The organism is Nonomuraea sp. NPDC050227 (genome assembly GCF_044459705.1).
In the GTDB taxonomy this organism is placed as follows: Bacteria; Actinomycetota; Actinomycetes; order Streptosporangiales; family Streptosporangiaceae; genus Nonomuraea.
Genome location: NZ_JBITJF010000010.1, coordinates 110,315 through 334,839 on the forward strand (window position 1 = coordinate 110,315; position 224,525 = coordinate 334,839).

At 73.5% G+C, this 224,525-nt stretch carries 211 protein-coding genes and 2 pseudogenes (2 of these 213 running past the window's edge); 121 read left to right on the plus strand and 92 right to left on the minus strand.

The window, feature by feature from the left end; translation table 11 throughout:
* On the plus strand, positions 1-347 hold the 3' portion of the coding sequence (locus ACIBK9_RS34020; RefSeq protein WP_397162691.1) for an RNA polymerase sigma-70 factor. It extends 562 nt beyond the left edge of the window; only the last 347 of its 909 coding nucleotides appear in the window; its start codon lies beyond the left edge, outside the window; its stop codon occupies positions 345-347.
* A gap of 12 nt (positions 348-359) precedes the next feature.
* On the opposite strand, the gene ACIBK9_RS34025 is transcribed toward ACIBK9_RS34020, so the two are convergent.
* Both ACIBK9_RS34025 and ACIBK9_RS34030 read right to left on the minus strand, forming a co-directional pair.
* Positions 360-1,103 carry a VOC family protein gene (locus ACIBK9_RS34025; RefSeq protein ID WP_397162692.1) on the minus strand — a complete coding sequence of 248 codons (744 nt, stop codon included), beginning with the start codon at positions 1,101-1,103 and terminating at the stop codon, positions 360-362.
* Between the two features lie 46 nt (positions 1,104-1,149).
* Positions 1,150-1,923 carry an alpha/beta fold hydrolase gene (locus tag ACIBK9_RS34030; protein WP_397162693.1) on the minus strand — a complete coding sequence of 258 codons (774 nt, stop codon included), beginning with the start codon at positions 1,921-1,923 and terminating at the stop codon, positions 1,150-1,152.
* Between the two features lie 132 nt (positions 1,924-2,055).
* Between ACIBK9_RS34030 and ACIBK9_RS34035 the strand changes: the two genes are divergently transcribed.
* Positions 2,056-2,307, plus strand: coding sequence for a hypothetical protein (locus tag ACIBK9_RS34035; RefSeq protein WP_397162694.1), 252 nt, complete (start codon positions 2,056-2,058; stop codon positions 2,305-2,307).
* Between the two features lie 42 nt (positions 2,308-2,349).
* A complete protein-coding gene (locus ACIBK9_RS34040; RefSeq protein WP_397162695.1) occupies positions 2,350-2,778 on the plus strand; it encodes an NUDIX domain-containing protein in 429 nt (142 codons plus the stop codon).
* 147 nt (positions 2,779-2,925) lie between these two features.
* Here ACIBK9_RS34040 and ACIBK9_RS34045 read toward each other — a convergent pair whose 3' ends face one another.
* Positions 2,926-4,083 (minus strand): MFS transporter, encoded by a 1,158-nt coding sequence (locus ACIBK9_RS34045; protein ID WP_397162696.1) that lies wholly within the window; start codon positions 4,081-4,083, stop codon positions 2,926-2,928.
* A 128-nt stretch (positions 4,084-4,211) separates the two neighbouring features.
* On the opposite strand from ACIBK9_RS34045, the gene ACIBK9_RS34050 reads away from it, so the two are divergent.
* Positions 4,212-4,580, plus strand: a complete 369-nt coding sequence (locus tag ACIBK9_RS34050) for a helix-turn-helix domain-containing protein (protein WP_358302106.1) — start codon at positions 4,212-4,214, stop codon at positions 4,578-4,580.
* Here ACIBK9_RS34050 and ACIBK9_RS34055 read toward each other — a convergent pair.
* The 4 genes from ACIBK9_RS34055 to ACIBK9_RS34070 all read right to left on the minus strand — a co-directional run bounded on the left by ACIBK9_RS34055 (position 4,577) and on the right by ACIBK9_RS34070 (position 7,536).
* Positions 4,577-5,626 (minus strand): serine hydrolase domain-containing protein, encoded by a 1,050-nt coding sequence (locus ACIBK9_RS34055; protein ID WP_397163081.1) that lies wholly within the window; start codon positions 5,624-5,626, stop codon positions 4,577-4,579. The two genes, ACIBK9_RS34050 and ACIBK9_RS34055, sit on opposite strands and share 4 nt — an antisense overlap.
* A 214-nt stretch (positions 5,627-5,840) precedes the next feature.
* Positions 5,841-6,296, minus strand: a complete 456-nt coding sequence (locus tag ACIBK9_RS34060; RefSeq protein WP_397162697.1) for a hypothetical protein — start codon at positions 6,294-6,296, stop codon at positions 5,841-5,843.
* 97 nt (positions 6,297-6,393) lie between these two features.
* Positions 6,394-7,302, minus strand: coding sequence for an SDR family NAD(P)-dependent oxidoreductase (locus tag ACIBK9_RS34065; RefSeq protein WP_397162698.1), 909 nt, complete (start codon positions 7,300-7,302; stop codon positions 6,394-6,396).
* A gap of 45 nt (positions 7,303-7,347) precedes the next feature.
* On the minus strand, positions 7,348-7,536 hold the full coding sequence (locus ACIBK9_RS34070; protein WP_397162699.1) for a hypothetical protein: 189 nt from the start codon (positions 7,534-7,536) through the stop codon (positions 7,348-7,350).
* Positions 7,537-7,650: 114 nt separating this feature from the next.
* On the opposite strand from ACIBK9_RS34070, the gene ACIBK9_RS34075 reads away from it, so the two are divergent.
* The 7 genes from ACIBK9_RS34075 (at position 7,651) to ACIBK9_RS34105 (ending at position 17,360) form a co-directional block, all read left to right on the plus strand.
* A complete protein-coding gene (locus ACIBK9_RS34075) occupies positions 7,651-8,232 on the plus strand; it encodes a TetR/AcrR family transcriptional regulator (protein WP_397162700.1) in 582 nt (193 codons plus the stop codon).
* 110 nt (positions 8,233-8,342) lie between these two features.
* Positions 8,343-8,597 carry a hypothetical protein gene (locus ACIBK9_RS34080; protein WP_364342478.1) on the plus strand — a complete coding sequence of 85 codons (255 nt, stop codon included), beginning with the start codon at positions 8,343-8,345 and terminating at the stop codon, positions 8,595-8,597.
* A gap of 92 nt (positions 8,598-8,689) precedes the next feature.
* Entirely contained in the window at positions 8,690-11,575 is a 2,886-nt protein-coding gene (lanL, locus tag ACIBK9_RS34085) for a class IV lanthionine synthetase LanL (RefSeq protein WP_397162701.1), read from the plus strand.
* A complete protein-coding gene (locus ACIBK9_RS34090; RefSeq protein ID WP_397162702.1) occupies positions 11,572-13,317 on the plus strand; it encodes an alpha/beta hydrolase family protein in 1,746 nt (581 codons plus the stop codon). The genes lanL and ACIBK9_RS34090 overlap by 4 nt, the downstream gene beginning before the upstream one ends.
* Before the next feature lie 87 nt (positions 13,318-13,404).
* Positions 13,405-13,527 carry an ALQxL family class IV lanthipeptide gene (locus tag ACIBK9_RS34095; protein WP_189652211.1) on the plus strand — a complete coding sequence of 41 codons (123 nt, stop codon included), beginning with the start codon at positions 13,405-13,407 and terminating at the stop codon, positions 13,525-13,527.
* A gap of 294 nt (positions 13,528-13,821) precedes the next feature.
* Positions 13,822-15,564 (plus strand): ABC transporter ATP-binding protein, encoded by a 1,743-nt coding sequence (locus ACIBK9_RS34100; RefSeq protein ID WP_397162703.1) that lies wholly within the window; start codon positions 13,822-13,824, stop codon positions 15,562-15,564.
* Complete coding sequence (locus ACIBK9_RS34105; protein ID WP_397162704.1) at positions 15,546-17,360, plus strand: ATP-binding cassette domain-containing protein; 1,815 nt, start codon at positions 15,546-15,548, stop codon at positions 17,358-17,360. The genes ACIBK9_RS34100 and ACIBK9_RS34105 overlap by 19 nt, the downstream gene beginning before the upstream one ends.
* A gap of 12 nt (positions 17,361-17,372) precedes the next feature.
* On the opposite strand, the gene ACIBK9_RS34110 is transcribed toward ACIBK9_RS34105, so the two are convergent.
* The gene (locus ACIBK9_RS34110) at positions 17,373-20,819 is read right to left on the minus strand and encodes a BTAD domain-containing putative transcriptional regulator (RefSeq protein ID WP_397162705.1); all 3,447 of its coding nucleotides are present in this window, start codon (positions 20,817-20,819) and stop codon (positions 17,373-17,375) included.
* A gap of 157 nt (positions 20,820-20,976) precedes the next feature.
* On the opposite strand from ACIBK9_RS34110, the gene ACIBK9_RS34115 reads away from it, so the two are divergent.
* Both ACIBK9_RS34115 and ACIBK9_RS34120 read left to right on the plus strand, forming a co-directional pair.
* Positions 20,977-22,179, plus strand: coding sequence for a sensor histidine kinase (locus ACIBK9_RS34115; protein WP_397162706.1), 1,203 nt, complete (start codon positions 20,977-20,979; stop codon positions 22,177-22,179).
* A gap of 21 nt (positions 22,180-22,200) precedes the next feature.
* A complete protein-coding gene (locus ACIBK9_RS34120) occupies positions 22,201-22,890 on the plus strand; it encodes a response regulator (RefSeq protein ID WP_397163082.1) in 690 nt (229 codons plus the stop codon).
* 20 nt (positions 22,891-22,910) lie between these two features.
* Here the strand turns inward: ACIBK9_RS34120 and tsaA are convergent, their stop codons facing one another.
* Positions 22,911-23,315 carry a tRNA (N6-threonylcarbamoyladenosine(37)-N6)-methyltransferase TrmO gene (tsaA, locus tag ACIBK9_RS34125; protein ID WP_397162707.1) on the minus strand — a complete coding sequence of 135 codons (405 nt, stop codon included), beginning with the start codon at positions 23,313-23,315 and terminating at the stop codon, positions 22,911-22,913.
* 86 nt (positions 23,316-23,401) lie between these two features.
* The gene (locus ACIBK9_RS34130; RefSeq protein WP_397162708.1) at positions 23,402-26,020 is read right to left on the minus strand and encodes an ATP-binding protein; all 2,619 of its coding nucleotides are present in this window, start codon (positions 26,018-26,020) and stop codon (positions 23,402-23,404) included.
* Between the two features lie 64 nt (positions 26,021-26,084).
* On the opposite strand from ACIBK9_RS34130, the gene ACIBK9_RS34135 reads away from it, so the two are divergent.
* Positions 26,085-27,191 (plus strand): epoxide hydrolase family protein, encoded by a 1,107-nt coding sequence (locus tag ACIBK9_RS34135; RefSeq protein ID WP_397162709.1) that lies wholly within the window; start codon positions 26,085-26,087, stop codon positions 27,189-27,191.
* Between the two features lie 193 nt (positions 27,192-27,384).
* A complete protein-coding gene (locus ACIBK9_RS34140; protein ID WP_387682718.1) occupies positions 27,385-27,813 on the plus strand; it encodes a VOC family protein in 429 nt (142 codons plus the stop codon).
* Between the two features lie 25 nt (positions 27,814-27,838).
* Here ACIBK9_RS34140 and ACIBK9_RS34145 read toward each other — a convergent pair whose 3' ends face one another.
* Both ACIBK9_RS34145 and ACIBK9_RS34150 read right to left on the minus strand, forming a co-directional pair.
* Entirely contained in the window at positions 27,839-28,357 is a 519-nt protein-coding gene (locus ACIBK9_RS34145; RefSeq protein WP_397162710.1) for a YceI family protein, read from the minus strand.
* Entirely contained in the window at positions 28,354-28,812 is a 459-nt protein-coding gene (locus ACIBK9_RS34150; protein WP_397162711.1) for a nuclear transport factor 2 family protein, read from the minus strand. The genes ACIBK9_RS34145 and ACIBK9_RS34150 overlap by 4 nt, the downstream gene beginning before the upstream one ends.
* A gap of 101 nt (positions 28,813-28,913) precedes the next feature.
* Here ACIBK9_RS34150 and ACIBK9_RS34155 point away from each other — a divergent pair, with 101 nt between their 5' ends.
* A complete protein-coding gene (locus ACIBK9_RS34155) occupies positions 28,914-29,825 on the plus strand; it encodes a LysR family transcriptional regulator (protein ID WP_397162712.1) in 912 nt (303 codons plus the stop codon).
* A gap of 16 nt (positions 29,826-29,841) precedes the next feature.
* Here ACIBK9_RS34155 and ACIBK9_RS34160 read toward each other — a convergent pair whose 3' ends face one another.
* The 3 genes from ACIBK9_RS34160 to ACIBK9_RS34170 form a co-directional block, all read right to left on the minus strand.
* Positions 29,842-30,342, minus strand: a complete 501-nt coding sequence (locus tag ACIBK9_RS34160) for a nucleoside deaminase (protein ID WP_397162713.1) — start codon at positions 30,340-30,342, stop codon at positions 29,842-29,844.
* Between the two features lie 103 nt (positions 30,343-30,445).
* Positions 30,446-30,916 carry a cyanase gene (gene cynS / locus ACIBK9_RS34165; protein WP_358301757.1) on the minus strand — a complete coding sequence of 157 codons (471 nt, stop codon included), beginning with the start codon at positions 30,914-30,916 and terminating at the stop codon, positions 30,446-30,448.
* 72 nt (positions 30,917-30,988) lie between these two features.
* Complete coding sequence (locus ACIBK9_RS34170) at positions 30,989-31,576, minus strand: carbonic anhydrase (RefSeq protein WP_397162714.1); 588 nt, start codon at positions 31,574-31,576, stop codon at positions 30,989-30,991.
* 123 nt (positions 31,577-31,699) lie between these two features.
* Here ACIBK9_RS34170 and cynR point away from each other — a divergent pair, with 123 nt between their 5' ends.
* On the plus strand, positions 31,700-32,608 hold the full coding sequence (gene cynR / locus ACIBK9_RS34175) for a transcriptional regulator CynR (protein ID WP_387682602.1): 909 nt from the start codon (positions 31,700-31,702) through the stop codon (positions 32,606-32,608).
* A gap of 33 nt (positions 32,609-32,641) precedes the next feature.
* Here the strand turns inward: cynR and ACIBK9_RS34180 are convergent, their stop codons facing one another.
* The 5 genes from ACIBK9_RS34180 to ACIBK9_RS34200 are packed head-to-tail and all read right to left on the minus strand — an operon-like array spanning position 32,642 to position 36,292.
* Positions 32,642-34,024, minus strand: a complete 1,383-nt coding sequence (locus ACIBK9_RS34180) for a hypothetical protein (RefSeq protein WP_397162715.1) — start codon at positions 34,022-34,024, stop codon at positions 32,642-32,644.
* Positions 34,021-34,368 carry a hypothetical protein gene (locus ACIBK9_RS34185; RefSeq protein ID WP_397162716.1) on the minus strand — a complete coding sequence of 116 codons (348 nt, stop codon included), beginning with the start codon at positions 34,366-34,368 and terminating at the stop codon, positions 34,021-34,023. The genes ACIBK9_RS34180 and ACIBK9_RS34185 overlap by 4 nt, the downstream gene beginning before the upstream one ends.
* An 18-nt stretch (positions 34,369-34,386) precedes the next feature.
* Positions 34,387-34,920, minus strand: coding sequence for a hypothetical protein (locus tag ACIBK9_RS34190; RefSeq protein WP_397162717.1), 534 nt, complete (start codon positions 34,918-34,920; stop codon positions 34,387-34,389).
* Between the two features lie 9 nt (positions 34,921-34,929).
* A complete protein-coding gene (locus ACIBK9_RS34195; protein WP_397162718.1) occupies positions 34,930-36,027 on the minus strand; it encodes a tetratricopeptide repeat protein in 1,098 nt (365 codons plus the stop codon).
* A gap of 37 nt (positions 36,028-36,064) precedes the next feature.
* Positions 36,065-36,292, minus strand: coding sequence for a hypothetical protein (locus ACIBK9_RS34200; protein ID WP_358301777.1), 228 nt, complete (start codon positions 36,290-36,292; stop codon positions 36,065-36,067).
* Positions 36,293-36,516: 224 nt separating this feature from the next.
* Here ACIBK9_RS34200 and ACIBK9_RS34205 point away from each other — a divergent pair, with 224 nt between their 5' ends.
* Entirely contained in the window at positions 36,517-37,305 is a 789-nt protein-coding gene (locus ACIBK9_RS34205; RefSeq protein ID WP_397162719.1) for a LuxR C-terminal-related transcriptional regulator, read from the plus strand.
* Here ACIBK9_RS34205 and ACIBK9_RS34210 read toward each other — a convergent pair.
* A complete protein-coding gene (locus tag ACIBK9_RS34210) occupies positions 37,292-37,450 on the minus strand; it encodes a hypothetical protein (RefSeq protein WP_387682619.1) in 159 nt (52 codons plus the stop codon). The two genes, ACIBK9_RS34205 and ACIBK9_RS34210, sit on opposite strands and share 14 nt — an antisense overlap.
* Positions 37,451-37,636: 186 nt before the next feature.
* On the opposite strand from ACIBK9_RS34210, the gene ACIBK9_RS34215 reads away from it, so the two are divergent.
* From ACIBK9_RS34215 to ACIBK9_RS34235, 5 genes are all read left to right on the plus strand, one after another.
* A complete protein-coding gene (locus ACIBK9_RS34215) occupies positions 37,637-37,873 on the plus strand; it encodes a hypothetical protein (RefSeq protein ID WP_397162720.1) in 237 nt (78 codons plus the stop codon).
* Between the two features lie 551 nt (positions 37,874-38,424).
* Entirely contained in the window at positions 38,425-39,366 is a 942-nt protein-coding gene (locus ACIBK9_RS34220) for a TIGR04222 domain-containing membrane protein (RefSeq protein ID WP_397162721.1), read from the plus strand.
* 154 nt (positions 39,367-39,520) lie between these two features.
* Positions 39,521-40,162, plus strand: coding sequence for a histidine phosphatase family protein (locus ACIBK9_RS34225; protein ID WP_397162722.1), 642 nt, complete (start codon positions 39,521-39,523; stop codon positions 40,160-40,162).
* Between the two features lie 419 nt (positions 40,163-40,581).
* On the plus strand, positions 40,582-41,277 hold the full coding sequence (locus tag ACIBK9_RS34230) for a hypothetical protein (RefSeq protein WP_397162723.1): 696 nt from the start codon (positions 40,582-40,584) through the stop codon (positions 41,275-41,277).
* Positions 41,274-42,158 (plus strand): LysR family transcriptional regulator, encoded by an 885-nt coding sequence (locus ACIBK9_RS34235; protein ID WP_397162724.1) that lies wholly within the window; start codon positions 41,274-41,276, stop codon positions 42,156-42,158. Before ACIBK9_RS34230 ends, ACIBK9_RS34235 begins: the two co-directional genes overlap by 4 nt.
* A gap of 65 nt (positions 42,159-42,223) precedes the next feature.
* On the opposite strand, the gene ACIBK9_RS34240 is transcribed toward ACIBK9_RS34235, so the two are convergent.
* The 4 genes from ACIBK9_RS34240 to ACIBK9_RS34255 all read right to left on the minus strand — a co-directional run bounded on the left by ACIBK9_RS34240 (position 42,224) and on the right by ACIBK9_RS34255 (position 46,975).
* Positions 42,224-43,441 carry an MFS transporter gene (locus tag ACIBK9_RS34240; RefSeq protein ID WP_397162725.1) on the minus strand — a complete coding sequence of 406 codons (1,218 nt, stop codon included), beginning with the start codon at positions 43,439-43,441 and terminating at the stop codon, positions 42,224-42,226.
* Between the two features lie 185 nt (positions 43,442-43,626).
* Positions 43,627-44,472 carry an alpha/beta fold hydrolase gene (locus tag ACIBK9_RS34245; protein WP_397162726.1) on the minus strand — a complete coding sequence of 282 codons (846 nt, stop codon included), beginning with the start codon at positions 44,470-44,472 and terminating at the stop codon, positions 43,627-43,629.
* Positions 44,472-45,404: a VOC family protein gene (locus ACIBK9_RS34250; RefSeq protein WP_387682645.1), complete on the minus strand. Its 933-nt coding sequence runs from the start codon at positions 45,402-45,404 to the stop codon at positions 44,472-44,474. Before ACIBK9_RS34250 ends, ACIBK9_RS34245 begins: the two co-directional genes overlap by 1 nt.
* Positions 45,405-45,430: 26 nt before the next feature.
* Positions 45,431-46,975: a bifunctional 3-(3-hydroxy-phenyl)propionate/3-hydroxycinnamic acid hydroxylase gene (locus ACIBK9_RS34255; protein WP_397162727.1), complete on the minus strand. Its 1,545-nt coding sequence runs from the start codon at positions 46,973-46,975 to the stop codon at positions 45,431-45,433.
* 197 nt (positions 46,976-47,172) lie between these two features.
* Between ACIBK9_RS34255 and ACIBK9_RS34260 the strand changes: the two genes are divergently transcribed.
* Complete coding sequence (locus ACIBK9_RS34260) at positions 47,173-47,841, plus strand: TetR/AcrR family transcriptional regulator (RefSeq protein ID WP_397162728.1); 669 nt, start codon at positions 47,173-47,175, stop codon at positions 47,839-47,841.
* 3 nt (positions 47,842-47,844) lie between these two features.
* On the opposite strand, the gene dmpG is transcribed toward ACIBK9_RS34260, so the two are convergent.
* From dmpG to ACIBK9_RS34275, 3 genes are read right to left on the minus strand one after another with little or no spacing between them, the layout of a single operon-like run.
* Positions 47,845-48,870 (minus strand): 4-hydroxy-2-oxovalerate aldolase, encoded by a 1,026-nt coding sequence (dmpG, locus tag ACIBK9_RS34265; RefSeq protein ID WP_352364326.1) that lies wholly within the window; start codon positions 48,868-48,870, stop codon positions 47,845-47,847.
* Positions 48,867-49,814 carry an acetaldehyde dehydrogenase (acetylating) gene (locus ACIBK9_RS34270; RefSeq protein ID WP_358301808.1) on the minus strand — a complete coding sequence of 316 codons (948 nt, stop codon included), beginning with the start codon at positions 49,812-49,814 and terminating at the stop codon, positions 48,867-48,869. The genes dmpG and ACIBK9_RS34270 overlap by 4 nt, the downstream gene beginning before the upstream one ends.
* Complete coding sequence (locus tag ACIBK9_RS34275; protein ID WP_387682657.1) at positions 49,811-50,635, minus strand: 2-keto-4-pentenoate hydratase; 825 nt, start codon at positions 50,633-50,635, stop codon at positions 49,811-49,813. Before ACIBK9_RS34275 ends, ACIBK9_RS34270 begins: the two co-directional genes overlap by 4 nt.
* 68 nt (positions 50,636-50,703) lie before the next feature.
* Between ACIBK9_RS34275 and ACIBK9_RS34280 the strand changes: the two genes are divergently transcribed.
* Positions 50,704-51,465: an IclR family transcriptional regulator gene (locus tag ACIBK9_RS34280; RefSeq protein ID WP_358301814.1), complete on the plus strand. Its 762-nt coding sequence runs from the start codon at positions 50,704-50,706 to the stop codon at positions 51,463-51,465.
* A gap of 26 nt (positions 51,466-51,491) precedes the next feature.
* Here ACIBK9_RS34280 and ACIBK9_RS34285 read toward each other — a convergent pair whose 3' ends face one another.
* Complete coding sequence (locus ACIBK9_RS34285) at positions 51,492-52,256, minus strand: IclR family transcriptional regulator (protein ID WP_397162729.1); 765 nt, start codon at positions 52,254-52,256, stop codon at positions 51,492-51,494.
* Between the two features lie 79 nt (positions 52,257-52,335).
* On the opposite strand from ACIBK9_RS34285, the gene ACIBK9_RS34290 reads away from it, so the two are divergent.
* Genes ACIBK9_RS34290 through ACIBK9_RS34305 form a run of 4 tightly spaced genes read left to right on the plus strand, consistent with a single transcriptional unit; the run spans position 52,336 to position 56,240 of the window.
* Positions 52,336-53,490 carry a cupin domain-containing protein gene (locus ACIBK9_RS34290; RefSeq protein ID WP_387682667.1) on the plus strand — a complete coding sequence of 385 codons (1,155 nt, stop codon included), beginning with the start codon at positions 52,336-52,338 and terminating at the stop codon, positions 53,488-53,490.
* Positions 53,487-54,320 carry a fumarylacetoacetate hydrolase family protein gene (locus ACIBK9_RS34295; RefSeq protein ID WP_397162730.1) on the plus strand — a complete coding sequence of 278 codons (834 nt, stop codon included), beginning with the start codon at positions 53,487-53,489 and terminating at the stop codon, positions 54,318-54,320. Before ACIBK9_RS34290 ends, ACIBK9_RS34295 begins: the two co-directional genes overlap by 4 nt.
* Positions 54,320-54,967 carry a maleylpyruvate isomerase family mycothiol-dependent enzyme gene (locus ACIBK9_RS34300; RefSeq protein ID WP_397162731.1) on the plus strand — a complete coding sequence of 216 codons (648 nt, stop codon included), beginning with the start codon at positions 54,320-54,322 and terminating at the stop codon, positions 54,965-54,967. The genes ACIBK9_RS34295 and ACIBK9_RS34300 overlap by 1 nt, the downstream gene beginning before the upstream one ends.
* A gap of 16 nt (positions 54,968-54,983) precedes the next feature.
* Positions 54,984-56,240 (plus strand): FAD-dependent monooxygenase, encoded by a 1,257-nt coding sequence (locus tag ACIBK9_RS34305; RefSeq protein WP_397162732.1) that lies wholly within the window; start codon positions 54,984-54,986, stop codon positions 56,238-56,240.
* A 4-nt stretch (positions 56,241-56,244) separates the two neighbouring features.
* Here ACIBK9_RS34305 and ACIBK9_RS34310 read toward each other — a convergent pair whose 3' ends face one another.
* Both ACIBK9_RS34310 and ACIBK9_RS34315 read right to left on the minus strand, forming a co-directional pair.
* The gene (locus tag ACIBK9_RS34310; protein WP_397162733.1) at positions 56,245-56,904 is read right to left on the minus strand and encodes a response regulator; all 660 of its coding nucleotides are present in this window, start codon (positions 56,902-56,904) and stop codon (positions 56,245-56,247) included.
* A complete protein-coding gene (locus tag ACIBK9_RS34315) occupies positions 56,901-58,061 on the minus strand; it encodes a sensor histidine kinase (protein ID WP_397162734.1) in 1,161 nt (386 codons plus the stop codon). The genes ACIBK9_RS34310 and ACIBK9_RS34315 overlap by 4 nt, the downstream gene beginning before the upstream one ends.
* Before the next feature lie 171 nt (positions 58,062-58,232).
* Between ACIBK9_RS34315 and ACIBK9_RS34320 the strand changes: the two genes are divergently transcribed.
* Both ACIBK9_RS34320 and ACIBK9_RS34325 read left to right on the plus strand, forming a co-directional pair.
* On the plus strand, positions 58,233-59,186 hold the full coding sequence (locus tag ACIBK9_RS34320) for an alpha/beta fold hydrolase (RefSeq protein ID WP_397162735.1): 954 nt from the start codon (positions 58,233-58,235) through the stop codon (positions 59,184-59,186).
* Between the two features lie 37 nt (positions 59,187-59,223).
* Positions 59,224-59,763: a GNAT family N-acetyltransferase gene (locus tag ACIBK9_RS34325; RefSeq protein WP_397162736.1), complete on the plus strand. Its 540-nt coding sequence runs from the start codon at positions 59,224-59,226 to the stop codon at positions 59,761-59,763.
* Here ACIBK9_RS34325 and ACIBK9_RS34330 read toward each other — a convergent pair.
* On the minus strand, positions 59,726-60,748 hold the full coding sequence (locus tag ACIBK9_RS34330; protein WP_397162737.1) for a helix-turn-helix domain-containing protein: 1,023 nt from the start codon (positions 60,746-60,748) through the stop codon (positions 59,726-59,728). The two genes, ACIBK9_RS34325 and ACIBK9_RS34330, sit on opposite strands and share 38 nt — an antisense overlap.
* Positions 60,749-60,819: 71 nt before the next feature.
* On the opposite strand from ACIBK9_RS34330, the gene ACIBK9_RS34335 reads away from it, so the two are divergent.
* A complete protein-coding gene (locus ACIBK9_RS34335) occupies positions 60,820-61,143 on the plus strand; it encodes a cupin domain-containing protein (protein WP_397162738.1) in 324 nt (107 codons plus the stop codon).
* Between the two features lie 32 nt (positions 61,144-61,175).
* On the opposite strand, the gene ACIBK9_RS34340 is transcribed toward ACIBK9_RS34335, so the two are convergent.
* The 5 genes from ACIBK9_RS34340 to ACIBK9_RS34360 all read right to left on the minus strand — a co-directional run bounded on the left by ACIBK9_RS34340 (position 61,176) and on the right by ACIBK9_RS34360 (position 67,634).
* Positions 61,176-62,162, minus strand: coding sequence for a hypothetical protein (locus tag ACIBK9_RS34340; RefSeq protein ID WP_397162739.1), 987 nt, complete (start codon positions 62,160-62,162; stop codon positions 61,176-61,178).
* A complete protein-coding gene (locus ACIBK9_RS34345; protein ID WP_397162740.1) occupies positions 62,162-62,803 on the minus strand; it encodes a hemerythrin domain-containing protein in 642 nt (213 codons plus the stop codon). Before ACIBK9_RS34345 ends, ACIBK9_RS34340 begins: the two co-directional genes overlap by 1 nt.
* Before the next feature lie 45 nt (positions 62,804-62,848).
* Positions 62,849-66,211 carry a BTAD domain-containing putative transcriptional regulator gene (locus tag ACIBK9_RS34350; protein ID WP_397162741.1) on the minus strand — a complete coding sequence of 1,121 codons (3,363 nt, stop codon included), beginning with the start codon at positions 66,209-66,211 and terminating at the stop codon, positions 62,849-62,851.
* Between the two features lie 158 nt (positions 66,212-66,369).
* Positions 66,370-67,245 (minus strand): sigma-70 family RNA polymerase sigma factor, encoded by an 876-nt coding sequence (locus tag ACIBK9_RS34355; RefSeq protein ID WP_397162742.1) that lies wholly within the window; start codon positions 67,243-67,245, stop codon positions 66,370-66,372.
* Entirely contained in the window at positions 67,242-67,634 is a 393-nt protein-coding gene (locus ACIBK9_RS34360) for a VOC family protein (protein WP_397162743.1), read from the minus strand. The genes ACIBK9_RS34355 and ACIBK9_RS34360 overlap by 4 nt, the downstream gene beginning before the upstream one ends.
* Before the next feature lie 203 nt (positions 67,635-67,837).
* On the opposite strand from ACIBK9_RS34360, the gene ACIBK9_RS34365 reads away from it, so the two are divergent.
* The gene (locus ACIBK9_RS34365) at positions 67,838-69,007 is read left to right on the plus strand and encodes a cellulose binding domain-containing protein (RefSeq protein ID WP_397162744.1); all 1,170 of its coding nucleotides are present in this window, start codon (positions 67,838-67,840) and stop codon (positions 69,005-69,007) included.
* A gap of 90 nt (positions 69,008-69,097) precedes the next feature.
* On the opposite strand, the gene ACIBK9_RS34370 is transcribed toward ACIBK9_RS34365, so the two are convergent.
* Positions 69,098-69,673: a TetR/AcrR family transcriptional regulator gene (locus ACIBK9_RS34370; protein ID WP_352360008.1), complete on the minus strand. Its 576-nt coding sequence runs from the start codon at positions 69,671-69,673 to the stop codon at positions 69,098-69,100.
* A gap of 84 nt (positions 69,674-69,757) precedes the next feature.
* Between ACIBK9_RS34370 and ACIBK9_RS34375 the strand changes: the two genes are divergently transcribed.
* The 6 genes from ACIBK9_RS34375 to ACIBK9_RS34400 all read left to right on the plus strand — a co-directional run bounded on the left by ACIBK9_RS34375 (position 69,758) and on the right by ACIBK9_RS34400 (position 87,056).
* The gene (locus ACIBK9_RS34375; protein ID WP_364342347.1) at positions 69,758-70,165 is read left to right on the plus strand and encodes a VOC family protein; all 408 of its coding nucleotides are present in this window, start codon (positions 69,758-69,760) and stop codon (positions 70,163-70,165) included.
* Between the two features lie 51 nt (positions 70,166-70,216).
* Positions 70,217-70,576 (plus strand): hypothetical protein, encoded by a 360-nt coding sequence (locus ACIBK9_RS34380; protein WP_397162745.1) that lies wholly within the window; start codon positions 70,217-70,219, stop codon positions 70,574-70,576.
* A 100-nt stretch (positions 70,577-70,676) separates the two neighbouring features.
* Positions 70,677-71,168: a tetratricopeptide repeat protein gene (locus ACIBK9_RS34385; RefSeq protein WP_397162746.1), complete on the plus strand. Its 492-nt coding sequence runs from the start codon at positions 70,677-70,679 to the stop codon at positions 71,166-71,168.
* 1,976 nt (positions 71,169-73,144) lie between these two features.
* Positions 73,145-77,824, plus strand: a complete 4,680-nt coding sequence (locus ACIBK9_RS34390; protein WP_397162747.1) for an amino acid adenylation domain-containing protein — start codon at positions 73,145-73,147, stop codon at positions 77,822-77,824.
* Complete coding sequence (locus ACIBK9_RS34395; protein WP_397162748.1) at positions 77,821-86,118, plus strand: amino acid adenylation domain-containing protein; 8,298 nt, start codon at positions 77,821-77,823, stop codon at positions 86,116-86,118. Before ACIBK9_RS34390 ends, ACIBK9_RS34395 begins: the two co-directional genes overlap by 4 nt.
* Positions 86,115-87,056 carry a threonine/serine dehydratase gene (locus ACIBK9_RS34400; RefSeq protein ID WP_397162749.1) on the plus strand — a complete coding sequence of 314 codons (942 nt, stop codon included), beginning with the start codon at positions 86,115-86,117 and terminating at the stop codon, positions 87,054-87,056. The genes ACIBK9_RS34395 and ACIBK9_RS34400 overlap by 4 nt, the downstream gene beginning before the upstream one ends.
* A gap of 60 nt (positions 87,057-87,116) precedes the next feature.
* Here ACIBK9_RS34400 and ACIBK9_RS34405 read toward each other — a convergent pair whose 3' ends face one another.
* Entirely contained in the window at positions 87,117-88,241 is a 1,125-nt protein-coding gene (locus ACIBK9_RS34405) for a WD40/YVTN/BNR-like repeat-containing protein (RefSeq protein ID WP_397162750.1), read from the minus strand.
* A 119-nt stretch (positions 88,242-88,360) separates the two neighbouring features.
* Between ACIBK9_RS34405 and ACIBK9_RS34410 the strand changes: the two genes are divergently transcribed.
* Positions 88,361-89,350 (plus strand): LuxR C-terminal-related transcriptional regulator, encoded by a 990-nt coding sequence (locus tag ACIBK9_RS34410; RefSeq protein WP_358297283.1) that lies wholly within the window; start codon positions 88,361-88,363, stop codon positions 89,348-89,350.
* A 54-nt stretch (positions 89,351-89,404) separates the two neighbouring features.
* The gene (locus ACIBK9_RS34415) at positions 89,405-89,947 is read left to right on the plus strand and encodes a GNAT family N-acetyltransferase (protein ID WP_397162751.1); all 543 of its coding nucleotides are present in this window, start codon (positions 89,405-89,407) and stop codon (positions 89,945-89,947) included.
* 84 nt (positions 89,948-90,031) lie between these two features.
* Here the strand turns inward: ACIBK9_RS34415 and ACIBK9_RS34420 are convergent, their stop codons facing one another.
* On the minus strand, positions 90,032-90,190 hold the full coding sequence (locus ACIBK9_RS34420) for a hypothetical protein (protein ID WP_397162752.1): 159 nt from the start codon (positions 90,188-90,190) through the stop codon (positions 90,032-90,034).
* Positions 90,191-90,417: 227 nt separating this feature from the next.
* On the opposite strand from ACIBK9_RS34420, the gene ACIBK9_RS34425 reads away from it, so the two are divergent.
* From ACIBK9_RS34425 to ACIBK9_RS34455, 7 genes are all read left to right on the plus strand, one after another.
* Positions 90,418-91,248, plus strand: coding sequence for a patatin-like phospholipase family protein (locus tag ACIBK9_RS34425; RefSeq protein ID WP_397162753.1), 831 nt, complete (start codon positions 90,418-90,420; stop codon positions 91,246-91,248).
* 53 nt (positions 91,249-91,301) lie between these two features.
* Complete coding sequence (locus tag ACIBK9_RS34430) at positions 91,302-91,829, plus strand: RNA polymerase sigma factor (protein WP_397162754.1); 528 nt, start codon at positions 91,302-91,304, stop codon at positions 91,827-91,829.
* Positions 91,826-93,019: a hypothetical protein gene (locus tag ACIBK9_RS34435; protein WP_397162755.1), complete on the plus strand. Its 1,194-nt coding sequence runs from the start codon at positions 91,826-91,828 to the stop codon at positions 93,017-93,019. The genes ACIBK9_RS34430 and ACIBK9_RS34435 overlap by 4 nt, the downstream gene beginning before the upstream one ends.
* Before the next feature lie 94 nt (positions 93,020-93,113).
* Positions 93,114-93,623 (plus strand): SigE family RNA polymerase sigma factor, encoded by a 510-nt coding sequence (locus ACIBK9_RS34440; RefSeq protein ID WP_364341428.1) that lies wholly within the window; start codon positions 93,114-93,116, stop codon positions 93,621-93,623.
* Positions 93,620-94,792 carry a hypothetical protein gene (locus ACIBK9_RS34445; protein ID WP_397162756.1) on the plus strand — a complete coding sequence of 391 codons (1,173 nt, stop codon included), beginning with the start codon at positions 93,620-93,622 and terminating at the stop codon, positions 94,790-94,792. The genes ACIBK9_RS34440 and ACIBK9_RS34445 overlap by 4 nt, the downstream gene beginning before the upstream one ends.
* 93 nt (positions 94,793-94,885) lie before the next feature.
* A complete protein-coding gene (locus tag ACIBK9_RS34450; RefSeq protein ID WP_397162757.1) occupies positions 94,886-95,521 on the plus strand; it encodes a TetR family transcriptional regulator in 636 nt (211 codons plus the stop codon).
* Between the two features lie 4 nt (positions 95,522-95,525).
* On the plus strand, positions 95,526-96,347 hold the full coding sequence (locus ACIBK9_RS34455; RefSeq protein ID WP_397162758.1) for a class I SAM-dependent methyltransferase: 822 nt from the start codon (positions 95,526-95,528) through the stop codon (positions 96,345-96,347).
* Here ACIBK9_RS34455 and ACIBK9_RS34460 read toward each other — a convergent pair.
* The 4 genes from ACIBK9_RS34460 to ACIBK9_RS34475 all read right to left on the minus strand — a co-directional run bounded on the left by ACIBK9_RS34460 (position 96,335) and on the right by ACIBK9_RS34475 (position 100,334).
* Positions 96,335-97,561 carry an acyltransferase family protein gene (locus tag ACIBK9_RS34460; protein ID WP_397162759.1) on the minus strand — a complete coding sequence of 409 codons (1,227 nt, stop codon included), beginning with the start codon at positions 97,559-97,561 and terminating at the stop codon, positions 96,335-96,337. The two genes, ACIBK9_RS34455 and ACIBK9_RS34460, sit on opposite strands and share 13 nt — an antisense overlap.
* Positions 97,562-97,654: 93 nt before the next feature.
* Entirely contained in the window at positions 97,655-98,419 is a 765-nt protein-coding gene (locus ACIBK9_RS34465; RefSeq protein ID WP_397162760.1) for an IclR family transcriptional regulator, read from the minus strand.
* Complete coding sequence (locus ACIBK9_RS34470; RefSeq protein WP_397162761.1) at positions 98,416-99,273, minus strand: sugar phosphate isomerase/epimerase family protein; 858 nt, start codon at positions 99,271-99,273, stop codon at positions 98,416-98,418. The genes ACIBK9_RS34465 and ACIBK9_RS34470 overlap by 4 nt, the downstream gene beginning before the upstream one ends.
* Positions 99,270-100,334, minus strand: a complete 1,065-nt coding sequence (locus ACIBK9_RS34475) for an alcohol dehydrogenase catalytic domain-containing protein (protein WP_397162762.1) — start codon at positions 100,332-100,334, stop codon at positions 99,270-99,272. The genes ACIBK9_RS34470 and ACIBK9_RS34475 overlap by 4 nt, the downstream gene beginning before the upstream one ends.
* Positions 100,335-100,728: 394 nt before the next feature.
* Between ACIBK9_RS34475 and ACIBK9_RS34480 the strand changes: the two genes are divergently transcribed.
* The 7 genes from ACIBK9_RS34480 (at position 100,729) to ACIBK9_RS34510 (ending at position 108,788) form a co-directional block, all read left to right on the plus strand.
* Positions 100,729-102,102, plus strand: coding sequence for an ABC transporter substrate-binding protein (locus ACIBK9_RS34480; RefSeq protein WP_397162763.1), 1,374 nt, complete (start codon positions 100,729-100,731; stop codon positions 102,100-102,102).
* Between the two features lie 55 nt (positions 102,103-102,157).
* Complete coding sequence (locus tag ACIBK9_RS34485) at positions 102,158-103,081, plus strand: 3-keto-5-aminohexanoate cleavage protein (protein WP_357978084.1); 924 nt, start codon at positions 102,158-102,160, stop codon at positions 103,079-103,081.
* 86 nt (positions 103,082-103,167) lie between these two features.
* Positions 103,168-104,100: a carbohydrate ABC transporter permease gene (locus tag ACIBK9_RS34490; RefSeq protein ID WP_397162764.1), complete on the plus strand. Its 933-nt coding sequence runs from the start codon at positions 103,168-103,170 to the stop codon at positions 104,098-104,100.
* A 4-nt stretch (positions 104,101-104,104) separates the two neighbouring features.
* Positions 104,105-104,935: a carbohydrate ABC transporter permease gene (locus ACIBK9_RS34495; protein ID WP_387655910.1), complete on the plus strand. Its 831-nt coding sequence runs from the start codon at positions 104,105-104,107 to the stop codon at positions 104,933-104,935.
* A gap of 50 nt (positions 104,936-104,985) precedes the next feature.
* The gene (locus ACIBK9_RS34500) at positions 104,986-106,044 is read left to right on the plus strand and encodes a Gfo/Idh/MocA family protein (protein ID WP_397162765.1); all 1,059 of its coding nucleotides are present in this window, start codon (positions 104,986-104,988) and stop codon (positions 106,042-106,044) included.
* A gap of 31 nt (positions 106,045-106,075) precedes the next feature.
* Positions 106,076-106,933 (plus strand): fumarylacetoacetate hydrolase family protein, encoded by an 858-nt coding sequence (locus ACIBK9_RS34505; RefSeq protein WP_387680419.1) that lies wholly within the window; start codon positions 106,076-106,078, stop codon positions 106,931-106,933.
* 112 nt (positions 106,934-107,045) lie between these two features.
* Positions 107,046-108,788: a leucine-rich repeat domain-containing protein gene (locus ACIBK9_RS34510; RefSeq protein WP_397162766.1), complete on the plus strand. Its 1,743-nt coding sequence runs from the start codon at positions 107,046-107,048 to the stop codon at positions 108,786-108,788.
* A 147-nt stretch (positions 108,789-108,935) separates the two neighbouring features.
* On the opposite strand, the gene ACIBK9_RS34515 is transcribed toward ACIBK9_RS34510, so the two are convergent.
* Positions 108,936-109,184, minus strand: a complete 249-nt coding sequence (locus ACIBK9_RS34515) for a heavy-metal-associated domain-containing protein (RefSeq protein WP_397162767.1) — start codon at positions 109,182-109,184, stop codon at positions 108,936-108,938.
* A gap of 149 nt (positions 109,185-109,333) precedes the next feature.
* Between ACIBK9_RS34515 and ACIBK9_RS34520 the strand changes: the two genes are divergently transcribed.
* The 11 genes from ACIBK9_RS34520 (at position 109,334) to ACIBK9_RS34570 (ending at position 118,456) form a co-directional block, all read left to right on the plus strand.
* On the plus strand, positions 109,334-110,284 hold the full coding sequence (locus tag ACIBK9_RS34520; RefSeq protein WP_364341404.1) for a helix-turn-helix transcriptional regulator: 951 nt from the start codon (positions 109,334-109,336) through the stop codon (positions 110,282-110,284).
* Between the two features lie 82 nt (positions 110,285-110,366).
* Positions 110,367-110,720, plus strand: a complete 354-nt coding sequence (locus ACIBK9_RS34525; RefSeq protein WP_352360048.1) for a GntR family transcriptional regulator — start codon at positions 110,367-110,369, stop codon at positions 110,718-110,720.
* The gene (locus ACIBK9_RS34530) at positions 110,717-111,691 is read left to right on the plus strand and encodes a hypothetical protein (protein WP_397162768.1); all 975 of its coding nucleotides are present in this window, start codon (positions 110,717-110,719) and stop codon (positions 111,689-111,691) included. The genes ACIBK9_RS34525 and ACIBK9_RS34530 overlap by 4 nt, the downstream gene beginning before the upstream one ends.
* 220 nt (positions 111,692-111,911) lie before the next feature.
* Complete coding sequence (locus tag ACIBK9_RS34535; RefSeq protein ID WP_397162769.1) at positions 111,912-113,105, plus strand: cytochrome P450; 1,194 nt, start codon at positions 111,912-111,914, stop codon at positions 113,103-113,105.
* Between the two features lie 176 nt (positions 113,106-113,281).
* Positions 113,282-114,058: a class I SAM-dependent DNA methyltransferase gene (locus ACIBK9_RS34540; protein ID WP_397162770.1), complete on the plus strand. Its 777-nt coding sequence runs from the start codon at positions 113,282-113,284 to the stop codon at positions 114,056-114,058.
* Positions 114,059-114,077: 19 nt separating this feature from the next.
* Positions 114,078-114,896, plus strand: coding sequence for an alpha/beta fold hydrolase (locus tag ACIBK9_RS34545; protein ID WP_397162771.1), 819 nt, complete (start codon positions 114,078-114,080; stop codon positions 114,894-114,896).
* Positions 114,860-115,366: a GbsR/MarR family transcriptional regulator gene (locus ACIBK9_RS34550; protein WP_397162772.1), complete on the plus strand. Its 507-nt coding sequence runs from the start codon at positions 114,860-114,862 to the stop codon at positions 115,364-115,366. The genes ACIBK9_RS34545 and ACIBK9_RS34550 overlap by 37 nt, the downstream gene beginning before the upstream one ends.
* A 36-nt stretch (positions 115,367-115,402) precedes the next feature.
* Positions 115,403-116,500, plus strand: a complete 1,098-nt coding sequence (locus ACIBK9_RS34555; RefSeq protein ID WP_397162773.1) for a serine/threonine protein phosphatase — start codon at positions 115,403-115,405, stop codon at positions 116,498-116,500.
* A gap of 57 nt (positions 116,501-116,557) precedes the next feature.
* Complete coding sequence (locus ACIBK9_RS34560) at positions 116,558-116,758, plus strand: hypothetical protein (RefSeq protein ID WP_358297231.1); 201 nt, start codon at positions 116,558-116,560, stop codon at positions 116,756-116,758.
* Between the two features lie 247 nt (positions 116,759-117,005).
* A complete protein-coding gene (locus ACIBK9_RS34565) occupies positions 117,006-117,419 on the plus strand; it encodes an RICIN domain-containing protein (RefSeq protein WP_397162774.1) in 414 nt (137 codons plus the stop codon).
* Between the two features lie 350 nt (positions 117,420-117,769).
* Positions 117,770-118,456 carry a LuxR C-terminal-related transcriptional regulator gene (locus ACIBK9_RS34570; RefSeq protein WP_397162775.1) on the plus strand — a complete coding sequence of 229 codons (687 nt, stop codon included), beginning with the start codon at positions 117,770-117,772 and terminating at the stop codon, positions 118,454-118,456.
* A gap of 93 nt (positions 118,457-118,549) precedes the next feature.
* Here the strand turns inward: ACIBK9_RS34570 and ACIBK9_RS34575 are convergent, their stop codons facing one another.
* Positions 118,550-119,248: a MarR family transcriptional regulator gene (locus ACIBK9_RS34575; RefSeq protein WP_397162776.1), complete on the minus strand. Its 699-nt coding sequence runs from the start codon at positions 119,246-119,248 to the stop codon at positions 118,550-118,552.
* Positions 119,249-119,475: 227 nt separating this feature from the next.
* Between ACIBK9_RS34575 and ACIBK9_RS34580 the strand changes: the two genes are divergently transcribed.
* The 4 genes from ACIBK9_RS34580 to ACIBK9_RS34595 all read left to right on the plus strand — a co-directional run bounded on the left by ACIBK9_RS34580 (position 119,476) and on the right by ACIBK9_RS34595 (position 123,296).
* A complete protein-coding gene (locus ACIBK9_RS34580) occupies positions 119,476-120,648 on the plus strand; it encodes a serine hydrolase domain-containing protein (protein WP_397162778.1) in 1,173 nt (390 codons plus the stop codon).
* A 70-nt stretch (positions 120,649-120,718) separates the two neighbouring features.
* Entirely contained in the window at positions 120,719-121,141 is a 423-nt protein-coding gene (locus ACIBK9_RS34585; RefSeq protein ID WP_358297223.1) for a spore-associated protein A, read from the plus strand.
* A gap of 491 nt (positions 121,142-121,632) precedes the next feature.
* Positions 121,633-122,832 (plus strand): MFS transporter, encoded by a 1,200-nt coding sequence (locus ACIBK9_RS34590; protein ID WP_397162779.1) that lies wholly within the window; start codon positions 121,633-121,635, stop codon positions 122,830-122,832.
* Positions 122,833-122,873: 41 nt separating this feature from the next.
* Positions 122,874-123,296 carry a heme-binding protein gene (locus tag ACIBK9_RS34595; RefSeq protein WP_387680466.1) on the plus strand — a complete coding sequence of 141 codons (423 nt, stop codon included), beginning with the start codon at positions 122,874-122,876 and terminating at the stop codon, positions 123,294-123,296.
* 23 nt (positions 123,297-123,319) lie between these two features.
* Here the strand turns inward: ACIBK9_RS34595 and ACIBK9_RS34600 are convergent, their stop codons facing one another.
* The gene (locus ACIBK9_RS34600; RefSeq protein WP_397162781.1) at positions 123,320-124,255 is read right to left on the minus strand and encodes an NAD-dependent epimerase/dehydratase family protein; all 936 of its coding nucleotides are present in this window, start codon (positions 124,253-124,255) and stop codon (positions 123,320-123,322) included.
* A 104-nt stretch (positions 124,256-124,359) separates the two neighbouring features.
* Here ACIBK9_RS34600 and ACIBK9_RS34605 point away from each other — a divergent pair, with 104 nt between their 5' ends.
* From ACIBK9_RS34605 to ACIBK9_RS34615, 3 genes are read left to right on the plus strand one after another with little or no spacing between them, the layout of a single operon-like run.
* Positions 124,360-125,349, plus strand: coding sequence for a GlxA family transcriptional regulator (locus tag ACIBK9_RS34605; protein ID WP_397162783.1), 990 nt, complete (start codon positions 124,360-124,362; stop codon positions 125,347-125,349).
* 9 nt (positions 125,350-125,358) lie between these two features.
* Positions 125,359-125,952 carry a TetR/AcrR family transcriptional regulator gene (locus tag ACIBK9_RS34610; protein WP_397162785.1) on the plus strand — a complete coding sequence of 198 codons (594 nt, stop codon included), beginning with the start codon at positions 125,359-125,361 and terminating at the stop codon, positions 125,950-125,952.
* Between the two features lie 54 nt (positions 125,953-126,006).
* Positions 126,007-127,212, plus strand: a complete 1,206-nt coding sequence (locus ACIBK9_RS34615) for an MFS transporter (protein ID WP_397162787.1) — start codon at positions 126,007-126,009, stop codon at positions 127,210-127,212.
* Here ACIBK9_RS34615 and ACIBK9_RS34620 read toward each other — a convergent pair.
* Positions 127,209-128,168 (minus strand): hypothetical protein, encoded by a 960-nt coding sequence (locus ACIBK9_RS34620; protein WP_397162789.1) that lies wholly within the window; start codon positions 128,166-128,168, stop codon positions 127,209-127,211. The genes ACIBK9_RS34615 and ACIBK9_RS34620 overlap by 4 nt on opposite strands.
* 192 nt (positions 128,169-128,360) lie before the next feature.
* On the opposite strand from ACIBK9_RS34620, the gene ACIBK9_RS34625 reads away from it, so the two are divergent.
* The 4 genes from ACIBK9_RS34625 to ACIBK9_RS34640 all read left to right on the plus strand — a co-directional run bounded on the left by ACIBK9_RS34625 (position 128,361) and on the right by ACIBK9_RS34640 (position 131,205).
* Complete coding sequence (locus tag ACIBK9_RS34625) at positions 128,361-128,993, plus strand: TetR/AcrR family transcriptional regulator (protein WP_397162791.1); 633 nt, start codon at positions 128,361-128,363, stop codon at positions 128,991-128,993.
* Between the two features lie 62 nt (positions 128,994-129,055).
* Positions 129,056-129,637: a DUF1707 domain-containing protein gene (locus ACIBK9_RS34630; protein ID WP_397162793.1), complete on the plus strand. Its 582-nt coding sequence runs from the start codon at positions 129,056-129,058 to the stop codon at positions 129,635-129,637.
* Positions 129,638-129,685: 48 nt separating this feature from the next.
* On the plus strand, positions 129,686-130,681 hold the full coding sequence (locus ACIBK9_RS34635) for an alcohol dehydrogenase catalytic domain-containing protein (RefSeq protein WP_397162794.1): 996 nt from the start codon (positions 129,686-129,688) through the stop codon (positions 130,679-130,681).
* A gap of 293 nt (positions 130,682-130,974) precedes the next feature.
* Positions 130,975-131,205, plus strand: coding sequence for a hypothetical protein (locus tag ACIBK9_RS34640; protein ID WP_397162796.1), 231 nt, complete (start codon positions 130,975-130,977; stop codon positions 131,203-131,205).
* Between the two features lie 30 nt (positions 131,206-131,235).
* Here the strand turns inward: ACIBK9_RS34640 and rph are convergent, their stop codons facing one another.
* Positions 131,236-133,833: a rifamycin-inactivating phosphotransferase gene (gene rph, locus ACIBK9_RS34645; RefSeq protein WP_397163084.1), complete on the minus strand. Its 2,598-nt coding sequence runs from the start codon at positions 133,831-133,833 to the stop codon at positions 131,236-131,238.
* A gap of 615 nt (positions 133,834-134,448) precedes the next feature.
* On the opposite strand from rph, the gene ACIBK9_RS34650 reads away from it, so the two are divergent.
* Genes ACIBK9_RS34650 through ACIBK9_RS34665 form a run of 4 tightly spaced genes read left to right on the plus strand, consistent with a single transcriptional unit; the run spans position 134,449 to position 137,840 of the window.
* Positions 134,449-134,979 carry an EF-hand domain-containing protein gene (locus ACIBK9_RS34650; RefSeq protein ID WP_387680491.1) on the plus strand — a complete coding sequence of 177 codons (531 nt, stop codon included), beginning with the start codon at positions 134,449-134,451 and terminating at the stop codon, positions 134,977-134,979.
* 52 nt (positions 134,980-135,031) lie between these two features.
* Positions 135,032-136,102: an isocitrate/isopropylmalate family dehydrogenase gene (locus tag ACIBK9_RS34655; protein ID WP_397162798.1), complete on the plus strand. Its 1,071-nt coding sequence runs from the start codon at positions 135,032-135,034 to the stop codon at positions 136,100-136,102.
* A complete protein-coding gene (locus ACIBK9_RS34660; RefSeq protein ID WP_397162800.1) occupies positions 136,099-136,929 on the plus strand; it encodes a cysteine hydrolase family protein in 831 nt (276 codons plus the stop codon). The genes ACIBK9_RS34655 and ACIBK9_RS34660 overlap by 4 nt, the downstream gene beginning before the upstream one ends.
* Positions 136,884-137,840 carry a class I SAM-dependent methyltransferase gene (locus ACIBK9_RS34665; protein WP_397162802.1) on the plus strand — a complete coding sequence of 319 codons (957 nt, stop codon included), beginning with the start codon at positions 136,884-136,886 and terminating at the stop codon, positions 137,838-137,840. Before ACIBK9_RS34660 ends, ACIBK9_RS34665 begins: the two co-directional genes overlap by 46 nt.
* A 256-nt stretch (positions 137,841-138,096) precedes the next feature.
* Here the strand turns inward: ACIBK9_RS34665 and ACIBK9_RS34670 are convergent, their stop codons facing one another.
* On the minus strand, positions 138,097-138,990 hold the full coding sequence (locus ACIBK9_RS34670; protein ID WP_397162803.1) for a Gfo/Idh/MocA family protein: 894 nt from the start codon (positions 138,988-138,990) through the stop codon (positions 138,097-138,099).
* A 568-nt stretch (positions 138,991-139,558) separates the two neighbouring features.
* Here ACIBK9_RS34670 and ACIBK9_RS34675 point away from each other — a divergent pair.
* The 3 genes from ACIBK9_RS34675 (at position 139,559) to ACIBK9_RS34685 (ending at position 142,759) form a co-directional block, all read left to right on the plus strand.
* A complete protein-coding gene (locus tag ACIBK9_RS34675) occupies positions 139,559-140,983 on the plus strand; it encodes an amidase (protein WP_397162805.1) in 1,425 nt (474 codons plus the stop codon).
* Between the two features lie 241 nt (positions 140,984-141,224).
* Positions 141,225-141,803 (plus strand): RNA polymerase sigma factor, encoded by a 579-nt coding sequence (locus tag ACIBK9_RS34680; protein ID WP_358296987.1) that lies wholly within the window; start codon positions 141,225-141,227, stop codon positions 141,801-141,803.
* The gene (locus ACIBK9_RS34685; RefSeq protein ID WP_397162807.1) at positions 141,800-142,759 is read left to right on the plus strand and encodes a CU044_5270 family protein; all 960 of its coding nucleotides are present in this window, start codon (positions 141,800-141,802) and stop codon (positions 142,757-142,759) included. The genes ACIBK9_RS34680 and ACIBK9_RS34685 overlap by 4 nt, the downstream gene beginning before the upstream one ends.
* Positions 142,760-142,859: 100 nt before the next feature.
* On the opposite strand, the gene ACIBK9_RS34690 is transcribed toward ACIBK9_RS34685, so the two are convergent.
* Positions 142,860-143,447, minus strand: a complete 588-nt coding sequence (locus ACIBK9_RS34690; protein ID WP_397162808.1) for a TetR/AcrR family transcriptional regulator — start codon at positions 143,445-143,447, stop codon at positions 142,860-142,862.
* Positions 143,448-143,562: 115 nt separating this feature from the next.
* The gene (locus ACIBK9_RS34695) at positions 143,563-144,498 is read right to left on the minus strand and encodes a GNAT family N-acetyltransferase (protein WP_397162810.1); all 936 of its coding nucleotides are present in this window, start codon (positions 144,496-144,498) and stop codon (positions 143,563-143,565) included.
* 237 nt (positions 144,499-144,735) lie between these two features.
* On the opposite strand from ACIBK9_RS34695, the gene ACIBK9_RS34700 reads away from it, so the two are divergent.
* The 4 genes from ACIBK9_RS34700 to ACIBK9_RS34715 all read left to right on the plus strand — a co-directional run bounded on the left by ACIBK9_RS34700 (position 144,736) and on the right by ACIBK9_RS34715 (position 148,305).
* Positions 144,736-145,380 carry a CatB-related O-acetyltransferase gene (locus tag ACIBK9_RS34700; RefSeq protein WP_397162812.1) on the plus strand — a complete coding sequence of 215 codons (645 nt, stop codon included), beginning with the start codon at positions 144,736-144,738 and terminating at the stop codon, positions 145,378-145,380.
* Between the two features lie 98 nt (positions 145,381-145,478).
* Positions 145,479-146,186, plus strand: coding sequence for an erythromycin esterase family protein (locus tag ACIBK9_RS34705; RefSeq protein WP_397162814.1), 708 nt, complete (start codon positions 145,479-145,481; stop codon positions 146,184-146,186).
* On the plus strand, positions 146,146-146,739 hold the full coding sequence (locus tag ACIBK9_RS34710; protein WP_397162816.1) for an erythromycin esterase family protein: 594 nt from the start codon (positions 146,146-146,148) through the stop codon (positions 146,737-146,739). The genes ACIBK9_RS34705 and ACIBK9_RS34710 overlap by 41 nt, the downstream gene beginning before the upstream one ends.
* Before the next feature lie 36 nt (positions 146,740-146,775).
* Positions 146,776-148,305, plus strand: a complete 1,530-nt coding sequence (locus tag ACIBK9_RS34715) for an FAD-dependent monooxygenase (RefSeq protein WP_397162818.1) — start codon at positions 146,776-146,778, stop codon at positions 148,303-148,305.
* An 84-nt stretch (positions 148,306-148,389) separates the two neighbouring features.
* Here the strand turns inward: ACIBK9_RS34715 and ACIBK9_RS34720 are convergent, their stop codons facing one another.
* Positions 148,390-149,016: a TetR/AcrR family transcriptional regulator gene (locus ACIBK9_RS34720; RefSeq protein WP_397162819.1), complete on the minus strand. Its 627-nt coding sequence runs from the start codon at positions 149,014-149,016 to the stop codon at positions 148,390-148,392.
* A gap of 96 nt (positions 149,017-149,112) precedes the next feature.
* Here ACIBK9_RS34720 and ACIBK9_RS34725 point away from each other — a divergent pair, with 96 nt between their 5' ends.
* Entirely contained in the window at positions 149,113-150,282 is a 1,170-nt protein-coding gene (locus ACIBK9_RS34725; RefSeq protein ID WP_397162821.1) for a cytochrome P450, read from the plus strand.
* Between the two features lie 129 nt (positions 150,283-150,411).
* Positions 150,412-151,566 carry a serine hydrolase domain-containing protein gene (locus ACIBK9_RS34730; protein ID WP_397162823.1) on the plus strand — a complete coding sequence of 385 codons (1,155 nt, stop codon included), beginning with the start codon at positions 150,412-150,414 and terminating at the stop codon, positions 151,564-151,566.
* On the opposite strand, the gene ACIBK9_RS34735 is transcribed toward ACIBK9_RS34730, so the two are convergent.
* Entirely contained in the window at positions 151,529-151,768 is a 240-nt protein-coding gene (locus ACIBK9_RS34735) for a hypothetical protein (RefSeq protein ID WP_397162825.1), read from the minus strand. The genes ACIBK9_RS34730 and ACIBK9_RS34735 overlap by 38 nt on opposite strands.
* A gap of 330 nt (positions 151,769-152,098) precedes the next feature.
* Here ACIBK9_RS34735 and lgt point away from each other — a divergent pair, with 330 nt between their 5' ends.
* Positions 152,099-152,935: a prolipoprotein diacylglyceryl transferase gene (gene lgt, locus ACIBK9_RS34740; protein ID WP_397162826.1), complete on the plus strand. Its 837-nt coding sequence runs from the start codon at positions 152,099-152,101 to the stop codon at positions 152,933-152,935.
* Between the two features lie 14 nt (positions 152,936-152,949).
* On the opposite strand, the gene ACIBK9_RS34745 is transcribed toward lgt, so the two are convergent.
* From ACIBK9_RS34745 to ACIBK9_RS34755, 3 genes are all read right to left on the minus strand, one after another.
* Positions 152,950-153,570 carry a DsbA family protein gene (locus ACIBK9_RS34745; RefSeq protein ID WP_397162827.1) on the minus strand — a complete coding sequence of 207 codons (621 nt, stop codon included), beginning with the start codon at positions 153,568-153,570 and terminating at the stop codon, positions 152,950-152,952.
* A 131-nt stretch (positions 153,571-153,701) separates the two neighbouring features.
* Positions 153,702-155,687, minus strand: a complete 1,986-nt coding sequence (locus tag ACIBK9_RS34750; RefSeq protein ID WP_397162829.1) for a right-handed parallel beta-helix repeat-containing protein — start codon at positions 155,685-155,687, stop codon at positions 153,702-153,704.
* Positions 155,688-155,736: 49 nt separating this feature from the next.
* A complete protein-coding gene (locus ACIBK9_RS34755; RefSeq protein ID WP_397162831.1) occupies positions 155,737-156,852 on the minus strand; it encodes an ROK family protein in 1,116 nt (371 codons plus the stop codon).
* 147 nt (positions 156,853-156,999) lie between these two features.
* Between ACIBK9_RS34755 and ACIBK9_RS34760 the strand changes: the two genes are divergently transcribed.
* From ACIBK9_RS34760 to ACIBK9_RS34790, 7 genes are read left to right on the plus strand one after another with little or no spacing between them, the layout of a single operon-like run.
* Positions 157,000-158,277, plus strand: coding sequence for a Gfo/Idh/MocA family protein (locus ACIBK9_RS34760; RefSeq protein WP_397162833.1), 1,278 nt, complete (start codon positions 157,000-157,002; stop codon positions 158,275-158,277).
* A gap of 5 nt (positions 158,278-158,282) precedes the next feature.
* Entirely contained in the window at positions 158,283-159,578 is a 1,296-nt protein-coding gene (locus ACIBK9_RS34765; RefSeq protein WP_397162835.1) for an ABC transporter substrate-binding protein, read from the plus strand.
* Between the two features lies 1 nt (position 159,579).
* Positions 159,580-160,530 (plus strand): sugar ABC transporter permease, encoded by a 951-nt coding sequence (locus ACIBK9_RS34770; protein ID WP_352360126.1) that lies wholly within the window; start codon positions 159,580-159,582, stop codon positions 160,528-160,530.
* Entirely contained in the window at positions 160,527-161,420 is an 894-nt protein-coding gene (locus ACIBK9_RS34775) for a carbohydrate ABC transporter permease (RefSeq protein WP_397162837.1), read from the plus strand. Before ACIBK9_RS34770 ends, ACIBK9_RS34775 begins: the two co-directional genes overlap by 4 nt.
* 20 nt (positions 161,421-161,440) lie before the next feature.
* Positions 161,441-163,786: a discoidin domain-containing protein gene (locus ACIBK9_RS34780; protein ID WP_397162839.1), complete on the plus strand. Its 2,346-nt coding sequence runs from the start codon at positions 161,441-161,443 to the stop codon at positions 163,784-163,786.
* Between the two features lie 21 nt (positions 163,787-163,807).
* On the plus strand, positions 163,808-165,508 hold the full coding sequence (locus ACIBK9_RS34785) for a beta-galactosidase family protein (RefSeq protein ID WP_397162840.1): 1,701 nt from the start codon (positions 163,808-163,810) through the stop codon (positions 165,506-165,508).
* Positions 165,501-166,910, plus strand: a complete 1,410-nt coding sequence (locus tag ACIBK9_RS34790; RefSeq protein ID WP_397162841.1) for a glycoside hydrolase family 20 protein — start codon at positions 165,501-165,503, stop codon at positions 166,908-166,910. Before ACIBK9_RS34785 ends, ACIBK9_RS34790 begins: the two co-directional genes overlap by 8 nt.
* A 17-nt stretch (positions 166,911-166,927) precedes the next feature.
* Here the strand turns inward: ACIBK9_RS34790 and ACIBK9_RS34795 are convergent, their stop codons facing one another.
* The 4 genes and pseudogenes from ACIBK9_RS34795 to ACIBK9_RS34810 form a co-directional block, all read right to left on the minus strand.
* A complete protein-coding gene (locus tag ACIBK9_RS34795) occupies positions 166,928-167,416 on the minus strand; it encodes a hypothetical protein (protein ID WP_397163086.1) in 489 nt (162 codons plus the stop codon).
* On the minus strand, positions 167,413-167,838 hold the full coding sequence (locus ACIBK9_RS34800; protein WP_397162843.1) for an alpha/beta hydrolase fold domain-containing protein: 426 nt from the start codon (positions 167,836-167,838) through the stop codon (positions 167,413-167,415). The genes ACIBK9_RS34795 and ACIBK9_RS34800 overlap by 4 nt, the downstream gene beginning before the upstream one ends.
* 58 nt (positions 167,839-167,896) lie before the next feature.
* Positions 167,897-168,106, minus strand: a pseudogene (locus ACIBK9_RS34805) (hypothetical protein); the annotation flags it as partial.
* Positions 168,107-168,138: 32 nt separating this feature from the next.
* Entirely contained in the window at positions 168,139-169,578 is a 1,440-nt protein-coding gene (locus ACIBK9_RS34810; RefSeq protein ID WP_397162845.1) for an MFS transporter, read from the minus strand.
* Between the two features lie 142 nt (positions 169,579-169,720).
* On the opposite strand from ACIBK9_RS34810, the gene ACIBK9_RS34815 reads away from it, so the two are divergent.
* Positions 169,721-170,323, plus strand: a complete 603-nt coding sequence (locus tag ACIBK9_RS34815; protein WP_397162847.1) for a TetR/AcrR family transcriptional regulator C-terminal ligand-binding domain-containing protein — start codon at positions 169,721-169,723, stop codon at positions 170,321-170,323.
* Positions 170,324-170,338: 15 nt separating this feature from the next.
* On the opposite strand, the gene ACIBK9_RS34820 is transcribed toward ACIBK9_RS34815, so the two are convergent.
* Positions 170,339-171,349, minus strand: a complete 1,011-nt coding sequence (locus tag ACIBK9_RS34820; RefSeq protein WP_397162849.1) for a hypothetical protein — start codon at positions 171,347-171,349, stop codon at positions 170,339-170,341.
* 238 nt (positions 171,350-171,587) lie between these two features.
* Here ACIBK9_RS34820 and ACIBK9_RS34825 point away from each other — a divergent pair, with 238 nt between their 5' ends.
* The gene (locus tag ACIBK9_RS34825; RefSeq protein WP_397162851.1) at positions 171,588-175,073 is read left to right on the plus strand and encodes a S8 family peptidase; all 3,486 of its coding nucleotides are present in this window, start codon (positions 171,588-171,590) and stop codon (positions 175,071-175,073) included.
* Between the two features lie 4 nt (positions 175,074-175,077).
* Here ACIBK9_RS34825 and ACIBK9_RS34830 read toward each other — a convergent pair whose 3' ends face one another.
* Together ACIBK9_RS34830 and ACIBK9_RS34835 are read right to left on the minus strand one after the other, a co-directional pair.
* Positions 175,078-176,049 (minus strand): helix-turn-helix domain-containing protein, encoded by a 972-nt coding sequence (locus ACIBK9_RS34830; RefSeq protein ID WP_358296920.1) that lies wholly within the window; start codon positions 176,047-176,049, stop codon positions 175,078-175,080.
* Positions 176,050-176,113: 64 nt separating this feature from the next.
* A complete protein-coding gene (locus ACIBK9_RS34835) occupies positions 176,114-177,022 on the minus strand; it encodes a hypothetical protein (protein ID WP_397162853.1) in 909 nt (302 codons plus the stop codon).
* 235 nt (positions 177,023-177,257) lie between these two features.
* Here ACIBK9_RS34835 and ACIBK9_RS34840 point away from each other — a divergent pair, with 235 nt between their 5' ends.
* Positions 177,258-177,947, plus strand: coding sequence for an NUDIX domain-containing protein (locus tag ACIBK9_RS34840; RefSeq protein ID WP_397162855.1), 690 nt, complete (start codon positions 177,258-177,260; stop codon positions 177,945-177,947).
* Positions 177,948-177,956: 9 nt separating this feature from the next.
* Here ACIBK9_RS34840 and ACIBK9_RS34845 read toward each other — a convergent pair whose 3' ends face one another.
* Entirely contained in the window at positions 177,957-178,910 is a 954-nt protein-coding gene (locus ACIBK9_RS34845; protein ID WP_397163087.1) for a helix-turn-helix domain-containing protein, read from the minus strand.
* A gap of 170 nt (positions 178,911-179,080) precedes the next feature.
* On the opposite strand from ACIBK9_RS34845, the gene ACIBK9_RS34850 reads away from it, so the two are divergent.
* Entirely contained in the window at positions 179,081-179,302 is a 222-nt protein-coding gene (locus ACIBK9_RS34850) for a DUF3072 domain-containing protein (RefSeq protein WP_397162856.1), read from the plus strand.
* An 87-nt stretch (positions 179,303-179,389) separates the two neighbouring features.
* On the plus strand, positions 179,390-180,187 hold the full coding sequence (locus ACIBK9_RS34855) for a hypothetical protein (RefSeq protein WP_397162858.1): 798 nt from the start codon (positions 179,390-179,392) through the stop codon (positions 180,185-180,187).
* On the opposite strand, the gene ACIBK9_RS34860 is transcribed toward ACIBK9_RS34855, so the two are convergent.
* Complete coding sequence (locus tag ACIBK9_RS34860) at positions 180,174-181,619, minus strand: multicopper oxidase family protein (protein ID WP_397162860.1); 1,446 nt, start codon at positions 181,617-181,619, stop codon at positions 180,174-180,176. The two genes, ACIBK9_RS34855 and ACIBK9_RS34860, sit on opposite strands and share 14 nt — an antisense overlap.
* A 213-nt stretch (positions 181,620-181,832) precedes the next feature.
* On the opposite strand from ACIBK9_RS34860, the gene ACIBK9_RS34865 reads away from it, so the two are divergent.
* Positions 181,833-182,945 carry an ABC transporter substrate-binding protein gene (locus tag ACIBK9_RS34865; RefSeq protein ID WP_397162862.1) on the plus strand — a complete coding sequence of 371 codons (1,113 nt, stop codon included), beginning with the start codon at positions 181,833-181,835 and terminating at the stop codon, positions 182,943-182,945.
* Positions 182,946-182,962: 17 nt separating this feature from the next.
* Here the strand turns inward: ACIBK9_RS34865 and ACIBK9_RS34870 are convergent, their stop codons facing one another.
* From ACIBK9_RS34870 to ACIBK9_RS34890, 5 genes are all read right to left on the minus strand, one after another.
* Positions 182,963-183,832 carry a GNAT family N-acetyltransferase gene (locus ACIBK9_RS34870; protein ID WP_397162864.1) on the minus strand — a complete coding sequence of 290 codons (870 nt, stop codon included), beginning with the start codon at positions 183,830-183,832 and terminating at the stop codon, positions 182,963-182,965.
* Positions 183,833-183,891: 59 nt separating this feature from the next.
* A complete protein-coding gene (locus ACIBK9_RS34875) occupies positions 183,892-184,812 on the minus strand; it encodes a hypothetical protein (protein WP_397162866.1) in 921 nt (306 codons plus the stop codon).
* On the minus strand, positions 184,809-185,849 hold the full coding sequence (locus ACIBK9_RS34880) for a hypothetical protein (RefSeq protein WP_397162868.1): 1,041 nt from the start codon (positions 185,847-185,849) through the stop codon (positions 184,809-184,811). The genes ACIBK9_RS34875 and ACIBK9_RS34880 overlap by 4 nt, the downstream gene beginning before the upstream one ends.
* Positions 185,842-186,483, minus strand: a complete 642-nt coding sequence (locus ACIBK9_RS34885; protein WP_397162869.1) for an RNA polymerase sigma factor — start codon at positions 186,481-186,483, stop codon at positions 185,842-185,844. Before ACIBK9_RS34885 ends, ACIBK9_RS34880 begins: the two co-directional genes overlap by 8 nt.
* A 127-nt stretch (positions 186,484-186,610) precedes the next feature.
* Positions 186,611-188,878 (minus strand): catalase, encoded by a 2,268-nt coding sequence (locus tag ACIBK9_RS34890; protein ID WP_397162871.1) that lies wholly within the window; start codon positions 188,876-188,878, stop codon positions 186,611-186,613.
* A 254-nt stretch (positions 188,879-189,132) separates the two neighbouring features.
* Here ACIBK9_RS34890 and ACIBK9_RS34895 point away from each other — a divergent pair, with 254 nt between their 5' ends.
* The 3 genes from ACIBK9_RS34895 to ACIBK9_RS34905 are packed head-to-tail and all read left to right on the plus strand — an operon-like array spanning position 189,133 to position 190,843.
* Positions 189,133-189,798 (plus strand): hypothetical protein, encoded by a 666-nt coding sequence (locus ACIBK9_RS34895; protein WP_397162872.1) that lies wholly within the window; start codon positions 189,133-189,135, stop codon positions 189,796-189,798.
* On the plus strand, positions 189,795-190,187 hold the full coding sequence (locus ACIBK9_RS34900) for a phage holin family protein (RefSeq protein WP_397162874.1): 393 nt from the start codon (positions 189,795-189,797) through the stop codon (positions 190,185-190,187). Before ACIBK9_RS34895 ends, ACIBK9_RS34900 begins: the two co-directional genes overlap by 4 nt.
* Positions 190,184-190,843: a DUF3618 domain-containing protein gene (locus ACIBK9_RS34905; protein ID WP_397162875.1), complete on the plus strand. Its 660-nt coding sequence runs from the start codon at positions 190,184-190,186 to the stop codon at positions 190,841-190,843. Before ACIBK9_RS34900 ends, ACIBK9_RS34905 begins: the two co-directional genes overlap by 4 nt.
* 73 nt (positions 190,844-190,916) lie before the next feature.
* Here the strand turns inward: ACIBK9_RS34905 and ACIBK9_RS34910 are convergent, their stop codons facing one another.
* The 7 genes from ACIBK9_RS34910 to ACIBK9_RS34940 form a co-directional block, all read right to left on the minus strand.
* Entirely contained in the window at positions 190,917-191,402 is a 486-nt protein-coding gene (locus ACIBK9_RS34910) for an ester cyclase (protein WP_397162877.1), read from the minus strand.
* A gap of 57 nt (positions 191,403-191,459) precedes the next feature.
* Positions 191,460-192,350, minus strand: coding sequence for a LysR family transcriptional regulator (locus tag ACIBK9_RS34915; protein WP_397162878.1), 891 nt, complete (start codon positions 192,348-192,350; stop codon positions 191,460-191,462).
* A 66-nt stretch (positions 192,351-192,416) separates the two neighbouring features.
* On the minus strand, positions 192,417-193,148 hold the full coding sequence (locus ACIBK9_RS34920) for a class I SAM-dependent methyltransferase (protein WP_397162880.1): 732 nt from the start codon (positions 193,146-193,148) through the stop codon (positions 192,417-192,419).
* Positions 193,149-193,269: 121 nt separating this feature from the next.
* A complete protein-coding gene (locus ACIBK9_RS34925; protein ID WP_397162881.1) occupies positions 193,270-194,046 on the minus strand; it encodes a class I SAM-dependent methyltransferase in 777 nt (258 codons plus the stop codon).
* Between the two features lie 86 nt (positions 194,047-194,132).
* Entirely contained in the window at positions 194,133-195,392 is a 1,260-nt protein-coding gene (locus tag ACIBK9_RS34930) for an alpha/beta hydrolase (protein ID WP_397162883.1), read from the minus strand.
* Positions 195,393-195,470: 78 nt separating this feature from the next.
* Positions 195,471-196,124: a response regulator gene (locus ACIBK9_RS34935; RefSeq protein WP_397162885.1), complete on the minus strand. Its 654-nt coding sequence runs from the start codon at positions 196,122-196,124 to the stop codon at positions 195,471-195,473.
* Entirely contained in the window at positions 196,121-198,028 is a 1,908-nt protein-coding gene (locus ACIBK9_RS34940; RefSeq protein WP_397162887.1) for a sensor histidine kinase, read from the minus strand. Before ACIBK9_RS34940 ends, ACIBK9_RS34935 begins: the two co-directional genes overlap by 4 nt.
* Here ACIBK9_RS34940 and ACIBK9_RS34945 point away from each other — a divergent pair.
* Positions 198,022-198,147 carry a hypothetical protein gene (locus tag ACIBK9_RS34945; protein WP_397162889.1) on the plus strand — a complete coding sequence of 42 codons (126 nt, stop codon included), beginning with the start codon at positions 198,022-198,024 and terminating at the stop codon, positions 198,145-198,147. The two genes, ACIBK9_RS34940 and ACIBK9_RS34945, sit on opposite strands and share 7 nt — an antisense overlap.
* Here ACIBK9_RS34945 and ACIBK9_RS34950 read toward each other — a convergent pair.
* Entirely contained in the window at positions 198,144-198,755 is a 612-nt protein-coding gene (locus tag ACIBK9_RS34950) for a dihydrofolate reductase family protein (RefSeq protein ID WP_358296868.1), read from the minus strand. The two genes, ACIBK9_RS34945 and ACIBK9_RS34950, sit on opposite strands and share 4 nt — an antisense overlap.
* 74 nt (positions 198,756-198,829) lie before the next feature.
* Positions 198,830-199,672: a helix-turn-helix domain-containing protein gene (locus ACIBK9_RS34955; protein ID WP_397162891.1), complete on the minus strand. Its 843-nt coding sequence runs from the start codon at positions 199,670-199,672 to the stop codon at positions 198,830-198,832.
* 91 nt (positions 199,673-199,763) lie between these two features.
* Between ACIBK9_RS34955 and ACIBK9_RS34960 the strand changes: the two genes are divergently transcribed.
* The 8 genes from ACIBK9_RS34960 to ACIBK9_RS34995 all read left to right on the plus strand — a co-directional run bounded on the left by ACIBK9_RS34960 (position 199,764) and on the right by ACIBK9_RS34995 (position 208,262).
* The gene (locus tag ACIBK9_RS34960) at positions 199,764-200,114 is read left to right on the plus strand and encodes a hypothetical protein (protein ID WP_397162893.1); all 351 of its coding nucleotides are present in this window, start codon (positions 199,764-199,766) and stop codon (positions 200,112-200,114) included.
* 52 nt (positions 200,115-200,166) lie between these two features.
* Complete coding sequence (locus ACIBK9_RS34965) at positions 200,167-203,022, plus strand: LuxR C-terminal-related transcriptional regulator (RefSeq protein WP_397162895.1); 2,856 nt, start codon at positions 200,167-200,169, stop codon at positions 203,020-203,022.
* A gap of 3 nt (positions 203,023-203,025) precedes the next feature.
* On the plus strand, positions 203,026-203,913 hold the full coding sequence (locus ACIBK9_RS34970; RefSeq protein ID WP_397162896.1) for an alpha/beta hydrolase: 888 nt from the start codon (positions 203,026-203,028) through the stop codon (positions 203,911-203,913).
* Positions 203,914-203,948: 35 nt separating this feature from the next.
* Positions 203,949-204,437 (plus strand): hypothetical protein, encoded by a 489-nt coding sequence (locus ACIBK9_RS34975; RefSeq protein ID WP_397162897.1) that lies wholly within the window; start codon positions 203,949-203,951, stop codon positions 204,435-204,437.
* A 136-nt stretch (positions 204,438-204,573) separates the two neighbouring features.
* Positions 204,574-204,978, plus strand: a complete 405-nt coding sequence (locus ACIBK9_RS34980; protein ID WP_397162898.1) for a YbaB/EbfC family nucleoid-associated protein — start codon at positions 204,574-204,576, stop codon at positions 204,976-204,978.
* A complete protein-coding gene (locus ACIBK9_RS34985) occupies positions 204,971-205,345 on the plus strand; it encodes a hypothetical protein (protein WP_397162899.1) in 375 nt (124 codons plus the stop codon). Before ACIBK9_RS34980 ends, ACIBK9_RS34985 begins: the two co-directional genes overlap by 8 nt.
* A gap of 6 nt (positions 205,346-205,351) precedes the next feature.
* Positions 205,352-207,874 carry an ADP-ribosyltransferase gene (locus ACIBK9_RS34990; protein WP_397162901.1) on the plus strand — a complete coding sequence of 841 codons (2,523 nt, stop codon included), beginning with the start codon at positions 205,352-205,354 and terminating at the stop codon, positions 207,872-207,874.
* 16 nt (positions 207,875-207,890) lie between these two features.
* On the plus strand, positions 207,891-208,262 hold the full coding sequence (locus ACIBK9_RS34995) for a hypothetical protein (protein WP_397162902.1): 372 nt from the start codon (positions 207,891-207,893) through the stop codon (positions 208,260-208,262).
* A gap of 33 nt (positions 208,263-208,295) precedes the next feature.
* Here ACIBK9_RS34995 and ACIBK9_RS35000 read toward each other — a convergent pair whose 3' ends face one another.
* The 5 genes from ACIBK9_RS35000 to ACIBK9_RS35020 all read right to left on the minus strand — a co-directional run bounded on the left by ACIBK9_RS35000 (position 208,296) and on the right by ACIBK9_RS35020 (position 215,029).
* A complete protein-coding gene (locus ACIBK9_RS35000; RefSeq protein WP_397162904.1) occupies positions 208,296-209,474 on the minus strand; it encodes an amidohydrolase in 1,179 nt (392 codons plus the stop codon).
* Between the two features lie 55 nt (positions 209,475-209,529).
* Positions 209,530-211,341 (minus strand): S9 family peptidase, encoded by a 1,812-nt coding sequence (locus ACIBK9_RS35005; protein WP_397162905.1) that lies wholly within the window; start codon positions 211,339-211,341, stop codon positions 209,530-209,532.
* Positions 211,341-213,128, minus strand: coding sequence for an N-acetylglutaminylglutamine amidotransferase (locus ACIBK9_RS35010; protein WP_397162907.1), 1,788 nt, complete (start codon positions 213,126-213,128; stop codon positions 211,341-211,343). The genes ACIBK9_RS35005 and ACIBK9_RS35010 overlap by 1 nt, the downstream gene beginning before the upstream one ends.
* 31 nt (positions 213,129-213,159) lie before the next feature.
* Positions 213,160-214,317 (minus strand): glutamate--cysteine ligase, encoded by a 1,158-nt coding sequence (locus ACIBK9_RS35015; protein WP_397162908.1) that lies wholly within the window; start codon positions 214,315-214,317, stop codon positions 213,160-213,162.
* A 112-nt stretch (positions 214,318-214,429) separates the two neighbouring features.
* Positions 214,430-215,029 (minus strand): helix-turn-helix domain-containing protein, encoded by a 600-nt coding sequence (locus ACIBK9_RS35020; protein ID WP_397162910.1) that lies wholly within the window; start codon positions 215,027-215,029, stop codon positions 214,430-214,432.
* Positions 215,030-215,146: 117 nt separating this feature from the next.
* On the opposite strand from ACIBK9_RS35020, the gene ACIBK9_RS35025 reads away from it, so the two are divergent.
* Positions 215,147-216,181 carry an alpha/beta fold hydrolase gene (locus tag ACIBK9_RS35025; RefSeq protein ID WP_397162912.1) on the plus strand — a complete coding sequence of 345 codons (1,035 nt, stop codon included), beginning with the start codon at positions 215,147-215,149 and terminating at the stop codon, positions 216,179-216,181.
* On the opposite strand, the gene ACIBK9_RS35030 is transcribed toward ACIBK9_RS35025, so the two are convergent.
* Both ACIBK9_RS35030 and ACIBK9_RS35035 read right to left on the minus strand, forming a co-directional pair.
* A complete protein-coding gene (locus ACIBK9_RS35030) occupies positions 216,065-216,970 on the minus strand; it encodes a MerR family transcriptional regulator (protein WP_397162913.1) in 906 nt (301 codons plus the stop codon). The genes ACIBK9_RS35025 and ACIBK9_RS35030 overlap by 117 nt on opposite strands.
* 22 nt (positions 216,971-216,992) lie before the next feature.
* Entirely contained in the window at positions 216,993-217,799 is an 807-nt protein-coding gene (locus tag ACIBK9_RS35035) for an alpha/beta fold hydrolase (protein ID WP_397162915.1), read from the minus strand.
* A 173-nt stretch (positions 217,800-217,972) separates the two neighbouring features.
* Here ACIBK9_RS35035 and ACIBK9_RS35040 point away from each other — a divergent pair, with 173 nt between their 5' ends.
* Positions 217,973-218,290: a hypothetical protein gene (locus ACIBK9_RS35040; RefSeq protein WP_397162916.1), complete on the plus strand. Its 318-nt coding sequence runs from the start codon at positions 217,973-217,975 to the stop codon at positions 218,288-218,290.
* Between the two features lie 13 nt (positions 218,291-218,303).
* Here ACIBK9_RS35040 and ACIBK9_RS35045 read toward each other — a convergent pair whose 3' ends face one another.
* From ACIBK9_RS35045 to ACIBK9_RS35055, 3 genes are all read right to left on the minus strand, one after another.
* Positions 218,304-218,435, minus strand: coding sequence for a hypothetical protein (locus ACIBK9_RS35045; protein WP_397162917.1), 132 nt, complete (start codon positions 218,433-218,435; stop codon positions 218,304-218,306).
* Positions 218,436-218,581: 146 nt separating this feature from the next.
* The gene (locus ACIBK9_RS35050; protein WP_397162918.1) at positions 218,582-219,232 is read right to left on the minus strand and encodes a helix-turn-helix domain-containing protein; all 651 of its coding nucleotides are present in this window, start codon (positions 219,230-219,232) and stop codon (positions 218,582-218,584) included.
* Between the two features lie 134 nt (positions 219,233-219,366).
* A complete protein-coding gene (locus ACIBK9_RS35055; protein ID WP_397162920.1) occupies positions 219,367-219,864 on the minus strand; it encodes a GyrI-like domain-containing protein in 498 nt (165 codons plus the stop codon).
* 128 nt (positions 219,865-219,992) lie between these two features.
* Here ACIBK9_RS35055 and ACIBK9_RS35060 point away from each other — a divergent pair, with 128 nt between their 5' ends.
* Positions 219,993-220,418 carry a nuclear transport factor 2 family protein gene (locus ACIBK9_RS35060; RefSeq protein ID WP_397162921.1) on the plus strand — a complete coding sequence of 142 codons (426 nt, stop codon included), beginning with the start codon at positions 219,993-219,995 and terminating at the stop codon, positions 220,416-220,418.
* A 37-nt stretch (positions 220,419-220,455) separates the two neighbouring features.
* Here the strand turns inward: ACIBK9_RS35060 and ACIBK9_RS35065 are convergent, their stop codons facing one another.
* Positions 220,456-221,520, minus strand: a complete 1,065-nt coding sequence (locus tag ACIBK9_RS35065; protein ID WP_397162923.1) for a DUF2867 domain-containing protein — start codon at positions 221,518-221,520, stop codon at positions 220,456-220,458.
* 82 nt (positions 221,521-221,602) lie between these two features.
* On the opposite strand from ACIBK9_RS35065, the gene ACIBK9_RS35070 reads away from it, so the two are divergent.
* Complete coding sequence (locus ACIBK9_RS35070; protein ID WP_397162925.1) at positions 221,603-222,232, plus strand: TetR/AcrR family transcriptional regulator; 630 nt, start codon at positions 221,603-221,605, stop codon at positions 222,230-222,232.
* A pseudogene (locus tag ACIBK9_RS35075) lies at positions 222,229-222,988 on the plus strand (class I SAM-dependent methyltransferase). Before ACIBK9_RS35070 ends, ACIBK9_RS35075 begins: the two are co-directional and overlap by 4 nt.
* Positions 222,989-223,019: 31 nt before the next feature.
* On the opposite strand, the gene ACIBK9_RS35080 reads toward ACIBK9_RS35075, so the two are convergent.
* Positions 223,020-224,525 carry the 3' portion of a hypothetical protein gene (locus tag ACIBK9_RS35080; RefSeq protein ID WP_397162927.1) on the minus strand. The gene runs 174 nt beyond the window's last position, so 1,506 of the gene's 1,680 nt are visible here — the last part of the coding sequence; its start codon lies beyond the right edge, outside the window; its stop codon occupies positions 223,020-223,022.

Consider the following 224,525-nt stretch of genomic DNA (forward strand, 5'->3'; position numbering starts at 1 on the left):
AGCGGGCGGTCGAGACCGGCGAGCTGCAGAGCCTGCTCGACGTCCTCGCGCCGGACGTCGTCGCCCTGAGCGACGGCGGCGGCCGCCGGCACGCCCTGCTGCGGCCCGTCGTGGGCGTCGACAACGTGGCCCGCCTGCTGGCCGCCGGCTGGTGGAAGCAGGACGCGGACAGATCGGTCGAGCTGGTGCAGGTCAACGGCGGGCCCGGGCTGCTCGTGCGGATCGACGGCGAGATCGACGGAGTCGTGGCGGTGCGCGTGGAGAACGGCTACGTCACCGGCGCCTACCACGTGCGCAATCCCGACAAGCTGGCGCGGCTGGGACGGGAGACCACCGTGACCCGCTGAGCGCGTCCCGGGTCAGCGCGGGGCGCCCAGGACGCAGAACTCGTTGCCTTCCGGATCGGCCATCACGACCCACGGCACGTCGCCCTGACCCACGTCGGCGGACGTCGCGCCGAGCTCGGCCAGCCGGGCCACCTCCGCCGCCTGGTCGGCGCCGCGGTGCGGCAGCAGGTCGATGTGCACCCGGTTCCACACGGTCTTCGGGCCGGGCGTCGTGCGCAGGAACTCCAGGTAGGGCCCGACCCCCTCGGGCGCACGCAGCCGCGCGTGTTCGTCGCTCACCTCGTGCACGGTCCAGCCCGCCGCCTCGCCCCAGAACCGGGCCATGGCCCGCGGGTCGGAACAGTCGACCACCACCGCGGCGATCGGACCGGTGTCCCGGTAGATCTCCCGGGGCTCCAGCACGCAGAACACGTTGCCCTCCGGATCGGCCATCACGACCCACGGCACGTCGCCCTGGCCCACGTCGGCGGGCTTCGCGCCGAGCTCCTCCAGCCGGGCCACCAGCTCCGCCTGATGGGCCTCGGAGGCGGTGGCGAGATCGAGGTGCACGCGGTACCTCACCGTCTCGGGGTCGGGGACGGTGACGACGTCGACGCAGACGGCGCTGGGATCGGGCCAGGCGAAGCCCACGGGCTCGACGTTGGTCACGCCGGGGCCCTCGCTGGAGACGCCCCAGCCCAGCGCGTCCGCCCAGAACCGGCCGAGCGCCGCGTCGTCCCGAGCCTTGAAGTTCACCTGAACCAGCCGCAATGCCATGCCGATCACCCTATGCCCGACGACCGCGCCGCCGTCGGCACGCCTTTCAATCGGCGAGCAGGACGTCCAGGAGCCGTTCCGGCGCGCGCAACGGCAGGTAGTGGTCGGCGGCGGCCACGATCTCCAGGCGCGCGCCGGGAATGCCCGCGGCGAGCCGGCGGGCGATCACGCCGATCTCCGGGTGGTCGTGGTCGCCGACCACCACGGTCGTGGGCACCGCGACCCGGTCGAGGAGCTCGACGGCGCCCACCTCCGCGAACAGGGCGTGCCCCTTCTCCGCGGCCACCCGCAGCCCGGCGTTCTCGGTGACCATGTCGCGGATCGCCGCGTATCCCGGCGCCCGGTCGCCCAGCGAGGCCCAGAGCGTGAGCTCCATCTCGGCCAGGCGGCCGGGGTCGTCCCCGCGGTCGGCCGCCGCGTAGGCGTCCAGCTCGGGAGAGCTCGGCCAGTCATGGCCGCCTGCCGACGCCGCGACCAGGGTCAAGGACCGCACCCGTTCCGGGTGCTCCAAGGTGAAGTCGAGCGCGACCTCCCCGCCCATGCTCAGCCCCACCAGCGCGGCACGCTCGACGCCGAAGTGGTCGAGGACCGCGAGCAGGTCGTCCTCGTAGCGGAACGGCGCGGTCGGCGGCGTCGAACGGCCCAGGCCCCGCGCGTCGTACCGGATCACGGTGCGGTGACGCGCGAGTTCGGGGAAGACGCCGTCCCACAGGCGGCTGTCGTGCACGGAGCCGTGCAACAGGACCATGGGAGGACCGTCGCCGGCCTGCTCGGCCCACAGGCGGCCGTCACCGGAGACGGGGAGGTACTCGATCGTCATGGGAGCGATTCGACCACACTCCCCCCTTCCAGGAGGACGACGTCCCGGCCGCGGAAATCATCCCCGAGGGGGACGGGGAATCAAGGATCGCTTTGACGACCGCGAAAGGGGACGACTTCTACCGTTCCACCCATGGTTATCAACACGAACACACTCCGCCGCGCCGCGGCCGGCGTCGCACTTGTCCTGGCCACCCTCGCCTTCCCCGCCGCTGCCCAGGCGGCCACGGCGCAGACCTCCACCCCCGTCCTGGTCGGCGTCTACCCCACGCCGGACGCCTGCGCGCGGGCCGCCGCCCCGTACACCGCCGCGGGGAAGACCGCCTCCTGCCGCCTGAACAGCATCTACGCCAAGCCCCCCTACTGGCTGCTGTACGTCTCGTAGACCGCCCGGATCTCTCGGCTCGGCGTCTGCGATCATGAACGGATGCCCGAGCCGAGAATCCGCGTCGCCGCCTACGTCATCCGACAGCGGACCACCCCCGAACTCCTCGTCTTCGACCACGTCGACGCGCCCGAGGCCGGCACCCAGGTGCCGGCGGGCGGAGTCCTGCCGGACGAGAGCCTGGAACAGGCCGTCCTGCGGGAGGTCGCGGAGGAGACCGGCCTGACCGAGCTCACCGTCGTCGGGCCCATCGCGGTCGACCACAAACCTCGCGAGGACAACGGGCAGCCCCGGCACACGACGTTCTTCCACCTCACCGCCGCCCCCGACAGCCCCGACGCCTGGCACCACCGGGTCCACGGCGACGGCACGGACGCCGGCATGGAGTTCGCGTGCCGCTTCGTCCCGTTGCCGCTGGCAGACCAGCTGGCCGACGCCCAGGACGCCTGGCTCGGTCGCATCGAGGGGTGAGCATGGACACCGGCCGGCGCGTCTGACACGATCGCCGGTCGGCCGGGGCACTGGAGGGCGGCCCTGGCCTACGTGCCGGCCCGCGCCGCGCTGCGGGAGGCCGCCGCGTTCCTCCCCGCAGCCGCCGGGGCAGGCTGACCCCCGCACTCAGGAGGGCCGGGGCGCGGCGGGCGTACGGCGGCGGGCGGTCGCCAGGTGGTGGAGCAGCGCCACGGCCGTGACCCCCGCGGCCGGCAGCCCCAGCGCGGCGGGCACGACGGCGAACCACTCCTGGGCCAGCCCGCCCAGCCCCCCGCCGAGCGCCATCCCGATGTAGATGGCTGAGGAGTTGAGGCCGAGCAGGACCGGCGCCGCGGCCGGGCCGAGCGCGATGAGCCGATGCTGCTGGGGCACGACGACGACGCCCAGGGCCACACCCCAGACCGCGGCCCATGCCAGGGCCGACACGAACGTGCCGGTCGCCACCGGCGTGAGGGCCAGCGCGACGACGGCGACGGCGAGGGGCCCGGTCAGCACGTGCGCGGGGTCGTACCGGTCGACCAGCCGTCCGGCGACGAGGTTCCCGGCCAGGACCCCGACCCCCCAGACCAGTAGGACGGCGGCGAACAGCGGTTCAGAGCCGCCCGTCGCCTCCCGCAGGGCCGGCCCGATGTAGGTGTAGAGGGTGTAGGCGCCGAGGAAGACCAGCGTGGTGACGGCCAGCAGCGCCACGACCCGGCCCTCCTTCAGCGGACGCAGCCGCTCCCCCAGCGAGGCGGCGGGCAGCCGCACCTCGGGCAGCCCGGCGGCGATCCCCAGCGCCGCGACCAGGCCGACCCCGGCGACCGCCCACAGGGTGACGTGCCAGTCGGCACGGCCGATCAGCGTGCCGAGCGGAAGGCCCAACGCCGTCGCCGCCGTCAGCCCGCCCAGCACGAAGGCCAGAGCCCTGCCCCGGCGTTCCGCAGGCGCGATCGCCCCCGCGGTGCTGGACGCAGCGGAGTTGATCATCCCGGCGCCCACCGCGGTGACGACGCGGGCGATCATCACCACCTCGTAACCGGTGCCCAGAGCGGTGACGGCGTTGCCGGCCACGAAGACGCCCAACGCGACCAGCAGCGCGGTCCGCCTGTCCAGCCCACCGGTGAGCGCGCCCATGACCGGCGCCGACAGAGCCATCACCAGGGCGAACACCGTCACCAACTGCCCGGCGGCGGGAGTGGAGACCCGCAGGTCGGCGGCGATGGCCGGGAGCAGGCCCGCGATCACGTAGCTGTCGGTGCCCACGGCGAAGGTCGCCAGGGCCAGAGGGAGAAGTCGTCGCAACACCGGACGGTGCCACCTTTCATAGGGACCTCGGACGCATCGAGGGGAACCCTAGGGAATACATGGATACTTGTCCATATATCCATCAATTGGTAGCGTGACAGGCGTGCGGAACACAGGGGGCGACCATGCGTGAGGTGTCACAACCGGCCACCGAGGCCATCCGGCTGGTGGAGGTGCTGCGCGCCCTGGCCGACCCCGTGCGCCTCGACCTCGTCCAGCGGCTCGACCGGATGGGCGAGGACCACTGCAACGCCATCGGCGCCGACATCGACGTGCACCAGACCACGCTGTCGCACCACTACCGGGTGCTGCGCGAGGCCGGCGTGACCTGGACGACGGTGCAGGGCCGCGCCCGGCTGGTCCGGCTGCGCCGGGAGGACCTCGACACCCTCTTCCCCGGCCTGCTCGACTCCGTGCTCGCCGCACGACGCCGCACCCCCGACACCACGAAGTCGCCGACGCCGCACTCGGCCATCCCGACCGAGGCCCCTTAAGGGCACAGCGCAGAGGTCAGCAAGGTCATGGCCGCCTGATGAGGGTCGCCGGAGAACGGCGTGATCGACAACGTGACCTGCCGCGAACCGTCGGCTGAGCTGAACGCCACCGTGAGGTAGCCCGGAGCGCCGCCGCCATGGCCGAACGCCGTGCCGCAGGGAAGAGGCGCCAGCTCCAACCCCAGCCCATACCCCTCGGTCGTGCCGGGATCCGTCATCTCCTTCAGCAGATCAGGGCGCAGCAGCTTGCCCTGGAACAGGGCGCGGTAGAACCGGTTGACGTCCCCGGTGGTGGAGACGATCTCCCCCGCCGCCCCGGCCATCGTGGGATTGAACCGTGTGACGTCAACAGGGACGACCCCGCCACCCCTGGTGACCGGCACATATGCGTGGGCATGCGGCCCGTGCACCTCCGGCGAGGCTCCCGGCACGCGGGTGTGCCGCAGCCCGAGCGGCCGCAGGATCCGCTCCCTGATCTCCGTCGCGTACGGCCTGCCGGTCACCCCCTCGATCAGCAGGCCGAGCACGATGTAGTTGGTGTTGGAGTACCCGTACGCGGACCCGGGCGGGAAATCGCGCGGGAGCTTCTCCGCTCTTTCCACCAGTTCACGTGCCGACCAGGTGCGGTAACGCTCCTTGGGGATGCCCGCCTCGTCCATCATGCCCGTCGAGTACTCGGGAAGGCCGCTGGTGTGCTGGAGAAGGTGCCTGATCGTGATGTCGGCGCCCCCGTCCACGAGCCCGGGCAGCCACCGCTCCACACTGTCGGACAGGTGCAGCCTTCCCTCCCCCACCAGTTGAAGCACCACGCTCGCCGTGAACGACTTGGTCACGCTCCCGGCCCGGAAGCGCCCGTCCACCGGGGCCGGCCGGGCACTGTTCATCGTCGCCTTGCCACTGGCGGCTCGCCAGGTCCTGTCCCCGTCGCGAACCTCGGCGATCGCGGCCACCGCACCCCCTGCGACGACCTTGTCCAGCATCGCCCGCAAACTCGGGCCCTCCGCCGCCGCCGTGGCGGCCATGGCGGGCGTCGCCGTCAACGACACGGTCAAGCACGCCACGACGGCCGCACTGGTACGTCTTCCCCTCACGCCACTCCTCCGATTCGGCGGAGTCCGGCTCTCGGCCTCCGCCGTATCAAGATCCGGCACGAGAGGGCGGCACGGCGTCGGAGTAATCCCCTACGGAAACCCTGAATCCCCACCGACGATCTCCGCCCTGGGAAGGACGTCTGGTTGGCCTTCTGGCCAGCCGGCAGGGCTACGAGGCGAGCAGATCGAAATGGAAGCCGACGAAGAACAGCCCCAAGGACACCCACTTCAACGTCATCGGAAGCTCCGGATCCTGCAACGTCCGGCCGGCCCTGACCGCGAGCAGGCCCGCGGCCCCGCCCAGCATCGACCCGAGCAGCAGCCCCAGATACCAGGGCACGTCGGTCTGCTCCTCGACCAACGCGACGGCCGCCCCTGTGACGACACCGACGATGAACGGCCCCCCGGTGGGCCTTTTCGCCATGAACCGGGTCAGCCGCGCGCCATAGCGGCTCAGCCTCTCCGGCCCGACCAGGTCGACGACGACCGCCGCGCCGGACACGAACGAGAGGATCTTGCCGAAGCGGCCCCACCAGATCATCGGCAGGCCGAGCAGATCGTTGCCGAGCGTGGACCTGCCGTGCAGCCACAACCCCCACGCGTCGAAGTAGCTGATGTCCGCCACGAACGGAGCATAGAAGCGGGCTCCGGCGACGCCTAGGTTTGTCGACGCTTGGTTTTTGCCGGGTGGGATTCGTGTGAGCGAATCCCGGAGACCGCCTTTACATTGTAGATTCGGTAAGGATGCTCGCGCTCAGCCGGGCGCACAGGTCCCACACCGCGTTCTGGTTGCGTTCGTCGAGGGCGCTGGCCGGCAGGGGCTTGCGGCGGCACCGGTCGTCGAAGTAGGCGCCGGTCAGACCCTCCACCTCCGTGCTCGCGGCCAGGTGGATGCTGGAGCGGGCCGATCGGGTCAGGTCCGACAGGAAGAGCGGCGCGACGACCTTCAGCACCAGGGGCGCGATCGGCCGGTAGAGCCTCGGGAACGCGCCGATCGGGGTCGCCCTGTTCATCGGCGTGTAGCCGTGCCCGGGGTAGACCACGTTGGCCGTCACCCCCGTGCCGCGCAGTTCCCGGGCGAGCCGGGCGGTCAGCGCCATCGTCATGGTCTTGGTGTGGTTGTAGTGGCTGAACGTCCACCCGATGAAGCGCCGCTCCCCCAGCAGGTTGTCGTGCTCGATGGGCCCGCCGGGGATGCCGCCCGTCAGGTTGACGACCCGGGCGCGGCCGGCGCGCCTCAGCTGCGGCAGCAGCAGGTGGGTGAGGGCGAACGGGGCGAGGACGTGCGCGGCGAACATCTTCTCCACGCCGTCGTCGGTCAGCTCGCGGCGCGGCCGGTTCAGGCCGACGTTGTTGACCAGGACGTCCAGCGTGTCGTGGCGCTCGGCGACCTGGGAGGCGATCTGGCGCAGGCCCTGGAGGCCGGTGAGGTCGGCGGCGAGGGCGTCCACCCGATCGTGTCCGGCACTGGCGCGGATCTCCTGCGCGGCGCGCTGCGCCCGGCCGCGGTCGATCCCCACCAGGACGACGGAGGCTCCGAGCTTGGCCAGGCCGCGCGCGGTCTCCATGCCGATGCCCCCGGTGCTGCCGGTGATCAGGGCGGTCCTGCCGGTCATGTCGTTCAATGTCATCTGCGCTTGTCTCCTCTCGGTCGGGACGCTGGTGTCAGCGCGAGATCAGTTCTTGCGTGAGCTCATGGAGGCGCAGGGCGTCGTCCCGGTCGAAGGCGCGGCCGCCGCGAGCAGGGTCTCCCCCTTTCCGGCGGTGCTGCCGAGGGCCACCACGTGAGCGCCCTGCCGGAGGTGGTGAAGGGCCGGCCCCTTGCCGAGCCCGTCGGTGCCGCCAGTGATGATCACGGTCTGCATGTTCACCTGCTCTCGTCGGCACATCCACCGAAGTGGATATGACATATCCGCTTACGCGATGGAGCCTAACACGAAGCGGATATGCTGTATCCAGTTAGCCGACGGACGGATGCCATGAGCGAAGAGACACCGGCGCTGCGCCGCGACGCCGAGCACAACCGGCAGCGCACCCTGGCGGCGGCGCGGGAGGTGTTCGCCGCGCGCGGGCTGCAGGCCACACTCAACGACGTCGCCCACCACGCGGGGCTCGGCGTCGGCACCGTCTACCGCCGGTTCCCCAACAAGGAGGCCCTGGCCGAGGCCGTCTACGCCGGCAAGCTCGACGACATCCGCGCCGCGGCACAGGCCGCGCAGGCGGCACAGGACGCCTACCAAGCCCTCAGAGCCTTCATCGAACACGCCCTGGAACAGGCCGCGACCGACCGCGGGCTGCGCGAGCTGATGCGGCGGGGCGCGGGCCAGAGCGAGCTGATCGAGCGCGCCAGGGAAGGCATCGCCGAGTCCTGCGGCCGCCTCATCGCCCGCGCCAAGGAGCAGGGCACGCTGCGCGCCGACATCACGGTGGGCGACATCGCGCCCATCGTCTCGATGATCGACTCGGTGATGGACCTGCCGTCCTCCGGCGCCGCGCAACCGTGGCGCCGCTACCTCACGCTCATCCTCGACGGCCTGGGCACCGGACGAGGCACGCCCTGAAGGCAGCGTTAAGGAGGCCGCCGCAGCCTTAAGGACGGCCCACAAGTGTTTCCCAAGTCTCCTGGCACATCTTGACGGCAGAACGCCGTTCCCTGAGGAGAAGAGGAAACATGAGCATTCGACGTCTGACCGCGGCCGCCCTCGTCGCGGGTGGGCTCGCTTTCGGCGCCGTGACCGGCTCCGCCATGCCTGCGTCCGCCGTGTCCGCGTCGGCCGTGTCGGGGTCGTGGCACCTCGCGGGGTACTACCAGTACCGCGACCAGTGTGTGCGGGCCGGTTTCAGCGCCGTCACCAGCGGGGGCATCGTCCAGGATTTCCGGTGCGAGGTGTCCGGCTCGCGCTTCGCGCTCAGCCTCTTCTACTGATCAACGTGACGGCGGCGGCCTGCTCGGCCGCCGCCGTGCGGCCGTTGCCGGGAACGTCCGAATCCGATCAGGCATGAGGTTGTGGCGTGAGCATGAGCACGACAGGCACGGACGAGCGGGTGAGCGCGGATCGCCACCTGCTGGAGGACCTCGTGCGGGCCGCCCTGCGACGGTCCGCCGAGGACGGGTGGGACGTCCGCCACCGCCCTCCGTGGACGTACGTGGCTCTCCGGCAGGCCGGGACGCGGGACCAGGGCTGGAAGCTGCACGTGTCGGCGACGCCGCTGTCGGCCCCCGTCGTGCTGGCGCGGGCGGCCGAGGTGCTGGTGCGGCATCGGTGCCCGTTCAAGTTCGCGGCCACGTTCGCCGACCTGACGGGCCTGCTGTCCAGGAACGTCCACCGGGGATCGGCCGGCAAGTTCATCACCGTCTATCCCCCGGACGACGAGGCGGCGGCGGCCATCGCCGAGGATCTGCACCGGGCCACGTACGGCCTGCCGGGCCCGCCCGTCCTGTCCGACCGGGCCTACCGGCCGGACAGCCTGGTCCACTACCGCTACGGCGTGTTCTCCGCGCGCAGCGTGCTCGACAACGACGGCGTCTACAGCTCGCCGCTGACCGCCCCCGACGGCGCCTGCCTGGTGGACCGGCGCAACGCCTGGTACTCGCCGCCGGAATGGGCCGCCTGCCCGTTCGAGTCCGGCCGGGCCCCGGTGCGGACCGCCGCGCCGGAGGCCGTCGAGCTGGCCGGCCGGTTCGTGGTGCGGCAGGCGATCCGCCACGGCGCCAAGGGCGGGGTGTTCCTGGCGGAGGACCGGCTCTCCGGCGCCCAGGTCGTGATCAAGCAGGCCCGCCCGCACATCAGCGCCACCCTCCAGGGCCAGGACGAACGCGACCGCCTCCGCCACGAGGCCGACATGCTGGACCTGTTCGGACCGCTCGGCGTCACCAGCCGCAAGGTCGCCCTGTTCACGCAGGGGGACAACGTGTTCCTCGCGCAGGAACACCTCGACGGCGCCGTGCTGACCGCCTGGGCGGAGCAGGCGAGGGCCGCCGACCCGGACGGCTGGCCGCACGTGGCGCTGACCGCGGTGCGCGCGCTGACCGGCCTGGTCGCCGCCGTGCACGAGCGGGGCTTCGTGCTGCGGGACCTGACGCCGAACAACGTCATCGCCGGCCCGGACGGCTCCTGCCGGCTGGTCGACCTGGAGATGGCCGCCGTCCCCGGCACGCCCGTCACCAAGGCCTACACCGCCGGGTACGCGCCGCCCGAGCAGGTGCGCGGGCCGATGTACGGGCCGGCCGCGGGGGCCGCGGCGGACCTGTACGCCCTGGGCGCGACGGTGCTGCACCTGGCCACGGCGTGCCGGCCGCTGCTCGGCTCCGACGACCCGTCCGCGGGCCGCTCGTGGGACACCCGGGTGCGCGGGCTGGTCGAGGTGGCGACCGAGGGCGACGCCGTGGCCTCGGCGCTGCGGCCGATGATCCTCGGCCTGATGCGCGAGAACCCGGCCCGACGCTGGGACCTGCGGCGCGTCGGCGCCTTCCTCGACGACCTGGGGCCACTGCCGGCCGCCGCCCCGGACACCACGCCCCGGGACGCGACGGCCGCGGGCCGGGGCACCACGGCCGCAGGTCAGGGCGCGACGGCCGCGGGAGTCGGCCGCCGTCTGTCCGTCGCCGGTCAGGAGCGCCTGCTCCGCGACGGGATCGCGCACACGCTCCGGCGGATGGACCGCGATCCCGGCGCCCGGCGTCTGTGGCCCGTCTCCGGATTCGGCGAGACCGCCGACCCCTGCGCCGTGCAGTACGGCTCGGCCGGGGTGCTCGCACTGCTCGCGTCGGTCCTGAACACCTCAGACCTGGACACCCCGAACCTGGTCACCCCGAACCTGGGCACCGCGGATCTGGGCACCCAGGTTCTGGGCACCGGCGAGGTCGGGCGGGGCGAGGTCGCCGCCGCGTTGCGTCACGGTGCGGCCTGGACGCTCCGGCGGCTGGGCAGTGAGGCCAGGCCCTCGCCCGGGCTCCACTTCGGCCGGGCCGGCATCGCCTGGGGGCTGTACGAGGCCGGCCGCGCCCTCGGCGACGACGCGCTGCGCACGACGGGCACCGACCTCGCGCTGACCCTGCCGACGTCGTGGCCGAACCCGGACGTCTGCCACGGCCTGGCCGGCACCGGCCTGGCCCTGCTGCACCTCTGGCGGGCCACCGGCGACGAGCGCTTCCGGGAGCGGGCGGCACACTGCGCGGACGCCCTGCTGGCGAGCGCCGAGCGCACCCCCGGCGCCGTGCTGTGGCCCATCCCCGAACGTTTCCCGTCGGCGCTGGCCGGCGCCGTGCACTACGGCTTCGCGCACGGCGTCGCGGGGATCGGGACCTTCCTGCTCTCCGCCGCCGCCCCGGGTGGCGACGAGTACCTGGAGACGGCCCTGCTCGCCGGGCGGACGCTGCTGGCCGCCGCCCAGCGCACCGGCGCGGCGGCCTGGTGGCCGGAGTTCCCCGGCGGCGGCGTCCGGATGACGCACTGGTGCAGCGGCTCCTCCGGGGTCGGCAGCTTCCTCCTCCGGCTCCACTCCGTCACCGGCGAGCCGGACTTCCTGGACGCGGCGAAGGCCGCCGCCGTCGCGGTCCGCGGCTCCCGGCTGTCCTCGGGGACCGCCGCCTGCCACGGGCTGGCCGGTGACGGGCAGTTCCTGCTGGACATGGCCGGTCTGCTGGGCGACGAGGACTACCGCGCCCAGGCCGCGGAGCTGGCCGCCTGCCTGGAGGCGCGGGCGGTGCTGCGGGACGGGCTGCTGGTGGTGCCGGACGAGAACGGCGACACGGTGAGCTTCGGCTGGAACACCGGTCTGGCGGGCGTCCTGGACTTCCTGCTGCGGCTGCGTCACGGCGGCCCGCGTCCGTGGACGGCCGACGTCCCGGCACCGGAACCGGCACTGGAACCGGCACCCGCACCCGCACCGGCGGGATCGTGAGCGGGACGATGCTCCGGCTGGGGTTCCGGTTCTCCGGCCTGGGGCGGTACGCCGTGTGCCTGACCGCCGAGGGCCGCCGCCCCCTGGCCCCGGAGTTGTGGGACCTGACCGGCGCGCGTCCCCGGTCCCGCGTCCTGCGGTCGTGGGACGGCGAGAGCGCCGCGAGCACCGCGGTCCCGACGGACGACGGCGCCGTCCTGCTGAGCCGCGCCGGAAGCGGCGGGACGCACCGGCTGCTCCTCGTCGTCCCGGACCGGGACGGCACCGGCTGGTCGGCGCACGACCTGGCCGCCGTCACGGGGGGCGGGCTCAGGCTGGTGGCGGGCCGGGGCGCGGGAACCGCCGCGCTGGCCTTCCGCACGACCCCGGCGGGCGGCACGGCCGTGTGGCGGCTGTCCGGCCGGGCCGAGCCGCCCGAGCTCGTGGCCGGTGTGCCGGGGCCGCTGGCCGGGGGCGTCTGGCTCGACACGTCCGGCAGCCTGCTGGCCGTGGCCGTGCCGGCCGGCCCCCGGACGCGCACGGTGGTGCTGGACCTGTCCGACGGCGCCGTGGCCCCGCTGCCCGGCCTGGAACGGCGCGAGCGCCTGCTGCTCGCCGCCCCCGAAGCAGGCGTCCTGCTGACCGCCCGCGAGACCCGGGACGGCCACCGCCTGGGCCTCCGCCCGCGCGACTCGGACGCGCCCACCGTCTTCCCCGAGGAGCTGAACGCCGTCGAGGGCGCCGTCACCCCGCTCGCCCTCGACCCGGCCGGCCGGCGGCTGGCACTGGCGGTCACCGCGGGGGTGCGCTGCCGCGCCGTGCTGTACGACCTGGCCGAGGGCGGTTTCCGGGAGGCGGGGCCGGCGACCGGCACGATCCTGCCGATGGCCGCCTGGAGCGCGGGCGGGCTGCGGCTGGTGCGTTCCGCTCCCGGCCTGCCGCCGCACGTGGTGACGGTCCCCGGGCCGGACGGCGGCGGGACCGGCCGGGCGGACGCCGCCGCGCGCCGGTTCGACGGCCCGGCCGGACCCGTCGAAGCCGTCGTCTACGGCGACCCCGTCGCCGCCGGGCGGGTGGTGCTGGCGCTGCACGGGGGCCCCGAGTCGGCCTGGCGGCTCGGCCACGACCCGCTGTTCCAGCGGCTGGCCGACGAAGGCGTCGCCGTGGTCGCGCCCAACCAGCGCGGCAGCACCGGGTACGGGCCCGCCCACCGCGACGCGATCCGCGGCGCCTGGGGCGGACCGGACCTGGCCGACGTCCTGCACCTCGGCCGCGCCCTGACGGCCGCCCGCGGACCCGGCGCCGATCCGCCCCATTTGTACGGCGTGAGCTACGGCGCCCACCTCGCCCTGCTCGCCTCCGCCGCGGAACCGGGCCTGTGGTCCGGCGCCGCCGTCGTCGCGCCGTTCCTGTCCGGGCGGCAGCTCCACGCCGACGGGCCGCCGCTGGTCCGCAACATGCTCGACCGGCTCGGCGGCTGCGCGGAGATCGACGACGACCTCGGGCCGCGCGACCTGATCCGGCTGGCCGACCGGCTGCGCGGCCCGCTGCTGGTCGTCCACGGCGAGCGGGACGCGACCATCCCCGTCGGCCACTCCCGGCGGCTGCGGGACCGCCTGGCGCGGGCCGGTCCCGGCGGGCCCGAGCTCACCTACGTCGAGGTGCCCGGCGCCGGGCACGACCCGCTGACCGGACCGGACGGCCACCTCGTGCTCGACCGCCTGGTCGCCTTCCTCCGCCGCCGCTCCCCGCGGCGCCCATGATCCCGCCGGCCGGCGTCCTCACCCGGCGCCGGGCCGGTGGCAAGGCCCGCACCCGCGGGCTCCACACCGAAGAAGAAGGAGAAACCGATGGAACTCGACATCACCGCGCTCGACATGCTCCCCGCCCGCGAGGAGTCCGGCCTGGCCGCCTGCCAGGTCTCCAGCTTCACCTGCGAGAACGAGGGCAACAGCTGCTACGTCACCAGGTGACCCCCCGGTCCTGACCCTGCGTCAGGACCCGTCCCCCAGCGGTGGGGGGGCCCCCCGGGCCGGGCCCCCCCCCCCCCCCCCCCCCCCCCCCCCCGCCCCGGCGGGGGGGGGGGGCCCCCGAAAGGCGGGGGCCCCCCCTGGCGCGCGGCCCCGCCGGGGGGGGGGGGCGGGGGGCCCCCCGGGGGGGGGGGGGCGGGGGGGCCCGGGGCGGGGGGGGGGGGGGCGCGGGGGGGCCCCCCCCCCGCGCCGACCCACGACCCACGCCATCGAGCCGATGGAGTGAAGGGACCTCTCATGAACGTCGGGCACCGGCACGGCGACCGGCTCATCGCCTGGACGGCCCGCGCGACCTGGGCGCCGCTGGCGGGGACGGCCGTCGCCGCGGCGGCCTCGATCGCCGTCTCCCTCGCCCTGCCCTCGGCGGTGGGCGCGGCGGTGAACGCGGTCCTCGCCGGAACGGGCTCCACCGCCGCCTACACCGAGCTCGCGGCGCTGCTCCTGGCCGCCGCGCTCGCCGACGTCGTCTCGGGCGTCGCGGGGATCACGTCCGTCGCCGCCGCCACCAGGCTGCTGCGCCTGCGCGCGATCGACCGGGTGCTGCGGACCGACGCGGCGGGCGCGGGCGCCTTTCCCGCCGGGGAGCTCGTCAACCGCCTCGTGGGCAACACCGCGACCACCGGTTACGTGCCCGCGACGCTGCTGCAGATCGCGTCCGGGCTCGTCCTGTCGGCGGGCGGCGTCGTCGCGCTCTTCACGATCGACTGGCGGGTGGGCGTCGCCTTCCTGAGCGGCGTCCCGGTCGCGCTCGTCGTCATGCGGGTGTTCGTCGCCCGGGTCTCCGGCCTGTACGGCGACTACCAGCGGGCCCAGGGCCGGCTGGCCGCGCGCCTCACCGAGACCCTGGCCGGCATCCGGACGGTCCGGGCCGCGGGCACCGCCGACCGGGAGATCGCCCGCGTGCTGCGGCCGCTGCCCGAGCTGAGCGCCGCCGGGCACGCCCTGTGGCGGGCGCAGGCGCAGAGCGTGTGGCGGATCACCCTGATCCTGCCGCTGGTGGAGGTCGTCGTGCTGGCCGTGGCGGGGTTCTGCGTCGCGCAGGGACGGCTGCCGGCGGGCGCGCTGCCGGCCACGGCCGGCTACACCGCCCTGGGCCTGGTGTTCGTCGAACAGATCGACCCGCTGCTCGGGATGGCCTTCGGCCGGTCGGCGGCGGTCCGCGTGCACGACGTGCTCGCCCTGCCCGTCCCGGCCGCCGGCACGCGGCCGCTGCCTCCCGGCCCGGGGACGCTCTCCTTCCGCGGCGTGACGGTGCGGCGCGGGCAGGCCCCGCTGCTCGACGGCGTCGACCTGGAGATACCGGCCGGGGTGATGACCGCCGTCGTCGGCGGCTCGGGCGCGGGCAAGACCACCCTCGCGCTGCTGGCCGGCCGGTTGGCGGACCCGGACGACGGCCAGGTCCTCCTCGACGGCGTGCCCCTGCGCGACGTCGATCCCCAGTTGCTGCGCGATGCCGTGGCGTACGCGTTCGAACGCCCGATGCTGCTCGGCGGCGACATCGCAGGCGTGATCTCCTACGGCGCTCCGGCGTGCGCCCCCGAGGCGGTGCGCGCCGCCGCGAAGGCCGCGGCCGTGCACGACGTGATCCGCCGCCTCCCCTTCGGTTACGCCACCCCGGCGGCGGACGCGCCGCTGTCCGGCGGTGAGGTGCAGCGGCTGGGGCTGGCGCGGGCGTTCCTGCGGCAGGCCCGGGTCACCGTCCTCGACGACGCCACCTCCAGCCTGGACACCGCGACCGAGGCCCGGGTGAGCCGTGCCCTGGCCGAGGGCATGCGGGGGCGCACCCGTCTGGTCATCGCGCACCGCCCGGCCACGGCCGCCCTGGCCGACCTGGTCGTCTGGCTCGACGCCGGCCGGGTGCGCGGGCGCGGCACCCACCAGGAGTTGTGGCGGGACCCGGCCTACCGCGCCCTGTTCGCCGCCGAGCACGCCGACACCCCGCGACGGGACGAGGAGGACACATGGACGTCCGCACGGTGACCGGGGCCGCCGCGGACCGGCGGCAGGCCGTCCGGCCCTGGCGGTTCCTGGCGGGGCTGCTGCGCGCCCGGCGGCGCCCGCTGCTGCTGGCGCTGGCGTGGTCGCTCGTCGAGTCGGCGCCCGCGCTGCTGGCCGGGCTGCTCGTCGCCACCGCGGTGGACCGCGGCTTCCTGGCAGGACGTCCGGGCGTCGGCATGGCCTGGCTGGGCCTGCTGGGCGCGACGATGGTCGTCAGGTCGGTCGCGACCCGGCTGATGTTCCCGCATCTCGCCGCGGTGGTCGAGCCCATGCGCGACGAGCTGGTCCGCGCCGTGGCCGGGGCGACCGTCCGCCGCGCGGCCGACGGCGGCCAGGCGCCGGACGCCGCCGCGCTCAGCCGCCTCACCGGGCAGGTCGAGACCATGCGCAAGCTCGTGTCCACGATGCTGCGCACCAGCCGTGAGCTGGGGATGTCGGTGATCGCCGCGCTGGTGGGGCTGCTCGTCCTGTCGCCGGTGGCCGCCGCCGTCGCCGCCGGGCCGCTGGTGCTGACGCTGGCCGCGTTCGCCAGGCTGATGCCGGCGCTGACGGCCCGGCAGCGTGCGCTCGTGCTCGCCGAGGAGCGGCTGACCGCGCAGGCCACGCCCATCGTGGCGGGGCTGCGCGACGTCGCCGCCTGCGGGGCGCGGGCCCAGGCCGCGGACACGTTGCGGGCCCTGGTGTCCGCGCAGGCCGCGGCGGCCCGCGCGCTCGCCTGGGCGGGCACGGGGCGTCGGGTCGCCGTCCTGCTCGGCGCGCACGCGCCGCTGGTCGGCCTGCTCCTGCTGTCGCGTCCGCTGATCGAGGGGGGCCGGCTGAGCGCGGGAGAGGTGGTGGGGGCGGTGACGTACCTGTTCACCGGTCTGGAGCCGGCGCTGCGCACGATCCTCGACACCCTCGGCGGGTGGGGGGTCGGGCTCGCGGCGACCACCCGGAGGATCGCCGAGACGATCGCCGTCCCCGGCCCGGCGGAGGCGGGCACGCCGGCGACCGCCGTCGCCGGCCCAGTGGACGCCGGCACGCCGGCGACCGCCGTCCCGGCCGGTCACGTACTGCGGGCCGAGCGCCTGACGTTCGCCTATGCCGCGCGGGCCACGCCGGTCGTGCGGGACCTGGACCTGACGATCGGCGAAGGCGGGCATCTCGCGGTGGTCGGGCCCAGCGGCGTCGGCAAGTCCACGCTGGCCCTGCTGATGACCGGGCTGCTCCGGCCGACCGGCGGCCGGGTGCGGCTCGGCGGGCGGCCCCTGGACTCGATCCCCGGCGCGTCGGTGCGCAGCCGGATCGCGCTGGTGCCGCAGGAGGCGTACGTCTTCGCCGGGACGGTCCGGGAGAACCTGGCCTACCTGTGGCCGCTCGGCGAGAGCCCGGACGACGAGCGCCTGCGCGCCTCCGTGGCCGCCGTCGGCGCCGGGCCGCTCGTCGAGCGGCTGGGCGGCCTCGACGGGGAGATCGACGAGCCGTCCGCGCTGTCGGCCGGGGAGCGGCAGCTCGTCGCCCTGGCCCGCGTGCACGCCTCCCCCGCCGGCGTCCTCATCCTGGACGAGGCGGGCTGCCACCTCGATCCGGCCGCCGAGCTGCGCGCGGAGTCGGCGCTGGCGGCCCGGCCCGGCACCCTGGTCGTGATCGCGCACCGCATCAGCTCGGCCGTCAGGGCACGCCAGGTCCTCCTGATGGACGGGACCACCGTGCTAACCGGCACCCACCGGGAGCTGATCGACCGGTCCCCCCTGTACGCCGACCTGGTCGGCCGCTGGCACGACGACGGGACACGGTAGACCGGTGGCCCGTCAGGCCCCGGCGGCGTCGGTGCCGGCGTCCAGCGCGGTCTCCAGCACGGCCAGGAAGTGGTCGACCGGCCCTATGCAGGCCACCGCCGACCCCCCGGAGATCCGCCCGGCGTAGGGCAGCAGCTTCTCGTACGTCGTCCAGCAGGCCGCCACGTCGCCCGCGGCGGCCTGGGCCGCGCCCTGCAGGCAGGTCATGGTCAGCCACGACCAGTCCATCGGCGGAGCGGGCCACCCCTGCCCGGCCAGGGCCACGGCCTGGCTCCGGCTTCCCTGGGCGCACAGCTCCAGCACCCGGGCGTCGTGTTCCACGGTAGGGTGGATGCCGCTGATCAGGTCGATGAGCGGGCCCGCCTCGGCCATGGCGCCGCGCTGATAGTGCAGCATGAGGCGGCCGTTCACCGCGACGGCGCCCGCGTACCACATGCCGATCCGCTTGGCCTGCCGTTCGGCCTCGCCGTACAGCGCGTCGGCCTCGGCGAACCGGCCGGCCAGGGTGAGCCGGTTGGCCCGCCACATGGTGTGCTGGAACCGCGGCCACGGCAGTTGCAGGTCGTCGAGCAGCGCCTCGCAGCGGGCGGCCGCCAGGTCGGCCCCGGCCAGGTCGTGCATCTCCAGCCGGTAGTGGGTGTCCATCATGTGGGCGAGCAGCTCGAAGCCCGGCGTCCGGGTCCGCGCGGCCAGGCCGTGCAGCTCGTCGGCGATCTCCATGAGCTCGGCGATGTGGGTCGCCTGCGGCACGGACAGCGCGCGCGCGTTCAGCGCCCGCATGAGCAGGTGCGGGTCCGCGATCCGGCGGGCCATCGCGACGGCCTCGGACGACAGCGACAGGCATCGCAGGTCGTCGTCGCTGCCGTTGTACAGTTCCTGCGCCAGGCCGCCGAGCAGCAGCGTCCGCTCGACGCCGTCGGTCTCGGGCAGCGCGCTCAGCGTGGCCTCGAACTGCTCGACCAGCCGCAGTTCCACCGGTTCGTACGGGTTGCGCAGCGTCCAGATGGCCGGCGCGTCCAGTGCGGTGAGCGCGCGGGCGGTCAGGGCGGGGCCGGCTTCGGCGCGCTGGGCCACGCGCAGGGCCTGGGCCCGCAGGTCGCGCGCGCCCATCGCGTCTCCGGCGTCCAGCAGGGCGCGCACCTGGTGCAGAAGCAGTTCCACGTGCTGGGCGGGGTCGCCGTCGCAGGCGCCGTGCGCGGCGACGGCCCGTCCCCACCAGGCGGCGGCCTCCTCGTGCGCCATGCGCCGGCTCGCCTGCCCGGCCGCCGCGCGGGCCCAGTGCGCCGTCTCCCGGTACGCCAGCGGCCCGGCCTCCACGGCGTGGTGGGCGATGACGGTCACGTCGGTGCTCGGCCTGGCCGACAGGGCCCGCATCACCTCCCGGTGGAGCACGCCCCTGCGCAGCGGCGGGACGCCGGCGATCAGCGTCTCCCTGACCAGGTCGTGGACGAACGTCATGACCCCGTCGCCGCTGGTGACCAGCCCGGCCTGGGCGGCCCAGTCGAGCAGCTCGTAGGTCTGCTCCGGCCACGACGCGCAGGCCCGGAACACCTCGACGACCAGCCCGGGATCGAAGCTGCGGCCGATCAGGGCGGCCGGCTGGAGTATCTCCGTCGCCCGCGGCCCGAGCATGGCCAGCCGCCGGCGGATCAGGTCGGACACCGCGTCGGGCACGACCTCCAGGCCCTGGCCCTGCGCCATCAGCCGGACGCTCTCGCGGACGAAGAACGGGTTGCCGCCGGTGCGCCGGGTCAGCAGCTGGGCCGTCGAGCCGTCCACCGGGACGCCCATCTCCCGGGCGAGCGTCCCGACGTCGGCGGCGTCGAGGCCGCCCAGCCGGATGCGCACGAGGTCGTAGCGGGCGAGCTGGTAGAGGACCTCGTCCACCGAGAGGTTGAAGGAGGCGGCGGGGGTGACCGTCCGGTCGTCGTGCGCCGCGTCGCGGAAGGCGGTGACCAGCAGCAGCGGGCGCTCGCCCGGGTACGCCTCGGACAGCACGGCGACGTCCCTGAGCAGTTCGAGCGTGGCGGAGTCCGCCCAGTGCAGGTCGTCCAGGACGATCACCAGGGGGCGGGCGCGCGCGGCCTCGACGAGCCACCGGGCGACGGCCCGGTTGCGGTGCGGCGAGGCCGGCGCGCCGGTGGGCCAGTCGTCGTCCAGCAGCCCGCTCAGCGCCTGGCGCTCGGCGGGCGGCACGGTCCCGGCCAGCGCGCGCAGCACCTGGAGCCACGGCCACAGCGGCGGCACGCCCTCCCCTCCGCGGCAGCGGCCCCACAGCACCAGATGTCCGAGGTCCACGCATTCGTCGCGGAACGCCTGCAGCAGCCGGGTCTTGCCGATGCCGGGCTCGCCGCTGACCGCGGCGACCACGACGCCGTTGTGGTGCGCCGCGCCGGACAGCGCCGTCAGCTCAGCCAGCCCCCGCTCGCGGCCGATCATCCGTCCCCGCGCCGCGCGCCGGGCCTGATCGGCCTGCGCGGACGCGTCCTCACCGGCGTGCGCGGCGGCCTCCTCACCGCCGCCCGCCGCGGTGGCCTCCTCACCGCCACGCGCCACGGTGGCCGGAACGGCCTCGGTGCGGACGAGGGACAGCCGCACGGGCCCCGGCTCGGGCGGCGGGGTGATCGACCGCGCCTGCCGGAGGATGTCCTTCTCCAGTTCCCGCAGCTCGGGCCCGGGATCGAGGCCGAGCTGGTCGGCGATGACCTGCCGCGCCCTGCGTAACGTGGCCAGCGCGTCGGCCTGCCGCCCGGACCGGTAGAGAGCCAGGGCGCGCAACCACCACAGCCGTTCGCGCAGCGGGTGCTCCGCCGTCTCGGACTCCAGCTCGTGGATCACCGGTTGCGGGCGGCCGGCGTCCAGCAGCGCCTGGGCGCGGGACTCGATCGCGTTCATGCGCAGCTCGCCCAGGCGGTTCACCTCCGCGGCGGCCCACAGCTCGTCGGCGAACTCGCCGTAGGGGACGCCGCGCCAGAGCCCGAGGGCCTCCTCCAGCTGGGGCAGCGCCTGCGCGGGCGGGCGCAGCTCGGCGTCGGTGACCAGCTTGGCGAAGCGCAGCGCGTCGACGTCCGTGGTGGCCAGGAGATAGCCGGGCCGGCGGGCCACCAGCAGCCGGGGCGGCGTGCGCGGCGGGCGTGCCGGCTCCAGCACCCGGCGCAGGTTCGACACGTAGACGTGCACGGAGCCCACCGCGGTCGCCGGCGGCCTGCCCTGGTACAGGTCCTCGATCAGCGTGTCGGTGGAGACGACCGTCCCGGCGGCGGCCACCAGCCGGGCGAGCAGGGCGCGCTGCCGCGGCCCTCCGGGGCTGACCGGGCCGCGGGCGCCGAGGACCTCGAACGGCCCGAGCACCCGGAACCGCACGCCCGCCGCACCGGTCCCGCCGTCGGAGCCCTGCTGCCCGAGCCCTCCGCACCGTTCCCCATCGGCTGTCTCCTCGTGACGAGAGGTTCGCGACATCGCTCCATCGTGGCCGCTGCCCGGCCCGGTCTCGTCACTCGGGAGGGTGATGCGGAAATCAGTCCCGGGCGGGACGCGGGGGTCTGCAACTTTCGCGGCAGTGGATGTCCACCCTCGGTTTGATGCGCCGGGGGTGGCGCCGGGGTTAGCGTGACGGGTGCCCTTCACCGCCCCGTCCATCGTCCGGCGGGTGTTCGCGGTCCACCCGCTGCTGCTCGACGGCGCCGTGGCCCTGACGCTCGTCGTCGGCACCTGGCTGTGGGAGATGTTCGAGCCGGGCCGGGGGCGGCCGGGCGACGCCCTGTCGGTGACCTTGACCGTGCTGGTCAACGCGCCGCTGGCGCTGCGCAGGGTGACGCCGGTGGCGGTGCTGCTGGTGTCGGTGGGCGCCTCGCTGGTCTACCACGTGCTGGGCTACCACCTCGGGCTCAACAGCATCGGGCCGCTGGTGGCGCTCTACTCCGTCGCCGCCCACCGGTCGTGGGCGTGGTGCGCGGCCGGTGCGGTGCTGATCGTCTTCGAGTGGACCTACGCCTCGGCGCAGCAGCCCGGCGTCGCGCTGTGGTCGGCCGCCGCGCAGTCGTGCATCGTGGCGGCCTGCGGGGTGGGCGCGGGCACCAGCGTGCGGCTGCTGTCGGAGCGCACCGGGCAGCTCGCCGACCTGGCCGCGCAGCTGCGCGCGGAGCAGGGCGCCGCCGCCCGGCGGGCGGTCACCCGCGAACGGGTGCGCATCGCCCGCGAGTTGCACGACGTCGTCGCCCACCACATGTCGGTCATCTCCGTACAGGCCGGGCTGGGGCGCTACGTGGCGCTGAGCGACCCGGCCACCGCCCACGCCACGCTGGGCGTCATCGCCGACACCAGCCACGAGGCGCTGACCGAGATGCGCCGGCTGCTGTCGATCCTGCGCATCGAGGCCCACGACGACGACGAGGGCCTCTACGCCACCGCGCCGGGCCTGCTGGCCCTCGATCCGCTGGTCGAGCGCATGCGCGGGGCGGGCGTCGCCACCGAGCTCGTCGTCGAGGGCCGGGCCCGGCCGCTGCCGTCCGGCCTCGACCTGTGCGCCTACCGCATCGTCCAGGAGTCGCTGACGAACGTGCTCAAGCACGCCGACCCCGGCCGGGTCGAGATCCACATCGGCTACGGTCCGGCCACGCTGACGTTACGCGTCAGCAACGACGGCGCCGCCGTCCAGGCGGGAGACGGGCCGTCCGGCGGTCACGGGTTGATCGGCATGACTGAACGTGTCAGGCTCTACCAGGGGTCGATCACCGCCGGGCCGCTGCCCGGAGGCGGGTTCGAGGTCCTGGCGACCTTCCCGCTCCCCGTGCCCGGTGCCGACGATCGGCCGCCGTGACGACCGTGAAGCAGGTGCGAGATCAAAGTCCTCGTCGTCGACGACCAGGTGCTCATCCGTGCGGGTCTGGCCGCGCTCCTGCGCGCCGCGGGCCTGGAGGTCGTGGGCGAGGCCGCCGACGGTGAGGAGGCCGTGCGCCTGGCCGCCACGCTGCGGCCCGACGTGATCCTCATGGACATCAGGATGCCCGGCATCAACGGCCTGACGGCGACCGAGCGCATCCTGGCCGCCGCGCACGACCCGCCGCCCAAGGTGCTCATCCTGACCACTTTCGACCTCGACGAGTACGTCTACAACGCGCTGCGCCTGGGCGCCGGCGGGTTCCTGCTCAAGGACACCCCGCCCGAACGCCTGATCGCCGCCATCCACACGGTCGCGGCGGGCGACATCCTGCTGGCCCCGGCCGCGACCAGGCGGCTGATCGAGGCGTTCACCGAGCCACCGGCCCCGCTTCCCTCCCCCTCCCTCGACCGGCTCACCGGGCGCGAGACGGAGGTGCTGCGGCTGGTCGGGCACGCGCTGTCGAACAAGGAGATCGCCGAGCGGCTGTCGGTCAGCGAGGGCACGGTCAAGACGCATCTCAACCGGCTGATGGCCAAGCTGGGGCTGAGCAGCCGGGCGCAGGTGGTGGTGGTGTCGTACGACGCCGGCCTCGTCCGTCCTGGCCGCCCCCTGTCCCACCCGACGACGACCGCCGACGACCAGGGCTAGCGGCAGGACGGCGGCCGCGGTCAGCGGTCGGGCGTGAGCAGGGGCTTGACGTCGAGGATCGGGGTCGCGTCGAGCGCCTCCAGGTTGCGGACGTGCACCCGCCGGCCCTCGACGGCCAGGATGTGCACGGTGTGCAGGCCGATCGGGTTGGGCCGGTCGGGTGCGCGGGTGGCGAAGACGCCGGTGAGCGGCCGGGCGGCGTCGCCACGCGGGTGGACGGCGAGGGTGTCGCGGTCGGCCCGGTCGAGCCAGGTGAGCAGCAGCACGTCGGTGCCCGGGGACAGGCCGTCGAGGGCGGCGGCGTACCGGTCGTCGAAGACCAGCCAGGCGTCGGGGGCTCCCTCGTCGGGCTGCCGGGGCGCCGCCGTGCGATCGGTCAGCGTTGACTCGACGCGCCCGACCGGGCGCAGCGTGGGTTCGGTCACGAGTCCTGGATCTTTCCCCGTGCGGGGACGCCGGTCAAGACCGTCGATCGCCCGAAGCCCGCCGGAGGGCCGGCGGCGCCACGGGCTCATTCGTCGAGCGTGAGGCCGGCGAGCTGGCCGCGGGCGGTGACGCCCAGCTTGGGGAAGGCCTTGTACAGGTGCTGGCCCACCGTGCGCGGGCTCAGGAACAGGTGCGCGGCGATGTCCCTGTTGGACAGCCCGGTGGCGGCCAGCTGCACGATCTGCCGTTCCTGCGGGGTGAGCCGCGCGAAGCGGTCCACGCCGGTGCGGCGGGGCGCGCTCCAGCCCGTGGCGCCGAGTTCGGTACACGCCCGCTCGGCCCAGGGTTCGGCGCCGAGCCGTTCGAACACCTCCAGCGCGGCCCGCAACCGCTCCTGGGCCTCGCCGGTGTGGCGGGCCCTGCGCAGCCACTCCCCGTACAGCAGTTCGGTGCGCGCGCGGTCGAAGGGCCGCTCGTGCGCGGCCAGCGCGGCGCGGAAGTGCGCGCCGGGGTCGCCGGTGGTGTCCAGCAGGGCCCGGCAGCGCAGCACCAGGGCGTCGGCCCAGCGCTGGCCCAGCGTCGCCGCCCACGACTCCAGCCGGGCGAACGGCTCCGCGGCCCGGGCGATCCTGCCGCTGCGCAGCGCGGCCTCGACCAGGTCGGGCACGTGGTGCATGGCGTCGATGCGGTTGCGGGAGCGCCCGTAGACCAGCGACTCCAGGCTGAGCAGGGCCTGCTCGGACCGTCCTGCGCCGAGGTCCAGCAGGGCGAGCGCGCCCGGGTGGGCGGTGGCCGGGTCGAGCGCCTCGCCGCGGACGGCCGCGAACCCGTCCAGCAGCCCGGCGGCCTGGCGCGCCCACGCGGGCTGGCCGGTGTCGGCGGAGATGGCCACGGCCTCGGTGGCCAGGCTGCGCGCCTCGGCGTGCCGGCCGCGCGCGTACTCGACGCGGGAGAGGAACGTCAGCGCCTGCGGCAGCAGGCCGACCATGCCCTCGGCCCGGATCGTGGCGGTGGCCGCGGCGGCCAGCATGTGGGTGCGGGCGTCGTACTCGGCCAGGCCCAGCCCGCCGATCAGCAGCAGCCCGCGGCGGTCGGCCGTCGCCAGGGCACGGGCCGACTCCACCACCTCGGCCAGGGGCGGCAGCCCGTCGGCCGGCCGGCCGAGCGCCATGGCGATGAACCAGCGCGACAGCCGGTGCACCGGGACGACCTCGTCGTCCGGCGGCACCTGGAGCGCGTCGAGCTGCTCGGCGGTGCGCCAGGCCATGTCGCGGTCGCCGTCGAACCAGATCATGGACGCGGCGTCGAGCAGCAGCCAGGCGGCCGAGCGCGGATCGGTGCTCGCCAGGTGGTCGACGCCCGCCGACAACATCGCGTGCGCCCCGGCGAGACGCCCTTCTCCGTAGTCGGAGCAGGCGCGCACCCGGATCAGCCGGGAGGTCAGCTCGGCGCCGGGATCGCCGGCGTCCTCGGCCATGGTCCTGGCCCGGTCGAAGCGGCCGCTGAACTCGGTCGCCTCGGCGGCGAGCGTGAGCCTGCGCGCCCGGTCCCCGAGCTCCGGGCTCAGCGCGGCGGCGCGCTCGTAGGCCGCCGCGGCGGCGGCGTACCCGCTGCGGGAGCGCGCGCGGTCGGCGGCCGACTCCAGCCGGGCCGCGACCCGCTCGTCGGCGGCCAGCGTGGCGGCGGCCAGGTGCCAGGCGCTGCGGTCGGCGTCCGCGGTGCGGTCCAGGGCCTGGCTGAGCGCGTGGTGCACGGTCAGCTGCCGGGCCAGCGGCGTGCGCTGCCGGACGGCCGCGCGCACGAGAGGGTGGCGGAACTCCAGCCGCTTGCCCTCGCCCCAGACGACCAGCCCGGCGGCGAGCACGTGCTCCAGGTCCTCCGGCGTGCTGCCGAGCGTCCCGGCGGCGGCCAGGACGACGCCCGGCTCGCCCGTGCCGTCGACGGCGGCGACCTGGAGCAGGACCTTGGCGCTGACCGGCAGGCCGTCGGCCTGGGCGGCGAAGGCCTCCTCCAGGCGGACGGTGAGTGAGGGCTCGTCGGCGGGGCCGTGCGACTTGGGCAGCTCGATGAGCGCCAGCGGGTTGCCGGCCGCCTCGGTGAGGATCCGGCGGCGGGCCGCGTCGGGCAGGGCCGGGCCGGCGGAGTCGAGCAGCGCGGCGGACGCCGGCTCGTCCAGGCCGGACAGCTCCAGCACGGGCAGCCCCTTGGCCTCGAACCCCGGCCGCGCGGCGAACACCATGACCACGCCCTCGGCCGCCAGCCTGCGCGCCGCGATCAGCAGCGCCTCGGCCGAGGCGTGGTCCAGCCACTGGGCGTCGTCGATCAGGCAGACCACCGGCCCGTTCTCGGCCAGCTCCGACAGCAGCGACAGGACCGCCAGCCCGATGAGGAACCGGTCCCCCGCGCCGTTCTCGCCCAGCCCGAAGGCGCCGCGCAGGGCGGCCGCCTGCCGGTCCGGGATGTGCTCCAGCCGGCCGAGCACCGACCTGAGCAGCAGGTGCAGGGCGCTGAACGGCAGCTCCGCCTCGGCCTCGATGCCCGTCGTCCGCAGGACGTGCGCGTGGGTCACGTCGGCGTGGCCGAGCAGCGCGGTCTTGCCGATGCCGGGCTCCCCCAGGACGACCAGGGCGCCGCTGGCCCCTTCCCGGGCGCCGTCCAGCAGTCCGTCGATGATCGTCAACTCGTGGTCCCGCCCCCGCAACATGGGTCAGACATTACCTATGCGATGACTCATGCTGATCTTTCGGGCGGTCTCTACCGTTGTCGACATGAAGCCGTACAGCGTGAACATTCCTCAGGCCGACCTCGATGACCTGCACGAACGCCTGCGCCGCACCCGGTGGACACGGGAGATCGCCGGGCAGGGCTGGAGCCGCGGCGTGCCCCTGGACTACCTCAAGGGCCTGGCCGACTACTGGCTCAACGACTTCGACTGGCGCGCGGCGGAGGCCGAGTACAACAAGCATCCGCAGTTCGTCACCGAGATCGACGGGCAGGACATCCATTTCTTCCACATCAGGTCGAGCTCCGGCACCGCCCTGCCGCTGCTGCTCCTGCCCGACAACCCGGGCGGCACGATCGGCTTCCTCGACGTGCTCGACGAGTTGTCGCGCGACTTCCACCTCGTGGTGCCGTCCTGCCCAGGGGTCGGCCTGTCCGGCTACGTCACCGAGCCCGGCTGGACGGTCCCGCGCACGGCGGCGGCCTTCGCCGAGCTGATGTCCCGGCTCGGCTACGACCGGTACGGCGCGCAGGGCGGCGGCGGAGGCGCCAACCTCGCCCTGGAGCTGGCTCGCCAGGCGCCCGAGCGGGTGGCCGGCGTGCACGTCAACGCCTGGGTCGCCTTCCCCTCACCGGACGAGGGCGAGTTCACCGCCGACGAGCAGCGCCGCCTGGGCATCATGCAGACCTTCATGCAGGAGGGCCTGGGGTTCAACCAGATCATGTCGACCCGCCCGCAGACCCTCGCCTACGGGCTGACCGACTCGCCCGTGGGCCAGCTCGCCTGGATCGTGGAGAAGTTCAAGGAGTGGACCGACTCCCGCGCCGAGCTGCCCGAGGACGCCTTCTCCCGCGACCGGGTGCTGACCGACGTGAGCCTCATGTGGTTCACCGCGACCGCGGGGTCGGTCGCCAACCTCTACTACGAGCTCGGCCACGACCCGGGCGCCTACGCCCCCAAGCCGCGGGTGACCGTCCCCACGGCCGTGCTGCTGGCCAAGGACGACGTGACGATCCGCCGCTTCGCCGAGCGGGACGCCGACGTCCGGCGCTGGACCGAGCTCGACCGCGGCGGCGCGTACCTGGCGCTGGAGGTGCCGGACCTGCTGGTGGCGGACGTGCGGGCGTTCTTCGGCCCTCTGGCGACTGCCTGACCGGCGGGCCTGAAGGATTCATGGCCCGCCTGATGACATCCGCATCTGGTGGGCGGCCCGCCCGGGGGGCAAGGTGGGACCGGCATTGCGCCGGCGGCGTGTCGAGAACGCGGCGCCGGCTCCGTCCTGGGAACATCGGCGGCCGGCGAGCGGCCGCGTTTGACGAAGGAGGCCCGGCGTGGCGATCCAGCGGATGGACAACGTGCTCATCGTCGTGGAAGACCTTGACGCGGTGATCGCGTTCTTCCTCGAACTCGGCATGGAACTGGAGGGCAGGGGGCCGATCGAGGGGCGCTGGGCGGAGCGGGTCATCGGACTCGACGGCGTCCGGCAGGAGGTCGCGATGTTGCGCATCCCGGGCGGCGCCGGCGGGATCGAGCTGGCCATGTTCCACACGCCGAAGCCGATCCGTCCCGAGCCGGCGGACCCGCCGGCGAACACGCTGGGCATCCGCCGGGTCATGTTCGCCGTCGACGACGTCGAGGACGTCATCGCCCGCCTGCGCCGGCACGGCGCCGAGCTCGTCGGCACGCTGGAGCGGTTCGAGGACAGCTACCTGCTGTGCTACGTCCGCGGCCCGGAGGGCATCGTCGTCGGCCTGGCCCAGCAGCTCGGCGGGTGACCGGGCGGCCGGTGCGTCCGTGCCGCTAGGGCCGCCGGACCGCGGCGAGGTCGAGCTCCAGCGCCACCTTCCTGGCGACGAGTCCGGCGGCGGCGTTCCATTTCACGCCCCAGTCGGTGCGGTCGATCGTGACGCCGCCCTTGAGCCGGAGGCCGTCCCCGTCGCCGGTCAGCTCCAGCTCCAGGGTGATCGGGTTGCGCACGCCGCGGATGCTCAGGTCCCCGGTGACCCGGAAGGCCGTCTCACCGGTCCGCTCCACCCGGTTCGAGGTGAAGGCGATCACCGGGTGGTCGGCGTCCTTGAGGTACTTGCCGCGCAGGTACCGGTCGCGCTGCGGGTTGCGGGTCTGGACGCTGCCCGCCTGGACGGTGAGCTCGATGCGCGACCTGGACGGGTCGTCGCCGTCCAGGTGGCCGGTGCCCGCGAACCGGTCGAACCGCCCGCGTACGGCGGGGCCGACGGTGTGCCGGGCGACGAAGCCGATCCGGGTGCGGGCCTGGTCGAGGACGTAGTCGCCGGTCAGGGCGCGAAGGCTGGTCGTCATGCCGGGCGCTCCTGGTCGCCGGTGGGGGCCGAGCCCGGCAGCGGGCTGGCGTCGAGGTACCTGACCTCGTAGACGCGTTCGGCGAACTTCCAGCCGTCGCCGGTGCGCTCGTAGCGGTCGTGGTAGAGGGCGTGGTTGGCGTGGGAGCCGCCGTCGCGCATGCGCCCGAACTCGTGGATGTAGGCCCGGCCGGTCGCGGTGTCGCCGTCGATCCGGATGACGCCCGGATGGACGTTCTGCACGAAGAACTCCCAGAGGCCCTGCCCCCACTCGATCCCGGCGCGGATCGCCTCCCGGCCGGCGAACTCCTTGCCGATGTGCGGCCATCGCATGACGCCGCCGGGCGTGAACAGGGATTCGACGCGGTCGTAGTCGCGGGTCATCACCGCGTCGGTGAGCTCGCCGCGCAGCGCCTCGATCTCGACGCGGTCGGCCACGGCTTGCAGGTCGGTCATGTGGATCTCCCCCTCGCTCAGGTGGTGCGTCCAGCATCGAGGCAGGTCGCAGGGCGAACAAGGTAGGGTTCGTGGGGCGATCCATAACATGGGGGTTATCCGTGGAGCTGAGGGACATCGAGATCTTCCTGACGCTCGCCGAGGAACTGCACTTCGGCCGTACCGCCGAACGGCTGCGCGTCTCGCAGGCGCGCGTCAGCCAGGCCATCAGCAGGCAGGAACGGCGCCTCGGCGTGGCGCTGTTCGACCGCACCAGTCGGCGCGTGGCCCTGACGCCGGTCGGCCGCCGCCTGCGCGAGGATCTGCGGCAGGCCTACGACCTGCTCCAGGAGGGGCTGGCCCGGGCCGAGGCCGCGGGGGTGGGCGCGGGCCGCACGCTGCGCCTGGGCGTGTTCGGCCACGCCGGCTACGAGCTGCGCCCGCTCGTCGACGCCTTCCGCGCCCGTCATCCCGGCGCCGAGGTCCGGTTCAGCGAGGTCACCGGCGGCGACCCGTTCGCCGCCCTGCGCGCCGGGGACGCCGACGCGCACGTGTTGTGGTTGCCGGTGGCCGAACCCGATCTCACCGTCGGCCCCACCGTGCTCGTCACCGGCCGGGTGCTGGCGGTGTCGGCCGGGCATCCGCTCGCCGGGCGGGGCGGCGCGTCGCTGGAGGACCTGGCCGACGAGCATGTCGTCGACCTGGGCCCCGCCGCCCCTGAGTACTGGGTGGCGTCCATGGTCCCCACCCGCACGCCGCTGGGCCGCCGCATCCCGCGCGGGCCCGTCGCGCGGACGTTCCACGAGATCCTGGCCCTGGTCGCCGCCGGGCAGTGCGTCCACCCGCTGGGCGAGATCGCCGCCCGCTACAACCGGCCGCCCGGCGTCGTCTTCGTGCCGCTCCACGACGCCCCGGCTCTCCGGTTCGCCCTGGTCTGGTCGTCCACCGCCGACGGCCCCGCCGTCCGCGCGCTGGCCAGGACCGCCGCCGACCTCGGCCCGCTCTCGCTCGGCGGGAACGGCGAGCCGGGCTGAGGTCTGCTCCGGCGCCCTACGCGGTGGTGGGTGCGCCCGCGACGCGGCGCTCGCCGCCGTTGCGCTCCTGCCAGAACCGGTACACCTCGACGGCGTCCGCGCGCGGCTCGTGGCGCATCGGCAGCCGGCGCCGCTGCCAGGGCTTGGCGAACTCGTCGTAGAAGGTGCCCAGCTCGAAGTACTTGCGGTCGTCCACGTAGTGGGGCTCGTAGGCCTCGCGGGTGGTGAGGAAGACGACTTCGGCCGGGGAGCAGTAGTACAGCGCGCCCAGGCACATCGGGCAGGGGTGGGCCAGCACGTGGATGGTGGCGTCGGTCAGGTGCTCGGTGCCGAGCTTGGTGCAGGCCTCGCGGATGGCGAGGATCTCCGCGTGGGCGGTCGGGTCGCCGGTCTGGGCGACCTTGTTGGCGCTCTCGGCCAGGAGCTCGCCGTCCCTGACGATGACGGTCGCGAACGGGCGGCCGCCCTCGGCGACGTTCTGGCGGGCGAGGTCGATGGTGCGCTGGACGAAGTCCATGAAGGTCCTCCGGAAGTGGCCGGGCGGGCCGCCGTCGGGGCGGCTCCGCGAGGGACGGGAACCGGGCCCGCGATCGGGCCCGGGCTCGGTCAGCAGGGCTCGGTCAGAAGGGCTTGGTCGGCAGGTACTTGCCGTCCAGGGTGATGACGGCGCGCTCGCCGCCCTCGGGGTCGGCGACCTTCTTCACGTCGAGCCGGAAGTTGATCGCGGAGATGATGCCGTCGCCGAACTGCTCATGGATCAGGGCCTTGAGGGTCGTCCCGTAGACCTGGAGCATCTCGTAGAAGCGGTACATGGTCGGGTCGGTCGGGATCCGGTCCGGCATCGAGCCGCGGATCGGGATGGTCTGCAGCAGCGCCGCCGCGTCCTCGCCGAGGTCCAGCAGCTCGGCCACGGCCCGGGCGGAGCTCTCCGGCAGCGGGTGCTGGCCGAGGACGGCGGCGGTGGTGAAGGCCACCGACAGGCCGGCGGCGTCGGCGATCTGCTGCCAGGACAGGTCCTTCCGGATCTTGGCCTCGACGGCGGTGGCGGCCAGGGCCTGGCGGGCGGTCGGGTCGAACTGTGCGTGCACCATGTGTCGGTACGTCCTTCTCTTCAGGTGGTGTCGGGCTCGTCAGGTCGTGTCGGGAGAGCCGCGGGGGCCCGGTCAGGCCGTGAGCGCGGCGCCCGCGGCGGTCAGGTCCTCGACGCGGCCGGTCGGGATGTCGTAGACCCAGCCGTGCAGGGTGACCTTCCCCGCCGCCAGCGCGCGGGCGACCGACGGGTGGGTGGCCAGGTTCGCCAGCTGGGCGAGCACGTTCTGCCGCACCAGGGCCGGCACGTCACCGTGGGTGGCGGTGCGGGCCCGGGCGGCGTCCGCGTGCCGCAGCCAGGCGGCGACGGTCGGGGCGCCGCTGAGGTCGTGCCCCTCGGCGAGGGCGGTCATCGCGCCGCACGCCGAGTGGCCGCAGACGACGACGTCCCGCACGTCCAGCGCGGCGACCGCGTACTCGATGCTCGCGGCCACCCCGTCGGCTTCGGGGCGGTAGGCGGGCACCAGGTTGCCGGCGGTGCGGATGACGAACAGGTCACCCGGCTCGGTGCCGGTGATCAGCTCGGGGACGACGCGGGCGTCGGAGCAGCCGATGAACAGCGTGTGCGGTGTGTGATGGGTGGCCAGACGGGCGAAGAGCTCCGCCTTGGCCGGGAAGACGTCCCGCTGGAAACGGGCGACGCCCTCGGCGAGGTCCTGCATGGTCACTCCCTTCGGCGGTGGCGGGCCCTTGCGGGCTGCTGACATCCAGCATGCATGACCTGGTCCTATAGTGTCCAAGAGGCGTTCCGCCTGATACTCATTGCTCTCATCTATAGTTGGTCCATGGCCGCTCTCGAACTGCGTCACGTGCGCTACCTGCTCGCCGTGGCCGAACACGGCAACTTCACCCGCGCCGCCGAGGAGCTGCACATCTCGCAGCCCACGCTCTCCCAGCAGATCAGGCAGCTGGAGCGGACCCTGGGCGTGCAACTGCTGGACCGCACCGGCCGCGCGGTACGGCTCACCGACGCCGGGGCCGTCTACACCGACCACGCCCGGCGCGCGCTTCGCGACCTGGCCGCCGCCGAACGCGCCGTGCACGACGTCCAGGACCTCTCCCGCGGCCACCTGCGGCTGGGCGTCACCCCGACCTTCACCGCCTACCTGGTCGGCCCGCTCACCGCCGAGCTGCACGTGCGCCACCCGGCCGTCGACCTCACCCTGACCGAGATGACCCAGGACCGCATGGAAGCGGCCCTGCTCGGCGACGACCTCGACCTCGGCATCGCCTTCGCCGGCCCCCACCTGCCGGGCGTCACCCCCACCGCGCTGTTCACCGAGACCCTCAGCCTCGTCACCGGCACCCCGCACGCCCGGACGCTGGCCGCCCCCCTACCGGTGCGCGCGCTCAAGGGCGAACGGCTCGCCCTGCTCAGCGGCGACTTCGCCACTCGAAGCCACATCGACGCCTACTTCGCCCGCCACCGGGCCGCCCCCCGCATCGCGGTCGAGGCCAACTCCATCCAGGCACTCACCGAGATCGTGCGCCGCACCCCGCTGGCCACCGTCCTGCCCGACGCCATCGCCCACGGCCACCCGCACCTCACGCCCGTCCCCCTCGACCCGCCGCTGCCCAGCCGCACCGTCACCCTGCTGCACCGCGAGGGCGCCTACCGCAGCGCCGCCGCCCGCGCCTTCACCGAGCTCACCGGGGACTTCGTCCGCTCCCGCGGCTACACCCCGCCCGCCTGAACCACGGCGCGCGGCGTGCCGGGCATGTGTCGGTCAGAAGCCCGACACATGCCCGGCCGCCGACTCGGAGCCGCCGTCGCCGCCCGCCGCCGGGACGCCTCCGTCCGGCTGGACGGCGGCGGCCTGCGCCGGTTCGTCGTGCTGCCGGCTCGCTCCGGCCTGGGCCTGCTGCGCCGCGTCCGGGCCGCCATGGGCATGGCCGGTGTCACCGGACGCCGCGGCCGCGGTCTCGGGCTGGGAGCCGGGCAGCGGGTGCCAGCCGCCGTCGGGCGACTGGTAGGCGGCCGAGACCAGCTCCGTCGTCCCGGTCTGGCCGCCGTCGCCGGCCGTCCCGTCGTGCACGGGGAGCGGGTGCCAGGCGCCGTCGTGCCCCAGGAACCAGGCCGCGTTCAGCTCGCCCCCCGGCGTGCCGCCACCGGCGTCGGGCGAGATCGGCCCGGTGGGCGGCGCAGCGGGCGGGACGGGGTGCCAGGAACCGGCGGCGTCCTGCGTCCAGTCCAGGTTGACGACGCTCTGGGCGCCCGCGATCGTGTGGCCGTCCGGGCCGATGGGATGCCAGGTGCCCTCCGGGCCGCGCCAGCCCGACCCCGCGGTGCCGGGCGGGTCGCTCGCCGACACCTGGTGCCAGGCGCCGGCGGCGTCCCGGTAGCCGCCCTCGGTGTGCGTGATCGCGCCGGGGACCGGGGTGGAGGAGATCGCGTGCCAGGCGCTGCCCGGTTCGTACCACCATCCGCCCTGGAACTCGACGATCCCGTGGGGAGTCAGCGGGGCCGAGGGTTCATGACGGTGTTGTTCCGTGGCGGGACCGGCCAGGTCCGGTAGCGCGTGCAGCGGCGGCGCGACGTCGGAGGGCAGGGTGAACGCGGCCTCCTCGGCGCTCCCGTGGACCGCCCGGAAGAGGAGGTCGCCGAGGTCGTGGGCGACGTCGTGGCCGGTGGCCGCCTCGATGCCCTTGATCGCCGTGGTGCCCACGCCGTAGCCCGCCAGCGCGGCGCCGACCAGCGCGCCGGCCGGGGTGGTGACGTCCAGCAGCCCCAGCGTGGCGGAGTAGACGCCGGCGAGCCCGGTCGCGGCGGTGGCGGCGCCGTCGAGCACCTGCTCGCCGTTGCCGCCGCCCAGCCCCGTGCCGAGCTTCACGCCGCCGTTCCAGGTGTCGCGCGCGCCGGCGAACAGGCCGTAGCCGCTGATCGCCTGGTTCAGCGGCGGGAAGGCGAACGGGCCGGAGGAGCCCAGGCCGTGGGCGCTGCCGCCGAGCCTGTCGAAGTCGGTGTTCATCAGGAAGCTGGGCACCGTGAAGACGTTGACCACGTGTTGGAGGGCGTCGTCGGCTCTGCGGGCCGCGTCGTCGACGCCGCGCAGCACGTCCGCGGCCTGGTGCAGGGCGTCCCGCAGGGCCTGCGGCAGGAGGTCCGTCATGACCGGGTGAACAGGCCGGCCCGCGCGACGGTGCCGCCCGGCCCGGGCTGCGGCGTCCCGGCCGTCAGCGCGAGGTCCAGCTCGGCGGCCAGGATGGCCGCCGCGTGCGCGTACGGCCGGGACCCGACCGCCGCGGGATCGGCCTCCCGCCTGGCCGCCAGCTCGATCCAGGTCGCGAACGCCTCGGCCAGCGGCTGCTCGGCGGGCTCCGGCCGCAGTTCGCCGGCCTGCTCCACGAGCGCGGCGATCAGCTTCCTGCGCAGGCCCGACCCCGGCGGCCGGGGCGGGACCGCCTGGACGACCTGCATCACGGAGATCGCGGCACGCACCACGTCGACGATCATCTCGGCCTCCCGGCCCGCTCAGGACGCCGGGACCCGGACCTCGCCGAGGACCAGGTCACGCCCGTCCGGCCAATGGAAATCGTGCAGGGTGACGGTGAGGCGGGACGCCCTCGGCGAGGTGTCCCACACCGTGAACACGAGCTTGCTGCGCTGACCGAGCGGCGGGTCGCCGTCCCCGCCGCCCTGGAACGGCACCGCCGCGAGCTCGCTGCCGCTCGCCCGGTCGCTGATGCGGTAGATCATCCGGGAGGCGAACTGCCGCTCCTCCCGGGTCACGTACGCGGTGACGACGATCGACGGCCTGGTCCTCCCCATCCACCTGCTGACCGTCCGAGCGGTCCGCTCCACGGTGAACCGCCAGCCGTACCCGTGGATCGTCCACGGCGGCGGCCCGGACGCGTTCTTCCTGATCGGCTCGTCGGCCTCCAGGAACGGCAGCCTGGGCAGGCTGAGCCCGGGAACGGCCGGCCCGTCGAGCCCGACCCGGGGGACGACCAGCGCCGCCGCGATCAGCACGGCGATCACCAGGTTGGCGCGGGCGAAGAAGCGCATCCGCCGGCCCTAGAAGAGGATCTTCTTCATGGCGCGGCGCTCGCGCACGACCGGTCCCTGCAGTTCCTGGTAGAGCTTGTCGACCTGGCCCGGCCTGCCGAGCCCGGCCAGGACGATCGACTCCTTCTCCGTCCCGAGCGTGTAGGTCAGCTCCAGCGAGGCGGTGTTCGTCAGGTAGGAGGACAGGGTGCGGACGTAACGGACCTGGGTGATCGAGGCGTACAGGATCACCTGCTTGCTCCGGTCCCTGACGCCCTGGGCCACGTCGACGCGACGCTGGTGGAAGACGTACGACGTCACCCTGGCGGAGACGACGGCGGCGACCCAGGCCGCCACGGCGTACAGCCCGAGCGCCACGACCAGCAGCGGCACCCGCAGCACCGAGACGGACAGCGCCAGCGCCGTGGCCACGAGCGGGGTGAGCGCGAGGTGCCGGGTCTGCGTCCTGGTGGACCACACTTCCTGGCCGATGTCGTAGACGGCCCGTTCGTCCAGGTCGTCGGCCATGGTGCGGTACGGCGTGACCCCCGCCGCGACGGCGTGGGTGTACTCCAGGGCGGCGGCGTGCTCGGCATCGTCCGGGACCACCACCTGCGGCGGCGCGGCGGCCACCGAGAGCAGCGTCCCGGCGGCGGCGCCCGCAGGCGGCGGTTTCGAGGTGGTGGGCCGGCGCGACGGGTCCGCGTCGGCGACCGGCGGCGGCGCGACCGGAGTGGTGGGCTGGTGCGGGGGGTGGCCCGTGGCGGGGCCGTCGGCCGTCCGGCAGGCCGCCAGGCGGGTGTGCACGTCCTTCACCACGTCCCCCGCCAGCGACTGGCGGAAGGCGATTGCGGCCTCGGCGGGCCTGCCCTGCTCCTGGAGCGCCACGCCCAGCTCGTAGGCGGCCAGGTGGTGCGCGGGCTCGGCCGCCACCACCGCGCCCAGGTGCCGCTCCGCCTCGCGCCACTCGCCCAGCTCGTTCAGGCACACGCCGAGCGAGTACCGGCAGACCCGGTCGCCGGGGAACTCGGCGACCATCTCCAGGAGCACGTCCCGGGCCTCGGCGGTCCGTCCCGCCCGGTACAGGGCCAGCGCGCGGTCGAAGCCCTCGTCGTCCTGTGCCGACATGCGTCCACCCTCCGCTCTCGGGTCCGAGCCGGACGTCTCAGTGGTGGGGCAGTTCCGGGTACACCACGAGGAAGAAGACGGCCAGGGCGATGACGGCGATGATGATCTGCGTCCCCAGGCTCAGCTCGTCGCCGCCGCCGTCGCGGCGGGCCCGCCAGTCGTCGCGGTTGCGCCGGCGCGACGACTCGTCCATGGAGCGCCGGACCATCTCCCGCTGGTGGTCGATCCGCCGCGAGCTCTCCCGCTGGTAGTCGTCGAACGGCATCTGTCACTCCTTCTGGGTCGCACCGCCTGGAGCCAGAGTGATACGGAACGTCATCACCTGGTAACGATAAGACGAAAAACTGCCGTACTCCAGTCGCGCCCGCACATCCGCCGATGGAGACCGACACCCCACTGTCCCGCCGGCCGGCCGGGCCGATGAATACGAAGAAGTGCGTACTTCCGAATCGCTGTGCCGGATGGTAGCCGTTCATGCACAATGCGCCCATGACGTCATTGTTCAGGGACGATGGCCGACGCATTCACGACCTGGCGATGGACATCCTCACGACGAGAAAGCCCGTACGCGTCTGGCCGCTGCTGATGGAGCGGCTGACGAAGGACCTGCCGGGAGACCTGGCGGTGCTCATCGACCTGGACTGGACGGCGGGCACCGGGCACGCGCTGACCGGCTCGCCCGACTGGCTGCACCAGGCGCCGCTGGACGCCCTCATCCACTCCCACATGCGCGCGCACCCGCTGCTCCGCCACTACGCCAGGACCGGCGACCGCACCCCTCTGGCCATGGACGACGTCGCCGACGGCGACTGGTGGAAGAGCGAGGCCTACCACGCCGGCCGGGCGGCGATCGGCATCGACCGCCAGCTCGCCCTGCCCCTGGACGCCCGTCCGGGCCAGATCCGCGGCGTCATCATGAGCCGCGACGGCACCGGCTACAGCGACCGGGACCTGGAGTACGCCGCTCTCGCGCGTTCGCTCCTCGACACGGTCGAAGCGCACGAGAAGGCCGTCTTGCGGCTGCCCGCGCTCGCGGACCCGGCCGAGCACGGGATCACCCTGCGCGAGATGGCGGTCCTGATGTTGCTGAGCGAAGGGCTGACCGCGTACGCCGTCGGCCGCCGGCTCACCATCAAGGAGGCGACGGTGAACAAGCACAAGGAGAACCTGTACCGCAAGCTCGGCGTGCACGACCGGGTCACGGCGTTGCGCAGGGCCCGCGCGCTCGACCTCCTGCCTCCCGAACCGGGACGGGACGCCCGGCTCAACGGTGCGTGATCCACCAGAACAGCAGGCCGACGAGGCCGCCGCCGGCGGCTTCCGCGGCCCCGCGGGCCAGGGCGACGGCGAGGGTGCGGCGGAGGCGGGCGGAACGGCGGCGCGACGCGGAGGCGGCGCGGCGGGGTGCTCGGTTGTCGGTCATGCCGGCCATGACACCGGGGCCGGCGGCAAGGGTGAAGGTATGCCGGACAGGTCCGGATTCACGGGATTAAGCTGCCGGTGGCGGTGATCCGAACCGGTCCGTCCCGGATCCGGAAGGACGGTCCTGATCCAGACGGACGGTCCTGATCCGGAAGGACGGTCCTCGCTGGGCGGAGAGGCGGACGTGGTGGCGGATTCACCGTTCCGGCCGCAGGGGTCGGGCTCCCGGGTCCTGGCCGAGCTGGCGCGGCTGTGGGACCAGGCCCGCGTCCACACCCCCGGCCGGGTGACGCAGAAGGAGCTCGCCCGGGTCTCGGGGGTGCCGCACACGACGGTGAACGGGTGGGCGACCGGGGCCGCCGACCCGCGGACGGGACCCGGCACGTGGCCAGACCCTTTTCCGGCTCGATTCCTGTGGCCGTGAGGCAAGCATTCCCGACCTCGACACCCTTTGTGATGGATCGAATACTGAGCGTGACCAACTCCTCGGACGGAAGGATCCCCCCATGCCCACCGCCCGCATCGCCTCCGGTCAGACCGCCCCAGGACAGGGCTGGCAGGCTTACGGCTCCAACGGCATCTACATCGACGTCGACACCAGCTCCGCGCACTTCTCCGGGCGTCCCGTCTTACGTCACCTCCGTCAGCGGCACCGGCGGCAACCAGTGGAACCTGGTCGGCCCCAGCGCCGTCTACGACGCCACCGCCACCAAGTTCCGCGTCTACGTGCAGTGGCGTGACGCGTCGGCGCTGTCCCCGGGCACCGCCCAGCAGTTCGGCTGGTACATCCAGTGGATCGGTTACGACAACCCCTGACCCGCGCGGCTCGCACGGCCGGCCGGAGCCCGGACGGGCCCGGCCGGCCTCGCCATGAGGGGTCCCCGGGCGGCTCCTGGGCCCGGGGTGGCCGGCTGCGGCGTTCGTCGGAACCTTCGTGCCCGCCTCGCGCGTTGATCAACAACACGGGAGGTGGGCATGGATGTGGTCCTCGCCGGGTTGGCGGTGCTCCTCGGGGCGGTCACCGTCGGCACGGTCCTCGCCGCCGGGATGGCGCACGTCCGCGCTCGTCTGCGGCTCGGCGGGCTGCGCGAGGTCGACCTCGGCCACTACGAGCTCGCCTGTCTCGCGGGCGGTCCCGTACGGGTGGCGGACACCGCGATCGGGCTGCTGGCCAGGGAAGGGGAGATCCGCGTATCCCGAGGCGGGAAGATCCATCGCGTCTCCACGGCCGTGACGGCGGGATACCCCGTGGAGGAGCGGCTGGTCGCGATCCTCGCCGAGCGCAGGACCTCGCCGGTCGTCCAGGTCAAGCGCCGCCTGGCGGACAGCGCGGAGGTCGCCGGGATCAGCCGCCGGCTCGCCGACCTGGGCCTGCTCGTCGACTCCCGGAGCGTGCCCGGGTTCCGCGTCTGCCGCGACGTCCTGAAGCTGATCCCCACGGTCGCGGCCGTCGCCGCCGGGGCCGACGTGATCTACATGATCGTCGCGCAGTCGCCGCCGCTGAGCGTGGCCGCCCTGTTCGGGTTCGGCGCGAGCTGGCTGGCGGCCAGGAAGATCCGGACCCTGTACGTCAGGAGCCGGCCGGTCCGGCTCGGCCGCGCGGGCCGCCACCTGTTGGAGAAGGCCCGCCTGGCACACCCGTACGGGGCCGAGACCGACGCCGTGGCCGTGCCGCTCGCACTGTACGGACTGAGCCACCTCGGCGACCCGCACCTGTCCGCCGAGCTCAGCAAACGTTCGATCCCGGACGGCCACCTCTACCCGGCCGCCCCCAGCACCCCGAACGACCAGTGCGGCTCCGTCGGCTGGACCCCGGACGACAGCGGAACCGGCACCTGGGACGGCGGCGGCGGCTGGAGCGGCGGCTGGGACGGAGGAGGCGGCGGCGCGGGCGACGGTGGAGGCGGCGCGGGCTGACGGGCGGCACCACACTCCCCCGGCCACGGCCGCAGCCTCCCGCTGCCGGCCCGGGCACCAGGATGAGCCGTTCCACGTCCTGCGGCGGCAACCGTCAGGGTGCGGCCTCGGACTCTTAAGATCACTCAAGAGCCCCGACAGGAAGACGTCACGCATGCGCACCATCTACGCCGTCACCCATCCGGAGGCGACGCACCACGTCGAGAGGGTCGTCGGCGGCTGGCATGATTCGCGGCTGACGCCGGCCGGCCTCAGCGCGGCAGGCTCCATCGCCCAGGCGCTGCGAGCCCAGATCCCTCATGGCGCCGACGTGGAGCTGTTCTCCTCGGATCTCCAGCGCACCAGGCAAACCGCCGAGAAGGTCGCCGAGCTGTTCGGCGTGCAACCCATCCTGGACCGCAGACTTCGGGAGAAGTCCTACGGAGAGGCGGGGGGAAGGCCACAGGAGTGGCTGGACCAACGATTCATCCCGCCGCCGGCGGTCGGGGAACGGTTGGAGCACGACGAGGGCGTGGCGGGCGCCGAGACCAAGGCGGCGTTGGCGCGGCGCATCTACGCGGCCATGGACGAGATCTTGCAGCGTCCCTGCGAACACCAGATCATCGTGACTCATGGTGGTTCCTTGACCTGCGTCGTGACGTCCTGGATCAAAATGCCGATCAACGCGGTGGGTCATGCCAGTTTCCGGGTGCCCTCGGGCAGCATCACCACGCTGCGCGAAGACGACTTCTTCCACAACCGCACGGTCGTCAGCCTCGGCGACACCCGCCATCTCGGCCCCGCCGAAGCCGGCTGACCTCTACCTGGCCCGCTTCGAACGCGGCGTACCCATGGAACATGACGAGGTCGGCGCAGCATGTCCCCTTCGGCGAGAACCCGCAACGCGTACCGCGGGGTACCACGCCGGACTCGCGCTTGGCGCGGCTCGGGAGTCGGCCGGCAGCGTTGCCCTGCGAACTCGTCCGGGCGACGACTTGGGAAGAGGAGGCAAATGCCGAGATGGCACCCCGAATCGGCCTGCCGCCGCCGGCCGTCGTGAGGCGGAATCATTCAGGCTGACCAGAATTCCGGCTATTCCTACGCCTGCTGGAAGCCAGTGTGCCCCATCCACGCGTCAGTGCTCTGCCCCTCGCGTTGCGGGCATGAGCGATCGCTCATGGCGGGGGCGTGGTTCGGCATTGGCGCTCATGACGGGGCCGTCGCATAGTGAGGGCCATGGACCGATCCCTGCGCGTCGCGGTCATCGGCGACCGCGATCCGGCGTTTCCTCCGCACCTGGCCACCGACGACGCCCTCCGCCACGCCGCCGCGCACCTCGGCATCGGGGTGGACGTCCGCTGGCTCGCCACCGAACCGCTCCAGGCCGACCTGGCCGAGGTCGAGGCCGCCGACGTGTTGTGGTGTGCGCCCGGCAGCCCGTACCGCAGCCTGTCCGGCGCTCTGGCCGCGCTCCGGCACGGCCGCGAGCACGGCGTCCCCACGCTGGGAACGTGCGGCGGCTGCCAGCACATGGTCATCGAGTACGCACGCCACGCGCTCGGCTTTGAGGACGCCCAGCACGCCGAGTACGACCCGTACGCCTCGGCCTTGTTCGTGTCGGAGCTGACCTGCTCGCTGGCGGGCAAGACCATGCCCGTGACGCTGGCTTCCGGTTCCCGGGTGGCCGCGTTGTACGGGCGGACCGAGGTCGAGGAGGAGTACTACTGCAATTTCGGCCTCGCCCCCGACCGGCAGGCGATCCTGCACGACGGCGGCTTCCTGGTCACCGGCGTGGACGGCGACGGCGAGGCCCGGGTGCTGGAGATCCCCGGGCATCCGTACTACGTGGCCACGCTGTTCGTGCCGCAGGCCCGCTCGCGTCCCGAGGAGCCGCACCCCTTGGTGGCCGGTCTGCTGCGTGCGGCGCTATGACGTTCACCCAGCTCAGAATCCTGCAGGCGGTCGCGCGGACCGGCAACATGACCAGGGCCGCCGAGGAACTGGCCACCACCCAGTCCGCCGTCAGTCACGCGTTGCGCGCGCTGGAGAGCGAGCTCGGGGTGGCGCTGCTGGTGCGGGGCAGCCACGGAGTGCGCCTGACCGCGGCGGGGCGGGCCGTGTGCCGCCGCGCGACGCTCATCCTCACCCAGGCGGAGGCGCTGGAACAGGAGGTGGCCGCGATCCGCGGGCAGGAGCGGGGCAGCCTGCGCGTCGGCGTCATCCCCAGCGCCAACGCCCGGCTGCTGCCGCCTCTGCTGCGCCGGTTCGCCGAGGCGCATCCGCGGGTGCGGCTCGCGGTGATGGAGGGCTCGGACCACGAGGTCCTGGAGTGGCTGGAGACCGGGGCCGCCGACATCGCCACTGTGTCGGCCGCGGCCGGCGAGGTCTCGCTGCCCGCCGGGTCGGTGGCGCGGCCGCTCGCCGCCGACCGCATGCTGGCCGTCCTGCCCAGCGGCCACGAGCTGAGCGTCCGCCCTTCGTTGCCGGTGGCGGAGCTGGCGCGGCACCCGTTCATCATGTCCACGGGCGGGTGCGAGCCGCTGATCACGGCGATCGCGCGGGCGGCGGGTGCGAGCCTGAAGTGTCATTACCGGGTGCGTGACACCAACAGCATCCTGGCCATGGTCGCCGAAGGGCTCGGGCTGAGCATCGTCCCCGAGCTGTCGCTGCCCGCCCACCTCGGCGGCGTGCACGCGATCCCGCTGGAGCCCGCCGCCGAGCGGACCGTCCTCCTCGCCTTGCCCGCGGACCCGCTCCCGGCGGCCGTCGCCTTCGCCGAACTGGCCGCCGCCCACCACGCGGCGTCCCGGTGAACTCACGGCGATCGGCGCAGGGGCCGGATCGGCCGGGCCGTAGCGCCGACCTGCCCAGGGGCGACTCAGGCTTGGGGTGGGGCCACGGCGTCGGGGGGCAGGCGGCGGGCCAGGCGGAGCAGCGCGAGTGCGGCCGGACCCACCAGGGCTGCCAGCGTCAGCCACAGCAGCAGCGGGGCCATGTCGAGCAGGGCCGAGAAGCCGGCGGGTGCGAGGACCGCCGCGAGCGCCCAGGTCTGCTGGTAGATCGCCAGGTAGCGGCCCCGCAGGGCCGGTGGTGCGGTGGCCGCCGCGAGGGCCCAGCTGGGCACGGTGTGCATGAGCTCGCCGAAGGTGAGGACGAGCGTGGCGACGAGCAGCCCGCCGACGCGCGGGAGTCCGGCGGGCAGCAGCGCGGTCGCGGCGTAGGCGGCGCACGCCGCCATCAGGATCAGGCCGCTCAGGGCCATGGCGTGCGTACGGCGGGCGTGCCGCTGCCACCTCCGGACCGGGAGCTGACCCGCCGCCACCAGGACCGTGTTGATCGCGTAGAGGACGCCCAGCAGAGCCGGCGGGACGCCGAGCACCGTGACCGCGTACACCGGCAGGGCGACGGGGAGGATGAGGTGGATCAAGGTGTACGCCTGCTCGGCCGCCACCAGGGTGAGGAACGGCCGGTCGGCGAACACCTGCCGGTAACCGCCCGGATTCCGGGGCGGCGGTGCGGGCGCGCGCCGTCCCGAGAGCAGCAGGCATGCGGCCGCCAGGGCGAAGCTGGCCGCGTTCATCAGGGCGACGACCGCGAAGCCGGTGGCGCCGGCGAGGGAGACCACGCCCGCCGACAGCAGACCGCCCAGGCCGAAGGCGACGTTCCTCGCCGTGGCGATCAGGGTGTACAGCCGGTCCCTGAGCGCGCCCTCCGCCAGTGCGGAGACGTGGCCGCCGGAGGCGGGATAGTAGGCGCGGTCGCCGGCCGCGATCAGGGCGGCGACGACGAGCAGGGCCACGAACCCGTCCACCAGGGGATAGGCGGCGAAGGCCGCCGCACGCAGCACGTACGTGGCGATCAGCACGCGGCGCGCGTCGAACCTGTCGATGAGGGTCCCGGCCACCGGGTTGGCCGCCAGCCCCACGACCGCCGCCACGGTGACCCCGAGCCCGACGGTCGTCATGGGCAGGCCGGTCACCTCGTGGATGAACAGCAGGGTCAGGGGCACGTACAGGCCGTTGCCGAGCGCGTCGACGAACATGCCGACCAGGAACGGGCGTACGCCGACGACACTCGTGAGGGAGGGGGAAGCCATGTGATCAGTGTTGCCAGGCGCTCATGGGGACGGCATCGGCCGCTGGTCCCATGAAGGCGGCCTCCGGTCCGTCCATGGTCCTAGGTCTCGGGCTCTCGGGCAGGGCCGGACGCGTGGCGTGACGGATGCTCTGAGTGCGCGCCTGGGGCTGGACAGGTGACAGGCAGCCGCCCGCGCCCCGGGGGTCAGTTGTTCGCGATGAAGTCGGCGACCAGCCGGTTGAACTCGTCGGCGTGCTCGATCATCGCCCAGTGCCCGCAGCGGTTGAGCAGCACCAGCCGGCTGTCCGGGATGTTGGCCAGCAGGTACAGGGAGGTCTCGAACGACACCACCCGATCGTCGCGGCCGTGGATGAGCAGGGTCGGCACCTGGATCCTCGGCAGCAGCTCCGGCTTGACCCACTTGGGCAGCGGGGCGCCCTTCGGCAGGCCGTCCACGTAGTTGCTCAGGTGGTCGGGGCGGGCGAGGGCGGCGTCAGAACGGGCCTGGCACAGCTCGGGGGTGGCGAACCGCGCCTTGTCGTAGACCATGATCTCGACGAGCCGGCGCATGTTCTCCGGGCTCGCGTCCCGGTACGCCTCGATCAGCACCTTCAGCCCCTCGGACGGGCCGTCGCCGGCGCCGAACAGCGTGGGGATCCGGCCGACCGGCGGCCCCATGGTGATCAGGTGCGAGATCCGGCCGGGGTGCTCGGTGGCCAGCCGCAGCGAGGTCTGCCCGCCCATCGAGTTGCCGACGAACGCGGCCCGCTCGATGCCGAGGGCGTCCAGGAACTGGATCGCCGCCTCCACGTGGTCGAGCCGGTCGACGGTCGCCGGGTCGGACTCGCCCCAGCCGGGCATGTCGACGGCGTAGACGTGGAAGTGCTCGGCCAGCGCCTCGATGTTGCCGGCGAAGTTGCTCCATCCGGTGGCGCCCGGCCCGCTGCCGTGCAGCAGCACGACCGGATGGCCGGAGCCCGCCTCGTAGTAGCGCAGCTTCCAGTCCTTGGTCCGGACGGTGCGCGCGATGTCCTTGGCGTCGAGTGCCATCAGTGGTCCTCCCCGTTCGGCGCGGGCGCGGCGGCCAGCAGCCCGGCGACGACGCCCGGGGGGCGGTGGCCCCAGCTGTGCAGCTTGTCGAGCGTCTTCACCTCCCACGTCGCGTCGTCGATGATCAGTCCGCCCCAGCCGTACTCCACGCTGAAGCCGGAGGGGGTGTGGACGTAGAAGCTGAACATGTGGTCGTTCGGATGCATGCCGAGCGTCATCTCGAACGGCTGCCTGGCGTCCATGCACCGGTCGTAGGCCAGGCCGACGTCGCGGATGTCGGTCACCTCGACCATGAAGTGGTGGGTCCTCTTCGGCGAGGGCAGGTCGCCGAAGGCCACGGTGTGGTGGCGGCCGTTGCAGTGCAGGAAGATCAGGTCGGCGACCACGCCCGGGGCCAGCTCCTCGACGATGACGTCGCTGACCTTGAAGCCGAGCAGGTCGATGTAGAAGTGCAGGTACTCCTCCCGGGAGACGCCGTGGGCCAGGAGCACCTGGTGGCCCGCGCCGCCGGCGCCCGTCACGAACCCGCCGAGCAGCTTCGGCGACTCGAACGGCGTGGCGGCGTCGGCCAGGCCGGTGACCAGCTCGACCCGGTTGCCCATGGGGTCGGCGGTGACGAAGACGCGCTCGACCTTGCGGGCGGCGGCGAGGGCGTCGTCGCCCTGGGTGACCTCGACGCCGGCCGCGCGGACCTTGTCCACCAGGGCGTCCAGCGCGGCGGCGTCGGAGACCTCGTAGCCGGTGGCCACCAGGTCGTCGGCGGGGCCCCCGGTGACGATCCAGCGGTGGGCCTTCTCGTCGGTGCGCAGGGTGAAGCCGCCGTCGGTCTTCTCGCCGAAGCGCATCCCCAGCAGCTCGACGGCGAAGTGCTCCCAGTCGGCGAGGTCGCTGACCTCGTAGACGACGTAACCGAGCTCCTTGACTCCGGACATCTCTCTTCTCCTCTCGGGTGACAGGTTCACGCGGGCACGGCCAGGCCGCTGACGTCGGCCGCGGCGACGAACTTGTCGGGACGGACGGCCACGGCGCGGGCGCCGTACCTGCGCAGCCAGGGCAGCAGGACCTCGTCGAGGTCGACCAGCTCCTCCGGTCCCTGCGTGTAGGCGGTCTTCGGCCGCACGGCGAGGTAGCGGGCGCCGAGCGCGTCCCAGCCGGCTCGCTCCTCCGCCGTCAGCAGGGTCGCCGGGTCGACGTCGTCGCCGAGCAGCACGAAGCCGTCGCCGAGCAGGTCGTCCAGGCGGGCCATCCGGCCGGTGGCGTCGCCGGCGACCGGCTGCGGGACCATCCGGCCGACGATGCTGGCGTCGCCCAGCGGCCCCCTGATCCAGCCGCCTTCGAGGACGGGCGGCGCGGTGAGCGGCGGCTCGTACGGCGTGACCGTGCCCTGGGGGACGGCGTTCATCGCGGCCTGCTCCTCCTCGGACAGCTCCTGCTTGATGACCCGTCCGAGCTGGACCGCGAGGCCGGTGTAGAAGGCGGTGTTCGGACGCCGTTCGGCCTCGTAGGTGTCCAGCCAGCTCTCGGGCAGCTCGCCCCTGATCACGCGGGCGAGCTTCCAGCCCAGGTTGTGGGCGTCGCGCATGCCGGACTGCATCCCGGCGCCGGCCCACGGCGGCATCAGGTGGGCCGCGTCCCCGGCCAGGAACACCCGGCCCTGGCGCCAGGTGTCGCACATCCGGACGTGGTGCTTGTAGAAGGCGTGCCGGTGGATCTCGACGTCCTGCTCGGTGACGCCCAGCGCCCTCAGCAGCGGCCAGACCTCGGCGCTGGTCGGGTAGTCCGCGGGGGACTCCTCCGGCTTGAGCGGGATCTCCCACCGGTGGTTGCCGGCGGAGAGCGCGATGTCGACGACCGGCCGCTCCTTGTCCGACCAGAACGTCAGGAAGTCGCGGTCGGGCCACCAGCGCTGGACGCGGCAGTCGATGACCACCCAGGTGACGTCGTTGGTGTCGCCCAGCAGGCGGCAGCCCACCTCGCCGCGGATCGTGCTGGCGCCGCCGTCGGCGGCGATGGCGTACCGGGCGCGGGTCGTGCGCGCCTGACCGGTCGCGGTGTCCGTGGCGGTGACGGTGACGCCGTCGGCGTCCTGGTCGATCCCCGTGACGTCGGCGCCGTAGTGGACGGTGATGCGGTCGCCGTGGTCCTGCGCGGCCGCGCGCAGCTCGGCCTCCATGGTCGGCTGGTAGATGTTGTAGAAGCGCGCCTTGCGGCCCAGCGTCGAGGGCGGGTGCTCGATCCGCATGATCTCCTGGCCACCGTAGGTGACCCAGCGCAGGGCCCGCTGGGGGTCGATCTTCTTCTCGATCCGCTCGTCGATGCCCAGGTCCTGGAAGATCCGCATCGTCCAGTCGTTGACGGTCACGGCCCGTGCCCGGGGGTAGATGTCCGTGTCCCGTTCCAGGGCGACGGCGGACACGCCGTACCTGGCGAGGGTGAGCGCGGCGATCACGCCGGTCGGGCCGTACCCGACGATCGCGACGTCCGCGTCGTAGCTGTCGGTCATGCGCTGACTCCGTTCTCGGCCGCCGGGGATCCGATGCGGCACTTTTGGACCAAACGTTCGGTCCAATTGTGAGGAGACTAACAACGACCTGCGGCGACGTGTCAAGACCTGTTCACGAACCGGTTACCCAGACCGCGTCCGCCCCCCGGCCGGACCGCCGGACGAGCCGCTGTGCCGGGGTCCCTAGAATTCGGCTGGTGGAGAAGTCGGCGCGGGAGGCGCACACCGGAAACAGCCGCGGCCGCCGGTCCCGGCAGGAGATCCTCGACGCGGCCGCCCGGGTGATGTCCGTGCGCGGCTACGCCGGGACGTCGATCTCGACGCTCGTGAAGGAGACGGGCCTGCCCAAGAGCGCCTTCTACCACCACTTCGAGTCCAAGGCGGGGCTGCTGTCGGCCGTCATGGCCCAGGGGGCGCGGGGCTTCTTCGAGGCCATGCGCGAGGCCCACCGCGACCCGCCGGCCGGCGGCACCCCCCGCGAACGCCTGGGCTGGTACCTGCGCCGGACCGGCGAGGTCTTCGTGCACCGCGAGGAGTTCCTCCGCCTGCTGCTGGTGCTGGTGATGAGCAACGAGGCCGCCGAGGCCCCGGAGGCGATGCGGACCGTCATCGACGTCCGCGCCGAGGGCCGCGACCTCATGCGGCACATGATCCGCTCGTCGTTCGCCGGCGAGGGCGAGGAGGCCGCGGACGCGGTCGCGGACGCCCTCGCCCACTTCGGCATGGCCGGATTCGACGGCGCCTTCGTCTCGCTCCAGTCCGGGGACGGCAAGCCGATCGCGGAGTTCATGGAGCAGCTCGCCGACGCCCTGGTGGCGATCGGCGAGTCGCTGATCGCCGGCCGCCGGGGCGCGCCCGGCGGCTGACGGTCAGGCGGACCGCTGCTCGCGCCCGGCGGCGAGCGTGAGGGCGATGTCGACGATCATGTCCTCCTGGCCGCCGACCAGCCGGCGGCGGCCGCACTCCATCAGGATGCCGCGCACGTCGACGCCGTACCGCGCGGCGGCGGCCTCCGCGTGCCGCAGGAACGACGAGTAGACGCCGGCGTACCCCAGGGTGAGCGTCTCCCGGTCGACCCGCACCGGACGGTCCTGCAACGGGCGGACGATGTCGTCCGCGGCGTCCTGGAGCTGGAACAGGTCGCACCGGTGCTCGAAGCCGGACAGGTCGGCGACCGCGACGAACGCCTCCAGCGGGCAGTTGCCCGCGCCCGCGCCGTGACCGGCCAGCGACGCGTCGACCCGGTAGACGCCGTTCTCGACCGCGACGACGGAGTTGGCGACCGACAGCGAGAGGTTCTCGTGGGCGTGGATGCCGATCTCGGTCCCGGCGTCGAGCACGTCGCGGTACGCGCGGACCCGCGCGGCCACGTCGTTCATGGTGAGCCGGCCGCCGGAGTCGGTGACGTAGACGCAGTGCGCGCCGTAGGACTCCATGAGCTTGGCCTGCCGGGCCAGTTCCTCGGGCGGGGCCATGTGGGAGAGCATCAGGAACCCGGACACGTCCATGCCGATCTCGCGGGCCGCGGCGATGTGCTGGGCGGAGATGTCGGCCTCGGTGCAGTGCGTGGCGACCCGGACGGACCGCACGCCGAGGTCGTAGGCGCGCTTCAGCTCGTGGACGGTGCCGACGCCGGGCAGCAGCAGCGTGGTCAGGCGGGCGTTCTCCAGGACCGACGCGGCCGCCTCGATCCACGCCCAGTCCGTGTGCGAGCCGGGACCGTAGTTGAGCGACCCGCCGGCCAGGCCGTCGCCGTGCGCGACCTCGATCGCGTCGACGCCGGCCCGGTCCAGCGCCGTGACGATGCGCTTGACGTCCTCCAGGCCGATGCGGTGGCGCACGGCGTGCATGCCGTCGCGCAGGGTGACGTCCTGGACGAAGATCGGGGTGGTCATCGAAGGCCCGCCTTCCGTGCGGCGACGCGTTCCGCGACCCGCAGGCCGGCGGAGGTCATGATGTCGAGGTTGCCGGCGTAGGCCGGGAGGTAGTGCGCGGCGCCCTCGACCTCGAGGAACACCGACACCTGGTGGGTGGGCCGCGCCGCGCCGGCGGCCAGCAGCGTCTCCACCGGCTGGTCGGCGGGCACCTCGGTGATCTGCACCTGCTGCTTGAGCCGGTAGCCGGGGACGTAGGCGGCGACGTCGGCGACCATCTTCTCGACCGACCGGCGGATCTCGTCGTGGACGGCCGGGTCCGGCGCCGCGACGAGGCACAGGACGGTGTCCCGCATGATCAGCGGCGGGTCGGCGGGGTTGAGGATGATGATCGCCTTGCCGCGGCGCGCCCCGCCGATCTGCTCGATGGCGGCCGAGGTGGTCTCGGTGAACTCGTCGATGTTGGCCCGGGTGCCCGGCCCGGCCGACTTCGAGGCGATGGACGCGACGATCTCGGCGTACTCGACCGGCGCCACCCGGCTGACGGCGGCGACGATCGGGATCGTGGCCTGGCCGCCGCAGGTGACCATGTTCACGTCGGGCGCGTCGAGATGCTCGTCGAGGTTGACGGCGGGGACGACGTAGGGGCCGATCGCCGCCGGGGTCAGGTCGATCAGCCGCTTGCCGAGCGGGAGCAGCTTGGCGGCGTTCACCTCGTGCGCCTTGGCCGAGGTGGCGTCGAAGACGATCCCGATCTCGTCGAAGCCCGGCAGCGCGATCAGGCCGTCCACGCCCTCGGACGTCGTCGGGACGCCCATCCGGGCGGCGCGGGCCAGACCGTCGGACGCGGGGTCGATGCCGACCATGGCGCCCATCTCCAGGTGACGCGAACCGCGCAACACCTTGATCATCAGGTCGGTGCCGATGTTGCCCGAGCCGATGATCGCGACCTTCGTCCTGCTCATGCTGCTGCTCCTTCGGTGAAGCGGACCGTCACCGTGCCGAGGTCGGACAGGGTGGCGGTGACGGTGTCGCCGGCGGCGACCGGCCGCATGGGGCCGAGCGCGCCGGACAGGACGACCTGGCCCGCGCGCAGCGGCTCGCCGAGGTCGCGGGCCATGCGGGCCAGCCACACGACCGCCTCGATCGGGTCGCCCAGGCAGGCCGCGCCGGTGCCGGTGGAGACCTCCTGGCCGCCGATGCTCATCGACATCGCGACGTCCACCGGGTCGAACTCGCCGAGGGTGCGGCGTTCCGTCCCGAGGACGTAGGCGCCCGCGGAGGCGTTGTCGGCGACCGTGTCGCCGAAGGAGATGTCCCAGCCGGCGATCCGGCTGCCGCAGATCTCCAGCGCGGCGACGGCGTACTCGATCGCGGCGCGGACCTGGGGGGCGTCCAGCGGCCCGTCGTCCAGGTCGGCGCCGAGCACGAACGCGATCTCCGCCTCGGCCCGCGGCTGGAGGATCCGGCCGACCGGGATCGCGTCGCCGTCGGCGTAGGCCATGTCCTCGAACAGCACGCCCAGGTCGGGCTGGTCGACGCCGAGCTGGCGTTGCACCGCCTCCGACGTCAGGCCGATCTTGCGTCCGGTGATCCGCGCGCCGGCGGCCAGCCGGGAGGCGGTCAGCGCGGCCTGGACGGCGTACGCGGCGGCCAGGTCGTCGCGGCCGATCAGATCCCGCACGGGGGCGCACGGCACGCCGGACGCGGCGGCGCCGGCCAGCCGCCCGGCAGCGGCGGCGATGTCGGACGGGCTCGCGGCGGCGGGCCCGTTGGTTTCGTTCATCCCCCCACTGTGCAGGCAGGATGCCGCCCCAACCAGCACATCGTCTCGTTCAGCGATACGCTGTGCCGGTGACCGATCGGGCCGACCTCGACACCGTGCTGGGCAAGGCGGTGACGATCCTGCGCGCCTTCCGGCCCGACGACCGCGTCGTCAGCCTCGCCGAGCTGGTGCGGCGCACCGGCCTGCACAAGGCGACCGTCCACCGGCTGTCGGGCGATCTGGTCGCCAACCGCCTGCTCGACCGCGCCGACGGCGGCTACCGGCTCAGCCGCGGCCTGTTCGAGCTCGGCATGCTCGCCTCGCTCGAACGCAGCCTGCTCGAACTGGCGATGCCGTTCCTCCAGGACCTCTACGAACGCACCCACGAGACCGTGCACCTCGGCGTGCGCGAGGGGCACGACGTCGTCTACGTCGCCAAGATCGGCGGCCACCGCCAGGCCAGGGCGCCCTCGCGCACCGGCGGCCGGATGCCGCTCCACTGCACCGCGATCGGCAAGGCGCTGCTCGCGTACGCGGGGCCCGACCTGCGGCGCGAGGTGCTGACCGGGCCGCTGGAACGGCGTACGCCGCACACCGTCGTCGTGCCGAGCATCCTGCGCGGCCAGTTGCGGCGCGTCACGGAGACCGGGGTCGCGTTCGAGGCAGAGGAGTCGGCCGTCGGGCTGGTGTGCGTCGCCGCGCCGGTGCTGGGGCGCGGCGACGAGCCGCTCGCCGCGATCAGCGTGGCCGGCCCCACCGGCCGGTTCCGGCCCGAGGGGCACGTGGCCGCGGTGCGCGCGGCGGCGGCCGCGCTCGGCAGCACGCTCACCCGCCGCGACCTCCTCCGGTGAGCCCCAGCCGAGGGTGTACCGATGGCTCAGAGGGCGCGGCTGATCGCGTCGGCCGCGGCCGTGAGCGCGGCGACGAGGGGTTTGATCTCCTTCGGGGAGTAGCGGACGCTGGGCATCGAGATCGACAGCGCCGCGCCGGTCGCGCCGTCGCGGCCCTTCACCGGGCAGCCCACCGCGACCACGCCCCGCTCGGTGCGCTCCAGGTTGAGCGCGACCCCGCTGTGCCGCACGGACCGCAGGTCCCGCCGCAGCCGCGCCAGGTCGGGCAGTTCCTCGGCCGGGTCGCCCCGGTCGCCGGGGGCGTAGAGCTGCGCCAGTTCCTCGTCGGAGAGGGCCGCCAGCGCCACCAGGCCGCCGGTGGCCTGGTGGGCCGGGAAGACCATGCCTTCACGGCTGCCCACCCGCAGGGCCTGCCCGCACTCGACCGAGGCGATGAAGCGCACGTTGCGCCCGGTGCGGATGCTGAGGTTCACCGTCTCGTCGATCCGGTCCACCAGCGCCCGCATCTGGCCCAGCGCCGCCGCCCGCAGCGCGCCGACGTCGGACTGCGCGCGCTCGGCCAGCGCGAGGACCGGGCCCACCCGGTAGCTGCGGTCGTCGTTCTGCACCGCGAAATCGCGGTACACCAGCGCGGTCAGCAGCCGGTGGGCCGTGGAGCGGGCCACGCCGAGCCGCTCGGCGGCGGCCGAGACGGTGATCACCCCGTCGAGCTGGAGGATCTGCGCGAGCCGCAGGGCATGGTCGACGCTCGTGGGCGCGTAGGCCGGCGGGGTCTTCATGGGCTTGGCCATGGGACCGATCCTGGCACATGAATTCCGCTGTGCAGAATCCTCTTTTCCAGTCAGGTCGCCTGCGCGGATAGTCGGGGCCATGCCCCACGTGAACGCCGGCGGCTCGCCGGTCAAGATCGCCGCCGTGGACCGGCCGGACCAGCCCTCGCTCAGCCCCGAGCTGGAGGACCTCTACCGAGGCTTCGAGAAGGCGCTGCTCGTCCCGTTGTGGACGGAGATCGGCGACCTGATGCCGCCGCATCCGCGCTCCAGCGCGCAGCCGCACCGGTGGGAGTGGGGCACGCTGCTCGACCTCGCCGGCCGCGCCGGCGAACTGGTCCCGGTCGGGCGCGGCGGCGAGCGCCGGGCGATCGCGCTGGCCAACCCCAGCCTGGGCGGCAAGCCGTACGCGACGCCGACCCTGTGGGCCGCGATCCAGTACCTGATGCCGGGCGAGAACGCCCCCGAGCACCGGCACAGCCAGAACGCCTTCCGCTTCGTCGTCGAGGGCGAGGGCGTGTGGACCGTGGTCGAGCGCGACCCGGTGCCGATGCGCCGCGGCGACTTCCTCCCCCAGCCCGGCCTGCACTGGCACGCCCACCACAACGCCGCCGACACGCCCATGGCCTGGATCGACGGGCTCGACATCCCGTTCCAGTACGGCGTCGAGGCGCAGTTCTTCGACTTCGGCCGGGACACCCTGACCGAGGAGGAGCACGCCACCCCCGACCGTTCGCGCGCCGAACGGCTCTGGGGGCACCCCGGCCTGGCCCCGGTCTCCCAGCTCCGCCGGCACGAGGGCACGCCGTTGCTCTGCTACCGCTGGACCGACACCGACGCCGCGCTGACCGACCAGCTCGCGCTGGAGCGGGAGGGGCACGCGGGCCCGATCGAGCCCGGCCACGCCCTGGTCCGCTACATCGACCCGACGACCGCCGGCGACGTGCTGCCGACGATCCGGGCGCAGTTCCACCGGATCACGACGGGGGTGGAGACCGCGCCGTACCGGGAGACCGGCTCGTCGGTCTACCAGGTCTTCGACGGGTCCGGCCAGGTCACCGTCGGCGACCGGTCCTGGCGGGTGAGCCGCGGCGACCTGTTCGTCGTGCCGTCCTGGCAGCCGCTGTCGATCCGCTCGGAGGCGTCGGCCTCCGACTCCGACTCCGGCGCGCTCGACCTGTTCCAGTTCAGCGACGCCCCGATCTTCACCAGGCTCGGCCTGTACCGCAGCCACACCGAGGAGAACAGCCGATGAAGCTCGCCACCGTCCGTCTGGACGACCACCGCACCGCCGCCGTCCGCGTCGAGGGCGACGAGCTCGTCGAGGTGGGCGGGGCCGACGTCGGCGCGTTGCTGGCCGCGCCCGGCGGCCTGGAGGGCGCCGCGGCGGCCGACGGCCCGCGCCACCCGCTCGCCGGCGCCGACCTCGCCCCGGTCGTGCCGCGGCCGAGCAAGGTCGTCTGCGTGGGGCTGAACTACCAGAACCACATCAAGGAGATGGGCCGCGACCTGCCCGAGTACCCGACGCTCTTCGCCAAGTTCGCCGACACCCTGATCGGCGCCGCGGACGACATCCGGCGTCCGGCGGAGACCGACCAGTTCGACTGGGAGGCCGAGCTGGCCGTGGTCATCGGCCGGCCGGTGCGGCGGGCGGACGAGGAGCAGGCGGTCGCCGCCATCGCGGGGTTCACCGTGCTCAACGACGTCACCTGCCGGGACTGGCAGTTCCGGACCCGGGAGTGGCTGCAGGGCAAGAACTGGGACTCCACCACCCCGATCGGCCCGTTCCTGGTCACCGCGGACGAGACCGGCCCGCGGCCGGCGCTCGACGTCCGCTGCGAGGTCGACGGCCGGGTGATGCAGTCGGACAACACCGGCGACCTGCTCTTCGACCCGGTCCACCTGGTCCGCTACGTCTCGACGATGGTCCGGCTCAACCCGGGCGACGTGATCGCGACCGGCACGCCGGGCGGCGTCGGCCACGCGCGCAAGCCGCCGGTCTTCCTGCGCGGCGGCGAGCTCGTCGTGACCGAGATCGAGGGGCTGGGCAGGCTGGAGAACCGCGTCGTCGGCGAGGGCGCGTGATGGCGCGCGACCTCGCCACCACGCTCGCGTGGGTCGAGACGGGGACCGGGCTGTGCGCGTCGGCCATCGCCGGTCTGTCCGAGCGGGAGTACGACGCCGCGTCGGCCCTGCCCGGCTGGACGCGCAAGCACGTCGTGGCGCACCTGGCGGCGAACGCCGAGGCGATCGGCAACCTGGTCCGCTGGGCGCGCACCGGCGAGCCGACCCCGATGTACGCCTCCCCGCAGGCGCGCGCCGCCGGGATCGAGCGCGGCTCCCTGCTGGACGGCGGCGAGCTGGCCCGGTGGTTCACCGAGTCGGCCGCGACCCTGGCGACCGCCATGGCGGCACTGCCCGAGGAGGCGTGGCGGGCCGAGGTGGTGACCGCGCAGGGACGGACCGTGCCGGCGAGCGAGATCCCCTGGATGCGCAGCCGGGAGGTCATGGTGCACGCCGTGGACCTGGCCACCGGGCTCACCTTCGCCGACCTTCCCGACGGTTTCCTGCGGGAGCTGCGGGAGGACATCCGCGCCAAGCGCGGCCCCGGCGCGGTGCCCGACGTCGAGGGGTCGCTGCCCGACGTGACCGCCTACCTGGCCGGACGCCCGGCGGGCGGAGTGACCGCCGCCGGCGGCGGACGCCCACCGACCCTGCCTCCATGGCTGTGACGAGAAGGAAGATCCTATGGGCACCCTCCCCTCCACCCGTGCCGACGTGATCGTCGTCGGGGGCGGCATCGGCGGTCTGTCCGCCGCCCTCGCTCTGGTCCGCCAGGGCCTGCGGGTCCGGGTGTACGAGCAGGCCTCGGCGTTCGGCGAGGTCGGCGCGGGCCTGCAGCTCGCCCCGAACTGCACCCGCATCCTGGACCGTTACGGCCTGCTGGCCGAGGCGGCCGCGCTCGGCGTGCTGCCCGAGACCATGGTCATGAAGGACGCCCTGGACGCCACCGAGCTGACCCGGCTCGACCTGCGCGACGTCGAACGCCGCTACGGCTACCCCTACCTGGTGATCCACCGCAGCGACCTGCACGGCATCCTGCTGCGCGCCTGCGAGCGGGCCGGCGTCGAGCTGCTCACCGACGCCCGCTGCACGTGGTACGAGAACGTCGAGGGCGGCGCCCGGGTGCGGTTCGCCGACGGCGTCGTGGACGAGGCGGACGTGGTGATCGCCGCCGACGGCCTGCACTCGATCGCCCGCGAACTGCTGGTCCAGGACGAGCCGGTGAACTCCGGATATGTCGCCTACCGCTGCGCGGTGCCGTTCGAGCAGGTCGCCGGGAACGACGTCCAGGACAAGGACGTCGTCGTGTACGTCGGGCCGCGCTGCCACTTCGTGCAGTACCCGCTGCGGGGCGCGGAGACGTTCAACCAGGTCGCCGTGTTCGAGTCGCCGAAGGCGCTGGCCGGCCAGGACGACTGGGGCACCCCCGACGAGCTGGACGCGGCGTTCGCGGGGACCTGCGACCAGGTCCAGCGGGGCCTGCCGCTGATGTGGCGCGACCGGTGGTGGCGGATGTTCGACCGCGACCCGATCATGACCTGGGTCACCGGGCGGATCGCGCTGCTCGGCGACGCCGCGCACCCGCCGCTGCAGTACATGGCGCAGGGCGCGATCATGGCGATCGAGGACGGCTGGGTGCTCGGTGAGCACGTCGCCGCCCAGCGCGCCGCGGGCGGACCGGTCGTGGACTGGGACCGGGCGCTGGCCGCCTACGAGGCGGTACGGCCCGAGCACTGCCGCCGGGTGGTCGGCACGGCCCGGGCGTGGGGCGCGTTGTGGCACCTGGAGGGCGTCCCGAGACTGCAGCGCAACGCCCTGCTGCGGGAGCGCGACGTCCATGACTACTCGTTCGTCGACTGGATCTTCGGCCCGACGGCCCTGACCCCCGAGGACGAGCCGGAGATGTTCCGCCCGATCCCCCTCGACTCCGCCCCGCTGTGAGGCGTCAGGTCGCCAGGCCCCGGCGGTAGGCGTAGACCACCGCCTGCACCCGGTCCCGCAGGCCGAGTTTGGCCAGGATGCGTGACACGTACGTCTTGACGGTCTCGTGGCTGATCACCAGCGTGGCGGCGATCTCGCTGTTGGACCGGCCGTCGGCGATCAGGCGCAGCACCTCCAGCTCGCGCGGGGTCAGCGCGGTCTCCCCGGACGGCGGCTCGGCCGGACGGATGCGGGCCGCGTACCGGCCGACCAACTGGCGCGTCACCTCGGGGGCCAGCAGCGCGGCGCCCGAGGCGACGGTGCGGATGCCGTGCAGGAGCTGCGCCGGCGGGGCGTCCTTGAGCAGGAAGCCGCCGGCCCCCGCGCGCAGCGCCTCGTAGACGTACTCGTCGAGGTTGAACGTGGTCACCACGAGCACCTTGACCGGGTCGTCGACCCCCGCGCCGGCCAGCAGCCGGGTGGCCTCGATGCCGCCGAGCACCGGCATGCGCACGTCCATGACGACGAGGTCGGGCCTCAGCCGGCGGGCGAGGTCCACCGCGGCGCGGCCGTCGCCGCACTCCCCCACGACCTCCAGGTCCGGCTGGGCGTCGATGATCGTCGCGAAGCCGGTGCGGATCAGCGCCTGGTCGTCGCAGACCAGGACCCGGATCGGCGCGCTCACGACGGGCCGCCCGCAGGGACGCGGGCCCGCACCACGAAGGCGCCGCCCGCCTGCCGGCCGGCGCTGAACTCGCCGCCGAGGGCGTCCACCCGCTCGCGGAGCCCGGCCAGGCCCCGCCCGCTCCCGCCGGGAGCGGCGCGAGCGGCAGCCCGGGAGCCGGGCCCGTGGGTGCTGACCACCACGCTGATCTCCTTCTCGCCGTGACGCACCCGGACCGCGGTCGGGCTGCCGTGGGCGTGTTTCAGTGCGTTCGTCAGGGCCTCCTGGACGACCCTGTAGGCGACGAACTCGGCGCTGCCCGCCGGTTCCGCCCGGCTGCCCTCCTCGGCGAACTCCACCGGCTGCCCCGCCCGGCGGGTCCGCTCCACGAGGGTGTGCAGGTCGGCGGCGGACGGCAGGCCGTCGGGGTCGTGATCGGCCTTGAGCAGGTCGAGCATGTGCCGCAGGTCGGCGATGGCCCGGCGGCCGGTGTCGGTGACGGCGTTCAGCGTCGCGTCGAGCCGTTCCGGGACGGCGGTCAGGTAGCGGGCGGCCTCGGCCTGCACCACCATCGCCGTCACGTGGTGCGTCACGACGTCGTGCAGCTCGCGGGCGATCCGGGTGCGTTCGGCGGCGCGGGTGGCCTCGGCGACGTGGCGGCGGCGTTCCTCCTCGGCGGCCCGGGTCGAACGCAGCCAGGCCCCGATGCCCCAGGTGAGGGCCAGCGCCAGGTAGAACACCACGTACCCCTCGACCCGCTCGTCCGCGCCGAGCCGGTCGAGCGCGAGGGCCAGCGGCACGTACGCCAGCGACAGGAGGATCACGGTGACGCGCCGGAAACGCTCCAGATGGGCGCCCGCGCTGATGAGCGCGACGGGCAGCACGTTGCTCGCGAACAGGTGGTAGGCGCGCAGCTGGTCGAGGGCGAAGCCGAGCGACACCAGCACGAGGCACACCGCCGGCCACCGCCGCCGGACGGCGAGCGGCAGGCACTCCAGGGCGATCGCCACCAGGGCCACCCCGTCGAAGGGACGGGCGGGCAGGTCGCCCACCTGCGTGCCCTTGTCGTGCAGGCCCGGCAGGAGCGACGCGACGGCCACCAGCAGCCCGAACGGCAGATCCCGGACCACGACGTCGCACCGTCGCCACACCTCCGTGGCCCGCCGCAGATCGATCACCGGGCGAGCGTAGCGGCACCACGGGCGTGCGGGCGCCGATAAGCCTGCTTTGTCCCCCGTGCGAGCTACCGGGGAATGTCCACCGTGCGGTGACGATCCCGGCGCCGCCCGGTCCGTAACGTTGCGGGGCGGCCACGGCGTTCCGCCGGCCTTCCCGTTCGTACCCCCGCCGTGCGCATCGCCTCCGCGGCGGCCGGCTCACTGGAGGACCTCATGCTCGCCAAGATCAGGACACCCGTCGCGGCCGTGCTGTGCTGCGTCGGTCTCGGCGCGGGGGTGGCCGGCTGCGACGGCGACGCGATGGAGAACTGGGACCCCTTCGCCGCCTCCACGCCCTCCGCGTCCTCCCCATCCTCCGCGCCGATCTCCGGCATCGAGAAGATCACCGTGGCGGGCCGGTCGGTGAACGTGTCCTGCTCGGGCGAGCCGGTCCAGGGCGGCCCGGTCGTCGTCCTGATGCACGGCGGCGGCGACGGGCTGGACAAGATGGCGTCCCTGCAGAAGACGTTGAGCGGCAAGCACCGGGTCTGCTCCTACGACCGGCTCGGCGCGGGCAAGAGCGACCAGCCGGACGGACCGCAGGACCTCGCCGCCAGCGGCCGGATCCTGACCGGCGTGCTCGACCGCGTCGCCGGGAAGGCCCCGGTCGTCCTGGCCGGTCACTCGCTGGGCGGGCTGATCGCCGCCCGGTACGCCCCCGACCACCAGGACAGGGTCAAGGGCCTGGTCCTGCTGGACGCCACCCCGCCCACCATGATGAACGACATCGAGAAGGCGATCCCGAAGTCGGCCGAGGGCCCGGCCGCCGAGCTGCGCGCGCAGAACCTGGCGATCTTCCAGGGGCAGAACCCGGAGAAGCTGGTCATCCCCGACGGCCCGGTCCGCTCCGCCGGTGACATCCCGGTCGAGGTCGTCCGGCACGGCAAGCCGTACCTGGAGGCCCTGCCCGAGTACGGGCCACGCCTGGAGCGGGCGTGGGCGGCGGGCCAGCGCAAGTGGCTGGCGCTGTCCGGCCGCGGCAAACTGAGCACGGCCGCGGGCAGCGAGCACTACATCTACGTGGACGAGCCCGGCGTCGCCGTCCAGGCCGTCGACCGCGTCACCGATCAGGCGCGGAGCCGGTGATCCGGCCGGTCGCGGGGATCTGATAGAAGGCTGGATCATGACAGCAGCGTTCATCAGGTTCGTCCCTGACGATGTCGACGACCTGGTCGCCTTCCTGACCGGCGAGGACTGGCCCTTCCACGTCGGACGACCGGAGGCCGAGGCCGTCCGGCGGCGGGCCGCCGACGGTCTCTACGACGACGCGGACGAACGCACCTTCTGGGTGGTCTCCGAGGGCGAGCGGGCCGGGTTGATCAGGTTGCAGGACCTCGCCGACGAAGGGCCCGTCTTCGACCTGCGCATCAGGGCCGCCCACCGGGGGCGCGGGCTCGGCGGCCAGGCGGTGCGCTGGCTGACCGGCCACCTGTTCGCCGAACTGCCGGGGATCACCCGGATCGAGGGCACCACCCGGCAGGACAACCTGGCCATGCGTGCCGTCTTCCGCGGCGCGGGCTTCGTGAAGGAGGCGCACTACCGCCGGGCCTGGCCGGGACGCGACGGACGCCTGTACGACTCGGTCGCCTACGCGATCCTGCGCTCGGACTGGGAGACCGGCGAGGTCACGCCGGTGGCGTGGGAGGACGAGCCCCGCCCCTGACGGTCACGGCGGACGGTCGCGAGGAGGCGCCGCCGTCGTGATCGCCGAACGAGCGGCGGTAGGCGGCGGGCGTGGTGCGCACCAGGGAGTGGAAACGTCTGCGCAGGTTGGCGGCCGAGGACAGGCCGACCCTGGCCGCGATCGTCTCCACGGGGAGGTCGGTCTCCTCCAGCAGGGCCCGCGCCGCCGTGACGCGCTGCTGGAGCAGCCATCGGCCGGGGCTGACGCCGAGCTGGCCGGCGAACCTGCGGGCGAGGGTGCGCGGGGAGACCCCGGCCCGTGCGGCGAGGTCGTCGAGGGTGAGGGGCTCGTCCAGGCGTTCGGCGGCCCAGTCGAGGAGCGGCGCGAGCGACTCCGGCCGGCGGTCCGTGACGGGCGCGGTGCTGTACTGGAGCTGACCGCCCTCGCGGTGCGGCGGCATGACCATGTGGCGGGCGATGTGCGCGGCGTAGGCCGCGCCGTGGTCGGCGCGGGCCAGGTGCAGGCACAGGTCGATGCCGGCGGCGGTGCCGGCGCTGGTGGCGAGGTCGCCCAGGTCGATGTACAGCGTGTCGGGTTCCACCTGTACGTCGGGAAAGCGGTCGGCGAGCTCGGCGGCGAGCCGCCAGTGGGTGGTCGCCCTGCGGTGATCGAGCAGTCCGGTCCCGGCGAGCAGGAAGGTTCCCGAGCAGATCGCGACGATCCGGGCGCCTCGCCGGTGGGCCCGCCGGATCGCGTCGATGACGGCGGGCGGCGCCGGGTCGTCGCGGCGGTGCCATCCGGGGATCACCACCGTGTCGGCGGCCTCCAGCGCGGACAGGCCCGCGCCGACCGCCATGTCGTACCCGGCCAGGGTCGGCACGGCGCCCGGACGTTCGGCGCACACCTGGAAGGAGTAGCGGGCGGGCAGACCCGGCCGGCGCACGCCGAAGACCTCCGCCGCGCACGCCAGCTCGAAGGTGGACTGCGGCGGCAGGACCAGCGCCACCACTCGCTGAACGGTCATGGCAGGAAAGTACCGCCACACGTCAATCCAGACACTGGGCGGGGGACGGCGTCCGCCGCGACGATGGGGTCATGACGCAAGACGCGAACGACGTCCAGATCCTGCACGTCGACGAGGTGGAAGCCGTCGAGGTCGTCCCCGGGATCGTCCGGCGGCGGCTGCCCGCCACGGAGCGGGCCCGCGGCTGGATGTACGACTTCGCCCCGGGCGCCGAATGGCCCGAGGTGGACGTGCACGACGGCGAGGAACGCTACTACGTGATCTCGGGCGAGTTCATCGACCGGGGTCACCGGCTCGGGCCGGGCAGTTACGTCGTGTTCGCGCCGGGCAGCACGCATCGCCCGCGCACCGAGACGGGCGCCCGCATGCTGGGCATCAGCATCCTCACCCCGTAGGGACGCCGCAGGCCCCGGACCGGCGGGCGGCGTCAGTCACGCGGGCGGCGGACGCGGGGAACGGGCTGGCCGCGGCGGGCGGCCTCGGCCTCCAGCCGCTTGCGCAGCAGCCTGCCCTGGCCGAGGAACGAACGGCTGCGCTCCCGGCGGCTCCCCGCCAGGCTCCAGTCGTTGAGCGCCCGCTCGACCCGCACGCTCAGCCGCTCGCCCACGCCGGTGGCCCGCCCGACCAGCACGACGTTCTCCTGCCACTCCATGGCCGGGCCGTGCCGGTGGAAGGTCAGGCACACCGGCCCGTCGGCCGCCTGGACGCCCGCGGGCAGCCGCAGGTCGAAGCCCGCCTCGGTGCGTACGGCCGAGCGGGTGGGCACGGCCAGCGGCATGCCGTCGGCCACCATGGTGACGACGGGCTCGCCCAGGCGGGCGGCGCGGCCGGCGAACGGCCGCCAGTCCGCCGGCGGGGCCGACCGGCTCGGCAGCCGGGGGCCGGTGGGGGCGGGATCGGAGGCGGGCGCGGCGACGTCCGCGGGGCCCGTCCAGATCTCGGGCGTCCTGGCCAGGTCGCCCTCGGGCCACCAGACGATCCGCTCGGGGGTGACCTCCACCCAGATGCGGGCGAAGTACCAGCCCAGCCGCCTCACCAGGAACCACGGCATCCCGGCGAACCCGGCGCCGGTCTTGGCCAGCGACTCGCGGACGTACCGGTCGGTGCCGGCCTGCAGGTCCGCGTCGCGCACGGTCGCCCGGCCCTGCACCAGGACGACGGGCGCCCGGTCCGGCCCGCCCTCCGCGCCGGAGCACAGCAGCGCGACGCGCGGGTCCCGGCGGGCGCGCTCGGCCTTGTCGGGGTAGGTGAGCCCGGTGCTGACGTCGAGCGTGCCGCCCGCGCCGGCGTACGGCGTGACGGGCCAGGTGACGGGGCGGCCGTCGCGGGTGAGCGAGGCGTACGCGCAGACCAGGGCGCTGCCGAAGACCTCGGCCGCCCGGCGCGGCGAGACGGTGGGTGCGGATGCGGTCATCACGGCTCCAGGATCAGGTCGGCGGGGGTGGTGCCGTACAGGCGGGTGAAACGCCGCCGGTAGGCCGGCCACCAGAACAGGCGGAACATCAGCCGGGCCACGACCGGCAGGTCCGCGTACGACGCCGCGAGCAGGCGGGCGTCGGCGCTGGAGGCGAGCCAGCCGAGGATGACGGGGACCCGGCGGCGGCCGAAGTCGTCCATCGCCTGGCGCCGGTCGGCCTCGACGTCGGCGGGGGTGAGGTGGGCGAGCATGAGCGGCACGGCGACCCGCTCCTCGTGGTCGAGGTGCTCGTTGACGAGCTCGTGCAGCCGCCCCAGGACGGGCGCGCGCCCGGCCAGGGGCGCCCCGCGGTCGGCGGCGGCCTCGATCAGCGGGTCGAGCAGGGAGTGCTCGGACTCGAGCTCGGCCAGCGCGTCCGCCGCCTGCGGGGCGCGGCCGGTGAGCTTGGGCCACAGAGTGGCGTCCTCGTGCGAGTGGTGGGCGTGCAGCATGTCCAGCACGAGCGCGAGCTGCTCCGCCAGCAGCTCCTCGTGCGCGTCGTCACGCGGGTCGCCGCACGCCTCGGCCAGGCGGCCGAACTCGGCGCGGAAACCGGCGTGCATCATCAGGAAGCCGGTCAGGTGTTCTGGTGTGATCATCAGTCTGTTCCCTCACGTGTCGGGAACAGCGTGCGCGCCGGGCCTCTACGTGCACTTGGCGAGCGCTTGGCGGGCCCTTGTCAGCCAGTAGGCCGCACCGGCCCGCTCCAGCTGGCGCACCGCCTCGCGCAGGTGGGCCCGGGCCCCCTCGCGGTCACCGAGCGCCAGCAGCGCCTCGCCCAGGTGGCCGTCGTACGCGCCGTCGACGGTGGTGCACGCGCCGTTCACGTGCAGCAGCCCGGCGAACGGGCGGAAGGCGTCGTAGACCTCCCGGACGACGTCGGCCTCGCCGAGCCGGATCGCCGCGTGCAGCCGGCACATGGCGGCCATCGCCCAGTGGTAGTCGCGCGGCGGCATGGGCGTCTCGCGCAGGATCCGCCGGGCGCGCTCGGGCTCGCCCAGCTCCGCCAGCGCGTACGCCAGGGCGTAGGCGGGCCCCGCCAGGCCGGTGTGCCGGGCCATCTCCTCGATCCAGGCCGCCTCCTCGCCCAGGCGGTCCTCCTGGATGATCGTCTCGGCCCGTCCGCCGAGCATGCTGAGCTCGAAGTAGGCCAGGTCGGCGAACGACAACATCGCCCTGACGGGCTCGAAGTGCCGGGCCGGGTCGGGGACACCCTGGAACAGGTCGAGCCCCACGTGCGCCACCGCGGCCTGCAGCGCCAGCGTGGGATTGTGCAGGTCGCGCAGCAGCGTGCCGATCTCCGCCAGCAGGTCGCGGGCCTGCGGCACCCTGCCGTGCTCCACGTGATGGCCGACGAGGTGCAGCTGCGCGATCACCCTGAGCTGGGGCGACAGGTCCGGCTCGGCCAGCAGGCGGCGGGCGGTCCCGGCGCGCTGCTCGACGAAGTCCTGTCCCTGCAGCGCGATGAGCCGCAGGTGCAGGACGCGCCGCAGCAGGGCGGGGTCCTCCAGGCGCTCGGCCGCCGCCACGGCCCGCGAGGAGACCGCGCCGACCTCGTCCTCGCGGCCGGTCTGGGCGAGCACGACGGCCCTGACGGCCTGCGCCGTCGCCCAGGCCGGGCCGGACGGCGGCAGCTCGCGCGCGGCCCGGTCCGCCGCGTCGCGTACGGCGGCCACGTCGACGCCGTACCGGAAGGGCACCCAGATGCCGTGGCCCATCGCGATGTCGGCGGCTCTGACGGCTTTGTCCAGGTCGTCGCCGGCCATGGCGAGCGCCTGCTCGACCGCCTCGTACCCCTCGTCGAACCGGCCGGCGGCGTAGCGGCTCTCCGCCAGCCCGACGGCCAGCTCGAACCGCTCGGCCGCGCTCGCGCCGGCCGGCTCGGCCGCCGCCAGCGCCTCCTGCCAGGACACGGCCGCGTCGTCGGGCGCGTGCCGGCGCTGGGCCGCCCGCGCCGCGCGGGCCGCGTAGTCCATCGCCATGCGGGCGGGCTCCGCGCCCAGCTCCGCCGCCGCCAGCCAGTGCCGCGCGATCACCGCCGCGCGGTCGTCGCGGTCGCCGTGGTCGCCGCGGTCGCCGTGCACGGCGGTGAGGGCGGCCGCCACCTGCTCGTGCACCCGCGCCCGCCACAGCCGTGACCGGCGCGACAACAACGCGTCGGTCACCAGGGCGTGCGCGAACTCGTAGCCGCCCAGCCGGTACGACGACTCCCGGACCAGCCCCGCGCCGAGCGCCGCGTCGAGCGACGGCAGCAGGTCGCCGACCGTGCCGCCGGCGACCCGGGCCAGGACGACCGCCTCGAACTCGTCGCCCATCACGGCGGCCAGCTCCAGCACGCGGGACGCCTCCTCCCCCAGGCCCGCCACCCGGTGCAGCACGACGTCCAGGACGCCCTGCGGCAGCCCGTCGCCCGCGCGGGCCAGCTCGGCGAGGAAGAACGGGTTCCCGGCGGTGCGCCGGCGCAGCTCCTCGGCCCCGTGGCCGCCCGGATCGCGGCCGGACAGCTCCTTGACCAGCGCGCGGACCTCCTCGGTGGCCAGCCCGTCCAGCCCGAGCCGGCGCGCGCCGAGCCGGGACAGCGCCGACAGCGTGGCGGTGAGCGCCGACGCCTCGTGCCGCCGGAACGTCGCCACCAGCAGCAGGCCCGGCCGGGCGGTGGCGGCCACGTGGACCAGCAGCCGCAGCGTGGCGTCGTCGGCCGCGTGCAGGTCCTCCAGCACGACCACCGCCGGGCCGACCGCGGCCAGGAACGTGCCGACGGCCTCGAAGAACCGCAGCCGCGCCCCCTGGGCGTCGGACGCCGGGACCGCCTGCGGACCGCCCGACAGGAACGTGCCGACCTCGCCGGGCAGGGCGGCCTGCGGGGCCGCGGCGGCGAGGTCGCGCAGGACGCGTTCCCAGGGCCACAGCGCGGGCGCGGTCTCGTGGTCGGGGCTCGCCCCCCAGCCGACCGGCACGCCGACGGTCGCGCGGAACCGCCTCAGCAGGCTCGTCTTGCCGACGCCCGGCTCGCCGTCCACCAGCACGACCTGCCCGGCGGCGGACGCCGCCCCGGCCGCCTCGGTCAGGAACGCGAGCGCGCTCTCCCGGCCGACGAACACCGGCTGGTCCGGCGCGGGCTCGCCGGCGCCGGGCGCCGCCGCGCGCACCGGCGTCCGCGGCGGCCTGGGGTGCGGGGTGGGCAGCGGGGACGGCGGCGGGGACGGCGGCGGGGACGGCAGCGGGGTGGCGGGACGGCCGGACGGTAACAGCGCGGCGTCCTGGCGCAGCACCGCGGCTTCGAGCTCGCGCAGCCGCGGACCCGGGTCGATGCCCAGTTCCCCGGCGAGCACGTCGCGCACCCCGCGCAGGCATTCCAGGGCCGCCGCCTGCCGCCCGGCGCGGTAGTGGGCCAGCACCAGCAGTTCCCAGGCCCGCTCGCGCAGCGGGTGCTCGCGGACGAACGGGTCCAGCCGCGCGACCACGTCCGTGTGGCGGCCCAGGTCCAGCAGGGCCGCGGCCAGCGCCTCCACCGCGTCCAGCCGTACCTGCTCCAGGCGGCCGATCTCCGGTTGCACCCACTCCTGGGCGCGCACGTCCGCGTACGGGTCGCCGCGCCACAGGCCGAGCGCCTCGGCGAGGTCGGCCGCCGCCTGCTCGTGCCGTCCCGCGGCCAGGTGGGCGGAGCCGGCCGACACGAGCGCGCCGAAGTCCGCCGTGTCGAGGACGAGCCCGCCGGTCATCAGGCCGTAGCCGTCGGCGGCGCTGACCAGGACGGCCGGGGTCGCGCCCGGCCGCCGGTCGGGCTCCAGCCGGCGGCGCAGGTTGGAGACGTACACCTGCAGGCTGCCCTGGACGCTCGGCGGCGGGTCGCCGGCCCACAGCCGGTCGGCCAGCAGGTCGGCGGGGAGCACGCGACCGGCGTGCATCGCGAGGAGGGCGAGCAGGGCCCGCTGCTTGGGCGGCCCGACCGGTACGGCCTGCCCGGCCACGACGAGTTCCATGGGCCCGAGGACGTTCAGCCGCACGCGCCCATGGTAGGGGCCGCCTTTCAACCGGTCCAGACGCGACATTCACGACGCCGGCCGGCCGACCCGGAACGGCTGCCGCGCCCGGGCCGGCACGCTTCTACCGCGCCCGAGTCGGCACGCTGCGCCGGGCCCGGGCCGGCCTTGGCGCCACCGGCTCAGGCCGGGCCGGGCCGGTCGAGCGCGGCGAGCTTGGCCGGGTCGACGACGATGTGGATGCCGGTGATCCGGCCGCCGGTGACGGTGAAGGCGATGGCGGACAGCGGGGTCCCGTCGGCGCGCCAGGACAGGTGGCCGGGGAGCCCGTCCACCAGCACGGGCCGCTGCCCGGCGACCTCGCCGGAGAACATGCGGGCTCCGGCGGCGACGGCGGTGGCGCCGAGGGTGACCACCACGCCGCCGGGGGTGTCCACGGTCAGCTTCACGTCCGGGGCGAGGACCCGCAGCAGCGCCTCGAAGTCGCCGCCGAGTGCGGCGGCGCGGAAGGCGTCCACGGCCTCCCGGTGCTCGCGGCCGGGGCCCGCCGCCCGGTCCGTGGACCGGACCTTGCGGCGGGCGCGGCTGGCGATCATCTTGGCGGCGTCGGCGGACCTGCCCAGGATGTGGCCGATGTCCTGGAACGGGACCGCGAACAGGTCGTGCAGGACGAACGCCAGCCGCTCGCTCGGGGTGAGCGAGTCGAGCACCACGAGGAGGGCGAGGCCGACCGAGTCGGCCAGCGCCGCCTGCTCGTCCGGCGTGGGCTCGCCGTCGGGCGTCGCCAGGAGGTCCGTGAACTCCTGCCCGTACGCCGTCTCGGGATGGGTCTGGCGGGATCGCAGCAGGTCCAGGCTGATGCGGCCGACCACGGTGGTCAGCCAGCCCGCCAGGTTGCCGATGGCCGACACGTCCTGACGGACCAGCCGCATCCAGGCTTCCTGGACCACGTCCTCGGCGTCGGCGTGCGAGCCCAGCACGCGGTACGCGACGGCGCGCAGCCGGTCGCGCTGGGCCTCGAACGCCTCGGCCACCGGGCCGGACGGGTGCACGGTCACGGCCTGCGCTGCTGACGGATGGAGATCCGGTTGCCGTCCGGGTCCACCGCCTCGGCGCGGACGCCGAACGGGTAGTCCACGGGCTCGGACTCCTCGAAGGTGACGCCCCGCCCGCGCATGACCTCGAAGTCCTTGCGCAGGTCGTCGGATTCCAGGATCAGCGGGCCCGGCGCGCCGCTCCCGCCCGCGTCGCCCGGCTGCCCGGCGGCACTCGCATGCGACCACAGGAGGATCTGGACCGGGCTCCCGGGCACGCCGACGGTGAGGAAACGGCCGTCGGGCCCCCGGACGTCGATGCGCTTGTCCAGGCCGAGCCCGGCGGTGTAGAACTCCAGCGCGCGGTCCTGGTCGGTGACGTAGACCGTGGTGTACATGATGGTGGTCAGCATCCTGCTCTCGATTCACTCGTGGGTCTGACGACCGTTCGTTCTCGGTCGTCAGACCCATGACGAGTGGCGGCGGGAAAAGGTAACACGGCCGGTCCGGCCCGGCGGATTCCCAGCTTTACGGAACATGAAAACTCGTTCACGATCACTGCGAGGGGGTGCAGGCTCGATCAGAAGGGGGCCCTATGCGGCCTGGCAGACGATCCTTGGGAGCGGTTGGCCTCACCCTCGGATTCCTCACTCTGGCGTTGTTCCTCGCCGCGCTGGCGATCGGCCCGACCGGGAGGACGGCTCTGGCCTCCGTCCCGGCGGCGCACGGCGTCGCGCACGCGGCCGTCCCCGCGGCTGCTGTCTCCGGGGCGGCTGTCGCGGCTGTCTCCGGGGCGGCCGACGACGCGCCGCCGACCCGTCCCGGCGGGCTGCGGCCGTGCCCGGTGCCGTTCGCCGCCAACCCGACCGGCTACGCGTCCATCTGCTGGGCAGCCTCCTCCGACGACACGGGCGTCGCCGGGTACGACCTGTACCGCCTGGACCCGGATGGATTCGTCCTCGCCAGCAGCACGACCGGCACGATCGGCGGCTTCTCCGGCGAGCTGAACCGCCTCTACACGATGTACGTCGTGGCCAGGGACCTGGCGGGGCACCTCAGCCCGCCGTCCGCCCTGATCACGGTGCCGGCGACGCTCGGGATGACCCCGACCAGCTCGCCGACCCCGCTGCCGGGCGACCACGTGCCCCCGTCCAGGCCCACCGGGCTGCGCGACGCCTGCCTGCAGGACTACCCGGGCGTCACGTTCTGCTGGCAGCCGTCGACCGACAACGTGGCGGTGACGGCGTACGACGTGTACCGGGAGACGGCGACGGCGTACAGCAAGGTCGGCACGGTCCTTCCGCCGAGCCTGAACTTCGCCGAACCCGGCCTGGTCGTCGGGCAGCGTTACACGTACGTCGTGGTCGCCAAGGACGCGGGCGGCAACGTCAGCGTGCCGTCCGACCCGCTGTCCGCGCTGGCCAGGGAGGGGCTGCCGTCGCCCACCCCATCGTCGGGCGCGCCGTGCACGGTGACGTACCGGGCCACGACGGGAGGGCCGCGGCTGGACGCCGAGCTCGTCGTGCGCAACACCGGCACGGCTCCGGTCGACGGGTGGACGCTGACGGTCGACTACCCGGCGGCGGCCGCCGTGCGTCTCGTCTCGGGCTGGTCCGCGAACTGGACCCAGGCCGGTGCGGGGGTGGCCGGCGTGAACAAGCAGTGGAACAAGGTCATCGGGGTCGGCTCGCAGACCCAGGTCGGGTTCACCGCCACGTACGGCGGCGGCGCGCCGCCCTCGCCGGCGAGCTTCGCACTCAACGGCAAGACCTGCGCGACGGGCTGACGTTCCGGCTCGCAACCGCTCGGCGGGGACGACCACGGCGACCACCAGCCCTGCCCCGCCGAGCCAACCGGCCCGGTTCGTCCAGCCGCTTCAGGCGCGTAGGGCGTCGAGGAGGCGGGACAGCGCCGCCTGGGTGTCGGCCAGCTCGTCCGGGGCGGACTGCGCCAGCCACAGCGCGGCCTCGTTCATCGCCCCGGACAGCAGGCGGGCCAGCGGCGCGACCGGCTGGGCCGGGATGGCGCCGGCCGCGACGAGCGCGGCCAGCGCCTCGGTCAGGTGCCGGACGCTGGTGGCCTCGTCGATCGCCCGCCACTCGTTCCAGCCGAGCACGGCGGGGCCGTCGATCAGCATGATCCGCTGCACGTCGGGATCGGCCCCGGCCGCGACGAACGCCGCGCAGCCCGCCTTGAGCTGCGCCCACGGGTCGTCCTCGGCGTCGGCCGCCGCGGCCACCCGGTCGGCCACCTCGCGCTGCACCTGTTCCAGCACGGCCCGGAAGAGGTCGGGCTTGCCCTCGAAGTGGTGGTAGAGGGCGCCTTTGGTGACGCCGGACTCGCCGACGATCTCCGCCAGCCCCACCCCGGCATAGCCCCTGGTCGCGAACAGGCGCCGCGCCGTGGCGAGCAACGTGCGGCGGGTGCGTTCCTTCTGCTCCGTCCTGGTCACTGCGTCCCCTTTGACATACCGACGGTATCCCAAATAGTGTACGCCCACATACCGTTGGTACGTGAAACTGATGAGGAGGAACGCATGGAGCTGAGCAGCGTGTATCCGGTGGTGTGCACGGCCGACCTGGCCGCGTCGAAGGACTTCTACGTCCGGTTGTTCGGATATGAGGTGACCTTCGAGGCCGACTGGTACGTGAGCCTGCGCCGCGGACCGTACGAGCTGGCCCTGCTCGACCACCGCCACCCGACACTGCCCGCCGCCTACCGCCGTCCGGTCGCGGGGCTGCTGATCAACTTCGAGGTCGCCGACGTCGACGCCGAGTGGGAGCGCCTGGTCGGGCGCGAGGGGCTGACCCCTGAGCTGGCGCTGCGCGACGAGGACTTCGGCCAGCGGCACTTCATCGTCGCCGACCCCAACGGCGTCCTCGTGGACGTGATCACGCCGATCCCGCCCTCGCAGGAGTACGCGTCCCAGTACGCGCCCGAGTGAGACCGGCGCCGGGCGCTGGACCCGTCGTACGCGTACGTGAATCATGAAGGGGTGCGTACGGGTTTCGCCCACGAGGCGACGATCGTCATGGACGCGGACGGCGATGTGCGCGCCCCCGGCGCGGCGATCACCGTGGCGCTGTGCGGGCACTGGGAGCACGAGCCGCCCTGCCCGATCGCGGCGCACCACACGACCGCCGACCGGCGGGGCGACGTCGTCCGGGTGCGGGTCCTGTTCGCGGCCGAGGCGTCGGCCGAGGCCGACGTACGGGCCCGCATCGACGCCGCGCTGGCGCGGGGGACGCTCGACGGCCCGGACGGGGTCACCACCCGATGGCGGCTCCTGGACACTCGGCCCGGCCGCCCACGCGCGGCCGAACTGCCGCACCTCGAACGTCTCCAGCGCGGATGAAGCTCGCCGAATTACGGCGGCGGTCACGGCTCGGCGGCCCTCCTGATCGGTCCGGACAAGTACGCTGACCGCTGTTTCGCGCGAGAGTGAAGGAGCACCGATGACCGCCGATCCGACGATGGCCAGGATCGGCCAAGGGGTGGACCTACACCACCACCAAGGCCGGCCCGAAGCCGCTCGCGAATTGTTCGCGCAGATCTGGGACGACATCGGCGGCGAGCAGGGCGATCCGCTGCACGTCTGCGTTCTCGCCCACTCGATGGCCGACGTCCAGGACGACGTGCGCCAGGAGCTGATATGGGACCTGCGCGCGCTCGCCGCCGCCGACCAGGTCACCGACGAGCAGGTGGCACAGGCCGGGGTGGCGCTCCCGGTGGCGGCGCTGTACCCGTCGCTGCACCTGAACCTGGGCGAGTGCTATCGCAAGCTGGGCGATCCCGACCGCGCCCGCGACCACCTCGACCAGGCCCGAGCCGGGATCGACGCCCTGGCCGACGACGGATACGGCCGACTCGTCAGAGGCGGCCTGGACCGTCTGGCCAACCTACTGAATTCCAACAATTCTTCTGTCACCCCATCCACGAAACCCTGAACCGATTTTCCCAACACCATTTCGCACCAGAGCAATCCCCCCGAACCCCCAGAGCCCCTTCGGCGAATTCCTCAACAACGAGTCCTAATTCCCGAACGACAACGGCGCCCAATTACTTAAGACCACCACCCCACCCGAGCGTCTCGCCCCCACCCACGGCGGCCCAGCGGCCCGGAGGCCCAATGGCCCGGTGGTCCGGTGGCGAGGGCCGGGGAGTACGGGCAGACCGGGAGCGGACGCCCCCAGAGCGGACAGCCAGGAGCGAACGGGCCGGGAGCCGGGGCCGGGGAGCAGGGAGCGGGAGCGGGGAACTGGGGTCGGGAAGCTGGGGCCGGAGAGCTCGGAGCCGGGGACCTTTCCATGCCTCCAGGCCGCCCGGCGGGCCGAAGGTGTGCGCGGCCAGGGCAGCCAGACCGGGCGCGCCCACGTCAGGCGCGGCGAGAGTGGGCGCAGCGAAGGCACGCCAACCAGACACACCTCCACCAGTTCCCGGCAGAGCGACCGCCCCCATCCGACACGCTCGGACGGCGACGAACAGGCCCGCCCCGGCCGCCCAGACGACAACACCAGGACGGCCCGGGCCGACTCGGACGACAACACCCCGGCCACCCCAGCCGACTCAGACGACAATGGCCAGGCCCCCGGCCCCCGCCTATCGGAGATGAGCAGGACCGCACTGCCAGCTCGGACGACGATGAACAAGGCTGCCCTGCCAGCCCGGGCAGCGACGAGCGAGACCCGTGGCCGCCCGCCCGCCAAGCAGCTCCAGACCGACCACCGGACAGCGCGCTGGGCCGCCCTCCCAGACCATCCACCGCGCTGCCCACCAGACCGGCCGTCAGCCTGCCAGCCAGACGACCCCACGAAGTCGGCCGGCCTGGCGGCCACCACGCGCCAGCGCCCAAGAAGCCCGCCCAGGTGCCCGCCGTGCTGCGACCCACTAAAGGCCAGCTCGGAGGCATGGCCACCTCCTCCAGAGGACTCAGCACGCCAAAGCCCGGCGCGCCCCAGCAACGGCTCATCGACGTCGCTGTCGAACACGGCGACGCTCGACCCGGCCACGCCACCCACCCCCACCTCACCGCACTCCATCGCACTGCCCCGCCGAGCCGCCCCACCCCGACATCCCGGTCCAGCCGTACGGTCGCCACGCCGTCCAACGTCCCCGCCCCGCCGTACCGCTCGATCGCCGTCGGGCCGCACCCCGCCGCGCCCTCTTGCTGCACTGCCCCCCCTTGCCTGCCACCCGACCACGCCCCCTCACCTGTGCCGCGCCGCCCAACGTCCCAGGGCCGCCGTTCCGCCCGATCGCGCCGCCGGGCCGCACCGCCCAACCGGCCGCACGCCCCGCCGCCTGGCCTCTGCCGCGCCGCCCAACGTTCCCGCCGTACCGCGTGACCGCAGCGCCACCGCGCCACCGGCCGGGCACCCCGCTGCCTCACCTTGTCGCGCCGCCCGGCCATGCCGCCCGTCCGCTCTCTACCGGCGCCCCCTCGCACCGCCACCCGGCCGCAGGTTTCCTCCGCCAAATGTCCGACCTCGTTCGCGCCGACCACCAGCCCGGTCGGACCCTAGCCGCCATGAACCCTCGGACGCCCCCGGCCCTCTTGCCCTTTCCTGAGGAGGCTCGGCACCCGAGGCCCTCGTCGGCGCCACACCTCCACCACGCCAGCACCCCCGCACCAGCACCAGCACAGGACGGAGACCATCGGCAGGCCCAAACAAGGAACGCCACCCCCACGGAACGGGTGTTCTTCCGCCGGCCGGGATCACGAATTCGCCACCCGGCGATCAGCCACTACACAGGGTCACAGAATCCCCTGGAGTTTGACCGGAAAACCTTACGGGACGTCATTCACGCTGACGGCCAACTCCGCCCCGGAAAGCACTCGACAAAGCGATCATGCGGATTATGCTTCATCGCGCAATTTGTACGTATTTGCCGCCAATCGCGGTGGGTTTTACGGGGAGACACCATGACCGACGACGTGAAAGGCCCGGGGGCCGGCACACGCGTTCACGAGGCCATATCCATCCAAACCAGGAAAAGTCCCGACAGCATCGCCGTCATAGCCGGCACCACCCGCCTCACCTACGCCGAGCTGGACCGCAGGGCCAACGGCATCGCCCACACGCTGCTCGACCGCGGCATCGGACGCGGCCACCACGTCGGCGTCTGCCTGGAACAGGGCGAATGGCTGCTCCCGGCGCTACTCGGCGTGTGGAAGGCGGGCGCGGCCTACGTGCCGCTCGACCCCGCCTACCCCGCCGAGCGCTTACGGTTCATGGCCGCGAACGCCGAGGTCACCGCCGTGCTCTCCGCGACGGCGCTGGCCCCGACGGCCGCCCTCACCGGGGCGGAGGTCGTCCACGTCGATGACGTCGCGCCGCGCGAGGACGCGCCCGGCGTCGCGGGAGACGCCGCCGACGCCGCGTACGTGATCTACACCTCCGGCTCCACCGGGACGCCCAAGGGCGTGGTCGTGGAGCACCGCAACACCATGAACTTCCTGGCCTGGGGCGCGTCGGCGTACACCGCCGAGGAGCTGGGCGGCATGCTGGCCAGCGCGTCGATCTGCTTCGACGCCTCGATCATGCTGCTGTTCGTCCCGCTCGTCGCCGGCGGCACGGTGATCATGGCGGAGAACCTGCTGGCGCTGCCGTCCCTGCCCGCCCGCGACGAGGTGACGACCGTGTTCGGCGTCCCGTCCGCGCTGTCGGTGCTGCTGCGCGACCCGCTGCCGGCCGGGGTGCGGACGGTGGTGTCGGGCGGCGAGCCGCTGACCGCCGCGCTGATCCGCCAGATCTACGCCAACCCGAACGTCCGGCGCGTCCTCAACATGTACGGCCCGACGGAGTGCAGCACCGCCTGCACCTTCTTCGAGGCGGGACGCGACTTCGACGGCGCGCCGCCGCTCGGCGAGCCGCTGGCCGGCGCCGTGCTGTCGGTGCGCGACGCGCACGGCCTGCCCGTCCAGGACGGCGAGCTGGGCGAGTTGTGGATCGGCGGCCCCGTGGTGGCCCGCGGATACCTCGGGGTGGACTCCCCCGCGTTCGGCTCCGGCCCGGACGGCGGCCGCGTCTACCGCAGCGGCGACCTGGTCCGCCGGGTGGACGGCGAGCTGCGCTACGCGGGCCGGGCCGACGACCAGGTCAAGATCCGCGGCATCCGGGTCGAGCTCGGCGAGGTGGAGGCCGTGCTGGGCGGCCACCCCGCGGTACGGCGGGCCGTGGTGCTCACGCAGACCGGCGACGACGGGGCCGCCCACCTGGTCGGCCATGCCGCCGCGACTGGGGTGAGCGAGCCCGAGCTGCGCGAGTGGCTGGGCGACCGGCTGCCCGGCCACCTGGTCCCGGCCCGGATCGGGATCAGCGAGACCCTGCCGCTGGCCCCCACCGGCAAGGTGGACCGCGCCGCCCTGCCGAGGCTCGGCTCCACGCGGCTGGTCGCCGCCGCGCCGGTCGCGCCGAGGACCGACGACGAGCGCCTGGTGGCCGACGTCATCGCCGAGGTGCTCGGCCTCGACGGGATCGGCGTGCTGGACCGCTTCGCCGACCTGGGCGGGCACTCCCTGGCCGCGGTCAAGGTGGTGAACGAGCTGTCGCGCCGGCTGGGGCACACCGTGCCGCCGGCGGCGTTCCTGACCGAGCCCACGGCGGCCGGGCTGGCGTCCCGGCTGCGCGAGACCGTCCAGGAGCCGGTGCGGCGGGACGGCGGCCGGAGCACGTACCCGCTGACCGGCATGCAGCGCGAGTTCTGGACCCTGCGGCAGCTCCATCCGGGCAAGCCGGTCACCACCGTGTCGGTCCGGCTGCGGGTGAGCGGCCTGCGGGACGCGGCGCCGCTGCGGGCGGCGCTGGACGCCGTCGTGGCCCGGCACGAGGTGCTGCGCAGCACCGTCGCCGTGGGCGAGGACGGCGTGCCGTACGCCGTGACGCATCCGCCGGTTCCGGCGCCGTTCGCCGAGCACGGCCCAGGGGCCGACCCGGAGCGGGTGGCCAGGCGCGCGGGCGCGTACGTGTTCGACGTGGCGGACGAGGTGCCGCTGGTCCGGGCCGAGTTGTGCTGGACCGGCGAGGCGGCGGCCGAGCTCGTGGTCGTGACCGATCACCTCGCCTTCGACGGCGGCTCGGTCGGCATCCTGATGGACGAGCTGGCCGCCGGGCTGGCCGGACGGCCGGTGGCCGGGCCCGCCGTCCAGGTCGGCGACGTGGCCGTGCGCGAGCAGGAAGGGCATCCCGAGCTGCCGCGGCTGCGCGAGTTCTGGCAGCGGGAGCTGTCGGGCGCGCCGGTGACGCCTCCGGCGCCCGCCGACCTGACGGCGGCGCGGGTGACCAGGCCGCTGCCGGAGGAGTTCGTGGCCGGCGTGTCCGCGCTGGCCAGGCGGTGCGGCGCGACCCCGTTCGCGGTCTACCTGGCCGGGCTCGCCCTGGCCGGCGCCGAACCGGACACGCTGATCGGCGCGGTCGCGGCGCGCCGCGCGGGCGCCGAGCTCGCCGGGGTCGTCGGCCCGCTGGTCGACACCGTGCCGGTACGGCTGCGGACCGGTGACGCCGCGACCTTCCGCGACCTGGTGCGCCAGGCCGCGGACGCCACCACGCGGGCGCTGATCCACCAGGAGATCCCGCCCGCCGAGCTGCCCCGCGCCGCCGTGCTGCTGGCCATGCAGCACAGTGAGGTCCCCGTGCGCGTGGACGGCCTGGAACTGCTCACCGAGCTCGGTTCGGGAGCCGCCGGCCACGAGCTCAGCGTGCTGGTCAACCGCACGGCGTCCGGCGGTGAGCTGCACCTGGAGTACGCCACCGCCCTGCTCGGCCGGGACCGCGCCGAGGCGTACGTGGACCGCCTGATCGCGCTGCTCCGGCACGCCATGACGGACCCCGGCCGCGAACTGGAGCTCGTCACCCCGGACGAGCGGGCCGCGCTGCTGGCGCTGGCCGCCGGGCCGGACCTGCCGCGACCGCTGCCGACCGTGCCGCGGTCGATCGCGGCCCACACCACGGGAACGGCCGTGGTCGGCCCCGACGGCACGTCGCTGAGCTTCGCCGACCTGAACGACTGGGCCGACCGGGCGGCGGCGACGCTGCTGGAGCACGGCGTGGCGCCCGGGGACGTCGTCGGCGTCTGCCTGCCGCGCGACCAGCTGATGCCCGCCGTCCTGCTGGCGGTGTGGCGGGCGGGCGCGGCCTACCTGCCGATGGATCCCGAGCACCCGGCCGAGCGGCTGCGGCTGCTGGCCGAGGACGCCGGGGCCGGCGTCGTGCTCGCCAGGGGCGGCGTGCCGGGGCTCGACGTCCTGGACCTCGACCGGCTGGCGCTCGACGGCCGCGCCGAGCTGCCCGAGGTCCGGCCCGGCGACCTGGCGTACGTGATGTACACCTCCGGCTCGACCGGCACGCCCAAGGGCGTCGAGGTCACCCACGCGAACCTGGCCGCCCTGGTGGCGGGCACGGCGGCCGCGCTGCGCCTGGGCCCGGACGACGTGCAGCCGGCCGTGGCGCCGCTGACGTTCGACGCCGCGGCCTCCGAGCTGTGGACGGTCCTGACCTGCGGCGGGACCAGCGTGGTGGTGGACAGGGCCACCGCCAGGGACGGTCACGCGCTGGCCGAGGCGGCCGCCAAGGCCACGGTGCTCGACCTGGTGCCGACGGCGTACCGGATGCTGATCGAGGCCGGCTGGACGGGCGACGCGGAGCTGCGCGCGGTCACCGGCGGCGAGGCGCTGGACCCGGGCCTGGCCGCGGAGATCCTGGCGCGGGCCGGCGAGTTGTGGAACGCCTACGGCCCCACCGAGGCCACCGTCACCTCGACCATGCACCGCGTGTCCGCCGGCGAGCCCGGCCCGGTGCCGATCGGCTCGCCGATGCCCGGTGAGCGGGCCTACGTCGTCGACTCGCGGCTGCGGCTGCTGCCGCCGGGCGCGGTGGGCGAACTGCTGCTGGGCGGCGCGGGCGTGGCCCGGGGATACCGGAACCGTCCGGGTCTGTCCGGATTCGTGGAGGATCCCTTCGTCCCCGGCGGCAGGTGTTACCGGACGGGGGACCTCGCGCGCCGGCGGCCCGACGGGACCCTGGAGTTCCACGGCCGCCGCGACCATCAGGTGAAGGTCCGGGGCTACCGCATCGAGCTGGGCGAGGTCGAGGCCGTGCTGCACGAGGTGGCCCAGGGCGCGGTGACCGTGTCCGGCGCGGGCGCCCAGGCCCACCTGGTCGGCTACGTCACGCCCGAGACGGCCGATCCGGCGGCGGTGGAGCGACATCTGCGCGCCCGGCTGCCCGACCACATGGTGCCGCGGCGGTGGGTGGCGCTGGCCGCGCTGCCCACCCTGTCCAGCGGCAAGGTGGACCGGGACGCCCTGCCCGAGCCCGGTGACGGCCCGCAGGCCGAACGGGTCGCGCCCGACTCCGACGCCGAGATCATGGTCGCCTCGATCTGGGCGGCGGTGCTCGGCCGTCCGGCCGTCTGGGCCGACGACGACTTCTTCGCCCTGGGCGGCAGCTCCTTCGCCGCCACCCGCGTGGCCGGACGACTCCGCGAGGTCCTGCGGCTCGCCGTGCCGGTGCGGCTGCTCTTCGACCGTCCGGTGCTCGCCGACTTCGCCGCCGGCCTGGAAGAGCTGCTGCTCGCCGACCTGACGGACGGGGTGGAGGCATGACCGAGGTGCAGCGGGACCGGGTCGCCGACCTGCTCCGTTCCCGGCTCGCGGCGGCGCGGGCCGCGGCCGAGACCCTTGAGGAAGCCGCTCCGGCGGGCATCCCGGCGCTGTCGGCCGCGGACATGCCGCTGTCCCCGCTCCAGGAGCGGCTGTGGTTCCTGGCCCAGCTGGAGCCGGACTCCCCCGCCTACAACGTGCCGCAGGCGCTGCGGCTGCGCGGGCCGGTGGACCTCGACGCCCTCACCGGCGCGCTGGCCGACGTCGGTGAGCGGCACTGGGTGCTGCGCGGCGTCGTCGAGGGCCGGCGGGTGCGGCCGGCCGCCGGCGTGCCCGTCAGCGTGGTGGAGGTGACCCCCGGGTCGCTGGAGCGGGAGCTGCGGGCCGAGGCCTGGCGGCCCTTCCGGCTGGACGCCGAGCCGCCCATGCGGGCCACGGTGTTCCGGCTCGGCGCCGACGATCACGTGCTCGTGCTGGTCCTGCACCACATCGTCACCGACGCCTGGTCGGAGCAGGTGCTGCTGCGCGACCTGTCGGCGCTGTACGCGGCCCGGCTCGGCGCCGGCCCCCGGCCGGAGCCCCCGGCCCTGCAGTACGCCGACGTCGCCGCCTGGGAGGCCGGCCAGAACGCGCACGAGACGGCCGGCGAGAGCGACCTGGACTGGTGGACGCGGCGGCTGACCGGGCTGGCCCCGGTGCTCGACCTGCCCACCGACCGGCCCCGTCCCGCCGTGCCGGCCTGGAGCGGGCGCACGGTCGGCTTCGAGGTGCACGGGGGGCTGGCGGCCAAGGTGCGGGCCACCGCCGGGACGACGCCCTTCATGGTCTTCCTGGCCGGGCTGCAGGCGCTGCTGGGCCGGTTGGCCGGCAGCGACGACATCGCGGTGGGCGTCCCGCACGCCGGGCGGCACCATCCCGACACCGAGGGCGTGGTGGGCTGCTTCCTCAACACCCTGGTGCTGCGTACCGACGTCGGCGGCGACCCCACCGGGCGCGAGCTGCTGGCCCGGGCCCGCACGACCGCTCTGGACGCCTTCGCCCACAGCCGCACGCCGTTCGAGCGGATCGTGGAGCGGTTGCAGCCGGAGCGGAACCTGTCGGTCACCCCGCTGTTCCAGGTGATGCTGAACGTGTACGACAGCGTCACCCCGATGAGCCTGCCCGGGGTCGAGGTCGTGGCCGAGCGGCTGACGTCGCCGACGGCCAAGTTCGATCTGAACCTGACGCTGGAGGATCGCGGGGACGGGTTCGACGGCGTGCTCGAATTCCGCACCGACCTGTTCGACGAGGCGACCGTCCGCAGGCTGGTGGACTGGTACCTCACCCTGCTGGAAGGGATGTTGTCCGACCTGGACGCGCCGGTCGGCGCGGTGCCGCTGGAGCCCGTGACCGGGCCCGTCCTGGCCGGTCCCGCGCCCACGGACGCGCCCGGCCAGGCCGTGCACCACCTGATCGAACAGTGGGTGGACACCACCCCGGACGCGCCCGCCGTGGTCGGCGCGGATCGCAGCCTGTCCTATGCCGAGCTGGAGTCCTCCGCCAACCGCATCGCGCACTGGCTGATCGAGGCCGGGGTGCGCGCGGACGAGCCGGTCGGCGTGCTGCTGGAGTCCGGGGCTTCCCTGGCGTGCGCGCTGTTCGGCATCCAGAAATCGGGCGGCGGATATCTGCCGATGGATCCGACCTATCCGGCGGCACGCATCGCGACCATGCTCCACGCCGCCGGAGTCCGGGCCGTGATCACGATGTCGGAGTTCACCGACCGCCTCGGCCCGGACGTGCGGGTCCTGGAACTGGACCGACTGCCCGACCTGCCCGCCGATCGACCCCGCGTGGACGTCCGGCCCGAGCACCTGCACCACGTCATCTTCACCTCCGGCTCCACGGGGACACCCAAGGCGGTCGCCGCCGAGCACCGCAACGTGCTCAGCTACCTCACCGGGATGCTCCCCCGCATCGACGTCCCCGGCGGCTCGTTCGCCGTGGTCTCCACACCCGCCGCCGACTTCGGCCTGACCTGCGTGTTCGGCGCGCTGACCACCGGCGGGACGGTGCACCTGCTGCCGCGCGAGACCGCGATGGACCCGGCCGCGTTCGCCGACTACCTGACCCACCACCAGGTGGACGTCGTCAAATGCGTCCCCAGCCACCTCGAACTCCTGGCCTCCGGCGGCGACCTGGCGGCCGTCCTACCAGGCAGACTGCTCATCCTCGCCGGCGAAGCCTGCCCCTGGGACCTCGTCGAACGAGCCCAGAACGCCAGACCCGGCCTGCGCATCCAGAGCCACTACGGCCACACCGAATCCACCATGATCTGCCTGGTCTGCGACACCGACCAGATCCCCGCGGAACGCCGGACCGGGATCGTCCCGCTGGGCCGTCCCCTGCCGGGCGTCTACGGCCATCTGGTGGACTCGCGGCTGCGGCCGGTCCCGCCCGGCGTGCCAGGTGAGCTGGTCGTCGGCGGCCCGGGGGTGACCCGCGGCTACATCGGGCTGCCGGACCTGACCGCCGAACGCTTCGTCCCGGACCCGCTGACCGGCGACGAGCGTTGCTACCGCAGCGGCGACCTGCTCCGCCTCACCGCCGACGGGCAGATCGAGTTCCGCGGCCGGGTCGACGACCAGGTCAAGGTCCGCGGCTACCGGGTCGAGCTCGGCGAAGTGGTCACCGCCCTGCGAGCCCTCCCCCAGGTCTCCGAAGCCGTCGTCCTCCCGATCGGCGAGGGCAAGGCCAGGCAGCTCGCCGCCTGGGTCACCCCCGCGTCGGCGAACGTCCCGGCGGTCCGGTCGGCGCTGCGCGAACGGCTGCCCGACTACATGGTCCCCGCCCACATCGTCACCCTCGACCACCTGCCCCTCAACCCCAACGGCAAGATCGACCGAGCCGCCCTCCCCGAACCGCAGCAGGAGGCGGCGGCCTTCGTGCCGCCGAGCACGGCCGCCGAGCGACTGGTGGCCCAGGCGTGGGCCGAAGTGCTCGACGTGGACCAGGTGGGGGCGAACGACGACTTCTTCACGCTGGGCGGCCACTCCTTCGCCGCCACCCGGGTGGCGGGCCGCCTGCGCGAGCAGCTCGGCGTCGCCGTACCGGTGCGGCTGCTCTTCGAGCACTCCGTGCTCGCCGACCTGGCCGCCGCGCTCCCCCGCCCCGCCTCGGCGGCGGTGGCGCGACGCGAGCGCGTGGAGGGCCCGGCGCCGCTGTCCGGCGCCCAGGCCAGGCTCTGGTTCCTGGCCCAGCTGGAGCCGGACGGCACGGCCTACAACGTCCCGATGACCCTGCGGTTGCGCGGGCCGCTGCAGGCGGACGCGCTGCTGGGCGCGGTCCGGGACCTGGCCGAGCGGCACGAGGTGCTGCGCAGCGTGATCGTCGCCACCGGCGCCGAACCGGTCCTGGAGGTACGGCCGGCCGCGGAGGTGCCGGTGACCACCGTGACCATCGACCGTTCCCAGGTCGACCGGGCGGTGGCCGAGCAGCTGGCCACGCCGTTCGCGCTGGACCGGGAGCCGCCGATGCGGGCGGTCCTGTTCGTGGTGGACGACGCGGAGCACGTGCTCTCCCTCACCTTCCACCACATCGCCACGGACGCCTGGACGCGCGGCCTCCTGCAGTCGGAGCTGTCGGCGCTGTACGCCGCCCGGCTGGGACTGCGCCCGCCCCCGGGCCCGCCGCCCGCCCAGTACGCGGAGGTGGCGCCCGTCCCGGCCCTGGCCGATCTGGACTGGTGGGCGGAACGGCTGCGGGGGCTGCCGCCGGTGCTCGACCTGCCGACGGATCGTCCTCGGCCCGCGGTGGCCGACCCGGCGGGGGCCTCGCTGGAGGTGGAGCTGCCGGCGGAGCTGGCGGCCAAGGTGCGGTCGGCGCCGGGCATGACGCCGTTCATGGTGCTGCTGGCCGGGTTGCAGGCGCTGCTCGCGCGGCTGTCGGCGGTCCACGACATCGCGGTCGGCGTGCCGGTCAGCGGGCGGGACCATCCCGACACCGAGGGCGTGGTGGGCTGCTTCATCAACACCGTCGTGGTCCGCGCCGACCTGGGCGGGGACCCGACCGGCCGGGAGCTGCTGGACCGGGTCAGGGAGGCCGCGCTGGGAGCGCTCGCCCACGCGGGAGCGCCGTTCGACCGGGTGGTGGACCGGCTGCGGCCCGAACGCAACCTGGCCGCCACCCCGCTGTTCCAGGTGATGCTCAACTACATCCCCGACCAGGGACGTCCCGAGCTGCCCGGCCTGGAGGCGACCTCCATCGAGCTCCCCGAGCGGACGGCGAAGTTCGACCTGGACCTGTACGTGCTCGACAGCGGTCCAGGATCGCCGCTGCGCGGCGGCTTCGGCTACCGCACGGACCTGTTCGACGAGGCGACCGTCCGCAGGCTGGTGGACTGGTACCTCGCCCTGCTGGACGGGATGTTGTCCGACCTGGACGCGCCGGTCGGCGCGGTGCCGCTGGAGCCGGTGACCGGGCCCGTCCTGGCCGGTCCCGCGCCCACGGACGCGCCCGGCCAGGCCGTGCACCACCTGATCGAACGGTGGGTGGACACCACCCCCGACGCGCCCGCCGTGGTCGGCGCCGACCGCAGCCTCACCTACTCCGAACTGGAGTCCTCCGCCAACCGCATCGCGCACTGGCTGCTCCAAGCCGGAGTACGCGCGGACGAGGCCGTCGGCGTGCTGCTGGAGCCCGGCGCCTCCTTGGCGAGCGCGCTGTTCGGCATCCAGAAGTCCGGCGGCGGATATCTGCCGATGGATCCGACCTATCCGGCGGCACGCATCGCGACCATGCTCCACGCCGCCGGGGTCCGGGCCGTGATCACGATGTCGGAGTTCACCGACCGCCTCGGCCCGGACGTGCGGGTCCTGGAACTGGACCGACTGCCCGACCTCCCGGAGACCAGGCCGGAAAGCGCGGTGCGACCGGAACACCTGCACCACGTCATCTTCACCTCCGGCTCCACCGGCACCCCCAAGGCGGTGGCCGCCGAACATCGCAACGTCCTGAGCTACCTCAACGGGATGCTCCCCCGCATCGACGTCCCCGGCGGGTCGTTCGCGGTGGTCTCCACGCCGGCCGCCGACTTCGGCCTGACCTGCGTGTTCGGCGCGCTGACCACCGGCGGAACCGTCCACCTGCTGCCACGCGAGACCGCGATGGACCCGGCCGCGTTCGCCGACTACCTGGCCGAGCACCGGGTGGACGTCGTCAAGTGCGTGCCGAGCCACCTGGAGCTGCTGGCCTCGGGCGGTGACCTGGCCGCCGTGCTGCCGCGCCGGCTGCTGATCCTGGCGGGCGAGGCGTGCCCGTGGGACCTGGTGGAACGAGCCCGCGCCGCCCGGCCCGAGCTCAGGATCCAGAGCCACTACGGCCACACCGAGTCCACGATGATCTGCCTGGTGTGTGACACCGAGGAGATCCCCGCCGACCGGCGGACCGGCATCGTGCCGCTGGGCCGTCCGCTGCCCGGCGTGTACGGCCACCTGGTGGACGCCGCAATGCGGCCGGTGCCGCCCGGCGTGCCCGGCGAGCTGGTGGTCGGCGGCCCCGGGGTCACCCGCGGTTACATCGGCCGGCCCGAGCTGACCGCCGAGCGGTTCGTCCCCGACCCGCTGACCGGGCAGGGACGCTGCTACCGCAGCGGCGACCTGCTGCGCCTCACCACCGACGGACAGATCGAGTTCCGCGGCCGGGTCGACGACCAGGTCAAGGTGCGCGGCTACCGGGTGGAACTCGGCGAGGTCACCACCGCGCTGCGGGCGCTGCCCCAGGTCGCCGAGGCCGTGGTGCTGCCCGTCGGCGAGGGCAAGGCCAGGCAGCTCGCCGCGTGGGTGACGCCCGCGACCGTGGAGGCCGCGGCCGTGCGCTCGGCGCTGCGTGAGCGGCTGCCCGACTACATGGTCCCGGCGCACGTCGTCGCCCTGGACCGGCTGCCGCTCAACCCGAACGGGAAGATCGACCGGGCGGCCCTGCCCGAGCCGGTGGCCGAGCAGGCCGCGTACGCGGCGCCCTCGACGCCGAACGAGGAGCTGGTCGCCGGGGCCTTCGCCCGGGTGCTCGGCGTCGAGCGGGTCGGCGCGGGCGACGACTTCTTCGCCCTCGGCGGCGACTCCTTCGCCGCCGTCCGCGCGGTCAAGGAGATCGGCCGCGGGCTGCGCGTGATCGACCTGTTCACCCGGCCCACCGTCGCCCAGCTGGCCGCCTTCCTCGGCCAGGAGAGCGGCGGCGGCCTGCTGCACCGCCTGGGCGGCGGCCGAGCCAGCGAATTCACGCTGGTGTGCGTGCCGTACGGCGGCGGGTCGGCGGCGGTCTACCAGCCGCTGGCCCAGGCGCTGGGCGACCGGGTGGAGGTGCTCTCGGTCGAGCTGCCCGGCCACGACCCCGCCAGACCCGACGAGCTGCCGCTGCCCCTGGAGGACCTCGTCGAGGCGTTGTCCGCCGAAGTGGCGAAGTCCTCGATCAGCCGTCCGGTGGCGGTGTACGGGCACTGCGTCGGCTCCGCGCCGGCCGTGGCGCTGGCCCGCAGGCTGGAGGCTGACGGCGTGCCGGTGCTGGGCGTGATCGCGGCGGGCAGTTTCCCGTCCGCCCGGCTGCCTGGCCTGGCCAGGAAGCTGTTCCGCGGCGACCGCCTGGTCTCCGACCGGCTGTTCCGCGACGCGCTGCGGGCGTCGGGCGGCCTGCTCGACGACATGGACGAGGCCGCCAAGGCGACCGCGGTGCGCGCGATGCGCCACGACTCCACGCAGGCGCAGGAGTGGTTCACCCGGGAGCTGGCCGCCGACGGCCCGCGGCTGGCGGCGCCGATCCTGTGCCTGGTGGGCGAGCGGGACCGGGCCACCCAGCTGCACGAGGAGCGCTACGCCGAATGGGGCGCCTTCGCGTCGAGGGTGGGGCACGCCGTGCTGCCCAGGGCCGGTCACTACTTCCTGCGCCATCAGGCCGAGCCGCTGGCCGCCCTGGTGTTCGGCCAGCTACGGCGCTGGTCGGACGGCGAGCTCCCGGATCCGGTGCGCCCGCCTGACCGGACCGGCCTGCGCTCCTTCTACACCGTCGCCGGCGGGCAGTTCGCGTCGGCGGTGGGCAACGCGCTCAGCGCCTTCGCGCTGGGCATCTGGGCCTACCAGCGCAGCGGCGAGATCCTGGACCTCGCGCTGGTCACGATGCTGGCGCAGATCCCGGCCGTGCTGCTCACCCCGCTGGGCGGCGCGCTGGCCGACCGGGTGGACCGGCGGCGGATCATGCTCGCCTGCGACGCCCTGTCCGGGCTGGCGATGGGGGCGCTGGTGCTGCTGATGGCGACCGGCCGGCTGGAGTTGTGGAACGTCTGTCTCATCGTCGCCGTCACCTCGATGGTCACGGCGTTCCATCAGCCCGCCTACCTGGCCGCGATCGCGCAGCTGGTGCCCAAGCCGTACCTGCCGCAGGCCAACGCCATGGCCAACCTGGGATTCGGCGCGGGCAACGTGGTGGCCCCGCTGGCGGGCGGGGCGCTGATCGGCCTGTTCGGGCTGTCGGCGGTGATCTCCATCGACGTGGCCACCTTCGCGATCGGCGTGGGGACGCTGCTCGCGGTCAGGTTCCCGAACCGGCTCTTCCACCGGCGGGAGGAGAGCTTCCGGGCGGCGCTGAGCGGCGGATGGCGCTTCATCCGCCGGCGGCGGCCGCTGCTGGTGATGGCGGTCTTCTTCGCGGTGGTCAACTTCTGCACCGCGCTGATGTGGGTGCTCATCACCCCGATCGTGTTGTCCATCGGCAGCTCGGCCGACCTGGGCGTGGTGACGGCCGCCGGCGGTCTCGGCGTGGCGGTGGGCACGGGCGTGATCCTGGTGTGGGGCGGCAGCCGCCGCCGGGCGACCGGCATGATCGCCTTCGTGATCGGCTCCGGGGTCGGTGTCGTCCTGATGGGCGCGTGGCCGGTCGTGGGGCTGGTCGCGGTGGGCCTGTTCGTCCGGCTGGCCTGCATGAGCATCGGCAACGCGCACTGGCTGTCGGTCATCCAGACCAAGGTGGGGCCGGACCTGCAGGGCCGGGTGCTGGCGGTGAACGTCATGCTGGCCACGGCCATGCAGCCGCTGGGCTTCCTGTCGGCCGGGCCGCTGGCCGAATGGGCGGAGCCGCTGACCTCCCGGCCGGGCGGCGGCGCCGCGGCGGTGCTGCTGGCCAGCGGCGTCCTGCTGGTGATCTGGGGCCTGCTCGGGCTGCGTCACCGGCCGCTGCACCACATCGAGGACCTCATCCCCGACGCGGCGCCGCCCTCGGAGGCCGCCGCCGACCTGAACGCGATCCAGGAGAAGGTGCTGAACGGATGATCTTGGTATCCGCGTCCGACGTGCGGGCCGCCGCGGCCCGCATCGCCCCGTTCGTCCGGCGCACGCCGCTGCTGCGGCTGCCCGGCGAACGCCTCTGGCTCAAGCCGGAGAACCGGCAGCCCACCGCCTCCTTCAAGGTGCGCGGCGCCGCGAACGCGGTGGCCCGGCTGGCCGGTCGGGGCATCACGCACGTCGTGGCCCAGTCCTCGGGCAACCACGCCCAGGCCATCGCCTACGCCGCCGCCCGGCACGGCCTGCGGGCCACCGTCGTCCTGCCCGACACCGCGCCGGAGCTCAAGGTGGAGGCGGCCCGCGGGCTCGGCGCCGAGGTGGTCATCGTGCCGCCGGCGCTGCGCGAGATCACCTGCCTGGCGCTGGCCGACCATCTCGGCGCGACCGTCGTGCGTTCCGACGACTTCGACGTGATCGCCGGGCACGGCAGCGCCGGGGCGGAGATCGTCCTCGACCTTCCCGAGGCGGGCACGATCCTGGTGCCCGTCTGCAACGGCGGCCTGCTGGCCGGCGTCGCGGTGGCGGCCAAGGCCGCCGACCCCGCGATCACCGTGATCGGCGTCGAGCCCGAGCTCGCCGCCGACGGCGCGGCCAGCTTCCGCAGCGGCGCCCGGACGGCCTGGCCGGTGGAGCTGACCTACCGCACCCGGGCCGACGGGTTGCGCGGCCCCGTCCTCGGCGAGCTGGCCTGGGAGCACATCCGGCGGCACGTGGACGACATGCTGACCGTTCGCGAGGACGACATCGACGCCGCCGCCGAGCTGCTGTGGGACCGGCTGGGCGAGCGCGCCGAGCCAAGCGGGGCCGTGACCACCGCCGCCTACCTGGCCCATCAGGCACTTCTGCCCGACGGGCCGGTGGTGGCGATCGTCTCCGGCGGCAACGTGGCGCCCGCCCTCCAGCCGGCGGCCCGGCAGGCGGAGTGACGCCGCCCTCGCGTCCCATGACGCGGAACCACCATGGGACGCGAGGGGCGGGGACGGCCGCTACGCCTCTTCGGAGACCCCCAGGTACATCACGCCCGGGTGCGCGGGGTTGAAGGCGATGGAGGTGACCCGGTCGTAGGCGTTGTGGTTGACGGTGACGCGATCCTTGCGGGACTCGTACTTGTAGATGTCCGTGCCGATCGCCGACCAGCCGGTCCCGAAGTCGAAGTAGAGGACGTCGGCGTCCTTCGGGTGCGGGGCGAGCAGCGGCCCGTTGGGGATCGTCACCACCGCGTCCTGGTCCACGACGGGGGTGAAGTTCCGGCCGCCGTCGTCCGAGCGGTAGATGTGCCGGCCGCCGGACGGCACGCCGGCCTCCAGCTCCGCCAGGTTGAGCCCCATCGCCCACACGACGTTCCCGGCGGCCGGGGAGATCGCGGCACTGAACACGTTGACCCGGTCGCCGTCCCCGGCCAGCCCCGCGGCCGAGGCCCAGGTGCGGCCGCCGTCGAAGGTGACGCGGGCGCCGGTGTCGGAGGCGCCGAGCACCACGTGGTCCAGGTCGTGCGGGTCGAACACCGCCGTGTAGGACATGCGGGTGTCGCTCGGGGACCAGGCCGGCACCCCGACGGGCTGCCAGGTGCGCCCGCCGTCCCGCGACTCGTGCAGCTGGCCCAGCAGGTCGGACGCCCGCAGGCGGTCGCCGTCGCCCCGGTCCACGCCGATCCCGATCAGGTCGCCGCCCGGCCCGGTGAGCGGCGTGACGCCCTCGGGCGTGGCGAGCGCCAGGTTGCCGTCGCGGTCCCAGGCGTAGGCCCGGCCGCCCTGGGCGGCGACCAGCTCGACGAAGGAGCCCTTGACCTCGCCGGCCGCGCTCCAGGTGCAGCCCGCGTCCTTGGAGGCCAGCAACCGCCTGTTGGACATGGCCAGCAACTGGTTCGGGCGGTCGAGCGCGACCAGCCCGGTGGTGTAGACGATCGGGCCGAGCACCTCGCTGGTGGACGCGATCTTCTTGCCGTCGTTCCACGCGTACGTCACAGAGCCGTCACCGGCGACCGTCTGGCAGACCGGCCGGCTCCAGCCCGAGCCGTCGAAACCCTCACTGGAGGTCCTCGCCATGGCGGGCGTGGCGGCGGACAGGACCGTCAGCGCGGTCGCGAGTCCGATGGTGAACGCCTTCTTCAACACTGCCTCCCCGACAGGAATCTGGTACGCGTTCGTTCCTATCGGTGAATGCGATGCTCAGGCTAGGTCTGCCCGCGGCTGGTTCACGCCATGGCAGGTATCTGTCAAACTGTTCGATCATGAACGCGGACGACAACGCCCTCGCCGCCGTCGGCGTGGACGCCGAGGACGAGCAGATCTACCGCACCCTGCTGCGCCGGCCGCGCACCACGCTGCCCGAGCTGGCCGCGCACACCGGCCGCACCACCGTGGCTCTGCGCCGGGCGTGCTCCCGGCTGGAGGCGCTCGGCCTGGTCAGCCGCATGGCCGGCCGTCCGGTCCGGTACGTGCCGACCCGGCCCGACGTGGCGGTGGCCGCCCTCATCTCCCGCCGCGAGGAGGGGCTGGCCCAGGCCAGGCTGGCCGCGCTCGCGCTGCTGGCCGAGACGCCGCGGACGGAGAACCTGGCTCCCGAGGAGCTGGTGGAGGTCGTCCAGGGGCAGGCGGCCGTGGTGCAGCGGTTCACCCAGTTGCAGCAGACCGCGACCGAGGAGCTCCTGGTCCTCGACCGGCCCCCGTACGCCCAGGATCCCTCCCAGCAGAACGCCCCCGAGATGGAACGCCTCGCGCACGGCCTAGTGGTGCGCGGCATCTACGACGCCTCGGCCCTGGAGATCCCCGGCAAGCTCCGTCTCGCCCAGGAGTCGGCGGCGGCCGGGGAGCAGGCCAGGGTCAGCCCCGAGGTGCCCATGAAGCTGGCCATCGCCGACCGCAGGACCGCCATCCTGCCGCTGAACGCCGACGCCTCGGCCCACTCCGGCAGCGCGGTCATCGTGCACTCCTCGTCGCTGCTCGACGCGCTGGTCGCCCTGTTCGAGGTCCTGTGGCGGGCGGCGCTGCCGCTCCCGCTCTACGACGCGCGCTCCCGCCCGGCGGACCTGCCGGACCCCGAGCTGTTCACGCTGCTCGCGGCCGGGCTCAAGGACGAGGCGGTCGCCCGCCAGCTCGGGGTGAGCCTGCGCACGGTGCACCGCAGGGTCAGCGAGCTGATGGACCGGCTCGGCGCCCGCACCCGCTTCCAGGCCGGCCTGCTGGCGGCGCGCCGCGGCTGGTGCGACCCGGACGCCTGACCGCCCGCGCAAAATCGTTTGCGGCCACCCGATCCGGACGGATAGGAAGCTGGGGTGCTTAAGGGCGGCAAGGTCGGGCTCCGGGCCCGCCACGAGGACGACATCCCGATCCTGCGGGCCGAGCTCTACGACGACCCGGTCTACTCCTCGCGGGCCGGAAACCGTCCGTGGCGGCCGGTCACACCCGGCACGGAGGACTCGCGGCTCGTGGTGGACGACACAGTGGAGGCGGTCGTCCCGTTCTCCGTGGTGGACCTCGACGGCGGCGCGCTCGTCGGCGTGGCGACGCTGTGGGGCATCGACACCCACCACCGGTCCGCGCACATCGGGCTGGGGCTGCTGCCGTCCTGCCGCGGCAGGGGTTACGGCACCGACGTGGTCGCGGTGCTGTGCCATTACGGCTTCGTCCTGCGCGGCCTGCAGCGGTTGCAGATCGAGACGCTGGCCGACAACGTCGCGATGCTGCGCGCGGCCGAGCGCAACGGCTTCGTCCGCGAGGGCGTGCTGCGCTCCTCCGCGTGGGTGATGGGCGAGTTCCTGGACCAGGTGCTGCTCGGGCTCCTGGTCCAGGAGTGGAAGCCGGCCTCGCGGAGCTAGGCGGGGCCGCTCATGCCCCCGCCCACCAGGCCCGCGGCCCCCGTGGCGGCGCGGGCCTGGCGTCGCTCAAAGCCGGCCCGGCACTCACCCGCCCGTGGCGGGGTGGAAGTCCTCGCTCATGGGGGCGATCCCGCCGTTGCCGGGGTAGTAGTCGTCCTTCGCGGCGGCCGGGCCGGCGGCCAGGGCGAGTCCGGTCGCGGCCAGCAGGCCGATCGAGGTCAGTCTGAGTGTGGTCCTGGTCATGCGGTCACCTCTCGTCAGTCCGATGCGTGTTCTCCGGCCGGGCACGGGATCCAGTGCACAACCCGGGGCCGCCGCCCGTCACCCTGTTCCGGCCTGAGCGGGAACACACAGGTCACAGCGTCGGCGGGGTCCCAGTCTCGATGACCGGCCGATTGTCCGGCAGCCCCCCGCACCGGTCCGGACAATCGGCACGACCCGCGCCGGACGCCGCCTTGTAGCATCGGGGCATGATCTTCACAGCGAGCACCGCCGACGTCGCCGTCGTCCTGGGGCCGGGCGGTCCGGTGGGCACGGCCTGGCTGCTCGGCCTGGCGGCGGGCCTGCGCGCGGCGGGCGTGGAGCTCGCGGACGCCGATCTGCTCGTCGGCACCTCGGCGGGCGCGATCGCCGCCGCCGCCCTGGCCGCCGGACGCGACCTGGACGAGCTCGCCGACCTGCCGCCCGCGCCCCCGGACCGGCTGGTCGGGGACCCGACCGTGATGCCGCGCGTCCTGCAGATCCTCAACGCGCCCGGCGCCGACCCGCGGGAGGCGCTGCGCCAGGCGGGCGCGCTCGCCCTGGAGGCGGACGCGCTGCCGGAGGAAGACCATCTGACCGCCATGCGCCGGCTCGTCGGCGCCGACTCCTGGCCCGGCCGCCCGCTGCTGATCACCGCCGTGGACGCCGTCAGCGGCGAGCCGGTGGTCTGGAGCGGCGACAGCGGCGTCCCGCTGCCCGCCGCCGTCGCCGCCAGCAGCGCCGCCCCCGGCCACGCCGTCCCGATCACCATCGGCGCACGCCGGTACATGGACGGCGCGCTCGGCGGCGGGTCCAACGTGCACCTCGCCGCGGGCGCGGGCGCGATCGTCCTGGTCGAGCCGCTCGGGCACCTGTTCCCGGGCCCGGCGGTCGAGCGGGGCGTGCGGATCCTGCCCGACCAGGCGGCGCTGGAGGCGTTCGGGCCGGACCTCGGCGACCGGAGCCGGTGGGGACGGGTGTACCTGGAGGGACGCCGCCAGTCCGCCGGGCTCGCCGAACTGGTCGGGCCGTACCTGCCGGGCCGCTCCGCCCCGGCCTGAACGAGGGCGTGCCCGGCACGCAGCGGATCGGGGCAGGTGCGCGTTCCCTGTGCATGAATCTTGAGATCGTCGCCCGCGCGTCCCCGCCGCCGCCGGCCGACGCCGCCGACGCGGTGGTGTCCGGCCTGTACCGGGAGCACCGGCTCGCCCTCGTCCGCCTGGCCCTGCTGCTCGTGGGCGACCGGGAGAGCGCGGAGGACGTCGTCCAGGACGTCTTCTCCAGGTTGCCCGGCAGGAGCCCGGCCACCCTCACCCTGGCGTACGTGCGGGTCTGCGTGCTGAACGCCTCGCGCTCGCTGCTGCGCAGGCGGAGTGTCGCCGCCAGGGCGATCCTGCGGCGGCGGGACGACCCGGTGGACTCGGCCGAGACGATCGCGCTGCTGGGCGAGTCGCGGCAGGAGATGCTCGCGGCGCTCGGCCGGTTGCCCCGGCGGCAGCGCGAGGTTCTCGTCCTGCGTTACTACCTCGACCTGTCCGATGCCGACATCGCCGATGCGACGCGCCTGCGGCAGAGCACGGTACGGTCCACCGCCTCCAGAGCCCTGGAGCGGCTTGAGCGCGAGCTGGGAGGCCGGGCATGACCACGATCGAGGACCGGCTCAGGGACGCGATGGCGGCCAGGGCCGAGACGGTACAGGACGACGGGCGGCCGCCGGTCGCGCCGTCGCCGCGCAGGCGGGCGACGGCAGCCCGATGGTGGTGGGCGCCGGTGGCGGTGGCGACCGCGACCGCCGCCGTGGTGGGCGTCACCGTCCTGGGCACCCGGACGATCGGCTCCGCGCCGCCGTCCGCCGCGGCCCCGCCCGCGGCGGCCGCCGGCCGCCTGTCGCCGCCGGTCGAGCAGGTGTGGCCGGGCGCGGTGCACGAGATCCCGGCGACCGGCCCCGGCGGCCGGGTCTTCGTGCCGGACGTGTTCGTCGCCGACCGGGTGGTGGCCGGCCGGGGGCTCACCGGGAACCGGCTCGACGGCATCTGGTCGTACGACCTCGACAAGCGCGCGTTCACCCAGATCGCGCAGTTGCGGGACGTCAAGGTCACCAACGAGCCGCTGGTCTTCGGCGACGGCTACCTGGCGTGGTCGGCGCTCCGGGACGACCGGTCGGAGATCTGGGCGGTGCCCGTCACCGGGGGCGTCCCGCAGCGGATCGCGGCGCTGCGGGCCGTGCTGTCCAGCGACAACGCCTACACCGGGCTCAAGAAGCTGGCCATCGCCGGCGGCATGGCCGTGTGGTCGCCCGCCGACGGCGGCGTCTACCGGGCCCCGCTCAAGGGCGGGAACGTGTCCCTGGTCAGCGGGACGAAGGGCTTCTACCTGGTCGAGTGGCCCTGGGCCGGATGGCCGGCGCACGACCCGACGGTCGACCACCCCGTCGCCCGGCCCTTGGAGCACCTGAAGAACGTGCTCACCGGCCGGTCCAGGAACGCGGTCCCGGCCAAGAAGCGCTCGTCGTGGGCCGACTGCGGCCCGGTGTGGTGCCTCGACAGGACGACGGCCTGGCGGCGCGACGGGACGGACCGCCGGGACCTGCCCGGGAACGCCACGGGAACGCTGATCTCCGGCCGCTTCGTCCTGCTCAACCAGGGGGACGCCGGCGGCCGCGCCCTGGCTCTGCACGACGTCGCCACGAAGCGCACCGGCCGGCTCTTCCCCGTGCCGACGCGCAGGGGCGACAAGGCCCCGCCCACGCTGCACACCCAGGAGGGCGTGGTCTGGTTCCGGACGGCGCAGGGCACCCAGGTGGTGATCGACCTGAAGGCGGCCGGCCGCTGACCGGGGGCCGCCCGAGAATCGTCCGGCCGGACAGGCATAGCGGGAGTGCCCCGCGCGCGTCTCAGGGGTGTCATTCACACGTTTGGAGGTGGTCGTGGACCCTGCGGACGAGCAAGGCTTCCGCGAGTTCGTCTCGGCGCGCTCTCCTGCCCTGATGCGGCTCGGGTTCATGCTCAGCGGCGGCGACCAGCACGCGGCCGAGGATCTCGTGCAGGCGGCGCTGGCCAAGCTGGCGGCCCGATGGCGGCAGGTGGACGCCCCCGAGGCGTACGTCCGGCAGATCATGTACCGGCAGCAGGTGAACTGGTGGCGGGCGATCGGGCGGCGCGGCGAGGTGGTCCAGGCCGAGCCGCCCGACCGGCCGGGGGCCGACGGCACGCACCAGAGCGACCTGCGCATGGTGCTGCGCGCCGCCCTGGCCCGGCTCACCCCGAGGCAGCGCGCCGTGCTGGTGCTGCGCTACTTCGAGGACCTGCCGGAGGACCGGATCGCCGCCATGCTGTCCTGCTCGGTCGGCACGGTGCGGAGCACCACGTTCCGGTCGCTCGCCCGGCTGCGGCAGATCGCCCCGGAACTGGCTGCGGAACTGGAGGTCACCACATGAACCGGCTGCTTCGCGACACCATGGAGGAGTGGGCCGACGAGGCGCGGCTGCCGCACGACCTGGCCGACCGGGCGCTACGGCGGCGTGCCCGGCCGCCGGTCATGGCGGTGGTGCTGGCCGCCGGGATGGCCGTCGTCGTGGCGGTGCTGGCCGTCGGGCTGAACGGCCGGAGCACGACCGTGCGCCCGGCGAACGGGGTCACCGTGCCCATCCGTCCGTCGGTGACGTCCACGGACGTGCGGGCCGACGTCGAGAACGCGCCGCCGAAGAAATTCGTGGCGGCGGGGGACGTGGCCGTCTCCGCCTACTTCACCACCTGGCTGGAGAGGACGCCCGGCGGCGGCGAGCGCGTGCGGCGCACCTGGCACCTGTACGACCCCCGCTCCGACGGCTACGAGAAGACGCCGTGGGCCTGGCTGGACGTGGCGCCGGGGCTCCAGCTCGCGGCGGTGCTCCAGGGCGAGCGGATCGGCAGGCGGGTGGGGATCGTCGACATGAACACCCGGCAGGCCCTGGCCTGGATCGACCTGGAGCACGACGTCGGCTCGCTGGTCTGGTCGCCGGACGGCACCAGGGTGCTGGCCACGGCGTACTCGCAGTATCCGGAGCAGAGCCGCAAGCAGATGGGCAAGGACTCCTACACCGTCGAGGAGTTCGTCCAGCCCCGGATCGGCTTCTACGTCATCGACGTCGCCACCGGCCAGGCCGCCTACCACCCGCTGCCGTCGCTGGACCGCGACGGCAAACCCGGGAACATGAACGCGCGCCAGGACCTCGGCTGGAGCCTGGACGGGTCCATGCTCTGGGAGCCCACCGACACCATGCCCGACAGGTTGTGGCTCGGCCTCGACGGCGTCCGCCGGGACGGCCCGGCCGGCGACCGGTACATCGACTACTCGGGCTGGTCGAAGGTCTCGCCCGACGGCAGGCTGACGCTGGACCGCGACCTGCCGCCGTCGGTGCCCGGCCGGCAGCTGGTGCTGCAGCACCTGGCCTGGGCCGACAACGAGAACGTGGTGGTGCTGGGCTGCGCGGGCGCGTGCAAGAACGAGTTCGACAACGGCCTGGCGCTGGCGAGCGCCGACGGCGAGCGGATGATCCAGCTCACCGGCAGCCGCGACCGCGGCGGCGAGGAGACCTGGCAGTGGGTGCTCACCCGCCGGAACTAGGTCCGGCGCCCGCCCCGAGCCCCGTGCCGTCTCCGGCACGGGGCTTTCCCGTGCCGCTTGCCAGACACTGAACATGTGTTTAGTCTACTGAACATGTGTTCAGACCTGACCGCTCAGGCCAAGATCCGCAACGCGGCCATCGCGCACTTCGCCCGTGACGGCTTCGGCAAGACCAACCTGCGCGCCGTGGCGGCGACCGCCGGGGTGAGCCCCGCCCTGGTCATCCACCACTTCGGCAGCAAGGAGAAGCTCCGGAGCGTCTGCGACGAGCACGTCCTGGGCATCCTGGTCCGGCGGGCCGGCGGCGCCCGTCCGAGCGGCATGCAGGACCTCTTCCGCGAGTACCTGTCCAACCCGGAGGGATACCGCCTCCAGGTGCGGTACATGCTGCGCGCGATCGAGGAGGACACACCGGCCGCGGCCACGTTCGTCGAGACGCTGGTGGCGGAGACGGAGCAGGTCCTGCGGGCCGGGATCGCCGACGGCTCGATGCGGCCGTCCTCCGACGTGCGGGCGCTGGCGGTGCTGACCGTGCTCGACAGCGTGGCCACGCTGACCATGCCGCCGTCGCTGGCGCGCGCGCTGGGCCACGAGCAGTTCGGGCCCGACGTGCTGCGCCGCCTCGCGCTGCCCACGCTGGAGCTCTACACCCACGGGCTGTTCACCGACGACGCCGCCCTCAACGCGGCCCGGGCCGCCCTCGACGACTCACCACAGGAAGAGGACTGACGCGATGACCATCCCCCTCCCCGACCTCACCCCGCTGGAGAACACGCTCTGGCTCACCCTGGCCGGCAAGGCGCTCGACCACCGGGCCGAGCACCCGATCCTGCGCGACCGGACGGCCTACGACCTGGCCGCGAAGCTCGACCTCGACCCCGCCCGGTTCAAGCTCTCCGCCAGCCCCGTCGTGGGCATCGCCCACCGGTCCCTGGTCATGGACGACATCGTGCGGCGGTTCGTCGCCGGCCGTCCCGACGCGGTCGGGCTCGACCTGGGCGCCGGGCTCGACACCCGCGTCCACCGCGTCGACCCGCCCCCCACCGTCGACTGGTACGACGTCGACCTGCCCGGCGTGGCCGAGGCCCGGCGCCTGCTGCTGCCGGAGCGTCCGCACGCCCACGTCATCGGCCGCGACCTCAACGACCCCGGCTGGCTGGACGAGGTGCCCTCCGACCGTCCGGCCGTGATCGTCGCCGACGGCCTGATCGGGTTCCTGTCGCGGGAGGAGCTGGCCGGCCTCCTCGACCGGCTCATCCGCCACTTCCCCGCGGGCGAGATCTGCTTCAACGGCTACACGAGGTTCCACGTGTGGGCGGCCAGGAAGTACCCCGGCACCCAATCCGTCGCGCCCTTCCTGAAGTCGCCCGGATTCGACACGCCGCAGGACATCGAGCGCCTGGAGCCCCGGCTGAAGCTGGTGCGCGAGATCTTCCTGACCCGCGAGCCCGAGGTCGCCGGCTACCCGTGGACGACCCGGCTGGCGAGCCGGCTCACCTCATGGAGCACGTCCCTGTCCCGCAAGGGCACCGCCGTCCAGCACTACCGCTTCTGAGGGGCGGGCTCGGCCCGGCCGATCAGGCGTCTGCCCAGCCGCTGCGCCGGCGCCTCCACCCACCGCCACGTCAGCGCGCACAGACCGAGCAGCGCCGCGCACACCGCGGCCAGGAGCGTCAGCCGCGCCGCGAGCGGCACGCCCGACGGCTCCGGCAGGAAGAACTCGACGCTCTCCAGCAGCAGCGGGTGCAGCAGGTAGATCGAGTACGACACCAGCCCCAGCCAGGTCAGCCACGACGGCATCGCGCGGCGGCGCAGCGTCATCGCGACGGCGAAGGTCAGCCAGGCCGCCACGGTCGCCACCTGCGTCCCGAGCTCGGCGCGCGCCGGCCACAACCCCGCCAGCGGGATCAGCGCCACCCAGACGAGACGCCGCTGACCGAGCAGTCCGGCCTCGACGCGGTAGAGCACGGTGCCGGCGAACATGGTCGCCAGGATGAACAGCCCCTGCCACGGCCCGGGGTAGCTCTGGTTGACCGCCAGCAGCAGCAGGACCGTGCCCGCGACGGCCACGGCGCCCGCCTGCCGGACGCGCCGGCCGCCGCGCAGGACGGCGGCCAGCCCGGCGGCCAGCACGACGGTCACCACGACCACGACCGTGAGCATCCGGCCCGCGCCGCCCGCCGACAGCAGCGTCACCGGCAGCAGCCCGGCGCCGAGCACGGCGGCCGCCGCGAACCCGAGCGCGGCGGCTGTACTGCGCCGGTGCACGCCGAGGGTGAACATCGCGGTCAGCAGGAGGTAGAAGGCCATCTCGTAGGACAGCGTCCACAGCACGTTGGCCACGTTCGGCGCGTACAGCAGGTTCTGCAGCATGCCGGCGTGGGCCAGGGCCATGGCCAGCGGCCGGGTGTCCCACCAGACGTGCAGGTCGTCCCAGCCGAGCGCGGCGAGCAGCAGCATGCCGGCCACGCACACGGCGAACAGCGGCCACAACCGGAAGAACCGCGAGATCCAGAAGGCCCGCACACTGCCCCGGCGTTCCAGCGACGCGGGCACGATGTAGCCGCTGACCAGGAAGAACACCAGCACGCCGAACCAGCCGGGATCGAAGACGGCCTTGATCTGCGCCCGTGCCTCCGGCCACAGCGGTTCGAGCGCGTGCTCGAAGACCACCACCATCGCGGCGAGCCCGCGTAACGCGTCCAGCCAGGCGAGCCGCCCGGCATTCGGCGAGGCCGGACCTTCGACCGCGAGGGGAGCACGAAGCATCCGGACATCGTAGTGAGAAGTACGGTTTACAGCCTTACGACCGTCCAGAGTGGGCGACGGCCGCGCGGCGCGCCCGGCCGCGCCCGCTGGGGGTCACAGACCCGACATGGACGCGGCCAGGTACTGCCCGAGCTGCGGGATCCGCGCGTCGGACAGGCGGCTGGACGGGCCGGAGATGCCGGCCGCGCCGATCAGGGAGCCGCGGATCCGCACCGGCACCGCGACGCACCGGACGCCGTCGAAGGTCTCGTCCCGGTCGACCGCGTAGCGGGCCTCGCGTGACTCCTCCACCCGGCGCCGCAACTCGATGGGTCCCTTGGCGGCGTTCTCCGTGCCGCCCGCGTAGGACAGGCGGGCCAGGTGGGTGTCGAGGGCCTCGGGATCGAGGGCCGACAGGTAGGCCTTCCCCAGCGCCGAGCAGTGCATCGGCCGGATCGTCCCTAACTGCTCGGAGACGGCCACCACGTGCCGGGTGGGGAAGAAGGCGAGGTAGACCATCGTGTCCTTGGCCGGCACCGCCAGGATCGTCGCGTCGCCGCACTCGTCGCGGATCGAGGCCAGCACCGGGTCGATGATCTGGCTCCAGTCGGTCTCCGGCGCCTGGATGAGCCCGTAGAACTTGGCCGGGACGATCGTGTAGCGCTTGGTCGCCTCGTTGCGGGCCACGTACCCCGTGGCGACCAGCTCGGCGAGCAGGCGCAGGGCGGTGCTGCGGTTGACGTCGAGCTCGCGGGCGAGCTCGGCGGCGGTGAGCGGTTCCACGGAGAGCAGCTCCAGCGCCCGCAGCGCGCGCTGTATGGGAGAGGCGGTACGGCCGTCGGAGGGGTCGTTCGCACCGGGGCTCTGGTTCGTCGTCATGACAAGGATTGTCCGCCGTTCAGGCCGAAGAGGTGATCAACCGCTTCGCGGTTGGCCCTGAAGGATCTCTCGGCCTGGTCCTCCCAGCCGAAGACCTGCACGGTGAGGATGCCGTCGAACGCGACCGACTCCAGCGCCCGGCGCACCTCGGCCCAGTCGATCTCGCCGCGGCCGAGGTCGAAGTGCTGGTGGATCCGGCAGGAGACGCCCGGCGGGTTGACGATGGTGCGGCCGGGCCGGAAGGTGTCGGCGACGTGCACGTGGTCGAACCAGCCGCGGGCGAGCTCCACCTGCTCGGTGGTGCTGCCCTGGAGGTGGAAGGCGTGCGGCACGCAGTGCAGGTAGCGCAGCCGCGGGCTGCCGATCTCCTTGATCAGGTCCACCGCGCCGGCGGTGGTCTCGATGAAGTCCCACGGGTGCGGCTCGACGACGAGCTCGACGTCCTCGCGGTCGAGCACCGGAAGCAGGTCCTCGATCGAGCGCAGGAACGCCTTCCGGCAGGCGTCGGGCTGGTCCGGGTGGCCGGACAGCTCGGTGTTGATCCGCCGGCAGCCAAGCTCCACGGCGGCGGCGATGCCGTCCCGCCACCAGGCGACGGCCTGCTTGCGGACGTCCTCGTCGGGGCTGGACCACGCCTGGATCACGGCGACCGAGACGATCTCGACGCCGGAGGCGTCCGCCGCGTCGCGGAAGCCGCGCAGCTCGGCCGCCGAGGCGCGCATGGGGCCGAACGCCGGGATGAAGTCGTCGCGGTTGCCCATCTCCAGATGGCGGTAACCGGCCTCGGCGGCCGCGCGGGCGGCGAGCTCGACCGGTCTGCCCTGGAGCATCGCCGGGTCAAGAGCGATCTTCATGCCACTTCTTCCTTCCAGACGCTGTCAGGGACGATGACCGCCTTGCCGGGGACCTGCCGGGCGCGAAGCGCGTCGAGCGCGTCGTTCACCTCGGACAGCCGCCACCGGGCGGTCGGTGAGAGCCGGATCCGCCCGGCGGCGGCCAGCGCGACGATCGACTCCAGGTCCTCGCGGCGGCCCGACCGGATGCCCCGGATACGGGCCTCCTTGCGCGCGACGACGGCGAAGTCCACGTCAGGGACGCGAGCGTACCCGGCCAGCAGGTACGTGCCGTGCGGGTTCAGTGCGTCCAGGCCCGGCGCCATGACGGCGGGCACGCCCGTGCAGTCGATGACGGCGTCGACGGGCGCGCCGGCCTCCTCGACCGAGGCGACGACGTCGTGGCCGGCGGCCTGGAGCGCCCGGCGGCGCAGCGGGGCGGGCTCGACCACCTGGACGGGCACGCCGCGCACGCGCAGCAGCTCGGCGCACAGGTGACCGATGGGCCCCGCGCCGAGCACGAGCACGCGGCGCGGATCGCGCTCCAGCGCCACCCGGACGCTGTTGGCGGCGGTCGCCCCGCCGTCGACCAGCGAGGCGGCGTCCTCCCACGACAACCCGGACGGCAGCTCGACGAGCTGGGCCGCCCGTACGCGCAGATGGTCGGCGTAGCCGCCCCAGGCGCCGAGCACGCCGGTGATCGACACCAGCTCCGGGCAGAGCCGCTCGTCGCCGGCCCGGCACGCCGCGCACGAGCCCTCGCCGGTGAACAGGGTGATGGTGGCCCGGCGGCCGAGCCATTCCCGGGCTCCGGCGCCGGCCTCCACGACGACCCCGACCGGCTCGTGGCCGAGCACGAAGGGCGTCTCGGGCCGGTAGGAGTGCCCGGCCAGGACGTGCAGGTCGGTGCCGCAGATGCCGCAGGCGTGCACCCGCAGGACGACCTCGTCATCGGTCTCGGGCACCGGCCGCGGCACGCGCGTGACGTCGAGCCGTTCGCTCGGGATCGAGGTGGCCACGGCGGCCTGCATGGTGGCCTGCACGGCGGCCTGCATGGTGGCCGTGGCTGACGTTGCTCCCACTGGTCGCCTTCTTCCGGGGGGGCAGGTTCGGTGTGCACAACAGCATCCACAAGTGTTGCGACACATGCAACCCCTTGACGTCTCACGCAACACATTGTTCGAATCCACTGAGCAGTGAATTGCCAGGAAACATGCGGTTCACGGGGGTTGACATGCCTCGAATGTCCGCCATAGCGTCGGGCACCACTAACGTCCCTTGGTGCAACACAGTTCGTCTGACGCAACACCTCGCTGCTGATCACAGCGAGAGGTCGAGCCCCCAACGGCCGCCCGCAGGTGCTCTTCGTCGCCGACCTTGTGGATTGAGACTTCAGGACGCGAGGAGTCACCGCCATCGAACCCCCTCCGAGACCCCCGCCCCGGAGGCTTGATGGCTCATTTCAAGGAGGACAGGATGCTCCGACACCATCGCTCCGCACGAGCTCTGACCGCTGTCGCCACCGCCGCCGCCATCGGCGCCACGGGCTGCGCCGGCTCCTCGATCACCACGAAGCCGGCCGCCGCGCCGACCGACGTGGGCACGTCGTGCGCCAAGTACGGCACCGTCAAGCTCACCGTCGGCATGTCGGAGGCCGGCGAGGCCATCGCCAACGGCTTCAAGGAGCAGGTGAAGTCCTTCCAGGCGGCCAACAAGAACGTCACGGTCGACCTGCAGATCAAGGACTGGGCCTCCTCCGCCAGCACCATCAAGCTGGTGATGTCCGGCAACAACCCGCCCGACGTCATGCAGGGCAACTCCGGCTGGGCCATCAACGGCGCCCTGTGGAAGGCGGGCCTGCTGCTGAACCTGGACGCGTACGCCAAGGCGTTCGGGTGGGCCGAGAAGTTCCCCGAGTCGGCGCTGACGGTCAACAAGTTCACCGCCGACGGCAAGGCGCTGGGCGAGGGCAGCCTCGTCGCCGTCCCGCCCGCCATCCAGTACGTCGGCGTGTTCTACAACAAGGCCGTCCTGGGCAAGCTGGGCATCGACCCGGCCACGCTCGACGACAAGGCCGCCTTCCTCCAGTCGCTGGACAAGGCCAAGGCGGCCGGAGTCACCCCCGTCCTGCTCGGCGACTCGGAGAAGTGGCCGGCGCTGCACAACCTGTCGCTGTTCAACGGCTGGTACGTCGCCCCGGACACGATCAACGACTGGGTCTACAACAAGCCCGGCAGCACCTACGACGACGACGGCCACCTGAAGGGCTCGACCGACTTCCGCACCTGGATGGAGAAGGGCTACTTCAACTCCGACGCGCTGGCGACCAGCTTCACCGACGCCACCAGCCGCTTCGGCAAGGGCCAGTCCGCCTTCTTCGTCACCGGCTCCTGGGCCCTCGGCGACGTCGGCAAGGCCCTCGGCGACGACGCCGGCTTCATGCTCTTCCCGGCCGGCGACAGCGGCAAGCACGCGGCCGTCGGCGGCTACAGCCTGCCCTTCAGCATCTCGGCCAAGACCAGGTACCCCGACTGCGCGGCGGCGTTCATCGACTACGTGACCGCCGGCGAGGAGGCCGTCGCGGCGCAGATCGCGGCCGGCCGTCCCTCGGCGACCAAGGCGGGCGTCAACGCCAAGATCGACGACCCGCTGCTCAAGCAGATGGTCGACGCCTACGAGCGGCTGTCCTCCGAGAACGGCCTGTTCACCTGGGAGGACTGGCCCACCCCGACCATGCTCACCTTCCAGGGCGCCGAGGCCCAGCGGCTGCTGTCGGGCGAGGTCACGCCCAAGCAGTACAACGAGTCGGTCCAGAAGAACTGGGCCGACTACATGAAGACCCGTTCCTGACCTGTCGGGCGGCGCACGAGGCGCCTGCCCCGTCCCCCCGTGAGAAAGGCCATTCGTGGACAAGGTAGTCATCACCGTAACCGTCGACTGTTCCATGTCGTATCCCGGCTTCAAGGGCATGCCGAGGATCGACGACGTGCCCGCCGTCGCCGGTGAGTACGTGCGGGCGATCGACTCCGGCGCGTCGCTCGTCCACCACCACGGCGTGCACTACCTGGAGGACTCGATCCAGGAGGACGGCCGCCAGCTCTCCCGCACCGACTACGACGGCTGGGCCGACCTGACCGACCGCATCCGCGCCGAGCGCGACTCGATCATCCAGTTCGGCATCGCCAGCGCCCGGCTGGAGGAGAAGGTCGCGCTCATGAAGCTGCGGCCGGACATGATGTCCTACGCCTTCAACGTGCACGACGAGTACTTCCGGCCCGACCCGGCCTACCCCGCCAACGAGCAGTACGCCATCCACACCCGCCCCGAGCTGGAGGCGTTCTGCAAGGCGGCCAAGGAGCACGGCGTCAAGCCCGAGGTCGAGTCGTTCTACACCGGCGCGTTCTGGAACCTGGAGTTCATCCGCGACCAGGGCCTGCTCGACGACCCGGTCTGGACGACCCTGTTCCTGGGCTGGCCCGGCGGCGCGTGGACGCCCCCCACCGAGGACTCCCTGCTGTACCTGGTCCGGCACCTGCCGCCGCGGGTCAACTGGAACGTCAGCGTGATGAACCCGAAGATGCAGTGGCGCCTGCTGGCCATGGCCATGAGCCTGGGCGGCCACGTACGGGTCGGCTGGGAGGACAACCCGTACCTGCCGGACGGATCGCCGTCGCGCTCCAACGCCGAGCTCGTCGACGAGATCGTCAAGATCGCGCACCTCATGGGCCGCGAGGTGGCGACCCCCGACGAGGCCCGCGAGATCATCGGCCTGCCCGCGCGGCAGGGCGGGGCCCAGCCGGCGGCCGCGGCCGCCGGCCAGAGCGCCTAGGAATCCGTCAGGACACGCCGGCGCCCCGGTGCGGCGCGGGAGACCGCGCCGCACCGGGCGCGCCACGTAGGGAAGTGGATCGCACCATGGCCGTCACGGTCACCACAGACGCCGGCCCGGCGACGCCCGCCGGCAGGCGACCCCGCCGGGGAGTCCGGCGGGGCGAGGTCCGCGGGATGCCGTACCTGCTCATCCTGCCCGGATTCATCTTCTACGCGCTGTTCGTCCTCGTGCCCATCGCCGACACGGTCCGCCTGTCGTTCCTCGAATGGGACGGGCTCTCGCCGCAGACGTGGGTCGGGCTCGACAACTACCTCCAGGTGCTGACCGATCCGAACACCTGGACCTCGTTGCGCGTCTCGCTCGTCTTCGTCGTCTTCGGCTGCGTGCTGCCGGTGACGCTCGCCCTGCTGCTCGTCGGCATCATCGCGCGGACCAGGATCCGCGGGCTGAGCTTCTTCCGGTTCGTGTTCTTCCTGCCGTACACGATCGCCCTGGCGGTCGTCGCGATCGCCTGGCGCTGGCTCTACTCGCTGGACGGCTCGCTGAACGCGATCATCAAGGCCGTCTTCGGCGCCGACCTGGTGCGGCCGTTCCTCGGCGACGCCGGCCTGGCGCTGCCCGCCCTGGGCGTCGTCGCGCTGTGGGCGACGTTCGGCTTCGTCGTGGTCATGCTGCTGTCCGGCACGCAGCACATCCCGAAGGAGCTGTACGAGGCCGCGCGCATCGACGGCGCCGGGCCGGTGCGCGAGTTCTTCACCGTGACCCTGCCCGGCATCCGCCACGAGCTGCGCGTGTCGCTGGTGATGACCCTCACCCTGTCCCTGCGCATCTTCGACCTGCCCCTGATGGCGACGCAGGGCGGCCCCGGCTACGCCACCACCACGCCGTCGCTGATGATGTACCGCGACGTCTTCGTCAACGGGCAGATCGGTCCGGGAGCGGCCATCGCCGTGCTCCTCACCCTGGTCATCTTCATCGGCGTCGGCCTGGTCAACCGGCTCGTCAGATCGGAATAACACGATGGTCTCCCGCCGCAGCAACACCATGTCCTACGTGGTCCTGCTCCTGTTCGCGGCCTTCGCGATCTACCCCTTCATCTCCACGACGCTCGTCGCCTTCAACCCGCCGGACGCGTCCGTGAGCGGGCTGGCCTGGCCGAGCCGGTGGTCCCTGGACAGCTTCGTCAGCGCCTGGGACAACCCGGACGCCGGCATCGGGCGCTCGCTGCTCAACAGCGTCCTGCTGTCCGGGGTGGTGGTGAGCGTGTCGGTCTTCTTCTCGATCCTGACCGGCTACGCGTTCGGGACGATGCGGTTCCGCGGCTCGTCGCTGCTGTTCCCGCTGTTCGTGCTCGGGCTGATCGTGCCGTACGAGGCGACCGTCATCCCGCTCTACTACCAGTTCAGGGCCTACGACCTCATCGACACCTACTGGTCGATGATGCTGCCGTGCATCGGCGGCTCGATGGCCTTCGGCACGTACTGGATGACGTCGTTCTTCACGTCCTTCCCCCGCGAGCTGCTGGAGGCGGCGCGGACGGACGGGTCGAACCGGTGGCAGACGCTGTGGCGGGTGGTCGTGCCCACGGCCAGCTCGCCGATCTTCGCCCTGGCCACCATCCTGTTCATCTGGACCTGGAACAACCTGCTGCTCGCGGTCGTGATGATCTCCCAGCCGGAGCTGCGCATGGTGCCCGCCGCGCTCAACTTCTTCGTCGGCCTGCAGTACGGCAGCAACTACCAGATCACCTGCGCCGCCGCGATCATGGTCGCGCTGCCGGTGATGATCGTCTACTACCTCCTCCAGCGCCGGTACGGCGCCGACGTGCTCGCCGGCTCCCTCAAGGGCTGAGGCCCGGCGCCCACCAACCATCCATCGTCACATCTCTACAGGAGAATCACATGTCAGTGTCGAAGCCGGGCGTCGGCATCGCGGGTCTCGGGCTGATCTCGAAGACGCACGCGGCGGCCTACCAGCGCATGTCCGACGTGGTCGACCTCGTGGCCGGCTGCGACGTCGACCCCGGGGCGGCGTCGGCCTTCACCGCCGAGTTCGGCGCCAAGACCTACACCGGCCTCCAGGACCTGATCGACGACCCGCGGGTCGACGTGGTGGACCTGATCCTCCCCCACCACCTGCACTACGACGCCGCCATGGCGGTGCTGGACGCCGGCAAGCACCTGATCCTGGAGAAGCCCGTCGCGCCGACGTACGAGCAGTCGGTGGCCATCCAGCGCCGGGCGGCCGAGGCCGGCGTGCACTTCATGGTCGCGGAGAACAGCCGGTACATCGCGGCCTACCAGGCCGTGCACCGGCTGCTGAGCGAGGGCGCCATCGGCGAGGTCATCCACGCCAGGACGTACCTGCGCTCCAACGAGAAGGCCCACCTGTCGATGCCCGGCTACTGGCGGACCCAGTACAAGCTCGGCGGCGGCCTGGTCATGGACACCGGCGCGCACTCGTTCTACCTGCTCAAGTGGCTGCTCGGCGAGTTCGAGGAGCTGACCGGCGTCTCCAGGAAGGTGTTCCCGCTCGACAACGAGATCGAGGACACCGCCGAGGTGTACGGCCGCATGCGCAGCGGCGCCCACTTCTCGTGCGGCTTCACCTCCGTGTCGGAGGTCCCCCACAGCGAGCGCCTGGAGCTCTACGGCACCGAAGGGGGCATCCTGGTGGACCAGATGTCCGACCCGGTGGTCAAGCTCTTCCGCGGCCAGCACGACTACCAGGGCGAGGCGGTCGCCGGCGTGCCCTTCGGCCCCGACGCCTGGCACCCCGGCGGCTGGCACTACGAGTCCGTCATCACCGAGGTCACCGACTACGTGCGCGCCCTGGTGGAGGGACGCCCGCCGCTGATCGACTCCGGCGACACCGTGTACGCCATGCGCGTCGTCGAGGCCGCCTACGAGTCCATCCAGTCCGGGAAGACCGTCACCGTCCCGGCCGGCGCGCAGCTCTGATCCGCCCCCACAGCAGAATCTGGACCTCCCCATGAGACTCATGCGCATCGGCGCCGCCGGCGCCGAACGTCCGGTCGTCGCGATCGACGACGAGACATACATCGACGTGTCCGACGTGGTCGCCGACTTCGACGGCTCCTTCTTCGCCGCCGGCCTGGACGGGCTCGCCGCGACCGTCGCCGACCGGGTGGCCGCCGGCGCGGCCCGCCGCTTCGCCGGTGAACGCGTCGGCGCGCCGATCGCCCGTCCGCACCAGATCCTGTGCGTCGGCCTCAACTACGCCGACCACGCCGCCGAGTCGGGCCAGGAGCCGCCGGCCGAGCCGATCGTGTTCACCAAGGCGCCGAACACGCTGGTCGGGCCCGACGACGACGTGCACATCCCGCGCGGCTCCTCGGCCACCGACTGGGAGGTGGAGCTCGGCGTGGTGATCGGCGCCCGGGCCCACTACCTGGAGAGCGACGAGGAGGCGCGCGCCGCCATCGCGGGGTACGTGCTGGTCAACGACGTCAGCGAGCGCGACTTCCAGCTGCGCCACGGCGGCCAGTGGGTCAAGGGCAAGTCGGCCCCGACGTTCAACCCGTGCGGCCCCTGGCTGGTCACGCCGGACGAGCTGGGCGAGGTGTCCGGCCTGGGCATGTGGCTCGACGTCAACGGGCGGCGCCGTCAGACCGGCTCGACGGCCCACATGTTGTTCGACCCCGTCTTCGTCGTGCGTTACCTGAGCCGGTTCATGGCGCTCGAACCCGGCGACCTGATCAACACCGGCACGCCCGCGGGCGTCGGCATGGGCTTCGACCCGCCCGTCTACCTGCGGCCGGGCGACCGGATGGAGCTCGGCATCGACGGCCTGGGCCGCCAGAGGCAGTCCGTCGTGGCCGCCCCCTGACCGACCGGCGCGGCCCGCCCTGACCGGTCCGGACGGGCCCCCGGCCGGCAGCCTCACGACGGAGCTGGACTTCCCCGTAGGGCTGTCACAGCGCGGACCTATGCTCGTCGCCATGTCGACATCCGCCACCCCCGCCTCCCTGTCCTACGCCGCCGCCGACGCCCGTCTGAGCGGCGCGTTGTCCGCCGCGTTCGAGAGTGAAGGAGAGTCGTCCGACTATGACAGCGTGCTGTTCTTCGACGGCGATCTCGCGGTCGACGGGGACTTCCTGGACGCCGTCAATGCCTTGCGAAGCGGGGACGACGAGGACGACGTCGAGCTGATCGTGATCACCGGCGATCTGACGGTCAACGGCCCGATCGCGCTCTATGAGGACCAGCCCGGACTCTACGTCGGCGGTCGCACCGAGGCCGAGACCCTGGAGGCCGGCGACTGCGAGATCTACATCCACGACGGCGCCTTCACGCACCTCGTCCACGGCTGTTACAACCACGGCCGGCTACGGACCGGGACCGTCGAGACCCCTTGGGTGATCGACTTCGATCACGCCATGGACGTGCACGCCGTCGGCGGGCGCTGGGTGGACAACTTCGGCGACGCCAAGAACGCCGACTACACCAAGCCGGGAATCGTCGAGGCGTTCGTGCCCGAGGTCGTCGACGCGGAGGACCGCCGTCTGGACATCGATGCGTTCCTGGGTCGGCTGCGGGCCGGGCTGCCGGTCCTGCGGCCCGGAGCCCGGACGGCGGCCGAGTCGGCCGAAGCCGACGTGTCCCGGGCCCGGGCCGACCGGGTGGAGCACCTCGACCTGACCGGTCGCAACCTCAAGGAGTTTCCCGCCGAGGTGCTCCAGATGCCGTGGCTTCGTACCCTGATCCTGGACGGCAACCCGATCGGCGAACTGCCCGAGGCGCTCGGGACGCTCACCCGGCTGGAGCACCTGTCGGTGCGCACATGCGAGCTGACCGCCCTGCCGGAATCGATCGGCGACCTGGCCGCGCTCCGGGTGCTGTGCGTCGCCGGCAACCGGGACACGGACCTGGACACGGTCGAGTTCACCCTGCCGGCCGCCATCGGCCGGCTCACCGCGCTGGAGGAACTCGACATCTCCTACCTGTCCGTCTCCGTCGACACGGAGTCAGGGTCGGAGTGGAACCTGCCGCAGGTGACACGGTTCGTCCTGCCGGACGCCTTCGGCGACCTGGTCGCGCTGCGCAAGCTGATCGCCGACGGGACCGACGTCGTGTTCCCCGACTCCGCGCACGGGCTGGCCGCCGTCGAGGAGGTGTCCATGACCGGCGGGAGCCATTACTTCCTGCGGACCTTCCCCGAGGCCGTCACCACCTTCCCGAACCTGCGCCGGCTCGATCTGAGCGGCAACTACTTCGACACCGTCCCCGACAGCCTGCTGCGGTTGACCCGCCTCGAAGAGCTCGACCTCGGCGACAGCCTCGGTCTGCTGCGCGACCCGCTGCCCGACCTCGGCCGCCTGCCCGCGTTGCGGGTCCTCGGCTTCGGCGGAGACAGCCGCCGCGCCGGCACGCCCCTGCCGTCGCACGTTTTCCTGCGGGAGCTGTTCGCCATGGAGCTGCCCGGACTGGAGGAGCTCCGGATCAGCCGGTGGCAGCGGAACACCAAGCGCCTGAAGCTCAAGCCCGAGCACTTCGCCGGGATCGGGACGTTTCGTCGGCTGCGGATCGTCGACCTGAGGTTCAATCAGCTCAACGACCTGCCGGCGGATTTCGACACGCTCCCCGATCTGGCGGTGGCCAACTTGTACGGCAACCTGTTCCCAGGGGCGGTCCGCGACCGGATCACCGCCGCACACCCCACCGCCCAGATCGACTTCGAGTAGGCGCGGCCCGCACCCGATCCGGGCGGAAGCGGGGACGGCCGGCACCCAGGCGGGGCACCCGAATCGCGCATCACTCAAGTCCCCACGCGCCGCACCGAGATCATCCCGGTGCAGCGCGATCGACGCGACAGGGTTCTCACACACGCCCTAGGAACGCCAGCCGGGCAAGCGGTCGGACTCGCAGCCGGCGTCCTCGATGGCCGCCACGATGAAACTCTCCTCGACCGGGCCCTCGGTGAGCACGCTCACCCGGCCGGCCGCCAGGTTCACGTCCACGCCCACCACCCCCGGGATCAGGGCCAGCTCCCGCTTCACCGCCTCCACGCACGTGGCGCAGCTCCCGGTGTTCAGGTCGGGGATGCCGTAGGTGACGAGGCTGTGGACAAGGGTGATCATAAGGTCCTCCGAAGTGCCGTACAGGGGTTGGGTATGGGGTCCGTTTCACCACGCCGTACCCTTTTCTGAGCTTGCCGCAAGGAGAGCGGCGACGACAGCGGATACGACTTCCCCTTCCCGCCATGGCGGGAAGCGGACAGGAGAGGGACGTGAGCGACGAGGCCACCGCCAGGCGGGTGTACACGCGGATGCGCCGGCACCGGGAGTCGTTCGGCGCGGCGGCCGCCGGGCTGGGGCTGCGCGGCGCCGAGGTCGAGCGGGCCCGCGACCGGCTGACCAGGCTCGGCCTGCTCAACCCCGGCGCCGAGATCGCCGTCGACGCGATGGCGGCGCTCAACCGCATGCTGCTCGGCGGCGAGGAGCTGCTCGGGATGCTCGCCGAGCAGCGGGCGGCCTCCAGGGAGCTCACCGAGCACTACCTGCGCCTGGACGGCGACCCCCAGGACGCCCGCGTCGAGTTCTTCCCCCGGTCCAACGTGGAGGCCCTGCGCGTGAAGCTGCGGGCGGCGACGGACCTGGCCCGCGAGGAGGTCATGGGCATGCACATGCCGCACGCCTGGGAGCCGGAGCGGCTGCGGGACTCCCGCGCCGAGGACGTGCGCGCGGTGGCCCGCGGCGTGCGGGTGCGCATCATGCACGCCCAGAGCCAGCTGGCCCAGCCGGCGATGCGCGAGCACGTCCAGGGCATGCTGGAGGGCGGGGTCGAGGTGCGCACCATGCCGTTCGTCCCGGTACGGCTGATCATGCTGGACCGCGAGCTGGCCGTGGCCGAGGTGATGCCCGGCGACCTCATGGCGGGTGCGATGCTCATCGAGGGACGCGGGCTGGTCGCCTCCTACGCCGCGCTGTTCGACTACTGCTGGATGACCGCCTCCGAACCGGGCGACGTGCCCAGGGCGGCCGACGGCGAAGAGCTCAACGACCAGCAGCGGGCGGTGCTGCGCCTGCTGGCCACGGGCGCCAAGGACGACGCCATCGCCCGTGCCCTGGGCGTCTCGAACCGCACGGTGACCAGGGTCGTGGCCGAGCTGACCGCCCAGCTCGGCGCCGACAGCCGCTTCCAGGCGGGCGTCCGCGCCGCCAAGCTCGGCTGGATCTGAGCCGGGAAGGCCCTCTCTCCCCCGATCCGCGCGCCGGGCGGATCGGCTTGTGAAACTCGCATTGTTCTATCAGGATTAGAACATGCTCTATCGCGTCGACCCGAGCAGCAGCACGCCGTTGAGCGAGCAGATCGCCGGATGCGTCCGCCGCGGCATCGCCGACGGGCTGCTGACCCCCGGCGACCGGCTGCCCTCCGGCCGCGACCTGGCCTCCTCCCTGGAGGTCAACATGCACACCGTGCTGCGCGCCTACGCCGACCTGCGCGACGAAGGACTGATCGAGCTGCGTCCCGGCCGCGGCGCCACCGTCACCAGGACGAACCCGCGCGAGCGGGCACAGCTCGTGCAGACCGTCCGGCACCTTGTCACCGTGGCCCGCCGCGCGGGCCTGAACCGCGACGAACTGATGTCGCTGGTGGGGAAGGAATTCACATGATCGGTAAGGTCCGATGGCTGACGGGCGCGGTCGCCCTGCCCGCGACGGTTCTGGGCGGCGCCGTGCTGACCGTGCTCGCCTGGCGTCAGCGGCTGCCCGCCGCGTTACCCGGCCGGAGCGGCGCGGTCCACGGCTCCACCGTCACGGTCGAGCAGTTGTCCACCCTGCTGCTCGGCGTCCCGGCGGCCGTCTGGCTGGCCGGGCTGGCCGGGTTCGTCCTGGCCGGTCGCGCGCCGGCCTCGCGCGCCCATGCGATCCGGACGGCGATCCTGGTCGCGGTCGTCACGATCGCCGTCGCGCCGGCCACGTCCCTGCTGGTCATCCTGCACGCGGCACTCGACGCCCCCACCGCGGCCCAGGCGGCTGCGCCCTCGCCGGCGGTGATGGGCGTGCTCGTCCCCGTGGCCACGCTCGCCGGCGCGTTCGCCGCCTTCCTGCTGGCCGGCCGCCGCACCCCCGCCGGCCGGGCCACCGGCGCCCCCGCCCCCGACGCTCCCCGGCTGCCGCTGCGCGGCCAGGAGAAGGTCTCCTGGCAGGAACGCCGCGTCATCCGGGCCGTCGACCTGGGCGTGGCCGCTCTCACGCTGACCGGGGCGGCCATGACGGCGGCGCTGGTCCTCACCGTCGGCCCCGCGGGCTGGGCCGGGGCCGCCGTCGTGGTCGTCGCCGTGGTGCTGCTGCCGATGCGCTCCTACCGGCTGGCCATCGACGAGCGCGCGGTGACCGTCACGCTCGGCCCGATCAGCCGGGAGGTCGCGGTCGGCAGCGTGCGCCGGGCCGACGCGGTCGACGTCCCGGCGGATCGGTGGCTGCTGAACGGGGCCCTGCACGGCGCCGGGGCGGGCATGTTGCTGCTGCCCGGGCCCGCGCTGGCCCTGCGCCTGGCCGACGGCACCGACTTCCTGGTGTCCTGCCGCGACGCCCCCACCGCCGCCGGCCTGATCAACAGCCTGCGCGACCAGGCCGCCTGAGCGCCCGGGGCCGGCACGCCGGTGACATTGGTCAATGTGATCACGCTGATCCCATTGATCACTCGGCCACCGGCGTGCCGGGACCCGGCCTATACACTGCCGCTGTTCCTGGTTTTCGTGGCGCCCGGCCCGTCGCGGCCGTGCGGCACCGTTCTCCTGGGGGGCGCACCTGCGCCGCCTGCGTGTACACCCGATTCACGGATGGCATGGGGCAGGTGGGATGACGACGGTCGGGAAACCGGATCGGGTCGTGCCCGAACAGGGGCGGCCGTGGCCGCGCGGCGCGGCGCGGCACTACCGCCGCGATCCGCTGGGGTTCGTGGAGCGGGCGGCGGCCGAGCGCGGGCCGGTGTTCCGCCTGCCCGACGACGGTTCGCTGTGCGTGGCCGACCCGGCGCAGGCCCTGCGCATCCTGCACGACGAGGCGGGCGACTACGACGACGTGTCCGGGTTCTTCCATGTCGGCGGCGGGCTGCTCGGGCCGCGGGCGACGCAGGTGGCGATCGGCCGGGCGGCCCGCACGACGTTGCGCGCCCACGTGGCCGCCCGGCGCGAGCGGCTGCCCGCCGTCGTGGCGGAGCTGGGCGAGGTCAGCGAGTGGCCGTCGGCCGGGCGGGCCGCCGTGCACCGGTTCCTGGCCGACGCCCTGCTGCGGCCGGACAGCCCGCCCGCCCTGCGGGAGCTGATGGCGCACGTCGTGCGGCGCGAGGTGCTGATCCGTCCCGCCGGCCGGCTCGCGCGGTTGTCGCGGCGCGCCCTGTGGGCCCGCGTGGTGCGGACGCTCGCCGCCGAGGCCCGCGCCCGGCGGAGCGAACCGGCGGACGAGACGCGGCCCGGCGACCTGCTGGACGCCGTCCTGGGCGCCACCCCGCCCGGGACGCCCCACGAGCACGTGGCGCAGGTGTACCTGCTGCTCTTCCGCACCTCGATCGCGCCGGTGGGCCACGCGGTGGCCTGGGCGCTGCTGTCGGCGGCGGCCCACGGCGTCGACCTGGCCGCCGTGCCGCCCGAGTCGGCCGTCCGCGAGTCGCTGCGGCTGTGGCCGGTGGCCTGGCTGCTCGGCCGCCCGGTACGCAGGGCCCACCAGGTCGGCGGCGTGCCGCTGGAGCCGGGCGACAGCGTGTCCGTCTGCCCCTACCTGCTCCACCGCGACGAGCGGCACTGGCCGCGGGCCACCACGTTCCGCCCCGGCCGCTGGGACGGTCCCGAGCCGCGCGGCCCCTACCTGCCCTTCGGCGGCGGCCCGTTCACCTGCGCCGGAGCGGGCGTCGCCCAGGCGCTGGCCACCGACCTGCTGGCCGCCCTGACCGACGGCGCCCGCCTGGAGGTGCGCGGCGGCGCCGGGCGGCCGCACGTCGAGGGCATCATCACGCCCCCGCCCTTCCAGCTGCGCCGCACGCCACGCCAGACCTGACCACCAGCGGTTCGTCGAGGAAGGAGGTGATCTCCCATGAGGAAGCTGCTGCGCCGCGTCACCGGCCGCCGGGTCAACCGGCAGGCCTGGTACATCTGGTAACCGAGTCCGAGCGGCCGCGCCGGGCCGAGGGCCCGGCGCGGTCACCCGGCCCGCCGGCCGTTCAGGAGGCACGCATGTCGCATGTCGAGGAGACCCTGGCGGCCTACGAAGGCGTCGCCGCCCGCTACGACGAGCTGAACGCGCAGATGGACACCGAGGCGCTGGTGGACCGCTTCGCCGAGGCGGTGGAGCGGCACGGCAACGGGGGGCGGCGGCTGCTGGACGCCGGTTGCGGCACCGGCCGCAGCAGCACGGCCTTCAGCAAGCGGGGATTCGCGGTGACCGGCTACGACCTGTCCCCGGCGATGGTGGCGGCCGCGCGGCGGCGGCCGGGCGCCGACGGCATCCCGTTCCTGGTCGGATCACTCCTGCGCCCTCCGCCGGAACTGTCCGGCTTCGACGTGGTCGCCTGCGTGGACGTGCCCTTGACGTACCTGACGAGCGCCGGCCAGTTGCGGCAGGCGCTGGCGGCGGCGCGCGACCGGCTCGCCCCGGGCGGGCTGGTGATCTTCGACCTGAACACCATCGGCTACTACCGGCGCACGTTCGGCGTCCCGGCGGTCGCCGACCGCGGTGACCGGTACGTGGCCTGGTTTGCGCACTCGCCGCGGATCGAGGCCGACGAGATCGTGATCAGCCAGTTCGACCTGTTCGAACGGGCCGGCGCGGGCTGGCAGCGGCTGTCGATGCGGCACGTGCAGCGCCACCACTCCGACCGCACGGTACGCCGGGCCGCCGAGCTGGCCGGGCTGCGCGTGGTGGCCGCGCACGGTCTGGTGGGCACCACGGTGCGCGACCCGGCCGACGAGGAGGCCCACGACCGCATCCTGTACGTCGCCCGCCCCGCCTGACGTTCGCTATATTCAGAATATGGTGAATCTATCGTCCGTCCTCTCCCTGCGGGGTTGCGACCTGCGTTACGCCGACAGCGGGGGCGGCGGCGTGCCGGTGGTGTTCTCGCACGGCGCCGGGGCCGACCACGTGATGTTCGACGCCCAGGCCCGCCACCTGCGGGCCCGGGGGTACCGCGTGGTCACCTGGGACCTGCGCGGCCACGGCCTGTCCCGCCCGGCCGGCGGGCGCTTCACCGCCGAGCAGGCGATCGCCGACCTGTGCGCGCTGGTCGAGCACCTGGCGCTGGACCGGCCGGTGCTCGTGGGGCAGTCCCTCGGCGGCAACCTCAGCCAGGCCGTCGTGCGGCGGCATCCCGGCCTCGCCCGCGCCCTGGTCGTCATCGGCGCCACGCCGAACGCGGCGTCGTTGTCCTGGCGGGACCGCCTGCTGCTGAGGGCGGCCGCGCCGATGCTGACGATGATCCCCGCCAGAAGGCTTCCGCGGCTGATGGCCGACGCCTCCGCGACCACCCGGGCCGCCAGGGACGACGCCCGGCGGGCCTTCGGCCAGGTGCCGAAGAAGGAGTTCGTGCAGGTGTGGCGGGCCACCGTCGAGTTCCTCTCCCCCGACCCCGGCTACCGCACGCCGGTGCCCCTGTGCCTGATCCGCGGCGAGCGGGACACCACCGGCGACATCGCCTCGGCCATGCCCGGCTGGGCCCGCGCCGAAGGCGTCGAGGAGGTCGTCGTCCCCGGGGCGGGCCACATCGCCAACCAGGACGACCCGCAGGCGGTCAACGAGGCGATCGAGGCGTTCCTGTGCACGCTCCCGGCGCCGGGGCGGGCGCGGCGATGAGCGCGCGGCACACGTTCGTCACCTCGGTGGGCGACCTGCTGGCCTCGTGGAACCTGCCGCACGCGACCGGGCGCGTCTACGGGCTGCTGCTCCTCGCCGAGGAGCCGATCTCGCTCGACACCATCGCCGCCGAGCTGGAGCTGAGCAAGGGGGCGGTGAGCACCGCGGTACGGCAGCTCGACTCCTGGGGGCTGGCCAAGGTGATCCCGCAGCCCGGCAGCCGGCGGCTCCTGGTGGAGGCCACCGGGGGGATCGAGTCGCTGCTGGAGGCCAGCCAGGCACGGGCCAGGACCCTGATCGCCGCCCTGCGCGAGGGCGAGGCACTGGTGAACGCCGGGCCCGCGCAGGAACGGCTGCAGGACGTGATCGGGTTGTTCGCCGGTTATGTCGACGTCGGCGGGCAGCTGCTGGCCAGGCACCGGGAGCGACGCCCCGGATCGCACACCGCGCGGCCCTCCTCCGCCGGGTAGGGTCTGCCCCACGAAGTCGATCAAGGGGGACCGGCGGTGGAACTGCCAGACACGCGCATGGACATGTCCCGGGGCGAGCGCGCCCGAAGATACGGCGACGTCGCGAGCGCGCTGGCGTTGCACAGCGACCGGCAGCTCGGCCAGGCTCTGGAGCAGGCGCGGGTTCTGGGCGCGGGCATCGGCGGCACGTCGGTGCTGCTGGACGTCGAGGGCGTGCCGGTCTTCGCCAAGCGCATCCCGCTGACCGACCTGGAACGCCGACCGGCCAACGTGATGTCAACCGCGAACCTGTTCGGGCTGCCGCCGTTCTGCCAGTACGGGGTCGCCGCCATCGGTACGCCCGGCTTCGGCGCGTGGCGCGAACTCGCCGCCGCCGCCATGACGACCGGCTGGGTGCTGGCCGGGCACAGCGCCGCCTTCCCGCTGCTGTACCACTGGCGGGTGCTGCCGGGCGCGCCGCCGCCGGCCGCCGAGCACGCCGACGTCGAGGCGGCCGTGGAGTACTGGGACGGGTCGCCCGCGGTACGGGAGCGCCTGCACGCCCTCGCCCGCGCCTCGGCCGGCATCGTGCTGTTCCAGGAGTTCATCCCCCACGACCTGAACCACTGGCTCGCCGCCCAGGTCGCCGCCGGCCAGGAGGCGGCGACGACGGCGGCCGTCATGCTGGAGTCGTGCCTGCCGCGCGACGTGGCGTTCATGAACGGCCGGCAGCTGATGCACTTCGACGGCCACTTCGGCAACATCCTGACCGACGGCGAACGCCTCTACCTCGCCGACCTGGGGCTGGCGACCTCCTCCCGGTTCGACCTGGCCAAACCGGAGATCGAGTTCCTGGAGCGCAACCGCAGCCACGACACCGCGTACGCGCTGACGCGGCTGGTCAACTGGATCGTCAGCGACGTCTGCGGGGTGCGGTCGCCGAACGGCGCCGCCGAGGAGCGCAACGCGTACATCCGCGCGTGCGCCGAGGGCGCGGACCCCGCCGGCGCGCCCCCGGCCGTGGCCGCGATGATCCGCCGGTACGCTCCCGTGGCGGCGGCCGTGAACGACTTCCACTGGCACCTGTGGGGCACCAGCAGGACGACGCCCTTTCCGAGCGAGAGGATCGAACGCGCCCTGAGCGCGATGCGCTGACGACCGGGGCCGAGGTCGCTGGTGACGACCCGGCCACCGGTGTCATACCGTCACATCATGGACGAGCACCGCCAGAGCATCCCCGACGTTCTCCGCCCCGTACGGGACGCCGCCGCGGCCCTGGGCGAAGACCTCACCGACCTGGGCGACGCGCTGCGGGCGTTGCGACGGGTCGAGGTGGAGGTGGAACTGGCGACCGATCTGCTGATGCGGCAGTCCAACGCGAAGGCGAACCAGGCCCGGCAGGAGACGTCCTGACCGGCCCGGCGAAGGCGCCGCCGCGCTGTTGCCTGTCCTCCGGCTCGGCGGCGAAGCGCGGCTTCGCGCCCTGGTCGGGACGCGAATAATCGCTCGGCAGGCTCAGGATGATCGCACTAAACTGTCTCCCTCATTCTTGATCAAGAAGATGGAGGATGACATGTCTCGTCTTCGCGCGTTAGCGCTAACTGTCGTCGCGGGAGCCGTTCTGCTTCCCTCTCCCGCTCACGCCGCGTCCGTGAAGGGGGTGAAGCTCGTCAACGGCGCGTCCGGCCAGTGTCTCACCGTGGCCGCGACCGAAGTGAGGAAGAACGGCGCCCCGATCACCCAGTGGCCCTGCGACGGTTCCAGGCGCCAGCGCTGGTACGTCGTCAAGGATTCCGAGGGCGGCGTGAATTTCCGGAACGCGGTGTCCGGGCAATGCATGGCGATCGCCCATGGAACCACCAGGGAAGGCAAGCGGGCCATTCAGTGGCCGTGTTACCGGGGCAAGGCGCCGGAGCAGGTCTGGCGGACGAAGGCCGCGCGAATCAGGAATCTGGCCTCGGGCCGATGCCTGGCGATCGGCGAGGGCAGCAAGGCCAAGGGAGCCATCGCCATTCAGTGGCGCTGCTACGGGGGCAACGCCCCTGAGCAGGTCTGGCGCATCCGCAGGAACTGACCCGGCTGGAGGAGCGGCAGCCGGCCCCTTCGGCGTCACATGCCCCGAACTCCTACAATCAGGAGCATCACTACTATGGAGCATCGTTGAAGCAGAGCGGTCATCGCCATCGCCGCGTCGAAGACGGGACGAGAGGAGCGGCCGCGTGCCGTACGAGGACGACGACCAGCTCAGCAGGGCGATCTACGCCCGCATGCTGGAGCGCGCCGAGTCCCTCACCGACGCGGCCGCGGCCATGGGAGTCACCATCGCGCAGACCGCCCGCGCCCGGGAGCACCTGACCCGGCTGCGCCTGCTCGACCCCGAGGCCAAGGCTCCGGTGGACGCCGCGGCGATGCTCAGGCTGAGCCTTGAGGAGAGCCACCGCCTCCTGGACCGCCTGGTGGAGCAGCACGTCAAGGCCGCCGCGGTCGCCCGGGCTGGCCCGGCGCATCACGGAACTGAGCGAACAGGCCGGGCACGAGATCCTCAGCATGCACCCGGCCGCCGACTGGACGCCCGCCTCGCTTACCGAGGGTCTGGAGAGATCCGAGCGCGCACTGGCCAGAGGGGTGCGGGTGCGCGCCCTGCACGCGCAGAGCTCCTTCGCCCAGCCGGTGCCGCGCGGGTTCGTGGATCGGTGGACGAGGCAGGGCCGCGAGGTGCGGGCCGCGCCCGTCGTGCCGACCCGGATGCTCATCTACGACCGGCACACCGCCGGAGTCCAGGCCGACCCCGCCGACCTGGACTCCGGCGCGCTGGTGATCCGCGGCGGAGGCATGGTGAGGTCGCTGGCGTCGCTGTACGACAACTGCTGGATGGCGGCCTCGGAGCCGAAGGACGTCCCGGGCTCCTCGGACGCCGGGGCGCTCACCGAGCAGCAGCGCGCCGTCCTGCGCCTGCTGGCCGTCGGCGCCAAGGACTCGGCGCTCGCCCGCACGCTGGGAGTGTCCACCCGGACGGTCACACGGGTGGCGGGTGAGGTCAGCACGCTGCTCGGCGCCACGAGCCGCTTCCAGGCGGGCGTCCGCGCGACCCGGCTGGGCTGGCTCGACTAGCGCAGCCGCGAACGCGGGGTCGAGCCCGGCGCGGACGTCGGCGGATCCTGGCCACGGACACCGGCACCGCCGTCGCCCCGGTGCGGCCGCCGCTCAGCCCCGGCCGAACGCCTGCTTGGCGGCGTACGCCTGCCGCCACTCCTCGGCCGCCTGCAGCATGGCGTGGCCGACGTGGTCGAAGAAGTCGCCGATGTCCTGCAGCCGGGTCCCGGCGGGCGAGGCGGCTCCGAGCATCGCCGCGCCTTGGCGGGCGACGTCGGCCAGCAGCGCGTTCTGGCGGGCGCTGGCCGTCCAGCCGCGGAACCAGGCGTCGGCGTCGATGACGTAGCGGTCGCGCCGCCGGCGCGGGTCGCGTTCGCGCCGGATCAGCTCCTGCCGTTCGAGCTCGCCGATCGCCTTGGAGACCGAGGCGGGGCTGACCTGGAGCCTGCGGGTGAGCTCGGCCGCGGTGAGGCTGCCGCTGTCGGTGAGGTAGAGGCTGGCCAGGACGCGGGCGGTCATCCGCGACAACCCGGTGCCGATCATGACCGTGGTGAACTCCTCCTCCAGATCGGTGACCGCCTTGCGGTCGCGCGTCCCGGAGGCCGCCGGACGTCTGCGGGCGCGGTCGCGGGTGGCCTGGTGCGCCTGGTCGGCCTGGTAGCCGTCGGGGCCGCCGTTTCGGGCCACCTCGCGCGTGACGGTGGACAGCGGCCGGTTCAGGCGGGTGGCGATCTCGGTCTGGGTCAGCCCTTCGGCCAGCCCCTCGGCGATCTGCCGGCGGTCCTGGTGGGTCAGCCTGCCTCCGGGCATCGGCGGCGCCTTCCTGGTCGTACGCGCAACGGACGGCTGCAGTCTTGCATTCGCTGCCATCTCATTGCAACTCAACCGACTTGCATTCATCATCACGCCATTGCAATTAACGCTGAATACCTGATGAACAGGCACTTTTTAGTTGACGAATTTGCGAATGCAAGTTAGCTTTTCCGTTGTCGCGAACGTCAAGAATCGCGCCGCCCACCCCTAGACAAGGAACCGACGTGACCGCATCCCAGTCCGCGAAAGCGGCGGTGCTCACCGCCGCGACCCTGGCCGCCACGGCCCTGCCCGCCGCCGCGTCCCCTGCTCCCGGGCATGCCGGGGTGCAGCAGGTGCTCGACCGGACGGTGGCCGCCAAGCTCGCGCCCGGCATGGTCGCCGACGTCCGCGACGGCCGCCGCTCCTGGTTCGGCTCGGCGGGCGTGTCCGACACCGGGACCGGACGCGAGCGCCGGCAGAACGAGCGGTTCCGCATCGGCAGCGCCTCCAAGGCGTTCACCGCCACCGTGGTGCTCAAGCTCGCGGCCGAGGGGAAGCTGAGCCTCGACGACACCCTTGACAGGCACCTGCCCGGCCTGTTCGACGGCAGCGCCTACGACCCGGGCAAGATCACCATCCGGCAGCTGCTCAACCAGACCAGCGGCATCTTCGCCTACACCGACGACGAGAAGTTCTTCGGCACGGGCGGCGGCGCCGAGTGGTTCAAGCATCGCTTCGACACCTACACCCCCGAGCAGCTGGTGAAGATCGCCCTGGCCCACCCGCCCACCGGCGAGCCGGGCCGGCGTTTCAAGTACTCCAACACCAACTACATCCTGGCCGCGATGATCGTCGAGAAGGCGACGGGCCGGACGTTCGAGCAGGAACTCAACCGGACCGTCATCCGCCCCCTGCGGCTGAACGGCACCTCCCTGCCCGGCGCCGACCCCGGGATCCGGGGCCCGCACCCCGTGCACTACTCCATCCTGTTCTCCCGCGACCCCCAGCCCACCGTCCACGACGCCACCCTGATGAACCAGTCCTTCGCCTGGGCCGCCGGCGGCCTCATCTCCACCACCACCGACCTCAACCGGTTCTTCGCCGCCCTGTTCGGCGGACGTGTCCTGCCGGGCGCGCAGTTGCGCGAGATGCTCACGACCGTCCCCACCGAGGGGGCGGGCTGGATCCCCGACACCCGGTACGGCCTGGGCGTTTTCGAACAGAAGCTGCCCTGCGGCACCAGCGTGTGGGGCAACGGCGGCGCCACGTACGGATCGTGGAACTACAGCATGGGCACCCGCGACGGCAGGCACCGCCTCACCACGCAGGTCAACGGCGACTGGGCGCCCCTGAGCGTCTTCAACGACGCCCTGGCCGCCGAGTTCTGCCCCTCCCCCGCCGCTTATGGATCTTGAGACATTCGAACATATGGTAAAAAAAGGGAGTTAGATCATGACCGAAATGCCAGCAGATTGAAGGATGCCTGTGCTCAGGAAGACCCTCACGGCCGCCGCGTTCACCCTCGTCGCCGCCACCTCCCTCATGGCGATCCCGACGGCCGCCAGCGCGGACGTCTACTGCGGCGACGGCTACAAGGTCGTCCACCAGAGCGAGATGCACAACTACACCAAGGTCTGGGGGACGGTGTACCTGACCTACAACAGCAGCACCGGCAAGAACTGCGTGACGGTCGTCAAGAGCAACTACGTCGGCACCAGCACCTGGACCAACGTCACGCTCACCGTCCAGGGCGGTAGCAGCTACGGCGTGAGCGAGACCGTCAAGTACTACGGCGGCCCGGTCTACGCCGGCGCCAAGGGCGCCTGCGTGAAGTACTCGGCCGTCATCGAGGCCCCCAGCGGCGCCCGCGCCATCGGCGGACGCTCCACGTGGGGCAACTGCGGCTGACCCGAACGGACCCGATCCGTCCACGCGGAGCACGGCCGCCCGGATCCTGAACCCCGGACGGCCGTACCGCCCCAACACCAGGACCCCGGGACCCCGCAGCCGCCACAACGCCAGGGCCGGGAACCCCCGGAACCGTGCGCCTCCATGAGGCCCTTCAGCCCCTCGCCTGCGCCGCTCGCAGCGCCCCGCGCACCCACGGCGACACTTCTTCGAGCCCGTGCCACCCGCAGCCCGCCCTCACAGCCGGCCCACCACGCTGCGGCACCCGCCCCTTGCAGCACCGACTCCAGCCCGGACGCCCAGCCGCACTGACCAGCGGCCCTCTGGCCACTGACGGCCTCCGAGCCCTCGCCCTCCCGCGACCCCCGCACCCCCGCACCCCTGCGAGATCAACGCGCCCAAGCCGAATGCCAGCGTTTGCCTTTATAGCGCGTGTGCAACTATTGTCGAAGCCTGCAAGAAGCAGTAGCAATAGCAAGAAGGGTCGCGCGATGCCTCTCGCACTCCTCGCCCTGGCCATCGGGGCCTTCGGGATCGGCACCACCGAGTTCGTGATCATGGGCCTGCTGCCCGAGATCGCCGGCAACTACGGTGTCTCCATCCCCACCGCCGGCCTGCTGGTCACCGGCTACGCGATCGGCGTGGTCATCGGCGCGCCGCTGATGACGGTGCTCGGCACCAGGATCAGCCGCAAGACGATGCTGCTCGTGCTGATGGGCCTGTTCGTGATCGGCAACCTGCTGTCCGCGCTGGCGCCCGGGTTCGGCGTGATGCTCGGCGGCCGGATCGTGGCCTCGATGGCCCACGGCGCGTTCTTCGGCATCGGCTCGGTGGCCGCCGCCGGCCTGGTCGCCCCGCACAAGAAGGCCGGCGCCATCGCCACCATGTTCACCGGCCTGACCGTCGCGAACGTCGTGGGCGTGCCGCTGGGCACCTTCATCGGGCAGGCGGTGGGCTGGCGCACCACCTTCGCGATCGTCGCGGGGCTGGGCCTGGTCGGCCTGCTCGGCATCGCCGTGCTCGTGCCCGCCATGCCCCGGCCAGAAGGCACCCGCCTGCGCCCGGAGCTGACGGCGTTCCGCAACCCGCAGGTGCTGCTCGCGATGGCGATGACCGTGCTCGGCTTCGGCGGCGTCTTCGCCGCGATCACCTACGTCGCGCCGATGATGACGCAGGTGGCCGGCTACTCCGCCGACGCGGTCACCTGGCTGCTCGTGCTGTTCGGCGCCGGCATGTTCCTCGGCAACCTGCTCGGCGGCCGGTTCGCCGACCGCGCCCTGATGCCGCTGCTCTACACCACCCTCGGCGGCCTCGCGGTCGTGCTGGCGCTGTTCACCCTGACCGCGCACGACAAGGTCGCCGCCGCGGCGAGCATCTTCCTGGTCGGGGCGCTGGGCTTCGCCACCGTGCCGCCGCTGCAGAAGCGCGTCCTCGACCAGGCGCACGGCGCGCCGACGCTGGCCTCCGCGGTCAACATCGGCGCGTTCAACCTCGGCAACGCGCTCGCGGCCTGGCTGGGCGGCCTCGTCATCGCCGCGGGCCTGGGCTACACCGCGCCGAACTGGGTCGGCGCCCTGCTCGCCGCCGCGGCCCTCGCCCTGGCGTTCTGGTCCGCCGCCCTGGAGCGCCGTGCGCCCGCGCGTGAACCGGCCGGCGCCGCCGTCCCGGTTCCCGCCCTCGTCCGCGACTGAACGTCCTGGCCGCGCGTCCGTCCCACCCTAGGAGAATCATCATGAACGCCACCACCCTCACCCCGCTGACCACCGCCGACGCCGAGGCCCTGATCTCGGCCGCCCGCGCCGCCGCCGAGACGGCCGGGGTCGCGGTCAGCGTCACCGTCCTCGACGCCGGCGGTCATCTGCTGGCCTTCCGCCGCGACGACCGCGCCGTGCTGATCTCCGGCGAGACCAGCACCCGCAAGGCCTACACCGCCCTCCAGCTGAACGCCCCGACCGCCGACCTGGTCGACCTCGTCAAGCCCGACGGCCCCTTCCACTCCCTGCCGACCGCGCTCGACCGGCCGCTGCTGTTCATCGGCGGCGGCCTGCCGATCCACCGCGACGGCCGCCTGATCGGCGCGATCGGCCTCGGCGGCGGCGCCCCCGAGCAGGACCACGGCTTCGCCACCGCCGCGCTGGAGGAACTCCCCCGCTGACCCCGCGGTTCGCGGGGCCCAGGTCAGCGCGCGGTCCGCACGCTCCTCGCCGCGGCGGCCATCTCCGTCAGGACGTCGTCCACCGGTGTCGCCACGACGCCGAGGATCTCGACCGTCGAGGAGGCGTCGAGCACGTTGGGCCGGTCGTACAGGTACAGCATCTCGGGGAACTCGGCCATGATCGAGTCGGTGCGCCCGATCTCCGCCAGCTCGCGCAGGGACATGCGCCCCAGCCGCGGCGCGGGCGCCTGGGCGGCTCCGGCCAGGCGCCGGGCGAGCCCGCGCACCGGAAGCTCGCTGGTGGAGGGCACGTGCCAGGCCCGTCCCCAGGACGCCTCGTTCCCCGCGGCGGCGACGAGCGTGCGGGCCGTGTCGACGGTGTAGGACCAGCTGTGCGGCGCGTCCAGATCACCGGGATAGGAGACCGGCGCGCCGGCCAGCACCTGCGCCCCGACCATGAGCGTGAACGGCGAGTACGCGCCGGCGCCGAGGAAGTCGGCGGCCCTGACCTCGGTCACCCGCACCCGGCCCGCCTGGTGGGCGGCGAGGGCGTCCTGCCACATCCGCGCCCGGACCTGCCCCTTGCGGCTGGTCGGCGCCATCGGCGCCCCGTCGGCGACGGGCCCCTCGACCGGCCCGTACCCGTAGGTGTTGCCCAGCATGACGTAATCGGCGCCGCTGCGCCCGGCGGCGGCCAGCAACGCGGCGGCCAGCGGCGGCCACTCGGCCGGCCAGCGATCGTAGGGCGGCATCGCGCAGTTGAACAGGACGGCGGCTCCCTCGGCCAGCTCCGCCAGCCGGTCGGCGTCACCGGCGTCGGCGGGCACGCGTTCGATCCGGGGATGGACCGGGCCACTGCCGCTCCGGGTGACCAGGCGGACCTGCTGCCCGGATTCGGCCAGCAACCGGGCGGTGGCCGATCCGGTGGCTCCGGCGCCGACGACGACATGAAAAGACACGATCTTCTCCAAGGACAGGGGACAGTGACACCGGTTGTCCACCCTGTACCGCCGGCGATCAGTACGATAGTGGCCCGAATGCCAAGTATCTGGAGGTTCGGGCCATGCACCGGGTGGCCGTCATCGCCGTCCCGCCGGCCACGACGTTCGACCTGTCCATTCCGGAGCTGGTGCTCGGCGAGATGACCGTGGACGGCCGGCCCGGCTACGACGTCCGGATCTGCACCGCCGACCCCGGCCCCGTCGCCACCGGCGGCAGCCTCCACGTCACCGTCACGCACGGGCTGGAGATCGTCGAGGACGCCGACACCGTCATCGTCACCGGAACGGGCGCCCGCGACGACGTCGACCCCCGGGTCCTGCGGGCCCTGCGCCGGGCGGCCGAGACCGGCAGGCGCGTCGCCTCGATCTGCACCGGGGCCTTCGTCCTGGCCCGGGCGGGGTTGCTGGAGGGCCGCAGCGCCACCACGTACTGGGCCAGGTCGGAGGAGTTCCGCCGCCGCTTCCCGACCGTCGACCTGCGTCCTGACGTGCTCTACGTCGAGGACGGCAACATCTGGACCTCCGCCGGCCTGTCGGCCGGCATCGACCTGTGCCTGCACATGGTGCGCGGCGACTACGGCGCCGCCGCGGCCAACGCCGTCGCCAGGCTGGTCGTGGCCGCGCCGGTGCGTCCCGGCGGGCAGGCCCAGTTCATCGCCTCGCCGCTGCCGCCCGAGACCGGGCTCTCCCTCGCCGCCACCCGGGCATGGGCGCTGGAGCGGCTGCACGAGCCCCTCACCCGGGCCGACCTGGCCGCCCACGCCCGCACCAGCGTGCGCACGCTGACCCGCCGCTTCCACGCCGAGACCGGCCACAGCCCGCTGCAATGGCTGCTCCACCAGCGGGTGGAGCAGGCCAGGGAACTGCTGGAGAGCACGGACCTGCCCATGGGCCAGGTGGCCCAGCTCAGCGGCCTGGTCACCACAGACTCGCTGCGCCAGCACATCTCCCACCGCACCGGCCTCACGCCCACCGCCTACCGGGCGGCCTTCACCCGCGGAACCACGTCCGGCGCGCCCGACGTATTGCACCAATCGATGCAAAACCGGTAGCGTGCCCGTATGGCGAGGCCGAGATCGTTCGACGAGGACCGCGCCCTGGACACCGCGATGCGCACGTTCTGGGCGAACGGCTACGAGTCCACCTCCACCCGAGACCTGTGCGAGGCGCTCGGCCTCGACCGCAGCAGCGTGTACAACGCCTTCACCAACAAGCGCGAGCTGTTCAAGCGCGCCCTGACCCGATACATGGACGCCACGACCGCCGACCAGCTGCGCATCCTCGACGATCAGGAGCTGCCGGCGATCGAGCGCGTCCGCGCGCTGTTCGCCAGGATCCTGCGGACCGAGGCGGAGAACCGGCGCGACGGCCACGGCCTCGGCTGCCTGACCGTCAACACCACGATGGAGCTCGCCGGCCGCGACCCGGAGATCGCCCTGATGCTCGCCCGCGACGCCGAGCGCCGGGCCGCCGGCCTGAGCGCGGTCATCAGGAGCGGGCAGCGCGACGGCGACATCGGCTCCACCCGCGACCCCGCCGAGCTCGCCCGGTTCGTCAACGCCGTGATCGCCGGGATCCGGGTGGCCGCGCAGGGCGGCGCCGACGACGCCACCATCGAGGCCATCGCCGCCACGGCCATGGACGCCCTGAGCTGACCGCTGTTCTTTCGTGCCCGAGTTCTACACCGATCGATGCAAAAAGGAGCCCCCTTGCCCAGAGCCGTCTATGTCCTGGCCGTCGGCATCTTCGCGATGGTGACCAGCGAGTTCGCCGTCGGCGGCCTGATGCCCCAGATGGCGGGCGGGCTCGGCGTGACCATCTCGCAGATCGGCTACCTGATCACCGCCTTCGCGGTGGCCATGTCGGCGGGCGGCCCGCTGATGACCGTCGCCCTGGTGCGGATCCGCCCCAAACCCGCACTCATGCTGCTGTTCGCCGTCTTCCTGGCAGGCAACGTGCTGGCGGCCGTCGCGCCCTCCTACGGGGTCATGATGGTCGCGCGCGTGATCACCGGCATCGCCTCCCAGGCGTTCTTCGGCGTCGCCATCTCGGTGGCCGTCCAGCTGAGCCGCCCGGAGGTGCGCGGCCGGGCCCTGGCCGTCGTCCTGAACGGGCTGATGCTCGGCACCCTGCTCGGGCTGCCGCTGTCCACCCTGATCGGCGGGCAGTTCGGCTGGCGCGCCGCCTTCTGGGCCGTCGGCGTCCTGACCGTCCTCGCCGCGCTCGCCACGACGGCGGGCGTTCCCGCCCTCGGCGGCGCCGGCGGCGACGGCGACTTCCGGCAGGAGATGGCCGTCTTCAGGAACGGCCGGCTGTGGCTGGCGCTGTCGACCAGCACCCTCATCATCGGCGCGACGTTCGCCGCCTTCAGCTACCTCAGCCCGATCCTCACCCAGGTCACCGGGTTCCCCTCCGGAGCCGTCCCGCTGCTGCTGGTCGCGTACGGCGCGGCCACCGTGGTCGGCAACCACGTCGTCGGACGCCTGGCCGACCGGCACACCGTCCGCGTCCTGCTGTCCGGGCTGGTCCTCAACACGATCTTCCTGGCCGGGTTCGCGCTGTTCGCCCATCTGAGCGTGCCCACGGTGATCGCCATGCTGGGCGTCGGGCTGGTCGGCGTGACCATGAACCCGGCGATGGCCGTACGCGTCCAGCGCGTCGGCAACCCGGGGCCGCTGGTCAACACCGTCCACGCCTCCTTCATCACCCTCGGAGTGATCGTCGGCTCGTCGGTCGGCGGGCTGGTCATCGACGGCTTCGGGCTGCGCGCTCCCCTCTGGCTGGGCGCCGGGCTGGCCGTGCTCGGAGTGGTGTCCCTGCTGCCCGAGCTCGGCCGCCGTACCGGGGCGCGGTCATCGGCGCCGGGCCGCCTCGACCCCTGCCTGGCCTCGCCCGCCGGACAGGAGCGACCCTAGGAGAACCAGCTTCCGCCGAGCTCCTGGACGGCCTTGCTGCCCTTGGGCACCAGCACCGCCTCGCTCAGCACGTTGTTGACGCTCTTGGCGTCGTTGAGCAGGGCGAACAGGAAGAACATGCCGCCACTCGCCGTACGGAAGCCGAAGACGGAGCCGCGGCCGGCGAACCCGACGTACATCCCCTTGTTGACCTGGGGGAACGCCTTGCGGCTGTAGCTGTCCTTGGCCAGGCGGTAGCCGGAGTCGCCCTCCTTCTTCCTGTCCCCGTTCCAGAAGTTGCGGTACTCCTCGGCCACGGCGGCCGCCATCGCGTCGTCCATGTCCGTGATGTAGCCGTCGGCGTCGAGCAGCGGCTTGGGCATCTGCTGTCCCCAGTGCAGCGGGGTCGCGACGGCCAGCCGGAAGGACTGCCCGGGAGAGCGCAGGAACGCCAGCACGTGCGGGCGGCTGTGGCCCTTGGTGTCCCGGTAGGTCGCCTTCGCGATGAACCAGTCCCCGGCCGGTGGCTGCCGCTCCGGCCTGGGCACATAGATCGTCGGGGTGCCCGTCGGGTTGATCGGTTTGTGCGCCGGCTTCCATCCGAAACCTTCACGGCTGCGTTCCAGGACGCCCTCGTACAGGGCGCCTTCGACGAACAGCGCGTCGAGCCGGGCGTTCGACCGCCACCACTTGCGCTTCTTGATCGCCGCGTTGTACGCGGCCACCCACGTGCGCATGGCCGTCCGGGCCTGGGCGACGGTCAGGGCCCGCGTGGTCCCCGAGGGAGCGGGGGTGGCGCTCGCGGACGGCGTGGCGTCCGGCGACTGAGACGGAGACTGAGACGGAGACGGCGAGGTGGCGGGCGAGGCGGCCCGGCTCGGCGGCGGCGGGTCGGCGGGGCGATAGGGCAGTCCCGGGATCGCGCCGCAGCCGGCCAGGCTCAGCACGAGAGCCACGATCAGCGGTAGTACGCGCACCGACAACTCCCCCAAGACAACGCAAAGACCCGACAAACAAGAACATATCGGATGCGTCCCGCCGCGCCGGCATCCCCGCAGCTCAGCAGGCACGCGCGCGAACCGGCACCCGTGGACCGGCTCTGTGGACCGGCTCTGTGGACCGGCTCTGTGGACCGGCTCTGTGGACCGGCGGACCATACACTGCCGGTCATGCCACCCAGGCGCAGGCGCAGCCCTGCGGAATCACGTGCCGAGCTGCTGGCCGCCGCGGCCGAGCTGATCAGGGAACGAGGTCCGGACAACGTCAGCCTGCGGCAGATCGCCGAGGCCGCCGGGGTCGCCCACGGGCTCGTCTCCCACTATTTCGGCACGTACGCCGTCCTGGTCCGGGAGGTGCTGCGGGCCGAGAACGACCGGATCGAGGCCCGCGTACGCGAGCGCATCCAGGCCGAGGACGGCGTGCCCACCGCGGCGGGAATGATGGACGTGCTCTTCGACACCCTGGCCGACGAACGTTATCTGCGCCTGTTCGTCTGGACCGAGATGCACGCCGACTACCGGGGCGCCGCGCGGCCGGAGCTGGTGGAGCTGATCGACACGATGGAGGCCGGGATCCGCGCCGCGCTCGCCGGACGGCCCGCGCCCAGCCGGTCGCGCATCGAGGCGGTCGTCCTGGTGGGCCTGTCGGCCGCGTACGGGTTCGCGATCGGCGGCCGGTCGTGGCTGGCGGGCCTGGGCCACGATCCCGACGACCCGGCCCGCGAGGCGGAGTTCCGCGTCCAGCTCGCGCGGATGATGGGCGCCCACATGGTGGAGGAGTCCGGGCTGGAGCCGCCCGGCTGACTTGTTCTCCACTTGGAGAATAGGATGGTCCCGTCACTTCGACCACACGGACAGGACCGCCCATGCCCGAGCACCCCGACCTCATCCCCGCCCGGCCGGTACGCCCCTCCGACGAGGACCGCGAGCAGGCGGCCCGGCGACTCCAGGAGGCCGCCGCCGCGGGCCGGATCGAGCTGGCCGAGCTGGACCAGCGGCTCGGCGAGATCTACACGGCCCGCACCCAGGGCGAGCTCGCGCACGCGGGCCGCGACCTGCCCGAACCGGCCCGGACGGACTCACTGGTGGTCCGGGACGAGCCCCACTCGCGCTTCGCCTTCAGCGTGTTCGGCTGGTTCAGCCGCAAGGGCCGCTGGATCGCCCCGCGCGTGTTCACCTCCCTGTCGGTCTTCGGCGGCGGCGAGATCGACCTGCGCGACGCCCGCTTCGCCGGCCGGGAGATCCGGGTCCGCGCCTTCGCCCTGTGGGGGTACACCGAGGTCGTGGTCCCCGACGACGTCGAGGTGGAGGTCAAGGGCCTCGGGCTGTTCGGCGCGTTCGACCGGAGCGCCGACAACAGGAGGCAGGGAGCGCCGCGGGTCGTCGTCAGCGGCCTGGCCCTGTTCGGCGGCGTCGGAACGAAGACCAAGCGGCCCGCCGCCAGGTGAACCGCCGTTCGCCGGTCAGAGGCCGCCGGCGACGTCCGCGTCGAGCAGGTGCCCGACCCGGCCGTCGAACTGCCCACCGACGCGCTGGTCCGCGTCACCGCGTCCTGCATCTGCGGCAGCGACCTGTGGCCCTACGGCTCGATGAAGCCGGAGGAGAGCCCCGCCCGGATGGGTCACGAGTTCATCGGCGTCGTCGAGGACATCGGCTCCCAGGTGACCACCCTCGCCCGGGGCGACCTGGTCGTGGCGCCGTTCGCCATCTCCGACAACACCTGCCGGTTCTGCCGCGAGGGCCTGCACACCTCCTGCGCCGACCCGCAGGCCGGCTTCTGGGACGCCGAACCGGACGAGGGCGGCCAGGCCGAGGCCGTGCGCGTCCCGCTGGCCGACGGCACCCTGGTCAAGCTGCCCGTCGAAGCCGGCTCGGCGCTCATGCCGTCCCTGCTGACACTCGCGGACGTGCTCGGCACCGGCCACCGCGCCGCCGTGGCCGGCGGCGTGGGCCGGCGCACCCGCGTCACCGTCATCGGCGACGGCGCCGTCGGCCTGCCGGCCGTGCTGTCGGCCAGGCGCCTGGGCGCCGAGCAGATCATCCTCATGGGACGTCACCAGGCCCGCACCGACCTCGGCCGCGAGTTCGGCGCCACCGACGTCGTGGCCGCCCGCGGCGCGGAGGGCATCGAGCAGGTACGCGACCTCGCCGGCGGCGACGGCACCCACGTCGTCCTGGAGGCCGTCGGCACCATGCCCGCCTACCGGCAGGCACTCGGGGTCGTCCGGCCGGGCGGCGTCATCAGCCGCGTCGGCGTCCCGCAGTACGACGACGCGCCGATCGGCATGGGCAGCCTGTTCCGCCACAACCTGCGGCTGGCCGGCGGCCCGGCCCCGGTCCGGGCCTACATCGAGGAGCTGGTGCCCGACATCCTCAACGGCGTCATCGAACCCGGCAAGGTCTTCGACGCCACCACCGACCTCGACGGCGTCCCGGCCGGCTACCGGGACATGGCCGACCGCAAAAGCCTCAAAGTCCTCATCAAGCTCTGACCTGTCGAAGCTCACCCGAGGCGCCGGCCACGCCGGAACACCACCCGCGGGCGAAGCCGCTGCCAAGCGGGAGGAAGGAAACAACCCCGCGAGGAACGATCCTCAGCCCGCCAGGCCACCCCGCCCGTCCCTCCCCCGCGCACGGTCGCCATACTGCAGAAGGCGCACGGTGAAGAGCCCCCTGGTGGCCTGAGCACAGACCACCAGGGCACCTCCCGCCGACCCGGTGCTCCGGAGCCGCCGTCGGCCCGGAGCACCCGCGCCCACGACATCCCCGACGTCGAAAGGCCCTGATGACAGCCGACCAGCCCATCTGCTGCCCCACCTGCAAGGGGGTCCTCCCCGGCCGGCAGCCCAGCGACTACACGGCCGCCCGCGGACGCCTCGTCGTCGTCAACGGCTACTGCCAGGGCCACTGCCCGGCCCCCGAACAGCGGCCCCGCCTCCAGACCCCCGCGGAACACCCCGCACCCGCCGAGCACGGCACCCGGCAGCCGCTGAACGTCCCGGCGCCGGCACTCTGACCCCGGCACCCGAGACCGGGCCGCCGCCGCTCAGTCAAGGAGCTCCACGTACCCGTCGGTCCCGTGAACGCGGATCCGCTGCCCGTCCCGGATCAGCCGGGTGGCCCCCTCCACCCCCACCACCGCCGGCAGCCCGTACTCCCGCGCGATCACCGCTCCATGCGTCATCAGGCCGCCCACCTCCGTCACCAGCCCGGCGATGCCCACGAACAACGGGGTCCAGCTCGGGTCGGTGAAGGCGGTGACCAGGATGTCACCCGCCGCCAGATCGGCCCGCGCCATGTCCAGCACCACCCGGGCACGTCCCTCGACGGTTCCCGCCGACACCGCCAGACCGGCCAGCGCCCCCGGCGGCACGTCCTCGCGCTGGTACCGGCCGGCGAGCACCTCGCCGTCCGACGTGAGCACGCGCGGCGGGCGCAGCGTCTCGTGCCACCGGAAGTCCTCCCGACGCCGCAGGACGAGCTCGCCGTCCGCCTCGCCCGTGCGCACGACCTCCTGCAGCTCCTGGAACCGCAGGAAGAAAATGTCCTCCCGGTCCCGCAACACGCCCGCCCGGACGAGCCGATCGGCCTCCCGCCACAACGCCTGCTTGTAGGCCAGGTAACGGCAGACCATGCCGTACTTGGGGAACTCCCGATAGCCCGCGAACGTGCGCACCCGGGCGATCATCCGCTCGGTCTCCGCCGCCTTCCGCTCCCCGTCGGGCAGGGCCCGCAGGCGCGCCAGCACCTCCCGCTCCTTGCGCAGGGCCTCCTGACGTCCCTGCTCGAAACGCCGCGCACCGGCACCCGCCTCGAAATTCCGGACATTGCCGAGAATCACCGGAACGAGCATGGCGGGCCGCTCACTCCAGCGCGTCCGGGTGATGTCGATCTCCCCCGCGCAACGCATGCCGTACTGCTCCAGGAAGCCCCGGACGGCCTCGGCGGCCTCCCGGCCGCCGGGCAGCTCGCCCAGCTCCTCCAGGAAAGCGTCGCCCTCCCGCTCCTCCGCCGCCACCCGCCGCAGGAACGCCACCACCTCCGCGCGCGGACGGATCACGTCCGCCACGTCCAGCAGCGCCAGCCCCATCTCCGACGTCACGTTGTGCGGGACGGACTGCGTCAGCACATCGGCCGCGTTCCGCTCCCCCAGCCACTCCTCCAGATGATCGTTCAGCCACCAGGCCGCCTCCATCCCCGCCATGATCGCCTGGAAGCTCCGCGGGCCGAACAGCAGACGCCGCAGCTCCGCGATGTCCGCCAGGATGAACTCGAACAGCTCCGGCCCGGACAGCTCCTCGATGCGGCGCCGCAACGCGGCCACCGACTCCCGGCCGTCCCGGACGAGCTCGGCGACCAGCTCCGGATCGGTCTCGATCGGCGCGGGCGGAGCAGCCGCGGGTGCGACACCCGACTCCTCCTCCGGCACCGCGCGGATGAAGTCGCCACGATCCACCACCGTCTGCAACGCGTCCCGGATGAGCGGATCGGACTTCCCCAGCGTCCCGATGAGGTTCGCCCGGCCCGCCGCCGTCGCCAGGACCGGGGCCACGTCCACGAACAGCCGCCCGCCCGCCTCCGCCATCGGCCGCGACGTCGTCAGCTGCCAGAAGGACAACCCCAGCGGCTTCATCGCGTCGGTCATCATCTGCTGATGCCCCACGGAGACATAGACGTGGTTGTCCTGGTCGTCGGCGACCGGAATGGGGAACAACGTCGTGATCGGCCGGCTCTGGACGACATGGAACTCCTCACCGGCCAGACACCACTCGATGTCCTGCGGCCGGCCGAACCACGCCTCGATCCGCCGCCCCAACCCCACCAGACGAACCGCCTGCTCATCGGTCAGAGCCCGCCGGACCGACCGCTCGGCCTCGACCGGCCCCTCCTCGGTGCCGCCCGCCGGCGACGGCCGCACCACCCGCGCCTTGGCCCCCACCGACACGTCCACGACCCGGTCGTCCCGCACCGTGTAGACGTCCCCCGCGACCACGCCCGAGACCAGCGCCTCGCCCAGCCCCCACACCGCCTCCACGACGGCGGCCTTCCGGTCCGACGTCACCGGATCGGCGGTGAACAGGACCCCCGCCGCCTCCGGGAACACCATCCGCTGCACGACCACCGCCATCCGCACCCCACTGTGATCGAACCCGTTGCGACGCCGATAGACCACCGCCCGCTCCGTGAACAGCGACGCCCAGCACCGCCGCACGTGCCGGAGCACCTCCGCCGGCCCCACGACGTTCAGGTACGAATCCTGCTGCCCGGCGAAGGACGCCGTCGGCAGGTCCTCGGCCGTCGCGCTCGACCGCACCGCGCAGGCGGCCTGCTCGCCGAGCCGGGCCAGCGACTCCCCGATCGCCGCCACCACGTCGTCGGGCACCGCCGCGCCCTCGACGACGGCGCGGATCTCCGCGCTCAGCGCGCGGACCGCCGCACGGTCGTCCGGGTCCACCTTCGACAGCAGGTCGAGCTGGGCGTCGAACGACGGCACCGCGGACACCACCCGCTGGAAGGCGTCGGTCGTGACGCAGAAGCCATCCGGCACGCGGACGCCGTCGATCCGCGAGAGCTCGCCCAGGGCGACGCCCTTCCCGCCGACGTCCGCGAGGTTCGCCGCGTTGATCTGCCCGAACTCCAGCACGTAACCCAATTCCGTCGCTCCATCCTTCGTCGGGGTTGGTTCGCAACGGGCAGTATGAACGACTTTTCGAGGTCTCATGAGGGGCGGGGATCCGCTATAAAGTGAAAGTGAGGGGACGTTTCCCCAGCATCGCGCCCAACCGCCGATCCCGGCTGGTCCGACGGGCCGTTCGATCCAAGATCATATTTGCGCCCGGGCATCGCCTTTACTTCGTAGATTAATAGTAGCGCGCCGGGACGAGACGGTGGCGACACGCCCTAGCGCGCGCAATCACCAAAAAGCCGATAAGGCTACCCCCATCCGGGACGTCCTCCCCCCACCATCACCCAGAGACATGAAAAACTAGCGTCCGGGATACGGAAGCACAGCGCCCTCGAAGCCGGAGTCGCAAATCCCCATATAACCGGAAATATCCCCAGCTTCCCGGCGCTCCCCGCGCGCGACGGGTCCGGGAATCGCACGAGTTCTCCGCCTTTGTCACCCCGCGAGGCTTTCTGGCGAATTATTCCAAATGCGGGATTTTGCGTTTCCCTCGCCGCCAAAGAGCTGGTCACCCACGCGTCAGGTTCCGTTATAGAGTCTGCACCCGGACCCCGCCGAAGAAAGGTGACAGGCATGCAAGACGCGGCCATCGACCGAGTAAAACTCATCTTCACCCTGTTCGACGCCGACGGCACCGGTTACCTTGAGGCCGAAGACTTCGACCGTATGGCCAACCGTGTATTGGCGGCGTCCCCTCGTTCCACGGAAGCCGCCAAGAGCGCGATCAGCGACGCTTTCCGCCGTTACTGGACAACTCTTGTCGAGGAACTCGATTCGGACAAAGACGGCCGCATCAGCTTCGAGGAGTACAGCGCGTGCGTCCTGTCCCCCGAACGCTTCGACGACGCGCTGACCGACTTCGCCGAGGCGCTGGCCGAGCTGGGTGACCCCGACGGCGACGGCCTCATCCACCGCACCGATTTCATGGCGCTCATGACCGCCATCGGCTTCAAGCGGCGCAACGTCAACACCCTGTTCGACGCGTTCGGCCCCTCCCAGGACGACCAGGTCAAGGTCCCGGTCTGGGCCGAGGGCATCAAGGAGTACTACAGCCCCGAGAAGGCGGACATCGCGGGCGACCTCCTGCTCGGAGAGTCCAGCTGACGGCCGCCACGAGCCGGCGCGTCCGGCCTTCGACGACGAAAAGGGAGCAGTAGTGGAACCAGTCATCGGACTTGCCATCGGCCAGGGGACGGGCCCCGAGCTCGCGGCCGTCTTCGAGCGGGTGCTGGCCGGGATCGCCGACGCCTGCGGCACGAAGGTGGCCCTCACCCGCTCTGAGCGGATCTATCACTCCTACGTGTCCTTGAAGGCCGGCGCGGAGGCCGAGGAGATCCGCGAGAGCACGCGGCAGGACGCCGACCACTACGCGCACTTCTGCCGCTCGCTGGCGGCCGCCGGCGTCCCCGCCGTCTTCCGTACGGCGATCAACGCCCAGTCGCTCTACCTGGTCCGCCAGCGCCTGCAGGCGGTGAAGGTCGACGCCATCACCACGGCCGGGGCGTCGCTGCTGCTGGTCAGAGACCAGGCCCAGGGCTTCTACACCGGCGAGAACGTGCACCTTCCCGGCGCGCTCGTCCGCACGATGACCTTCAGCAGGGAGATCACCGAGAAGGTCATCGCGCTGGCCGTGCGCCGGGCGCGCCAGGAGTGGCCCGACGGCCGCATCGACGAGATCGTCATGGCCTACAAGTTCCACCTGCTCGACGGCGCGCTCGACGAGTGGGTGGCCGAGAGCGCCGCCCGCCACGGCGTGCAGATCAGCCTGTTCCAGCCCGACACCGTCAACCGCAACCTCATCGAACGCGGCCCCCGCCCCCGCACGGTGATCATCGCGGGCAACGAATGGGCCGACATCATGCACGTGGTGCTGCTCGACCGCTTCGGCTCCGAGCGGCAGGAGAACCGCTGCACCGAGAACGTCTACCTGCATCCCGACGCGCGCGGCCTGGTCGAGTACCAGACCGTGCACGGCTCCGCCGACGACCTGGCGGGCACCGGGAGGGTCAACCCGGTGGCCACCGTCCGGGCCGCGGCGGCCATCGCCGAGCGGCACGCGGGGTGCGCCGGAGCGGTGCGGATGGTCGAACGCGCCCTGATGACGCTCGACCGGCACGGCGTCGCCACCCCTGACGCCGGCGGACGCCACTCCACCACCGGCGTGGTCGACGCCCTCCTCGACGCCCTGGAGCCCGTGGCCCGGCCGGTATCGATGGCGGACTCATGACCGACGAGCAGCCACAGCCCCAGAAGGAACGTTCCATTCTGGTCGGCGGGGAACACCAGGAACGTGCCGCCGGCGTGATCACCGAGGAGCACCCGCCCGTCCAGGAAGGTGCTGGCCCGGCCGCCGAGGAGCGCCCGCCCGTCACCGAGCGTGCGGCTCTGGTCGTCGTCGATCTGCAGAACGACTTCTGTACCGGCTCCACCGCCCGTGCTCGTTACGCCGGGGACCCGGCGGCTCTGGAGACGGCCGCGGCCAACACGGCCAGAGCCCTCGCATCGGCGCGAGCCCGCGGCATGGACGTGGTGTTCGTCCGGTTCGTCGGTGACGCCGAGCATCAGGGGCCGAGCTGGCGGCGGCGCGACCTCGCCCAGGGCAAACCCCTCAAATGCCTCGAAGGCACCTGGGGCGCGCAGTTCCACAAGGTCGAGCCCGCACCCGGGGAGCCGGTCTTCACCAAGTGGGCCTGCTTCGACGCCTTCCTCAGCGAGGGCTTCGAGCGGCACCTGCGCGGGCGCGGCATCGTCCGCCTGGTGTTCGCCGGCCTGTACACCGACGTCTGCGTGGACAGCACCGCCCGCACCGCGTTCCAGAAGGGCTTCCACATCACGGTGCTGACCGACTGCACCGCCAGCCGCTACCTGCCCGACTCGGAGATCCTGCGCTTCATGGCCGCCCTCTACGGCGCCCATCTCAGCTCCCACGACGTCCCCGGCTCGTGGATCCCGGAACAGGAGACCGCCGCGGTGTCAGCGGACGGTCGACCGGCCCGAGAGGAGCGCACGTGCCGGACAACCGACAGCTCGAAATCGACAGCGGCGTCGGCCTGACCGCGCTCATGGTCGCCGCCGCGCGGGCGATCGAGACCCACCGCCCCGACTCCCTGGCCGCCGACCCCTACGCCGAGCACTTCGTCCGCGCCTCCGCCGCCTCGGCCGCCTGGCCGACCCGTCCGCAGGACGTGCCCGGCGGCGACGCCAACCCTCTGTGGGGCAGGCTCGGGCGCTACTTCGGTCTGCGTACCCGGGTCCTCGACGACTTCCTGCTGCGCGCGGCCAAGGCGGGCATCCGGCAGGTCGTCCTGCTCGGCGCGGGGCTCGACAGCCGGGCTCTGCGGCTCGGCTGGCCTCGGGGACAGGTCGTGTACGAGATCGACCGGCCGGGTGTGCTGGCGTTCAAGGAGCACGTGCTCGCCTCGCTCGCCGTCGAGCCGCCTTTCCCGGTTCGGAGCGTCCCGGCGGCACGGCGTCGGGTGGTCGCGGCCGACGTGGGCGACGACTGGGGCGGCGCGCTGCTGGGCGCGGGCTTCGACGCGAACGCGCCGACCGCCTGGCTGGCCGAAGGGCTGCTGCTCTACCTGGATCCGGAGGTCGAACGGCGGCTTCAGCGGACCATCGACGTCCTGAGCGCCGAGGGGAGCGTCCTGGCGTTCGAGGCGAAGCTCGGGCTGGGGTCGCCGGCGGTCCGCGCCAACCCGGTCTACGCGGCGACCAAGGCGCAGATCGGCGTGGATCTGCTCGCGTTGTTCGACCGGAAGCCGCGTCCTGACTCCATCGGACTGCTGAGGGGGCGGGGCTGGTCCGCCACCGTCCGTACGCCCTTCGACTTCACCCGTCAGCACGGTCGCGGCCCCCTCCCCGAACCGGACGACGCCTTGGCCACCAACCGCTGGGTGTTCGCCGACAAACCACGACAGAGCCACGTCTTGGGCGTCTCCGTCCCCACGTTCCGCGACTGCTGACGGCCGGCTCCCGGGCCGGCCGCGAAGAGACGGCGAGACCCCCTCGGCTGCCCCGACCGGTCGCGACCCGCGAACGGTCGGAGAGCGGGGCGGCCCAGGTGGCGGGGCCGCGAATGGTGCCATGTATGGCTTTCGGGGCGCTGGTTCGGCTCGGGGCCGGGGCGCTGGTTCGGCTCGGTGGCGGGGCTTGGTGGTTGGTGTCTGGGGGCGGGTGTGGGGGTTGGTGTCTGGGGGCGGTTGATGGTCGGGGTGGTTCTCAGGCGGTGGGGGCGTGTTCTCGTGCTGAGATCAGGATGTCCAGGATTGCGAGGGTTTCGGCCCATGGCACTGGGTTCGGGGCGCCGTTCACCATGCTGAGGAACGCCTCCATCGTCCGGACGTATCCCAGGTTGTGGACCGGGTCGGGGCCGCTTTCGATCACGATCGACTCGCTGCCGTGCCGGCCGTGGAGGGTCACCATGTAGGCGTTGTCGTCCGAGACGCCCAGGATCTCGACCGTTCCGACTATCCCGTTCGCCCACTGCAGTGCCAGGACGCCGGTGTCCTCGGAGCTGAGTGTCCGGTAGTGGCGTCTGGTTCCGGCCGCCCCGACCAGGCGCACGTCCGGGCCCAGCAGGGCGACCAGCGGCTCGACGCCGTGGATGCCCATGGTCACCATCGTCCCGCCGCCCTCGCCGGGAGTGTCCTGCCAGGCGTTGTAGCCGTCGGCCCACTGGCCCACGTCGTGCCGGACCGTCGCCCGTACCGACAGCACGTCCTGCGCGTCGGCGCGGACCTCGGCGAAGGCGGGCGCGAAACGCAGCACCGAGCCCGACATCACCCGATCGTGCACCGGCAGCCGGCGCAGGGCGTCGAGCTGCTCCCTGGTCGCGGCGGCGGGCTTGTTCACGAAACACGGCACGCCGGTCTCCAGCACCTGGCCGAGAGCGGCGGGCACGTGCGGGTTGGGCAGCGTCAGCACGACGCCGTCCGGGTTTCCCGCCAGCAGCTCGTCGAGGTCGCCCGCCGCCTTCGCCTCGGGATGCTCCTCGGTGAAGCGCCGCAGCCGCTCGGCGTCGGGCTCCCAGACGGTCAGCTCGGCGTGGCGGGCCAGGGTGCGGGCGTCGGTGTACGGATGGCTGGTGGCGAGCCCGGCGAGCGCAATGCGCACAGCTTTCCTCCAAAAGGCCGATATTTCAGGAAATGATCCACATCATGTCAGGACCACGGGAACCGCCCCGGTCCCCTCAGGGGCGAACCCTTTCCAGGGGCACTAGGGCAACCCCATTCCTGGTCCCCAGCAGCGAAGTCATTCCTTAAGCACAAGGACCGGTCCCCAGGAGCTGAGCCGCTCCTCGGTCTCCAGTTCGCGAGCGGCCGTGGAGACGGCGGGCCAGGGGCGCGCAGCAGGGCCACCCGTAGCTTGTGGTTTCCGGTCGTGGTCCATGAGGGTGCTGCCCGACGTGGACGGACAGTTAAGGCCGGCCGTCCTGGGCTCCGGTGCGGGCGTCATCGTCTTGAGTGAGGTGCAGGGCCGCTATGAGGCCCCTGGTGAAAACTCGGTGGACCAGACGGACGGTCGCTGCGAGCATGGCCGGTGATGTACCGAGCGTAGGAACACGTCGATCACCGGCAGGGGGACGGCCCAGGAGCCGTCGCCCCCTTGTCGGCAGCTCTCTGACTCTTCCCTCAGACGATCGACGTACGGGCGCCCGAGCGCGCCCGGAGAAGGACTTTCCATGGACATCCATGAGTACGCCAGGTACGACGCCACCGGCCTCAGCAACCTGATCAGGACGGGCGAGACCGACGCCGGCGAGGTCGAGGCGGCGGCCCGCCAGGCGCTGGCGCAGGTCGACGAACACGTGAACGGCCTGGCGCTGCCGGTGTTCTCGCCGGCGCTCGACCACGCAGCCGACGGCCCCTTCGCGGGGGTGCCGTTCCTCATCAAGGATCACGGGCCGGTGGCCGAAGGGGTGCCGTTCACGCTGGGCAGCCGGGCCTATCCCGGCGTCCTCGCCCGGCGCGACACCGACCTGATGACGCGGTTCCGCGCCGCCGGACTGGTCACGCTGGGCCTGACCGCGGTGCCCGAGCTGTGCGTCAGCTTCACCACCGAGCCCGTGCGCTACGGGCCCGTACGCAACCCCTGGGACCTGGGCCGCACCGCGGGCGGGTCGAGCGGCGGCGCCGCGGCGCTGGTGGCGGCCGGTGCTGTGCCGGTCGCGCACGCCAGCGACGGCGCCGGCTCGACCCGCATCCCGGCCGCCTGCTGCGGGCTGGTCGGGCTCAAGCTGAGCCGTGGGCGCGGCCCCTGCGGCCCGGACGCCGGCGAACTGGTGCTCGGCATGGCGGACGAGTTCGTGCTCACGCGCACGGTCCGCGACGCCGCGGGCCTGCTGGACGCGGTCCACGGGCCGGGGATCGGCGACAAGTACACCGCGCCTCCCCCGCGCGGGCCGTACGCGCGGGAGCTCGTGACGGATCCGGGCCGGTTGCGGGTCGCGCTGACCACCACCTCCTGGATGGGCACGGACGTGGACCCGGAGGTCGCCGCGGCGGCGGTCGCGACGGCCCGCGTGCTGGAGCAGGCGGGGCACGTCGTGGAGGAGGCGAGCCCCGCGGTCGACCGGGAGGACGCCATGAGGGCGTGGATCATCGAGGCCGTCGGGGTCGCCTCCCCGTGCCTGCTCGCGCCACGGCAGCCCGACGAGGCCAGGATGGAGGCGGTCTCGCGGGAGTTCCTGAAGGCGGCCAGGCAGGCCACCGCGCTGGACATGCTGGCCGCCTTCGACGCCCAGAACCGGATCACCCGTTCGGCGGCGGCCTTCTTCGCCGGGTACGACCTGCTCGTCACGCCCACCCTGGGCCGTCTGCCGGTGCCGCACGGCACGTTGCGGTACGACGATCCCGGTCAGACACTGCGGGGATGGCTGGAGACGTTGTCCGGGTTCGGGCCGTTCACGCAGTTGTTCAACACCACCGGGCAACCGGCGATCAGCCTGCCGCTGGGGCAGAGCGCGGGCGGGCTGCCCATCGGCGTGCAGGTCGCCGCCGCCTACGGGCGCGAGGACCTGCTGTTCCAGGTCGCCGCGTACCTGGAACGGGCGATGCCGTGGCGGGACCGGGTGCCGCCGATCTTCGCGGGCGGCCTGTCCGGGTGACGGGGAGGCGGCCGCTCTGAGGCGGTGGGTGCGGGCGGCTCGGCTTCGAGCGGGGGCATGGTCATGCCCGGTCGAGGTCGTAGCCGCCCTTTCAGGCCGGTGCCAGGGCCGTCGCGCCGACGTGGCGGGGGCCGTCGCGAGCGCGCTGGGGGGGTGCCCGCGAACGGCCGCCTCGCGTGAACTCGATCGCCGGCTCGGGTGAAAGACGTGCGACACCACTTCCTTGCAAAGGCTCAACCACATGCCGCCCAGTACAACGCTGTCCGACGCCGCCCTGATCGAACGGTCGTGGCGAGATCCCGAGGACTTCGCCTTGCTGTTCGACCGGCACGCAGGACACATCCACCGTTATGTGGCCCGCCGGCTCGGCGACGACACGGCCGACGACGTCGTCTCCGAGACGTTCCTCGCGGCGTTCAGGCAGCGCCGGGACTACGACACCGCCCGTCCGGAGGCTCTCCCCTGGTTGTACGGCTTCGCGACCAACTTCGTCCGCCGGCACCAGCGCGCAGAGATCAATCGTTACAAGGCGTACTCGAAGGTGGGCGCGCTGCCCGACGCGGACGACGCCGCCGAACAAGCACTTGAGCGGGCGAGCGCGCAGGCCGTGCGCCGCCCGCTCGCCCGGGCGCTGGCCTCGCTGAAGGCCCGCGACCGCGACGTCCTCTTACTCGTGGCCTGGGCCGACCTCAGCTACGAGGAGGTGGCCAACGCCCTGTCCATCCCGATCGGAACGGTTCGTTCCCGCCTCAGCCGCGCGCGGGCCATCGTCCGCGACGTCCTCGGCAGCATCGACCCCACGATGGAGCAGACCTCATGAACGACCAGACCGACCTGACCGAGCTGCGTGACCTGTTCGCCGACAAGCCGTACCCGACGGCGGATCGCCTCGCCCCCGCCCGTGCCGCGCTCCTGGCCGAGGCCCGTACGAAGCGCCGGTTCCGGCTCCGGGAGGCCGGGCTGCGGCGTCTGGTGCCGGCAGCGGGCCTGGTCGCGGCGATGGCCGCGGGCGTGATCGTCGTCCAGACGGTCAACTCCTCCGCGCCCGCGAGCGCCGCCGAGGTCCTGCGGCTGGCGGCCGAGGCCGCGGCCGCCGCGCCCTGGCCGCAACCCCGCGACGACCAGTACCTCCACTACGAGCGCATCGCGGAGTCGCACAGCGAGAAGGGGGTCCGCAACGTCGTTCCACGGCACAACACGGGTGAGGTCTGGGAGTCCGTGGACGGCTCTCGCACAGGGCTCCACTGGCACAAGCCGGCGAAGACCGTCCCCCGAGGGGGCGAGTACAAGGAGCTCCTGATCCGGTGCCCCGAACGCGGCTTCGGGCGTCCCACCTACGCCGACCTGCGCGAGTGGCCGGTCGACCGGGAGCAGCTCCGGCGCAAGCTGGCCGAACTCGGCAACGAGATGGTCGCCGGCACGGACACGGCGACCCGGACCTGGTACGGCGTCCGCTCCGTCCTCGGCAGCCCGGTCCCGCCCAGGCAGCAGGCGGCCGTCTTCGAGATCGCCGCGACCCTGCCGGGCATCGAGATGGAGGAGCTCAAGGACGCCACCGGCAAGCCGGGCATCGCGGTGACCCGGGTGGACAACCTGGGGCCCGGGGGTACCGTCTCCCGGGAATCGCTCATCTTCGACAAGACCTCCTACGTCCTTGTGGGCGGGCAGGACTTCGTGCCGGGGCAAGGGCGTGAAGTGTGGTCCGTCACCCGTCCGCAGCTCACCGACGTCCTCCCGGCCTGGTCCAAGTCGGTGAAGCGGAAGGGCTGCGCCTGAGCCCGCGTCCGGCGGACGACAGATGGACCGCGTCGGCCGCCCCTCTCTGCCCTACACTCCGCGGGGAGAACAGGGCAGGTCGCCGGGATGACGTGGGACGTCAATACGCGCGGGTGGGGCCGATGCCGGTGAAGAGGGCGTCGAGGATCCGGTCGACGTACTCATGAGTCAGTGGTTCCTGCGTGATCAGGAGCTGGAAGTACAGCGGGCCGGACAGGATCGCCATCGCCAGGGTGAGGTCGAAGGCGGGCGACAGCTGCCCCTGGTCGCGGGCCGCCTTCAGGCGGGCGACGGTCTTGTCCGCCTGTGGGGCGACGAAGCGTTCGTTGAGCGCGGCGGCGATCTGGGGATCGTGCTGGGCCTCGCCGATCAGGGCCTTGAACAACGGGCCGACGGGTGGCCCGGCCAGCAGATCAACGGCCGAGTGGATCTGGGCGCGCAGGTCGGCCACGATGTCGCCGCTGTCGGGGTAGTCCAGGGCAGGCCCGTTCACCGACAACAGCGAGTCGAACAACAGGGCTGCCTTGGACGGCCATCGGCGGTAGATGGTCTGCTTGCTGGCGCCCGCTCGGGCGGCGACCGCCTCCATGCTCAGTTTGGCGTAGCCGATCTCCTGGCCGAGCTCCAGCGTGGCCCGCATGATGGCCTCGGTCCGGTCGGCACCGCGACGGTGGGGCGTGTCGGTCATGCCGACACCTTATCGGTACGGCGCGTTCCGTACGGGCGGCGGACTGCGGGGGCCCGGACTCCGGCGCGGGGTCCGGCTGGGCGCGTACCCGCCTTGTCCGGCGCCGAGCGGCCGATCAGGTAGGGGACGGGGGTGGGGACAGGACCAGGCGGATGGCGAAATTGCGGTAGCCGGCGCGTTCGAAGGCGCGGGCCATCGGGACATTGCCCGCGTCCGTGTCGGCGACGATCCGCTGCACGCCGCGTTCCGCGTGGTTGCGGGTGATCTCGCCGAGCAGGTCGTTCACGTAGCCCCGGCCGCGGTGCTCGGGCACCACCCCGAGGTAGCCGACCACCGGGCCGCCGCCGTTCGCCGACGGCAGCGCGACCCCGGCCAGCTCGCCGTCCGCGGTGTAGGCCAGGCGCCACCAGGAGCGGTCGCCGGGCATGGAGCGGTAGCCGGCGACGTCCTGGCGCGCCTGCGCGTCCGGGTCCATGGTGACCAGGGCTTCGCGGGTGTGGTGGTCGAGCGTGCCGACGGCCACCCGGCGGAACGCCTCGACGAACATCTCGTCGTCGTCCTCGCCGCGGAACTCCAGCCGGCCCGACGACTTGGGCGCCTCGGCTTCGGCGGTCCACTCGTAGCGCAGCCGTTCCAGTTCCTCGGTCAGTCCCGCGCGGCCCGCGGCCGTCCGGCGCCAGGCGATCGCGGCCGCGGACGTGGGGTCGTCGCGCCAGCCGTTGGAGACGAACACGTGGTAGGCGGGCTGGTCGTCGTAGGCGGCGTGGGCGTGAGCGAGCAGGTCGGCGGCCAGGCCGATGGGGTCGTCGACCGAGGGGTGGACGTAGAGGCAGTCCAGCGCGAGAGGCTTGCCGGCGTCGGGCGAACCCCACCACACGGCGCGGGCCAGGATCTCGCCGTTCTCCTCGGCGATCCAGATCCACGCGTGGCGGTAGTTGCCGGATTCGACGAAGGACAGCAGCCGGTCAGGGTGGGCCCAGCTGATGCCCTCATCGACGACGCAGCCGAGCAGACGGTCGAGATCACCCTCGACCGCGGGACGAAAAATCACAGATCCTCCAGAAAGTGGAAGCGGGCCCGGTGGGCGCCCGTTCGGTGCGGGACATCTCGGTCGTCCCGCACCCGGCGTGCCGGTTCCGGGGACACCATATCGGTACGGAACGTTCCGTACTTGACAGCGGACGTCCGCCTTGGACATCATCCTATCGGTACGGAACGTTCCGTACACATAAGAAGAGTAAGGCCCGACCACACCATCGCCACCTCACGAGAAGAAGACGATCGCGTGATGCCCGTCCCCCCTGACCCGACCGTGCTGCACCCCATGCCCGATCAGCCCCGGGTCGTGCTGCTCAAGCCCCTGGTCACCTCACCGCTGATCGACGTCGGCGAGTTCTCCTACTACGACGACGCCGATGATCCGACCGCCTTCGAGACCCGCAACGTGCTGTACCACTACGGCCCGGAGAAACTGATCATCGGCAAGTTCTGCGCGCTCGGTGAGGGCGTGCGGTTCATCATGAACGGCGCCAACCACCGCATGGACGGCCCCTCGACCTTCCCTTTCCCCGTTATGGGCGGTTCCTGGGCCGAGCACTTCGGCCTCGTCACCGGCCTGCCCGGACGGGGTGACACCGTGGTCGGCAACGACGTCTGGCTCGGCTACCGGTCGACGGTGATGCCCGGCGTCCGCATCGGCCACGGAGCGATCATCGCCTCCGGCGCCGTGGTCGTGGACGACGTGCCCGACTACGGCATCGTCGGCGGCAATCCGGCCAGGCTCATCCGACGTCGCCACAGCGACGCCGACATCGCCCGCCTCCTCGCGCTGGCCTGGTGGGACTGGCCGCTGCAGCACCTCACCCGGCACGTCGCCACGATCATGTCCGGCAGCGTCGCGGAGCTGGAGGAAGCGGCGGCCCGCAGGCCCTAGGACGCGCCACCGGGCTCCGGTGACGCCTCCGCCCACGGTGTCACGCGCCTCCATCTGTCGTTCCTTCACCATTCCACGATCAGAATCGAGCTGTCCTCATGCCCGCTTCGTCCCGCCTCGACCCGTTCGCCGACTGGCTTCGCGGCCACGCCGTCCCGCTCACCCACCTCGACCCCGAGGCTCCGCTCGACGACCTGGAGCCGTTGCGCGACCTCGTCGGCGACGCGCGCGTCGTCGCGGTCGGCGAGAATTCCCACTTCATCACCGAGTTCTCGGTCATGCGCCGGCGCATCCTGCGGTTCCTGGCCGAGCGCTGCGGCTTCACCGTCCTGGCCTTCGAGTACGGATTCAGCGAGGGCGTCCCCCTGGACGCCTGGGCGCAGGGCGAAGGCACGGACGACGAGCTGGCGGCCCGGCTCGCGACGGCGATCCCCGTCGGGGTCGACGAGCCGCTGCGCTGGATGCGCCGGCACAACGCCTCAGCGGCCGAGCCGGTGCGTTTCGCCGGGATCGACATCCCGGCGGCCGGCGGGTCCCTGCTTCCCGCCCTGGCCCCGGTCGCCGACTACCTGCGCCAGGTCGATCCCGAGACCCTCCCGGTGATCGAGGAGGCGATGCGGATCGCCGGGTCGTTCGCCGGCGCCTCCGCGGCCTCGGCCGCGCCGGCCTGGACCCGCCTGGCAACCGCCGAGCAGGACGCCCTCAGCGCGATCCTGATGCGGCTGCTCATACGCTTTCGCGCCGTGGAGGTGTTGTACCTCTCCCGTGCCGACCGGCCGCTACGACCTCGCCCTGCGCCGCCTTGAGGCCGCCTGCAGCGCCGACTACGGCTTTCGCGCCATGGCCGGTCTGTACGCCGGCACCGGCCTGACCGCCGACACCTCGGCCAGGGACGTCTACATGGCCGGGTCGGTGCAGTGGCACCTGGAACGTTCCGGTCCCGAGGCCCGCATCGTGCTGGCCGCCCACAACGCCCACATCCAGAAGACGCCGGTCTCCTTCAACGGCCGGCTCACGGGGCTGCCCATGGGGCAGCACCTGCACAACCGCCTGGGCGACGACTACGTCGCCCTCGCCCTGACCAGCCCCGCCGGACACACCGCCGACATGCGCCCCGACGAGAACGCGCGCTTCGGCTTCGCCATCGACGACACCGCGCTGCAGCCGCCCGAGCCGGGCAGCGTCGAGGCCGCCTTCGCCGAGGCCGGGCTCGGGCTCAGCATCGCCGACCTGCGCCAGGCGCACGGGATCGCCGGTCCCGACCGCATCCGGATCCAGGGCGCCTACGTGCACACCCCCGTCCTGGAGGCGTTCGACGGCGTCCTCAACACCCCGACCTCCACCGTCGCCGACCTCTGAAACCCGACACGCGACAGATCGTAAGGAAAGTGACCGATGAAGAACGCCGACGTGATCATTGCGGGAGCCGGACCGGCCGGCCTCATGCTGGCGATCGAACTGAGCCTGGCCGGGGTGCGGCCGCTGGTGCTGGAGCGGCACCCGAACCGCCGCGACACCCCCAAGGCCGGCGGCCTCGGCGGCCAGATTTTGGAGCTGCTGCGCTACCGGGGCCTGCTGGAGCGCTTCCAGGCTGCCTGCCCCGGCCCCGCCCCGGCACCCCGGTTCCCGTTCGGCGGGGTGCACCTGGACTTCACCCGGCTGGCGGACCCGCCGCTGCACGCGCTGCCGCTCCCGCAGCAGCACCTGGAACGGCTGCTCGACGAACGCGCCGGCGAGCTCGGCGTGGACGTACACCGCGGGCACGAGGTGACCGGCGTGAACCAGGACGACGCCGGGGTGAGGGTGGACGTGCGGGGCCCGGACGGACAGTACCGGGTCAGCGCCCGCTACCTGGTCGGCTGCGACGGCGCGCGCAGCCGCGTCCGGGACTGGGCCGGCATCGGCTTCCCCGGCACCGTCTACCCCGAGGTCAACCGGCTGGCCCAGGTCACCCTGACCGACGAGGTCAGCGTGCTCGGCAACGGCGATCTCGACGTCCCCGGCTTCGGCGTGATCCGCGCCGGTTTCACCCGCACCGACCACGGCCTGTTCGGCCTCGGCTCCTCACCCGGCGCCCGGAGCGTCTCCCTCTACACCATCGAGGACGAGACCACCGACTACGACGACGACGTCCCGATGACCCTGACCGAACTGCAGGACAGCATGCGCCGCGTGCTCGGCGTGCACCTGCCACCTGCGGGATCGACACGGCTGTCGCGCTTCACCTTCAAGGCCCGCCAGGCCGAGCGCTACCGGGCCGGGCGCATCCTGCTGGCCGGGGACGCGGCGCACCTGTTCCCCGCCACCGGCGTGGCGCTCAACGCCGGCCTGCTGGACGCGGTCAACCTGGCCTGGAAACTGGCCGCCGACCTGCACGGCCGGGCGCCGGACGGCCTGCTGGACACCTACCACGCCGAACGCCACCTCGCCGGCGCCCGCACCATGCTGCACACCCGCGCCCAGGTCGCGCTGCGACGCGGGCACGACGCGGCCGCCGAAGCGCTCCGTGAGATGGTCCAGGAGCTGCTCACCGACGAGCAGCCGTTGCGGCGCATGGGATCCATGGTCGCCGGCGCCGACATCCGCTACCCGATGCCCGGCCCGAACCCCCACCCCCTGGCCGGGACGTTCGCACCCGACCTCCCGCTGCACACCGGCCAGGGAACCACCTGCGTCGCCGAACTCCTGCACCCCGCCAGGCCCGTCCTCCTCGACCTCGCCGACCGCGCCGACCTTCGCGAGGCCGCCCGCGCCTGGGGGCAGCGCGTCGACGTCCACACCGCCAGGACCGACCGGCGACCGTCCGACGCCCTGCTGATCCGCCCCGACGCGCACGTCGCCTGGGCCGCATCCGTCGACGAACCCGCCGACACCGCCGTACCGGCGCTGCACGAAGCACTCTCCGTCTGGTTCGGCACCCCCTGACGTGGACCGGAAGCCGACCGGATGCGGGCAGGTCCGTACCGGTCGGGTAGAGGGCCACGGTCAGGGGCCACTGGAACCAGCGGATCAGGAATCCGGTGACCCGCTCGCGGTCGCGGACGCCGGCCGCTCCCGCCCGGCCGCGCCGACGAGCGGGAGGACGACGTCGTCGACGATGGAGGCGATCACGTCGTCGGCGAGCGGCAGGCCGCCCAGGATCACCTCGTTGCGTGCCAGGTCGAAGGGCAGCCGGAGCACCCGGGCAGAAAGGTCGGCGGTGGGGATCTCGCCGCGCTCCGCGGCGCGCGCCAGGACGGCGGCCATCGCGTGCCGGGTCGTGGAGCGTGCGATCCACGCGCGCACCGCGGCGGCGGCGTCCGGGTCGCGGGCCGTTTCCGCGAGCAACCCGGCCAGCACCTCGCCGCGGACGGCGCCGAACCCGTTGACGGCCTCCCGCAGCAGGTCGATCAGGTCCGGGCGCAGGCCGCCGGTGTCCGGCACCGCGGCGACGGGCGGCGCCGCGCGTTCCATGGCCGCGAGCGCGAGCTCGGCCCGGGTGGGCCAGCGCCGGCTGAGCACCGGGCGGCTGGTGCCGGCCGCCGCCGCGACCGCCTCGAACGTCAGCCTGGCGTATCCGGCCTCGTGCAGGATCTGCCAGGTCGCGTCGAGGATGGCGTCGTCCAGTCGCTGTCCCCGTCGGCGCGTGGGCGTCATCGGACCACTCCTTAAGATGCACTTCGAATCTTATCTGTGCTAGCGTGCGAGGGTGCAATTAGATACGTTGTGCATCTTATGGAGGATCGGCAGATCATGACGGAACCCGCCGCCGGCGGCCTCCCCGGCCTGCCGACCGTCAAGTCCTGCCCGTACCTCCCGGCCGACGGCCACGGCCCAGGCCCTGTCACGAAGGTCCGGCTGCCCGACGGGCGCCAGGCATGGGCGGTGACCGGATACGCCGAGGGCCGCGCCCTGCTGGCCGACCCCCGGCTGACCGCCGACCGCGCGCACCCCGGCTCGCCCCTGCCGCTTCCGTTCCCACCCGGCCCGCGCACCCGGCCGATGTTGCTCGGCGCCGAAGGGAAGGAGCACCAGCGACAGCGCAGAGCGCTGATCTCCGCGTTCACCGTCAGGCGCGTCACGGCGCTGCGTCCCCGGCTCGAACACCTCGTGCACGAGCGGCTCGACGCCCTACTGACCGCCGGGCCGCCCGCCGACCTGGTGGCCGGCTTCGCCCTGCCGGTGCCCTCGCTGGCGATCTGCGAGCTCCTCGGCGTCCCGTACGAGGACCATGCCTTCTTCGAGCGACAGGCCAGGCTCCGGCACGACGCCGAGCAGGCCCCGGCGGCCATGGCGGAACTCGGCCGCTACCTCGAAGCCCTCGTGCGGGCCAAGCAGTCGGCCCCCGGCGACGGCCTGATCGACGCCCTGCTCGCCCATCAGGCCGAGCAGGGCGCGACCGACCTGGACGAGGTCACCGGGCTGGCGCTCGTCCTGCTGATCGCCGGCCACGTCACCACCTCCAGCATGATCTCGCTGGGCACACTCGCGCTGCTCGAACACCCCGGGCAGCTCTCCGCCGCACGCGACGGCACGCTCGGGTGGCCCGGCGTCGTGGAGGAGCTCCTGCGGTACGTCGCCAGCGAGGGCACGCTCCCCCGGGTGGCGATCGAGGACGTCGAGATCGGCGGGCAGCTCATCCTCGAAGGCGACGGCGTGCTGATCGTCACCTCCGTCGCCAACCGCGACGAGGCGCTGCTCGACCGCCCCCTGGAGCTGGACGTGCGGCGGCCCGCCGGACGACACCTCACCTTCGGCCACGGCGCCCACCAGTGCCTCGGGCAGAACCTGGCCCGCGCCGAGCTGGAGACGGCCTTCCGCGCCCTGTTCACCCGCATCCCCACGCTCACCCTGGCCGCACCGGCCGGCGAACTGACCACCACGCGCGGATCGGGCCTGGAGAGGCTGCCCGTCACCTGGTGACGGACTCCGTGGACCGGCCCGGACTACTCCCGGCGTCGTAGCCGGCCGCGCACTGGTCCCCTGGCGGTAGCGGCAGGTCACTCCGCCGGCAGGACGCCCCCGGGCGGCGGCGCGACCATCATGGCGGGCATGAGATCAGCAGTGAATGACCGGGAGAGGTCGGAGGTCCTGGGTTCCGCGCTGGACGGCGTGCGCCGCGCGGGCGTGCCGGGCGTGTACGCCGAGGTGCGCGACGGCGGCCGGGTGTGGCAGGGCGCCGCCGGGGTCGCCGACCTGGAGACCGGCCGTCCCGTCGAGCCCGGGATGGCGCAACGGGTCGGCAGCATCACCAAGACCTTCGTCGCGGCCGCCGTCCTGCAGCGGGCCGAGCGGGGCGACCTCCAGCTCGACGCGCCGATCGGCCGCTACCTGCCCCGGCTGGTGCCGGGCGGGCGCGGGCAGCGCATCACCGTCCGGATGCTGCTCAACCACACCAGCGGCATCGCCGAGTACCTTCCCGCCGCGTTCCCGTCACTGGGCGGATTCCCGTCCCTGCCGGACGTCTCGCCGGACAGCCTGGACGGCAACCGGTTCACGTACTTCCCGCCGGCCGAGCTGATCAGGATGGGGCTCGCGGCGCCTCCGACCGGCGAGCCCGGCGGCTCTCCCGGCGTCTACTCCAACACCAACTACATGATCCTCGGCCGGCTGCTGGAGCACGTGACCGGCGCCACGGCCGAGGGGTACGTCACCCGGCACGTCATCGAACGCGCCGGGCTGCGCAACACCGCCTTCCCCGGTGGGCCGAGGATCGAGCAACCGCACCCGCGGATCTACGAGTCGTTCTTCGGCATGATCGATCCGCCCCGCGACTACAGCGTGTACGACATGTCCTGGGTGCGGACGGCGGCCTCCCTGGTGTCCACCATGGAGGACCTCAACACCTTCTACGGCCTGCTGCTCTGCGGCGAGATCGTCGGCCTGTCCATGCTGGCGGAGATGCACCGCACGGTCCCGGTCCGCGCCCACACCGGGGAGATCATCGACTACGGCCTCGGCCTGCAGAAGGTCGAGATCCCGGGAGGCGGCACCTGCTGGGGCCACGGCGGCACGGTCTGGGGAGCCACGACGATGTCGCTGACCCGCGACGACGGCAGGCGGCAGATGTCCATCACGACGAACCTGGCGAGATGGAACAGGCCGGATGCGTCGGGCAGGCCCCGGCCCCATCCTATCGACGCCGCCCTGGCCGCCTTCAGCCGGCAGGTCATGGGTCCTCGCAGCAGAGGCGGCAGCCGTGCGTGACCGAGCCCCTGCCGCCGCCCGCCGTGACCGGACGCGGGGTCACGTCCCGCTTGAGCTGCTCGAAGGCGCTCTCCTGCTGGTAGAGGCCCTTCTCGCCGGCCTCGATCCACTCCTGGGCCTTCACGATCGCGTCGAGCAGGGCGTTGTACTCGGCCTTGGCGCCGGCGCCCGAGAGCCCGTCCGCGCCGGCGAACTCCCGCACCCGCTGGATCTCGATGCCGCGCAGCGCGGACCGGTCGGGGGCGGGGACGAGCCGCAGGGCTTCGTTCAGCTTGACCAGGTGCTCGACGGTCCAGGGGCCGGTGATCGCCGCGAGGACGGTGGTGTCCGTGAGGGGCAGGATCTGGTGGTTGGTCTGGGGCTGTACTCCTGGGGAGCGTACGAAGCGAGCAGTCCGACGCCTTTACAACGTAGATTCCTTACGTCCGGATAGAGAGCAGGCCGTCGGGGTTGCTCGCGGGGTGGTCGCGGATGGCTCGCGATCAGGTCACGGGCACGGCCTCGGGGCCGCCGGTCGGCTAGCGTCACCGGCATGCCCCTCGCCTCGATTCCCAGCCCTTCCCAGGGGGTCTGGCATCTCGGATTCGTCCCGATCCGGGCCTACGCGTTGTGCTTCATCGTCGCCATCGCGTTCGGCATCTGGCTGAGCGAGCGCCGCTGGCGCGCCCGCGGCGGCGAGCGGGGCACGATCGGCGACATCGCGATGCCCGCGGTCATCTTCGGGCTGGTCGGCGGCCGTCTGTACCACGTCCTCGTCGACTGGCAGACCTACTTCGGCCCGCGCGCGATCAAGGAGCCGTACCAGGCGCTGTTCGTCTGGGAGGGCGGGCTCGGCATCTGGGGGGCGGTCGCCCTGGGCGGCGTGGGCGTGTGGCTGGCCTGCCGCCGCCGCGGGGTGCCGCTCGGGCCGGTGGCCGACACGATCGCGCCCGGCATCGCGTTCGGGCAGGCCATCGCCCGGTGGGGCAACTGGTTCAACCAGGAGCTGTACGGCAGCCCGACCACCCTGCCGTGGGGCCTGGAGATCGACCAGGCGCACGGCGGCCTGCCGGGCACGCTCTACCACCCGGCGTTCCTGTACGAGTCCCTGTGGAACGTGGCCCTCGGCTTCGCGCTGATCCTGGCCGGCCGGCGGCTGCGGCCGGACCGCGGCCGGCTGTTCGCCCTCTACGTCGCCGGTTACACCGCCGGACGGTTCTGGATCGAGGGGCTGCGCATCGACCCGGTCGGCGGCGTGGACCACGCGGTGACGCTGCTGGGCCTGCGGATCAACCAGTGGACCTCGATCGTGCTGTTCGCCGGTGCGCTGATCTTCCTCTGGGCGACTCGCCGCAAGGAGAACGAACCGGCCCTGGAGCACAGCGCCTGACGGCCAGGACGGCGTCAGCCGGTCGGGGCGCCGAGCAGCCGTCGCAGGTCGGCGACCGGCTGGACCCCGGAGACCGGCGGACGGCCGTCGATCACCAGGCTGGGCACCCCGGTGACGCCGTACTCGGCCGCGCGGCGCCGGTCGGCGCGCACCTGCTCGGCGTACTCGTCGCCGGCCAGGACGGCGCGCGCCTCCGCGCCGTCCAGCCCGGCCTGAGCGGCCAGCCGCCGCAGGACCTCCGCGTCGGCCACGTTGAGCCCTTCGGTGTGGTACGCGTGCAGCAGCGCCTCCAGCATCTCCTCGGCCCGGCCGCGGGCGGCGGCCAGCTTGACCAGCCGGTGGGCGTCGAAGGTGTTCACCGGCCGGGCCAGGTGCAGGTTCAGCTCCAGGCCCTCGGCCGCGCCCACCTCCCGGATGTGGGCGACGCGGGCGGGAGCCTGCTCCCCCCACCAGCCCGCCATGGCCTCGGCGGCGGTCGGGCCGGGGGTGCGGCCCTCGTCGGGCGCGAGTTCGCGGCTGCGCCAGACGACCTCGACGCCGTCGCGGGCGGGGTGCCCGGCCAGCGCGCGGGACAGGCGTCGCTTGCCGATGTAGCACCAGGGGCACAGCACGTCGGCGTAGATCTCGAGCTTCATGAACGTCCTGTCCTGATCGGGGAAGCGGTCGGGGGGCCAGGACATCGTGCAATCTCAACCGCGCTTGAGGTCAACCCGGCGGCGGGAGGCCGCGCCGGGAGTCCCGGCGCGGCCTCGATGGGGGGACGGGTTCAGCGGGTCGTGATCTCGCTGACGGACAGGTTGCCCCAGGTGTGGTTGGCGGCCTTGACGACCAGGCGCACCTGGGTGGTGGTGACCGGCGCGGGCAGCGGCACCGACCGCCGCTCGACCGTGGCGGTGTTGCTCGCCCAGCTGATCGCCGCGCCGGCCGTCCGGGTCACCCAGGCCGAGCCGTCCCAGGTCTGGACGTCGAGGGAGGTGATGCCCTGGCCCTGGCCGAAGTGGGTGACCAGCACGACCTCGCCGACCGTCCTGGGGTTGGGGAAGGTGAGCGTGACGGTGCCCGGATAGGTGACGCCGGAGGACGGGCTGGCCCAGGTCGTGTAGTCCCAGCCGTCGGTGAGGGCGGCGGGGGTGGTGCTCTGGCCGTCGCCGAAGGAGGTGGTCACGGTCGCGGCCGGCTCGGACCGGCCCGCGCCCGCCGTCCGCTGGACGGCGCCGAGGTCGGGCATGCCCGAGGGCAGGGCCGTGCCGGAGACGTCGCGGCCGCCGTCGGAGGCGATCTCCAGGCCCTGCCGCAGGACCGGGGACGACGCCGTCGGGAGGTAGCCGGACAGGTCGGCGAGCGTGGTGGCGGCGCCGGGCGCGGTCAGCAGCGGGTTGCCGGACAGGGCCGCCCGGTCGCCGCCGGGGACCGGCCCGGACCAGTACAGGTTGCGGTCGTACTGCACGGCGCCGCCGTCGTTGTAGGGCAGGTTGGCGCCGTTGTGGATGACGTTGTTGCGCAGCCGGACGTTGCTCACCGAGCTGCTCCACACCTTCACCAGGCTGAACGAGGCCCGGTCCGGATGGTTCTGGATGAACGGCGTCAGCGGGACCCAGATGGTGTTGTTGTAGGCGTCGATGTTCCTGGTGTTGGTGGAGAAGGCGAAGACCTGGTTGGCGTCGTTCTGGCTGACGTTGTAGCGGATGGTGGCCTCGGCCGGTCCGGTGCCGGTCGAGACGGCGATGAAGAAGCCGCCCTCGTTGTCGTGGCTGAAGTTGTACTGGACCAGGCTGCGGTGGACGGAGGCGTCGGCGTCGAAGGCGTTGCCGTCGCTGGCCAGGCCCCAGTACTTCGTCCCGGACACCTCGTTGAACTGGACGACGGTGTCGTCGGCCCCGGCCCACCAGATGCCGACGTTGCCGTGGTTCTGGGCGGTCCTGGCGACCCGGTTGCGTTCGATGAGCGCGCCCTGGGCCTGCATGACGGTGATGCCGCCCGCCGAGATGTCGTGCACGTCGTTGCCGCGGACGACGACGCCCGTGCTCGGCGTCCAGGGCCGGTAGTCGGCGGCGGGGATGCCCATGAGGTCGCTCCACAGGGACGTCCAGCCTTCGCGCTGCATCCACTGCGACCAGGTGACGATCCCGTACGAGCGGGAGTCGGCGACCTCGTTGCCCTCGATGAGCAGGTCCTGGTAGTAGGTGGCGGTGTTCTTGCCCAGCGCGCTGACGATGATCCCGCCCGCCGACGGGTTGGAGGACTGCGAGCCGGAGGCGGCGCCCTGGATGGCGTGCACGTGGTTGCCGCGCACGGTGATCCGGGGGACGGCGCCGAGGTCGGTCGCGGTGACCGCGATGCCGATGCGCGGCGTGCTCCCCGACCCGGTGTTGGTCACCTCGAAGCCGTCCAGGACGACGTCGTGCAGGTCGGCGAGCTTGACGGCCGCGTCCACGACGCCGCCGCCGGCGATGGACGGCCGGGCGCCGGCGCCGTAGGAGGTGAAGGTGACCGGGCTGCCGGCCGAGCCCGAGCCGCGCGGCGCGAGCCGTCCGGTCCACTGCCCGCCCGCCTTGAAGCGGACGGTGTCGCCGGGCTGGAAGGTCTGGGCGTTGACCTTGTCCAGGGTCCGCCACGCGGTGGACGGTGAGTGCCCGTCGGCCGCGTCGTTCCCTGCGGGGTCGACGTAGTAGGAGGTGGCGGCGTAGGCCGGGGCGGGCGCGGCCACGAAGGTCAGGACCAGCGCGGCGCACGGTAAGAGAACTCGGAACACGGCAACTCCTGGGGAGAGGTGACGGTCGGGCGCCCGAGTTACTAATTAATCAAGGTTTAATATCTTGCCTGAAGAGGGTCAGGTCAAGAGGGAGATCCACGTCGTAGAGAAGCTCGTCCACGTGGTTGAGCGCGTGCCGTACGGCGCCGAGCACGACGGCCTGGTCGGCGAGGGTGGAGATCTCCAGGGCGGGCGGTTCGAGGCAGAGCGGGTCCAGGTGCCGGCGCAGCGGCTCCATGAGCACGTCGCCCGAGCGCGAGACGCCGCCGCCCACCACCACCAGGTCGGGGTCCACGGTCAGCACGATGGCGGCGATGCCCTCGGCCAGGTCGTGCGCGTACTGCTCGACCGCCCACCGGGCGGCGGGGTCGCCGTCCCTGGCCGCGGCGAAGACCAGCCCGGCCACCTCCTCCGGCGCGGCGCCGGGGGCGAAGCGCGCCAGGTGGTCGGGGGCGCGGTGCCAGCCGACCAGGTGCAGCGCGCCGATCTCGCCCGCCATGCCGCGCCCGCCGCGGTGCAGCTCGCCGCGCACCAGGATGCCGGCGCCGGTGCGCACGCCCGACAGCACGAACACCACGTCGTCCACCTCGCGGGCCACCCCGGCCCACCGTTCGGCCAGGGCGGCCAGGTTGCAGTCGTTCTCCACCAGGATCCGGCAGCGGTAGTCGCGGCCCACCTCCGCCGCCAGGTCCAGGCCCGTCCACTCGGGCAGCCCCACGCACAGGCGGACCGTCCCGGACGGGCTCACCACGCCGGTGGTGCCCACGGCCACCGACAACACCTGGTCGGCGGTGACGCCGGCCTCCCCCAGCGCGGCCGCCATCGTCGCGCGGACGGCCGCCAGCCGCTCGGCCCTGCCGTAGTCGGCCTGCACGCGGGTGAAGCCGAGGCCGACGGGCTCGCCCTCCAGGTCGGTCACCTGGGCGCGGACGCTGGAGGAGCCGATGTCGACGCCGACGACGTAGCCGGTCGTGGCCCGGAACCGGTAGAGGCGGGCCGGGCGGCCCATCTGGCCGGCCTCGGGGGCGACCTCCTCCAGCCATCCGTGTCCGTGCAGCTCCTCGACCAGGCCCTCCACGGTCGGCCTGGACAGCCCGGCGCGGCGGGCCAGGTCGGTGAGCGGGACGACGCCCGCCGCGCGGATCGCCCGCAGCGTCGCGATCATGTTGATCCGCCGCAAGCGATGTGCGTCGCTTCCTTGGAGCGCGACCTTCCGCATGGACCCCCCTTGACAGTGCTGCCCGGCGACCAATACAAACAAGGACTAATAAAAACAGCTTTAATTACTAAGTGGCAAACCGGAAGGACATCGATGTCGGAACCCGTCGTCACGCTCGCCGTCGCGGGCGCGGGGCTGCGGAGCACGCTGTACGCCCGCCGGGCCCTGACGACCGGCCGCGCGAGGATCGTGGCCGTCGCCGAGCCTGATCCGCGACGCCGCGCCGCCTTCGCCGCCGAGCACGGCATCGCGCCCGGCAACGTCTTCGCCGACTGGGCCGACCTCGTCGCGGCGGGCCGGCTGGCCGACGCCATGATCATCGGCACCCAGGACCGGATGCACGCCGAGCCCGCCGTCGCCGCGGCCGACCTCGGCTACCACATCCTGCTGGAGAAGCCGATGGCCCCGACCGAGGAGGAGGCCGCGCGCATCACCGAGGCCGCCGAGCGCAACGGGGTCATCCTGGCCGTCTGCCACGTCATGCGGTACACCGACTACACGCGGGCCCTGAAGTCGCTCGTCGACCGGGGCGCCGTCGGCCAGATCATGAACATCCAGCACCTGGAGCAGGTCGGCTGGTGGCACCAGGCGCACTCCTTCGTCCGCGGGAACTGGCGCAACGAGGCGGAGTCGGCTCCGCTGCTGCTGGCCAAGGCCTGCCACGACCTCGACTGGATGGCCTACATCAAGGGCAGTCTGCCGCACCGGGTGTCCTCCTTCGGCGATCTCGTCTATTTCCGCGAGGAGCGGACCCCGGCCGGCGCCACGGCCAACTGCCTCGACTGCCCGGTGGAGGCCACCTGCCCGTACTCGGCCAAGCGGCTCTACCTGGGCTGCCTGGGCGACCCGGACAAGGAGTGGTGGCCGCTGTCGGCGGTCACCGCCGACCACACGGAGCGGGGCGTGCTGACCGCGCTGCGCGAGGGCCCGTACGGCAGGTGCGTGTTCGCCTGCGACAACGACGTGGTCGACAGCCAGGTGGTGAACCTGGAGTTCGCCGACGGCGCCACCGCCTCGTTCACCGTCACCGCCTTCGCCGCCCTGGAGCACCGCAAGACCCGGATCTTCGGCACGCACGGCTCCATCGAGGGCGACGGCGTGCGCCTGCGCCTGCACGACTTCCTCACCGACCGGATCACCGAGATCGACACCCGGACCGGCGCCGGGGCCTCGATGGCCGGCGGCCACGGAGGCGGCGACGACGGCCTGATGGACGCCTTCCTCGACGCCGTGGCCTGCGGCGACCCGGCGATGATCCGTTCCAGCGGTCACGAGAGTTTGGCCACGCACCGCGTGGTCTGGGCGGCCGAGCGCGCCCGCCTGTCCGGCACGGTGATCACTCTCGCCGAGCCCTCCCCCCTTGAAAGGTGACAACCATGACCAACGCCCTCTCCCGGACGGCCGCGCTGGTGGCGGTCGGCGCGCTCGCGTTCGGTGTGACCGCGTGCGGCAACAAGAACAGCGGCGGCCCGGCCGGGCAGGCCGAGCAGAAGTCCCTCGTCTACCGCTCCTCCTGGGGCGAGCAGGAGCCGCAGGCCAAGATCTTCAAGGCGATTCTGGACGACTTCGCCAAGCAGAACAACGTCAAGGTGGACGCGAAGTTCGTCGGCCGCAAGGGCACCGAGAACCTGCCCACCGAGATGGCCGCCGGCCAGGGCCCCGACCTGTTCGACGTCGCGACCGACAACCTGCCCGGCTGGCGGGCCCAGAACCTGAACGCCCCGCTGGACGACCTGCTCACCAAGCAGGTGCCCGGCGAGGGCAAGACCGTCGGCGACGTGCTGCCCGACTCGGTCCGGCAGGCCGCCTCCGACGACAAGGGGCTGGGCTTCCTCCCGCACACCGTGATCTCCACCGCCGTCTGGTACGACGCCGCCAAGCGCCCCGAGCTGGCCGACAACCCGCCGCGCAGCTGGGCGGACCTGATCGCCTTCCTCGACAAGGAGAAGGCCGCCGGCCGGACCGGCATCGGCCAGGACGGCACCATCCCCTTCTACAACGTCTACTGGTTCTACTCGGCCCTGGTCCGCGCCAACGGCGCCGGCAGCCTGCTGGCGCTGTCGAAGGACGCCGCCGCCTGGGACAAGCCCGAGGTGCTGGCCGCCGCCAAGCAGGTCGAGCAGCTCACCAAGGGCGGCTACTTCCAGCAGGACCACATGGCCACGAAGTACCCGGCCGCGCAGGACGACTGGGCGCAGGGCAACTCCGCCCTGAACATCAACGGCACCTGGCTGGCCAGCGAGGTCAAGGCGAAGACCCCGCCCGGCGCCAAGATCCGCTCCTTCCAGCTCCCGGCCGGCGGCAAGGACTCCGTCGAGGTCGGCGCGCTCGGCTGGGGCGTCAACGTCAAGGGCAAGAACGTCGAGACGGCCAAGGAGTTCCTGGCCTTCGCGCTGCAGAGCAAGTACCTGAGCCGCATCTCCACCGAGGCGCTCAACATCCCCTCGCGCCCCGACATCCCCGCCCCCGACTTCCTCGCCGACGTGCAGAAGGCGATCGCCGAGGCGCCCGCCGTGCACAAGACCTACGACACCCTGGCCGCCGACAAGGCCTACTGGGTGGACCTCCTGCTGCCCCTGGACGACCAGCTGCTGGCGGGCAAGATCGACGCCGCCGAGTTCGTCGCGCAGGGCAAGAAGAAGACCGCCGACTACCTCGCGAACAAGGGCTGACATGGCATACGGCTCCCTCGTTGCGGAGACGGCGCTCCCGTCGCGGGATCCGTACCGCGGCAAGATCCTGCGGCCGGCGCGGGAACGGGCCTTCTGGCCCTTCCTGCTGCCCGCGCTCGCGCTCTACACGCTGCTGTTCGTGCTGCCCTCCTTCTACGGCGTGTGGGTCAGCCTGTACCGCTGGGCCGGTCCTGGCGCCGAGATGGAGTGGCGCGGCCTGCGCAACTACCAGGCGCTGCTGCGCAACGACGCGTTCCTGCAGTCGTTCGCCAACACCTTCCTCCTGGCGGTCGCGGGCGGCGCGCTGGTCTTCGGGATCACGTTCCTGTCGATGATGGCGCTGCGCCACCTGAAGGGACGGGCCTTCATCCGGTCCGTCGTCTTCCTGCCGATGATCATCTCGGCGATCGCGGTCGGCGCCGCGGTCGGGTTCCTGCTCAACCCCGGCGGCGTCGTCAACCAGGTGCTGGGCTGGGCGGGCATCGACGGGCTCCCCTGGCTCGGCCCCGACCTGGTCTTCCGGTGCGTCATCGGCGGGCTGGTCTGGTCCTCCACCGGCTTCTACATCGCGCTGATGATGTCCGCCGTGGACGGCATCCCGCCCCACCTGTACGAGGACGCGGTGCTCGGCGGCGCGACCAAGTGGGAGCAGTTCCGCCACATCACGCTGCCGCTCACCTGGGACGTGTTCGCGGTCGCCGCCGTGTTGTGGGTGGTCAACAGCCTGAAAGTGTTCGAGATCGTGATCGCCTTCACCACCGGCGGCACGCCCGGCGCCCCGCCGCTGCAGGCCAGGACCGTGGCCGTGCAGCAGTACACGGTGATCACCGGGGGCGGCGTGCCCGAACTGGGGTCCGGCGCCGCGATGGGGGTGGTGGTGACCCTGATCACCATCGTGCTGATCGTCCTGGTGCGCCGCATCACCCGCCGAGAGAGCGTGGAGCTGTCATGACGACCGTCCCGGTGAGGCGTCCGCTGGCCCGGCTGCTGGGCGACCTGCTGCTGCCCCGGCTGACCGCCGTCGCCCTGTGGGCGTGGGTGGTCTTCAACCTGGCCCTGGTCGCCTGGGTCGGCCTGCAGTCGCTGAAGTCCTCCGGCGAGGTGTGGCTGCACCCGTTCGCGCTGCCCGACTCCCCCGCCTGGGAGAACTACGACTCGGCCTGGCAGGCCGGCCAGTTCTCGATCGCCGCGCTCAACAGCGTCGTGCTGACCGCGCTCGGCGCGTTCCTCATCGTCGTGATCGCGGCGCCGGCCGCCTACGCGCTGTCGCGGTCGTCGCGGCGGATCGCCGGGCCGATCACCGGGTTCTTCGCCGTCGGGCTGAGCATCCCGCTGCAGACCATGGCGATCCCGATCGTGGTGGCCAGGCTGTCGGTCTATACGTTCATGGAGGACTGGGTCACCGGCTGGTGGGACAACCGCATCACGCTGCTGGTGTTCGAGGTCGTCCTGTCGCTGCCGTTCGCGGTGTTCGTCCTGACCGGCTACTTCCGGTCGCTGCCCAGGGAGGTCGAGGAGGCCGCCGAGCTCGACGGCGCCGGGCCGCTGACGGCGTTCGTCCGCGTGATCGCGCCGCTGGCCCGGCCGGGCCTGACCACCGTGCTCGTGCTCAACGTGATCGGCCTGTGGAACTCGACCCTGCTGGTCCTGCTCATCACCCCGCTGCCCGAGGAGCGCACGCTCCCGGCGGCCCTGCTCAACCTGTACTCGACCATGCAGTACAGCTCCGACTGGGGCGGCCTGTTCGCCGGGATCGTGATCCTCATCTATCCGATGGTCATCCTCTACATCTGGCTCGGCCGGCGGGTCGTCGAAGGCATGACGGCCGGTATCGGCAAATGACCTGGAAAGGACGCCCGCTCTTGCGCGTCATCGTCACCGCTTTAACGCTGTTCGCCGGACTCCTGGCCGCCACCCCCGCGCAGGCCGCGACCGGCACCACCTACTACGTCGACGCCTCGGCCGGCGACGACGCCGCCGACGGGTCGAGCCCGGCCACCGCCTGGCGGAGCCTGGACAAGGCGAGCGAGCTGCGGCTCGGCCCCGGCGACCGGCTGCTGTTCCGGGCCGGGCAGCGCTGGACCGGCCGGCTCACCCTGAAGGGCGCCGGCGCGCCCGGCGACCCGGCGACGGTCGGCTCCTACGGCCAGGGCGCCAAGCCGCTGATCGAGGGCGGCGGGCTCGACGGCGCCGCCGTCACGATCGCCGACGTGCACGACTTCGTCGTGGACGGCCTCCAGGTGACCAACAGCGACGGCCGGGCCGTCTACCGCACCGGCGTCAACCTGTACGCCAAGGACTCCGGCAAGCTGGCGAACGTCACCCTGCGCAACCTCGACATCCACGACGTGGACGGCGCGGGCGGCCACAGCGTCGCCACCGCCGGGCTGCTGATCTCGATCAGGGGCAACCGCACGCCGACCTGGTTCGATCGGCTGGTCATCGAGGACAACGAGATCTCGAAGATCGGCTCCTACGGGATCATCATGTGGTCCACCTGGTCCCGCCGCAACGGCATGACCAGCCTCTACCCGGTCGAGACCGGCATCCCCGACAGCGAGGTGGTCGCCTGGACGCCGAGCACGGGCGTCGCCATCCGCGGCAACCACGTCCACGACGTGACCGGCGGCGGCATCACCCCGATGCACACCAAGGGCGCGCTGGTCGAGGGCAACAAGGTCGAGCGGGCGGTGACCGGCCGCACCAAGCCGACCGGCGGCAACGTCGGCATCTGGTGGCAGGGCAACGACGACCTCGTCGTCCAGCGCAACGAGGTCAGCGGCACCGGGTTCAACGGGCCGGGCTCCGACGGGCACGGCTTCGACTCCGACGCCGACAACAACCGCAGCATCGTGCAGTACAACTACAGCCACCACAACGACGGCGGCTTCTTCATCGCGGTGTCCTTCGCCGGCGCGCCCACCCGCGACACCGTGGTCCGCTACAACGTCAGCGAGAGCGACGGCTACGAGGTCTTCGGGCTGTCCACGGCCACCCACGGCACCGACATCCACCACAACACCGTCTACGCCGACGGCCGGGTGGTCGAGGTGAAGCCGCCGCTGGCCGGGGCCGGCAAGTATCCCCTGGGCAAGGTCGTGCGGATCTACAACGACGCCGCGGGCGTCACGGTGCGCGACAACGTGTTCCTCAACGCGGCCGGCGCCGGGTTCGACGGCAAGAACGGCGCGATCTACGACCACAACCTGTACTGGGGCACGCCGCAGCCGCCGACGGGGCCCGACCACGAGGCGATCGTGGCCGACCCCCGGCTGGCCTCGCCCGGCTCCGGCGGCCTGGCCGGTTACCGCCCGCTCGACGGCTCGCCGGTGTTCGACGCGGGCGTGAGCGTGCCCGCCGTCTCCGACCTGGCCGGCACGCCCGTCCCGGACGCGGCGCCCGACCTCGGGGCCTACCAGCGGGCCGTCCCGCTCCCCGAGGTGAGCAGCACGTTCACGCCCAAGGGCCAGCTGGAGCGGCTGGCCGACCGTGACCCGGACACCTTCTGGCAGAGCGTGCCCAAGCCGCGCTTCCCCGGCACCGTCGACCTGACCTACGCCGTGCCGCGCACCTTCGGCCGCGTCGAGGTGAGCGGCTCGCCGGACATCGTGTTCGACGTCCAGACCTCCGCGGACGGCCGTACCTGGCAGACCAGGGCCAGCGGCGCCAAGCAGGCGGTGACGCTGCCCGAGGAGGTCACCACGCGCCGGGTGCGGCTGGTCGTCACCGGCGAGGGCCGCTTCCGGATCGGCGAGGTGCGGCTGAGCGTGCCCGCCGCCGCCGAGCCGTACCTGCCGCCCGGCGGCGTGCCGGGGGCCACCTCGTCGTTCACGTCGGCGTCCGCGCTGGAGAACCTGATCGACGGCGACCCCGGCACGCCGTGGGCCTCGGCCTCGACCGGGGTGACCTTCCCCGGCGACATCACCGTCGACTACCGCACGCCGCGGACCGTCTCCGAGGTCACCCTGCACACCGCCTGGGCGGGGGGCCAGGGCATCACGGACGTCTCCCTCCAGACCTGGGACGGCGACTCCTGGGTCACCCGGGTCGACCACCATCTCATCGACTGGCCGTCCAGCAGCGCCACCGTCGAGACCAGCACGATGCGGCTGCCCGCGCCGGTGTCCACGCAGAAGATCCGGCTGATCGTCCACAAGGCGAACCTCGAATGGGGCAACCTCGCCCTCTACGAGATCGTCACCCGCTGACCAGATCAGGAGAATGAAGGCATGACTCAGGTGCTGTCGGGAGCGACGCATTACTTCCGGGTCCTTCCGGAGCAGTGGCGGCAGCGCCTGGCCATGCTGCGGGCCATGGGCCTGGACACCGTCGAGACGTACGTGGCCTGGAACCTGCACGAGCCGCGGCCCGGCCACTTCGACTTCACCGGCCGGGCCGACCTGGGCCGCTTCCTGGACCTGGCGGCCGAGGAGGGGCTGCGGGCGATCGTGCGGCCGGGGCCCTACATCTGCGCGGAATGGGACAACGGCGGCCTGCCCTGGTGGCTGCTCGCCGACCGGGACGCCCCGCTGCGCTGCCACGACGAGACCTTCCTCGGCCACGTCGGGCGCTTCTTCGACGAGGTGATCCCGATCGTCGCCGCCCGGCAGGCCACCCGCGGCGGCAACGTGATCATGGTCCAGGTCGAGAACGAGTACGGCTCCTACGGCTCCGACCGGCGCTACCTGGCCTGGCTGGCCGACGGGCTGCGCGAGCGCGGCCTGGACGTCCCGCTGTTCACCTCCGACGGCGCGATCGACCACATGCTCTCCGGCGGAACCCTGCCGGGCGTGCGGGCGACGGTGAACTTCGGCTCCGACCCCGAAGGCTCCTTCGCCGAGCTGGCCCGCTTCCGGCCCGAGGACCCGCCGGCGTGCATGGAGTTCTGGAACGGCTGGTTCGACCACTGGGGCGACACCCACACCACCCGGGACGCCGCCGAGGTGGCCGGCATCCTGGAACGCATGCTCGCCGCGGGCGCGTCGGTCAACCTGTACATGGCCCACGGCGGCACCAACTTCGGCACCTGGGCCGGCGCCAACCTGGGCGGCGACCTGCAGGACGGCGAATACCAGCCGACCGTCACCTCCTACGACTACGACGCCCCGATCGACGAGCGGGGCGCGCCGACCGAGAAGTTCTGGGCCTTCAGGAAGGTGCTGGCCGCCCACCGGGAGGGCCAGGTGCCCGAGCCGGAGCCGCTGCCGCCGACGCTGCCGCCCGGCGCCGTCGAGCTGACGCAGTCGTTGCGGCTGTTCGACGCGCTCCCGCCGGTCGCGGCCCGCTCGGCGCGCCCGCCGACGTTCGAGGAGCTCGGGCTGGCCCACGGCCTGGTGCTGTACCGGGCCACCGTGCACGGGCCGCGGGGTCCGTACGAGCTGCACGTCGACGGCCTGGCCGACCGGGCCCACCTGTTCGTGGACGGCGAGCCGGTGGCGGTGCTCGAACGGGACCGGCTGACCGGCGTGCCCGTCGCGGTGCCCGGCCCGTCGGCGGTGGTGGAGCTGCTGGTCGAGTCGATGGGCCGGGTCAACTACGGCCCCCGGCTGGGCGACCGCAAGGGCATCGTCGGCGGCGTGCGGCACGAGCGGCAGTACGTGCACGGCTGGGAGGCCGTGCCCATCCCGCTGGACGACGTGTCCGGGCTGCCGTGGGGCCGTACCGGCGCGACGACCGGGCCGGTCTTCCACCGCGGCACGCTCACCGTGGCCGAGCCGCGCGACGCCTACCTGGCCCTGCCCGGCTGGACCAAGGGGTACGTCTGGGTGAACGGGTTCTGCCTGGGCCGCTATTGGGACCGGGGCCCCCAGCGCACCCTCTACCTGCCGTGGCCGCTGCTGCGGGCGGGCGGCAACGAGCTGGTCGTCCTCGAACTGGACGGCTGCCGGGAGCCGGTCGTGGAGATCCGCGAGGAGGCCGGCCTTGGCTAACCCGTGCCCGGTCGTCGTGCCCCGCCTGCAGCAGTGGGACGGCGGCGCCGGCGTGCTCCCCCGGGCCGCGCTGGCCAGGGTCGTGAGCGGCGAGAACGCCCTGCGTGACCGGCTCGTCCGGGAGATCGGGCAGGTCACCGGCCTGACCCTGGCGGCGGCCGGTGGGCCGGCGGGCGCCGGTGACGTCGTCCTGACCCTCGACCCGGCGCTGACGTGGGAGGCGGGCGGCGCCCGCTTCGCCGAGGAGGGCTACCTGCTCGCCGTCACCGGCGAGCAGGTCCGGATCTCCGCGCCCACGCCCACCGGCCTGTTCTACGGCACGCGCAGCCTGCTGCAGATCCTGCGCACCACCGCCGAGCTGCCGGTGGGCGCCGCCGCCGACTGGCCCGACTACCCGGTGCGCGGCTTCATGCTGGACGTGGGCCGCCGCTTCTTCACGCCCGGCTTCATCCGCGAGCAGCTGGCCGTCATGGGCTGGTTCAAGCTCAACGAGCTGCAGCTCCACCTCAACGACAACGGCTTCCTGGCCCCGGACGGAACCTGGGCGGAGGTGCAGGCGGGCTTCCGCCTGGTGCCGGAAGATCCCGCGCTGGCCGGGCTGGCCTCGGCCGACGGCGCCTACGACCGGGCGGACTGGGACTCCTTCGAGGAGGCGGCGGCGGCCGAAGGCGTCACCCTGGTCCCCGAGATCGACGCGCCCGCCCACTCTCTGGCGTTCGTCCGGTTCCGTCCCTCGCTCGGGCTGGGCGACGACCACCTGGACCTGTCGAAGCCGGAGGCCACGCAGTTCGTCAAGGACGTGTTCACCGAGTTCGCCCCCTGGTTCCGCGGCCCGCACGCGCACTTCGGCGCCGACGAGTACCTGGCCGACGAGCCGCGCTACCGGGAGTTCTTCAACGCGATGGCGGCCCACCTGCGGGCGCTGGGCAAACGTCCGCGCGCGTGGGGCAGCCTGACCAGGATGGCGGGCGGCGTCCCCGAGGGCTACGACCGGGACGTGGTGATCAACTGCTGGGCCACCGTCTGGTACGGCCCGCACGAGGCAGGGCGGGACGGCTACTCCTTCGTCAACACCAGCGACTCCCTGCTCTACATCGTCCCGGCCGCCACCTACTACCACCCCGACGGCCTGGACGGCGAGTACCTGTACGACCACTGGGCGCCGCACGTCTTCCCCGACGGCCAGAGCGTGGCCCCCGGCGATCCGCGGCTGCTGGGCGCCATGTCGGCGGTGTGGAACGACATCACCGCGGCGCCCTACACCGAGGACGACGTGCGCGACCTGGTCGAGCCCACCTTCGCCGTGCTGGCCCAGAAGATGTGGAGCGGCGCGGGCGGCCTGCCGTACGGCGCCTTCATGGACGCCGTGCGGGAGGCCGGGCGCGGGGACATGCGGCCCTGACGGCGGCACGGGGTACGTCAGGGGTGGACGGCGGGCACGATGCGCCAGTCGCGCTGGAAGACGAGGTTGTGCAGGTCGGCGGCGGCGATGGCCCTCAGGACGGGGACGAGCTCCGCCGCCTGCTCCGCGTCCGCGACGTTGAGCGGCCACTCCCCCACGGTGGCGCCCCGCAGGTGCGGATGGTGGAATCCGGCGCCGTAGTGGGCTGTCAGGGTGATCGGCGCGAGGCCCGCCGCCCGCTGCGCCGGCCACGACAGCGTCCAGACGGCGAAGCTGCCGCCTGCGGCGTCGGCCCGCGTGCCGGTGGCCTCGACGGCGCCGGCGCCCAGCAGGAGGTGCCGGTCGAACTCGGCCAGCACCTGCCGGGCGGGCGCGTCGAGGAGTGCGACGGCCCGCCGGAAGGCGTCCTGTTTGCCCTGGCGGGTGACGTGCCCGGCGTGGGTGCCGTCCCGCAGGTCGGCGAAGTGGCGGACGAGCGCCTCAAGGGGGGCGGGGGGAACGTTCATCGGTGATCCTCTCGATGGTCGGACGGGTCCGGCCCGCGCAGGGCCCGCGCGAGCAGCCGGAGAAGGGGACGGCCGGGGCGCAGCACGTCGCCGTGGACGGCGCCCGGCGGGCGGAGCAGCCGCGCCGGGACGCCGTCGGCGCGCAGCCGCCGCGCGTAGGACTCGACGTCGTCGTGCACGGGGTCGTCGCGGCCGACGGCGAGCACGGCGGGGGCCACCCCGGCCAGGGTGGGCGCCTCCCAGTGCGTGGTGTACAGGCGGGTGCCGTCGGCGTCGCGGACGGCGGCCGGCCGGTCGCCGCGCCAGGCGCGCCAGGCCCGGCGCAGCGGCTCCGCCTGCGGGAACGCCGACGGCGAGCGGTGGTAGGAGGCGCCGGCGCAGGCCGGGTCGAACGGCGGGTAGGCCAGCACCTGCGCGGCCATGGCGCGGCGCGAGCCGGTAGTCGACGCTGATCACCGTCCAGCCGGACCAGGCGGCCAGCGCCGCGGTGGCGTCGTGCCAGCCGGCGGCCGAGCCGCGCTGCCAGCTGCCGCCGTGCGCCCAGACCAGCAGCCCGGCGGGCGGCAGGCCCTGCGGCCGATGGACGCGGACCGGCACGGGAGGCGAGCCGGGAAGGACGAGACGTGACCACGGCGGCTCCCGGCGTCCGCCGGTCACGGCGATCACCGCGCCACTGGGCTGAGGATCCATGAGGTGCTCCGCGACGAGAGAGGGACGGCGGGTCAGGCGTGCCCGCGGTCGCGCCGGCCGCGCAGGAAGATCGCCGCGACCAGGACGCCGAGCAGCACGAGCGCGGCGTTGACCGCGATCGCGACGGTGACGCCGTGCAGGACGGCCGCGCCGGTCACGGCCCCGGCCGTCGCGGCGGTGACGATCGCGGACATGATCGGGGTGCCCATGGTGATGCCGATCTGCTGGGACATCGAGGCCAGACCGGTGGCCAGGCCCTGCTCGCGGTCGGGCAGGCCGGTGGTGGCGGTGACCATGAAGCCGACGATGACCAGCATGTTCCCCACGCCGCCCAGGAAGGTGGCGGGCAGCAGCAACGCCATCGAGCCCGAGGCGCCGCCGAGGAGCAGCAGCGCGCCGGTGCTGACCGCCTGCAGCAGCCCGCCGCCGACCAGCACGGTCACGGTGGAGGTGCGGGCGATCGCCTTCGGGGCGAGCAGGCCGCCGGCCACGGTGCCGAGACCGAGCACGCCGAACGACAGGCCGGCGGCCAGGGCGGTGAAGCCGAGGGTCTTCTGCAGGTAGAGGGTGAGCAGGTACACCAGGGACGTCTCGGTGACGAAGGCCAGCAGGCCGAGCAGGTTGCCCCAGGCCACGGTCGGCTTGCGCAGCACGTGCAGCGGCACGAGCGGCGCGGCGGCGCGCCGCTCGACCAGGTGGAACAGGCCGAGCAGGACGGCTCCGCCCAGCAGCCCGGCCAGGGCGAGGGGGTGGGTCCAGCCGTGCTCGCCGGCCTGCGTCAGGCCGTAGACGACGCCGAGCAGCCCGAGGGTCACGCTGAGCGCGCCGGGCAGGTCGAGCCGGGGACGATCGGCGGGCCGGGACTCGGCGATGACCGCGGGCGCGACGATGAGCACGGCGAGGGCGACGGGCACGTTGACGAAGAACGCCCAGCGCCAGGAGAGCAGGTCGGTCAGGACCCCGCCGAGCACGGCCCCCGCGGTGAACCCGGCGGACATCAGGGCGCCGTTGAGGCCGAGCGCCTTCTGCCGCAGCGGCCCTTCGGGGAAGGACGTGGTGAGCAGGGCGAGCCCGGCCGGGGTGGCGGCGGCCGTCGCGAGGCCCTGGGCGATGCGGGCCACGATGAGGACGTCGGGGGTGGGGGCGAGCCCGCCGGCGAGCGAGGCCGCGCCGAGCAGCGCCAGGCTGCCGAGGAAGATGCGCTTGCGGCCGACCAGGTCGCCGATGCGGCCGAAGAAGAGGGTGAAGCCGGCCGCGCACAGGGCGAAGGCGGTGGCGATCCACTGGAGGCCGGACAGGGAGAAGCCGAGGTCGTCGCCGATGGCGGGCAGGGCCACGTTGAGGATCGAGAAGTCGACGGCCAGCATGAACTGGGCGACCAGGAGCACCGCGAGGACGAGGCGCAGGCGGCCGGTCAGGCGCCGTGGCGGGGCCTGGGCGGCGGACGTGGGCAGGGGTGTGGTGGTGGTCATGGCAGGGCTTTCTCTCGGGCGTGCCGGTCGGCATGCCGCCGCAAACGGTTCTTTAGTTCCGTTAAGATGAGAGAACAGTAGCACCGGAACCGGCGTTAAGGGAACTATGGTTCCGATAAGGGTTCGAACGAGGGGAGTCCGTATGGCCGCCGTGCCACCGCCGGGTGCCGTCCGTCCTGGTGGGCGTACCGCCCGCGTCCGCGAGGCCGTTCTGCGGGCCGCCGGCGACACCCTGGTCGAGAAGGGCTTCGCCGGGCTCGACCTCGCCGACATCGCCCGCGTCGCGGAGGTCGGCAAGACCACCGTCTACCGCCGCTGGGGCACGCCCGGCGCGCTCGCCGCCGACCTCCTCAAGGACATGGCGGAGACCTCGCTGCCCCGCGCCCGCAACGGCGACGTGCGGGCGGACCTGCGCGACAACGCCCGCCTGGTCGTCAAGACCCTCACCGACCCCCGCCAGGGACGCCTGTTCAAGGCGCTGATCGCCGCCTCGCTCTGCGACGGGGAGGCCGCCCGGGCGCTGCACCGTTTCTACGCCGTCCGCATCGAGGAGTGGGCGGGCTGCGTCACCGACGCGATCGGGCGCGGCGAGCTGCCGCCCGGCACCGACCCGCGCCGGGTGATCGCCGCCGTGTCCGCGCCCCTGTACTACGCGCTGCTCAACAGCGGGGAGGCCCTCGACGAGGCCGCCGCCGACCGGGCCGCCGCGGCGGCGCTGGCCGCGGCCCGCGCCGGAGCCCTGTGAGCCCTGTGCGCCCTGTCAGATCTTGAGCGCGGCGTAGACGGTGTCGAGGTAGCCGGTGAAGTCCGCGGTGTACTCCCGGTACCGTCTCCGCCAGCGCTCCAGGTCGGCGGCCGACACCGCGGAGCCGAGCACCGCCGTCAGGTGGGCGATGAGGAAGGTGTCGTCCTGGCCCGCCTCGAACCGCACCCGGCTCTCGACGATCTCGAACCTGCGCATGAGGTCGAGGCGGAGCAACTGGTAGAGGAAGGACTCGGCGGCGAACCTGAGCGACTCCGGCATCTCCTTGGAGATCGACTGCGGGCCGTGGTACCAGGACAGGTAGATGGCGTCGTCGAAGATCTCGAACCGGTAGGTCGCGGTGTCCTCGATGTAGGCCAGGTCCACCGGGCAGATGTGCCGGTAGTCGAACAGCGCGACCGTGCTCATGACGAGCTCCTCGCGCAGCTCCTCCGACAGGGTGGAGTTGTCCTTGCCCGCCAGCCTGGCCCAGCTGGTGCGGTCGGTGGCGCGGCGCGAGATGGCCAGCTTGTCGCCGGGGTTGAGCATCGCGACCCGGACCTGGTGGGGGAAGTGGCGGGACCTGGTCAGCCGGGCCGACACGTAGCGGGCGCTCGGGCCGCAGAAGGCGTAGAACCCGGTGGCCTCCAGGCTCGCGGTCACGTCCTTGTTGAAGGCGTCCCCGTACGTGCCGTCCACCGGGTCGAAGGACGGGTAGACGGCCGTCGGCATGAACCCCTTGTGCATCGAGGCCACCTCGGCGCGCAGCCCCGTGGCCAGGTCGTCCAGGTGCTGGGCGATGTTCTCCTCCATGCCGCGCTGCTGCACCTGGGAGCTCAGGACGGAGAACACGACGGCGAAGGCCACGGACGCGATCAGGTTGAGGCCGATCGAGGAGAGCACCGCCGCCCTGGTGAGGGCCCGGTCGGGGAACACCATGAGGACCGCGGCGAGCAGCGTCACCGCGCAGGAGAAGCCGAAGGCGTACCAGCTCAGGGTGTTGCGGAGCTTGCGCGGGGGCGTAGGCATGCACAGATCTCGCTTCGTCGCCGAGTGTCGCCACGATCCCCGATCCCGTTCCATGCTAACCGCACCGTCGGCGCCGTGTCGTAATCACGACATGGCAGACAAACGGCACGGGTGACACCTGGCGCGCCGCGTGTCCGATCACCCACTCTCGTGTGCACTGATTGTTGCTACGAGAGGTTTCACCCCCATGCACTGGTCCGCCCATGTGACGGTGGCAGGAGTCACCACCGCCGCCCTGTTGAGCTCCCCGTTATCGGCGGCCTCGGCCGCGGCCGAGCCCACCGGCGGGAGCGTCCACCGCGTCACGCTGATCACCGGGGACGTGGTGACCGTCAGGCAGGCCGAGCTGGGCAGGCAGGCGGTGGAGGTGAAGCCGGGGCCGGGCCGTGAGCGGATGGCGTTCAGCACCACCGAGGAGAACGGCGAGCTGCGCGTCCTGCCCAAGGACGTCGTCCCCCTCCTGGCGGCCAGGCGGCTGGACCCGGCCCTGTTCTCGGTCACCCGGCTGATCGCCCAGGGGTACGACGACGCCAGGTCGGACAAGCTGCCGCTGCTGTTCCTCTACGACGGCGCCGCGCCGAAGAGCGCGTCCGCGCCCGAGCTGGAGAGCGTCAACGGCCGGGTGGTCGCCGCCGACAAACGCACGATCGGCGGGTTGTGGAAGTCGCTCGACGGGCAGCGGGCCACGCTGTCGCAGGGCGTGTCGAAGATCTGGTTGGACGCCAAGGTCAAGGCCACCCTCGACCACAGCGTGCCGCAGGTGGGCGCGCCGGAGGCGTGGCAGGCCGGGTTCGACGGCAAGGGCGTCAAGGTCGCCGTGCTGGACACCGGCGTCGACGCCACCCACCCCGACCTGGCCGGACGCGTCAAGCAGAGCAAGGTGTTCACCGGCGAGCCGAGCGTCCAGGACGGCAACGGGCACGGCACCCACGTGGCCGCCACCATCGCCGGCGGCGACGGCAGGAAGGGCGTCGCCCCCGGCGCCGAGCTGATGGTCGGCAAGGTGCTCGGCGACGACGGCTCGGGCACCCTGTCCGGCGTCATCGAGGGCATGGAGTGGGCCGCCGCCGAAGGCGCGTCGGTGATCAGCATGAGCCTCGGCGGCAGCCCGACCGACGGCACCGACCCGCTCAGCGAGGCCGTGAACACCCTCACCGAGCGCACCGGCGCCCTGTTCGTGGTGGCGGCGGGCAACGACGGCGCGGCCTACTCGATCGGCACGCCCGGCGCGGCGACCTCGGCGCTGACCGTCGGCGCGGTCGACGGCAAGGACGCCCTCGCGGAGTTCTCCAGCCGCGGCCCACGCCTGGACGACGCGCCCAAGCCCGACCTGACCGCGCCCGGCGTGGCCATCGTCGCGGCCCGCGCGGCGGGCACCAGCATGGGCGAGCCGGTGGACGAGCGTTACACGGCCGCCTCCGGCACCTCGATGGCCACGCCGCACGTGGCCGGGGCCGCCGCGATCGTCAAGCAGCGCCACCCCGCCTGGACGGCCAGGCAGATCAAGGACGCGCTGATCGGCTCGGCCAAGCCCATCCCCGGCCAGCAGATCGACGACGCCGGCGCCGGCCGCCTGGACGTGGCCCGCGCGGTGCGCCAGGGCGTGACCGCGACCGGCGTGGTCGACCTCGGCAAGCACCAGCAGGACCAGGGCCCGGCCACGGCCGAGGGCACCATCACCTACGCCAACGGCACCGCCGCCCCGGTCACGCTGCAGCTGGCCGCCACCCTGGACAAGGCCGAGCTCAGCGCCGCGTCCGTGACGGTCCCGGCGGGCGGCACCGCCGACGTCAAGGTCACGGTGGACCTGGCCGAGCTCTCCTTCGGCCGGTACGGCGGGCTGGTCACCGCCACGGCGGGCACGGAGCAGGTGCACACCACGCTGGCGCTGACCTGGAAGGGACCGCAGCACAAGGTCCGCTTCACCGCCGTCGACGCCGCGGGCAGGCCGACCGGCGCCGACACGCTGTCGATGTTCGGCGCCTCGCAGCAGGACGACCTGTTCACCTGGCTGCCCCAGGAAGGGCTGACCGTGGAGGTGTCCGAGGGCACCTACATGACGCAGTCGCTCAACCTGGGCAGCGGCTGGGGCCGCACGCACCCGAGGGACGGCATGGTCGTCATCCCCGAGCTCAAGGTCGACCGCGACCTGGACGTGGTGCTGGACTTCCGCAAGACCACCCCGGTGACCATCAAAACGAAGGAACCCGCCGAACAGGTGGGCATCTACACCTACTTCACCCATCGCGCGTTCGGCTCGCGCAAGATCTCCCAGGGCGTCATGAACTTCGACGTCATCGAGGGGCTCAACGTCTCGCCGACCCAGCCCGTGCGGGACGGCTCGTTCGAGTTCGCCTCGCGCTGGCAGCTCGTCGCGCCGAAGCTCACCGTCCGCGTGCCCGGCTCGGGCGAGCCGTACCCGATGGGCTTCCTGGGCGGGTCGCCGGGCGTGGACGGGCGGCACATGTGGCGGCTCGCCGACGGAGTCGCCGGGGCCAAGGGCAAGGCCGCGGTCATCCGCAGCGAGGACATCGACTGGTCCGACCCGTCCGGGGCCGCGATCAAGGCGGGCGCGGTCGCCGTGATCCTGGTGCTCTCCCCCGACGACGCGTTCGGCCACGGCTGGAGGCCGGTCGGCGCCGACCTGCCGATCCCGGCGCTGGTGGTCGCCGGCGACGACGGGCAGCGGATGCTGGAGCGGATGAAGAAGGGCAACGCCAAGCTGGAGGTCACGGGGCAGATGGACTCGCCCTACCTCTACGACGTCATGCAGGTCTCCGACGGCCGGGTGCCGGACAAGATCGTGCATGAGGTGAACGACGGCAACACCGCCCGGGTCACCACGACCTATGCCGACAACGGCGGCTTCGGCTGGGCCAAGGAGCAGCGCTTCGGCTGGCGTCCCTGGCAGTCGTACGCGCTGGGCCAGCAGATGGAGACCCAGCGGATCGTCAGGACGCCGCTGCGCCGCACCGAGTACGTCAGCGCCGACGGCTCCTTCTGGCAGCACCTCGTCAACCACCAGTACGTCTGGGACGAGATGGGCCGCCTGCTCGACGGCATGACCGAGCAGCCGCGCACCTACCAGCCCGGCACGCGGATCAGCGAGAGCTGGCACGCCCCGGTGGTCCGCCCGGCGATCCCCGGCTGGCTCAAGCCGTCCACCCGGGAGGGCGACACGATGGAGATCCGCGTCCCCGAGTTCGTGGACTCCTCCGGGCACGTCTCCCGGGCGGGCGTCGACAACGACACCGCCTCGGCCCGGTTCTTCCGCGACGGCACGCTGGTGGCCGAGCGCGACGCCGCCTGGGGCGCGTTCCCCGCGGCGCCGCAGGAGGCCGCCTACCGGCTGGAGCTGTCCACCAGGCGCACCTCGGAGGAGTGGACCACGGCCATCGCGACCGAGACGGCCTGGACGTTCCGCTCCAAGCCGGGCGACCGGGTGCTGCCGCTGCTGCAGGTCGACTATGACGTGCGCCCGGAGCGTCCCGGTCTGGTGGGCTTCGCCGTACGGCATCAGGAGGGCGTGACCGGGGCGCGCGCGAAGGACCTGAAGCTGGAGCTGTCCTACGACGACGGCGCGACGTGGCGGCGGCAGCCGGTGATCCCGCTCGGCGGCGGCCGCTACGACGCGATCGTGCTGCGCCCGCACCCGTCGCTGCGGGTCACCGCCACCGACTCGGCCGGCAACACGGTCCAGCAGACGGTGATCAGGGCCTACTGATCGCTCAGAGCCAGTTCTCGCGGGCGGCGTGCCAGGCCAGTTGCATCCGGGTCTGCGCACCCGCCCGCTCCATCAGGTAGGCGATCCTGCGCTGCACCGTCCGCTGGGAGATCTTGAGCTGGGTGGCGATCGACTTGTCCGGAACACCCGCGACCAGCAGCGACAGCAGGTAGAGATGGTCGGCGTCGAGCGGGCTGCCCGGGTTGGTGAGACTGACCGGGGTGGCCCGCTCCCACAGGCTCTCGAACAGGGCCTTGAGGGCGTCGAGCAGGCTGCTGGGCCGGATCAGCGCGGCGGTGAGCTGGGTCAGGCCGTCGGTGTGCTGGATGAGCGGGAGCACGCCGAGCTCGCCGTCCGCGATGATCATCCGTACCGGCAGGACGGGCAGCGCGCGGGCCTGCTCCCCCAGCGTGATGCCGTCGGCGAGGTTGACCAGCATGCCGGGTTCCTCCAGCAACGCCCCTTCGTAGATGACGCGGTAGCCGACGCCGCGCCGCAGCGCCGCGAGCTCCTCGCCGTTCTCCTGCGAGCTCATCGCCACGTGCCCGGCCCGGCAGAGGCTGAGCACCTCGTGCCGGGCGCCGTCCTGGAGCAGCCGGAGCTGCTCGCGCAGCGCCGCCCGGCTGGTGATCACCTCGATGAGCTGCGCGGCCTCGCGCCGCCTGGCGTGCGCCAGGTACTCCCCCGTGAGCTGCTCCATGGCGTGCCGCGCCCGGTCGACCTCGGCCTGCCGCCGGTGCAGCCGGGCCGCGAGCGCGACGTCGGGGGCGACCGCCGTGAACCGGCCGGGCTCGCCAGCGACGGCGCGCGCCAGGCCCTTGGCCAGCAGCGAGCCGAGCGCCTGCCGCGCCACCTCGGCCGGCACGCCCAGCTCCTCGGCCAGGGCGTCGGACTCCACCTCGGTGGTCCTGACCAGCAGCCGGTAGGCGGCCTCCTCCTCCGCGCCCAGCCCCGCCGCGCTCAGCACGTGCCGCACACGGCCCGATCCAGATTCACCCGGCCATTGTAGAGAGCGGCCGCCGGGGCGACGGCCGGGCCTGTCACGTCACGAGTTCGGTGCGCAGTTCGTGGCTGTCGTCGGGGAGCCGGGCCTCGTAGAAGAGGCGGTGGGCGCCGTCGGGGAGCGGGAGCACGTCGAGGTAGCGGACGTCGGCCACCGGCGGCCCGTCCACCGGCGCCAGCAGCGGCGCTTCGCCGGCCCCGGTCGCGCCGGCGGGCGTGGCGAGGCCGGTGCGTTCGCGCCAGTTCTCCGCCGCCGAGGCGCGTCCGTCGTAGCAGGCCCGGCCGTCGGGCAGGACGCTGGTCAGCCGGGCGCCGCGGGCGTCCCACAAGCCGGGGCGGCCGGTGAGGACGGTGCCGTGCGGCCGCCAGTTCAGCCCGTCGCGGCTGGTGGCGTACGCGGTGCTCATCCGGTCCTCCGCGCCGGGCGTCTCCAGCGGGTGGCAGCAGATCCAGGCCCGCCATCCGGTGCCGTCGTACCGGATCACCGGGTCCTTGACGCCGGTCCGGGCGTCGCCGGTGAGCACCGGCCGGACGTCCGCCCCGGCCAGGCCCTCCGGGGACGCCGCCTCGACGACGCCGATCCACCAGTGCCTGGTCCCCGGCGTGGCGCAGCTGACGTACAATCGCCACCGGCCGGACGGCAGGCGTACCAGGGCGGGGCGTTCCACCATCGCGGCGCCGAAGCGGCCGCGCGGCAGGACGGCGACCGTGGTGAACCGCTCGCCGTCCGTGGAGCGGGCCACCGCGTTGTGGTCCTCGCCGCCGGCGCGTACGCGGTAGGCCAGGACGTACGTGCCGTCGGCGTCGAGCGTGGCGCTCGGCGCGCCGGCCCAGTGCTGCGGCCCGCGACCGGGCGCCGGAACGGCGACGGCGTGACGCTCCTTCCCCTGGCCGGGCAGCGGGAAGGAGGGCACGAGCGGAGAACGGGGGTACGCGCTTGCGGTCATGGTCCGAGTCTGCGCGGGAGGGGGATCGCGAGGCAGTGGCAGTACTGCTCATATACGGGAATTTCCTGCCATACTCGGTGACCGGGATCCGGCACCCCTGACGAAAGGGCGACATGACGGCACGATCGGCACGACAGCCCGTTCCTGCCCGCGCGGGCAGAGCGGCGGACAGGCCGGTTCCTCCCGGCTGCCACCTCCCCACGGCGGGCGCGTCCGCCGGGCGTGGACGGTCGTCGTGACCGCGGGCCTCGACGTGCCCGACCGGCGTGGCCGTACCGGCCTGGACCAGGCGGGACGCGACCTGACCGGCAACCCCCGGGTGCGGGTGCGCGACGTGCGGCTGCTGGCCTGCAACTGGTACGTCCTGCGCACCACCACCTTCGACTACCAGCACGCCGACGGCCGCTGGAGCACCCAGCAGCGGGAGACCTACGACCGCGGCAACGGCGCCACCGTGCTGCTGTACGACCCCGCCCGCCGCACCGTCCTGCTGACCCGGCAGTTCCGCTACCCCGCCTACGTCAACGGGCACCCCGACGGGATGCTCCTGGAGACCGCGGCCGGGCTGCTGGACGACGACGCGCCGGAGGAGGCGATCCGGCGCGAGGCCGCCGAGGAGACCGGCCACACCGTCGGCGAGGTCGAGCCGGTCTTCTCCGTCTACATGAGCCCGGGGTCGGTGACCGAACGCCTGCACTTCTACGCCGCGCCGTACAGCGCCGCGACCCGCACCTCGGCGGGCGGCGGGGTCGCGGCGGAGGGCGAGGACATCGAGGTCGTGGAGCTCGACTTCGACCAGGCCCTCGACCTGATCCGGCGGGGCGAGATCGCCGACGCCAAAACGATCATGCTGCTGCAGTGGGCGGCGTTGAGCGGCCCCTTCTCCCCCGCCCGCACGCCGGACCAGCCCGTGGCGCGACCGTAGGGATCGGCGTCACGGCAGGCGGCGGAAGGCGCGGCGGTAGGCGGCGGGGGCGACGCCGCGCCGGGCGGCGAAGTGGTGGCGCAGGGTGTCAGCGCCGCCGAACCCGGCTCGGACGGCCACGGCCTCCACGTTCAGATCGGTGGTCTCCAGCAGCTCCTCGGCCAGCTGGAGGCGGCGTTCGAGCAGCCAGCGGTGCGGGGTGGTGCCCGTCAGGTCCTTGAACCGCCGGGCGAACGTGCGCGGCGACATGGCCGCGCGCGTCGCGAGCGCCTCCACCGTCAGCGGCCGGTCGAGGTGCTCCTGGATCCAGTCGAGCAGCTCCGCCAGTTCGTACGGGGTGCGCTGCGGCGGCATGGGCGCCTCGACGTACTGGGCCTGCCCGCCGGCGCGATGGGCCGGTACGACCAGGCGCCGGGCCAGGGCGTTGGCCGTGGCGGCTCCGTACTCCAGCCGGATGAGGTGCAGGCAGGCGTCGATCCCGGCCGCGGCTCCGGCGCTGCTGAGCACGGGGCCGTCCTCGACGTACAGGATGCCGGGCTCGACGGTGATCCGGGGATGGCGGCGGGCGAGCAGGTCGGCGAACTGCCAGTGGGTGGTGGCGCGCCGGCCGTCGAGCAGCCCGGCGGCGGCCGGCAGGAACGCGCCGGTGCAGACGGTCAGCACTCTGGCGCCGCGCCCGACCGCCTCCCGCAGCGCCGCCAGCAGGGCGGCGGGGACGGGCGCGTCGAGCCGCGGCCAGGCCGGGACGGCCACCAGGTCCGCCTCGGCGAGCCGGTCGAGCCCGTGCTCGACGTGGACGGCGAACCCCGAGGTCGTGGGGATGGCGCCGGGCTCCGCCGCGCAGACCGCGAAGTCGTGCACGGGCAGCCCGTCGTCGGTGCGGTCCAGCCCGAACACCTGGCAGACGATCCCGAGCTCGAACGCGGCGACCAGGTCCCCGACCACGGCCGCGACCCTGCGCATCACGCCCGCCAGTATGGCAGGAACTTCCCGGACCCGGGCATTTCCGCCGCCGGTCAGGCGAGTGCCCGGACAGAGCCGCCGGACCACCGGCGGGCGACCTCGCGTTTGCGGCGCGCTTGTTCGGGCATGGCGTGCTGCCCCAGGAGAACGTGAGTTCGAGGAGAGTCAGCATGAGTCACGGACCGGTGGAGAAGGACCCCGACGAGTGGACGACCGGCGACGAGCCCATGACCGGCCCGCAGGAGTCCTACCTGCACACCCTGGCCAGGGAGGCGGGCAGGGAGGTGCCCGGCGGGCTGAGCAAGGCCGAGGCGTCCCGGTTGATCGACGAGCTCCAGGAGAACAGCGAGCGCCTGCGCGCGTCCGGCGCCCCGCAGGAGGGCGCCGGCTGATCCGCCGGGCGCCGGCCCGCGAGGGGGAGGCGGTTCCCCCTCGGGAGGGAGATCGCCGGCGGGCCGCGCGGCCTACCGTGGGCGGCCATGAGATCACTCACACGGCCCGCGCTGCTGGCCGCAGGCTGGACGGCGGCGGCCGCGCTCGTGCTGGTGGCGCCGGGGAACCTGGTCATGCGGCTGGCGTTCGGCAAGCTCGACGACCCCGCGCTGGCCCGGCAGTCCCTGTTCGCCGCGCTGGGGGTGCTGCTGGCGCTGGCGGCCGTCCGCTTCGGGACGCGTACCGCCGCGCGGCCGCACCGGCGGCGGGCCGACGGGACGGTCCGGCCCGCCCGCTGGGCCAGGGCGGCGACCTGGACGGCGGCCGTCCTGCCGATGCTGGGCTTCTCGGTGCCGCACCTGCTGTGGGGGCTGGGCCTGCCGCTGGGCGTGGCGGAGGGCTCCCGCGCGGGCCTGGCCGGGCTGGGCGGCTCGGCGGTGTTCTGGGTGCTGCTCGTCGCCGGGCCGGTGGCCGGGGGCCTGCTCACCCTGGGACTGATCGCCCGATGGGGACAGATCGTCCCGCGCTGGGTGCCCCTGGTGGGAGGACGGCGGGTGCCGCGCGCGCTCGCGGCGGTCCCGGCGGCGGCCGTGGGCATGCTGGTCGGCCAGTACGGCGCGATGATGACGAGCTGCCTCGCGTTCGGCGTCACCCGCGGGTGCGCGCCCGGCGGCGGCGCCGAGGTCCTGGACGGGAGCTGGGGATTCGCCGGGACCTACCCGGTCTTCCTGCTCTGGGGGACCTCGCTGCTGGCCGCCGTCGCCGGTTACCTGCACACGACCGCGCGGGCGCCGGTCAGCGGCTCATTCAGCGGCTCATTCAGTGGCTCATTCAGTGGCTCATGACGTGCCGGCGCTTCGGGGGCCTGCCGTAGCCGAGCAGGCCCATCATGCCCTGCTCCTGGTGGTAGAGGTTGTGGCAGTGGAACATCCACTCGCCGGGGTTGTCGGCGTGCACGTCGATGCTGATCCGCTTGTACGGCATGACGTTCACGGTGTCCTTCCGCGGCCCGCCGCGCTCGGTGGTCCGGACCTGGAAGGTGTGGCCGTGCAGGTGCATCGGGTGCCACATGTGCGTGTCGTTGTGCATGACGATCCTGATCGTCTCGCCCCGGTCGACCCGCAGGCGCAGCGGGTCGTCGCCGAGGTGCCCGTTCATGGGCCACTCGCTGCCGGAGGTGCCCTGACGCCAGCCGAGCGTGACGGTGACCGTCCTGGACGGCGGGCGCAGCTGGTCACGGCGGCGCGCCTGGAGGTCCTGGTAGGCGAGCTGCCGCCGCTGGAGCTCCGGCACGGCGCCGTCCGGTGACGGCGTGCGGGCGCTGGGCGAGGTGCGCACCACCGCGAACGCCCGCCCGGCCTTGCCCTCCGCCATCGCCATCAGCGGGAACGCCCCCGCGTCGAGCGTGACGACGAAGTCGTAGCGCTCCCCCATGCCGATCACGACCGTGTCCACGGTGACCGGCTTGACCGGGAAACCGTCGGTGTGGGTGATGGTCAGGCGGTGGCCGCCGAGCGCCACCCGGAAGGCGGTGTCGGCGGCCGCGTTGATCACCCGGAACCTGGCGCGCACGCGGGGACGGCTCATGAAGATGGTGGGCTCGTCGGCGGTACGGCCGTTGACCAGGTAGTACGGGTAGCGCGCGTGCCCGGACGTGCCGCCGAGGACGTGGCTGCTCAGGGTGTCGTCGTGCGGGGTGGTGTTCAGCGCGCGCAGCGTGTCGTCGGGCGTGCCGTTGACGCCGTCCTGCCAGTCGTCGAGGACGACCGTGAACTCCTGGTCGTACCCGAGCGGCTCGTACGGGTCCTCCACGATCAGCGGGCCGTACAGGCCGCGGTCGCTCTGCATGCCCACGTGGGAGTGGTAGAAGTAGGTGCCCGGGTCGGGGACGGTGAACACGTAGTCGAACGTCCCGCCGGGCCGGGTCGGCCGCTGCGAGAGGCCGGGCGCGCCGTCCATGTCGGCGGCGATCCTGATGCCGTGCCAGTGCACGGTGGTCGGCGCGGGCAGGTCGTTGACGAGCCTGGCCCGTACGGTGCCGCCGGCCGTGGCCCGGATGGTCGGGCCGGGCAGCAGGCCGTCGTAGGCCCAGGTGGACACCGTCCGTCCGCCGAGGGACACGGTGGCGGGCGCGGCCCGCAGCACCCTCCCGCCGGCCGTCTCGGCGGCCCTCCCCGCCGACGGCCCCGCCGACGGCCCCGCGGACGCTCCGGCGGCGGCCGACGGAACGGCGCCCAGGGCGGCGAACATGCCGCTGACGAACAACCTGCGGGACACGGTCCCACGCGAATCAGTCACTACGGATCCCCCTCATCCATCTCGCAAAATAACGGAGAGTCACCGCGGAAGGACGACGCCACGCGCGGCGGGCGGTTCAAGATCGCCGTACTCCGGCCGGGGACGGCCCGCACCCCGGCCCCGGCGCCGTCGCGACGCCGCGATCCCGGCATACTGGGCCATCGGATCATCACGTCCAGGGAGATCATGCGCATGAGCACGCCGTCGTCGCAGCCGGGGGCCGAGCGGGCCGGCGGGCCGTCCGTCCGGATCGGCGCGCTCGCCCCGCTCACCCCGCCCGGCTGGGTCGAGGCGGGCCGCCACCTGCTCGCCGGGCTGGAGCTGGCCGTGCGGGACGTCAACGACGCCGGCGGCATCGGCGGCCGGCCGCTGGAGCTGGTGGTCCGGGACACCGCCGCCGATCCGCGGAAGGCGGCGGCGGCCGTGGACGAGCTGGCCCGGCTCGGGGTGGCCGCGCTGACCGGCGAGTACCACAGCGTGGTCGCCCGGACCGCCGCCGCCCGTGCCGAGGCCGTCGGCCTGCCGTTCCTCTGCTCCTCGGCGGTCCTCGACGCGCTCACCGAAGAGCCCGCGACGTGGGTCGCGCGCCTGGCCCCCGCGCAGTCGCGCGGGTGGCGGATCTTCGCCGACTTCCTTCTGGGCGCGGGCCACGAGCGCGTCGCGGTGGCGACGCAGCCGAGCGTCTACTGGGCGTCGGGGCTCGGCGTCCTGCGCGACCGCCTCGCCGCCCGCGGCGGCACGGTCACCGAGCTGGACATGACCGCGCTCACCCCCGCGGCCGTGTGCGACGAACTCGCCCGCGACGGCGCGACGGCGCTGCTTCTCCTGGTCGGCCACCCGGAGCCGGCGGTGCCGATCGTGCGGGCCGTGCGCCGCGACCGGCGCCTGGCCGGGACCCTGATCGGCGCCCCGGCCGGGCAGCCGGAGTTCCCGGGGTGGGCCGAGTCGCTGGGCGACGACGGCGCCGCGATCCCGTTCCTGCGCTACCTGCCCGAGAGCCTGAGCCCTCTGGGCGTACGGGTGGCGGCGGCCCTTCGCGAGCGGCTGGCCGCGACGCCGTCGTTCGTCGCCTTCGAGGGCTACGACACGGCCACCGTGGTGGCCGAGGCGCTGCGGTCGCACGGCGTGGACCGCGCGGCCGTCGCCGGATCCTGGCCGCACGTCGCGGTCGAGGGCACCCGGGGGCCGATCCGGTTCTCCCGCGCGCCGGGCATCGGCGTCTGGCAGTGGGCCTGGCCCCCGATCCAGGTCGCCGACCGCGACCCGGCGAACCCGGCGCGCTTCCGCACCCTGCACACCGCCTGACCGCCACGCGGGACGCCTCAGGAGGGGTGGCGGGACACGTCGTGTCTATCCGTCAGCCGTTCGAGGCCGGCCGACCGGTAGGTGGCGACGGCACCGGCGTTGGAGCTCGGGCAGCACACGAGCACGCTGGACGAGCCGGCCTCCCGCAGCGCGCGCGCCGCGGCGACCGTGATCGCCCGGCCGTGCCCGCGCCCCCGGTGGTCCCGGTGCACCCCCATCGGCTCGATCAGCCCCGGCCTGCCCGCACCGGCCGACCACACCGCCACGGCCGCCACCGCCGCGCCCTGGTCGTCGCGGGCGAGCAGGCACCGCGCGCCGGCGTACGGGACGCCCGCCGCCATCGCGTGCCAGCGCTCCTCGGTGAAGGTCGAGCCGTCGAACGACGCCCGGATGACGGCGGCCCACTCGGGCGCCTGCTCCGGCCCCACCGCCTCGACGTGCACGCCGGGATCCGGGACAGGCGCGCCGAGGTCGCGCCCGAGCACCGTCCACGGGTCGTCGGCCGCCCAGCCGTCCTTCAGCAACAGGTCCCGGACCAGCGCGCCCGGCGGCGACTCGACGTACGCCCGCCCCTCGGGCAGCACCCCGCGTGCGGGCTCCGACACGTCGCCGGCCACCCGGCGGGCCAGCTCCTCGTCCTGGGCCGCCCCCGGCGCGAACGCCAGCCGCAGCAGGTCGGCGCCGTCCAGCAGCCCGGCCGCGACGACCTGCCCGGCCCGGCTCCAGGTCAGGGTGGCCGCCGCCGTGCGCCCCTGGCCGAACCGCCAGAACCATCCCAGGTCGCCCGGATGCAGTTGCACGGGCTCTCCTTCGCGCTGCCACTCCCCCAGCAGCCGCACCACGTCGCCGAGCCCGTCGATCCCCGGCCGGCCCGTCTCGATCGTCATCCCCCGATCAGACACCATCCGGCCCGCCCTGCGCACCCGGATTTCCCGCGGCAGGGCGGCTAGGGAACCCGCGGGGCCGCGAGCCGGTCGTCGGTCCAGGCCGCCGTGATCGTCGTGACGCCGGTCTTGCCGAGCACGGGCTTGCCGCCGTCCTTGAGGTCGGTGTACTCGGCCAGCACCGTCATGGCCGTGGTGTCCACGACGTACTGCTGCCGCAGCACCGCCCCCTTGCCCGCGCGAACCGGCAGCGCCAGCTTCCGGCCGGAGCGGCCGAGCGGGTCCTTGGCGTCGCCCAGGTCGTCCACGCCCTTGGTGGTCCTGAGCACCTGGTAGGCGGCGGCCCTGACCTTGTCAGGAGCCGGGACCGCGTACAGCAGGGTGACGGCCTCCTCGGCGACGTACCGGTCGCGATGGTCCAGCCAGTCCTGCTTGCGCGCCTTCGGGTCGGTGGTCGTGGCCTCCCGCGCCGCCTTGTCGATCCAGGCGTCGACGTCGGCGGTGAGGTACGCGCGCAGCCCCTCGGCGTCCGCGGGCAGGGACTGGAGCTGCCGGGGGCTCACGTACTTCTCGTCGCCCAGCCGGAAGCCGGGCGGGCGCTTCTCGGCCACGAGGGTGCCCTTGCCGGGGGCGGTGGACAGGCGGATCTTCATGCCCTCCGTCCGGTACGCCCAGCTCGTCGGCGAGCCGTCGGCGCGCCAGGCCGCATCGTCCTTCGCGGTCGCGGGCCTGGCGCCCAGGTCGCGGTACCCGTTCCAGCCCTTGCCGTCGGGCGACGACCAGTGGGTGCTGACGTTGCGCTGGGTCAGGTGGTAGCCGCTGCCGACCGGGCGGGGATGGACGCTGGTGCGGATCGACTCGACCCGCCAGTACGCCCCCTTGGGCGCGTCGGCCGAGGCCGGGACGGCGGTGGCGGCGGCGGTACCGGCGATGCCGGCGGCCAGCGCCAGACCGGCGGCGGCGAGGGCACGGGTGTGTCTCATCGGTTCTCCTTCAAGGGGTTGACGTCCGCCCAGCGGCTGTCCTTGATCGCTACGTACGTCAGGAGCAGGCCGTCGGCAGCGGAACGGGTTTCGACGGAAAGCGGGCTGCCGGAGACCGGGTCGATCACCAGCCGGGTCCTGGCCGCGCCCGGCCGGGCGGTCGGGGCGAACTCGCCGGCGTCGTACTCGACCGCCTGACCGGCGCGGCCCAGCACGTCGGTCACCGGCCCGACGGCGGTGACGCCGGGCAGCGAGGCGAGCAGCCGGTACGCGGCGGCCCTGGTCCGGCTCGTCACCGGCGCGAACAGCAGGAGCCGCGCCGCCGCGTCGACGGTCGCGCGGTCGTCGGAGCCGAGGTACGTCCGCAGCGCCTCCGGCGTGTCGGGCACCTCGCCGGCCTTGGTCAGCGGCTTGCTCGCGGTCAGGACGCGGAAGTCCCAGTCCTCGGTGGACCAGGTGCGCGGCGGGCCGGGCCGGGCCCGCACGACCCCGGTCCGGCCGTCCTCCGCCGGCTGGTCGAAGGTCCAGGACGTGGGCGAGCCGTCGGCGGCCCAGGCGGCCTCGTCCTGCGGTGTCGCCGGCACGATCCCCTGCGGGACCTTCCGGTACCAGGTCAGGCCCTCGGGGTCGGCCGGGATCCAGGTCTCGACCGACTCACTCTCCCGCAGCACGTACCGGCCGCCGGGCTCGTGGAACAGGCGGCCGCGCACCTCCGTGCCGCCCCACCAGGCGCCCGCGTCCGGCAGCGCGGCCACCGAGTCCGCCGCGACCAGCAGGAACCGTTTGCCGTCCGCCTGGGTGAGCGCGGCCGGGCGGGCGGGCCCGTCCGGCGTGGGCATGAGCCGCGGGACGGCGATCGCGGCGGCGGCGGCCGCGGCCAGGAGCACCGCCCACGCGCGCCGCCTTGTGGTCCGGCCCGCCGGACGGCGGCGTTCCCGGGCGACGGCGGCGTCCAGCCGGGCGCGGCCGGCCCGCTCGATCTCGGGTCGCAGCGGCGGTGCGGGCAGCAGGTCCCGGACCGCCCGGTAGTCATCCATCCGAGCCTCCGTGCAAAGGGTTGACGCCGCCGAGGGCGGCCCGAAGTTTTCTGCGCACCCGCGACAGGCGCGAGCCGACGGTTCCGTACGGGATGTCGAGGGCCTGGGCGACCTCTTCATGGCTCAGCTCGGCCAGCGCGCTGAGCAGCAGCACGTCCCGGTCGCCGTCGGGCAGCGCGCGCAGCTCGGCGGCGAGCCGGCCCTGTTCGCTCTGGGCGTCCACGCGGATGACGACGCGCTCCTCGTGGCCGTGCTCGGGCTCCTCGTGCGCGCCCGCGCTGCGTTGCAACGCGGCCAGCCGCCGGGCCTCGGTGCGCCGGTGCAGGGCGATCAGGTTGCCGGCGAAGCCGTACAGCCAGGGTCGGACCGTGCCGCGCCGGGGGTCGAACGTCGCGCGTTTGCTGAAGGCGGCCAGGAAGACCTCGGCGGTCAGGTCGTCGGCGGCCTGCCGGTCGAGCCGGCGGCCCAGGTAGGCGTGGATCTCGCCGACGTACCGGTCGTAGAGCTCGCCGAACCGCTCGGGGCGGCGGCGCGAGAGCTCCAGCAGGGCCTCGTCGCTGATCGCCGCCGGCGGGCCGGTGCCGTTCCGGACCGTCGGACGGGCCGTCGAATGGGCCGTCGAATGGGCAGTCACACCCCTACTCCACCGGTGGGGCGATCTGCTTTCACGGCCGGGGTGGCGGCATCGCGCCCGGCCGGAACACGCGTCGCGCGCCGCGACATGGCGTCGCGGCGCGCGATGGGCGGGCGGTTCTCCTGGCTCAGGCCACGTCGGGGTGCACGCGGAAGCGGTCCCAGACCCGGTGCAGGGGCAGCAGGGCGAGCGCGTCGCGCAGCACCCCCTCGCCGTCCTGGCCGGTGACGACGCCCGGCGCCTGCGCGGGGATCCCCGCGGCCTGCAGCGCCTGCGCGGCCGTGCCCCAGCCGCCCACCGCCTTGGCGTGCCGGTACGCCTCGCCGACCAGGAGCAGCACGCGCGGGTCGACGGGGGTGCCGCCGTCGCCGGCCTTGGCGTCGCGGGCGCCGTACGCGTCGTCGCCCGGGGCGGGCGCCCCGGCCAGCAGCACGGCGTCGAACTCGACGGAGCGGGCCGTGGCGAAGGTGCGCTGGACGGCCAGCGTGCCGCCCAGCATGCCGCCCTTGGGCGCGATGACGAGCGGCGTCATCCCGCCGTCGAGCACGGCCTGGCGGACGGCGCCCACGACGCCGAGGTCGCTGGTCTCGTCCGCGACGATGCCGATGATCCGGCCGTCCAGCGGCCACTCCCGGCCGACCTGCGACAGCGCCGGGCTCGGCGCCGGGTCGGCGAGCGGCACGGTGGGCTCGGGGGCGGGCAGCCCGAGGCCGTCGGCGACCTCCCGGCACAGGACCGGGTCGATGTTGGCCAGCACCCGGAGCTGGCGTTCCTTGACCGCCTGCTCGTAACACATGCCCAGCTCGAAGGTGTAGGCGCTGATCAGGTGCTCGCGCTCGACCGGGGACAGGCTCAGCCAGAACAGCCGCGGCTGGCTGTAGTGGTCGGAGAAGGTCGCGGGCGCCTCGCGCACCTTGCGTCCGGCGACCTCCAGCGGCACCTCGACGTAGGCGCCCTGCTCGGCGCCGGCCTGGAAGGGGCAGCCGCCGTCCAGGGAGTTCGGCCGGTACGGGGCCACCCCGCGGTGGACGGCCGTCTGGTGGAAGCCGTCGCGCAGCATGTCGTTGACCGGCGCGTGCGGCCGGTTGATGGGGATCTGCGCGAAGTTCGGGCCGCCCAGGCGGGTGATCTGCGTGTCGAGGTAGGAGAACAGCCGCGCCGCCAGCAGCGGGTCGTCGGTGATGTCGATGCCCGGCACGAGGTGCCCGACGTGGAAGGCGACCTGCTCGGTCTCGGCGAAGAAGTTCGACGGGTTGGCGTTGAGCGTCATCAGGCCGACCGGGTGGACGGGGGCCAGCTCCTCGGGCACGATCTTCGTCGGGTCCAGCAGGTCGATGCCCTCGAACATCTGCTCCGGCGTGTCCGGGAAGACCTGGATGCCCAGCTCCCACTGCGGGTGCGCGCCGGCCTCGATGGCGTCGGCGAGGTCGCGCCGGTGGAAGTCGGGGTCGACGCCGCCGGCGATCTGGGCCTCCTCCCAGGTCAGCGAGTGCACGCCGAGCTTGGGCTTCCAGTGCCACTTGGCCAGCGTCGTCTCCCCCGCCGCGTTGACCAGGCGGAAGGTGTGCACGCCGAAGCCTTCCATCATGCGGAACGAGCGCGGGATGCCGCGGTCGGACATGTTCCACATCGTGTGGAAGGTGGCCTCGGTGTGCAGGGAGACGAAGTCCCAGAACGTGTCGTGCGCGCTCTGCGCCTGCGGGATCTCCCGGTCGGGATGCGGCTTGCCGGCGTGGATGACGTCGGGGAACTTGATGCCGTCCTGGATGAAGAAGACCGGGATGTTGTTGCCGACCAGGTCGAACACGCCCTCGGCGGTGTAGAACTTGGTGGCGAAGCCGCGGGTGTCGCGGACGGTGTCGGCCGAGCCGCGCGAGCCGAGCACGGTGGAGAAGCGGACGAAGACCTGGGTCCTGGCGCCCTCGGCGAGGAAGGCCGCCTTGGTGATGTTCGAGGCGGTGCCGTAGGCCTGGAACACGCCGTGGGCGGCGGCGCCGCGGGCGTGCACCACCCGCTCGGGGATGCGCTCGTGGTCGAAGTGCATGACCTTCTCGCGCAGGTGGTGGTCCTGCAGCAGCACCGGACCGCGCGGGCCGGCCTTCAGCGAGTGGTCGGTGTCGCGCAGCCGCACCCCCTGGGCGGTGGTCAGGTACTCGCCACCCTGGGCCATCTGGTCCTGCGAGGCGCCGGTCGGCTGCCCGGTGGGCGAGACGGTCTCGGGCCCGGTCTGGTCCGGCTTGGGCGGCAGCGGTTCCCGCGGTTCGGTCGGCTCCTCAAGCTGGGGCGGCAGGCTGCTGGGCACGCCGGGGATCTCGGCCTGCTGCGCGGCGTCGTGATCGGTGACGGCGCCGACGACCTTCTCCACGGCGGACTTGAGCGGGTGCGACTCGTTCATGCTTGGTTCCTTAGGAAGGGCCACAACGGATTGACCAGGTCTGGCGCCTCCCTACCCATGCTCAGCCGTATAACGCGAATAGTCGCACTTCAGGGCGGTTCGCGACCCCGCGCGAACCCGCTCGGAGCGCTTCCGGAGCAGCGCGGGACGCCGATCCGCTTTTCGCGTTCTTTGCCCTGCGTTGGGGTGTTCTTGGTTTGGCGGAGGCCGTCCGGGTAGCCACAGGCGGCATCAATCCCACGAGGAGGGCACCCATGAGTGAATACCCGACGGGGACCGGCCGGGAGGGAACGCTCCATCAGGGCAAGGCCGCCGCGCAGGAGGTCGCCGGGGCCGCCAGGGAGGCCGGCGTCCAGGTGGCCGGCGAGGCCAGGGCCCAGGCCAGGAACGCCGTCGACGAGCTGCGCGACCGGGTGCGCGCCCAGTCCGAGCAGCAGAGCCGGCGTGCCGCGCAGAGCCTGCGGGAGTGGTCGGAGGACCTGTCGGCCATGCACGAGCAGGCCAAGCCCGACTCGCCGGTGACCAACGTCGTACGCCAGGCCGCCGACCAGGGCCGGCGCGCGGCCGACTACCTCGACAGGCACGGCCTGGCCGGGGTGGTCGGCGAGGTGCAGAGCTTCGCCCGCCGCCGCCCGGCCGCGTTCCTGGCCGGCGCCCTGGCCGCGGGCTTCCTGGTGGGCCGCGTCATCAAGGCCTCCGGCGACAGCTCAGGGACGGCCTCCCAGCCCGCGGTCCCGCCGCCGCCCGCCGACCCCACCCTGCCGAGCGTCGAGCAACCCGGCACGGCGCCGCCGCAACCGCTGCACCGGCCGCTCGGCGACCCCCTCGGGCAGGACGACACCCGCCCGGTGCCGCCGCTCACCACGCCACCGGCCGCCCCCGCCGCTCCCGCCTACGGCGCCGGGAGTGACCTGCCATGACCGCGCAGCCCGAGGAACCGACGCTCGGCCAGCTGGTCGGCGAGATCGGCGAGGACATCTCCAAACTGTTCCGCCAGGAGGTGGAGCTGGCCAAGATCGAGCTCCGCCAGGAGGCGACCAAGGCGGGCAAGGCGGCCGGGATGCTCGGCGGCGCCGGCTTCGCCGGTTACATGATCGCGCTGCTGGTGACCCTGGCCGTCATGTTCGGCCTGGGCGAGGTGATGGGCCTGGGCTGGGCCGCGCTCGTTCTCGCGGTCGTCTGGGCGGTCATCGGCGGAGTGCTGTACGTCAACGGGCGCAACCGGCTGCGCGAGATCAACCCCAGCCCCGAGCAGACCATCGAGACGCTCAAGGAGGACGCGCAATGGGCACGCGACCTGAGGAAGTGAGAAACGAGATCGCCGCCACGAGGGCCGAACTCGCGGCCGACGTGGACCGGCTGGCCGACCGGACGAGCCCGGCGCGGATCGCGCGCCGCCGTACCGAACGGGTGCGGGAGGCGGCGCGATCGTTGCGGGAGCGGGTGATGGGAACCCCCTCCCATGCCGCGTCCCACGGCGCGTCCCATGCCGCCGGACGGGCGCGGCACGGCGTCGCCGCCACCGCCGGCTCGGTGGGCGAGGGGGCACACCAGGCCGGCCACGCGGTGCTGGAGGGCGCCCACCAGGCGGCCGGCACCGTGCGGCACGGCGCCCACGTGGCCGCCGAGACCGTACGGGCCGCGCCGGAGCAGGCCAGGCGGGGCACCCAGGGCAACCCCCTGGCGGCCGGGCTGATCGCCTTCGGCGCCGGTCTGCTGGCCGCCACGCTCATCCCCGCAACCGAGGCGGAGGAGCAGGCCGTCGGCCAGCTCCGCGAGCAGGTCGGCGACGTGCTGGAGCCGGTCGTGGAAGTCGGTCGCGAGTCGGCGCAGCAGCTCGGCCAGGACGCCAAGGAGCTGGCGGGGCAGGCCGTCCAGCAGGTGAAGGACAGCGCGTCGGAGGCGGCCGCCGCCACCGCCGACCAGGCCCGCGAGCAGGCCCGCCAGGTGGGCGGGCACCGCTAGACGCCCGCCCGGGACGTGCCCAGGCCCTCACAGCCGCGTCAGGCCGTGAGGGCCTGCGCCCTTGTCCGGCGGGTCACCTGGCGTCCCCGGCCTCCTCCGTGGCTCCGGTGTCCGGGGGCTCGAAGGCCAGGGGCAGGCACAGGCCGATCTGGGAGTAGATCTCCAGCTGGTCGTAGTAGAGGCGCTGGCTGGAGACGAGCCCGTCGCGCAGGTCCCAGAACCAGCAGGCCCGCACGGTGATCTGGCGGCCGGTCGCGGCCAGCACCTCGCCCCCGACCGTCAGGTAGGGGCCGGAGTGCGTCCCGGTCGCCGTCAGCTCGGTGGCGATCGTGTCGCCCAGGGCGACGGTCTCCCACAGCGTGAAGTGCAGGTCGGGAAAGCCGTCCCAGATCTGGGTGAAATAGGAGGCGATCTCCTCACGACCGCCCGCCTCCATCTCGGGGCTCACGACGACCGCGTCCGGCGCGTAGCACCGCGACACCGCCTCGACGTCGTGCGCGTTGGCGGCGCCGATCAGCCGGCGCACAATGTCGTCCGTCGGCGGCGGCACCTCTTCCATACCAGGGACCGTACCCGGACCAGGGCAGCGCACCGCCAAACGGTCGTCAGCAGCGGCTCATGGATGGGGGGTCGCCGCCGGGGCCGCGGGCGCGCGGAGGGTGCGCAGCTCGCCGAGCAGGTCGCGGATCAGCGCGGAGCCGGCCAGTTCGCGGGTGGTGACGTAGCCCACCCGGCGGCGGGGGGCGCCCTCGCCGAGCTCGGCCGTGGCGACCCTGGCCGGGGCGTCCACCGTGGACAGGCGGGGCACGATCGCCGCGCCGAGCCCGTGCCCGACCATCGACATGACGACGCCGTCGTCCTCGACCGTGATGTCGCCGGGCGGGATCCACTCCTGCGCGGCCAGCCAGCGCCGGGTCTCGCCCGAGCAGTTCTCGTGCCAGTCGATCATGGGGAGCGACCGCGGGTCCGGATGGCCCAGCGGATGGGCCAGCACGTACGGCTCCTCGTACAGCTCCTTGCAGACCAGGCCGTCCACGTACATCGGCAGGGTCAGGACTCCGACGTCGGCCCGGCCGTCGGCCACCTCGCCGGCGATGCCCCTGCCCAGGTCCGGCACGACGCGCACGTCCACGGTGACCTTGGGGTGCCGCCGGCCGAACCGGACCAGCACGCGCGGCAGCAGGTGGAAGGCGGCGCTGCGGAAGGCGGCCAGCCGGATGGTCCCGGTGGCCTCGCCGCGGGCGGCGGCGCGCGTGTCGGCCCGCATGACCTCCATGAGCCGCAGGATGTGCCGGGCGTGCCCGACCGCGGCCCGCCCCGCCGCGGTGGCCCGCGCGCCGGCGCGGCCCCGCTGGAACAGCACGGCTCCCATCTTCCGCTCGGCGGCGCGCAGGGCGTGCGAGACCGCCGACTGGGTCAGCCCCAGCCGTACGCCGGCCGCCGTGACGCTGCCCTCGCCGTCGACGGCGACCAGGACGCGGAGTTCCGCGGGGGTGAGATCGTCCACGGCGGCGACAACGGATGAAGACCTCTCACGCATTCCGCGACCGCTGAGGAAGGCCGCCGGTCCGGGCTACGCGATCAGCAGGCGGAGGCCGAGCTCGGCCTCGTCGAGTTCGAGCAGGTCCCGGTTGCGCGCGGCCCACCGGCCGGAGGCGAGGTCGGCACGCAGCTCGCGCACCGCGCGCCGCTCGACGTCCGGCCCGAGCCTGGCCCAGACCGACATCCCGCGGCGGACGTCCTCCTCCAGGTACGCCTCCGGCCGGCGCCAGAAGGCCTCGAACAGGCCGTCGGCGCAGTCCCACGGGATGGGCACGGGTTCCAGCCGGGCCCCGATCGCCGCCGCCAGCTCGGTCACCGAGGGCCGGCCTGCCACGAGGCCGGCGACCTCGGGCAGGTAGTCGCGGGACAGCCAGAACCGGTCGCGCCAGCCGGCGTCGCCGGTGTCGTGGGTGAACACCACCACGCGCCGGGCGACCCGCCGCATCTCGCGCAACCCGCCGAGCACGTCCGGCCAGTGGTGGACCGACGAGACGGCCATGGCGGCGTCGAAGGCCCCGTCGTCGAACGGCAGGCGCTCGGCGGACCCGGCCAGGCACGGCGCCGCCTCCGCCGGGCGCTGCGAGCGCATGAGCGCCGACGGCTCCACGGCCAGGACGTAACGATCGGGCGGCTCGTAGGACCCGGTGCCCGCGCCGACGTTCAGCACGGTCCGGGCGTCGCCGAGCGCGGCCCAGATGCGCTCGGCGATGCGCGGATCGGTGCGCCGCGTCGTGGTGTAGGCCGCTCCGATGGTGTCGTACAACGGCGCTCCGGACATTCGGCACCGCCTTCCCGGCCGTCACCGTCCGACGGGAGGCCGCTTGATCGTTGTTTTCGGATCGATCGGCAGGTGAAACCTCTTCACGGCCCTGGCTCGGACGTCTTCACAACCGCCGGACGCGCAACACGGCGGTCAGCATCGGCAGGGTGAACTCGCCGTCGGCGGTCTCGGGCCGGCCGGCGAGGTAGGCGCGGATCCGGCCGAGCCGGGCCGCGCGTTCCCCTTCGGGCATGACGAGCATGCCCGCCCTGGTCGCGAGCGTCTCGGCGAGGGAGTCGGCGGTGCGGCGCTGGCCGTGCGGGAACTGCTCCTGCTCCGGCGTCCCGAACCGCGGCTCGCCCGACCTGGGCAGGTGCATCCCGGCCGTCTCGGCGCGCCAGGCGGCGGGCGTGTCGCGCGGGCCGACCGCCTCGCCGCCGCCGGCCCGCGCGAGCCCGGCCACCCAGTCGACGCCGTCGTCGAGCACGTTCCACAGACCGGCCAGGACGCCGCCGGGAGCCAGGACCCTGGCGATCTCGGGCCCCGCGACGGCCATGTCGAACCAGTGCATGGCGTTGCCGGCCAGCACCGCGTCGACGGACGCGGCCGGCAGCGGGATCGCCTCGGCGCTGCCCGGCAGGGCGCGGACGTCCGGCAGCGCCCGGCGCAGCTCGGCCAGCATCGCCGGGTCGGGCTCGACCGCGACGACCTCGACGCCCAGCTCGACCAGCGTCGCGGTCAGCTTGCCGGTTCCCGCCCCGAGGTCGAGCACCCGAAGCCCGGGCGCCGCCTCCAGCGCCCACCGCACGGCGGCGTGCGCGTAGTCCGGCCGGTGCTCGGCGTAGGCGGCCGCCGCGGCTCCGAATGACGAGCTGTGACGTAGCCGTTCGTCCGGCTCCACGCGCTCTCCTTCCCCGCCCCGCCGCCCGGCGGAGCCCTGAGTCACCCGCATCCTAAGATCACCGATCCCGGAACGCGCGGCGGCGTCTAGGATCGGGCGGGATCGGTGGCGCCGGTGTAGGCGGGGACGGGCAGCGGGCGGTCGAGGAGGAAGGCGCGGATCAGGCCGCGGTAGAGGTCGGGACGGCCGTTGGCGATCGAGTGGCCGGCGCCCGGGACGTACACCAGGGTCGAGTCCGGCAGGGTGCGCCGGTAGTCGTAGGTGACCTCCCACTTCAGGTAGTCGCACTGCCCGCGCATGATGAGCACCGGCACCCGTACCCCGCGCAACCGGGGCCGCGGGTCGGGCACGGCGGCGGCGTCCTCGGCGGTGACCTGGTTGCTGTAGAAGCCGGGCAGGTTCCCGTGCACGGGGGCGGGTTTCGCGTCCGCGCAGCCCGTGGCGTCCTTGGCCACCAGCAGCAGCGCGCGCATCCGGGCGTCGGCCTCGGCGTCGGGCACCAGCGCCCGTGCCGCGGCCGGGTTCACCCCCAGGAGCAACGACTGGACCAGCATGCGCGGGGAGCTCGTCAGCGCGTCGGCCTGGGCCTGGAGGGGGGCGGGCAGGCCGTCCCACGGGCTGCCGACGCCGCCGGGGAAGGCGGGCTCCCAGATCGCGCCCGGCGAGGTGAGCACGGCCTTGGCCACCCGGTCGGGGTGGGCGGCGAGGTAGGCGGCCGACAGGGTGCCGCCCCACGACCTGCCCACCAGGACGATCTTCGGGGCGCCGATGGCCTGGCGGACGGCCTCCAGGTCGGCGACGTGGCGGGCGACCGTGTACCCGGACGGGTCGGCCAGCCGGGTCGAGCGGCCGGCGCCGAGCTGGTCGTAGGCGTAGACGTCGAACCCGGCGGCGGCCAGCTCCTCGCTGCCCTCCGGCAGCCCCTCCCCTGGCGTGCCCGGGCCGCCGTGCAGGAAGATCACGGGCGGGCGGCCGGCCGTGCCGGATCCGGCGAGCTTGACGTAGGCGAGCCGGGAGCCCGTCGGGAGCTGCCAGTACGCGACCCCGGCGGGCGTCGCGGCCGGCGGCGGGACGGGGAAGGGCCGGAAGGCCGCCAGCCCGGCGAGGGCGGTGACCGCCACGGTGTTCACCACCACGTAGGGCGGCACCAGCCGGGGCAGCCCCAGCAGGCGGAGCGCGGGACGTCCGAGCAGCCAGGAGACGGCGGCGACGGCGAGCACCCCCGCCCCCGCGAACAGCGGCACGGCGGCCGTCACGGCCGCCACGAGCAGGAAGACCAGAGCCCCGGCGGCGACCGCGGCGATCTCGGCGCCCACCAGCAGGATCGCGCCTGACACACGTTTCATGTGCCACAACGTTAGGAATGCGCGCGCCGCGTCTCCTCCTGCCGGCGACCGAACCGTGCCCCCGCCACGCGGCGGGGGTCAGCCGGCCCCGGGACGGATCAGGCCGGACTCGTAGGCGTGGATGGTCGCGTGCAGCCGGTCGCGCACGCCCAGCTTGGCCAGGATCGCCGCCACGTGATCCTTGACCGTGGCCGGGCTGAGCGCCAGGACGGCGGCGATCTCGGCGTTGGACAGCCCGCGCGCGACGTGCCCGAGCACCTCGCGCTCGCGGGCGGTGAGCCCGTCGGGCCGCGCGGGCGGGCCGGGGTCGGCGGCCGCGGCGAAGCGTTCGAGCAGCCGCCGGGTGATCACCGGGTCGAGCAGCGCGTCGCCGCGCGCGATCACCCGCACCGCGTCCACGACGCGCGCCGGCTCGGCGTCCTTGAGCAGGAACCCGGACGCGCCCGCGCGCAGCGCGCCGAACACGTACTCCTCCAGGCCGAACGTGGTCAGCACGACGATCCGGGTGCCCGGCGTGCCGGCGGTGATCCGGGCGGTGGCGGCGAGCCCGTCGAGGCCGGGCATCCGGACGTCCATGAGCGCCACGTCCGGGCGCAGCTCGGCGGCGAGCGCCACGGCGGACTCGCCGTCGGCCGCCTGCCCGACCACGTCGAGGTCGGGTTCGGCGGCCAGCACCGCGGCGATCCCGGCCCGGACCACCGCCTGGTCGTCGACGACGATCACCCTGATCATCCGGGCAACCATACCCGCACGTCGTCCGGGCCGCCGGTGGCCAGCGTCCCGCCGTACCCGTCGGCCAGGGTGTGCAGCCGGCGGCGGGCGCGCCGGGCCGCCGTGCCCTCGACGAGCACGCCGTCGGGCAGGTACGACACGGTGATCCGGTCCCCGGCCAGCTCCTCGACGGCCCGGAACACGCCGACCTCCAGCTCCGGCGTCAGGCCGCCGGGGTCGCCGAGGTGGCGGACGCCCGACTGCCGCCGGGCGGCCAGCAGCTCCAGCCCGGCGAGCGTCGGCGGCGGGCCGTCGGATCCGGCGGGGCGGCGCAGCTCGTCCAGCAGCCGCCGGAGCGCGTCGATCGCGGCGCGGGCGGCGTCGCGCACCGCCGCCAGGTCGCCCTTCCCGGCCGCCGCGACGACCGCGTCCGCGTGCCGGGCCGCCGTGCTGCGCAGGCCCTCGACGATCCGCTCGCGTTCGCCGCGCGCCACGTCCGCCAGCCGGCCGGCCAGCAGGTCGCGTTCGGCGGTCGCGGCCGCCCGCCGCCGCGCCCGCGCCCGGCCGACCAGGACGCCCGCCGCCCACGCCGGAGCCGACAGGAGCGCCACGGCCGTGGCGAGCACCGCCCAGGCGGCCGTCCGGTCGCCGGCGATGCCCGGCCCGAGGGCCAGCGCGAGGCCGCCCACCAGGCCGACGGCGAGGATCGCGAGCACGCCCCGGCGCCTGGGGTGGTGGGCGCCGAAGGCGTAGAGCTGGGCCAGCTCCACCCACCACGCCCAGAGGAACAGGTCGCCCGCGGGGGTCGCAGTCAGGCCCGCCATCGCCACCGGATGGATCGACAACATCGCGGCCAGGCTCCACGCGGGCCGCCGCACCCGCCACCACAGAGGCAGGGCGTGCAGGACGAAGAGGGGGCCGAGCACGAGGAACTCCCGCGGCGCCGGAGTGCCTCCCGGCAGCAGGCTCGCCCCCATCGTCAACGCGACGGCGAGCCCGGCCAGCGCCGCGTCCCAGGCCCGCCGCCCGCGCCACCACGCCCGCCGGAACGGGGGCGGCCCGGCGGGGGCGGGGAAGGCGGCCCGGACCGTCCAGCCGCCGGCGTCCGGGCCCGCCGTGAACGTGCCGCCGCAGGCCGCCACGGTCGTGGCCAGCCCGGACAGGCCGTGGCCGGTGCCCAGGTCGTCGTGCTTCCGCGCGCCGCCGGTGTCGCGCACCTCGACGGTCAGCCGGCCGGGTTCGCCGAGGACGGCGACGTCCACCCGGGCGCCGCCGGCGTACCGCGCGGCGTTGGTGAGGCCCTCCTGGACCACCCGGTAGGCGGCCGCCGCGACCTCGGGCGGCGCGGCGGCGGCCGTCCTGCGGTAGCCGACCCGGCCGAGGTCCGCGCCTGGCCCATGCCGGTCGGCGACCAGGGCGTCGATCGCCGGCAGGTCGCGGACGGCCTCCCGCGCGCCCGCCAGTTCGGCGCGGGCCAGGCGGGCGGCGTCCCCGGCGTGGCGCAGGGCGGACTCCCGCATCGCCGGGTCGGCCACGTGCAGCGCGGACGCCGCGGCCACCGCGATGCCGGTGAGCCGGTGGGCGGCGGTGTCGTGCAGTTCGGCGGCCATCCTGAGGCGCACGGCGTCCGCCACGGCCGCGGCCGCCCGCGATCGCGCCGCCCGGTGCGCGGCCAGGGCCGCCCGCCGCGTCCGGCCCCGCCGGTGCGCCCGCCCGAACGCCCAGACGACCGCGCCCACGCCGCCCGCCACCAGCGCCACGCCCGCCAGCGCCTGCGGCGGCCAGCCGCGGGCCGCCGCGACGGCCGTCGCCGCCGCCACCAGAGCCGCGGCGACCGCGATCGTGATCCCGGCCGTGCCGCGGACGGCCGCGCCGTACAGGAGGGCCACGCCGACGAGCGCGCACCACAGCAGAACGGATGTCACGGCGTCAGGCTAGCTTCCGCGGATCGGCCGCGATCCTGGCCGACCGGCGGATGAGCCACCCGTCGCTGGACGGGTCGGCGTTCCGCAGGGACCTCGCGCGGATCGTCGGCCGCGACTAGCGGCGCACCTTGTACCGCAGGTGCAGCACCCCCTCGCCCTGGACGACCACGTGCGGGTCCGCCAGGAGGTGCTGCCCGGCGACGCGGCCGAAGTAGGGCTTGCCGGAGCCGAACACCACCGGCACGACGTCCATCGCCACCTCGTCCACGAGACCGGCCGCGAGCAGCTGGCCGCCGACGTCGCCGGCGTTCACGCTGACGACCCGGTCCCCGGCGAGCTCCTGGGCCCGGGCGACGGCGGCCGTCACGTCGGCGGCGAAATGGTAGGACGCCTCGGGGTGCCAGCCCTCGGGCTTGGGCCGGTGAGACACCACGACCACGTGCTCCCCCGCGGGCGGCCGTCCTTCCCAGCCGTTCACCAGGTCGAACAGGGTGCGGCCCATGATGATCACGCCGACCGACTCCCAGATCGGCCGGACGTACTCCGCCGACGCCTTGGAGACCCTGAAGCGGCCGCCCGCGCCGGAATGGTCGTAGTCCGGGTCGTCGCCCAGCGTGAGCGGGGTGTCGCCGTTCCAGTACCAGTCGTGGAGGGGGCCGACGTCGTCGTTGCCGTCGGCGATGAAGCCGTCCACCGACACCGCGCTGTTCATGATCACTGCGCCCACAGGGTCTCCTCGGTCCTCGTCAGAAGTACGCCTGCGATCCTGCCGTCCCGGAGGGCTGCCGGGCTTGTAGAAAATCAATCGGCGGGCATCGGGCCGCCGTCCGGCGGGAAGCCCGGCTCGGCGGGGAAGCGGCGCCGCAGGGCCAGGTACTCGGTCGGGGTGTGGCCGGTGAAGTCCTTGAACTCCCTGCTGAAGTGGGCCTGGTCGAAGTAGCCCGCCGTGTGGGCGAGCGCCGTCCAGTCGACCGGGCGCGACGCGTCCACCGACAGGATCAGCCGGGCGAAGCGGTAGATCCGGGCCACCCGCTTCGGGGTGACGCCGACATGGGACTTGAACTGCGCGGCCAGGTGGTTGCCGCTCACCCCGGCGGCGTCGGCCAGCGCGCCGACCGGGACCGCGCCGTACGTGGCCGCCAGGCGGCCGCCCGCGTGCCGGACCAGGTCGAGATTGCGCGACGCCGTCCCCGCGAACCGCGCCCGCAGCTCCTCCTCCACCACCCGCAGGACGCCGGCGGCCGAGGCGAGGTCGCCGGCCCGGTCGCGGATCCGGCCCAGGGACCGCTGCCAGAGGGCGTCGGCCGGCACCCACCGGTCGCGCAGCTCGCCCGCCGGCACGCCGACGAACGGCGTCATCCCCCACGGCTTGAAGTGCACCCCGACCAGCCGCACCCGGGCGGGGTACTCGTAGCGGAACCGCCTGGTCCACATCCCCATGAACCAGCCGTCGGCGAACACCGCCGGCGGCACGGAAGGGTCGGAGTCCCACAGGCGGGCGGGGTCGCCCAGGTTGACGAACAGGTGTCCCGACGGCATCGGCGGGACGTTCATCAGCCGGTGTCGCGGCACCCCGGTCAGGCAGTAGATGTCGTCGATGAACCGGTCGAGCGGCGGCGCGGGCACCCGTCCGACGTATTCCATGGGACCAGTGTGGCCGAGGTGATCGGGGCCCTGCACCGAATCTTCACCTCGGGTGTGCATCGGCCGCAAACCGGTCTGCTTCGATGTCGGCGTGACCGATCGGAGCAGGCCGTCGTCCGGGGCCAGGGGTGTTCGCTGGGCCTTCGGCTCCGCGTTCCCGGCCGTCGCCGCGATCGCGTGCGCGACCGCGGGCACCTGGTACGAGGTCTCCTTGGTGGCGCACGCGCACGTCTACTGCGCGGGTGACCTGAGCGCGGGTGAGGGCTTCGCCGGCGCCGTCTGGGTGCTGAGCAGGTTCGTGCTCTTCCCGGCCGTGTCGGTCGGGTCGGCGCTGCTGTCCCTGCCGGTCCAGTTGCTCTCGCGGTTGCCGTGGGCCGCCCGGCGGCTGTGGCCGCAGCTCCTTCTCGTCCTGCCCTGGTGGCCTGCGTGGTTGCTCACGTAGGGACGGTCTCCGGGGCTCGGCGGGCCGGGCCGCGCGCCTAGGGTAGGGGCTTGTGCTCTACGGCAGATCTGCGGAAATCAGCGTTCTCGACGAGGTGATCGCGCGCGCCCGCGACGGCGCCGGCGGCGCGGTGGTGTTGCGCGGCGAGGCGGGGGCGGGCAAGACGGCCCTGCTCGACGCGGCGGCCGCGCGCGGCGGCGCGATGCGGGTGTTGCGGCTCACCGGCGTCGAGTCGGAGTCCGACCTGGCGTTCGCGGCGCTGCATCAGCTTCTGTGGCCGGTGGCCGGTTCGCCCGGCGTGCTCGACGCGCTGCCCGAGCCGCAGCGCCTCGCCGTCCGCGCGCCCCTGGGGCTGGCGGCCGGGGGCGCCGGTGACCGGTTCCTGCTGGCGGCCGGCGTGCTCTCGCTGCTGGTCGAGGCCGCCGCGCCGGACGGGCTGGTCTGCGTGGTGGACGACTTCCAGTGGGTCGACCGGGCCTCGGCCGACGCGCTGCTGTTCGCCGCCAGGCGGCTCGCGACCGAACGCGTCGCGATGCTGCTCGCGGTGCGCGGGGACGCCGCGGTCAAGGGCGTGCCGCTGACGGTGGAGGTGCGCGGCCTGGCCGAGGCCGCCGCGGACGAGCTGCTGTCCTCCCGCCACGGCGCGCTGCCCACCCAGGTGCGGCGCGAGCTGGTCACGTTGACCGGCGCGAACCCGCTCGCCCTGCGCGAGATCGCCGCCCGTCTGACGCCCGCCCAGCTCGCCGGACGCGAACCGCTGCCCGACCCGCTGCCCGGCGGCGCCCGGCTGTTCGGCGACCGGGTGGCCGCGTTGTCCGCCGCCGCCCGGCTGGCCGCCCTGGTCGCCGCCGTCGAGGGCGACCTCGACGTGGTCCTGCGCGCCACCGGCCGGCTCCTCGCCGAACGCGCGGGCCGACCCGGCACGCGGGACGGCCACCCCGCGCCGGCCTCCACGGAGACATCGGCCTCCGCGAAGACATCGGCTTCCACGGAGGCGAAGTCTGAGGCGCGGGCGAGATCTGAGGCGGAGGCGAAGTCTGCGGCGGAGGCGGAGGCGAAGTCTGCGGCGGAGGCGGAGGCGGAGGCCGGGCGGGCGGCGTTGGCCGAGCTGGAGGAGGGCGGGCTGGCGGAGGTGTCGGGCGCCGGCGTGCGCTTCCGCCACCCGCTGATCCGTTCCGCGGTGCACGAGGCGGCCGCTCCGGCCGAGGTGCGCCGGGCGCACGCCGTCCTGGCGGAGCTGACCGCCGACGACCGCCGCGCCTGGCACCTGGCCGGAGCCGCCCTGGGCCAGGACGAGGAGGTCGCCGCCGCGCTGGTGGCCGCCGCCGGCCGGGCCCGCGACCGCGGCGGGTACGGCGCCGCCGCCACCGCCCTGGCCAGAGCCGCCGAGCTGACCCCCGAGCCGCGCGAACGGGCCGTCCGGCTGAAGGACGCCGCCGTCGCGGCCTGGCTCGGCGGCCGTCCCGGCCAGGCGGAGTCGCTGCTGGCCGAGGCGCGCGAACGGGCCGGCGGCGACGTCGCCGTGACCATGGAGATCGCCCAGCTCCGCGGCCGGTTCGAGCTGAACTCGGGCAACGCCGCCGAGGCCGTGCGGATCCTGGCGGCGGGCGACAGCCTGGACATGCTGGCCGACGCCTCCGAGGCGGCCGCGTACGTCGGCGACACCGCGATGATCGTCGAGCTCGGCCGCCGGGCCGCCGCGCACCCGGAGGGTTTCCTGCGGGACACGGTGGCCGGCATCGGCCTGACCCTGGGCGGCGACGCCGCCGGGCCCGGACTGCTGCGCCGGGCGCTGGCGCGGGCCGGTGAGCTGGCGGACCCGGCGGGCCACCTGTGGGCGGCGGCCGCGGCCAGCCAGCTCGGCGAGACGGACCTGGCCGCCGAGCTCAGCGACCGGGCCGGGCAGGTGGCCAGGGTGTCGGGCATGGCGGGGCAGTTGCCGGTCGTGCTGGAGTTCGTGGCGACCGCCGAACGGCTGGCCGGGCGGCTGGCGCGCAGCCAGGCCCTCTCGGAGGAGGGCCTGGAGCTGGCCCGCGAGGCCGGTTACGAGAACACGGTGGCCGCGCACCTGGCCAACCTGGCGGTCGTGGCGGCGCTGCGCGGCGAGGAGGAGGACTGCGAGCGGCAGGCCCGCGCGGCGCTGGCCATCGCCGTCCCCCATCGGGTGGGGCTGCGCGCGGGGGTGGCGGCGTACGCGCGGGCGATGCTCGACCTGTGCCTGGGCCGGCACGCGGCGGCGCGCGACCGGTTCGCGGCCATCGCCGCGGCCGGGCCGGGCACCGGGCATCCGGCGGTCGTCTGGCGGACGACCCCCGACCGCGTCGAGGCCGCCGTCGGAGCGGGCGACGAGGCGGGCGCGCGGGCGGCGCTGGAGGCGTACGAACGGGGGTCGCGGCACGCGGCGACGCCCGAGGCACGCGCGTTGCTGGCGCGCTGCCGGGGCCTGGCCGAAGCGCGCGAGGACGCCTTCGACGAGGCGCTGCGGCTGCACACCAACCCCTTCGAGGCGGCCAGGACGGCCCTGCTGCTGGGTGAGCGGTTGCGTCGCGGGCAACGTCCCGGCGAGGCGCGGGCGCATCTGCGGATGGCGTGGGAGACGTTCGAACGGGCGGGCGCGCGGCCGTGGGCGCGGCGCGCGCAGGAGGAGCTGCGGGCCGCGGGCGAGAGCGGGCAGGCGCCGCCCGCGGCCGTGCTCGACGCGCTGACCCCGCAGGAGTTGCGCATCGCGGGCCTGGTCGCCGACGGGTTGTCGAGCAAGCAGATCGCCGCCCAGCTCTTCCTGAGCCCGCGGACGGTCGAGTACCACCTGTACAAGATCTATCCGAAGCTCGGCATCGGCTCCCGTACTGATCTGGCGCGGCTAGTAGTTCTACAGAAGGCGCCCGTAGCCGGGCCGGGCAAGCTGTGAGGCATGCAAAACGTGAACATCTGGAGTGAAGAGTTCGGCGCCGCCACCGACGAGCCGATCCTGCTGATCATGGGTTCGATGTCGCAGGGCGTCCTGTGGCCGGACGAGTTCGTCGGGCTGCTGACCGCGGGCGGCCGCCGGGTGATCCGGTACGACCACCGTGACACCGGCATGTCGGACACGGTCGACTTCGCGGCGCACCCGTACACGTGGGACGACATCAAGGACGACGTCTACCGGGTGATGGACGCGCACGGCCTGGACAGCGCGCATCTGGTCTGCCACTCGGCGGGCGGGCTGCTGGGGCAGTTCGTCGCGGTGGAGCGGCCGGAGCGGGTGCGGTCGCTGACGGTCATCGGCTCCTCGCCGCTGGGCGGCGGCGAGGGGCAGGTCATCATGCGGGCGCTGCTGGGCCAGCCGCAGCCGGAGGGCAGCCTGCCGGTGCCGCTGCCGGAGTTCGTGGCCTTCTACCAGACCCTGATCGCGTCGCCGCCGCCGCAGGACCGGCGGGCGGCGATCGAGGGCATGATCGCCGAGCAGCGTCTGCTGCACGGGACCGGGCTGCCGTTCGACGAGGACGCGGCGCGCCGGTTGCAGGAGCGCATCTACGACCGGGCGCGCGACCTGTCGGCGACGGTCAACCATCGGCTGGCGGCGGGCGCCAAGCCCGATTTCGAGCCGGTGGGCGTGCTGCACCAGGTCAAGGCGCCGACGCTGGTGATCGAGGGCACCCACGAGGTGGCCAAGCCAGGTCATGGCGCGCTCATCGCCGAGCAGGTGCCGGGGGCGCGGCTGATGATGGTGGAGGGCCTGGGGCACACGCTGCCGCCGGAGGTGCACGAAGAACTGGCCACCGCCGTCCTCGCGCACACGACCCCTGGCGACCGCTGACCGGCGAACTCGCCGATATGCCCGACACTTGGTCGATGATCAGCATCCCGCCGCGTACGGCCACCGACGCCTACTTCGCCGAGAGGGACGGGTCGAGGCGTCTCGACATCGTCTTCGACATCGACCTCGGGGAGCTGGTGGAGGGCCACCACGTGGTGGCCCGCGGGCTGGAGCTGTCGGAGGCCGGCGGGCTGCTGCACTACGAGTTCGTCCCGGGGGTTCGGGACGAGGAGGCGGACAGCAAGGGGTCGTTCTTCTGGTACTGGATGCTGTCCGCCGAGGACGACCTCGGCACCGACTACGCCGGCCACAACAACGGCGGCTTCGACCGGAAGGGCGTCAGGGCCGTGCACGGGAGTCGCCAGCTCGGCGGGGTGGTCCCGCGCTCGGCCCGCCGGCTGAGCGTCAGTTTCGAACCCGCCTGGGGATGGACGCCGCCGGGGCCGTGGTGCCGGCGGCTGGACGTCGCGTTGCCGGACGGTCCCGTCACGGAGGTGTGGAGGGGCCGGCGCGAGGCCGGCTGACCCCGCCGGCCCGTCGGTGGAGGGGTTTCGGATGCCCTGAACTGCTCGTTTTCCGTCCGTAAAGAGATTTAGTACGGTAGGGCCTCCGCGTTACAGCTGTGGCAGAAGCAGGCCCCTGGTACGAGAGGTACGCCGTTTGAGCGACGAGTTCGGGCTGACAGTCGAAGCGTTGGCCAGGGAGTACAACCGGCAGGCCCGCGAGTTGCGGACGGCGTACGGCAAGCTGTCGGAGCTGGTGGCGACCGCGCAGAGCCGCGACGGCCTGGTCAGCGTGACGGTGGGGCCGCGCGGTCAGGTGCAGGACATCGCGCTGGACCCCCGGGTGTACCGCAGGCTCGCGCCGTCGCAGCTCGCCCGCTCGATCATGGAGCAGATCGGCGCCGCCACCGAGCAGGTGGCGGACCGGACGAAGGAGCTCATGACGCCGTTCATGCCGCAGGGGCTGCCTCTGGAGGAGGTGCTGGGCGAGGGGGCGGGCATCGAGTCGTTCCTGCCGAAGCCCGTGCGGCTTCCGCCGGAGGACGGCGCGGCGCATGAGTGACACCCGCGGCCAGGGATACAAGGCGGTCTTCAGCGGTCTGCGGCAGCGTTCCGCGCAGGCCGACGCCAGCGCCACCGCCCTGCGGGACCTGTACAGCGCGCTGGGCGCCGTCTTCTACCGCGAGGGCAACCCGCTGGGCGACGACCACTACGGCAGGGAGCTGGAGAAGAACCAGTACAGGATCGAGAGCACCGTCCTGCTCGCCTTCGACGCCTACATCCAGGCGGTGGAGAACGTGCGGGACGGGCTCCGGGGCAACGCGAGGAACTACGAGGACGCTGAAGGCCCGGACACCCAGGGCGCCGGGTATCAGGCCCCGCCCCTCGACGGCCAGGCGCCGTCTCCGCCGAGTCTGCCGGGGATGTGAGCCTCCTTGGGGTTCGACGGTTTCCTCGTCCCTGACTGGGCGAAGCCGTTCATCGGCTACGCCGTCGGCATGGACTGGCCCGAAGGTGACGAGGACGGCTGTTTCCGGCTCGCCGACGCGTGCGCGTCCACCGCGCGGGGCGTCCTGGAGGCGCGGGGCGTGGCGGTCTACACCCGGCTGGGCGACGACTGGGACGGCGACGCGCTGCGGGAGTTCGTCAGGTACGTCCAGGAGGGGCCCGATCAGATGCTGGCCGAGCTCGTCAAGGAGCTCGTCTCGGCCGCCCTGCACTACAACGATCTCGGCGTCCAGGTGCAGTACACCAAGCGGATGATCGAGGTCTCGGTCTGGTTCCTGATCCTGCAGCTCATCTGGCTGCTGGCCGCGGCGGCCGGCCCCTGGGGACCGGCCGCGATGGCCTTGGCCGGCTCGCGGATCCAGCTCACCCGGCTGGCCATCGCCCAGCTCGGCAAACGGCTGCTGATCAACATCGGGCTGTTCGGCGGCCTGATGGGCGGCATGGACCTCGGGGTGCAGGCCACGCAGTCCCGGCGCGATCACGTGGACTGGGACCAGGTCATGACGTCGGCCGGCACGGGCGCCCTCCTGGGCGCCTTCCTGACGGGCTTCACGGGCATCCTGCCCCCTCGGTCGATGCTCGGGTTGATGGGCCGTTCGGGCCTGGCCGGCATGGCCACGGACGTGACCACGCAGGTCTACAGCGGGCAGCCGTTCGACCCGGACAGGCTGCTCAAGAGCCTCACCTCCGGCGTGCTGGGCGGCGCGGACGCGCACTGGGCGAGCTGGAGCCCGGGAGCGCACGTCAAGCCCGACGCCGGCCCGCCGGTGAACTCCCCAGTGAATTCAGCGGTGAATTCGGCGGTGAAGTCCGGCGTGGACCCGGGTTCCGCCGCCACGCTTCCCCCCGAGTGGCTGAACAGCGCGTACCACTCCTACGACCACCAGCCCACGTCGTCGTCGTACTACGCGGACGGTTCGGCGGGGCTTCCGTCCGGGCACTGGCCGGAGAGCACCGCGCTGGCCGGCGCGGCCGCCAAGCAGGACCCGTCCTTCGGCGGCGGGCACGACTTCGACGCCCTCCTCAACGACGTGCGGGCCGCGGACGGGCCCGCCGCCTCCCACGCGGGCGGGGGCGTCCTGCCCGGCGGCGCCGCCAAGCCGCAGGGACCGTTCCGGATCCTGGAGAACCCCGGCAAGTCCGGCGACGGCTACGTGAGCGGCGGCCAATGGGGCAAGTACGGCGCGGCGGGCGTGCTGATCCGGGGCATCGACCCGCACGGCGAGCCGCGTTACCTGCTCATGCAGCAGAGCGAGCTGGTCTCCAACGCCGGCAAGTGGCAGCTGCCGGGCGGCGCGCTCGACAGCCTGGAGAGCCCCGTGCACGGCGCGGCCCGGGAGATCAGCGAGGAGCTGGGCGTCGACCAGGTCTACCTGGACGAGCTGCGGCTCAAGGGCGAGCACGCCGTGCACGTCGGGGACGACAGCTGGACGTACACCAACCTGGCCGCCGACGGGCCGATGTTCGCTCCGAAGCTCGACACGTTCGAGACCAGCGGCGCCCAGTGGTTCACGCTGAAAGAGCTCACCTCGATGGCGAACGCGGACAAGCTGCATCCCGCCCTGGCCAAGGCCCTGCCGGACATCCTGGGCCTCTACCACCAGGACGCGGGACCGTCCGCCGCCCCGCCGAAGGACCACTACACCGCGCCGGACACGGCCGGCCGGGTCAAGCCCCCGGTGGACTTCGACGCGCGCTCCGGCGACCTGTCCCCGTCCGCCCTGCCCCACGGCAAGGGCGGCGCGCCGCCCGCGTACTCGGGGCTGGTCGCCGACGGGCCGAACCCGTCGCTGGGGCAGACGATCCGCCGTACCGAATCGGGTCTGTACTACACCGCGCCCGCGCCGCACGTCCCCGTGGACGCGCCCTTCGGCTCCCGTGTGGTCTCGCCCTCGTTCGGCGAGGCCGTCTGGTCGGACGTGGCCGCCGGGCTGTCCGAAGCCAAGCGCACGGCGGCCAAGGAGTACTCCGAGGGCGGCTACCTGGGGATGAACGACTACCTGCGGTACGGCGACTCCTCCATCGAGGGCCTGACGCCCGAGGAGGTCGCCAAGAACAAGGCACGTATCATCGCGGAGATCGAGCTGCTGCAGGAGATCATGGAATACCGGCCGGTCCCCGAGACGATCGACGTGTTCCGGACGCTGCGGCTGACCCCGAAATTGTTCACCGTGCCCGTCCAGGAGCTGGCGGGAACCGTGCAACGAGACCCCGCCTTCTTCTCGACGAGCATCGGCGACGGGCCCGCCTCCCCCGGGGCCGGGCACGTGGAACTGCACCTGCGCGTGCCCGAAGGCACCCCCGCCTTCTACCTGGACCTGATCAGCCGGCACCAGGAGAGGGAGATGCTCCTGGGCACCGGCGTATCGTGGTACGCCGAGGACGTGCAGCGGAAGGACGGCCGATGGCTCGTCTACGCCTGGGTGCTGCCGCCGGAGGCCGGCGGCTGACGGGAAGGACGAAGAGGTGTCGCTGAAGGACCAGCCCGAGTTCCGGACCGTCCACGCCCCGGACTCCTACGCCCGCACGACGACGGCCGCGGTCCGCTACGTCCCGGTGCTCAAGGACGGCGCCGTGATCGGCTACCTGTGGGCCGCCGCCACGGACGACGCGGCCCAGTACGTGCCGCGCGAGCAGGCCGGTGACGCCGCCTTCGACGCCGCCGTGGTCTGGACCCGGCGGCTGCGCTGGGCCAAGGCCAACGGCGTCGCCCCGCTGGAGGCGCTGCGGCACTGGGCGGGCGAGGCCGAGGACGCGCGCGCCGGCCAGGTTCCGGTGCGGCAGCCGTTCGAGCTGCCGTCCCTGCGCGCGTTGGAGGAGCTGGCCGCGGCCGCGTGACGTCCCGCCGCGGGGCCGCCCGCGGACCGGGCCTCACCGAGCAGGCGCCGCGGGAGCGCCGGCGGGCAGGGCGCGGCGCGCCAGCGTGACGTAGAAGTCCGTCCCCGTCCGCAGGACGGCGTCGTTGAAGTCGTACTCCCTGCTGTGCAGCGGGTCGCCGCCCCGGCCGGGTTCGGTGCCGTTGCCGAGGAAGGCGAAGCAGGCCGGCACGGCCCCGGCGAACACGCCGAAGTCCTCGCTCGGCATGACGGGCGCGCAGTCGGGGTCGACGCCGTCCTCGCCGGCGACCGCGACGGCCGCCTCGACCGCCGCGGCGACGCAGGCGGGGTCGTTGACGGTCGGCGCGAACTCGTGGGTGTAGGTGACGGCGCACGTCGCGCCGTGGGCGGCGCCGATGCCCTCGCAGAGCCGCCGGATCCGGTCCTCCAGGAGCGCGGCGACGGCGGGGGCGAAGCTGCGGGTGTCCCCTCTGATGACGACCTCGCCGGGGATGGCGTTGCGCGCGCCGTCGGTGCTGATGTCGGTGCAGGACACCACGGCGGGCAGCGCGGGGTCGACGTTGCGGGCGACGACCGTCTGCAGGGCCAGGACGATCTCCGCGGCCACCACGATCGGGTCGACGACCATGTGCGGGCGGGCGGCGTGCCCGCCGCGGCCCCGGATGCGGATCTCGAAGTTGTCCTCGCCGGCCATGATGCTCCCGGCGCGGGTCAGGAAGTGGCCGGCGGGGACGCCGGGCCAGTTGTGCAGTCCGTACATGGCCTGGACGGGGAAGCGGGCGAGCAGGCCGTCGTCGAGCATGGCCCGCGCGCCGCGGCCGGGCTCCTCGGCGGGCTGGAAGACGAACCGGACGGTTCCCTCGAAGCCGCCCTCGGCGGCCAGGACGGCGGCGGCGCCGAGCAGCATCGCCATGTGCCCGTCGTGGCCGCAGGCGTGCATGAAGCCGGGGTTGCGGGAGACGTGGGCGTGCGTGCCCGGCTCGTCGAGCGGCAGGCAGTCCATGTCGGCCCGCAGCCCGACGGCCCGGCCGGCGCCGCCCCTGGTCAGGGAGGCGACGACGCCGGTGCCGCCGACGCCGGTGACGACGTCGAGGCCCGCCGCCTCCAGCGCCGCGGCGAGGTAGGCGCTGGTCGCGTGCTCGGCGAAGGCGGGCTCGGGCCGCCGGTGCAGGTCGTGCCGCCAGGCGCGCAGCCGGGAGTCGAGGTCGGTCACGAGCGGGTCCTTCCGTGCCGGTGGGGCACCATGATGGACGCGTCCGGCCGCCCGATCAATGCGGGGCGGGCCGCAGGTGCTCGTCGAGCCAGTTCAGCACCTTGGAGACGAGGCTGATGCGGTTGGCGCGGTTGCGGATCTCGTGGCCTTCGTCCTCGAAGAGCAGCAGGTCGCAGGGCACGCCGCGGGCGCGGGCCGCCCCGAACGCCTGCCGGGCCTCGTGCACCGGCACGTTGGTGTCCTGGGTCCCGTGCACGACCAGGAGCGGGGCGGCCAGCCGGTCGAAGGCGCGCAGCGGGGACAGGGCGTGCAGCAGGTCGCGGTCCGCCTCCGGGTGCCCGTACTCGGACACCGCGGCGGAGGCGATCCACGGTTCGGTACGGGCGTAGAAGGTGGCGAAATCGGCGATGCCGCTCATGTTCACGCCCGCGCGGAAGAGGTGCGGATGGGTGACGAGGGCGGCCAGGGTCAGGTAGCCGCCGTACGACCAGCCCATGCAGGCGAGCCTGGACGGGTCCGCCGCGCCCGTCCGCACCAGCGCGGCGGCGCAGTCGGCGACGTCCTCGACCGCGCGGAAGCGCAGCGCCAGGTCGTCGGCCTGGCGGAAGGCCCGCCCGTACCCGCCCGAACCGCGCACGTTGGGCGCCAGCACCCCGATCCCGGCGGCCAGGAGGTTCTGGTAGAGCGGGTTGAAGGTGGGGCGTTCCTGGTCCTCCGGCCCTCCGTGCAGCGACACCACGAACGGCGCGGGCCCGTGGACGTGCGCCGGACGGTAGAGCCAGGCGGCCAGCTCCAGCCCGTCGCGGGCGGGGAAGCGCAGCAGCTCGGCGCCGGTGGCGACCGGGAGCCGCCCGGCCCCGGCGGCGTACCGGTACGTCCCGGAGGTCAGGTCGCACAGCAGCACGTGCGAGGGCTCCTCGGGCCCCTCGGCGGCGAGCACCGCCGTGCGGCCGTCCCAGGCGACCCGAACCGAGGTGACCACGTCGGCGGGCGGCGGCGGCAGCGGCCGGACGTGCGCGGCGGGCAGTTCCACGACGTCCAGCGCCGAGCGGCCGTGCTCGTTCCACAGCAGGACGCCGCGGCGGCCGTCGGCGCTGAGCGCGAACCGGTCCAGCTCGGCGTCCGGCCGCTCGGCCAGCACGACGGGATAGGCGTTGCGCCGCACCGCCAGCAGCGCGGCCCGGTCGCGGCCCGCGTCCGACACCAGGTAGGCGATCTCCCCGTCGGGCGACAGGACCCCCTGGTCGGTCGAGCCGGGCAGACCGGGCAGCAGGTCGCGCTCGCCGCCCGGCGGGTGACCCGGGACGGCGTCGGCCGCGTACATCCGGCGCAGGCCGCGCGGCCCGCGCCGGAGCAGCATGCGCGCGTGGTCGCGGCTGACCGCGGCCGGCCACAGCAGCTCGCCTGCGGCGATGACCTGGCGGGCGCCGGTGACGGCGTCGGCCAGCTCGGCCCTGGTCAGGCCGGCGGCGGAGGTCTCGGCCACCAGGACGGACTCGCCCCGGCCGGTCCAGCGGACGAGCGCGGCCGACCCGTGCGGCGGGACGGCGAGCGGCCGCAGCTCGCCGCCGTGCGGGCGCACGGTCCACACCTGCGTGTGCTCGCCGCCGCCCGGCGCCACCAGGACCGCCAGGTGCTCCCCCGTGGGCCCCCAGCTCACGTCCACGACCGGGTGGTGGCCGGTGTCGACCGGCCACGCGTCCAGATCCGCGCCGAGCGGCTGGACCCACACCCGGGGCACGCCGTCCTGGTCGCCGACGAAGGCCACGGCGCTGTTGTCGGGCGCCAGCGCGGGCCGGCGGCAGTTCCAGGCGCGCAGCGCGGCGGCCGACGGCAGGTGCGACAGGTCGCCGAGGATGTCCGGCATCACATCTGGTGGGCCTGGAGCCACAGTTCGAGCAGGCCGATCTGCCACAGCGTGTTGACGCCGGTCGTCGCCCTGTCGGACTCGGGGTCGGCCAGCAGCCGCCGCACGAACTCCGGACGGAACAGGCCCCGCGCGCGGGCGGCCCCGCTGGTGAGGGCGTCCCGGACGAGGTCGAGCAGGGCCCCTTCGACGTGCCGGACGGCGGGCACCGGGAAGTAGCCCTTCGGCCGGTCGACGATCCGCGCGGGCAGCAGCCGGCGGGCGGCGTCCTTGAGCACGCCCTTGCCGCCGTGGGCCAGTTTGAGCCCGTCGGGGCAGGCGGCGGCCAGCTCGACCAGGTCGTGGTCGAGGAACGGCGTGCGGGCCTCCAGCCCGTGGGCCATGGTCATGTTGTCGACGCGTTTGACCGGGTCGTCGATCAGCATGGCCGTGGTCTCCAGGCGCAGCACGGCGTCGAGCGCGGTGTCGGCGCCCGGCCGCGCCACGTGCTCCCGGACGAAGTCGCCGCTGACGTCCCGGTCCAGCAGGTAGCCGGGGGCCAGGACGCCGGACAGCTCCTGGTGCGGGCGGTCGGCGAACTCCCTGCAGTAGACCTCGGCCGCCCGCTCGCGCGGCACGCCCGCCAGCGGCGGGAACCAGCTGTAACCGGCGAACACCTCGTCGGCGCCCTGGCCCGACTGCACGACCTTCACGTGCCGGGCGACCTCCTGCGACAGCAGGTAGAAGGCGACGCAGTCGTGGCTGGCCATCGGCTCGCTCATGGCGCCCACCGCGCGTTCCAGCCCGTCCAGCAGGCGGTCGCCGGGGATCCGGATGCGGTGGTGGTCGGTGCCGAACCGGCCGGCGACCAGGTCGGAGTAGGCGAACTCGTCCCCCTGCTCGCCGCCGGCCGCCTCGAAGCCGATGCTGAACGTGGTCAGGCCGCTCTGCCCCTCCTCGGCCAGCAGCGCCACGATGAGGCTGGAGTCCAGGCCGCCGGAGAGCAGCACGCCGACCGGCACGTCGGCGACCATCCGGCGGCGCACCGCCGTGCGCAGGGCGTCCAGGGTGGCCCGGCGCCACTCCTGCTCGCTCAGCCCCGCGTGCTCGGGCATCGCGGAGCGGGTGTAGGGCGGGTCCCAGTAGCGGTGGTCGGTGCTCGTGCCGTCCGCCTCGACGACCCGCACGGTGGCCGCCGGCAGCTTGCGCACGCCCGCGAGGATCGTGCGCTCGCCGGGCACGAGCGAGTGGAAGGTCATGTAGTGGTGCAGCGCCACCCGGTCGATGCCGGTGTCCAGGCCGCCGCCCGCGGCCAGGGCGGGCAGCGTCGAGGCGAAGCGCAGGCGGCGGGCGTCGTGGCTGACGTACATGGGCTTGATGCCGAGCCGGTCGCGGCCGAGCACCAGCCGGCCGCTGTCCCGCTCGTGGATCGCGAAGGCGAACATGCCCTTGAAGTGGCCGACGCACCCGGCGCCCCACCGGTGGTACGCCTTGAGCAGCACCTCGGTGTCGGAGGTGGAGTAGAACCGGTAGCCCGCGCCGCGCAACTCCTCGCGCAGCTCGCGGTAGTTGTACAGGCAGCCATTGAACACCACCGCCAGGCCGAGCCCGGCGTCCACCATCGGCTGGGCCGCCTTCTCCGACAGGTCGATGATCTTGAGCCGCCGGTGGCCCATCGCGACGGCCCCCTGCGCCCACAGGCCGGAGCCGTCCGGCCCGCGGTCGTGCATGGCGTCGGTCATCCGGCCCACCGCGCCGATGTCGGCCTCCGCGCCGTCGAACCTGAACTCGCCGCTCAGCCCGCACATGCCAGCACCCCCGTCCCGCCGAGGCCGGCCATCAGGCCGCCGGCCGGCACGAGGGGAGGTCGTGGTCGCCCGTCGGCCGGTCCCACTCGCAGGTGCGGGTCTCGCTGAGCACCAGGTCGACCACGTCCGCCAGGCTGCCCCGCTCGGCGTACGCCGCCCGCTGGCGGGCCGCCGACGTGCCCGTCTGCAGGACCTGCCGGGTCAGCCCGGTCACCAGCTCCCAGTCGCCGGCCGCCTCCAGTTGCGGGCGCAGGCCCGTCACCAGGTCCTCGACCACCTCCTTGGCCGGGCGCGGCACGCCCTCCACCGGATCGACCAGGTCGCCCTCCAGCCCCCACCGGGCCGCCTGCCAGGTCGCCGCGCGCGCCGCCTCCACCTGCACCTCCGGCCCGGGGCCGCGGCGCGCCGCGGCCACCTCCCTGGCCACCAGCGCCCGGAACAGCCCGGCGATCAGCACGACGTCCTCCACCCGGGGACAGGCGTCACAGATGCGCAGCTCCACCGTCGGCACGTGTTGCGAGGGCCGGACGTCGAAATAGAGCATCCCCGCGTCGCTGATCACCCCGGACCGGATCAGACCCCGCACCATCTCCTGGTACTCGGCCGCCGAGCCGAACTTGCCGATCGGCCCCGTCGTCGGCCACCGCTGCCACACCAGCGTGCGGTAGCTGGCGTAGCCGGTGTCGGCGCCGTCCCAGAACGGCGAGCTGGCGCTGAGTGCCAGCAACGGCGCCAGCCAGGGCGTCAGCCGGTGCGCCACCGCGACCGCCAGGTCCGGGTCGGGCACCTCCGCGTGCACGTGCGTGCCGCAGATGAGCTGCTCACGGGTCAGCACCTGGAAGTCGCTGAGCATCTTCTCGTATCGCTGGTCGGGGAAGACCTTCACCTCGTCGAGGTCGGCCAGCTGCGGCGTGCCGACCGCCGCGATCCCCAGCCCCAGCTCGTCGGCGGCGGAGATCAGCTTGCGGCGCAGGCGGCACACGTCGCGGGCCAGGTCGTCCAGGGCCAGGAACGGCGCGCTGTTGGCCTCGACCATCGACCGCTGCAGCTCGTGCGTGAAGCTCTCCTCGGGCAGCGCGCTCAGCAGCGCCCCCGCCCGCGCGGTCACCCGGCGTGTGGTCGCGTCGACGATGTGGTACTCCTCCTCCACACCGACCCGGATCGCTCCCCCGGACCCCTCCACGGTCACCACTCCCATCATCAGGCATTCGAAGCCACCCCCTTCTCCCCCGAAAACGCGCTTCAGCACCTCTTGACCTCCACAAATGAAGGTCAGGCCGCGAATACGGCCTGTCGGACGCTCAGTGAGAGTGCCGGTGGGGGTCGGCGTGGATGTGGGTGCGCATGCCCTGCGGGTCGAACAGGATGAGCAGCTCGACCGTGCCGCCGTCGGCGCTGCCCAGCCAGTGGGGCATGGACGTGTCGAACTCGGCCGCCTCGCCGGCCGGCAGCATGAGGTCGCGGTCGCCGAGGACGAGCCGCAGGCTTCCGGTCAGGACGTAGAGCCATTCGAAGCCGTCGTGGGTCTGCGGGGCCGGTTCGAGCGGTTCCGGCCGCGCGGGGATGATCATCTTGAACGCGTGGACCCCGCCCGGCCGCCGGGACAGCGGCACGAACGTCATCCCGAACCGGGTGATCGGCTTGAGGTGGATCCGGGGGTCGCCGGTGCGCGGGGCGCCGACCAGGTCGTCGAGCGGGACGTCGTAGACGCGGGCCAGCGGCAGCAGCAGCTCCAGCGTGGCCCGGCGCTGCCCGCTCTCCAGCCGGGACAGCGTGCTCTCCGAGACTCCGGTCGTGGTGGCGAGCTCGGCCAGGGTGATGCCGCGGTGACGACGCAGGGCCCGAAGGCGCGGCCCCACCGCGCCCAGCACCTCGTCCATGTCGTCGTGCACGACGGCCATCTTGCCATAATCGCAAGTTTTCGTGCCAGATCGGCGGGCTGCTGGTCGGATCGATCCCACACTGATCGACGGCAGCACCGGCCGTCGACCCCGCCACTCTCCTCAGGACAGGACCACATGACCACCGCTCCACGGCCGTCGCCGGGCCGTCTCGCCCGATCCGCGCGCACGGCCGCGACCGTCGCGCTCGCCCTCCTGCTCGCGCTCGGCGCCACGGCCTGTTCGACGCCCGCCGCCGCTCCCCCGCCCGCCGCCTCCTACACCACCGCCACCCAGGACGACCCGCGCTTCGGCACGACGTTCCGGCACGAGTTCGCCGACGTGGACGGCGTGCGCATGCACTACGTGAAGGGCGGGACCGGCACGCCGGTGGTGCTGATCCACGGCTGGCCCCAGACCTGGTACGGCTGGTGGCCGATCATGCCGGACCTGGCCCGGCACCACACCGTCTACGCCGTGGACCTGCCGGGGCTGGGCGACAGCGAAGGTTCGCCCACCGGCTACGACAAGGCCACGCTGGCGCGGTACGTGCACCAGCTGATCGCCGGGCGGCTCGGGATCCGGGACGCCGCCGTCGTCGGCCACGACTTCGGCGCCGCGGTGGCGTTCCAGTACGCGAGCCGGTTCCCCGCCGACACCGCCCGCCTCGGCTACCTGGACCTGCCGCTGCCCGGCCCGGCCGTCGACGCGGCCACGTACCGGTCGCTGAGCTGGCACATCGCCTTCCACTCCCAGCGCCGGGTGCCCGAGGCGGTGGTGGGCGACGACGTCCGCGAGTACCTGGCGCTGTTCTACCCCCAGGTCTCCTACGGCGGAACGGCGTTCGGCGGCACCTCGCAGCGGTCCCCGTTCACCGACGCCGAGATCACCGAGTACGCCCGCACCTACAGCCGGCCACAGGCCCTGTCAGCCGGCTTCGAGCTCTACCGCGCGCTGGACCAGGACGTGCGCGACACGACGGCGGCGGCCCCGGTACGCGTCCCGGCGCTGCTCATGACCGCCCAGGGGCAGCTCGACGCGATCCGGTCCACGGTGTCACCGCGCCTGACCAGGATCGTCCGCGCGGTGGACGTCCCGCGCGCCGGGCACTGGCTCGTCGAGGAGAACCCCGGTTTCGTCACCGCGGAGCTGGAGCGGTTCCTCGACGGCTGACCCGGCCGACGACCAGGACGGCGGGTCCACCCGTTCCAGTTTGCTCCAGCCGGTCCAGCCCCGCCGGCGCAGCAGCTCGATCAGCCGGCGGGCGGGCGGGACGGCGTCGAACGCCAGGGCGTCCATCAACCGGACGAACTGCGGCTCCACGTCGAGGTCGTCGACGTAGACCTCGTCCCGCTCGCCGGTCAGCCGCGTGAGGCAGGCGGCCAGCTCGTCGGCCAGCTCCTCCAGCCGCGGGTCGTCGGCGGACCGGGTGAGGGCCTGGCCCAGGTTGCGGAAGAAGCCGACGAAGTCCGGGTCGTCGAGCTGCTCGCGTTTGCGGGCCATCCACTCCGGCACGCGTCCGGGCGAGTGCGCGGCCAGCAGGATCCAGCCGTCGCGTTCGGCCTGGACGATGTGGTCGTCCACGCCGAGTGCCCGCAGCCGGTCGAGGTAGCCGACCACCTCCGGCGGCAGCGCCAGGCCGTCCCCGGCGGCCAGCCGGGCGATCCGGGCCCGGTGGCGCTGCTGCCGCCGGATCTCCGCGCGCAGCCGCCGGTCGATGTCGGCCAGCGCGGCGGCGAACTCCTCCTCGCCGGCCCGCAGCAGCTCCCGCACCCGCGCGAGCGGCACCCCGGCCTCGGCGAGGGTGCGGATCCTGATCAGCTCGACCGCGGCGGCGGCGTCGTACCTGCGGTAGCCGTGGCGGTCGCGCTCGGGCTCCGGCAGCAGTCCCTTGGCGTGGTAGTGCCGCACCGCCCGCACGGTCACCCCCGCGTACGAGGCCAGTTCGCCGATGGTCAGCATGGGACCAGCCTTCCAGAGCTCGTCAAGAAGCCGCCTGCCGGATGATCCGGGCGATCTCGGTGGCGTGCGTGAAGACCAGCCCGTGGTCGGCGTCGAGCCACGTCGTGGCGATGCGCGGCTGTCGCCGGACGAGCCGCTCGATCCCGGCCCGCCAGTTGCGGTTGAACCGCGCGGCGGGGCCGCCCTCGCCGGCCATCGAGGTCGACATGATCATGCTGATCGGCCGGTCGATCAACGGGTACCGGGACAGGATCTCGGACCGCACCACGTCGATCTCGACGTTCAGGTCGAGGATCTGCCGCGCGGTGAGCAGCACCTGGCGCGGGGTGCCGCGCCGGGCCTGCTGCCGCGCGGCCAGCTCCGCCCACATCGCCCGGAACGCCGGCAGGACGTCCTCGGTGAGGAACGGCTCGGGCACCGGGTTCGCCCCGTCGATCAGGACGAGCCCGGCGACGCCCCCGGGATGCCGGGCGGCGTGGTGCACGGCCAGGTCGGCCCCCAGCGAGTACCCCACGAGCACGGGGGGCTCGCCGAGGCCGAGCCGGCCCACCCGGGCCATCACGGCGTCCAGGTCGCCGAGGAACGCCTCGAAGGAGTACCGGTCCGCGGCCGGGGTGCGGCCGTGGCCGCGCAGGTCGAAGGTGACCACGTCGTGGTCGCGCCGCAGCAGCTCGATCAGCTCGCCGAGGTCGGCCCGGGTCGAGTTCAGCCCGGGGCACAGCACCAGCGGGCGGCCCCGTCCGCCGCGGGACAGCGGGATCGTGAGGCCGTCGTGGTGGGCGGTCAGCTCGCCGGACGGCGGGCGGTTCGTACTGGTCGGAGAGGTCATGCCCCCATGCTGGGACATTGACCCTGCGTCAGGGGAAGAGCGCCGGACGCGGCCCGGGAACGCGAGTTCTCCCGGTTCGGCATGGTCCTGCTAGCCTGATCGCCGTTTCTGCCGGAGCGCGGGAGCCGAGCCGCTCGGCCCCGCGCCGCCATGAAGTCTGGGGCCGACTGACGATGAGCGCGGAAGAGGATTTCCAGCAGGTCGGCGCCGAGCTGGCCGACCTGGGGGTGCGGGTTTCCAGGATGATGGGGAGGCCGGCGCTCAAGGACCAGGCGGGCAAGGTGTTCGCCAGCCTGCAGCGTGACGGCGCGATGGTGTTCCGGCTGGTCAGGGACACTCCTGAGCACGCGGCCGCGCTGGAGCTGGCCGGGGCGTGCCTGTTCGATCCCTCGGGCACGGGCAGGGTGGTCAAGGACTGGGTGGTCGTGCCGCACTCCTCGGCCGAGCAGTGGACGGATCTGGCCGAGGCCGCCCTCAGCCGGCCCCGCTGACCGCCGGGCGCCCCTACGACGGGTGTGCCCGGCGCCTCGACTCCCAGGCCCAACCGGCCGTGAGCACCAGGACGGACGTGATCACGATCAACGGGATCACCCAGATGCGGTCGCCACGCTCGACGTCGGCCACGGCCAGGAACACGGCAATGCCGTCGAAGACGCTGCCACCCCCGCGCGGGGATCCCGGCTGACGGCAGGACCTTGGTGCGGTCAGCGGCCGGGAGCCCGTCGGTGCCGCGCAACCGTTCAGGGGCCACCGGACGGGGTGGCCGGCGGGTCACATGACGATCAGAGGCCGCCGGGGTCGAGGCGGGCGCGCAGGGCGCTGGGCGTCTCGGCGAGGTGCTTGCGGACCGTCCGGGTCAGGTGCGCGTGGTCGGCGAAGCCGTACATGGTGGCCAGCTCGGCGAGCTGGGCGCCGCCGTCGGCCAGGTGCTCCAGCACGGCCCGCACCCTCAGTTCGTTGCGGTACTCGCTGATCGTGCGCCCGGTGACGTGGCGGAAGATCCTGCCGACGTGCTTGGGCGAGGCGCCGACCAGCCGCGCCAGGTCCTCGGCCCCGTCGTTGAGATGACCGCAGGAGAGCGCTTCCTGCACGGCCAGGGCCATGCGGCGGTGGATCACCCGCGTCGTGGGCGGCGCGCCGGGGCCGGGCCGCTCGGTCCGGGGCGTCAACGCGATCCAGGTGTAGCGGATCTCGCCCGCCGACGGATAGGCGAAGCGCTCCTCCAGCCCTTCGCTGGTCACGTAGCCGCCGGCCGCGTCGAGGAAGGAGTCCTGCCCCGACGCGTGCCGGCGGAAGCCGCCCATCCGCATCAGCACCACGGCGTGGCCGACGTCCGGAGCCCACGGCGACCAGCCCTTGACCTGCCCTCCCGTGCGCATGTCATGGACGGACACGCCCGAGCCGGGATCCTTGCCGAGCTCCTGTCGCCACATGACATCCAGACTCGCCGCCCGATCGCCCTCACCGGCGCCGCGATCATCGCGATTCGGCAACACCTGGGCCGGTGGCGCGATCGTCCGGCGGAGCGCGACGCCGGCGACGGGGCTGTGACGGCGGACGACCGGCGTCAGCGAATCGGCTGGATCAGCTGGGTGCGCCAGGTCTCCGGGGCCAGCCAGCTCGCCGGATCGGGTCGACGTTCGAGGTCGAACCAGTGGTAGACCTCCCACGCCCCGCCGTCGGGCTCGTGGTCGTGCTTCCTGAGCCATGCGTCCAGCAGGGCGTAGGTCTCGCCCAGACTGTCGTGCGATCCGAGGTGCCAGGTGGCGACGGCCGTGCCGCCCGGCAGTTCGGCGGCGGCGACCCGTCCCGCGCCGAGCGGGCGTCCGGCCACGGGCACGCCGACCTCCACGTCCGTCTCGTCCCCCGCGAAGGTGTGGTACCTGACGAAGGGCTGTCCCTCCACTCGCACGCCGGACTCCTGGGTGTACTTCCACAGTTCCGTGAACCCCGCACCCTGGGCCTCCGCCAGGCGGGCGATCGCGACCGTCGTCCTGATGCTCACCGTGGTCCGGGGGTCGCGGTGGAGGGTCTCGAACGTGGGCTCGTGCGGCTGTCGCGTCATCGTCGTCCTTTCCTGCCGGCAGGTCGCGTCTCATCCTGTCCGAACCGGTCGGGGCAAGGCTTGAACATCGGTGCGCGACCGGTTTCCGTATGATGTACGGTACGTTGTACGACTTGAGGAGGAGCAGCATGTACCAGCCGAGCGCCGAGGAACTGAAGACCATCGACGATTGGTTCGCCGCCTACGACGCGCTGGCCGAGGAGGGCGCGATCGAGCAGCTCGCCGACCTGGCGGTCTTCCCGATGAACGTGGCCACCGACGTGCCCGGCGGCCACGCGAGCGTCCGCCAGTGGACGCGGGCCGAGTACGTCGAGGCCATGAAGCAGTCCATGGGCGGCGGCACCGCCGGGCTCGACCTGCGCTCGACGCGTACCCCGCGCTTCGTCAGCCAGAACCTGGTGGTCGTGGAGACCGAGGCGACGATGACGATCGAGGGCGAGGAGCACCGCATGCACTACGCCGACCTGCTGATGCGCACCGAGGACGGATGGGCGTTCCAGACCATGGTCCAGGGCGGCTGGGGGCACGGCTGGCCGTCCGCCAGGCGCGGCTGACCCCGCCGTCCCCGGTCAGGGCGCACCCGACCGGGCGCTACCGGACGCCGCCGCGGGTCATCCGCGCGGCGGCGTCCCGGAGCAGCCCGGGAGCCAGCCGGCGATGGATCGCCGACAGGGGCGGCCACACGACGCGCCCGAGGCGCCGGTCATGGCGCAGGAGGGTGGTCAGCGACACCCGCCCGTCCGCCGCCCGGACGACGAGGTTGGCGGTCAGGAACCAGGACGCGGTCTCCAGCCGGATCCAGTCGTCGCCACGCGCGGCGATCCGCCACCCGGCCACGGTGGCGGGCGATCGGCCGCGGGCGAGCCGGAGCCCCAGGAGACCCCGCCAGATGAACCGCTCCCCCGCGCTGGGCACGTCGCCGAACATCGCCCGCGCCCACCGCTCCGCCGTCGCCCCGGCCTCGGTGGCGACGGCGTTCACGGTGAGGGCGAAGTGGTCGGCGTAGTCGACGACGGGCAAGGAGCTCAGCGCGCGGACGGACGGCGGGATGCCGCCCGCCCCGACGGCGGACTCCAGGACGCCCGCGTCGCGCTCCCGCCAGGCGCGCTCCAGCCGCCGGACGAAGGCCGGCAGGACGAGGGTGCGGCGGAACGGCATGATGGCGGCCATGTAGCACCGTCCCAGCAGGCCGTTGGGGCGCACGAGGACGGCCATGCGCAGCTCGTGCCCGCCGCCGGCGGCCGGCGCCCATGCCAGGTGCATCACCGCGTGCACGGTGCGGTTCGCCAGCTCCAGCGCGCATTCGTCGTCCAGCGCGTAGACCGGGGAGAAGGGCGCCAGGCCGGCGTCGGAGTCGTGCGGGGCCCGGCGCAGGTCGGCGGGCAGGCGCTCGCACAACGACGGGACGCGCCTTCCGACGCCCGCCGACGCCCTGTCCCAGCCGAACAGGGCGCCCAGCTTCCAGCGCGCCGCGAGCAGCAGCCGCAGCGGCAGGGGGCCGCCGCTGGAGTCGCGCAACGCGGCGAGCACGGCGGAGAAGTCCTCCCGTCCGGCGCCGGGGGTGCGGATCACCCAGACGTCCTCCAGCTCGAAATCTCCGGCGATGTCATGGATGCGCCAGGGCCGTCCGGTGTGGGCGGCGTTCGCCAGCCTCATGATCCCTCCATATCTATACGCTGCCGTATATACTGAGGTTAACCACGGTTATACGGTGGCGTATACATATGTTGCGAGTGAGGTGGCACACACTGTGGGCGCGGTCCGTACGACACGGGAGGGGTGGATCGAGGAGGGGTTGCGGGCGCTGGCCGCCGGCGGCCCCGACGCGGTGCGCGTGGAGGCGCTGGCCAAGCGGCTCGGCGTCACCAAGGGCGGGTTCTACGGGTACTTCGCCGACCGGGAGGCGCTGCTTGAGGCGATGCTGGACACCTGGGAGCGGGAGAGCACCGACGAGGTGATCGAGCGCGTCGAACGCGAGGGCGGCGACCCGCGAACCAAGATCAGGCGCGCCGGCGTGCTCACCTTCTCCGACGACCGCCTGCTGCCCATCGACCTCGCCGTCCGCGACTGGGCCAGGCGCGACGAGGCGGTCGCCGAACGCCTGCGGCGGGTGGACAACCGGCGCATGGCGCTGCTGCGCGAGATGATCGGCAGCTTCTGCTCCGACCCCGAGGAGGTCGAGGCCCGCAGCCTCCTGGCCTTCTGCGTGGCGATCGGCGAACACTTCCTGGCCGCCGACCACGGCGGCCGCACCCGGGCGCAGGTGCTCACCCGGGCGGCCGCCCTGCTGCTCGACAGGACGGACGACCAGCCGGGGCCGGCGGACGGGCCGCATCTCCGCGCTCCCGGGAAGTGCGGGCCAGAATGACCCCTATGACGACCATGCCCGAGAACCGCGTCGCGGACTCGCCCGAGAGCAACGCCTACGACGCGATCGCCGAAGGTTACCCGGCCGAGAACGAGACCAGCCTGGTGAACGCGTACTACGAGCGGCCCGCGATGCTGGAGCTCGCCGGGGACGTGACCGGCCGGCGCATCCTCGACGCCGGGTGCGGCTCGGGCCCCCTGTTCGCCGAGCTGCGCGATCGGGGCGCCGTCGTGACCGGCGTCGACGCGAGCGCCGGGATGCTGGAGATGGCCCGGCGGAGGCTGGGCCCCGAGGCGGACCTGCGGGTCGCCGACCTGGCCGGCCCGCTGCCCTTCCCCGACGACGCCTTCGACGACGTCATCGCGTCGCTGGTGCTGCACTACCTGGAGGACTGGGGGCCGGCGCTGGCCGAGCTGCGACGCGTGCTGCGGCCCGGCGGCCGGCTCCTCGTCTCGGTCGAGCACCCCTTCGTCATCACCCTCACGCAGCACAAGGCCGGGGAGAAGCCTGGTTACTTCGGAACCCGCAACCGGGTCGAGGAGTGGACCATGGGCGGGCAGACCAGCCGGCTGAGCTTCTGGGACCGGCCGCTGCACGCGATGACCGAAGCCCTTCACCGCGGCGGGTTTCCGCATCAGCGTGATCAGTGAACCGCCGTACGCGCCGGAGGCCCGCGAGCTGTTCCCCGACGAGCTCCGCGAGATCTCCGGCGCGCGGTTCCTGTGCTTCCTGTTCTTCGTCCTGGAAGCCGCCTGAAGCGCCCGGCGTCAGGACGTCGCGCGGGCCGCTAGCGGACGGCGACCACGTGGGTGGTGCGCGCCGGCCCCACGTCCGAGTTGCCCGCCAGGTCGACGGTGTAGGTGTGCTCACCGGCCGCGGCCGGCGTGTCGGAGAAGCTGAACGTCCCGTCGGGGGTGGGGACCAGTTTCGCCACGCTCTTCGAGGTGACGGCGCCGTCCGGGCCGACGACCCGCAGCGAGACGGTGACGGTCGTCCGCGGGAAGGTGATGCCGTCGGCGCCGAAGGTGCCGCTGAACGCGAGGCGCGTGCCGACGCGGCCCGTCGCCGGTCCGGTCACGGTGAGCGTCGGCTCGTACGGGCCCACCGCGACGGTCACCGATGAGCCGCTCCCCCGGAACCATGAGTTGCCCGGCCAGTACACCTGATACTTGTACGCCCCGGTGGACGGCGGCGTGTCGGTGAACCGGTAGGTCCCGTCCGCCGCCGTGGTGACCTCCTCGAACGGCCTGGAGGTGCCGTCGGGGAGCCAGCGGTACAGTTCGAGCGTCTGCACGCCGGGCGGCAGTCCGCTGCTCAGCGTGACCCGTCCGGTGAAGGCCGACTCCTGGAGCGTGGTCACCTTGGCGGGAGCCGTCAGGGTGAGCGTGGAGGAGTGGTAGGGCGAGGGCGGCAGCCGCCAGAGGTGCATGCGGCCGGTGCCGGGCTCCTTCAGGACCGCGAAGGTGACGGTGCCGTAGAACTCGACGCTGCCCGCCACCACGGTCTTCCCCTGGTGGGCGGCCGTGTAGATGACCTCCGAGGTGGTCGCGTCGTACACCACGAGCTCGGCCGCGTCGCCTGCCGGGGAGTTCCAGCCGCCCACGACGTAGGCGTCGTTCGGGCTGGCCCCGACGGTGACGGGGACGCCCTGGTCGCCGAATCCGTTGTTGTCGTAGGCGCGGCCCCGCGTCAGGGCCGCCGTGTCCCAGGCGTCGAACCGGCGAGTGTCGTTCAGCGCCGACAGCGCCGTCGCGCCGTGCTCGGCGAGCGCGAGATCACGCAGGGCCGGCAGGCCGTTCGCGTCCCCCCGGATCTCGCCGCTCGACGTGGGCGGCGTGGTGCTGATGTCGTACACCTTGACCGTGGCGGGGCTGACCCCGGACTCCCCCGCCACCAGCGTGTTCCCGGCGACGGCGACGAGCGGGGCACCGGTCGTGGCCGGCCCGACCCGGACGAGGGTGGGGGTCGCCGCCGACGTGACGAGGCCGAGGACGCCTCCCCCGCCCGCTCCGCCGCAGCCGAACCCGATCCACAGCCGGTCGTACGCCTGCGCCAGGCTCGACGGGCACGGGTACGCGGTGAGGTCGATGCGCCTGCTGATGGCGAGGGTGGTGCTGTCGATCTCGATCACCTCGTTCGAGCCGCGCAGCGCCGCGTACACCTTCCTGCCGTCCTCCGGCGAGGCCAGGGCGACGGCGCCGGACAGGCCGGGGATCGCGCCGACGACCTTGCCGTCGGTGGAGGTGACCACGATCCGGTCGCCGGCGGCGACGAAGACCTTCCTGTTGCGCGC

Excerpts from the sequence above, each read along its gene's own strand:
- ACIBK9_RS34025 (WP_397162692.1), bottom strand. The coding sequence starts at position 1,103 with ATGGCATTGCGGCTGGTTCAGGTGAACTTCAAGGCTCGGGACGACGCG.
- ACIBK9_RS34030 (WP_397162693.1), bottom strand. The coding sequence starts at position 1,923 with ATGACGATCGAGTACCTCCCCGTCTCCGGTGACGGCCGCCTGTGGGCC.
- ACIBK9_RS34035 (WP_397162694.1), top strand. The coding sequence starts at position 2,056 with ATGGTTATCAACACGAACACACTCCGCCGCGCCGCGGCCGGCGTCGCA.
- ACIBK9_RS34040 (WP_397162695.1), top strand. The coding sequence starts at position 2,350 with ATGCCCGAGCCGAGAATCCGCGTCGCCGCCTACGTCATCCGACAGCGG.
- ACIBK9_RS34050 (WP_358302106.1), top strand. The coding sequence starts at position 4,212 with ATGCGTGAGGTGTCACAACCGGCCACCGAGGCCATCCGGCTGGTGGAG.
- ACIBK9_RS34065 (WP_397162698.1), bottom strand. The coding sequence starts at position 7,302 with ATGACATTGAACGACATGACCGGCAGGACCGCCCTGATCACCGGCAGC.
- ACIBK9_RS34070 (WP_397162699.1), bottom strand. The coding sequence starts at position 7,536 with ATGCAGACCGTGATCATCACTGGCGGCACCGACGGGCTCGGCAAGGGG.
- ACIBK9_RS34075 (WP_397162700.1), top strand. The coding sequence starts at position 7,651 with ATGAGCGAAGAGACACCGGCGCTGCGCCGCGACGCCGAGCACAACCGG.
- ACIBK9_RS34080 (WP_364342478.1), top strand. The coding sequence starts at position 8,343 with ATGAGCATTCGACGTCTGACCGCGGCCGCCCTCGTCGCGGGTGGGCTC.
- lanL (WP_397162701.1), top strand. The coding sequence starts at position 8,690 with ATGAGCACGACAGGCACGGACGAGCGGGTGAGCGCGGATCGCCACCTG.
- ACIBK9_RS34095 (WP_189652211.1), top strand. The coding sequence starts at position 13,405 with ATGGAACTCGACATCACCGCGCTCGACATGCTCCCCGCCCGCGAGGAG.
- ACIBK9_RS34100 (WP_397162703.1), top strand. The coding sequence starts at position 13,822 with ATGAACGTCGGGCACCGGCACGGCGACCGGCTCATCGCCTGGACGGCC.
- ACIBK9_RS34105 (WP_397162704.1), top strand. The coding sequence starts at position 15,546 with ATGGACGTCCGCACGGTGACCGGGGCCGCCGCGGACCGGCGGCAGGCC.
- ACIBK9_RS34110 (WP_397162705.1), bottom strand. The coding sequence starts at position 20,819 with ATGTCGCGAACCTCTCGTCACGAGGAGACAGCCGATGGGGAACGGTGC.
- ACIBK9_RS34130 (WP_397162708.1), bottom strand. The coding sequence starts at position 26,020 with ATGTTGCGGGGGCGGGACCACGAGTTGACGATCATCGACGGACTGCTG.
- ACIBK9_RS34135 (WP_397162709.1), top strand. The coding sequence starts at position 26,085 with ATGAAGCCGTACAGCGTGAACATTCCTCAGGCCGACCTCGATGACCTG.
- ACIBK9_RS34140 (WP_387682718.1), top strand. The coding sequence starts at position 27,385 with ATGGACAACGTGCTCATCGTCGTGGAAGACCTTGACGCGGTGATCGCG.
- ACIBK9_RS34145 (WP_397162710.1), bottom strand. The coding sequence starts at position 28,357 with ATGACGACCAGCCTTCGCGCCCTGACCGGCGACTACGTCCTCGACCAG.
- ACIBK9_RS34150 (WP_397162711.1), bottom strand. The coding sequence starts at position 28,812 with ATGACCGACCTGCAAGCCGTGGCCGACCGCGTCGAGATCGAGGCGCTG.
- ACIBK9_RS34160 (WP_397162713.1), bottom strand. The coding sequence starts at position 30,342 with ATGGACTTCGTCCAGCGCACCATCGACCTCGCCCGCCAGAACGTCGCC.
- cynS (WP_358301757.1), bottom strand. The coding sequence starts at position 30,916 with ATGGTGCACGCACAGTTCGACCCGACCGCCCGCCAGGCCCTGGCCGCC.
- ACIBK9_RS34170 (WP_397162714.1), bottom strand. The coding sequence starts at position 31,576 with ATGCAGGACCTCGCCGAGGGCGTCGCCCGTTTCCAGCGGGACGTCTTC.
- cynR (WP_387682602.1), top strand. The coding sequence starts at position 31,700 with ATGGCCGCTCTCGAACTGCGTCACGTGCGCTACCTGCTCGCCGTGGCC.
- ACIBK9_RS34180 (WP_397162715.1), bottom strand. The coding sequence starts at position 34,024 with ATGACGGACCTCCTGCCGCAGGCCCTGCGGGACGCCCTGCACCAGGCC.
- ACIBK9_RS34185 (WP_397162716.1), bottom strand. The coding sequence starts at position 34,368 with ATGATCGTCGACGTGGTGCGTGCCGCGATCTCCGTGATGCAGGTCGTC.
- ACIBK9_RS34190 (WP_397162717.1), bottom strand. The coding sequence starts at position 34,920 with ATGCGCTTCTTCGCCCGCGCCAACCTGGTGATCGCCGTGCTGATCGCG.
- ACIBK9_RS34195 (WP_397162718.1), bottom strand. The coding sequence starts at position 36,027 with ATGTCGGCACAGGACGACGAGGGCTTCGACCGCGCGCTGGCCCTGTAC.
- ACIBK9_RS34200 (WP_358301777.1), bottom strand. The coding sequence starts at position 36,292 with ATGCCGTTCGACGACTACCAGCGGGAGAGCTCGCGGCGGATCGACCAC.
- ACIBK9_RS34205 (WP_397162719.1), top strand. The coding sequence starts at position 36,517 with ATGACGTCATTGTTCAGGGACGATGGCCGACGCATTCACGACCTGGCG.
- ACIBK9_RS34210 (WP_387682619.1), bottom strand. The coding sequence starts at position 37,450 with ATGACCGACAACCGAGCACCCCGCCGCGCCGCCTCCGCGTCGCGCCGC.
- ACIBK9_RS34220 (WP_397162721.1), top strand. The coding sequence starts at position 38,425 with ATGGATGTGGTCCTCGCCGGGTTGGCGGTGCTCCTCGGGGCGGTCACC.
- ACIBK9_RS34225 (WP_397162722.1), top strand. The coding sequence starts at position 39,521 with ATGCGCACCATCTACGCCGTCACCCATCCGGAGGCGACGCACCACGTC.
- ACIBK9_RS34230 (WP_397162723.1), top strand. The coding sequence starts at position 40,582 with ATGGACCGATCCCTGCGCGTCGCGGTCATCGGCGACCGCGATCCGGCG.
- ACIBK9_RS34235 (WP_397162724.1), top strand. The coding sequence starts at position 41,274 with ATGACGTTCACCCAGCTCAGAATCCTGCAGGCGGTCGCGCGGACCGGC.
- ACIBK9_RS34240 (WP_397162725.1), bottom strand. The coding sequence starts at position 43,441 with ATGGCTTCCCCCTCCCTCACGAGTGTCGTCGGCGTACGCCCGTTCCTG.
- ACIBK9_RS34245 (WP_397162726.1), bottom strand. The coding sequence starts at position 44,472 with ATGGCACTCGACGCCAAGGACATCGCGCGCACCGTCCGGACCAAGGAC.
- ACIBK9_RS34250 (WP_387682645.1), bottom strand. The coding sequence starts at position 45,404 with ATGTCCGGAGTCAAGGAGCTCGGTTACGTCGTCTACGAGGTCAGCGAC.
- ACIBK9_RS34255 (WP_397162727.1), bottom strand. The coding sequence starts at position 46,975 with ATGACCGACAGCTACGACGCGGACGTCGCGATCGTCGGGTACGGCCCG.
- dmpG (WP_352364326.1), bottom strand. The coding sequence starts at position 48,870 with ATGACCACCCCGATCTTCGTCCAGGACGTCACCCTGCGCGACGGCATG.
- ACIBK9_RS34270 (WP_358301808.1), bottom strand. The coding sequence starts at position 49,814 with ATGAGCAGGACGAAGGTCGCGATCATCGGCTCGGGCAACATCGGCACC.
- ACIBK9_RS34275 (WP_387682657.1), bottom strand. The coding sequence starts at position 50,635 with ATGAACGAAACCAACGGGCCCGCCGCCGCGAGCCCGTCCGACATCGCC.
- ACIBK9_RS34285 (WP_397162729.1), bottom strand. The coding sequence starts at position 52,256 with ATGGCCAAGCCCATGAAGACCCCGCCGGCCTACGCGCCCACGAGCGTC.
- ACIBK9_RS34290 (WP_387682667.1), top strand. The coding sequence starts at position 52,336 with ATGCCCCACGTGAACGCCGGCGGCTCGCCGGTCAAGATCGCCGCCGTG.
- ACIBK9_RS34295 (WP_397162730.1), top strand. The coding sequence starts at position 53,487 with ATGAAGCTCGCCACCGTCCGTCTGGACGACCACCGCACCGCCGCCGTC.
- ACIBK9_RS34300 (WP_397162731.1), top strand. The coding sequence starts at position 54,320 with ATGGCGCGCGACCTCGCCACCACGCTCGCGTGGGTCGAGACGGGGACC.
- ACIBK9_RS34305 (WP_397162732.1), top strand. The coding sequence starts at position 54,984 with ATGGGCACCCTCCCCTCCACCCGTGCCGACGTGATCGTCGTCGGGGGC.
- ACIBK9_RS34325 (WP_397162736.1), top strand. The coding sequence starts at position 59,224 with ATGACAGCAGCGTTCATCAGGTTCGTCCCTGACGATGTCGACGACCTG.
- ACIBK9_RS34330 (WP_397162737.1), bottom strand. The coding sequence starts at position 60,748 with ATGACCGTTCAGCGAGTGGTGGCGCTGGTCCTGCCGCCGCAGTCCACC.
- ACIBK9_RS34335 (WP_397162738.1), top strand. The coding sequence starts at position 60,820 with ATGACGCAAGACGCGAACGACGTCCAGATCCTGCACGTCGACGAGGTG.
- ACIBK9_RS34340 (WP_397162739.1), bottom strand. The coding sequence starts at position 62,162 with ATGACCGCATCCGCACCCACCGTCTCGCCGCGCCGGGCGGCCGAGGTC.
- ACIBK9_RS34345 (WP_397162740.1), bottom strand. The coding sequence starts at position 62,803 with ATGATCACACCAGAACACCTGACCGGCTTCCTGATGATGCACGCCGGT.
- ACIBK9_RS34360 (WP_397162743.1), bottom strand. The coding sequence starts at position 67,634 with ATGCTGACCACCATCATGTACACCACGGTCTACGTCACCGACCAGGAC.
- ACIBK9_RS34375 (WP_364342347.1), top strand. The coding sequence starts at position 69,758 with ATGGAGCTGAGCAGCGTGTATCCGGTGGTGTGCACGGCCGACCTGGCC.
- ACIBK9_RS34385 (WP_397162746.1), top strand. The coding sequence starts at position 70,677 with ATGACCGCCGATCCGACGATGGCCAGGATCGGCCAAGGGGTGGACCTA.
- ACIBK9_RS34390 (WP_397162747.1), top strand. The coding sequence starts at position 73,145 with ATGACCGACGACGTGAAAGGCCCGGGGGCCGGCACACGCGTTCACGAG.
- ACIBK9_RS34395 (WP_397162748.1), top strand. The coding sequence starts at position 77,821 with ATGACCGAGGTGCAGCGGGACCGGGTCGCCGACCTGCTCCGTTCCCGG.
- ACIBK9_RS34400 (WP_397162749.1), top strand. The coding sequence starts at position 86,115 with ATGATCTTGGTATCCGCGTCCGACGTGCGGGCCGCCGCGGCCCGCATC.
- ACIBK9_RS34410 (WP_358297283.1), top strand. The coding sequence starts at position 88,361 with ATGAACGCGGACGACAACGCCCTCGCCGCCGTCGGCGTGGACGCCGAG.
- ACIBK9_RS34420 (WP_397162752.1), bottom strand. The coding sequence starts at position 90,190 with ATGACCAGGACCACACTCAGACTGACCTCGATCGGCCTGCTGGCCGCG.
- ACIBK9_RS34425 (WP_397162753.1), top strand. The coding sequence starts at position 90,418 with ATGATCTTCACAGCGAGCACCGCCGACGTCGCCGTCGTCCTGGGGCCG.
- ACIBK9_RS34430 (WP_397162754.1), top strand. The coding sequence starts at position 91,302 with ATGAATCTTGAGATCGTCGCCCGCGCGTCCCCGCCGCCGCCGGCCGAC.
- ACIBK9_RS34435 (WP_397162755.1), top strand. The coding sequence starts at position 91,826 with ATGACCACGATCGAGGACCGGCTCAGGGACGCGATGGCGGCCAGGGCC.
- ACIBK9_RS34445 (WP_397162756.1), top strand. The coding sequence starts at position 93,620 with ATGAACCGGCTGCTTCGCGACACCATGGAGGAGTGGGCCGACGAGGCG.
- ACIBK9_RS34450 (WP_397162757.1), top strand. The coding sequence starts at position 94,886 with ATGTGTTCAGACCTGACCGCTCAGGCCAAGATCCGCAACGCGGCCATC.
- ACIBK9_RS34455 (WP_397162758.1), top strand. The coding sequence starts at position 95,526 with ATGACCATCCCCCTCCCCGACCTCACCCCGCTGGAGAACACGCTCTGG.
- ACIBK9_RS34460 (WP_397162759.1), bottom strand. The coding sequence starts at position 97,561 with ATGCTTCGTGCTCCCCTCGCGGTCGAAGGTCCGGCCTCGCCGAATGCC.
- ACIBK9_RS34465 (WP_397162760.1), bottom strand. The coding sequence starts at position 98,419 with ATGACGACGAACCAGAGCCCCGGTGCGAACGACCCCTCCGACGGCCGT.
- ACIBK9_RS34470 (WP_397162761.1), bottom strand. The coding sequence starts at position 99,273 with ATGAAGATCGCTCTTGACCCGGCGATGCTCCAGGGCAGACCGGTCGAG.
- ACIBK9_RS34480 (WP_397162763.1), top strand. The coding sequence starts at position 100,729 with ATGCTCCGACACCATCGCTCCGCACGAGCTCTGACCGCTGTCGCCACC.
- ACIBK9_RS34490 (WP_397162764.1), top strand. The coding sequence starts at position 103,168 with ATGGCCGTCACGGTCACCACAGACGCCGGCCCGGCGACGCCCGCCGGC.
- ACIBK9_RS34495 (WP_387655910.1), top strand. The coding sequence starts at position 104,105 with ATGGTCTCCCGCCGCAGCAACACCATGTCCTACGTGGTCCTGCTCCTG.
- ACIBK9_RS34500 (WP_397162765.1), top strand. The coding sequence starts at position 104,986 with ATGTCAGTGTCGAAGCCGGGCGTCGGCATCGCGGGTCTCGGGCTGATC.
- ACIBK9_RS34505 (WP_387680419.1), top strand. The coding sequence starts at position 106,076 with ATGAGACTCATGCGCATCGGCGCCGCCGGCGCCGAACGTCCGGTCGTC.
- ACIBK9_RS34510 (WP_397162766.1), top strand. The coding sequence starts at position 107,046 with ATGTCGACATCCGCCACCCCCGCCTCCCTGTCCTACGCCGCCGCCGAC.
- ACIBK9_RS34515 (WP_397162767.1), bottom strand. The coding sequence starts at position 109,184 with ATGATCACCCTTGTCCACAGCCTCGTCACCTACGGCATCCCCGACCTG.
- ACIBK9_RS34525 (WP_352360048.1), top strand. The coding sequence starts at position 110,367 with ATGCTCTATCGCGTCGACCCGAGCAGCAGCACGCCGTTGAGCGAGCAG.
- ACIBK9_RS34530 (WP_397162768.1), top strand. The coding sequence starts at position 110,717 with ATGATCGGTAAGGTCCGATGGCTGACGGGCGCGGTCGCCCTGCCCGCG.
- ACIBK9_RS34535 (WP_397162769.1), top strand. The coding sequence starts at position 111,912 with ATGACGACGGTCGGGAAACCGGATCGGGTCGTGCCCGAACAGGGGCGG.
- ACIBK9_RS34540 (WP_397162770.1), top strand. The coding sequence starts at position 113,282 with ATGTCGCATGTCGAGGAGACCCTGGCGGCCTACGAAGGCGTCGCCGCC.
- ACIBK9_RS34545 (WP_397162771.1), top strand. The coding sequence starts at position 114,078 with ATGGTGAATCTATCGTCCGTCCTCTCCCTGCGGGGTTGCGACCTGCGT.
- ACIBK9_RS34560 (WP_358297231.1), top strand. The coding sequence starts at position 116,558 with ATGGACGAGCACCGCCAGAGCATCCCCGACGTTCTCCGCCCCGTACGG.
- ACIBK9_RS34575 (WP_397162776.1), bottom strand. The coding sequence starts at position 119,248 with ATGCCCGGAGGCAGGCTGACCCACCAGGACCGCCGGCAGATCGCCGAG.
- ACIBK9_RS34590 (WP_397162779.1), top strand. The coding sequence starts at position 121,633 with ATGCCTCTCGCACTCCTCGCCCTGGCCATCGGGGCCTTCGGGATCGGC.
- ACIBK9_RS34595 (WP_387680466.1), top strand. The coding sequence starts at position 122,874 with ATGAACGCCACCACCCTCACCCCGCTGACCACCGCCGACGCCGAGGCC.
- ACIBK9_RS34605 (WP_397162783.1), top strand. The coding sequence starts at position 124,360 with ATGCACCGGGTGGCCGTCATCGCCGTCCCGCCGGCCACGACGTTCGAC.
- ACIBK9_RS34610 (WP_397162785.1), top strand. The coding sequence starts at position 125,359 with ATGGCGAGGCCGAGATCGTTCGACGAGGACCGCGCCCTGGACACCGCG.
- ACIBK9_RS34625 (WP_397162791.1), top strand. The coding sequence starts at position 128,361 with ATGCCACCCAGGCGCAGGCGCAGCCCTGCGGAATCACGTGCCGAGCTG.
- ACIBK9_RS34630 (WP_397162793.1), top strand. The coding sequence starts at position 129,056 with ATGCCCGAGCACCCCGACCTCATCCCCGCCCGGCCGGTACGCCCCTCC.
- ACIBK9_RS34640 (WP_397162796.1), top strand. The coding sequence starts at position 130,975 with ATGACAGCCGACCAGCCCATCTGCTGCCCCACCTGCAAGGGGGTCCTC.
- ACIBK9_RS34650 (WP_387680491.1), top strand. The coding sequence starts at position 134,449 with ATGCAAGACGCGGCCATCGACCGAGTAAAACTCATCTTCACCCTGTTC.
- ACIBK9_RS34660 (WP_397162800.1), top strand. The coding sequence starts at position 136,099 with ATGACCGACGAGCAGCCACAGCCCCAGAAGGAACGTTCCATTCTGGTC.
- ACIBK9_RS34675 (WP_397162805.1), top strand. The coding sequence starts at position 139,559 with ATGGACATCCATGAGTACGCCAGGTACGACGCCACCGGCCTCAGCAAC.
- ACIBK9_RS34680 (WP_358296987.1), top strand. The coding sequence starts at position 141,225 with ATGCCGCCCAGTACAACGCTGTCCGACGCCGCCCTGATCGAACGGTCG.
- ACIBK9_RS34685 (WP_397162807.1), top strand. The coding sequence starts at position 141,800 with ATGAACGACCAGACCGACCTGACCGAGCTGCGTGACCTGTTCGCCGAC.
- ACIBK9_RS34690 (WP_397162808.1), bottom strand. The coding sequence starts at position 143,447 with ATGACCGACACGCCCCACCGTCGCGGTGCCGACCGGACCGAGGCCATC.
- ACIBK9_RS34700 (WP_397162812.1), top strand. The coding sequence starts at position 144,736 with ATGCCCGTCCCCCCTGACCCGACCGTGCTGCACCCCATGCCCGATCAG.
- ACIBK9_RS34705 (WP_397162814.1), top strand. The coding sequence starts at position 145,479 with ATGCCCGCTTCGTCCCGCCTCGACCCGTTCGCCGACTGGCTTCGCGGC.
- ACIBK9_RS34715 (WP_397162818.1), top strand. The coding sequence starts at position 146,776 with ATGAAGAACGCCGACGTGATCATTGCGGGAGCCGGACCGGCCGGCCTC.
- ACIBK9_RS34720 (WP_397162819.1), bottom strand. The coding sequence starts at position 149,016 with ATGACGCCCACGCGCCGACGGGGACAGCGACTGGACGACGCCATCCTC.
- ACIBK9_RS34725 (WP_397162821.1), top strand. The coding sequence starts at position 149,113 with ATGACGGAACCCGCCGCCGGCGGCCTCCCCGGCCTGCCGACCGTCAAG.
- ACIBK9_RS34730 (WP_397162823.1), top strand. The coding sequence starts at position 150,412 with ATGAGATCAGCAGTGAATGACCGGGAGAGGTCGGAGGTCCTGGGTTCC.
- lgt (WP_397162826.1), top strand. The coding sequence starts at position 152,099 with ATGCCCCTCGCCTCGATTCCCAGCCCTTCCCAGGGGGTCTGGCATCTC.
- ACIBK9_RS34745 (WP_397162827.1), bottom strand. The coding sequence starts at position 153,570 with ATGAAGCTCGAGATCTACGCCGACGTGCTGTGCCCCTGGTGCTACATC.
- ACIBK9_RS34755 (WP_397162831.1), bottom strand. The coding sequence starts at position 156,852 with ATGATCGCGACGCTGCGGGCGATCCGCGCGGCGGGCGTCGTCCCGCTC.
- ACIBK9_RS34760 (WP_397162833.1), top strand. The coding sequence starts at position 157,000 with ATGTCGGAACCCGTCGTCACGCTCGCCGTCGCGGGCGCGGGGCTGCGG.
- ACIBK9_RS34765 (WP_397162835.1), top strand. The coding sequence starts at position 158,283 with ATGACCAACGCCCTCTCCCGGACGGCCGCGCTGGTGGCGGTCGGCGCG.
- ACIBK9_RS34770 (WP_352360126.1), top strand. The coding sequence starts at position 159,580 with ATGGCATACGGCTCCCTCGTTGCGGAGACGGCGCTCCCGTCGCGGGAT.
- ACIBK9_RS34775 (WP_397162837.1), top strand. The coding sequence starts at position 160,527 with ATGACGACCGTCCCGGTGAGGCGTCCGCTGGCCCGGCTGCTGGGCGAC.
- ACIBK9_RS34785 (WP_397162840.1), top strand. The coding sequence starts at position 163,808 with ATGACTCAGGTGCTGTCGGGAGCGACGCATTACTTCCGGGTCCTTCCG.
- ACIBK9_RS34795 (WP_397163086.1), bottom strand. The coding sequence starts at position 167,416 with ATGAACGTTCCCCCCGCCCCCCTTGAGGCGCTCGTCCGCCACTTCGCC.
- ACIBK9_RS34800 (WP_397162843.1), bottom strand. The coding sequence starts at position 167,838 with ATGGCCGCGCAGGTGCTGGCCTACCCGCCGTTCGACCCGGCCTGCGCC.
- ACIBK9_RS34810 (WP_397162845.1), bottom strand. The coding sequence starts at position 169,578 with ATGACCACCACCACACCCCTGCCCACGTCCGCCGCCCAGGCCCCGCCA.
- ACIBK9_RS34815 (WP_397162847.1), top strand. The coding sequence starts at position 169,721 with ATGGCCGCCGTGCCACCGCCGGGTGCCGTCCGTCCTGGTGGGCGTACC.
- ACIBK9_RS34820 (WP_397162849.1), bottom strand. The coding sequence starts at position 171,349 with ATGCCTACGCCCCCGCGCAAGCTCCGCAACACCCTGAGCTGGTACGCC.
- ACIBK9_RS34835 (WP_397162853.1), bottom strand. The coding sequence starts at position 177,022 with ATGACCGCAAGCGCGTACCCCCGTTCTCCGCTCGTGCCCTCCTTCCCG.
- ACIBK9_RS34845 (WP_397163087.1), bottom strand. The coding sequence starts at position 178,910 with ATGCGCAGGGTCGCGGCCGTGGTCGGGGACCTGGTCGCCGCGTTCGAG.
- ACIBK9_RS34850 (WP_397162856.1), top strand. The coding sequence starts at position 179,081 with ATGAGTCACGGACCGGTGGAGAAGGACCCCGACGAGTGGACGACCGGC.
- ACIBK9_RS34855 (WP_397162858.1), top strand. The coding sequence starts at position 179,390 with ATGAGATCACTCACACGGCCCGCGCTGCTGGCCGCAGGCTGGACGGCG.
- ACIBK9_RS34865 (WP_397162862.1), top strand. The coding sequence starts at position 181,833 with ATGAGCACGCCGTCGTCGCAGCCGGGGGCCGAGCGGGCCGGCGGGCCG.
- ACIBK9_RS34870 (WP_397162864.1), bottom strand. The coding sequence starts at position 183,832 with ATGACGATCGAGACGGGCCGGCCGGGGATCGACGGGCTCGGCGACGTG.
- ACIBK9_RS34875 (WP_397162866.1), bottom strand. The coding sequence starts at position 184,812 with ATGAGACACACCCGTGCCCTCGCCGCCGCCGGTCTGGCGCTGGCCGCC.
- ACIBK9_RS34880 (WP_397162868.1), bottom strand. The coding sequence starts at position 185,849 with ATGGATGACTACCGGGCGGTCCGGGACCTGCTGCCCGCACCGCCGCTG.
- ACIBK9_RS34890 (WP_397162871.1), bottom strand. The coding sequence starts at position 188,878 with ATGAACGAGTCGCACCCGCTCAAGTCCGCCGTGGAGAAGGTCGTCGGC.
- ACIBK9_RS34895 (WP_397162872.1), top strand. The coding sequence starts at position 189,133 with ATGAGTGAATACCCGACGGGGACCGGCCGGGAGGGAACGCTCCATCAG.
- ACIBK9_RS34900 (WP_397162874.1), top strand. The coding sequence starts at position 189,795 with ATGACCGCGCAGCCCGAGGAACCGACGCTCGGCCAGCTGGTCGGCGAG.
- ACIBK9_RS34910 (WP_397162877.1), bottom strand. The coding sequence starts at position 191,402 with ATGGAAGAGGTGCCGCCGCCGACGGACGACATTGTGCGCCGGCTGATC.
- ACIBK9_RS34930 (WP_397162883.1), bottom strand. The coding sequence starts at position 195,392 with ATGAAACGTGTGTCAGGCGCGATCCTGCTGGTGGGCGCCGAGATCGCC.
- ACIBK9_RS34935 (WP_397162885.1), bottom strand. The coding sequence starts at position 196,124 with ATGATCAGGGTGATCGTCGTCGACGACCAGGCGGTGGTCCGGGCCGGG.
- ACIBK9_RS34945 (WP_397162889.1), top strand. The coding sequence starts at position 198,022 with ATGTCACGGCGTCAGGCTAGCTTCCGCGGATCGGCCGCGATCCTGGCC.
- ACIBK9_RS34955 (WP_397162891.1), bottom strand. The coding sequence starts at position 199,672 with ATGGAATACGTCGGACGGGTGCCCGCGCCGCCGCTCGACCGGTTCATC.
- ACIBK9_RS34970 (WP_397162896.1), top strand. The coding sequence starts at position 203,026 with ATGCAAAACGTGAACATCTGGAGTGAAGAGTTCGGCGCCGCCACCGAC.
- ACIBK9_RS34975 (WP_397162897.1), top strand. The coding sequence starts at position 203,949 with ATGATCAGCATCCCGCCGCGTACGGCCACCGACGCCTACTTCGCCGAG.
- ACIBK9_RS34985 (WP_397162899.1), top strand. The coding sequence starts at position 204,971 with ATGAGTGACACCCGCGGCCAGGGATACAAGGCGGTCTTCAGCGGTCTG.
- ACIBK9_RS35005 (WP_397162905.1), bottom strand. The coding sequence starts at position 211,341 with ATGCCGGACATCCTCGGCGACCTGTCGCACCTGCCGTCGGCCGCCGCG.
- ACIBK9_RS35010 (WP_397162907.1), bottom strand. The coding sequence starts at position 213,128 with ATGTGCGGGCTGAGCGGCGAGTTCAGGTTCGACGGCGCGGAGGCCGAC.
- ACIBK9_RS35020 (WP_397162910.1), bottom strand. The coding sequence starts at position 215,029 with ATGGCCGTCGTGCACGACGACATGGACGAGGTGCTGGGCGCGGTGGGG.
- ACIBK9_RS35025 (WP_397162912.1), top strand. The coding sequence starts at position 215,147 with ATGACCACCGCTCCACGGCCGTCGCCGGGCCGTCTCGCCCGATCCGCG.
- ACIBK9_RS35030 (WP_397162913.1), bottom strand. The coding sequence starts at position 216,970 with ATGCTGACCATCGGCGAACTGGCCTCGTACGCGGGGGTGACCGTGCGG.
- ACIBK9_RS35035 (WP_397162915.1), bottom strand. The coding sequence starts at position 217,799 with ATGACCTCTCCGACCAGTACGAACCGCCCGCCGTCCGGCGAGCTGACC.
- ACIBK9_RS35040 (WP_397162916.1), top strand. The coding sequence starts at position 217,973 with ATGAGCGCGGAAGAGGATTTCCAGCAGGTCGGCGCCGAGCTGGCCGAC.
- ACIBK9_RS35050 (WP_397162918.1), bottom strand. The coding sequence starts at position 219,232 with ATGTGGCGACAGGAGCTCGGCAAGGATCCCGGCTCGGGCGTGTCCGTC.
- ACIBK9_RS35055 (WP_397162920.1), bottom strand. The coding sequence starts at position 219,864 with ATGACGCGACAGCCGCACGAGCCCACGTTCGAGACCCTCCACCGCGAC.
- ACIBK9_RS35060 (WP_397162921.1), top strand. The coding sequence starts at position 219,993 with ATGTACCAGCCGAGCGCCGAGGAACTGAAGACCATCGACGATTGGTTC.
- ACIBK9_RS35065 (WP_397162923.1), bottom strand. The coding sequence starts at position 221,520 with ATGAGGCTGGCGAACGCCGCCCACACCGGACGGCCCTGGCGCATCCAT.